This window comes from Gryllotalpicola kribbensis, from assembly GCF_039538245.1.
GTDB classification, from domain to species: domain Bacteria; phylum Actinomycetota; class Actinomycetes; order Actinomycetales; family Microbacteriaceae; genus Gryllotalpicola; species Gryllotalpicola kribbensis.
On sequence record NZ_BAABBX010000015.1, the window covers coordinates 390,924 to 590,578 of the forward strand.

General features: G+C 70.7%; 179 protein-coding genes, 1 tRNA gene and 1 pseudogene (1 of these 181 only partly in view). 92 read left to right on the forward strand and 89 right to left on the reverse strand.

The annotated features are described in order from the left end of the window. Positions 1-332 carry the beginning of an NAD-dependent epimerase/dehydratase family protein gene (locus ABD716_RS11330; protein ID WP_344776887.1) on the reverse strand. Its footprint begins 703 nt before the window's first position, so the window shows 332 of its 1,035 coding nt (coding positions 1-332); the start codon lies at positions 330-332; its stop codon lies off the left edge, out of view. Positions 333-343: 11 nt separating this feature from the next. Then, entirely contained in the window at positions 344-1,618 is a 1,275-nt protein-coding gene (locus ABD716_RS11335; protein WP_344776889.1) for a methyltransferase domain-containing protein, read from the reverse strand. Between the two features lie 120 nt (positions 1,619-1,738). Here ABD716_RS11335 and ABD716_RS11340 point away from each other — a divergent pair, with 120 nt between their 5' ends. Both ABD716_RS11340 and ABD716_RS11345 read left to right on the forward strand, forming a co-directional pair. Next, positions 1,739-2,959 carry an NAD(P)-binding domain-containing protein gene (locus ABD716_RS11340; protein ID WP_344776890.1) on the forward strand — a complete coding sequence of 407 codons (1,221 nt, stop codon included), beginning with the start codon at positions 1,739-1,741 and terminating at the stop codon, positions 2,957-2,959. Further along, a complete protein-coding gene (locus tag ABD716_RS11345; protein ID WP_344776892.1) occupies positions 2,956-4,164 on the forward strand; it encodes a hypothetical protein in 1,209 nt (402 codons plus the stop codon). The genes ABD716_RS11340 and ABD716_RS11345 overlap by 4 nt, the downstream gene beginning before the upstream one ends. On the opposite strand, the gene ABD716_RS11350 is transcribed toward ABD716_RS11345, so the two are convergent. Further along, positions 4,161-5,102, reverse strand: a complete 942-nt coding sequence (locus tag ABD716_RS11350; RefSeq protein ID WP_344776894.1) for a glycosyltransferase family 2 protein — start codon at positions 5,100-5,102, stop codon at positions 4,161-4,163. The two genes, ABD716_RS11345 and ABD716_RS11350, sit on opposite strands and share 4 nt — an antisense overlap. Positions 5,103-5,338: 236 nt before the next feature. On the opposite strand from ABD716_RS11350, the gene ABD716_RS11355 reads away from it, so the two are divergent. The 3 genes from ABD716_RS11355 to ABD716_RS11365 are packed head-to-tail and all read left to right on the forward strand — an operon-like array spanning position 5,339 to position 8,376. After that, positions 5,339-6,568, forward strand: a complete 1,230-nt coding sequence (locus ABD716_RS11355) for an ABC transporter ATP-binding protein (protein ID WP_344776896.1) — start codon at positions 5,339-5,341, stop codon at positions 6,566-6,568. Beyond that, entirely contained in the window at positions 6,565-7,386 is an 822-nt protein-coding gene (locus ABD716_RS11360; RefSeq protein WP_344776898.1) for an ABC transporter permease, read from the forward strand. Before ABD716_RS11355 ends, ABD716_RS11360 begins: the two co-directional genes overlap by 4 nt. Positions 7,387-7,398: 12 nt before the next feature. After that, a complete protein-coding gene (locus ABD716_RS11365; RefSeq protein ID WP_344776900.1) occupies positions 7,399-8,376 on the forward strand; it encodes a beta-1,6-N-acetylglucosaminyltransferase in 978 nt (325 codons plus the stop codon). On the opposite strand, the gene ABD716_RS11370 is transcribed toward ABD716_RS11365, so the two are convergent. From ABD716_RS11370 to ABD716_RS11385, 4 genes are all read right to left on the reverse strand, one after another. Next, on the reverse strand, positions 8,361-9,524 hold the full coding sequence (locus ABD716_RS11370) for a glycosyltransferase family 4 protein (RefSeq protein ID WP_344776902.1): 1,164 nt from the start codon (positions 9,522-9,524) through the stop codon (positions 8,361-8,363). The two genes, ABD716_RS11365 and ABD716_RS11370, sit on opposite strands and share 16 nt — an antisense overlap. A gap of 32 nt (positions 9,525-9,556) precedes the next feature. After that, the gene (locus tag ABD716_RS11375; RefSeq protein ID WP_344776904.1) at positions 9,557-10,732 is read right to left on the reverse strand and encodes a glycosyltransferase family 4 protein; all 1,176 of its coding nucleotides are present in this window, start codon (positions 10,730-10,732) and stop codon (positions 9,557-9,559) included. An 86-nt stretch (positions 10,733-10,818) separates the two neighbouring features. Beyond that, positions 10,819-11,823 (reverse strand): glycosyltransferase family 2 protein, encoded by a 1,005-nt coding sequence (locus tag ABD716_RS11380; protein ID WP_344776906.1) that lies wholly within the window; start codon positions 11,821-11,823, stop codon positions 10,819-10,821. Between the two features lies 1 nt (position 11,824). Beyond that, positions 11,825-12,958, reverse strand: coding sequence for a glycosyltransferase family 4 protein (locus ABD716_RS11385; protein WP_344776908.1), 1,134 nt, complete (start codon positions 12,956-12,958; stop codon positions 11,825-11,827). Positions 12,959-13,023: 65 nt separating this feature from the next. Between ABD716_RS11385 and ABD716_RS11390 the strand changes: the two genes are divergently transcribed. Together ABD716_RS11390 and ABD716_RS11395 are read left to right on the forward strand one after the other, a co-directional pair. Continuing rightward, complete coding sequence (locus ABD716_RS11390) at positions 13,024-14,232, forward strand: glycosyltransferase (RefSeq protein WP_344776910.1); 1,209 nt, start codon at positions 13,024-13,026, stop codon at positions 14,230-14,232. A gap of 75 nt (positions 14,233-14,307) precedes the next feature. After that, positions 14,308-15,345, forward strand: coding sequence for a glycosyltransferase family 4 protein (locus ABD716_RS11395; RefSeq protein ID WP_344776912.1), 1,038 nt, complete (start codon positions 14,308-14,310; stop codon positions 15,343-15,345). Here ABD716_RS11395 and ABD716_RS11400 read toward each other — a convergent pair. Continuing rightward, entirely contained in the window at positions 15,259-16,107 is an 849-nt protein-coding gene (locus tag ABD716_RS11400; RefSeq protein ID WP_344776914.1) for a phosphatase PAP2 family protein, read from the reverse strand. The genes ABD716_RS11395 and ABD716_RS11400 overlap by 87 nt on opposite strands. A 111-nt stretch (positions 16,108-16,218) precedes the next feature. Then, positions 16,219-18,312: an acyl-CoA dehydrogenase family protein gene (locus ABD716_RS11405; protein WP_344776916.1), complete on the reverse strand. Its 2,094-nt coding sequence runs from the start codon at positions 18,310-18,312 to the stop codon at positions 16,219-16,221. Between the two features lie 215 nt (positions 18,313-18,527). Between ABD716_RS11405 and ABD716_RS11410 the strand changes: the two genes are divergently transcribed. Beyond that, entirely contained in the window at positions 18,528-19,121 is a 594-nt protein-coding gene (locus tag ABD716_RS11410; protein WP_344776918.1) for a YdcF family protein, read from the forward strand. Positions 19,122-19,235: 114 nt separating this feature from the next. Next, a complete protein-coding gene (locus ABD716_RS11415) occupies positions 19,236-20,243 on the forward strand; it encodes a glycosyltransferase family 2 protein (RefSeq protein ID WP_344776919.1) in 1,008 nt (335 codons plus the stop codon). Between the two features lie 11 nt (positions 20,244-20,254). Here ABD716_RS11415 and ABD716_RS11420 read toward each other — a convergent pair whose 3' ends face one another. Then, a complete protein-coding gene (locus tag ABD716_RS11420) occupies positions 20,255-20,815 on the reverse strand; it encodes a TetR/AcrR family transcriptional regulator (RefSeq protein ID WP_344776920.1) in 561 nt (186 codons plus the stop codon). 73 nt (positions 20,816-20,888) lie between these two features. On the opposite strand from ABD716_RS11420, the gene ABD716_RS11425 reads away from it, so the two are divergent. Next, complete coding sequence (locus tag ABD716_RS11425; protein WP_344776921.1) at positions 20,889-21,806, forward strand: SDR family oxidoreductase; 918 nt, start codon at positions 20,889-20,891, stop codon at positions 21,804-21,806. 273 nt (positions 21,807-22,079) lie between these two features. Here the strand turns inward: ABD716_RS11425 and recQ are convergent, their stop codons facing one another. Continuing rightward, positions 22,080-23,945 carry a DNA helicase RecQ gene (gene recQ, locus ABD716_RS11430; RefSeq protein ID WP_344776923.1) on the reverse strand — a complete coding sequence of 622 codons (1,866 nt, stop codon included), beginning with the start codon at positions 23,943-23,945 and terminating at the stop codon, positions 22,080-22,082. Between the two features lie 58 nt (positions 23,946-24,003). On the opposite strand from recQ, the gene ABD716_RS11435 reads away from it, so the two are divergent. From ABD716_RS11435 to ABD716_RS11455, 5 genes are all read left to right on the forward strand, one after another. Continuing rightward, the gene (locus ABD716_RS11435; RefSeq protein ID WP_344776925.1) at positions 24,004-24,597 is read left to right on the forward strand and encodes a hypothetical protein; all 594 of its coding nucleotides are present in this window, start codon (positions 24,004-24,006) and stop codon (positions 24,595-24,597) included. Between the two features lie 106 nt (positions 24,598-24,703). After that, positions 24,704-25,423 carry a YcnI family copper-binding membrane protein gene (locus ABD716_RS11440; RefSeq protein ID WP_344776927.1) on the forward strand — a complete coding sequence of 240 codons (720 nt, stop codon included), beginning with the start codon at positions 24,704-24,706 and terminating at the stop codon, positions 25,421-25,423. Next, positions 25,420-26,079 (forward strand): copper resistance CopC family protein, encoded by a 660-nt coding sequence (locus tag ABD716_RS11445; RefSeq protein ID WP_344776929.1) that lies wholly within the window; start codon positions 25,420-25,422, stop codon positions 26,077-26,079. The genes ABD716_RS11440 and ABD716_RS11445 overlap by 4 nt, the downstream gene beginning before the upstream one ends. 97 nt (positions 26,080-26,176) lie before the next feature. Further along, positions 26,177-27,943, forward strand: a complete 1,767-nt coding sequence (locus ABD716_RS11450) for an MFS transporter (protein WP_344776932.1) — start codon at positions 26,177-26,179, stop codon at positions 27,941-27,943. Positions 27,944-27,956: 13 nt separating this feature from the next. Beyond that, entirely contained in the window at positions 27,957-28,430 is a 474-nt protein-coding gene (locus ABD716_RS11455) for a MarR family winged helix-turn-helix transcriptional regulator (RefSeq protein ID WP_344776934.1), read from the forward strand. A 197-nt stretch (positions 28,431-28,627) separates the two neighbouring features. On the opposite strand, the gene ABD716_RS11460 is transcribed toward ABD716_RS11455, so the two are convergent. Continuing rightward, positions 28,628-31,126, reverse strand: a complete 2,499-nt coding sequence (locus ABD716_RS11460) for a beta-glucosidase family protein (RefSeq protein ID WP_344776936.1) — start codon at positions 31,124-31,126, stop codon at positions 28,628-28,630. 92 nt (positions 31,127-31,218) lie between these two features. Between ABD716_RS11460 and ABD716_RS11465 the strand changes: the two genes are divergently transcribed. After that, on the forward strand, positions 31,219-33,195 hold the full coding sequence (locus ABD716_RS11465; RefSeq protein ID WP_344776938.1) for an adenylyl cyclase: 1,977 nt from the start codon (positions 31,219-31,221) through the stop codon (positions 33,193-33,195). Between the two features lie 84 nt (positions 33,196-33,279). On the opposite strand, the gene ABD716_RS11470 is transcribed toward ABD716_RS11465, so the two are convergent. After that, a complete protein-coding gene (locus ABD716_RS11470) occupies positions 33,280-35,214 on the reverse strand; it encodes a DEAD/DEAH box helicase (RefSeq protein ID WP_344776940.1) in 1,935 nt (644 codons plus the stop codon). 269 nt (positions 35,215-35,483) lie between these two features. Between ABD716_RS11470 and ABD716_RS11475 the strand changes: the two genes are divergently transcribed. Further along, complete coding sequence (locus ABD716_RS11475) at positions 35,484-36,446, forward strand: alpha/beta hydrolase (protein WP_344776942.1); 963 nt, start codon at positions 35,484-35,486, stop codon at positions 36,444-36,446. Between the two features lie 84 nt (positions 36,447-36,530). Here the strand turns inward: ABD716_RS11475 and ABD716_RS11480 are convergent, their stop codons facing one another. Further along, positions 36,531-39,818 (reverse strand): efflux RND transporter permease subunit, encoded by a 3,288-nt coding sequence (locus ABD716_RS11480; protein ID WP_344776944.1) that lies wholly within the window; start codon positions 39,816-39,818, stop codon positions 36,531-36,533. 314 nt (positions 39,819-40,132) lie between these two features. Here ABD716_RS11480 and ABD716_RS11485 point away from each other — a divergent pair, with 314 nt between their 5' ends. The 4 genes from ABD716_RS11485 (at position 40,133) to ABD716_RS11500 (ending at position 45,030) form a co-directional block, all read left to right on the forward strand. Beyond that, the gene (locus ABD716_RS11485; protein WP_344776946.1) at positions 40,133-41,119 is read left to right on the forward strand and encodes a hypothetical protein; all 987 of its coding nucleotides are present in this window, start codon (positions 40,133-40,135) and stop codon (positions 41,117-41,119) included. 200 nt (positions 41,120-41,319) lie between these two features. Further along, on the forward strand, positions 41,320-42,141 hold the full coding sequence (locus ABD716_RS11490; RefSeq protein WP_344776948.1) for a DUF4097 family beta strand repeat-containing protein: 822 nt from the start codon (positions 41,320-41,322) through the stop codon (positions 42,139-42,141). Then, positions 42,138-42,764: a PadR family transcriptional regulator gene (locus ABD716_RS11495; protein WP_344776950.1), complete on the forward strand. Its 627-nt coding sequence runs from the start codon at positions 42,138-42,140 to the stop codon at positions 42,762-42,764. The genes ABD716_RS11490 and ABD716_RS11495 overlap by 4 nt, the downstream gene beginning before the upstream one ends. Positions 42,765-42,894: 130 nt before the next feature. Continuing rightward, complete coding sequence (locus ABD716_RS11500; protein WP_425553450.1) at positions 42,895-45,030, forward strand: APC family permease; 2,136 nt, start codon at positions 42,895-42,897, stop codon at positions 45,028-45,030. Positions 45,031-45,168: 138 nt separating this feature from the next. Here the strand turns inward: ABD716_RS11500 and ABD716_RS11505 are convergent, their stop codons facing one another. After that, positions 45,169-46,224 (reverse strand): LacI family DNA-binding transcriptional regulator, encoded by a 1,056-nt coding sequence (locus tag ABD716_RS11505; protein ID WP_344776954.1) that lies wholly within the window; start codon positions 46,222-46,224, stop codon positions 45,169-45,171. A 185-nt stretch (positions 46,225-46,409) separates the two neighbouring features. Here ABD716_RS11505 and ABD716_RS11510 point away from each other — a divergent pair, with 185 nt between their 5' ends. The 4 genes from ABD716_RS11510 to ABD716_RS11525 are packed head-to-tail and all read left to right on the forward strand — an operon-like array spanning position 46,410 to position 51,562. Further along, entirely contained in the window at positions 46,410-47,684 is a 1,275-nt protein-coding gene (locus ABD716_RS11510) for an extracellular solute-binding protein (protein ID WP_344776956.1), read from the forward strand. Positions 47,685-47,694: 10 nt separating this feature from the next. Then, on the forward strand, positions 47,695-48,816 hold the full coding sequence (locus ABD716_RS11515; protein ID WP_344776958.1) for a carbohydrate ABC transporter permease: 1,122 nt from the start codon (positions 47,695-47,697) through the stop codon (positions 48,814-48,816). Further along, positions 48,813-49,661 (forward strand): carbohydrate ABC transporter permease, encoded by an 849-nt coding sequence (locus ABD716_RS11520; RefSeq protein WP_344776960.1) that lies wholly within the window; start codon positions 48,813-48,815, stop codon positions 49,659-49,661. Before ABD716_RS11515 ends, ABD716_RS11520 begins: the two co-directional genes overlap by 4 nt. After that, a complete protein-coding gene (locus tag ABD716_RS11525) occupies positions 49,658-51,562 on the forward strand; it encodes a glycogen debranching N-terminal domain-containing protein (protein WP_344776962.1) in 1,905 nt (634 codons plus the stop codon). The genes ABD716_RS11520 and ABD716_RS11525 overlap by 4 nt, the downstream gene beginning before the upstream one ends. Positions 51,563-51,633: 71 nt before the next feature. Here the strand turns inward: ABD716_RS11525 and ABD716_RS11530 are convergent, their stop codons facing one another. Then, a complete protein-coding gene (locus ABD716_RS11530) occupies positions 51,634-53,088 on the reverse strand; it encodes a sugar porter family MFS transporter (RefSeq protein WP_344776964.1) in 1,455 nt (484 codons plus the stop codon). A gap of 108 nt (positions 53,089-53,196) precedes the next feature. Here ABD716_RS11530 and ABD716_RS11535 point away from each other — a divergent pair, with 108 nt between their 5' ends. Further along, complete coding sequence (locus ABD716_RS11535) at positions 53,197-54,186, forward strand: LacI family DNA-binding transcriptional regulator (protein WP_344776966.1); 990 nt, start codon at positions 53,197-53,199, stop codon at positions 54,184-54,186. Between the two features lie 59 nt (positions 54,187-54,245). Further along, on the forward strand, positions 54,246-55,289 hold the full coding sequence (locus ABD716_RS11540) for a class I mannose-6-phosphate isomerase (protein WP_344776968.1): 1,044 nt from the start codon (positions 54,246-54,248) through the stop codon (positions 55,287-55,289). A 6-nt stretch (positions 55,290-55,295) separates the two neighbouring features. Here the strand turns inward: ABD716_RS11540 and ABD716_RS11545 are convergent, their stop codons facing one another. After that, the gene (locus tag ABD716_RS11545; protein ID WP_344776970.1) at positions 55,296-56,399 is read right to left on the reverse strand and encodes an FAD-dependent oxidoreductase; all 1,104 of its coding nucleotides are present in this window, start codon (positions 56,397-56,399) and stop codon (positions 55,296-55,298) included. A 140-nt stretch (positions 56,400-56,539) separates the two neighbouring features. Here ABD716_RS11545 and ABD716_RS11550 point away from each other — a divergent pair, with 140 nt between their 5' ends. Next, the gene (locus tag ABD716_RS11550; RefSeq protein WP_344776972.1) at positions 56,540-56,758 is read left to right on the forward strand and encodes a DUF3073 domain-containing protein; all 219 of its coding nucleotides are present in this window, start codon (positions 56,540-56,542) and stop codon (positions 56,756-56,758) included. A 267-nt stretch (positions 56,759-57,025) separates the two neighbouring features. Here the strand turns inward: ABD716_RS11550 and ABD716_RS11555 are convergent, their stop codons facing one another. The 3 genes from ABD716_RS11555 to ABD716_RS11565 all read right to left on the reverse strand — a co-directional run bounded on the left by ABD716_RS11555 (position 57,026) and on the right by ABD716_RS11565 (position 60,240). Further along, complete coding sequence (locus ABD716_RS11555) at positions 57,026-57,838, reverse strand: methyltransferase domain-containing protein (protein WP_344776974.1); 813 nt, start codon at positions 57,836-57,838, stop codon at positions 57,026-57,028. Continuing rightward, a complete protein-coding gene (gene purM, locus ABD716_RS11560; protein WP_344776976.1) occupies positions 57,831-58,940 on the reverse strand; it encodes a phosphoribosylformylglycinamidine cyclo-ligase in 1,110 nt (369 codons plus the stop codon). Before purM ends, ABD716_RS11555 begins: the two co-directional genes overlap by 8 nt. 97 nt (positions 58,941-59,037) lie before the next feature. Then, on the reverse strand, positions 59,038-60,240 hold the full coding sequence (locus tag ABD716_RS11565) for an MFS transporter (RefSeq protein ID WP_344776978.1): 1,203 nt from the start codon (positions 60,238-60,240) through the stop codon (positions 59,038-59,040). Between the two features lie 108 nt (positions 60,241-60,348). On the opposite strand from ABD716_RS11565, the gene purF reads away from it, so the two are divergent. Further along, positions 60,349-61,812 carry an amidophosphoribosyltransferase gene (gene purF / locus ABD716_RS11570; RefSeq protein ID WP_344776980.1) on the forward strand — a complete coding sequence of 488 codons (1,464 nt, stop codon included), beginning with the start codon at positions 60,349-60,351 and terminating at the stop codon, positions 61,810-61,812. Between the two features lie 187 nt (positions 61,813-61,999). Here purF and ABD716_RS11575 read toward each other — a convergent pair whose 3' ends face one another. Together ABD716_RS11575 and ABD716_RS11580 are read right to left on the reverse strand one after the other, a co-directional pair. After that, the gene (locus ABD716_RS11575; protein ID WP_344776982.1) at positions 62,000-62,383 is read right to left on the reverse strand and encodes a hypothetical protein; all 384 of its coding nucleotides are present in this window, start codon (positions 62,381-62,383) and stop codon (positions 62,000-62,002) included. A 4-nt stretch (positions 62,384-62,387) separates the two neighbouring features. After that, positions 62,388-62,768, reverse strand: a complete 381-nt coding sequence (locus ABD716_RS11580) for a sterol carrier family protein (RefSeq protein WP_425553446.1) — start codon at positions 62,766-62,768, stop codon at positions 62,388-62,390. A gap of 39 nt (positions 62,769-62,807) precedes the next feature. Here ABD716_RS11580 and purD point away from each other — a divergent pair, with 39 nt between their 5' ends. Next, positions 62,808-64,094 (forward strand): phosphoribosylamine--glycine ligase, encoded by a 1,287-nt coding sequence (gene purD, locus ABD716_RS11585; protein ID WP_344776984.1) that lies wholly within the window; start codon positions 62,808-62,810, stop codon positions 64,092-64,094. Positions 64,095-64,263: 169 nt separating this feature from the next. Here purD and ABD716_RS11590 read toward each other — a convergent pair whose 3' ends face one another. Next, positions 64,264-65,535 (reverse strand): FAD-binding protein, encoded by a 1,272-nt coding sequence (locus tag ABD716_RS11590; RefSeq protein ID WP_344776986.1) that lies wholly within the window; start codon positions 65,533-65,535, stop codon positions 64,264-64,266. A 96-nt stretch (positions 65,536-65,631) separates the two neighbouring features. Here ABD716_RS11590 and ABD716_RS11595 point away from each other — a divergent pair, with 96 nt between their 5' ends. Further along, positions 65,632-66,519 carry a phosphoribosylaminoimidazolesuccinocarboxamide synthase gene (locus ABD716_RS11595; RefSeq protein WP_344776988.1) on the forward strand — a complete coding sequence of 296 codons (888 nt, stop codon included), beginning with the start codon at positions 65,632-65,634 and terminating at the stop codon, positions 66,517-66,519. A 210-nt stretch (positions 66,520-66,729) separates the two neighbouring features. Here ABD716_RS11595 and ABD716_RS11600 read toward each other — a convergent pair whose 3' ends face one another. Both ABD716_RS11600 and ABD716_RS11605 read right to left on the reverse strand, forming a co-directional pair. Further along, positions 66,730-68,304: an MFS transporter gene (locus ABD716_RS11600; protein ID WP_344776990.1), complete on the reverse strand. Its 1,575-nt coding sequence runs from the start codon at positions 68,302-68,304 to the stop codon at positions 66,730-66,732. A 3-nt stretch (positions 68,305-68,307) separates the two neighbouring features. Then, positions 68,308-68,904, reverse strand: coding sequence for a PadR family transcriptional regulator (locus ABD716_RS11605; RefSeq protein ID WP_344776992.1), 597 nt, complete (start codon positions 68,902-68,904; stop codon positions 68,308-68,310). A gap of 250 nt (positions 68,905-69,154) precedes the next feature. Between ABD716_RS11605 and ABD716_RS11610 the strand changes: the two genes are divergently transcribed. The 3 genes from ABD716_RS11610 (at position 69,155) to ABD716_RS11620 (ending at position 71,083) form a co-directional block, all read left to right on the forward strand. Then, positions 69,155-69,424 carry a phosphoribosylformylglycinamidine synthase subunit PurS gene (locus ABD716_RS11610; RefSeq protein ID WP_344776994.1) on the forward strand — a complete coding sequence of 90 codons (270 nt, stop codon included), beginning with the start codon at positions 69,155-69,157 and terminating at the stop codon, positions 69,422-69,424. A 3-nt stretch (positions 69,425-69,427) separates the two neighbouring features. Beyond that, positions 69,428-70,126, forward strand: coding sequence for a phosphoribosylformylglycinamidine synthase subunit PurQ (purQ, locus tag ABD716_RS11615; RefSeq protein ID WP_344776996.1), 699 nt, complete (start codon positions 69,428-69,430; stop codon positions 70,124-70,126). A gap of 69 nt (positions 70,127-70,195) precedes the next feature. Then, positions 70,196-71,083 carry a dihydrodipicolinate synthase family protein gene (locus ABD716_RS11620; RefSeq protein ID WP_344776998.1) on the forward strand — a complete coding sequence of 296 codons (888 nt, stop codon included), beginning with the start codon at positions 70,196-70,198 and terminating at the stop codon, positions 71,081-71,083. Positions 71,084-71,184: 101 nt separating this feature from the next. On the opposite strand, the gene map is transcribed toward ABD716_RS11620, so the two are convergent. Continuing rightward, complete coding sequence (map, locus tag ABD716_RS11625; protein ID WP_344777000.1) at positions 71,185-71,949, reverse strand: type I methionyl aminopeptidase; 765 nt, start codon at positions 71,947-71,949, stop codon at positions 71,185-71,187. 33 nt (positions 71,950-71,982) lie between these two features. On the opposite strand from map, the gene ABD716_RS11630 reads away from it, so the two are divergent. Continuing rightward, on the forward strand, positions 71,983-72,249 hold the full coding sequence (locus ABD716_RS11630) for a helix-turn-helix domain-containing protein (RefSeq protein ID WP_344777002.1): 267 nt from the start codon (positions 71,983-71,985) through the stop codon (positions 72,247-72,249). A gap of 19 nt (positions 72,250-72,268) precedes the next feature. Here the strand turns inward: ABD716_RS11630 and ABD716_RS11635 are convergent, their stop codons facing one another. Beyond that, positions 72,269-73,150 carry a hypothetical protein gene (locus ABD716_RS11635; RefSeq protein ID WP_344777004.1) on the reverse strand — a complete coding sequence of 294 codons (882 nt, stop codon included), beginning with the start codon at positions 73,148-73,150 and terminating at the stop codon, positions 72,269-72,271. A gap of 177 nt (positions 73,151-73,327) precedes the next feature. On the opposite strand from ABD716_RS11635, the gene ABD716_RS11640 reads away from it, so the two are divergent. The 4 genes from ABD716_RS11640 (at position 73,328) to ABD716_RS11655 (ending at position 78,399) form a co-directional block, all read left to right on the forward strand. Beyond that, complete coding sequence (locus ABD716_RS11640) at positions 73,328-75,100, forward strand: ATP-binding protein (protein WP_344777006.1); 1,773 nt, start codon at positions 73,328-73,330, stop codon at positions 75,098-75,100. 61 nt (positions 75,101-75,161) lie between these two features. Further along, positions 75,162-77,582: a phosphoribosylformylglycinamidine synthase subunit PurL gene (gene purL / locus ABD716_RS11645; RefSeq protein ID WP_425553447.1), complete on the forward strand. Its 2,421-nt coding sequence runs from the start codon at positions 75,162-75,164 to the stop codon at positions 77,580-77,582. 150 nt (positions 77,583-77,732) lie between these two features. Beyond that, positions 77,733-78,020: a type II toxin-antitoxin system Phd/YefM family antitoxin gene (locus tag ABD716_RS11650; protein WP_344777008.1), complete on the forward strand. Its 288-nt coding sequence runs from the start codon at positions 77,733-77,735 to the stop codon at positions 78,018-78,020. Then, the gene (locus ABD716_RS11655; RefSeq protein WP_344777010.1) at positions 78,007-78,399 is read left to right on the forward strand and encodes a PIN domain-containing protein; all 393 of its coding nucleotides are present in this window, start codon (positions 78,007-78,009) and stop codon (positions 78,397-78,399) included. The genes ABD716_RS11650 and ABD716_RS11655 overlap by 14 nt, the downstream gene beginning before the upstream one ends. A gap of 322 nt (positions 78,400-78,721) precedes the next feature. Here the strand turns inward: ABD716_RS11655 and ABD716_RS11660 are convergent, their stop codons facing one another. Continuing rightward, positions 78,722-79,249 (reverse strand): hypothetical protein, encoded by a 528-nt coding sequence (locus tag ABD716_RS11660; RefSeq protein ID WP_344777012.1) that lies wholly within the window; start codon positions 79,247-79,249, stop codon positions 78,722-78,724. A gap of 158 nt (positions 79,250-79,407) precedes the next feature. Between ABD716_RS11660 and ABD716_RS11665 the strand changes: the two genes are divergently transcribed. From ABD716_RS11665 to ABD716_RS11680, 4 genes are all read left to right on the forward strand, one after another. Further along, positions 79,408-80,694: an adenylosuccinate synthase gene (locus ABD716_RS11665; protein WP_344777014.1), complete on the forward strand. Its 1,287-nt coding sequence runs from the start codon at positions 79,408-79,410 to the stop codon at positions 80,692-80,694. Beyond that, positions 80,694-81,824: a lactonase family protein gene (locus tag ABD716_RS11670; protein ID WP_344777016.1), complete on the forward strand. Its 1,131-nt coding sequence runs from the start codon at positions 80,694-80,696 to the stop codon at positions 81,822-81,824. The genes ABD716_RS11665 and ABD716_RS11670 overlap by 1 nt, the downstream gene beginning before the upstream one ends. Before the next feature lie 54 nt (positions 81,825-81,878). Further along, complete coding sequence (locus ABD716_RS11675) at positions 81,879-82,217, forward strand: chorismate mutase (RefSeq protein WP_344777018.1); 339 nt, start codon at positions 81,879-81,881, stop codon at positions 82,215-82,217. Between the two features lie 65 nt (positions 82,218-82,282). Further along, entirely contained in the window at positions 82,283-83,956 is a 1,674-nt protein-coding gene (locus tag ABD716_RS11680; protein WP_344777020.1) for an amidohydrolase, read from the forward strand. Here the strand turns inward: ABD716_RS11680 and ABD716_RS11685 are convergent. Further along, positions 83,934-84,068 carry a hypothetical protein gene (locus tag ABD716_RS11685; protein WP_344777022.1) on the reverse strand — a complete coding sequence of 45 codons (135 nt, stop codon included), beginning with the start codon at positions 84,066-84,068 and terminating at the stop codon, positions 83,934-83,936. The two genes, ABD716_RS11680 and ABD716_RS11685, sit on opposite strands and share 23 nt — an antisense overlap. Before the next feature lie 117 nt (positions 84,069-84,185). On the opposite strand from ABD716_RS11685, the gene ABD716_RS11690 reads away from it, so the two are divergent. Then, positions 84,186-84,857, forward strand: a complete 672-nt coding sequence (locus tag ABD716_RS11690) for a TetR/AcrR family transcriptional regulator (protein WP_344777024.1) — start codon at positions 84,186-84,188, stop codon at positions 84,855-84,857. Positions 84,858-84,893: 36 nt separating this feature from the next. Here the strand turns inward: ABD716_RS11690 and ABD716_RS11695 are convergent, their stop codons facing one another. The 3 genes from ABD716_RS11695 to ABD716_RS11705 form a co-directional block, all read right to left on the reverse strand. Continuing rightward, entirely contained in the window at positions 84,894-85,463 is a 570-nt protein-coding gene (locus tag ABD716_RS11695; RefSeq protein ID WP_344777026.1) for a hypothetical protein, read from the reverse strand. Between the two features lie 65 nt (positions 85,464-85,528). Then, positions 85,529-86,353: a metallophosphoesterase family protein gene (locus tag ABD716_RS11700; protein WP_344777028.1), complete on the reverse strand. Its 825-nt coding sequence runs from the start codon at positions 86,351-86,353 to the stop codon at positions 85,529-85,531. Positions 86,354-86,526: 173 nt separating this feature from the next. Next, the gene (locus ABD716_RS11705) at positions 86,527-87,165 is read right to left on the reverse strand and encodes a TrmH family RNA methyltransferase (RefSeq protein ID WP_344777030.1); all 639 of its coding nucleotides are present in this window, start codon (positions 87,163-87,165) and stop codon (positions 86,527-86,529) included. 42 nt (positions 87,166-87,207) lie between these two features. On the opposite strand from ABD716_RS11705, the gene ABD716_RS11710 reads away from it, so the two are divergent. Next, positions 87,208-88,755 carry an FAD-binding oxidoreductase gene (locus ABD716_RS11710; protein WP_344777032.1) on the forward strand — a complete coding sequence of 516 codons (1,548 nt, stop codon included), beginning with the start codon at positions 87,208-87,210 and terminating at the stop codon, positions 88,753-88,755. Between the two features lie 39 nt (positions 88,756-88,794). Further along, a complete protein-coding gene (locus ABD716_RS11715) occupies positions 88,795-89,577 on the forward strand; it encodes an HAD-IIA family hydrolase (RefSeq protein WP_344777033.1) in 783 nt (260 codons plus the stop codon). A gap of 17 nt (positions 89,578-89,594) precedes the next feature. Here the strand turns inward: ABD716_RS11715 and ABD716_RS11720 are convergent, their stop codons facing one another. The 11 genes from ABD716_RS11720 to ABD716_RS11770 form a co-directional block, all read right to left on the reverse strand. Next, on the reverse strand, positions 89,595-91,547 hold the full coding sequence (locus ABD716_RS11720; RefSeq protein ID WP_344777035.1) for a hypothetical protein: 1,953 nt from the start codon (positions 91,545-91,547) through the stop codon (positions 89,595-89,597). Beyond that, a complete protein-coding gene (pyrE, locus tag ABD716_RS11725) occupies positions 91,544-92,092 on the reverse strand; it encodes an orotate phosphoribosyltransferase (RefSeq protein WP_344777037.1) in 549 nt (182 codons plus the stop codon). Before pyrE ends, ABD716_RS11720 begins: the two co-directional genes overlap by 4 nt. Before the next feature lie 298 nt (positions 92,093-92,390). Continuing rightward, positions 92,391-92,786, reverse strand: coding sequence for a DUF2255 family protein (locus tag ABD716_RS11730; RefSeq protein WP_344777039.1), 396 nt, complete (start codon positions 92,784-92,786; stop codon positions 92,391-92,393). Next, positions 92,783-94,120 (reverse strand): aspartate aminotransferase family protein, encoded by a 1,338-nt coding sequence (locus ABD716_RS11735; RefSeq protein WP_344777041.1) that lies wholly within the window; start codon positions 94,118-94,120, stop codon positions 92,783-92,785. Before ABD716_RS11735 ends, ABD716_RS11730 begins: the two co-directional genes overlap by 4 nt. A gap of 83 nt (positions 94,121-94,203) precedes the next feature. Then, entirely contained in the window at positions 94,204-95,355 is a 1,152-nt protein-coding gene (locus ABD716_RS11740) for an ABC transporter substrate-binding protein (protein ID WP_344777043.1), read from the reverse strand. Positions 95,356-95,406: 51 nt separating this feature from the next. Then, positions 95,407-96,180: an ABC transporter permease gene (locus tag ABD716_RS11745; protein WP_344777045.1), complete on the reverse strand. Its 774-nt coding sequence runs from the start codon at positions 96,178-96,180 to the stop codon at positions 95,407-95,409. Next, positions 96,177-96,986, reverse strand: a complete 810-nt coding sequence (locus tag ABD716_RS11750) for an ABC transporter ATP-binding protein (RefSeq protein ID WP_344777047.1) — start codon at positions 96,984-96,986, stop codon at positions 96,177-96,179. The genes ABD716_RS11745 and ABD716_RS11750 overlap by 4 nt, the downstream gene beginning before the upstream one ends. Further along, entirely contained in the window at positions 96,983-97,888 is a 906-nt protein-coding gene (locus ABD716_RS11755) for an ABC transporter permease (protein ID WP_344777049.1), read from the reverse strand. The genes ABD716_RS11750 and ABD716_RS11755 overlap by 4 nt, the downstream gene beginning before the upstream one ends. 5 nt (positions 97,889-97,893) lie before the next feature. Continuing rightward, positions 97,894-98,913 (reverse strand): TIGR03842 family LLM class F420-dependent oxidoreductase, encoded by a 1,020-nt coding sequence (locus ABD716_RS11760; protein ID WP_344777265.1) that lies wholly within the window; start codon positions 98,911-98,913, stop codon positions 97,894-97,896. 26 nt (positions 98,914-98,939) lie between these two features. Then, positions 98,940-100,373 carry a dihydropyrimidinase gene (gene hydA / locus ABD716_RS11765; RefSeq protein WP_344777051.1) on the reverse strand — a complete coding sequence of 478 codons (1,434 nt, stop codon included), beginning with the start codon at positions 100,371-100,373 and terminating at the stop codon, positions 98,940-98,942. A gap of 120 nt (positions 100,374-100,493) precedes the next feature. Continuing rightward, positions 100,494-101,342 (reverse strand): nitrilase-related carbon-nitrogen hydrolase, encoded by an 849-nt coding sequence (locus ABD716_RS11770; protein ID WP_344777053.1) that lies wholly within the window; start codon positions 101,340-101,342, stop codon positions 100,494-100,496. Positions 101,343-101,426: 84 nt separating this feature from the next. Between ABD716_RS11770 and ABD716_RS11775 the strand changes: the two genes are divergently transcribed. The 3 genes from ABD716_RS11775 (at position 101,427) to ABD716_RS11785 (ending at position 104,861) form a co-directional block, all read left to right on the forward strand. Then, positions 101,427-102,755: an aminotransferase-like domain-containing protein gene (locus tag ABD716_RS11775; RefSeq protein WP_344777055.1), complete on the forward strand. Its 1,329-nt coding sequence runs from the start codon at positions 101,427-101,429 to the stop codon at positions 102,753-102,755. A 146-nt stretch (positions 102,756-102,901) separates the two neighbouring features. Beyond that, complete coding sequence (gene cofD, locus ABD716_RS11780; RefSeq protein ID WP_344777057.1) at positions 102,902-104,029, forward strand: 2-phospho-L-lactate transferase; 1,128 nt, start codon at positions 102,902-102,904, stop codon at positions 104,027-104,029. Between the two features lie 34 nt (positions 104,030-104,063). Next, the gene (locus tag ABD716_RS11785; RefSeq protein ID WP_344777059.1) at positions 104,064-104,861 is read left to right on the forward strand and encodes an alpha/beta fold hydrolase; all 798 of its coding nucleotides are present in this window, start codon (positions 104,064-104,066) and stop codon (positions 104,859-104,861) included. Positions 104,862-104,919: 58 nt separating this feature from the next. On the opposite strand, the gene ABD716_RS11790 is transcribed toward ABD716_RS11785, so the two are convergent. After that, positions 104,920-106,086 carry an MFS transporter gene (locus ABD716_RS11790; RefSeq protein ID WP_344777061.1) on the reverse strand — a complete coding sequence of 389 codons (1,167 nt, stop codon included), beginning with the start codon at positions 106,084-106,086 and terminating at the stop codon, positions 104,920-104,922. A gap of 56 nt (positions 106,087-106,142) precedes the next feature. Between ABD716_RS11790 and ABD716_RS11795 the strand changes: the two genes are divergently transcribed. The 4 genes from ABD716_RS11795 (at position 106,143) to ABD716_RS11810 (ending at position 111,569) form a co-directional block, all read left to right on the forward strand. Further along, complete coding sequence (locus ABD716_RS11795) at positions 106,143-106,451, forward strand: ArsR/SmtB family transcription factor (RefSeq protein ID WP_344777063.1); 309 nt, start codon at positions 106,143-106,145, stop codon at positions 106,449-106,451. 133 nt (positions 106,452-106,584) lie between these two features. Next, positions 106,585-108,924, forward strand: a complete 2,340-nt coding sequence (cofG, locus tag ABD716_RS11800) for a 7,8-didemethyl-8-hydroxy-5-deazariboflavin synthase CofG (protein WP_344777065.1) — start codon at positions 106,585-106,587, stop codon at positions 108,922-108,924. A gap of 46 nt (positions 108,925-108,970) precedes the next feature. Beyond that, positions 108,971-110,692, forward strand: coding sequence for a flavin-containing monooxygenase (locus tag ABD716_RS11805; protein WP_344777067.1), 1,722 nt, complete (start codon positions 108,971-108,973; stop codon positions 110,690-110,692). Positions 110,693-110,702: 10 nt separating this feature from the next. Then, positions 110,703-111,569 carry an aldo/keto reductase gene (locus ABD716_RS11810; RefSeq protein WP_344777069.1) on the forward strand — a complete coding sequence of 289 codons (867 nt, stop codon included), beginning with the start codon at positions 110,703-110,705 and terminating at the stop codon, positions 111,567-111,569. Between the two features lie 81 nt (positions 111,570-111,650). Here the strand turns inward: ABD716_RS11810 and ABD716_RS11815 are convergent, their stop codons facing one another. The 6 genes from ABD716_RS11815 to ABD716_RS11840 all read right to left on the reverse strand — a co-directional run bounded on the left by ABD716_RS11815 (position 111,651) and on the right by ABD716_RS11840 (position 116,040). Beyond that, positions 111,651-112,331, reverse strand: a complete 681-nt coding sequence (locus ABD716_RS11815; RefSeq protein WP_344777071.1) for a GNAT family N-acetyltransferase — start codon at positions 112,329-112,331, stop codon at positions 111,651-111,653. A gap of 178 nt (positions 112,332-112,509) precedes the next feature. Further along, positions 112,510-113,163, reverse strand: coding sequence for a 2-phospho-L-lactate guanylyltransferase (gene cofC, locus ABD716_RS11820; protein WP_344777073.1), 654 nt, complete (start codon positions 113,161-113,163; stop codon positions 112,510-112,512). Next, a complete protein-coding gene (gene cofE / locus ABD716_RS11825; RefSeq protein WP_344777075.1) occupies positions 113,160-113,921 on the reverse strand; it encodes a coenzyme F420-0:L-glutamate ligase in 762 nt (253 codons plus the stop codon). The genes cofC and cofE overlap by 4 nt, the downstream gene beginning before the upstream one ends. Then, positions 113,918-114,910 (reverse strand): TIGR03557 family F420-dependent LLM class oxidoreductase, encoded by a 993-nt coding sequence (locus ABD716_RS11830; RefSeq protein WP_344777267.1) that lies wholly within the window; start codon positions 114,908-114,910, stop codon positions 113,918-113,920. The genes cofE and ABD716_RS11830 overlap by 4 nt, the downstream gene beginning before the upstream one ends. A 104-nt stretch (positions 114,911-115,014) precedes the next feature. Then, positions 115,015-115,644: an MOSC domain-containing protein gene (locus tag ABD716_RS11835; RefSeq protein ID WP_344777077.1), complete on the reverse strand. Its 630-nt coding sequence runs from the start codon at positions 115,642-115,644 to the stop codon at positions 115,015-115,017. Between the two features lie 168 nt (positions 115,645-115,812). Then, on the reverse strand, positions 115,813-116,040 hold the full coding sequence (locus tag ABD716_RS11840; RefSeq protein ID WP_344777079.1) for a hypothetical protein: 228 nt from the start codon (positions 116,038-116,040) through the stop codon (positions 115,813-115,815). A 180-nt stretch (positions 116,041-116,220) separates the two neighbouring features. On the opposite strand from ABD716_RS11840, the gene ABD716_RS11845 reads away from it, so the two are divergent. Then, positions 116,221-117,060 carry an exodeoxyribonuclease III gene (locus ABD716_RS11845; RefSeq protein ID WP_344777081.1) on the forward strand — a complete coding sequence of 280 codons (840 nt, stop codon included), beginning with the start codon at positions 116,221-116,223 and terminating at the stop codon, positions 117,058-117,060. A 3-nt stretch (positions 117,061-117,063) separates the two neighbouring features. Here the strand turns inward: ABD716_RS11845 and ABD716_RS11850 are convergent, their stop codons facing one another. Together ABD716_RS11850 and ABD716_RS11855 are read right to left on the reverse strand one after the other, a co-directional pair. Continuing rightward, complete coding sequence (locus tag ABD716_RS11850) at positions 117,064-117,567, reverse strand: GNAT family N-acetyltransferase (protein ID WP_344777083.1); 504 nt, start codon at positions 117,565-117,567, stop codon at positions 117,064-117,066. A gap of 149 nt (positions 117,568-117,716) precedes the next feature. Then, positions 117,717-118,637 carry an AEC family transporter gene (locus tag ABD716_RS11855; RefSeq protein ID WP_344777085.1) on the reverse strand — a complete coding sequence of 307 codons (921 nt, stop codon included), beginning with the start codon at positions 118,635-118,637 and terminating at the stop codon, positions 117,717-117,719. 294 nt (positions 118,638-118,931) lie between these two features. On the opposite strand from ABD716_RS11855, the gene ABD716_RS11860 reads away from it, so the two are divergent. Beyond that, positions 118,932-120,158, forward strand: coding sequence for an ROK family transcriptional regulator (locus tag ABD716_RS11860; RefSeq protein WP_344777087.1), 1,227 nt, complete (start codon positions 118,932-118,934; stop codon positions 120,156-120,158). 39 nt (positions 120,159-120,197) lie between these two features. On the opposite strand, the gene ABD716_RS11865 is transcribed toward ABD716_RS11860, so the two are convergent. Genes ABD716_RS11865 through ABD716_RS11890 form a run of 6 tightly spaced genes read right to left on the reverse strand, consistent with a single transcriptional unit; the run spans position 120,198 to position 125,735 of the window. Then, complete coding sequence (locus ABD716_RS11865; protein ID WP_344777089.1) at positions 120,198-121,205, reverse strand: aldo/keto reductase; 1,008 nt, start codon at positions 121,203-121,205, stop codon at positions 120,198-120,200. Further along, complete coding sequence (locus ABD716_RS11870; RefSeq protein WP_344777091.1) at positions 121,195-122,013, reverse strand: VOC family protein; 819 nt, start codon at positions 122,011-122,013, stop codon at positions 121,195-121,197. The genes ABD716_RS11865 and ABD716_RS11870 overlap by 11 nt, the downstream gene beginning before the upstream one ends. An 18-nt stretch (positions 122,014-122,031) precedes the next feature. Continuing rightward, entirely contained in the window at positions 122,032-122,490 is a 459-nt protein-coding gene (locus ABD716_RS11875; protein WP_344777093.1) for a VOC family protein, read from the reverse strand. A gap of 41 nt (positions 122,491-122,531) precedes the next feature. Then, positions 122,532-123,428 (reverse strand): carbohydrate ABC transporter permease, encoded by an 897-nt coding sequence (locus tag ABD716_RS11880; RefSeq protein WP_344777095.1) that lies wholly within the window; start codon positions 123,426-123,428, stop codon positions 122,532-122,534. After that, positions 123,425-124,387 carry a carbohydrate ABC transporter permease gene (locus tag ABD716_RS11885; RefSeq protein ID WP_344777097.1) on the reverse strand — a complete coding sequence of 321 codons (963 nt, stop codon included), beginning with the start codon at positions 124,385-124,387 and terminating at the stop codon, positions 123,425-123,427. Before ABD716_RS11885 ends, ABD716_RS11880 begins: the two co-directional genes overlap by 4 nt. Positions 124,388-124,406: 19 nt before the next feature. Next, positions 124,407-125,735: an ABC transporter substrate-binding protein gene (locus ABD716_RS11890; RefSeq protein WP_344777099.1), complete on the reverse strand. Its 1,329-nt coding sequence runs from the start codon at positions 125,733-125,735 to the stop codon at positions 124,407-124,409. 215 nt (positions 125,736-125,950) lie between these two features. On the opposite strand from ABD716_RS11890, the gene ABD716_RS11895 reads away from it, so the two are divergent. From ABD716_RS11895 to ABD716_RS11915, 5 genes are all read left to right on the forward strand, one after another. Further along, positions 125,951-127,042, forward strand: coding sequence for a threonine aldolase family protein (locus ABD716_RS11895; RefSeq protein ID WP_344777101.1), 1,092 nt, complete (start codon positions 125,951-125,953; stop codon positions 127,040-127,042). 58 nt (positions 127,043-127,100) lie between these two features. Beyond that, positions 127,101-128,426, forward strand: a complete 1,326-nt coding sequence (locus tag ABD716_RS11900) for a glycosyltransferase family 2 protein (RefSeq protein WP_344777103.1) — start codon at positions 127,101-127,103, stop codon at positions 128,424-128,426. Continuing rightward, positions 128,423-128,950 carry a hypothetical protein gene (locus ABD716_RS11905; RefSeq protein ID WP_344777106.1) on the forward strand — a complete coding sequence of 176 codons (528 nt, stop codon included), beginning with the start codon at positions 128,423-128,425 and terminating at the stop codon, positions 128,948-128,950. The genes ABD716_RS11900 and ABD716_RS11905 overlap by 4 nt, the downstream gene beginning before the upstream one ends. Further along, positions 128,950-129,912, forward strand: a complete 963-nt coding sequence (locus ABD716_RS11910) for a hypothetical protein (RefSeq protein WP_344777108.1) — start codon at positions 128,950-128,952, stop codon at positions 129,910-129,912. Before ABD716_RS11905 ends, ABD716_RS11910 begins: the two co-directional genes overlap by 1 nt. A gap of 287 nt (positions 129,913-130,199) precedes the next feature. Further along, entirely contained in the window at positions 130,200-130,787 is a 588-nt protein-coding gene (locus tag ABD716_RS11915; protein ID WP_344777110.1) for a nitroreductase family protein, read from the forward strand. 138 nt (positions 130,788-130,925) lie between these two features. On the opposite strand, the gene ABD716_RS11920 is transcribed toward ABD716_RS11915, so the two are convergent. Continuing rightward, complete coding sequence (locus ABD716_RS11920; protein WP_344777112.1) at positions 130,926-131,519, reverse strand: TetR/AcrR family transcriptional regulator; 594 nt, start codon at positions 131,517-131,519, stop codon at positions 130,926-130,928. Positions 131,520-131,659: 140 nt separating this feature from the next. On the opposite strand from ABD716_RS11920, the gene ABD716_RS11925 reads away from it, so the two are divergent. The 4 genes from ABD716_RS11925 (at position 131,660) to ABD716_RS11940 (ending at position 136,454) form a co-directional block, all read left to right on the forward strand. Then, positions 131,660-133,156 carry a DHA2 family efflux MFS transporter permease subunit gene (locus ABD716_RS11925; RefSeq protein WP_344777114.1) on the forward strand — a complete coding sequence of 499 codons (1,497 nt, stop codon included), beginning with the start codon at positions 131,660-131,662 and terminating at the stop codon, positions 133,154-133,156. Positions 133,157-133,342: 186 nt separating this feature from the next. Then, a complete protein-coding gene (locus ABD716_RS11930) occupies positions 133,343-134,044 on the forward strand; it encodes an alternate-type signal peptide domain-containing protein (protein ID WP_344777116.1) in 702 nt (233 codons plus the stop codon). A 167-nt stretch (positions 134,045-134,211) separates the two neighbouring features. After that, entirely contained in the window at positions 134,212-135,828 is a 1,617-nt protein-coding gene (locus ABD716_RS11935) for a hypothetical protein (RefSeq protein WP_344777118.1), read from the forward strand. Beyond that, positions 135,828-136,454: a signal peptidase I gene (locus tag ABD716_RS11940; protein WP_344777120.1), complete on the forward strand. Its 627-nt coding sequence runs from the start codon at positions 135,828-135,830 to the stop codon at positions 136,452-136,454. The genes ABD716_RS11935 and ABD716_RS11940 overlap by 1 nt, the downstream gene beginning before the upstream one ends. Here ABD716_RS11940 and ABD716_RS11945 read toward each other — a convergent pair. Beyond that, complete coding sequence (locus ABD716_RS11945) at positions 136,432-137,481, reverse strand: zinc-dependent alcohol dehydrogenase family protein (RefSeq protein WP_344777122.1); 1,050 nt, start codon at positions 137,479-137,481, stop codon at positions 136,432-136,434. The genes ABD716_RS11940 and ABD716_RS11945 overlap by 23 nt on opposite strands. A gap of 72 nt (positions 137,482-137,553) precedes the next feature. On the opposite strand from ABD716_RS11945, the gene ABD716_RS11950 reads away from it, so the two are divergent. The 3 genes from ABD716_RS11950 (at position 137,554) to ABD716_RS11960 (ending at position 141,748) form a co-directional block, all read left to right on the forward strand. Beyond that, complete coding sequence (locus ABD716_RS11950) at positions 137,554-138,285, forward strand: FadR/GntR family transcriptional regulator (protein ID WP_344777124.1); 732 nt, start codon at positions 137,554-137,556, stop codon at positions 138,283-138,285. An 11-nt stretch (positions 138,286-138,296) separates the two neighbouring features. Continuing rightward, the gene (locus tag ABD716_RS11955; protein ID WP_344777126.1) at positions 138,297-139,544 is read left to right on the forward strand and encodes a CynX/NimT family MFS transporter; all 1,248 of its coding nucleotides are present in this window, start codon (positions 138,297-138,299) and stop codon (positions 139,542-139,544) included. Between the two features lie 239 nt (positions 139,545-139,783). Further along, positions 139,784-141,748, forward strand: coding sequence for a gamma-glutamyltransferase family protein (locus tag ABD716_RS11960; RefSeq protein ID WP_344777128.1), 1,965 nt, complete (start codon positions 139,784-139,786; stop codon positions 141,746-141,748). Between the two features lie 87 nt (positions 141,749-141,835). Here the strand turns inward: ABD716_RS11960 and ABD716_RS11965 are convergent, their stop codons facing one another. Together ABD716_RS11965 and ABD716_RS11970 are read right to left on the reverse strand one after the other, a co-directional pair. Continuing rightward, positions 141,836-142,444, reverse strand: a complete 609-nt coding sequence (locus tag ABD716_RS11965) for a DUF2076 domain-containing protein (protein WP_344777130.1) — start codon at positions 142,442-142,444, stop codon at positions 141,836-141,838. A gap of 85 nt (positions 142,445-142,529) precedes the next feature. Next, positions 142,530-144,728: an ATP-dependent Clp protease ATP-binding subunit gene (locus ABD716_RS11970; protein ID WP_344777132.1), complete on the reverse strand. Its 2,199-nt coding sequence runs from the start codon at positions 144,726-144,728 to the stop codon at positions 142,530-142,532. Positions 144,729-144,913: 185 nt separating this feature from the next. Between ABD716_RS11970 and ABD716_RS11975 the strand changes: the two genes are divergently transcribed. Then, entirely contained in the window at positions 144,914-145,435 is a 522-nt protein-coding gene (locus ABD716_RS11975) for a hypothetical protein (RefSeq protein WP_344777134.1), read from the forward strand. Between the two features lie 19 nt (positions 145,436-145,454). Here ABD716_RS11975 and ABD716_RS11980 read toward each other — a convergent pair whose 3' ends face one another. Genes ABD716_RS11980 through ABD716_RS12005 form a run of 6 tightly spaced genes read right to left on the reverse strand, consistent with a single transcriptional unit; the run spans position 145,455 to position 152,111 of the window. Further along, entirely contained in the window at positions 145,455-146,198 is a 744-nt protein-coding gene (locus ABD716_RS11980) for a ThuA domain-containing protein (RefSeq protein ID WP_344777136.1), read from the reverse strand. A gap of 32 nt (positions 146,199-146,230) precedes the next feature. Then, the gene (locus ABD716_RS11985; RefSeq protein ID WP_344777138.1) at positions 146,231-147,271 is read right to left on the reverse strand and encodes a Gfo/Idh/MocA family protein; all 1,041 of its coding nucleotides are present in this window, start codon (positions 147,269-147,271) and stop codon (positions 146,231-146,233) included. A gap of 14 nt (positions 147,272-147,285) precedes the next feature. Beyond that, positions 147,286-148,950, reverse strand: coding sequence for a glycoside hydrolase family 13 protein (locus ABD716_RS11990; RefSeq protein WP_344777140.1), 1,665 nt, complete (start codon positions 148,948-148,950; stop codon positions 147,286-147,288). Positions 148,951-148,986: 36 nt separating this feature from the next. Further along, on the reverse strand, positions 148,987-149,889 hold the full coding sequence (locus tag ABD716_RS11995; RefSeq protein ID WP_344777142.1) for a carbohydrate ABC transporter permease: 903 nt from the start codon (positions 149,887-149,889) through the stop codon (positions 148,987-148,989). Then, positions 149,889-150,794: a carbohydrate ABC transporter permease gene (locus tag ABD716_RS12000; RefSeq protein ID WP_344777144.1), complete on the reverse strand. Its 906-nt coding sequence runs from the start codon at positions 150,792-150,794 to the stop codon at positions 149,889-149,891. Before ABD716_RS12000 ends, ABD716_RS11995 begins: the two co-directional genes overlap by 1 nt. 33 nt (positions 150,795-150,827) lie before the next feature. After that, positions 150,828-152,111 carry an ABC transporter substrate-binding protein gene (locus ABD716_RS12005; RefSeq protein WP_344777146.1) on the reverse strand — a complete coding sequence of 428 codons (1,284 nt, stop codon included), beginning with the start codon at positions 152,109-152,111 and terminating at the stop codon, positions 150,828-150,830. Positions 152,112-152,203: 92 nt separating this feature from the next. Here ABD716_RS12005 and ABD716_RS12010 point away from each other — a divergent pair, with 92 nt between their 5' ends. The 4 genes from ABD716_RS12010 to ABD716_RS12025 all read left to right on the forward strand — a co-directional run bounded on the left by ABD716_RS12010 (position 152,204) and on the right by ABD716_RS12025 (position 157,032). Continuing rightward, on the forward strand, positions 152,204-153,415 hold the full coding sequence (locus ABD716_RS12010) for an ROK family protein (RefSeq protein WP_344777148.1): 1,212 nt from the start codon (positions 152,204-152,206) through the stop codon (positions 153,413-153,415). Between the two features lie 98 nt (positions 153,416-153,513). Beyond that, complete coding sequence (locus ABD716_RS12015; RefSeq protein ID WP_344777150.1) at positions 153,514-153,999, forward strand: MarR family winged helix-turn-helix transcriptional regulator; 486 nt, start codon at positions 153,514-153,516, stop codon at positions 153,997-153,999. Then, on the forward strand, positions 153,983-155,611 hold the full coding sequence (locus ABD716_RS12020) for an ABC transporter permease (protein WP_344777152.1): 1,629 nt from the start codon (positions 153,983-153,985) through the stop codon (positions 155,609-155,611). The genes ABD716_RS12015 and ABD716_RS12020 overlap by 17 nt, the downstream gene beginning before the upstream one ends. A 122-nt stretch (positions 155,612-155,733) precedes the next feature. Beyond that, a complete protein-coding gene (locus tag ABD716_RS12025; protein WP_344777154.1) occupies positions 155,734-157,032 on the forward strand; it encodes an HNH endonuclease signature motif containing protein in 1,299 nt (432 codons plus the stop codon). A 111-nt stretch (positions 157,033-157,143) separates the two neighbouring features. On the opposite strand, the gene ABD716_RS12030 is transcribed toward ABD716_RS12025, so the two are convergent. Together ABD716_RS12030 and ABD716_RS12035 are read right to left on the reverse strand one after the other, a co-directional pair. Continuing rightward, positions 157,144-157,971, reverse strand: coding sequence for an oxidoreductase (locus tag ABD716_RS12030; RefSeq protein WP_344777155.1), 828 nt, complete (start codon positions 157,969-157,971; stop codon positions 157,144-157,146). 43 nt (positions 157,972-158,014) lie between these two features. Further along, positions 158,015-158,088 (reverse strand) — tRNA-Met (locus ABD716_RS12035). A gap of 99 nt (positions 158,089-158,187) precedes the next feature. Here ABD716_RS12035 and ABD716_RS12040 point away from each other — a divergent pair. The 3 genes from ABD716_RS12040 to ABD716_RS12050 all read left to right on the forward strand — a co-directional run bounded on the left by ABD716_RS12040 (position 158,188) and on the right by ABD716_RS12050 (position 160,816). After that, positions 158,188-159,135 (forward strand): DMT family transporter, encoded by a 948-nt coding sequence (locus tag ABD716_RS12040; protein ID WP_344777156.1) that lies wholly within the window; start codon positions 158,188-158,190, stop codon positions 159,133-159,135. Between the two features lie 107 nt (positions 159,136-159,242). Then, positions 159,243-159,815: a flavin reductase family protein gene (locus tag ABD716_RS12045; RefSeq protein ID WP_344777157.1), complete on the forward strand. Its 573-nt coding sequence runs from the start codon at positions 159,243-159,245 to the stop codon at positions 159,813-159,815. Continuing rightward, positions 159,812-160,816, forward strand: a complete 1,005-nt coding sequence (locus tag ABD716_RS12050) for an LLM class flavin-dependent oxidoreductase (RefSeq protein WP_344777159.1) — start codon at positions 159,812-159,814, stop codon at positions 160,814-160,816. The genes ABD716_RS12045 and ABD716_RS12050 overlap by 4 nt, the downstream gene beginning before the upstream one ends. Before the next feature lie 105 nt (positions 160,817-160,921). On the opposite strand, the gene ABD716_RS12055 is transcribed toward ABD716_RS12050, so the two are convergent. After that, a complete protein-coding gene (locus ABD716_RS12055) occupies positions 160,922-161,191 on the reverse strand; it encodes a hypothetical protein (RefSeq protein WP_344777161.1) in 270 nt (89 codons plus the stop codon). A 346-nt stretch (positions 161,192-161,537) separates the two neighbouring features. After that, positions 161,538-163,118, reverse strand: a complete 1,581-nt coding sequence (locus ABD716_RS12060) for a cation:proton antiporter (RefSeq protein WP_344777163.1) — start codon at positions 163,116-163,118, stop codon at positions 161,538-161,540. Positions 163,119-163,182: 64 nt separating this feature from the next. Here ABD716_RS12060 and ABD716_RS12065 point away from each other — a divergent pair, with 64 nt between their 5' ends. Continuing rightward, positions 163,183-163,947: a response regulator transcription factor gene (locus ABD716_RS12065; protein ID WP_344777165.1), complete on the forward strand. Its 765-nt coding sequence runs from the start codon at positions 163,183-163,185 to the stop codon at positions 163,945-163,947. Beyond that, the gene (locus ABD716_RS12070; protein ID WP_344777167.1) at positions 163,944-165,452 is read left to right on the forward strand and encodes a sensor histidine kinase; all 1,509 of its coding nucleotides are present in this window, start codon (positions 163,944-163,946) and stop codon (positions 165,450-165,452) included. The genes ABD716_RS12065 and ABD716_RS12070 overlap by 4 nt, the downstream gene beginning before the upstream one ends. Here the strand turns inward: ABD716_RS12070 and ABD716_RS12075 are convergent. Continuing rightward, a complete protein-coding gene (locus ABD716_RS12075; protein ID WP_344777169.1) occupies positions 165,430-166,809 on the reverse strand; it encodes an MFS transporter in 1,380 nt (459 codons plus the stop codon). The two genes, ABD716_RS12070 and ABD716_RS12075, sit on opposite strands and share 23 nt — an antisense overlap. Before the next feature lie 49 nt (positions 166,810-166,858). On the opposite strand from ABD716_RS12075, the gene ABD716_RS12080 reads away from it, so the two are divergent. Further along, positions 166,859-167,374: a MarR family winged helix-turn-helix transcriptional regulator gene (locus ABD716_RS12080; protein ID WP_344777171.1), complete on the forward strand. Its 516-nt coding sequence runs from the start codon at positions 166,859-166,861 to the stop codon at positions 167,372-167,374. Further along, a complete protein-coding gene (locus tag ABD716_RS12085) occupies positions 167,371-168,630 on the forward strand; it encodes an MFS transporter (RefSeq protein WP_344777173.1) in 1,260 nt (419 codons plus the stop codon). The genes ABD716_RS12080 and ABD716_RS12085 overlap by 4 nt, the downstream gene beginning before the upstream one ends. On the opposite strand, the gene ABD716_RS12090 is transcribed toward ABD716_RS12085, so the two are convergent. Next, on the reverse strand, positions 168,615-169,919 hold the full coding sequence (locus tag ABD716_RS12090) for an MFS transporter (protein ID WP_344777175.1): 1,305 nt from the start codon (positions 169,917-169,919) through the stop codon (positions 168,615-168,617). The genes ABD716_RS12085 and ABD716_RS12090 overlap by 16 nt on opposite strands. A gap of 80 nt (positions 169,920-169,999) precedes the next feature. Between ABD716_RS12090 and ABD716_RS12095 the strand changes: the two genes are divergently transcribed. From ABD716_RS12095 to ABD716_RS12105, 3 genes are all read left to right on the forward strand, one after another. Next, entirely contained in the window at positions 170,000-170,578 is a 579-nt protein-coding gene (locus ABD716_RS12095; RefSeq protein WP_344777177.1) for a helix-turn-helix domain-containing protein, read from the forward strand. Positions 170,579-170,644: 66 nt separating this feature from the next. Further along, positions 170,645-171,523: a hypothetical protein gene (locus ABD716_RS12100; protein WP_344777179.1), complete on the forward strand. Its 879-nt coding sequence runs from the start codon at positions 170,645-170,647 to the stop codon at positions 171,521-171,523. A 67-nt stretch (positions 171,524-171,590) separates the two neighbouring features. After that, a complete protein-coding gene (locus ABD716_RS12105) occupies positions 171,591-172,358 on the forward strand; it encodes a DeoR/GlpR family DNA-binding transcription regulator (RefSeq protein WP_344777181.1) in 768 nt (255 codons plus the stop codon). Between the two features lie 277 nt (positions 172,359-172,635). Here ABD716_RS12105 and ABD716_RS12110 read toward each other — a convergent pair whose 3' ends face one another. Further along, the gene (locus tag ABD716_RS12110) at positions 172,636-174,123 is read right to left on the reverse strand and encodes a mannitol dehydrogenase family protein (RefSeq protein WP_344777183.1); all 1,488 of its coding nucleotides are present in this window, start codon (positions 174,121-174,123) and stop codon (positions 172,636-172,638) included. Positions 174,124-174,313: 190 nt separating this feature from the next. On the opposite strand from ABD716_RS12110, the gene ABD716_RS12115 reads away from it, so the two are divergent. The 3 genes and pseudogenes from ABD716_RS12115 to ABD716_RS12125 all read left to right on the forward strand — a co-directional run bounded on the left by ABD716_RS12115 (position 174,314) and on the right by ABD716_RS12125 (position 177,534). Continuing rightward, on the forward strand, positions 174,314-175,678 hold the full coding sequence (locus ABD716_RS12115) for an ABC transporter substrate-binding protein (protein WP_344777185.1): 1,365 nt from the start codon (positions 174,314-174,316) through the stop codon (positions 175,676-175,678). Positions 175,679-175,688: 10 nt separating this feature from the next. Continuing rightward, the gene (locus ABD716_RS12120) at positions 175,689-176,624 is read left to right on the forward strand and encodes a carbohydrate ABC transporter permease (protein WP_344777187.1); all 936 of its coding nucleotides are present in this window, start codon (positions 175,689-175,691) and stop codon (positions 176,622-176,624) included. Positions 176,625-176,698: 74 nt separating this feature from the next. Further along, positions 176,699-177,534: pseudogene (locus ABD716_RS12125) on the forward strand (carbohydrate ABC transporter permease). A 75-nt stretch (positions 177,535-177,609) separates the two neighbouring features. Here the strand turns inward: ABD716_RS12125 and ABD716_RS12130 are convergent. Then, the gene (locus ABD716_RS12130; protein WP_344777191.1) at positions 177,610-178,008 is read right to left on the reverse strand and encodes a hypothetical protein; all 399 of its coding nucleotides are present in this window, start codon (positions 178,006-178,008) and stop codon (positions 177,610-177,612) included. 101 nt (positions 178,009-178,109) lie between these two features. On the opposite strand from ABD716_RS12130, the gene ABD716_RS12135 reads away from it, so the two are divergent. Continuing rightward, positions 178,110-179,165, forward strand: coding sequence for a zinc-dependent alcohol dehydrogenase family protein (locus tag ABD716_RS12135; protein ID WP_344777193.1), 1,056 nt, complete (start codon positions 178,110-178,112; stop codon positions 179,163-179,165). A gap of 147 nt (positions 179,166-179,312) precedes the next feature. Here ABD716_RS12135 and ABD716_RS12140 read toward each other — a convergent pair whose 3' ends face one another. The 10 genes from ABD716_RS12140 to dnaK all read right to left on the reverse strand — a co-directional run bounded on the left by ABD716_RS12140 (position 179,313) and on the right by dnaK (position 190,178). Further along, the gene (locus tag ABD716_RS12140) at positions 179,313-179,720 is read right to left on the reverse strand and encodes a hypothetical protein (protein WP_344777194.1); all 408 of its coding nucleotides are present in this window, start codon (positions 179,718-179,720) and stop codon (positions 179,313-179,315) included. A gap of 12 nt (positions 179,721-179,732) precedes the next feature. After that, on the reverse strand, positions 179,733-180,428 hold the full coding sequence (locus ABD716_RS12145) for an NAD(P)H-hydrate epimerase (RefSeq protein ID WP_344777195.1): 696 nt from the start codon (positions 180,426-180,428) through the stop codon (positions 179,733-179,735). Continuing rightward, complete coding sequence (locus ABD716_RS12150) at positions 180,425-181,615, reverse strand: class I SAM-dependent methyltransferase (RefSeq protein ID WP_344777197.1); 1,191 nt, start codon at positions 181,613-181,615, stop codon at positions 180,425-180,427. Before ABD716_RS12150 ends, ABD716_RS12145 begins: the two co-directional genes overlap by 4 nt. Next, positions 181,612-184,935 carry a DEAD/DEAH box helicase gene (locus tag ABD716_RS12155; protein ID WP_344777199.1) on the reverse strand — a complete coding sequence of 1,108 codons (3,324 nt, stop codon included), beginning with the start codon at positions 184,933-184,935 and terminating at the stop codon, positions 181,612-181,614. Before ABD716_RS12155 ends, ABD716_RS12150 begins: the two co-directional genes overlap by 4 nt. Before the next feature lie 41 nt (positions 184,936-184,976). After that, complete coding sequence (locus tag ABD716_RS12160) at positions 184,977-185,459, reverse strand: hypothetical protein (RefSeq protein ID WP_344777201.1); 483 nt, start codon at positions 185,457-185,459, stop codon at positions 184,977-184,979. Between the two features lie 21 nt (positions 185,460-185,480). Beyond that, entirely contained in the window at positions 185,481-185,960 is a 480-nt protein-coding gene (locus ABD716_RS12165) for a hypothetical protein (protein WP_344777203.1), read from the reverse strand. Positions 185,961-186,048: 88 nt separating this feature from the next. Then, the gene (locus ABD716_RS12170; protein ID WP_344777205.1) at positions 186,049-186,474 is read right to left on the reverse strand and encodes a heat shock protein transcriptional repressor HspR; all 426 of its coding nucleotides are present in this window, start codon (positions 186,472-186,474) and stop codon (positions 186,049-186,051) included. Positions 186,475-186,497: 23 nt separating this feature from the next. Further along, on the reverse strand, positions 186,498-187,496 hold the full coding sequence (locus ABD716_RS12175; RefSeq protein ID WP_344777207.1) for a DnaJ C-terminal domain-containing protein: 999 nt from the start codon (positions 187,494-187,496) through the stop codon (positions 186,498-186,500). A 125-nt stretch (positions 187,497-187,621) separates the two neighbouring features. Continuing rightward, complete coding sequence (locus ABD716_RS12180; protein ID WP_344777209.1) at positions 187,622-188,308, reverse strand: nucleotide exchange factor GrpE; 687 nt, start codon at positions 188,306-188,308, stop codon at positions 187,622-187,624. Positions 188,309-188,312: 4 nt separating this feature from the next. After that, positions 188,313-190,178 (reverse strand): molecular chaperone DnaK, encoded by a 1,866-nt coding sequence (gene dnaK, locus ABD716_RS12185; RefSeq protein ID WP_344777211.1) that lies wholly within the window; start codon positions 190,176-190,178, stop codon positions 188,313-188,315. A gap of 247 nt (positions 190,179-190,425) precedes the next feature. Here dnaK and ABD716_RS12190 point away from each other — a divergent pair, with 247 nt between their 5' ends. Both ABD716_RS12190 and ABD716_RS12195 read left to right on the forward strand, forming a co-directional pair. After that, on the forward strand, positions 190,426-190,800 hold the full coding sequence (locus tag ABD716_RS12190; protein WP_344777213.1) for a PadR family transcriptional regulator: 375 nt from the start codon (positions 190,426-190,428) through the stop codon (positions 190,798-190,800). Further along, positions 190,797-192,158 (forward strand): permease prefix domain 1-containing protein, encoded by a 1,362-nt coding sequence (locus ABD716_RS12195; protein WP_344777215.1) that lies wholly within the window; start codon positions 190,797-190,799, stop codon positions 192,156-192,158. The genes ABD716_RS12190 and ABD716_RS12195 overlap by 4 nt, the downstream gene beginning before the upstream one ends. A 264-nt stretch (positions 192,159-192,422) precedes the next feature. Here the strand turns inward: ABD716_RS12195 and ABD716_RS12200 are convergent, their stop codons facing one another. Together ABD716_RS12200 and ABD716_RS12205 are read right to left on the reverse strand one after the other, a co-directional pair. Then, positions 192,423-193,820 (reverse strand): MFS transporter, encoded by a 1,398-nt coding sequence (locus ABD716_RS12200; protein ID WP_344777217.1) that lies wholly within the window; start codon positions 193,818-193,820, stop codon positions 192,423-192,425. 146 nt (positions 193,821-193,966) lie between these two features. Further along, positions 193,967-194,929: an alpha/beta hydrolase gene (locus ABD716_RS12205; RefSeq protein WP_344777219.1), complete on the reverse strand. Its 963-nt coding sequence runs from the start codon at positions 194,927-194,929 to the stop codon at positions 193,967-193,969. 98 nt (positions 194,930-195,027) lie between these two features. Here ABD716_RS12205 and ABD716_RS12210 point away from each other — a divergent pair, with 98 nt between their 5' ends. Next, on the forward strand, positions 195,028-195,597 hold the full coding sequence (locus ABD716_RS12210) for a TetR/AcrR family transcriptional regulator (RefSeq protein WP_344777221.1): 570 nt from the start codon (positions 195,028-195,030) through the stop codon (positions 195,595-195,597). Between the two features lie 13 nt (positions 195,598-195,610). Here the strand turns inward: ABD716_RS12210 and ABD716_RS12215 are convergent, their stop codons facing one another. Beyond that, positions 195,611-196,456 carry an alpha/beta hydrolase gene (locus tag ABD716_RS12215; protein WP_344777223.1) on the reverse strand — a complete coding sequence of 282 codons (846 nt, stop codon included), beginning with the start codon at positions 196,454-196,456 and terminating at the stop codon, positions 195,611-195,613. A 90-nt stretch (positions 196,457-196,546) separates the two neighbouring features. Here ABD716_RS12215 and ABD716_RS12220 point away from each other — a divergent pair, with 90 nt between their 5' ends. The 3 genes from ABD716_RS12220 to ABD716_RS12230 all read left to right on the forward strand — a co-directional run bounded on the left by ABD716_RS12220 (position 196,547) and on the right by ABD716_RS12230 (position 199,414). Beyond that, positions 196,547-197,524 (forward strand): helix-turn-helix domain-containing protein, encoded by a 978-nt coding sequence (locus tag ABD716_RS12220; RefSeq protein WP_344777225.1) that lies wholly within the window; start codon positions 196,547-196,549, stop codon positions 197,522-197,524. A 21-nt stretch (positions 197,525-197,545) separates the two neighbouring features. Continuing rightward, the gene (locus tag ABD716_RS12225; RefSeq protein ID WP_344777227.1) at positions 197,546-198,550 is read left to right on the forward strand and encodes a magnesium transporter CorA family protein; all 1,005 of its coding nucleotides are present in this window, start codon (positions 197,546-197,548) and stop codon (positions 198,548-198,550) included. 129 nt (positions 198,551-198,679) lie between these two features. Further along, a complete protein-coding gene (locus ABD716_RS12230; protein ID WP_344777229.1) occupies positions 198,680-199,414 on the forward strand; it encodes a hypothetical protein in 735 nt (244 codons plus the stop codon). Positions 199,415-199,655: the final 241 nt, after the last annotated feature.

The following is a 199,655-nucleotide window of genomic DNA, read 5'->3' on the forward strand; positions in this document are numbered from 1 at the left end:
AGGAAGCGGCGCACGCCGGCTTCCTTCGCCGCGCGGGCGAGCCGCACGCTGGCCAGGTGGTTGATGTCATAGGTGAGCTGCGGGGCGAGGTTGCCGAGCGGGTCGTTCGAGAGCGCGGCGAGGTGCGCGACCGCGTCGACGTCGACGAGGTGATCTGGCGTGATGTCGCGGATGTCTGCCCGAATGGTCGGCGGGTCGTCCGGCGCCGGGCCGAGCACGCAGTCGGCGAAGAAGCCGGTGTCGAGCCCGACCACGTCGTGCCCGGCGTTCCGCAGCACCTGCGTCATGACGGTGCCGAGGTAGCCCTCGCTGCCGGTGACGAGTACACGCATGGCGTCTTCTTTCAGTAGGCGGCGACTGGCGCAGCGGCCGGGTCGACGATCTCGAGCGAGGGGATGGGGAAGACGAGCTTGCCGCCCCACTCGGCGACGTAGGCGAGCTGCTCGCTCAGCTCGGCGCGCAGGTTCCAAGGCAGGACGAAGACGTAGTCGGGCTTCGTCTCGGCGAGCCGCTCGGGCGCGAAGACGGGGATGTGCGTGCCGGGCAGGTAGCGGCCGTGCTTGTAGGGGTTGCGGTCGACCGTGTACTGCAGCAGGTCGGCGCGCACACCGCAGTGGTTGAGCAGCGTGTTGCCCTTGCCGGGTGCCCCGTAGCCCGCGACCGTCTTGCCCTCGCGCGCGGCGGTGATGAGGAAGTCGAGCACGTCGTTGCGGATGCGCGAGACGGAGTAGGCGAAGCCCGCGTGCCCGAACACGGTGTCGAGGCCGGCCTCGGCCTCTTCGGCGAGAAGGCGCACGACGGCGTCGCTCGGTGTTCCCGCGACCTCGCGGGGCCGCGCGTAGGCGCGGATCGAGCCGCCGTGGGTCGGGAGCTCCTCGATGTCGACCAGTTCGAGGCCGCCCGTGCGCAGCGCCCGCGAGATCGTGAGCGCCGTGTAGTACTGGAAGTGCTCGTGGTAGATCGTGTCGTACTGGTTGCGCTCGATCAGCCGGCGCAGGTACTGCACCTCGATCGTCACCCAGCCGTCGTCCTTGACGAGGGCGCGCAGGCCCTTGGTGAAGTCGACCAGATCGGGAATGTGGGCGTACACGTTGTTCGCCGCGACCAGGTCGGCGCGCCCGTAGCGGGCCGCCAGCTCGCTGCCCGTCCGCTCGCCGAGGAACACCGATTCCGTGCGGATGCCGCGCTCGCGCGCCACGACGCCGATGTTGGCCGCCGGCTCGATGCCGAGAACGGGGATGCCTGCCGCGCGGAAGTGCTGCAGCAGATAGCCGTCGTTGCTGGCGGCCTCGGTCACCAGGCTGTCCGGGCCAAGGCCGAGCTTCTCGATCATGGCATCGGCGTAGCGCTTGGCGTGGCTCACCCAGCTGTCGGAGAAGCTCGAGAAGTAGGCGTACTCGACGAAGACGTCCTCGGGGTCGACGTAGGCGGGCAGCTGCACGAGCAGGCAGTCGGTGCAGATGCGCACGTGCAACGGGTAGAACTTCTCGGCCGCGTCGAGCCGGTCCGCCGTCAGGAAGTCCTCGCAGGGCGGCGACATGCCGAGGTCGACGAAGGTCTCGGTCAGGTCGGCGCCGCACAGGCGGCAGGTCGGGGACGCGGTGCTGTCCGAAGCCATGGAATGGGGCCTCTCGGTCGGGAAGCGTGATGCCGTCACCGTATCCGGAGAACTGAGAATCCCTCATACCCCCCTTGGAGGGACTGTCGGATTCACCCAGAGTAATCCTCACTTGTTCCCATGCATAGTGACATCGCCGTCATCGGCGCGGGTCCGTATGGACTCTCGGTCGCAGCGCAGCTCGCCCAGCGCGGTGCGGATGCCCGCACCTTCGGGCCGCCGATGGCGACCTGGCGCGAGCGGATGCCCGCCGACATGCTCCTCAAGTCGGACCCCTTCGCCTCCAGCCTGACCGCGGGCGTTCCGGGCTGGACGCTCGGCGAGTACAGCGCCCGCGTCGGGGCGCCCTACGGCGATCGCGAACCGCGCGTTCCCCTCGCGCGCTTCTGCGACTACGGCCTCGCATTCCGCGACGAACTCGTGCCGGATCTGGACGAGCGCATGGTGACGCTGCTCACGCCGACGTCGGACGGCTACGAGCTGGTGCTCGAGGACGGCGAGCGCCAGACGGCTCGCCGCGTCGTCGTTGCAGTCGGCATCACCCACTTCGCCCACACGCCGGCCGTGCTCGCCGGGCTGAGCGACCGCGTGAGCCACTCGGGTGATCACCGCACCTTCGACCGCTTCGCCGGCGCCCGGGTCGCCGTGGTCGGCGCCGGCTCTTCCGCGGTCGAAGTGACAGCGGCGCTGGTCGACGCCGGCGCCCAGTCCGCCCTGCTCGCCCGGCGGGGCAGCATTCCGTTCTGGGCGGCGCCCGACCCCGACGCTCAGCGCCCGAGCTGGGCCGAGCGCCTGCGCAACCCGTCGACGGGCCTCGGCCCGGGCTGGCGCAACAAGCTGTGCGAGGACGCTCCCGACGTCTTCCGCGCCCTGCCGCCCGAGCTGCGCCTGCGCATCGTCCGCAATCACCTGGGCCCGGTCTCGCCGTGGTGGCTGCGCGAGACCGTGATGGCCGGAGCCGAGGTGCGCACCGGCGTCACGCTGCACGGCGCCCGCCGCGGCGAGGCGTCCATCGCGCTCGAACTGAGCGGGCCAGACGGCGAGCACGAGTGGCGCGAGTTCGACCACGTGATCTGCGCGACGGGCTACCAGGCGAGCCTCGACCGCATCCCGTTCCTCGACCAGCGCCTCGCCCGCGGCCTCGCCCGCGTCGGCGAGATGCCCGAGCTGAACCGGCACTTCGAGTCCTCGGCCCCTGGGCTGTTCTTCGTCGGCGCGGCGGCCGCCGGCAGCTTCGGCCCGCTGCTGCGCTTCGTGGTCGGCACCGAGTTCGCGGCGCCGCGCGTGGCCTCGGGGCTCGCCCGGCACGCCTCGAGGCGGCGAGAGCTGGTGGCGGCGTGACCGGCGACCCACCCGGCACGGGCGACCTTCTGCTCGTCAGCGGTCACCGATGGCTGAACGTCTGCCGCCTGGCGCTGGCCGCGCGCGAAGCGGGCTTCGCACCGCACCTGCTCGGCCCGCGCAAGCATCCGATCGCGTCGCTGCCCTGGCTGCGGACCGCGGGGGACCTGGCCGCGCTGTGGCCGGCGCGATCGATCGCGCGCGCCCTCGCCGAGCGCGAATACGACCTGGTCGTCCCGACCGACGACGTGGCCGCGGCCGCGGTCTTCGAGGCTCACCGCCGCGGGCTGCTGGACGCCCGCGGGCGCAGGGTCGTCGAGCGCTCCCTCGGTGATCCGCGCAGCTTCGGCATCCGCCATTCACGCGCGGCGATCGGCGGCGTCGCCCTCACCGCCGGGGTCGTCGCGCCGCTCACGCTTCCGGTGCCCGACGTCGCGGCGCTGGGCCCGGCGGCAGAGCGGGTCGGCTTCCCGGCGGTGCTGAAGACCGACGGCAGCTGCGCAGGCATGTCGGTGGCGCTCGTGCGCGACCCGGCAGAAGCCGAGGCGGCATTCCACCGGCTGGCCGCCCCGCCCCGGATCGCCGAGAGCATCGGCCGGCAGGTGCTCGACCACGACCCCAGCTATCTGGGGCCCGCTCTGCGGCGGCAGGCATCGCCGGTCAGCATCCAGCGATACGTGGCGGGCACGCAGATGACGCTGACGGTCGCCGCGTGGCGGGGTGAGGTGATCGGTGCGGTCGGATTCCGCGCCATCAGCTCGCGCCCGGGCAACGGCCCCGCGACGGTGGTCGAGCCGGTCAGCCACCCCGACATGGACTTCGCCGCCGAGGCGCTCGCGCGCGAGCTCGGCCTCTCGGGCCTCTTCGGGTTGGACTTCATCGTCAGCCCCGACGGCACGACCGCGTCGCTGATCGAGCTCAACCCTCGGGCGACACCGACGGCGCACCTCGCGCCGGCGCGTTCGGGCGCCCCGCTGCTCGAGCGGCTGGCCGCTCGTCTCGAGCGCCGCCCGCCGCGGGCGACCGGCACGGTTCCCGCCGGGCCGATCGAGCTGTTTCCGCGACTCGGCCCGGAGGAACTCGGCGCGGCCCCCGGTGACGCGTACCTCGACCTTCCGCCCGACGCCGACGTGGTCGAGCTGTGCCGCGCCATGGCGCAGCCGCACAGCGCGCCGCTCGCCGAGCTGATCCGCCGCGTCTTCTAGCCGCGGCGCGGGCCCCACCGCGCGCCGAGCCCTGCCTCGAGCCGGTGCACCACGCCGCGGACGGGGCCGAGCGGCGCCGAGCGGGCCGCCCACAGCACCTCGCCGACGGCTCGTGCCGGGCGCCGCTGCGCGGCGGCCGCGCGCGCGGCCCGCAGCGACGCCCACCAGACGTAGCGCTCGTTCGCGGCGAGGCTCGCGCGCAGCGCCGCCGCGAGCTCGCCGTCATGGCGCTCGTCGGCCGCGGCGAGGTGCAGGCGGAGGACCCGGTCGATCCCCTGCGCGAGCTCGCGGTGCCTCGCGGTCGTGTTGCTGCCGGTGAGGCGGTAGTCGACGAGCGCGCCGGGGGCGAAGGCGAAGGGGCCGAGCTCGGCGAGCCGCAGGACGAGGTCGAGATCTTCGGCGAAGCGGATCTGCGAGTGGAATCCGCCCACTGCATCGAACGCCGATCGCCTGATCAGCAGGTTGGGGGCCAGGATGCCGGTGACGCGCCGCGCCACGTCGAGGTGCGAGCCGACGGCGGTCTGGTCGGCGGGGGCCAGCACCCGCTCGCCCGTCGCGTCGATGGTCTGCAGGCCGCAGTACCCCGCGACGGCGTCCGGCGCGGCCCCGAAGGCGGCGAGCTGGGCCTCAAGCCGCGTCGGGTGCCAGCGGTCGTCGTCGTCGAGGAAGGCGAGGTAGTTCCCGTGCGCCCCGGCAGCGCCGACGTTCCGGGCGACGCTGACCCCGCGCGGCCCCTGATGGATCACGCGCGCACCGGGCACTCCGGCGACGGCCTCGTCGACGAGCGCGGGCTGCGGCGAGCCGTCATCGACCACGATGAGCTCGTGCGCGGGCGCGGTCTGCGCGAGGACCGAGGCGATCGCCTCGGCGAGGTACGGCCCCGAGCGATTCGTCGCGATGACGACGCTGACGGCAGGCGGCTCGGGGTCCGGGGGCACGCGACGATGCTAGCCGTGCGGCGCGCGCGCCTTGAGCCCCTCGTTCCGGGGCGCGACGACGGGTCGCGGTCGAGCTAAACTGAGCGTTGCTCACGCTCGCCGATGGATGCCGGCGCGGCTCGCCCCCCGGATTGGTGAGTGCGCCACCGCCCTCGCCCGCCAATACTTTTGAGTATTCCTCACTCGATGGAGCCCGACCCGCGCCGCTCCCGGCGGCCGACACGTTAGGAAACCGCGTGCTACAGAAGGACTTTGCGGTCAGAGCGGAGCACCTCGGCAAGACATACCGCCTGGGCACGACGCAGCCCCGGCCGTCGACGCTCGCCGAGTCCGTGCTGACGCGCCTGCGCGGCGGCGAGCGTCGAACCGACACCGGCCGATTCGAGGCGCTCGACGACATCAGCTTCGAGATCCCCCACGGCGAGGCGCTCGGCATCGTCGGCCGCAACGGCGCCGGCAAGTCGACGCTTCTCAAGATCCTCACCAGGGTCACCGCGCCGACGCGGGGGAAGCTCGAGTTCCGGGGTCGCATGGGCAGCCTGCTCGAGGTCGGCACCGGGTTCCACCCCGAGCTGACCGGGCGCGAGAACATTTACCTCAACGGCGCACTGCTCGGCATGAACAAGGCCGAGATCACCCGCCAGTTCGACGCGATCGTCGACTTCTCGGGCATGGAGAAGTTCCTCGACACCCCCGTCAAGCGCTACTCCTCCGGCATGTACGTGCGGCTCGCCTTCGCGGTCGCGGCGCACCTCGAGACCGAGATCCTCGCGATCGACGAGGTGCTCGCGGTCGGCGACGCGGAGTTCCAGCGGAAGTCGCTCGACAAGATGCGCGAGGCGGCCACCCAGGGCCGGACCGTTCTCTACGTCAGTCACATGCTGCACACCGTGAAGACCCTGTGCACCTCGGCGATCCTGCTCGAGCGCGGGCGCCTGGTGCATCACGGCTCCGTGGACTCCACGCTGCAGGCCTACTCGAGCAGCTTCGCGCACTACGCGGCGATGCAAGAGGACCCCGAGAACCGCCAAGGCCTCGGCGACATCCGCTTCGAGCAGGTGTGGATGGGCACCGAGCAGCTCGCCTCTGGCGACGACTTCGAGATCGGCTTCAGGGTTCCGCCGGCCGCGAGGCCGCTCGGCGTCAATCCGTACTGGGTCTCGGCGCACATCGTCGACGAGGGCGGCACGATCATCGCGCAGTGCGACTCGCGCCTCAACGGCATGACCTATTCGGCCGACCGGGCCCAGCGCGGCCGCCTGATCGTCAAGAACCTGTGGCTCAAGCCCGGCACCTACAGCGTTGACCTCTTCGCCTGCCAGGCGGGGGGCGTTCAGGATGCCTGGGACGCCGCGGCCCGCTTCGAGGTGCTGCCCCAGCTGCGCTACGCCGCGCTCGCCGCGAGCGACGGCATGGACAAGGGGCTCGTCTTCGCCGATTTCCAGTACGAGGCAGGTGCACGATGACCCAGACGACCCTGATCGAGCCGCCGGGGCGGCTCAACCTGCCGCGCTCGGCCGATCTGTGGCGTGCGCGCGACGTCGTGGTCCGGCTCGCGCAGCGCGACATCATCGTGCGCTACCGGCAGACCGTCCTCGGCGTCGCATGGGTGATCATCCAGCCGGTGATGTCGGCCGGCGTGTTCTCGCTGATCTTCGGCTCCGTCGCCAAGCTGTCCAGCGACGGGCTGCCGTTCTTCCTGTTCACCTTCGTCGGCACGCTCTCATGGAACCTGTTCAACGGCGTGCTCACCCGGTCCGCGGGCTCGCTGCTGGCCAATCAGGCGCTGGTCGCGAAGGTGTTCTTCCCCCGGCTCCTCGTGCCGATCTCGACCGCGGCGAGTTGCGTGCTCGACTTCGCCGTCGGCCTCTGCGTCGGCGTCGGGCTGCTGTTCTTCTACCAGGTGAACCCCGGCTGGGCGGTTCTGCTGCTGCCGCTGTGGGCGCTGCTGTTCGCGCTCCTCGGCCTCGGCGTCGGCATGGCCGCCTCTGCCCTGACGGTCAAGTACCGCGACGTCGGCTACGTCCTGCCCTGGCTCCTGCAGATCCTGCTCTACGCGAGCCCGGTCGCCTACGCCGTCTCGTCGGTGCCCGAGCGGCTGCGGTGGCTGTTCGAGGCGAACCCCCTCACCTGGTACCTCAACGAGTTCCGCTGGTCGCTGCTCGGCGTCGGCGCACCGCCGCTGTGGCAGATCGCCGGCTCGATCGTGCTCGCGCTTCTCGTCGCCTTCGTCGGCGTGCTCTACTTCCAGAGCCACGAGCGCGAGTTCGCGGACGTCATCTGACGTGGGCGCGCGATGACGGCAGACGAGCCACCGGGGGGCCGTGTCGCCTACCTGATCCTCGCGCACCGCCGGCCGCACCAGGTCGCGGCGCTCGCGCAGCGCATCACGCACCTCAGCCCGCAGTCGCGGATCGTCGTCCACTGGGATGCCCGATCAGGGCCGTTCCCCGCCGGCGTGCTGCCCCCGACGGCGGCGGTGGTGCCGAACCCCGTGCGGGGCGGGTGGGGGCGGTGGTCTCTCGTCGAGGCATCCCTGCGCATGCTCGCGGTGGCCCGGCGCGAGTTCCAGCCGCGCTGGAGCGCCCTCATCTCGGGCGACGACTGGCCGGCGCGCGATCTCGCGGAGTGGGAGCGCGAGCTCGACGAGGCGGGCGGCGACGCGCTCATCGCGTCCTCGCCGGTGGTCGACCGCAGGGCGGCGGGCGAGAGCGCGGTTCCGCTGCGCGAGGACGAGGTGCGCAGGTACCGGGATTCCTGGCTGATCGTCCCCCCGGCGCCGTTCCCCTTCCTCAACCGCGTGCTGCGTGCGATCGTGCGGCGCATCGAGCCGTTCGCGACGCGGCGCCCCCGCGGTCTCGCGATGATGGACTTCTACGACCGGGGCGTCGCCGTGAGCCTCGGCCGCTCGCGACTCGACCCGCCGCTGCGGGTCCACAAGGGCGCCCAGTGGCTGACGCTCGGCCCGCGCGCCGTCGACGCCGTGCTCGGCGCGGATCCGCGCATCGTGCGGCACTTCCGGCGCACGCTCATTCCCGACGAGGCCTTCATCCCGTCCGTCGTGAACGCCGCGCCGGGGCTCTCGGTGCGCGCCGGCCTCACATCGTTCGCCCCCTGGCACGCGTTCCATCGCAGCCAGCTCGACCTCGCCGTCGAGGACCTCGCGGCGATCGCGGCGTCGGGGGCGCCGTTCGCCCGGAAGCTGCCGTCAGCACCGCCGAACGCGGTCACCGCCGCGCTCGACGAGCTCGCGCGCCGTCACGAGAGGGCGTGACCCGGCACCGCGGAGAGGGCTGCGGCCCGTTCGTCACCGGCCACTAGGGCGGCCAGGGCACCGGCGGCGTTCCGCCACGAGAACGTCGCCGCGCGCGCGACGCCGCGCACGCTCAGCTCGCGGCACAGGCCCTCGTCGCCGACGAGGCGCACGAGCGCCGCCGCCACGGCCTCGACCTCGGGTGCCACGACCAGAGCGGCCCCGCCCACGACGTCGGCGAGGCCGCCGAGCCCGGTCGTGATCACCGCACAGCCCGACGCCATCGCCTCGACCGCGACGAGGCCGAACGGCTCGGGCACGAGCGGCAGCACGAGCGCCGCGTCGAACTCGCGCAGGCGCTGCGCCACGCGGTCGGCGGGCACCCGCCCGGCCAGCACCGCGCCGGTCCGGTCCGCGAGCGCGTGCAGCTCGCGCTCGTACTGCTGCTGAGCGCCACCGGGATGCCCGAACGAGAGCGCCCCGCCGATGATCGTCAGCCGCACCTCGGCTCCCAGCTCGCGCGCGCGGGCGACGGCGCGCACGGCGAGCACCTGGCCTTTGTTCGGGTCGACCCTGCCGTGGCAGACCACCTCAAGCGGGCGATCGGGCCGCGGCGCCCGCCCACGCGCGTGGAACAGCTCGTGGTTGACGGCGTTCGGAATCGTGACGACCTGGCCGGCTGCGATGCCGAGCTCGTCCACGGTCCATCGCCGCACCGACTCGCTGACGGCCACCATGCGCACCGACGGCGGAACGCGCCGCAGCGCGTCGGCCTCCGCCCCCTGAAGGTAGTTGTGCAGCCAGAGCACGACGGTGCGGCCGTCGGCCGCGAGCCGCGTCGCGAGCGCCGGGTCGTTGGCCGCGACGATGCAGCGGCTCTGCCGCCGTGCCAGCACCCGCTCGACCTCGGCGAGGTAGCGCGAGCGTGCTCCGAAGCGCCGCGGGGCGAGCTTCGCGAGCACCCGGCGCGCGGCGCCGTGCACGCGCGAGGCCGGGTCGCCGCTGCGCGCGAGGGTCACGACCTCGCCGCCCGCATATGGCAGGCCCGCCGAGCGGGGGCTCACGACAACGCTGCCGTCGCCGGCATCCGCCAGCGCCAGCACGAGCTCGTGGGTGACGGTCGCGATCGCGCCGCCGTCTGCCCCGTAGCGCTCGGCCTCTGGCAGCACAAAGACGAACGGTGGGTCGGTCGCCGCAGGCGTCATCGCAGCCCGGCCCCGACCAGTTGCGCCCAGGTCTCGTCCCAGGTGAACGTCGCGGCGCGCCTTCTGGCCTCTTCCCCGAGCTCCCGGCGCAGCTCGGCGTCCTGCACGAGCTCGTCCAGCACGTCGGCCAGCGCCTCGGCGTTCTCGCGCGGCACGAGGCGGCCGGCGCCCCAGACGAGCTCGGGAATGCCGCCGCTCGCCGACGCGACGACGGGCACCCCGGTCGCCATGCCCTCGAGCACGGTCAGCGGCGCGGGGTCGTCCCAGCGCGATGGCACCACGTGGACGTCCGACTCGGCGATCGCCGCCGGGATCTGAGCCCGCGCGACGTGCCCGAGCCGGCGGATGGGCACGCCGCGCTCGGCGAGCTCGTCGGCGAGCCGGGCCACCTCGCGGCCGTAGGGGTTCCCGTCGGAGAATCCCCAGTTCGTGTCGCCCACGATCTGCACGCCGAACGCCCGCCCGCGCTCGGCGAGAATGCGGCAGGCGCGCAGCAGGGTGTCGACGCCCTTCTCGATCGCGACTCTGCCGACGAAGCCGATCGTCGGCAGCGGCGCGAAGGAGTTCTTCTCGATGAAGCGCTCGAGGTCGACGCCGTTGCGCGCGGTGCTGACGCGGTGCGGCGCGAGGCCGTAGACTCCCTCGACGGCGCGGGCCAGGTAGTCGCTCACCGCCGCCAGCGCGATGCGCCGGTCGAGCACGATGCGCCGCCGGAAGCGCCAGCCCGTCGTCTCGAGGTTGTGGTACCAGTGCAGCACGCGCACCTCGCCGAGCGCAGCGGAGAGATACGCGGCCAGTTCGGGGTCGTTGTTCACGATGACGAGTTCCGGGCGCACCTCGCGCAGGCGACGCAGCACGTGGCTCGCATACTGCCGCTGGGCGGGCCGTGCCCAGCCCATGGCGCCGGATGCCGCCTCGGCGACGCGCCCCGCCCGCCCAGGCGAGGCGCTCGACTCGGGTACGGCGAACAGGTGCGGCCAGGGGTAGACCGAGCCCTCGCCGACCCGCGTCACGACTTCGGGCGCCTGCCCGCGGCGCTCCGCGGCGCGGCAGAGCTCCCACACGCAGGTCGCGATCGCACCGCTGCGGTCGGAGGTGAACGTCTCGCGGCTGTTGTTCACGATGACGACGCGGGGGGCGTTCGGGTCGCTCAGGGGGGAGGAGTCGCTCATGGCAGGTGAGGATCTTTCACTTCGGGTCCTTCGAGGCTACTCGCGAGAGCGCCGCCCGCCGCCCCCACGTCCGGGGCACGAGCACCTCACGCGACCGGCACCGCGGCACCCGCCCTCACGACGCGGGGTGCGCGAGGAATCCGCCCGGCCATCACGAGAGCCAGCCCGACGCACAGCCCGGCGCCCGTGCTCGCCGCCCGCGTCAGGCCGCGCCCGAGCCCGCTTGCGATCGACTCCGGCCCCGAGAGGCGCCCGCGGCCGAGCGCGCGGCCCGCGTAGGCGAGATCGGCGCCCAGCTGACGCGCCGCGACGCCGAGATAGCGGCGGAAGCGCGGGTCACGCGCGCCGACCACCCGCGCGAGCAGCACGAGGTGGTTGCGCTGGCCGAAGTACGCATAGCGCGCGTCGAACCGCCGGCCCCGGGCATACGGCCCGGCCACGTGCTCGACCAGGGCGGCCGGCGTGTAGATCAGCCGGTAGCCGGCGCTGCGCAAGCGCAGGGCGATCTCGCTCTCCTCGCGCAGGCAGGTGCCCGGGTAGAAGTCCTCGATTCCGCCCGCCTCGTGCACCGCGGACAGGCGCAGGGACATGTTGGCCCCGAGCAGGTGGTCGACGTCGACGTCCTCGCCGGGGTCTGCGGCGAAGTTGCCCGTCAGGGTGCCGTCGGCGCGGAAGCTTCCGATCGCGTCCCAGCCGATCGCCTCCTCATCCGGCTGGCCGTTCGCCGCGCGCCCGCCGACCCCGCCCACGCGCGGGTCGTCGTAGCGCCGCAGCAGCTCGGCCAGCCAGTCGGGCTCCGCGTAGGCGTCGTCGTCGATGAACGCGATCACGTCGGCGTCCACAACGGCGGCGACGCCCATGCGCCGCGACGTGGCGGTGTGGCCGCGACCGAGCGCGTTGCGCAGGTACGTGATACCGCCGTGCCGCCTGACCACCTCGGCCGAGCGGTCGTCCGGCGACGAGTCGACCACGATGATCTGCGCCGGTGCGACGGTCTGCCGGTCGAGGTGGTCGAGGCAGGTGCGCAGGTGGTCGGGCCTGTTGTAGGTCGCGATCAGCACCGCGGCGCTGGCGAGGGGGCCGGTGGTCATGTCACTCTCCGATTCCGCGGTAGATCCGCTCGTACGCGTCGACGACGCGCTCCCAGGTGAAGGCGCGCACCCGGGCGCTGCCCGCGGCGGCGAGCCGCGCGGCGCGCTCCTCGTCGTCGATCAGCGCGGCGAGCGCCGCCGCGAGCGCCTCCGTGTCCTCGGGGTCCACGAGCAGCCCATCGTCGCCGTCGCGCACGAATTCGACGGTGCCGCCTCGCGTCGTCGCGATCAGCGGGCTGCCCGCACGCCACACCTCGAGCGCCGCGATGCCGAAGGGCTCCGTGCGGCTCGGCACCACGCCGACGCTGGCGCCGCGACGCAAGGCGCCGACCGCCGGGCGGTCGAGCCAGCCCGGCAGGTGCACCCGGTCGCCGACGCCGAGCCGCTCGGCCTGCATGCGCAGCTGCTCGAGCGCGGGGCCGCCGCCGCCGATCACGAGCTGCACGTCCCGTGGCAGCTCGGCCCGGGCGAAGGCGTCCACGAGCAGGTCGAAGCCCTTGAGCCGCTGAGCACGCCCGACCGCCGCGATGTACCGCTCCCCCGTGCCGGCCGGCGGCGCCCCGACCGGTTCATCGAGGTCGATGCCGTTGAACACGACGGTGCCCCGACCCGGCGCGAGGCCGAAGCGCGCGACGAGGTCGTCGAGCGCGAGTTGCGAGCAGCCGGTGACGTGGGATGCCGCCGCGAGGCCGCGCCGCAGGCTCGCCGCCGCGAAGCGCGAGGAGGTGAAGACGCTCGCGTCGTCGGCGAGCGTCTCGCCGTGGGAGGACAGGACGAGGGGGATGCCGGCAAGCCGGGCGATCACGCGGGCGTAGGTGCCGTTCGGGCCGAAGCAGTGCACGTGGATGAGCTCGGGGCGCAGCGCGCGCACGGCTCTGCTCCACAGCAGCGCGGCGCGGGGCATCCGCACGGCGAAGCGGGCCAGGCCGGCCGCGCTCCGCTCCGGAAGCGGCGCGGGCAGCTCCCACACCTCGATGCCGTCGACCGTGCGCACCCGGAATCGCCCGTCGCGCGCCACCGTCCACACCGCGACCTCGTGGCCGCGCGCGACGAGGCCGCGCGCGACGTTGCGCACGTGCTCCTCCACGCCGCCGATGTGCGGCGCATACGAGCTGGCTGTGAGTGCGATCCTCACTGCGCCTCCCAGGTGGGTCGGGACCAGTAGACGCGAGTGAGCATAACTCAGCTATGCTTCGCCGGGTGGGGGCAGAGCCGATAATCATCCTCAGCCATACCGCCCAATTCGGGGGCGGTGAGGTCGCCCTGACGCGCCTACTGGCCGCCCTCGACCGCGGCCGCTTCGCCCCGAGAGCCGTGCTGTTCGCCGACGGGCCGCTGCGTGAGCGCCTGGCCGAGCTCGACGTGTCGAGCGTCGTGCTGCCGCTCGGCCGCCTCGCCTCCGTCACGCGCGACGAGGCCGGCTCGGCGGCCGGGCTCACCGCTCAAGCAGCTGGCGGCGCGGCCTTCGTCGCGCGGCTCGCGCGGCTGCTGCGCACCGAGGCGCCCGCGCTCGCGGTGGCCAACACCCTCAAGTCCGCGACGCTGCTCGCGGCCGCGGCCCCGCTCGCGCGAACCCCGTGGGCCTGGCACCTGCACGACCGCCTCGCCGACGACTACCTGCCCCGCCGCACCGCCGCGGTCATGCGCGCGATCGCGCGGCGCGCGCCGCGGCAGCTCGTCGCCAACTCCTCGGCGACCCTCCGGGCACTCGGCCCGATCGATCCGGCGCGCGTCAGCATCGCATTCCCGGGTCTCGGGCCCGAGGCCTTCCGCGACCCGGTCTCGACGAGGCGCACGACGCAGAAGGCGCCCGTCGTCGGCATCCTGGGCCGCATCAGCGCCACCAAGGGGCAGCTCGAGTTCGCCCGCGCGGCCGAGACCGTGCTCGCGCGCTTCCCCCACGCGCGGTTCCGCATCATCGGGGCGGCCCTGTTCGCCGACGGCCCCTACGAGCAGCGGCTGCGCCACGAGCTCGCGGCGCGCCGGCTCGAGGGCGCCGTCGAGCTGGCGGGGTGGTCCTCAGACCCGGCATCCGCCCTGCGCGAGCTCGACCTCGTCGTGCATGCCTCGCCCGTGCCCGAGCCGTTCGGCCAGGTCGTCGTCGAAGCGATGGCCGCGGGAGTGCCGGTGGTGGCGACCGACGCGGGCGGCATCCCCGAGATCCTCGACCCCGAGGGCGTCGCGACCCCGCTCGCCGACGGCGTGCGCGAGAGCCCACTCGGTCTGCTCGTGCGCCCCGGCGACGCCGACGCACTCGCGCGAGCCGTCGCCGCCGCGCTCGAGAGCCCCGACCGCAGGCGAGAGGCGGCCGAGCGCGCCCGCGCGAGCGCGGCCCAGCGCTTCACGAGCGAGCGCACCGCGCGCGCCGTCGAGGCCGCATGGACGCGCGCTCTTCACCCGCGCCGCTGACCCCCGGGCTGGGACATGCCCGCGCCGGCGACCCGGGCGATACTGAGTAACACTCACCATCAGGACGGGCGCTGCATGAAGATCGCGATGATCTCGTACTACCTGCCGAGCGGCAGCAAGATCGGGGTCGGCTACCAGGCGCACGAGCTCGCGACCGAGCTCGTGCGACGCGGCCACGACGTCGACGTCTTCAGCGCGTGCCCGCCCGTGCCCGGCGCGATCTACGGCCACCACCTGGTCGAGACCGGCGGCCGGCTGCGCACCTTCGCCTTCGCGGCGCGCCTCAGGCACATCGACTTCAGCGGCTACGACGCCCTGCACGCCCACGGCGACGACTACTGGCTCTGGCGCAGGCGCGCCCGCCGCCATGTGCGCACGATCCATGGCTCGTGCTTCGAAGAGGCGCTGCGCATCACGGGCGCCACCGAGCGCGCGCGGATGCTTCTGCTCGGCTTCAGCGAGGTGCTCGCGAGCCTCGTCGCAGACACCGCCGTGGTCGTCTCGCCGAGCACGCGGCGCTGGACGCCCTGGGTGCGCCGCGTGATCCCGAACGGCGTCGACACGACCCGCTTCCGCCCCGACCCCGGGCTGCGGGCCCCCGAGCCGACCGTGCTGTTCGTCGGAACGTGGAACAACCGCAAGCGCGGCGCCGAGCTCGCGCGCGCCTTCCAGCGCGACGTGCTGCCCGCCGTGCCGAACGCGACACTCGAGATGGTGTGCCGCGACGCGCCCGCCGACCCCGGCCCCGGCATCCGCGTTCTCGGCCGGCTGAGCGACGACGAGCTCGCGGCGGCCTATCAGCGCGCGTGGGCGTTCTGCCTGCCGTCGGACTACGAGGGCTTCGGGATTCCGTATGCCGAGGCCATGGCGGCCGGAGTGCCCGTGGTCGCGACCCCGAACCCGGGGGCGCGCTACGTGACCGACGGCGGCGCGGCCGGGGTGCTGGCGCCGCTCGATAGCATCGGCGCCGAGCTGCGCCGGCTGCTCGTCGATGCGCAAGAGCGGAAGAGGCTCGAGCGCGCCGGCTCAGAGCGGGCGCGGCAGTTCGACCTTGCGCGCGTCGTCGACGCCTACGAGGCGCTGTACCGCGGGCCGGCCGCCGCGGCCGCCTGAGGGCACGAGCGCAAGCGCGGCCGCGCAGCTCGCCGCGATGACGAGCACGGTGCCGAGGGCGCCGGCGAAGCGCAGGCCCGCAAGACCGGGCGCGTACGCGGCGAGCGCCTGCAGGGCGACCCCGACCGCGACCACGGCAGCCAGGCGGCGCCAGGTGCTGTTCGGCACCGCGACGCGGCCCTGCAGCGCCGCGATGAGCGCGGCGACCGCCGCGACGAGGATTCCCGAGCCGGCGACGTCGGCCTGCCTGTGCGCATAGCTCACGACGAGCGCCCAGCCGAAGGCCGTGCCGAGCGCCACGAGACCCACGCGCAATCCCGTGCCGCTCAGTCGGCGCGGTGCCAGCCAGAGGGCGGCGCACAGCAGAGCCGTCGCCACCGCGGTGTGCCCGCTGGGGAACGTGTTCCAGGGGTAGCCGTTCTCACCGAACCGCGGCCGCGGCAGCAGGGGCTTCGCCGCGGCCGCGGCGAGCGAAGAGATGACGACGAGCGCAAGCGCGCCGAGCACCTCGCGCAGGCGGCGCTGCACGAGGGCGCCGATCGCGAGCACCGCGACGACCACGCCCAGCGCGAGGGGGACCACCAGCCGGCTCGCCTCGAGGATGCCGTGCAGCGCGGTGTCGAGCTCAGGAACCTGGCCGAAGCCCGCGGCGTCGATGTGCTGACCTGCCGGGGTGCACACGAAGAGCAGGTGGCTGCCGGCGAAGGCGCCCAGCAGAACCCCGGCCTGCGCCCACGCCGCCGCCCGGAGTCCGCCCGCCACGCATCGCCTCCCACTGAGGAATTTTCAGTAGGGCAAGGCTAAGCCGCAGGCGGGCGTTCGGCGACCCCTCTTCTTCGCTGCGCCGTCATCGCGCGCTGAGCGCGCGATGCCTCACCGCTTCTTCTTGGCCGCCTTCTCGTCGATCGGGGCCGTGCCGCTCGCGCGCAAGCTCGCGTAGTGCGCCCGAGCCTCGTCCTGGCGGGTGCCCTCGGCGCCCGAGGCGATCGGAGCGCGCACGTGCTCGGGCTCGAAGCCGAACGCGCCGATCAGATCGAGCGTGTGCGGGCGCAGGCGCTCGAGCAGCCGGTTGATGTAGGCGCTCACCGCCTGTCCGCGGCGCGCAGAGATGCGGCCGTGCGTGAGGTACCACGACAGGTGCTTCTCGAACAGCGAGAACGTGAAGAGCGAGTGCACCCAGCCGAGGACCGTCTTGGTGCCGGCATCCGTCACGCCCTCGAGCGCGTCGGTGAATGCCTGCCACTGCTGCAGCTCGCCCCAGGCGCGGGCAGCCGCGATGAGGTCGTCCTGGTTGGCGTTGAACGCGGCGGCCTGCTCGAGCGGCGAGGCCTTGCGCACCTTGTTCAACTCGGCGCCGATGCGTTCGACCATGGTGTCGACGCGGTCCTGCAGCAGGGCTCGCTGCGTGGCGTGGTCCTTCAGCGCCTCGACGCCGTGGCCGACGCCTGCCAGATCGCGCAGGTTCTGCCCGACGCGGCGGATGCCGCCCTCGTTGAACGCCTTGCCGGCCACCTGGCCGGCCGCGTACTTCGCGAGGTCGGTGGCGCTCGCGCCCCTGAATTGCTTGGCGTAGTCGGTCAGCAGGCGCTTGCCCACGAGCTGCAGCAGCACGTTGTTGTCACCTTCGAAGGTCACGTAGACGTCGAGGTCGGCGCGCAGGCCGACGAGGCGGTTCTCGGCGAGGAATCCGCTGCCGCCGCACGCCTCACGCGCCTCCTGCAGCGTGTCGAGTGCGTGCCAGGTCGAGATCGGCTTGAGCGCCGCGGCGAGCGTCTCGAGGTTCTGCCGGTTCTCGTCGGTGTCGGCACGACCCGAGAACACGTCGTCGAAGGCCTTGAGCAGCACATCGTGGCTGAAGTACTGGGCGTAGGTCTGCGCGAGACGCGGCAGCAGCCGGCGCTGGTGGCGCTGGTAGTCGAGCAGCACCTGCTCCTGACCGGGCACGGCGCTCGCGAACTGGCGGCGCTGCGTGGCGTAGGTCAGCGCGATGAACAGGCCGAGCGCGCTCGCGATCGTCGTCGACCCGTCGAGCGAGACGCGGCCCTGCACGAGGGTGCCGAGCATGGTGAAGAAGCGGCGGCCGGGGCTGTCGATCGAGCTCGTGTACGTGCCGTCGGCGGCGACGTCGCCGTAGCGGTTCAGCAGGTTGGTGCGCGGCACGCGCACGTTGTCGAAGTGCAGGCGCCCGTTGTCGACCCCGTTCAGGCCGCCCTTGTGGCCGTCGTCCTCGCCGCCGATGCCGGGCAGGAACTCGCCCGTCGCGGCGTCACGGATCGGCACGTAGAAGCAGTGCACGCCGTGGTTGACGCCCTGGGTGATCAGCTGCGCGAACACGGTCGCCGCGGTCGCGTGCTTCGCCGCGTTCCCGAGGTAGTCCTTCCACGCCGCGCGGAAGGGCGTGTTGATCACGAACTCCTCGGTGTCGGGGTCGTAGGTGGCGGTGGTGCCGATGCTCGCGACATCCGACCCGTGGCCCGTCTCGGTCATCGCGAAGGCGCCGGGCACCGCGAGGCTGATCGCGTCGGGCAGGAACGTGTCGTGGTGGTACTCGGTGCCGAGATGCAGGATCGCGGCGGCGAAGAGCCCCCACTGCACGCCGCCCTTAATCTGCAGGCTCGGGTCGGCGGTGACGAGCTCTTCGAAGGCGGCGAGGTTCCCGCCGGCGTCTTCGTGGCCGCCGAGGCGCTTCGGGAAGGCCCGCAGCTGGAAGCCCTGCGCGGCCTGCACCCGCATCTGGGCCAGCGCGCGCTCGCGCTGCTCGTCGAGGCTGAGACCGTCGACCTTGTGGAACTGCGGGTCCTTCGCGACCTCGCGCGCCTCGAGCCTCACCTCGGGGTAGCTGCCCCGCAGCATCCGCTCGACTAGCGCGACGTCGAGCTTCGGCTCGGCGGGGGCGGGAGCGGAGGGCGCGAGCGGAGCGCTCGCGGGCAGTGCCTGCTCGGTGGTTCGGGGGGCTGTGTCGACCATTGACCTACCTGCCTTACGCAACTCGTCGAATGCCGGGCCGCGCGTCAGTGCGCAGACCGGGATCTTGTCTGAACGCTACGTCCGGCGCGCGCCGGAGTGCACCCGATCAGTGCGGGGTCTACAACCGCGAGCCGCCACAGGGTTTGGGCGCGTTGTCGAAACCGTCACATCCGCGGTCACGGCCCGCGGGCCGGCGAGTGTGAGATTTCGTCGACGTGCGCTTCGATGGACCCGTGCCGAGCGAGCCCGAAGTCGCGTCGGCGCCCGCGCGCCGCAGCATGCGCGGGCGCCGGGCTCTGCGTGCCGCCGCGGCCGTGGTGGCCGCTGCCGCTCTCGTCGCGCTCGCCGGCCTGCCCGTCTACGTCTTCCCGCGCGTCGATCGGCCCGTGCACGCCGACGCCGTCATCGTCATCGGCCCCTCCTCCTCCGACCGCATCTCGCTCGGGCGGCAGCTCATCCGCGACGGCTACGCGCCGCGGCTGTTCGTCTCGGAGCCGTCCGACAAGCTCTCGTACCGCCCGTGCCACGACGGCGACGCCACCTGCTTCAGCCCCGAGCCCAGCACCACCCGCGGCGAGGCGGCGTTCGTGCGCGCGCAGGCTCGCGCGCACGGCTGGTCGCGCGTCATCGTGGTCACGGGGCAGTTCCACGTGAGCCGCACCCGCTACATCTTCGGCCGCTGCAGCGGGGTGGCGCCCGAGATCGTCGCGGCGCACGAGTCGCTCGGCCCGGCCGACTGGGCGTGGCAGTACCTCTATCAGACAGCGGGCTTCGTCAAGGCGGCGGTCGTGGGGTGCGCCACGGTGTGAGGGGCCGGGCACCTCGAGGCACCACCCGGTTAGGGGGCTCGCAGGCGCGCGCCGTGCCATGGCTTACTGTCTGTAATGACTGAGAAATATTCATCTCGGCCGACGGTGGATGTCGTGACGTCGACGAATCGGACGTGCGACTTCTTCGGCGACGCGATCCGCTCGGTCACCTGCCAGCGCGGCGTCGCCTGGCGGCACATCATCGTCGACAACGCGTCGGGGTCGCCTCACGAGCTGCGCGCGGCCGTCACCGCGGTCGCCGCCGAGAGCGGCGACGGCTCGCGCGGGCGCATCACCCTGACCCGCAACGCCCCGGCCGGCCGCGCGCCCGGCGTGTCGGAGGGGCGCAATCACGGCATCGCACTGGGTTCCGGGGAATACGTCGCCTTCCTCGACGACGACGACGTGTGGCACCCGGAGTTCCTCGAGCGCCTGGTCTCGGCACTCGAGCAGGCGCCGGGGGCCGTGGGCGCCTATTGCGGCGGCGAGTTCATCGACGCCGCCGGGGTCGCGTTCGACGCCTGGCCGGCCGCGCAGGCGACCGCCGACGACATGCTGAGCGGCCGGCGCGCGATCCCGCGCATCATGGCGCTCGTCGTGCGGCGGTCGGCCGGCGAGGCGATCGGGTGGTTCGACCCGCGCTATGACATGGGCGAGGACAACGAGTTCATCTACCGCCTGCTCGGGCGCGGCGAGCTGGTCGCGGTGCCCGAAGCGCTGGTGGGCTACCGCCGCCACCCCGGGAACACGACGGGCGGAGCCGCCGCGCGCAAGGCGATGCGCGAGGCCGACGAGCTCTACCTCACGCGCCTCATCGCCGCCTCGCGCGCCGCCGGCGACCTGCCGCGTGCCGCCATGCTCGTCGAGAACCGCGCGCAGCTGCGCCGCCGCAATGCGGCCCGAGAGATGCACGCGCTGCTGCACGCGACGCGCACGCGGCGCGGGCTCGGCGATGCGCTGCGCGGCGCCGCGTGGGCGGTGCGGCACGCCCCGGGCGCGTTCTTCGGCTTCGGGCTCTCGCGAGTCCTTCCCCGCGGCGACCGCGCCCGCCGCGCGGGCCTCGGCGACACCTCGGTCGCGCTGGTCGCGTTCGCCGGGACCGCCCTCACCTATCTCGCCTGAGAAAGGCGAGCTCAGCACGCGAGTGCGCGCAGCTCGTCGAGGACGCCGACGGCGAGATCGCCGAGATCGGATTCCTCGTCTGCGGTGACCCAGCGGGTGAACGCCTGGTGGAACGCCACGCTGGTGAGCTCGGCCGTGAGCGCCGCAGCCGCCTCGCCGGTTCCGCGCGCGACGAGCGCCGCCGCGATCGCCTCGGTGAGGTGCAGTCGCTTGACCTGCTCGCGCTCCTGCAGCGCAGGGTGCGCCGCGATCACAGCGGCGCGGCGGCGCGCGTAGGGGTGCCGGCCCTCGAACCACTTCCCCGCGGCCCGCAGCGCGAGAGCCGCGGCGTCGAGGGGGCTCGCATCGGCGGGTGCTGCGGCGACGGCATCCGTGAACACGCCGTTGTACTCGACCGGGTCGCCGAACAGCACCTCGCGCTTGTCGGCGAAGTGGCGGAAGAAGGTGCGCTCGGTCACGCCCGCGCGCGCGGCGATGTCGGCGACTGTCGTGGACTCGTAGCCGCGCTCGACGAACAGCTCGAGCGCCGCCTGCGCGAGGCGCCCGCGCGCATCCGGCTTCCAACGTCCCATATCTGGATTCTAGGTGATGACACCTTCTGACATCGGTGCTATCGTGATGTCAGTTCCTGACATGGAGGTAGTCATGAAGGTATTCGTCACGGGAGCGAGCGGGCACATCGGCCAGCTCGTCACGGCCGAGCTGATCGCGGCGGGCCACGAGGTCGTCGGGCTGGCGCGGTCGGATGCCGGCGCGGAACGCGTCGCCAAGCTGGGCGGCGCCCCGATCGTCGGCTCGATGGACGACACGGCGCGGCTGGCGGAGCTCGCCGCGGAATCCGACGCCGTCGTCAATCTCGCGTTCAAGCACGACAACGGCGACTTCGGCGCGGCGATCGCCGCCGACCGCGCGGTGATCACGGCGATCGGCGAGGCGCTCGCCGACTCCGGGAAGCCGTTCCTCGCCGCCTCGGGCACCATGATGCTCGCGGGCTCGACGGCGCCGGGCGAGGTCGGAACGGAAGACGCCCCGATCGACACCGAGCACGCGCGCAACCCGCGCGCGGTCACCGAACAGCAGCTGCTCGGCCTCGCCGCACGCGGCGTGCGCTCGGCGGCGCTCCGCTTCGCGCCGACCGTTCACGGGCCGGCCGACCTGCACGGGTTCATCCCCTCGCTCATCGCCGGTGCGCGCGAAGACGGCACCTTCGGCTTCGTCGGCGACGGCAGCAATCGCTGGCCGGCGGTGCACAACCTCGACACCGCGCACCTCATCCGGCTCGCGCTCGAGAAGGAGGACCTGCCCGCGGGCATCCCCCTGCACTTCGCGGCAGACGAGGGCATTCCGTTCCGCCAGATCGCCGAGGCGATCGGCCGCGGCGTCGGCGTGCCCGTCGCGCCCGTGCCGCAGGACGAGGCCGCGGCGCGCTACGGCTTCGTCGGCGCCTTCATCGGCATCGACAACCCGACCTCGAGCGCCAAGACGCGCGAGCTGCTGAAGTGGGAGCCGAGCCACAACGGCCTGCTCGAGGACCTCGCCGAGGGGTTCTACTTCACGCGCTGAGCAGCCCAGAGGAAGCCCGCGCTTCAGAATGAGCCCACGGGGGCAGGGCGCTGCTGGGAGTGAGCTGGCGGCCCAGATCTCGCTCCGTCGTCGCCCCTCGGCGACAGTAGATGCCGTTCAGCCCTGTGCAGACCTCGCGGCGGCGACAACAGACGCTGGAATGCCGCGGGCTTTCCAACATCGCTTGTCGCCGCGTGAAGGGTGGGCGAGACGAAACGACAGCTGATGTCGTCGCGCGAGATGAACCCCAGGTCGACCCTCGGACTCATTCATCTAGGCAGCCGCGACGACCTCGAGCAGCGCGTCGCCGTACTGCTCGAGCTTCTTCGCGCCGATGCCCGTGATGCCCTCGAGGTCTTCGCGCCTCGCCGGCCGGGCGACCGCCACAGCGCGCAGCGTCGCGTCGCCGAACACGATGTAGGCCGGCACCGACTGCTCGCGCGCCGTGGCGGCGCGCCACTCGCGCAGCGACTCGAAGAGCGGGCGCGCCTCGTCGGGCAGCTCGGCCTGGCCCACGCTCACCCGCGCCGCACGGGTCGAGCCGCGGCCGGCCGACTCGTGCACGTCGCGGCGCAGCTCGACGCGGCGCTCGCCGCGCAGCACGGCCGTCGAGGCATCCGTGATCACGAGCGTGCCGTAGCCGTCGTCGCTCACCGCGAGCAGCCCGGATGCCAGCAGCTGACGCACCACGCCCCGCCACTGCGCCTGATTGAGCTCGTTGCCGATGCCCCAAGTCGCGAGGCGCTGGTGGCCGTTCTGCTCGACGCGCGGTGTGACCTTGCCCATCAGGATGTCGATGAGGTGCCCGGCGCCGAATTGCTGGTTCCGCTCGCGCTTTAGCCGCACGACGGTCGACAGCAGCTTCTGCGCGGGAACGGTGCCGTCGAAGGTCTCGGGCGGCGCGAGGCAGGTGTCGCAGTTGCCGCACGCCTCTGACTGCTGCCCGAAGTACGACAGCAGGTTCACCCGCCGGCACGACACCGTCTCGCATAGGGCGAGCATCGCGTCGAGGTGGTGGCCCATGCGCTGCTTGAACGCGCGGTCGCCCGGCGACTTGTCGATCAACTGCCGCTGCTGCACGACATCGGCGAGCCCGTACGCGAGCCAGGCCACCGACGGCTGGCCGTCGCGGCCGGCACGGCCCGTCTCTTGGTAGTAGCCCTCGACCGATTTCGGCAGGTCGATGTGCGCGACGAACCGCACGTCGGGCTTGTCGATGCCCATGCCGAAGGCGATCGTCGCGACGATCACGACCCCGTCTTCGCGCAGGAAGCGCGCCTGGGTCTGCGCGCGCACCGCCGCGTCGAGGCCCGCGTGGTAGGGCATGGCGTCGATGCCCTGCGCCCTGAGGAACTCCGCTGTCTTCTCGACCGTCGCGCGGCTCAGCGCGTAGACGATGCCGGCGGCGGGGACGGGCACCCCTGCGGCGTCGACCGATGCGGCCTGCTGCTCGCGGATGAAGGCGACCAGTTGCCTGCGCACCTCGTCTTTGGGGACGATGCGGTACTGGATGTTCGGCCGATCGAAGCTCGACACGAAGTGCTTGGCGCCGCGCAGCCCGAGCCGCTCGGTGAGCTCGCGGTGCGTCGCCTCGGTGGCAGTCGCGGTCAGGGCGATGCGCGGCACGGCGGGCCACAGCTCGGCGAGGTTCGAGAGCCACAGGTAGTCGGGCCGGAAGTCGTGCCCCCATTGGCTCACGCAGTGCGCCTCGTCGATCGCGAAGAGCGCGATCTCACCCTGCCGCAGCAGCTCTTGCACGCGCGGCGTCGCGAGCCCCTCTGGTGCGACATAGAGCAGGTCGAGCTCGCCCGCCACGAAGTCGCGCTCGACCTCGCGCCGCTCGTCGAAGGTCTGAGTCGAGTTGAGGAACGCCGCCTTCACGCCGACGGCCCGCAGGGCATCCACCTGATCTTGCATGAGGGCGATCAGCGGCGAGATCACGATGCCGGTTCCGCGGCGGATCAGCGACGGGATCTGATAGGTGAGGCTCTTGCCGCCGCCCGTCGGCATGAGCACGACCGCGTCGCCGCCCGCCACGAGCTGATCGATGATCGCCGCCTGGTCGCCGCGGAAGTCGCTATAGCCGAACACGCGATGCAGCACGTCGAGGGGCGCGTTCTGCAGCGAGGCGTCTGGCATGCGCCCCAGAGTAGCGAGGACCGCTGACACCCAGGGCATCGCCCCTACGCTTGTGGATATGGACCGACGGCAGCGCGCCCTTCGCGGCGTCGTGGCGTCGGCGCTCGCCGTGTTCGTCGCGGCGCTGTTCCACGTCGCCGGCGGCGGCTCGGAACCGGGCGCCGTCGCGATGGTCGTCAGCATCGTGCTCGCCGCACCGGTCAGCGTGCTGCTCGCGGGCCGGCGGCCGGCCCTCTGGCGGCTCGCCCTCTCGGTCGGGCTCAGCCAGTTCGCGTTCCACTTCCTCTTCGGGCTCGGGCAGCCGAGCGACATCCGCTTCGCGGGCGACACGACGATGGCGGGGATGCCCGGCATGCGGCTCCACGTCACGGGCGGCGCCCCCGCCGAGCTCGCGAGCTCGTCGATGTGGGCCGGGCACGTCGCGGCCGCGCTGGTCACGATCGCCGCCTTCCGTCATGGCGAGAGGCTTGTGCGGCGGATGCTGGCGCTCGCCGCCCGCTTCCTGGTGACCGCCTTCGCCCTGGTCACGGCGCCGATCGCCCCACGGCCTCGGCCCGTCGCGGCGGCTCTCGTGCCCCCTGCGCTCTTCCCGCAGTTCCTCGTCGGAACGACGCGGCATCGCGGCCCACCTGTTCGATTCGCCTTCCCCTGACCCCGCCGGTCGAGCGGCGCGCCCTGGCGCGTACCGAAGCCGCCTGCGCGAGCGGGGTTTCGATACGCGCGGCAGGCCGCGCTACTCAACCAAACGGATTGGACCCATGAACAGACGCTTCACCCTGCGCGCCGTCGCGGCCCTCGCGGCCGGCGGCGCACTCGCCATCGCCGCGCCGCTCGCGGTCAGCGCCCACGTGCGCATCGACCCAGACACCGCCCCTGCCGGCGGCTACAGCTACGTCAGCTTCCGCGTGCCCACCGAGTCGGCCACGGCGAGCACGGTCGGCCTCACGATTCAGCTGCCGACCGACACGCCGTTCACCTCGGTGAGCTACGAGGCCATGCCCGGCTGGACGGCGAAGGTCACGACCGGCACGCTTCCCGAACCGGTGACCATCGACGGGACCTCCGTCACCACGGCGCCCACGTCGGTGACCTTCACCGCCACGGGCGGCGGCATCGCGCCCGGCCAGTTCGGCGTCTTCACCCTGTCGCTCGGCAAGGTGCCCGACACCGGGAAGGTGCTGCTGCCGGCGACGCAGCGCTACTCCGACGGCTCTGTCGTGAAGTGGGACCAGCCGACGCCCGCGAGCGGCGAAGAGCCTGAGCACCCCGCGCCGACGCTGTACATCAACGATGCGCCCCCGGCAGACGCCGCCGGCATCACGACCGCCAGCCCGGCGCCCGATGCCTCGGCGCCTGCGCCCGATCACGCCGGCCTCGACACGGCGGCGCTCGTCGTCGGCTTCGCGGGTCTCGTGGTCGGCGCGGCCGGCCTCGTCGTCGCGGTGGTCGCCCTGATGCGAAAGCGGGCCGCCGCGTGAGCACGGCCAGACGTGCCGCACGGGCGGATCGCCCGCGGCGAAGCACCATCGCGGCACTTCTCGCAGGGGCCGGCGCCGCCCTGGCGGCCGCGGCGCTCGCGCTGGTGCCGGCGACGAGCGCCAGCGCGCACGACTACCTCGTCTCGAGCACTCCGGCGGCGAACGCGTCCGTCACGAGCGCACTGTCGCAGGTGTCGCTGACCTTCGACGACATCGTGCTCGACGACGGCGGGCACGGCGCCCTCGTGCAGGTGACGGATGCCTCGGGGCGCAACTTCGAGACGGGGTGCGCCTCCGTCCAAGACCGACAGGTGTCGGTGCCGGTCGCGCTCGGCGCCCCGGGCACCTACCGCGTGACCTGGCAGATCGTGTCGGCCGACGGCCACCCGGTGAGCGACTCGATCCAGTTCACCTACAGCGGCCCGAAGGCCGGCGACGGCCGCACGGGCCCGCTCGCGAAGTGCGGCACGACCGTCGCGGCGCCGAAGGCTCAGGCGACGGGGGCGCCGGCGCAGGCATCCGTCTCGCCCGCCGTGATCGTCATCATCGCGGTCGCGGGCGGTGTCGTCGTGCTCGCCGTGATCGCGGTGGTGCTCGTCATCGTGCTCAGCGGGCGGCGCACGAGAGCGAAAGACGGCGACACGACGGTGAACTGACACCGAACGAGGGCTCCCCGAGAGGCGCCGGGGTGCATAGCTGAGCTATAGTTACTTAGCAAAGCACAACTAACTTCTCTCGGAGAGCCCTCCCGTCGTGTCGAATTCCCTCTTCACCAAAGACCACCCGCGCTACAAGTGGGTGGCGCTGAGCAACACCACGCTCGGCATCCTGATGGCGACCATCAACTCGTCGATCGTGATCATCTCGCTGCCCGCGATCTTCACGGGCATCAAGATCAACCCGCTCGACGCGGCCAACGTCAGCTACCTGCTGTGGATCCTGATGGGCTACCTGCTCGTCACGGCCGTGCTCGTGGTCACCTTCGGCCGCCTCGGCGACATGTTCGGCCGGGTGCGCATCTACAACCTCGGCTTCGTCGTCTTCACGGTCGGCTCGATCGCGCTCGCGCTCAACCCGCTGAGCGGCGGCCACGGCGCGATGTGGCTGATCATCTGGCGCTTCGTACAGGGCATCGGCGGCGCCATGCTGTTCAGCAACTCGACCGCCATCATCACCGACGCGTTCCCGGCCAACCGCCGCGGCATGGCGCTCGGCATCAACCAGGTCGCGGCCATCGCGGGCTCGTTCATCGGACTGCTCATCGGCGGCCTGCTCGCGAACCTCTCGTGGCACGTCGGCACTCTCGACGTCGAGTGGGTCTTCCTCGTCTCGGTGCCCGTCGGCATCGTCGGCACCATCTGGTCTTACCTGTCGCTGCACGAGGTCGGCACGAAGTCGGCCGGCAAGATGGACTGGTGGGGCAACGCCCTGTTCGCGATCGGCCTCGCCTCGCTGCTCACGGCGATCACCTACGGAATCCAGCCCTACGGCGACTCGACCGAGGGGTGGACCAACCCCTGGGTGCTCACCGGCCTGATCGGCGGCGCCGTCGTGCTCGTCGGCTTCGTCTTCGTCGAGCTCGCGCAGAAGTCGCCGATGTTCGAGATGCGCCTGTTCAAGATCCGCGCCTTCGCGATGGCGATGCTCGCCGGTCTGCTCTCGTCGATCGGCCGCGGCGGCATGCAGTTCATGCTGATCATCTGGCTGCAGGGCATCTGGCTGCCGCTGCACGGCGTCGCCTACGACCAGACGCCGCTGATGGCGGGCTTCGCGATGCTGCCCATCACGATCGGATTCCTCATCTCGGGCCCGCTGTCAGGGACCATCTCCGACCGGGTCGGCCCGCGCCTGTTCGCGACCACCGGCCTGCTGGTCGTCGCGGCGACCTTCGTGCTGCTGATCGTCCTGCCGATCGACTTCACCTACTGGCAGTTCGCGGTCATCACGTTCTTCAACGGCATCGGCTCGGGCATGTTCGCCGCCCCGAACCGCGCCGCGATCATGAACTCGGTTCCCGCGAACATGCGCGGCTCGGCCTCGGGCATGGCCGGCACCGTGCAGAACTCGGGCACCTCGCTGTCGATGGGCATCTTCTTCTCGCTGCTCATCGCCGGCCTGTCGACCGCGCTGCCGAAGGCCCTGTTCTCGGGTCTGACCGGCCAGGGCGTGGCTGCAGACGTCGCCACCAAGGTGTCGACCCTGCCGCCGGTCTCGAGCGTGTTCGCCGCGTTCCTCGGCTACAACCCGATGGACACCCTGCTCGGCAAGGGCGGCATGAACGTGCTGTCGACGCTGCCCGAGCACGCCCAGAAGACCCTCGTCGGCAACGAGTTCTTCCCGCACCTCATCTCGGGCGCCTTCCACGACGGCCTGGTCGTCGTGTTCATCGCCGCCGCGGCCATGTCGGTCGTCGCCGCGATCGCATCGCTCATTCGCGGCAAGCACTACGTTCACGAGGTGCACGCCGTGGAAGAATCCATCGAAGCGCACGAGGCCGCGGTCGAGAAGGTCTCCCGATGACGAAGGCGTAGGAATGACCCGGACGGATCAGCCCAGCGGCACGAGCACCGCGTTGCCCGAGCCGACCGAGAACGACTTGGCGACGCGGTTCGCGGTCGCGATCGGCCGCATCAACCGGCGCATCCGGCCCACCCACGACGGCATCAGCCACGGGCTGGTGTCGGCCCTGGGAAGCATCGTGCGCGTCGGCGAGATCCGCCCGGGCGACCTCGCCCGCCTCGAGTCGGTCGCCGCACCGACCATGACCCGGCTCGTCGCCGACCTCGAGGCGCGCGGGCTGGTCACCCGCCGGCCCGACCCCAACGACGGCCGCTCGTTCTTCGTCGTCGCGACCCCCGCGGGCGTCGACGCCATCCGCCGGGCGCGCTTCGAGCGCGCCGAGCGCGTCGCGGCGCTGCTCGAGACGCTGCCGCCCGAGCAGCTCGCCGCCGTGAAGGCGGCCATCGACGGGCTCGAGGCCGCCTCGCAGGCGGCGATTTCGCGCTAGCTGGGCGCTGGTCGAGTAGCGACGAAGGAGCGTGCCGGGGCGCGCTCCTGGCGAGGAAGAGGTCTCGATACGGTCGCAGAGCGACCTACTCGACCAACGAAGGGGACCGCGGTCGCAGAGCGACCTACTCGACCAACGAAGAGGACCGCGGTCGCAGAGCGACCTACTCGACCAACGAGCGGGGCCGGGCGGGGCGATCAGAGTGCGATCGTGACCGAGCGCCCCTCGTCGCGGGCGTCGAAGGCCGCGCGCACCGTGTAGACGCCAGAGGGAAGCACCCACCGCTGCGCTTCGACGCTCCACACCTCGAAGGCGCGACGCGGAATGCGCAGCGTCAGGGCGACGACACGGCCGGCGAGCACGTTCTGCGCGGCGTAGCCTGCGAGCCAGCGCGCGGGCCGGTCCCAGCCGCCGTCGCCCTCGTCGTCGGTCGGCCCCGACAGATAGAACTGCACGACGCCGCGCGCATCGCGCTCACCGTCGTTCGTGAGCGCGACCGTGACGGGCAGGGTGTCGTCGGGGCTCCACTCCTCAGCGGCGATCGGCTCGCCGAGGCGCCATGTGCCGTACCCGAGCCCGAATCCGAACGGCCTGGCGGGCACCCGGCCCAGCCGCTCCCAGCCGCGGTAGCCGACGTGCACGCCCTCGCGGTATTCGACGACCCCGTCGACGGGCACCGCGTCGGGAACCGGAACGTCGGCCTCGGCCGCCGGCAGCGTCCAGGGCAGGCGCCCACTCGGCTCGACGGCGCCCGTGAGCGCGTCGGCCAGGCCGTGGCCCGCCTCCTGCCCGGGCAGCCACCACCACAGCGTCGCCGGCACTTCGTCGAGCCACGGCAGGGTCACGGGCGCGCCCGCGTTCACGACCGCCACGGTCCGCGGGTTCGCCGCGGCGACCCGGCGCACGAGCTCGTCCTGGCGCCCCGGCAGCGCGAGGCTCTGGCGGTCCCACCCTTCCGACTCGACCTCTTCGTTCGTGCCGACGATGACGATCGCGACGTCGGCATCGGTCGCCGCGGCCACCGCCTCGTCGAGCTCGGCCTCGTCATCGGCGCCGACGCCCGCGTCGTGGCGCAGCTCGAACCGCACGAAGCGACCGTAGGCTGTGGCATCCACCACCTGGCACTCGACCTGGATCTCGACGACCTTCTGCTCACCCTCGGCCACCTCGACGACCGTGCTCGGCCCCTCGGGGTGGTTCGCCGACGAGTTCAAGATCACATTCGCATCTGCGAAGGCATCGGACTCGCTCACCAGCTCGCCGTCGAACCACGCCTTGTGGGTGCCCGACAGCCCGACCTCGACCCGGTGCGCACCGGGCTCGGCCAGCACCACCCGCGCGGTGACGACGGCCGTCGTCGCACCGGGGGCGATGCCGCGGTTCCACCCCTCCGCGGCGGGAACGACCGTCGGCTCGCCCACCGGCTCGCCATCGGCGTCGAACAGCTCGAGCACGTAACCGGCCTCGCCCTCGGGCGTCTCGACGATCGCCGGATCGATCAGGTGCGCGAACCGCCGCGCCCCGACGCCGCGGTGCACCGTCAGCTCGGCGTCGGGGAACGCCTCGCGCAGCCCCTGCTCGGCCGTCACGAGATACGGCGCGGTGACGAACGCGCTGCCGCCGCCCTGCTCGAACGTCTCGACCGCGTTCGGGCCGATCAGCGCGATCTTCGTCACGCCTGCCGGGTCGAGCGGCAGCAGCTCGCCGTCATTGCGCAGCACGACGGATGCCCGCGCCACGGCCTCGCGCAGCAGAGCAGAGACGTCTTCCGCCGCCACCGCTGGTTGAGTAGGTCGCTCTGCGACCGTATCGAAACCCTCTTCTGACGAGGCGAGCTCGGCCGCGGCATCCGCTCGCTCACTCAGCTTCCCCACGCGCCCCGCCAGCCGCAGAATGCGCACGACCTTGTCGTCGATCACGCTCTCGGGCACGTCGCCCGCGGCGACGGCGGCGAGCAGCCTCTGCTCCCACGGGCCGCCGGGGCCCGGCATCACGAGGTCGAGGCCGCCGAGCGCCGACTCGACCGTGGTCTTCGTGGCGAGCCAGTCGCTGACGACGACGCCGTCGAAGCCCCACTCGCCCTTGAGGATGTCGTTGATCAGGAACCCGTGGTCGGTCGCCTGCGCGACCTCGCCCCCGGCCTCGACGCGGTTGTACGCGGCCATGATCGACCACGCGTGCGCGCGCGTCACGGCGGCCTCGAAGGGCGCGAGATAGACCTCGCGCAACGCCTGCTCGGGGATCCGCGCGAGGTACTCGGTGCGCTCGGTCTCGGACTCGTTGCCGACGAAGTGCTTCACGCAGACGCCCACGCCTTCGGCCTGCACGGCCTGCGCGAAGGCGACCATCGTCTCGGCGGTGAGCACGGGGTCTTCGCTGTAGGTCTCGAAGTGCCGGCCGCCGACCGGCGTGCGCTGCAGGTTCACGACGGGCGCGAGCACGACGTCGATGCCGAGGCGCTTCGCCTCGTGCCCGATGAGCGTGCCGAGCCGACTGACGAGGTCGAGGTCCCACGCGGCGGCGACGGCCGACGGGTTGGGCAACTGCGCGGCGGTCGGCGCGGGCTCGGCGATGCCGCGGATGCCGATCGGCCCGTCGCTCAGAGCGATCGCCTCGATGCCCAGAGACTCGATGGCATAGGTCGTGAACGAGGTCTCGCCGGTGAGCAGACGGACCTTCTCTTCGAGTGACGGCACGGGTGCCACACTATCGGCGCACGCCGTCACTTGACGGGCCGCGGCCGCCGCGACAGCCTGAGCTTCACACCGGTTGTTCAAAGGAGAACAGCGTGAACACAGGCGCGCGCACGCGCATCAGAAGGTCCGCCTTCATGGCGGCTGCACTGCTGGCCGTCACGGGCGTCGGCTTCGCGGCATCGGCCGCACAGGCGTCCCCTCTTCACCACCCGAAGCCCGGCACGCCCGACTTCGGCCCGAACGTCACGATCGTCGACCCGAGCTGGTCGGTCGCCGACATCAACAAGGCGCTCGCGGCGGCGGGCGGCGAGAGCGAGTTCTCGACGAACCGCCATGCCGTGCTCTTCCTGCCGGGCACCTACGGCTCGGCGAGCGGCACCGACGGCTCGACGCAGCCGACCGCCGACCTCGTGAACGGCGCGGTGGGCTACTACGAGCAGGTGGCGGGACTCGGGGCTTCCCCCGACGACGTCACGATCAACGGCGCGATCCACTCTGACGGCCAGGCGAACCACCAGGCGATGCCGTGGGCGGGTGGCGAGACAGCGCTCACCAACTTCTGGCGCTCGCTGTCGAACGTCAAGATCAACCCGATCCAGAAGGCGACAGAGGCCGACATCGCCGCCAACACGTATGTCGACGGCGAGTTCCCCGGCGTCGTGCCGGGCGTCTTCACCGAGGGCGACGCCGACGCGGGCCAGCTGACCTGGGCCGTCTCGCAGGCCGCGCCCCTGCGCCGCGTCGACGTGACGGGCAACCTCTCGCTCTTCCCCCGCTTCGGCGGCTACTCGAGCGGCGGCTACCTCGCGAACTCGAAGGTCTCGGGCCAGGTGATCTCGGGCTCGCAGCAGCAGTGGTACACCCGCGACTCGTCGATCGGCTCATGGAACGGCAGCGTGTGGAACATGGTGTTCTCGGGCGTCACCGGAGTCCCCGCGCAGTCCTTCCCGACCCCGCCGATGACGACGCTCGCGACCACCCCGGTCACGCGCGACGCGCCGTTCCTCTATTACTCGGGCGGGCAGTACCGCGTGTTCGTTCCGAAGGCACGCACCGACACGAGCGGGGTGAACTGGTCGACGGATGCCTCGGCCGGCCGCTCCCTGTCGATGAAGGACGTCTTCATCGCCACGCCCGCAGACTCGGTGCAGAAGATCAACGCCGCGCTCGCGCAGGGCAAGAGCCTCATCCTCACCCCGGGCGTCTACCGCTATGCGCAGCCGATCGAGGTGAAGCGGGCGGACACCGTGGTGCTCGGCCTCGGCCTGCCGACGCTCGTGCCCACCCGCGGCAACGCGGCACTCACCACCGCCGACGTGAAGGGCTCCGTCGTCTCGGGCATCACGGTCGACGCGGGCGCGAAGAAGTCGGCGGTGCTCATTCAGATCGGGTCGCAGCACGGCGGCGTCGGCGCGGGGCATGCCGCGCAGGCATCCGACCCCGCTCTGCTCTCTGACGTGTTCGTGCGCATCGGCGGCGCCGAGCCGGGCTCGGTCGACACGGCGATCCAGGTGAACTCGAGCCACGTGATCCTCGACGACATCTGGTCGTGGCGCGCCGATCACGGCGCCGGCGTCGGCTGGTCGCAGAACACCGCGAACACGGGGCTCGCCGTGAACGGCGACGACGTCACCGCGACGGGGCTGTTCGTCGAGCACTACCAGAAGAACCAGGTGGTGTGGAACGGCGAGCGCGGCACGACCGTGTTCTACCAGAGCGAGCTGCCCTACGACGTGCCGAACCAGGCCGCCTGGACGGATCGCTCGGGGCACACCGCACGCGACGGCTACGCCTCGTATCGCGTCGGCGACCGGGTGCGCACGCACACGGCCTACGGTCTCGGCGTCTACTCCTACTTCAACCAGGGGGTCGACATCGTGGAGGCATCCGCCATTCAAGCCCCGGTGACCCGCGGCGTGCGGTTCACCGACATGGTGACCCGCTTCCTCGACGGCAGCGGCAGCATCACGCACGTGATCAACGACGAGGGGGCCGAAGTGCGCCTCGCCCAGCCCGGCGAAGACGCGAACGCGGTCGAGACGAGCTACCTGGTCGCCAACACGCGCTGACGCAACGTTTGCGCTGTCCGGATCCGCTTCGCGCTGCTCGGATCCGGACAGCGTCGAGCGGATCCGAGCAGCGCAACCGGATGCCTACTCGGCGGTGCCGAGCGCGAGGTCGGTGAGCAGCTGGTCGCCGGGGCGCACCTGGTCCCACTCGGCCTCGATCTCGGCGCGCTCGAGCAGCCCCTCGATGCGGCGGGTGCGGCCGCGCGAGGTCAGCGTCACGACGACACCCGTCTTGCCGGCGCGGCCGGTGCGGCCCGCGCGGTGCAGATAGGTCTTGTACTCGTCGGGCGCGTCCGCCTGGATCACGAGGTCGATGTCGTCGACGTGGATGCCGCGGGCCGCGACATCCGTCGCCACCAGCACGTTCACGCGACCCTTGGTCAGCTTCTCGAGGTTGCGCGTGCGCTTCGACTGGTTGAGGTCGCCGTGCAGCGCGACCGCCGCGACGCCCTCGTCCTCGAGGCCGTTCGCGACGTCCTCTGCGTAGCTGCGCGTGCGCGTGAAGACGAGCGTCTTCCCGTCGCGGTCGGCGAGCTGGCGGATCACCTCGAGCTTCTCGCGGTGATCGATCACGAGAACACGGTGATCGATGGTGCCGGATGCCTGGTCTTCGCCCGCGACCTCGTGCACGGCCGGCTCGACCAGGAACTCGTTCACGAGAGCCGCGACGCCCGTGTCGAGCGTGGCCGAGAAGAGCAGCTTCTGGCCGCCGTCTGCGGTCTGTCGCAGGATCGTCTGCACCGGCTCGAGGAAGCCGAGGTCGCACATGTGGTCGGCCTCGTCGAGCACCGTGATGCGCACCTCGGAGAGGTCGAGACGGCCCTGCTCGACCAGGTCGAGAATGCGGCCGGGGGTGCCGATCACGATGTCGACACCGCGCTCGAGGGCGATGACCTGCGCGCGCTGCGGCACGCCGCCGTAGATCTGGGTGGTGAAGAGGCCGACCGAGCGCGCGATGGGCTGCACGGTGCGGTCGATCTGCAGCGCGAGCTCGCGCGTCGGGGCGAGGATCAGCGCGCGGGGCGCGCGGCCCTGCTGGCGCTTGCTGCGCTTGCCCGCGTGGATCTCCTCAGAGCCGGTGCGGATCAGGCTCTCGGCGACGGGAGCGCCGAAGGCGATCGTCTTGCCGGAGCCGGTGCGGCCGCGGCCGAGCACGTCGCGGCCCGCGAGCACGTCGGGGATCGTCGCCGCCTGGATGGGGAACGGGCGCTCGGCGCCCATGCCCTCGAGGGCGCGGACGATGCCCTGGCCGAGGCCGAGATCGGCGAAGGTCACGCCCTCGACGTCGCCTGCCTGGGTCGCCTGCGCCGTGAGTCGCTCGAGCACGACGTCGTCCTGCGGGGTGAAGGATGCCTTCGCCGCGGTATCGCCGTAGAAGTCGCGGCCTTCCGCACGTCGACTCGCCGAACCTTCCGCACGTCGACTCGCCGAAGGCGAATGGAGACGGTCACCGCGGTCGTAACGGTCTCCATTCGCGCTGCGCGCGAGTCGACCAGCGGAGCGATCGCGCTCATCGCGGTCGAAGCGACGCGGCGCACGGTCATCGCGGTCGAAGCGACGCGGCGCACGGTCATCGCGGTCGAAGCGGCGCGGCGCACGGTCATCGCGGTCGAAACGGCGCGGCGCACGCTCGTCACGGTCGAAGCGACGGGCGGGGCGATCGTCACGGTCGAAGCGGCGCGGCGCACGCTCGTCGCGGTCCCGGCGCTCGGGGCGGTTGCCGCGCTCGAAGCGGCGCTCACCGCGCTCGTGCTGGCGCTCACGCTCGAAGCGGTCCTGGCGCTCGAAGCGCTCGGGGCGCGCGTTCTCGCGACGGTCGGCCGAGTGGCCGCGCGCGACGCGCGTCTCGGACGACCAGCGGGCCTTCTTCTCGGGAAGATCGGCCGAGGAATCCGGTCGGTAGCCGCGGTGACCCGCGCTGCGCGACCCCGGCTTCACCCGGCTGCCGCGCGCATAGGAGGAATTGGGCTCGAAGTTCTTGGGCGCACGGCTGCCGCCGCGCTTCTCGTTCTTGGGCATGGAGAAGCCACTGCTTTCTGAAGATGTCGTATGAAGTCAGAACCCGCTCTGCGACGAGGTCCGGGAGCACAGATCGCTCCTACCGGCGCCTCTGACATACAAACTTTGGGTTGCCCTCACTGGGCACATCAGAAAGCCGACTCGACCAGGTTACGGCACGCCCCCTGTGAGACCGCCTGGCCGGCATCCTCACACCCGAACGGGTGGCGCGCCGAGCGCGCGAATCGTGCTTATGATCCCTGCGTTACACAGCAACGGGAGACGCCTCAGTGGCCACGCACATCTCACCGGCGTGGCAGCGGCTCCGGCACCGGGGGCGTGCACTCGCCGTTCTCACTTCTCTCACGGTCGCCGCGATCGCGCTGACCGCGTGCTCGGCGACGAATGCCACCCCGACGGCAGCCGGAGCGCACGCCGCCCCCGCGGCCGCAGCACACGCCAGCCCGCCGCCCGGGGTCGTCGTGACGGCCGATGTGCCCTACGCCGGCACCGCCGACCGCGAGCAGCAGCTCGACGTGTGTGCACCCACCGCAACGGGCCGGCCGCGGCCCGCCGTGCTGCTGATCCACGGCGGCGGGTGGCACTCCGGCGACAAGTCCACCGTCGAGGACACCTGCGAGTGGCTCGCCCAGTCCGGCTTCGTGACGTTCAACATCGACTACCGGCTCGTGCCGGCGGCTCGCTACCCCGCGCAGCCTCAGGACGTACGGGCCGCGCTGCGCTTCATGCGACGCCCGGCGACGGTGGGGCACTACGAGATCGACCCGACCCGCATCGGCGTCTTCGGCGGCTCGGCCGGCGGCAACCTCGCCGCGCTGCTCGCACTGCGCGGCAACGGCCCGCTCACCCGCGGCGACCGCGTCGCCGCGCTCGTCGACCTCTCGGGGCCGATGGACCTGACCGCCGGGGAGCTGACCGCACACCAGGACGCGCGGCTCACGGCCGATGAGACCGGATTCCTCAGCTGCCCGTCACTCGCCCGCTGCCCGTCTGCCCCGCTCGCCTCGCCGCTCAACGCCGTCAGCGCCGACGACCCGGCGACGTTCATCGGGCAGGCATCCGTCGACTTCGTGCCGCGCGAGCAGGGCGACGCGCTTGCCGCGGCCCTGACCCGCGTCGGCGTTCCGGTGACGGTCGAGACGACGCCGGGAACGCATCACTCCTTCGGGGTGCTGACGCCCAAGATGCGCACCGACATCGCCGCGTTCCTGCACGAGCACCTCGGCTCGTAGACACGACGCTGTCGCCCGTGCCTCTCCCGAGTGAGCTTCGCTCGCTCGGCGGCCGGCGCGCGGCAGCCCACTCGGCTGCCGCCGCTACGCGCCGGCCGCCGCCTCGGCACGCCCCGCGCGGCGCTCGGCACGCCGCTCGCGCGCACCCTCGACGAGGTTGTACAGCGTCGGAAGCACGACGAGGGTCAGCACCGTCGACGACACGAGGCCGCCGATGACCACGATGGCGAGCGGCTGCGAGATGAACGACCCGCGGCCCGTCAGCCCAAGGGCCATGGGCGTCAGCGCGCAGATCGTGGCCAGGGCCGTCATGAGAATCGGGCGCAGTCGACGCGAAGCCCCGTGGGCGACGGCCTGCGGCACCGGCATCCCCCGATCTCGATATTGGTTGACGAGATCGACGAGCACGATCGCGTTCGTCACCACGATGCCGATCAGCATGAGCACGCCGATGAGCGACGCGACGCCGAGCGGTACGCCCGAGATCACCTGCAGGATGATCGCGCCGGTCGCCGCGAACGGCACCGAGACGAGCAGCAGCAGCGGCTGCCGCAGCGACTTGAAGGTCGCGACCATCACGATGTAGACGATCAGGATCGCGGCGAGCAGGGCCAGGCCCAGCTGCGAGAACGCCTGCGACTGGCTCTGCTGCACGCCGCCGAGCGTCGCGGTCGCACCCGTCGGCAGCTTCACCGCGGCGAGCGCCGAGTTCACGTCGCGGTTCGCCTGGGTCAGGTCCTGCCCCGCGGGCGTCGCGGTGATCGTCGCGCTGCGCAGCCCCTTCTGCGTGGTGATCTTGGTCGGGCCGGTGGCCTCGTGCACGTCGGCGAGGGTGTCGAGCGCGACGGGGCCCGCCGCCGTCGGCACCTGCAGCGCCTTGAGCTCGGCGACGGTCGCCGGGGTGTCCGCATTGTCGAGGTAGATCTTGAGCGTCGTCGCGTCGATCGCGATCGTGCCGATCTGCGTGGGCTGCATCGCCTGCGACACGAGCTGGCTGAGCTGCACTTCGGTCAGGCCCGCCTGCGCCGCCTTCGCGCGGTCGACGTCGACGGCGAGGTAGGGCAGCTCGGCCGACAGGCCGCTCGAGACCTGCGTGAGCGAGTCGTAGCGCTCGAGCCTCTTCACGAGGGCGTCGGATGCCTGCTGCAGCGCCGCGTCGTCGGGGGCGGTGACGTCGATCTCGATGTCGCTCGAGCCGCCGAGCCCCTGGCTCGAGGCGAGCTGCACGGTGCCGACGTCGTGCAGCCCTTCGAGCTTGGCCCTGATCGTGCTCTGCAGCGCGGTCTGGTCGGCGTCGGGGTCGGTCGTCACGCTGAAGGTCGTGCCCGTGCCGCCGCCCCCAAAGGCATCGGCGATGGCACTGCCGCTGCCGCCGACCGAGGTCTGCACCGTCGTCACGCCCTTCGTCTCGCGCAGCGCCTTCTCGACGGGCTTCGACGCGTCGTTCTTGGCCGCGAGGCTGGCGCCCGGCGGCAGGGTCTGGTTGACGGTGAGGGTGTTCTGACCGCTGTCGCCGAGGAAGTTCGTCGTGAGCAGGGGGCCGAGCGCCGCCGTTCCCACGAGCACGAGCACGGCGATGACGACCGTGATGCCCGAGTGCCGCAGTGTCCAGCGGATGATCGGCAGGTACGCCCGCTGCAGCCTGGTCGGGTGCTCGAGCTCGTCGGTGCGACCCGCCTCGATGTCGGCGTCGAGCGCGGAGCGCGCGCCTTCGCGCAGCCTGGGCGGGCGCACGAACCAGTACGCCAGCACCGGAACGATCGTGAGCGCCACCAGCAGCGAGGCGAGCAGCGCGATGGTGACCGTGACGGCGAAGGGCCGGAACAGCTCGCCGGTCACGTCGCCGACGAACGCGATCGGCAGGAACACCGCCACGGTCGTGATGGTCGACGCGGTGATCGCGCCGGCGACCTCGCGCACGGCCCTGACCACGGTCGCCGCCCGGTCCGCCCCGGGCACCAGATGTCGCTTGATGTTCTCGATGACCACGATCGAGTCGTCGACGACGCGCCCGATCGCGATCGTGAGTCCCCCCAGCGTGATGATGTTGAGCGTGTAGTCGCTCGCCCACATCACGATGAACGTGATCAGCACGCTCGTCGGAATCGAGATCGCCGTCACGATCGTCGACCGCACCGACAGCAGGAACACCAGGATCACGATCACCGCGAAGCCGAGCCCGAGCAGGCCCTCTTCCGCAAGCGACGAGATCGACTGGGTGATGAACGGCGCCTGGTCGAACACCGTCGTGAGCTTCACGTCGCCGCCGAGCCGGTCCTCGAGCGACGGCAGCAGCTTCTTCACCGCGTTCGAGACCTCGACCGTGTTCGCCGCGGGCAGCTTGGTCACGGCGATCGTGAGCGCGGGCTCTCCGTTCACGCGCGACAGCGTGGTCGTCGGGTCCGTGTTGAGAACGACGGATGCCACCTCGCCGATCGTCTTCGGAGCGGCCGCCGGTTGAGCAGGCTGCTGCGCCGCGGTGGCGGAGCCCGCCCCGGGCGAGGTTGCTGCACCCGCGGCGCCGGTTGCTTGAGCCGCGGCCGCCCCCGCGGCCGCGCCGGCGGCACCTGCCCCTGTCGACGCGCCGCCGCTCGAGGCATCCCCGGCCCCGCCTTGCCCGCTCGCGCCCCCGCTCGAAATCAGCGGCAGCTTCTTGATGTCGTCGATCGAGCCGAGCTGCGAGCCGGCCTGCACCGTGAGCGTCTGCGAGCCGGCGGTGAGCTGGCCCGCGCCGACGAGCACGCCGTTCTGCTGCAGCGCGGTCGTGATGGCCTGCGTGCTGAGACCCGCGGCGGCGAGCTTCGCCGAGTCGGGCGTGATGGTCACGCGCTGGCCGGCCAACCCCACGAGCTGGGCGTCGCCGACGCCGTCTGCCTTCTTGATGTCGGGCAGGACGAGGCGCGTGAGATCGTCGCCGAGCTTCGCGGTGTCGTCGCTTCCGGTCGCGGCGATCTGGATGACCGGCAGGTCGTCCAGGCTGACGCTGATCACCTGCGGGGTGACGTTGTCGGGCAGCGTCGACGAGATCTGGTTGATCGCCTGGTTGAGCTTCTGCTCGGCGGTGTCGAGGTCGGTGCCGTAGTTGAACTGGGCCGTGATGAGCGACTGGTTCGTCGAGCTGACCGCCGAGGTCTGGTCGAGGCCGGGAACACCCTGGATGGCCGTCTCGATGGGGGTGCTCACGTCGTTCGAGACCACGGCGGGGCTCGCGCCGGGGTACGTCGTCAGGATCGCGAGCTGGGGGAACTGCACCGAGGGGATCAGCTCCTGCTTGAGGTTCGTCAGCGCGACCCCGCCGAAGATCGCGGCGCAGATCGTGATGAGGGCGATGAGCGCGCGGTTCTTCATGCTCAATACGGCGAGGTTGTGCATGCCGGGCATCCTGTCAGCAATCGGTCACGGGCGGCTGTGCGCTTATCGCCGCAGCCGCGCGCGCAGGTCGTCGCGAACTCGGCGCTTCTCGCGACTTGGGCAGCCTTTGTGACGACCCAGGGTGGTGACGCGCATCAGGTCGTCAGAAAGTCGGCTTGCGGACCGCGCATCAGCACAATCGTGACGACCGGATGCCTGAACGGGACCGACACGCCGCGCGACTTCTCCAGCACAGCGCCGTGAGGCAGGTGTCTGTCCCCATTCCGGCCGCTTCGCGGGAGGTGGCACGGCGCGGGTCCCGATGCTGGTCTTCCATGCGACCAGCGACCCCGCTACCAGGACCGTTCACCGACCGCGCGTTCACGGTGCGAGAGGCGCTCGACGCGGGGCTCACCCGCGACCGCCTCGCCGCGGGCGACCTCTCACGCCCCTTTCATGGCGCCCGCAGCACCCTGCCATCGCTGGGCGACGATGCGAAGTCGCGCCAGGTCGCGTTCCGGCGGCTCGAGGAGTACCGACCGCTGCTGTCGATCGGTCACTTCTTCAGCTCGGTGTCTGCCGCCGTCTGTTGGGATCTCCCGCTTCCCTGGCGGCTCTACGGCGGCCCGGTTCACGTAGCCACCCGCTGGCCCGCGCGCTCGCCTCGAGTGCGCGGGACGGTCGGCCATGCGCTCCGCCACCCGCGCGTCATCGAGCGCTCCGGCTGGCGAGTGCAGGCACCGGCTGACGCGTGGTGCGAGCTGTCGGCTTTCTTGTCTGTCGACGAGCTTGTCGCGGCCGGCGATGCCCTCTTCTACCGGCAACGCAAACTAGCGACACGTGACCGGCTGGCGGAGTCTGTGCGGAGATGGGGGAGCAAACCCGGCGCACTCAAGCTTCGTGAGGCCTTCGAACTCATTCGCGAAAACGCCGAATCGCCGAAAGAGACAGAGTGGAGGCTGATCATCATCCGTGCGGGCTTCCCGGAGCCCGCGCTGAACTTCGAGGTCTATGGACCGAACGGCGAGCTCGTCGCGATCATCGATCTCGCCTACCCGTGGGCGATGACGGGGCTGGACTACGAAGGCCGACACCACGCCGACGATCCGGAGCAGTTCGCGCGAGACGGCCGGCGATACAACGCGTTGCAGAAGGCCGGGTGGCACGACATCCGCATCATGGCCGGCATGCCGCGGGCGGAGATTCTCGACGACCTCGGCGAGCAGCTCTTCCGGAAGGGGTGGCGGCCTGCGGCATCCCCCGCCCATCTGGTGCCGTCGTCACAAACGGGCGTGGAAGACATCCGTAAGCCACTTAAGTGACGACCCGCGGTGCGGTCGCGCGCGCCGGTCGTCACAAACGAGGCCAAAGACACGCCTGGCGGCCAAAACGTGACGACTCACCGGGCGGGTGCGTCGCCGCGGAAGACGAGAAATCAGGGGAAACCCCGAGAGCGCAAACGCGATATATCGTGTTAGCTTTTCATCACAGAAGTCGAGATATATCGCGTTTGGAGAATCGGATGCCCGAAGAGAAGTGGCTCGTGAACCCGGGCCAGTCCAAGACCGTCGACATCGACGGCATCACCTCGGTGAAGATCAGCCTCATCGGCGGCCAGGTCGACGTGATCGGCCACGACGAGCCGACCACCCGGGTCGAGGTCAGCGGCGTCACCGGCAAAGACCTCAAGATCACCGCCGAGAACGGCCGCCTCGAGATCGACCACCCGCAGCTGCGATGGGACAACTTCATCGACGTCTTCCGCTCGTGGCAGGGCAAGGCGCGCGCCGACGTCTCGGTGCTCGTGCCGCGCAACGTCGCGCTCAAGCTCGGCACGGTCAGCGGGCACGCTCTCGTCTCGGGCCTCATCAGCGACGCGCGGCTCAGCACCGTGAACGGCGACCTCACCACCGACACCCTCGTCGGCAACGTCGAGCTGAACGCGGTGAGCGGCGAGCTCGCGGTGCAGAACCATCTCGGTGCCGCGAAGGCCAACACGGTCAGCGGCGACGTCACCATGAGCGGCACACTCAGCCGGGTGAGCGCGGACGGCGTCAGCGGCAATGTGTTCCTCGACGTGCTGGGCGTGCCCGACAGCATCCGCCACAACACGGTCAGCGGCGACCTCACGCTTCGCCTCGACCATGACGCCCCCGCCCGCTTCCGCGTCAACACGGTGTCGGGCGTGCTGCAGGTCGCCGGCTCGATCTACCGTGGCGCGAGCGCCCGCAACTTCGACTACCAGGACGGCCCGCTCGACCAGCTGTGGATCGACGTCACCGCCAATTCCGTCAGCGGCAACGTCTCGGTCGTGCGCCGCACCTCCGCCGGCGAGGCAGCATGACACCCCCCGTCTTCAGCCACGGCAGCCTGCGCCTGTATCTGCTGAGCCTGCTGCAGGACGCGCCGAAGCACGGCTACGAGCTCATCCAGGCACTCGAGCAGCGCTTCGGCGGCACCTACAGCCCGAGCGCGGGCACCATCTACCCGCGCCTGTCGAAGCTGGAAGAGGAAGGACTCGTCACGAAGACGACGCAGGGCCGCAAGACCGTCTATGAGATCACGGATGCCGGCAGGCTCGAGCTCGACCGCAGAGAGGCCGAGCTGCGAGACATCGAAGCCGAGGTCACCGACTCGGTGCGGCGCCTCGCCGACGAGGTGCGCCACGGCGTGAACCAGGCGCTCAAGTCCCTGCGCGCCGACCTCGCGAGCGCCGCGCGTGAGTCGGCGCAGCACGCGAAGCCCGGTGGCGCCGGGACGAGCGCCGGGCCGGACGCCGACGCGCGGGCGCGCTCGCGCTTCGCGCTGCGCGACGCCGAGCTCGCCCTGAGCGACTTCCGTCAGCGGCTGCGGAACGAACTGCGCGCGGCCGCCGCGCGCGACGAGCTGACGGATGCCGCGGTGGAGCGACTGCGCATGGAGCTGGTCCGAGTGGGGAACGAACTGGCGGAGGTGATACACCGCTGAGCACCCCCTGGGAGGTATCCCGACATGGCTTCATGCGGTTTTGACAGGTGTTTGGCGGGTACTAAAGTTGCCGCTCGTGACAAACGAGGCTAAGACCTCAGCCGCCGAGTCGTTCTCGGCCAAACGGTGGCTGATCGGCGAGCCGCTCGCCAGCGAGAAGCTCGAGGGCCAGCTGCTGCCGAAGCGTCTCGCCCTACCCATCTTCGCTTCCGACGCGCTGTCCTCCGTGGCCTATGGCCCGCAGGAGCTCATGCTGATCCTGCTGACGGGCGGCGTGTCCTTCCTCGCCTTCTCGCCCTGGATCGCGGCGGCGGTCGTCATCGTGCTCATCACGGTGGTCGCCTCGTACCGCCAACTGATCAGGGCGTACCCCTCGGGCGGCGGCGACTTCGAGGTCGCTCACAAGAACCTCGGCGAGAAAGCCGGCCTGATCGTCGCCGCGGCGCTGCTCACGGACTACGTGCTGACGGTCGCCGTGTCGGTCGCCTCCGGCGTCGACAACATCATCTCGGCGCTGCCGATGCTGCACGAGTTCCGGGTCGAGCTCTCGATCGTGTTCGTCGCGCTCATCGCCGTCGTCAACCTGCGGGGAGTGCGTGAGGCGAGCAAGGCCTTCGCGATCCCGACCTATGTCTTCGCCGCGAGCATCGCCGTCATGATCATCACGGCGCTCGTGCGCACCGCTCTCGGGCATCCCCCCGTCGCGGAATCCGCCGGCTACTCGGTGGCGCACGCCGAGCAGCTCACGCAGGCCGGGCTGATTCTGCTGCTCCTGCGCGCGTTCGCGAGCGGCGCCTCCGCCCTGACCGGCGTCGAGGCGATCGCGAACGGCGTGCAGGCGTTCCGGGTCCCGAAGATCCGCAACGCGCGCACCACGCTGCTGATGCTCGGCGGCATCGCCGTCACGCTGTTCGTCGGACTCGTCGTCGTCGGCCTCATCTCGCACGTGCACTACGCGCAGAATCCGTGCGACCTCGTCGGCTGGGCCCAGTGCGCCACCGAGCCACAGCGCAGCCTCGTCGCCCAGGTCGCCGCGGCGACCTTCGGCAACAACTCCGTGCTGTTCTTCGTGGTGCAGGCGGCCACCGCGATCGTCCTGCTGCTCGCCGCGAACACGGCGTTCAACGGATTCCCGCTGCTGACCTACGTGCTCGCGAAGGACTCCTACGCGCCGAAGGCGCTGTCGACGCGCGGCGACCGCCTCGTCTTCTCGAACGGCGTGGTCGGTCTCGCGCTGGCGGCGATCGCACTGCTGGTCATCTACCAGGCGAACCTGTCGAACCTGATCCAGCTGTACATCATCGGCGTCTTCGTCTCGTTCACGCTCGGTCAGTCGGGCATGGTGCGGCACTGGCTGCGCCTCTTGCGCGACGGCCGCGATGGGGCCGGGTTCCGCACGGAAGACGGCGAGCTGATGAACCGCGGCACGATCATCCGCAGTCTGAGCATCAACGCCTTCGGCGCGATCCTCACGGCATCCGTGCTCATCGTCGTGACGATCACCAAGTTCACGCACGGCGCCTGGGTCGTCTTCATCATCATGCCGATCCTGTGGCTGCTGATGCTCGGCGTGAACCGCTACTACCGCGACGTCGAGCTCGAGGTCGCGGTCGACCCCGGCGACAAGTTCGGATCGACCGGCGACCACGCCATCGTGCTCGTCGGCAAGATGCAGAAGCCCGCGCTCAAGGCTCTCGACTACGCGATCGCGGCGAAGCACGACTCCATCGAGGCCGTGCACATCGTCGTCGACGCCGAGTCGACCGAGCGGCTCAAGCAGCAGTGGAAGGACATGAACATCCATGTCCCCCTGACGCTGATCGACTCGCCGTACCGCGACTACGCGCTGCCCCTCGCGAAGTACATCAAGAAGCGCCGCGAGTTCTGCGGCTCAGAGGTCGTCACGGTCTACCTGCCGCAGTACATCGTGGGTCACTGGTGGGAGCAGATCCTGCACAACCACCGCGCCCGCCGCATCAGCCGCGAGCTGATGCTCGTGCACGGTGTCGTGATCGCGCTGGTGCCGTGGCTGCTCGATTCCTCCGAGCTCATCTACGGCCGCCGCTCGCGCCCCCTGCCCGGTCAGGACCGCCGCGGCGAACCGCCGCGCCCCATGCCCGCCCGGCGCGCGGGGCACAGCACCCCGGCCGCCCGTGCCGCGGCCGCCGCCGAGGCGATCGCCGCTGCGAATGCCGAAGTGCGCGGCAAGGCCGAGGCGGCAGCCGCCGACGAGCGCGAGCACGCCGCCACAGCACCGAAGCGCTGAGGGTTTCCGGCGCGAGGGGTCGTCTCGCCGCAGGGCAGCCCCGCGAAACGACCCCTGACGCCGGAATGCCGCGCGATTCCCGCACGATGAGTCGTCTCGCCGCGGGGCGCGGCGACCACACCCGCGCGGCCACCGACCTCAGCCGACGAGGCCGAGGGCCGGCCCCGGGGGGCGCATGATCACCTCGGGAGTGATGAGCCGATGGCTGCGGGGGTCGCCCGCCTCGCTGCGGCCGACCAGCTCGAGCAGTTCGAGGGCGGCCGCGGCGACCTCGTCCACCCGCTGATCGATGCTCGAGAAGCCGATGGCCTCGGCGACGGGCGTGTTGTCGAACCCCACGACCGGCAGACTGCCGCCGGTCTCGATGAGGGCGCCGAGCGCGAGCGTGTCGCTGACGGCGACGAGCGCATCGAGATCGGATGCCTGAGCCAGCAGTCGCCGGGTCGCAGCACGCGCCGCCGCGACGGATTCCTCGGACTCGGCCGACAGCCGCGCCGGCTCGGCCCGCGGCCCTTCGGTGACGACGCCGCCCTCGCGGTCGCCTTCCGCGACGCCTGCGGCCCAGCCCGCACGGCGCTCGTCGCCGGTTCCCGACCCGGCCGGCCAGCCGAGAAATCCGATCGTGCGCGCCCCGGAACCGCGCAGCCGCCGCACCGCCTCGGCGACGCCGGCGCGGCCGTCGACGTCGACCCAGAAGTGCAGCGGGTCGTCGAGGTCGGCGATGCCCCACGGCCGCCCGAAGGTGACGAACGGCTGGCCGTGCTCGATGAGCCACTCGGTGCGCGGGTCACCGTCGTAGGTCGAGGCGAGCACGAACGCGTCGACCGCGGCGCCGTCGACGAGGCGCTGGAACTGGCGGATCTCGTCCGCGGCATCCTTCGCGGTGTACAGCATGACGCTGAGGCCTCGCGCCTCCGCGCGCTCGGTCAGGGCGTGCAGGAAGCGGTCGAGCACGGCGCCCGAGATGCCCCCGGCGAAGGGGTCGAGCCGCACGGCGATCGTCGAGGCGCGTCGCGTGCGCAGCCGACGGGCCGAGGCGTGCGGCCGATAGCCCAGCTCCGCGATGGCTGCCGCGACGCGGGTGCGGGTCTCTTCGCGCACGATCTCGGGCGAGTTCAGCACGTTCGAGACGGTCTGGCGCGAGACGCCTGCCGCGCGGGCGACATCGCTGACCGTGGGCAACGGCCTCGGCATGCGCTCCTCCGTCCTCGCGCCGGGCCGATGGGCGGACCGCTGGGCGAAGCATCCCGGGCGGGGGTTGACAGCGGCATCCGTGCGCGTGAGTCTTGTCCTACCCTATTTGATCGATCAAATGACGCAATGCCGCCGATTTTGAACGATCCAATACATCGACGCGGATGTCATCAAGGAGTCCTCACATGTCCAGATCGCTCACGCGCACCGTGCTCATGGGCGCCGTCGCCGCCTCGGCGGCACTCGCCCTCGCCGGTTGCGGCTCAGGGTTCGGAAGCAGCAACGACACCGGCAACGGGGGAAGCGGCTCGACCAGCAAGCTGACCTCGTCGAACGACCCCCTCACCGTGCTCATCGGCTCGAGCGGCGACGCAGAGACGAATGCGGTCAAGTCCGCCGTCGCGTCCTGGTCGTCGAGCTCGGGCACCAAGGCCACCGTCATCCCGGCGAACAACCTCGACCAGCAGCTCGCCCAGGGGTTCGCGGCGAAGAAGCCGGCTGACGTCTTCTACCTCTCCACCGGCTCGCTTCCCGGCTACGCGGCGAACGGCTCGCTACTCGCCTACGGCGACCAGCTGCCGAGCGACCTCAAGAACGACTTCTACCCCTCGCTCGTGAAGAACTTCACCTACGACGGCAAGTTCTACTGCGCCCCGAAGGACGTCTCGACGCTGCAGCTGATCATCAACACCGACAAGTGGAAGGCCGCCGGGCTCACCGACGCCGACTACCCGAAGACGTGGGACGACCTCGCCACGGTCGCGAAGAAGCTCACCTCGGGCGGCACCACGGGCCTCGTGGTGTCGGGGCAGTACGAGCGTCTCGGCGCGTTCATGGTTCAGGCCGGCGGCAACCTCACGAACGCCGACAACACCAAGGTCACCGCCGACAGCGCCGCCAACGTCAAGGCGCTCAGCTACGCCCAGTCGCTGCTCAAGGCGGGCTCGATGAAGTTCGCCGCCGACGTGGGCGCCGGCTGGGGCGGCGAGGCCTTCGGCAAGGGCCTCGGCGCCATGACGATCGAGGGCAACTGGATCTCGGGCTCGATGCAGTCCGACTACCCGAACGTGCACTACAAGGTGGTGCCGCTGCCCGAGGGCCCCAAGGGCAAGGGAACCCTGCAGTTCACCAACTGCTGGGGCATCGCGGCCGACAGTCCGAACCAGAAGGCGGCGCTGAAGCTCGTCGAGCAGCTCACCTCGAAAGAGGACCAGCTGCAGTTCTCCAAGGCGTTCGGTGTGATGCCGTCGATCCAGTCGGCCGCCTCGGACTGGAAGCAGGAGTTCCCGGAGTACACGCCCTTCCTCGATGCGACCGATTACGCAGAGGGCGTGCCGACGCTCAAGAACGTCGCGCCGGTCATCACCGACCTCGACGGCAAGATCGCTCAGCTCAAGACGACCGATCCCAAGACGATCCTCGACTCGGCGCAGAGCAACCTGCAGGCGCTGCTGAAGTAGGGCCGAGCGAATGACGACCGTGGCGACGCGGCGCACCGACGGCGTGCGGCGCGGCTCGATCCGCAAGGGTGAGACGGCCTCCAGCTGGCTGTTCACGGCCCCGGTGCTGGTGCTGCTCGGGCTGTTCCTGGTCATCCCGATCCTGATGGCGCTCTGGGTGAGCTTCTCGGATTGGGGCGGCCGGGGCAGCCCGTTCTCGGCCGGCGTGAACTTCGTGGGGCTCAAGAACTACGAGGCGATCACGAGCGGCGGCGGCCTCGCCGAGCAGAACTTCGGGCAGTCCCTGCGCAACAACCTCTGGTACGTCGTGCTCGTGGTGCCGATTCAGACGGTCGTCGCGCTGGTGCTGGCATCCCTCGTCAACAATCAGCGACTGAAGGGGCGCGGCTTCTTCCGCACCGCCTTCTACTTCCCGTCGGTCACGAGCTCGGTCGCGATCACCGTGCTGTGGCTGTTCCTCTTCAACACGACCGGCGCGATCAACAAGGTGCTCTCGTGGCTCGGCGTGCACGGGCCCAACTGGTTCAACGACCCGCAGGGCGTGCTGCACGCGATCCTGGGCGCGTTCGGGGTGACGAGCGGGCCGGGCGCGCTCGTGAGTCACGGATTCCTCGGCGTGAGCTGGTGGGACTGGCTGGCCGGCCCGTCCTGGGCGATGAGCGCGCTCATCCTGCTCGCGGTCTTCACGACGAGCGGCACCTTCATGCTGCTCTTCCTCGCCGCCCTGCAGAACCTGTCCGGCGACCTGCAGGAGGCCGCGATGGTCGACGGCGCGACCTCGTGGGAGCGGTTCACGCGCATCACGCTGCCGCAGCTGCGCCCGACGCTCTTCACCGTGATCACGCTGGGGCTGATCGGTTGCTGGCAGGTGTTCGACCAGGTCTATGTCGCCACCGACGGCGGGCCGGACGGGACGACGCTCACGCCCGCGTTCCTCTCGTATCAGGCATCCCTCATCAACCAGGACTGGGGGCAGGGCGCGGCGATCGCGTTCATCCTGTTCGTCATCATCATCGTGTTCACGCTCATCCAGCGCTGGGTGCTGCGCGAGCGCGCGGTGTCGAAGCGGCGGCGGCTCAACCCGCCGCCCGTGAAGGTCGCCGGTCTGCCCGCCGGGGAGGCCGAGCGATGAAGCCGCACCGCTGGACGACGGGCCGCGTGGCGGCGCAGTCGCTGCTCTACGCCGTGCTCACGGTGCTCGCGGTCGTCTACATCCTGCCGTTCCTGATCCAGATCGCGACCGCTTTCAAGACCGACCCCGATGCGGCCTCCAACCCGATCTCGCTCGTTCCGAACCCGTTCAGCCTGGCCGCCATCGACAAGCTGTTCACGAACTCCGACTTCCCGCTGTGGTTCATGAACTCGGTGATCATCACCGTGTTCGTGACGCTGGGGCGCGTGCTGTTCGACTCGCTCGCGGGCTACGCGCTCGCGCGCCTGCACTTCCGCGGTCGCAACGTGATCTTCGCCGGCTTGGTCGCCGTCATGGCGGTGCCGAACGTCGTGCTGCTCATCCCCAAGTTCCTCGTGCTGAACACGCTGAGCATCTACGACTCGTATGTGGGCATGATCGTGCCCTTGATGGCGGATGCCGCGGGGGTCTTCATCATGAAGGGGTTCTTCGAGTCGATCCCGGTCGCGGTCGAAGAGGCCGCGCGCATCGACGGCGCGGGCACGCTGCGGCTGTTCTGGTCGGTCGTGCTGCCGATGGCGCAGCCGGCGCTCATCACGATCATCATCCTGTCGTTCCAAGGGTCGTGGAACGAGCTCGCGCACTTCATCGTCGCGGCGCAGAACCCCGCGCTGACCCCGCTCACGAAGGGCGTCGCGACGCTCGCGAGCGGGTCGCTCGGCTCGGGCACCCAGTACCCCCTGAAGCTGGCCGCCGCGCTGATCATGACCCTTCCGGTCGCGGCGATGTTCTTCGTCTTCCAGCGACGCATCATGAACCAGAGCGAAGGAGCCGTGAAGGAATGACAGTGTCTGCCGAGCATCGGGTCGGGCGGCCGCAGCCCCTGCTGCACAACGCCCTCGTCGTGCTGAAGGCGCCGACGCAGGCCTGGTCCGACGACCGCGGCGACATGGGCGGCCTTCCCGTGCACGGCCTGTACCACTCGAACACGCGGGTGATCGACCGCCTCGGCTTCGGCGTCGAGGGCCATGAGCTCGAGCAGCTGCGGGCCCTCGAGGACAGCGCCTCGCGCACGACGTTCACGATGCTCTTGCGCGGCCTGCCCGGCGAGCGCGCCGACCCCCGGTTCCGCATCGAGCGCACCCGCGAGGTCGACGCGGGGCGCCTCGCGGAGACGATCGTGTTCAACTCGGGGCTCGCCCACGCGCACACGATCACGGCGGTGCTCACGCTGCATGCGGACTTCTCGCCCATCCATCTCGTGAAAGACGGATTCACGCGCGAAGACGCCGCCCCCGACGCGGTGGTGCAGTTCGACGGCGGTGCTGACGCCCGCTGGAGCGAGGACGGCGTGAAGCTGCGCGTCGTGGCACCCGGGGCGACCGTGACGCGGCGCGGCGACCGCTTCGAGTTCCGCTGGCAGGTGGAGGTTCCGCCGAACGGCGCGCCCGCGATCGGCTGGTGGGCCGAGCTCGACGACGAGCGCGCGGTCGTGGAATCCGCCATCGACGAGCCCGACTGGAGCGCGGAATCCGTGCCCTTCTTCGACCTGCGCCTGCGGCGCTGGGTCGAGCGCGCGCTCACCGATCTGCGTGCCCTGCGCGTCACGCTGCGCGACCAGCGCGAGCCGTTCCTCGCGGCCGGCGCGCCGTGGTTCTTCACGCTGTTCGGGCGGGACTCGCTAATCGCGGCACGGTTCCTGCTGCCACTCGACCCCGGCCTCGCGCTGTCGACCCTGCGCGCTCTCGCCCAGTTGCAGGGCACGAAGGTCGACCCGCACAACGCCGAGCAGCCGGGCAAGATCATGCACGAGCTGCGGCCCGTCACGCTCGAGCTGCCGCAGCAGAACATCATGCTGCCGCCGCTCTACTACGGCACCATCGACGCGACCCCGCTGTGGATCACCCTGCTGCGCGACGCGTGGCAGGCGGGCGCGGACGAGACCGAGGTGCGCGCACTGCTGCCGAGCCTGCGCGCGGCGCTCGACTGGATGCGCGACTTCGGCATGGGCGACGACGGGTTCCTGCGCTACATCGACGAGTCGGGGCGCGGCCTCTCGAACCAGGGCTGGAAGGATTCCGACGACTCCATCCAGTGGCACGACGGAAGGCTCGCTGAGGGCCCCATCGCGCTGTGCGAGGTGCAGGGGTATGCCTACGCCGCGGCGCTCGCCGGCGCCGAGCTGCTCGACGCGTTCGGCGAGCAAGGCGCGCAGCAGTGGCGCGCGTGGGCGGCGGAGCTGCGCGAGCGGTTCAACGCCTCGTTCTGGGTCTCGTCGCCGGGCGGCGACTACCCGGCGATCGCGCTCGACGCCCACGGCGCGCGCGTCGACTCGGTCGCGAGCAACATGGGGCACCTGCTCGGCACGGGCATCGTCTCACGCGAGCAGGCCGCGCTGATCGCGCGGCGACTGCTCTCGCCCGAGCTGAGCTCGGGCTTCGGGCTGCGCACGATGTCGACGGCCGACGCCGGGTACTGGCCGCTGAGCTACCACGGCGGTTCGGTGTGGGCGCACGACACCGCGGTCGCCGTGCTGGGGCTCGCGCGCGAGGGTTTCGTCGACGAGGCGCGCGAGCTGGCCGACGGGCTGATCAGCGCAGCAGTGCGATTGGGGTACCGGATGCCCGAGCTGCACTCCGGGGACCCGTTCCACGGCACCGAGAGCCCGATCCCTTACCCCGCCGCCTGCCGCCCCCAGGCCTGGTCGGCGGCGGCGGCGATCGCGATCGCCTACGCGGTGCGGTGACAGGTCACCGCACCGCGAAGCGCGTCGGGAACGAGAAGCAGCGCGCGCGAGGTGTCACGGCCGGAGCCGGCCTAGCGGGCGCCGTGCTCCAGGCTCGTCTCTATCTCCTCGAGAGTGCGGCCCTTCGTCTCGGGCAGGATCCGCCACATCACGATCGCCCCGGCGATCGCGAAGACGGCGAACGCCCAGAACAGCCCGGTCGCGCTCAACGAGGAAATCACGGTCAGGACGACGAGCGAGATGACGAGGTCTAGCCCCCAGTGCGTGACGGTGCCGAACGACTGGGCCTTGCCGCGCACCCGGTTCGGCAGCACCTCGCTGTTGACGAGCCAGATGGCGATTCCGAGGCTCGCCGCGAAAACACCCTCGTAGACGATGAGGCCGACCACGAGAAGGCCGCCCGTCGTCGTGGACTGCGGAACGAGATACAGCGCGCCGATCGCGCTGAGGGCGACGGCCACGATGATGGTGCCGCCGATGAGCAGCGGACGCCGGCCCAGCACGTCCACCAGCAGCAGGCCGATGAGCGTGAACAGGAGGAAGGCACCGCCGATGCCGACCGATGACAGGATGGCGGACGAGTCTCCGAAGCCGGCCTGCTTGAGCATGGTCGGGGCGTAGTACAGGATCGCGTTGACGCCGGCGAGCTGGTTGGTCGCAGCGACCACGACGCCGATGACGATCCCGCGGCGCACGCCGCGCGAGGCGAAGAGGTCGCGGAAGCGCACGGCCTTCTCCTGCCGGAGCGAGAGCGAGATCTCGTTCGTCTCGGTGTCCGCCTCGACCTCTGTGCGACGGATGCGGCCGAGCACCGTTCGCGCCGCGTCGACGCGCTGCGTCGCCGCGAGCCAGCGCGGGCTCTCGGGCAGCGGCAGCAGGCCGACGAGCATGATCGCCGCGGGCACGGCGGCGAGGCCGATCATCCAGCGCCACCCGTGCATCGGGGCGAACGCGTAGCCGACGAGGTAGGAGACGAAGATTCCGAGGGCGACGAACAGCTGGTTGAACGAGACCAGGCGCCCTCGGATACGGGCCGGTGCGATCTCAGCGATGTACATCGGCACGACCAGCGATGACGCCCCCACCGACAGCCCGAGGAAGAAGCGCGCGGCATAGATCAGGGGCAGCCATCCGAGCAGCGAGCTGCCGAGGGCGGCGACCAGATAGATGACCGCGACCGTGATGAGAGTGCGCCGTCGGCCCAGCCGGTCCACGACCGGCCCGCCCCCGATCACGCCGACGACCGCGCCCGCCAGGAGCACGGCGACGAAGGCCTGCTGGCCGAACTCGCTGAGGTGGTATTCGGGCGTGACGTAGAGCAGCGCCGCCGACACGATGCCCGTGTCGTATCCGAACAGCAAGCCGCCCAGGGCCGCCACGATGGACGCCCATACGACGATTCCGCCGCGGTAGGTGCTCGACACCGGCTGAACCGCTGCCTCACTCTGTTGTGTCTGCGTTGACATCCGATGCTCTCCGATCACGCCGTCGTCATGGAGGTGCCCGCGAGGGGAACCAGCACGCATCCTGCAATGACGCGCCGAATGGTAACGATACCACCTAGAACCCTGCAGAACGCGCGAGCGAATCCGCTAGGTTGGCTGGGCAAGGACGCGTGAGGGAGAGGCGCAGAGATGGCCACGCTGGCGGACGTCGCCCGCCGCTCGGGCGTATCGGTGATGACGGCCTCGCGTGTCCTCTCCGGCCGCGGGCCCGCCTCCGCCTCCGCACGCGACGCCGTCACGCAGGCCGCGGACGAGCTGGGCTATGTGCCGAACGCCGTCGCCCGCGGGCTGCGAAACAGCCGCACCGGCACTGTTGCCCTTGTCATCTCGGACATCCAGAACAGCTTCTACTCCGCGGTGGCGAAAGCCGCCGAGAAGGGCCTCGGCGCGCACGGCCTCAACCTCACCATCGCATCCAGCAACGAGGACGCGCAGCGCGAGCGGGACATCCTGCAGGCGATACAGGCGATGCGGGCGGATGCCCTGCTCATCACCCCCACCGAGCACAACGGCGATCACCTCCAGCGGCTCGCGCAACACGGGTTGCCCATCGTCCAGCTCGACCGCAGCGTGCCCGGCAGCGACATCAGGCGGGTGCTCCTGGACAACGCAGGGGCGGCGTGGCGCGCTGTGACACACCTCACCGAGCATGGCCACCGCAGGATCGCTCTCGTGGGCGGCCCGGAGCGGATCACGACGGGAGCGGAGCGTGCGAGCGGTGCGAGGAATGCTGCACGCCAGGCAGGCGCGGAGCTGCTCGTCGCCGAGGCAGCGTCCTATCTGCACGAGGGGACACGCCCCGCGGTGGAGGAGGCTATCGACTGGGGCCCGACTGCGCTGATCGCCGGCAACAACATCGTGCTGGAGACCTGCATGGATGTGCTTCTCGAGCGCGGCATCGACGTGCCGACGGCGCTCTCGCTGGTCGCCTTCGACGACCTGCCGTGGCTGCGCTGGACGCCTGCGCCGATCACGGCCCTGCGCCAGCCGATCGCGCAGATGACGACCGCTGCCGTGAGCATGCTCTTCACCGATCCCGACAGCGACGGCGTCGAGCGCCGCTTCCCCGCCGAACTGGTCGAGCGGGCATCCGTCCGGCGGATCACGACCGCGTCCTGACCGGCGCGGTCGGCGTGGTAACGTCACCACTACTACGAACTCGAAGGGGAGGAACGATGGTGGCGAAGGGACTCTGCACAGGCCGACATCCGATCGAACTGTCGGCCAATCTGCCCGCCGCTCGCCCTTATCGCGGCGGCAGCGGCATCGGTGCGTTCCGGAGGCTCCCGATCCCCGACGAGTACCGGCCGGAGGACTTCCTCGCCTCGACCACCGAGGTCTTCTCGGGCGGCGGCGTCGGGCTCACCGTTCTGCCGGATGGCCGCACGCTGCGCGAAGCGATCGCCGACGACGCCGAGTCGTGGCTCGGCCCCGACCACGTGGCGCAGTGGGGCGCCGACCCGCAACTGCTCGTGAAGCTGCTGCACACTGGCGAGCGCCTGTTCGTCCACTACCACCCCGATGCAGAATTTGCCCGCGCCCGACTCGGCCGATCGCGCGGCAAGACCGAAGCCTGGGTGGTTCTCGACGCCCCGGATGACGGCTATGCGCTCCTGGGCTTCGCCCGCGACATGACGCTCGAGCAGCTCACCGGCTGGGTGGCGGAGCAGCGGCTCGACGAGCTGACCGGCGCGCTGAATCGCGTTCCGCTCCGGCGGGGCGACACACTGCTCGTACCGGCCGGCATTCCGCACGCGATCGGCCCGGGCATCACCCTGGTCGAGCTTCAGGAACCCGTCGATGTCTCCATCCTGCTCGAGTACCGTTCGTTCGGACTCGATGAGCACACCGCCTGGCTCGGGCTCGATCTCGCGGCCGCGCTCTCCGGGCTCGAGCTCGGCGGCTATGACGCCACCGCGCTCGATCGCCTGAAGGGGCGCCCGTCGCAGGGGAGCGCGTTCCCTGCCTCCGCCGACCCCCTGTTCCACGCCGAACTGGTCGAGTCGGATGGAGAAGGTGCCACGGTTCACGGCTACGCCGTCGTCATCGTCACGGCTGGCCAGGGCGAACTGGGCCCGCTGGCCGTGCGGCGCGGCAGCTGCGTGCTCGTCCCGTTCGGGGCGGGCGAGCTCGCCTTGACGGGGCGTCTGCGCGCACTGATCTGCCGCCCCGGCTGCTCGCCGGCGAGCGCCGCAGCGGCATCCGCACCGGCCACCGGCTGAGCCTGCTCAGCCGAGCGCCGCGACGACCTGCCTGGCGACCGCGCGGCCGGCGCGGCTCGCCCCGATCGTGGACGCCTGCGGCCCATAGCCGGCGAGGAATATCCGCGGGTCGGCGACGACGGCGCCGTTCTCGACCGTGACGCCCCCGCCGATGTTGTGCAGCCGCAGCGGGGCGAGGTGCCGCAGCTCGGGCCGGAATCCGGTCGCCCAGATGATCGCATCGGCATGCGTGAACGAGCCGTCGGGCCAGCACACACCGTTGTGCTCGACGCGCGTGAACATGGGGCGCTCGACGAGCAGTCCGCGCTCGATGCCCGCGGCGATGCGCCGCGTCTTCGCGACCCCCGTGCCGTGCACGATGCTCGGCAGCGGCCTGCCGGCGCGCGCCGCGGCGTCCTGCTCGGCGACGGCGCGCACGCCGCCTTCCATGCTGAGCTTCTCGTCCTCGCTGAACACGACCGGCCGCCGCGTCGCCCAGTTGAGCTCGGCCGCCACCCCCTCGAGCTCGAGCAGGAACCCGATCGCGCTCGTGCCCCCGCCCACGACGACGACGGACTGGTCGCGGAACTGCTCGGCCGACACATAGCCGTTGGTCGCAATCTGGGTGCCCTCGAACTCGCGGATGCCCGGCACATACGGCACGAACGGGGTGCGCCACGTCCCGCTCGCATTGACGAGCAGTCGCGTGACGATCTCTTCGCGGTAGTCGGGGTCGTGCTCGTCTGGCACGCGTGCGTTGACGACCAGGTCGGCGCCGCGGTTGAAGACGCTCATCACCTCGACAGGGCGGAAGACGTGGAATCCGTAGTGCTCTTCGTACTGCCGGTAGTAGTCGGCCACGACCTCTTTGGCGGGCCGGTGGTGGTCGGCGGTCTCGAACGACAGGCCGAGCTCGCTCATGCCGGGCAGGTCGGCGACGCGGTGGGCGCTGCCCAGGGTGAGCGCGCTCCATCGGTGCTGCCACGCGCCACCCGTGCCCGGGCCGCGGTCGAGAACGACGAAGTCGACACCCGGTTCGAGCTGGAAGCGCTTCAGGAAGTAGGCCACCGAAAGCCCCGCCTGACCGGCCCCGATGACGACCACCTGGGTCTGGGTGGGCAACTGTGGCACGGGGCATCCAGGAAAATGAAGGGGCGTGCGGGGCAAAGGCGAGCAGAGCGCCTCATGCTAAACTACCCGCTAGATTTCATCTCTGTTTGCGCCGGGTGACGACACCCACGACCCGGCCCGTCATCGTAAGGGGGTCTCGCATGGGGCGTGGCCGTCAGAAGGCAAAGCACACCAAGATCGCCCGCGAGCTGAAGTCCTACAGCCCGGAAGTGAACTACGCGGCCTTGGAGCGCGAGCTCGGTAGCCACTCCTCCGAAGAGGACCAGTACGCAGCTTGGGCCGACTACGAGCCCGAGGGCTATGAGTCCGACGACGAGGACGAAGACGAGTATCAGGCTCGGCAGCCGAAGGGTGCCTGAGCCGCTTCACACCTAGACGTTCGAATGCCCCGCCTCTCTCGAGGCGGGGCATTCTGCATGCTTCGCCGCTACCGGGGACCTCCCCCGAACCTCCCGTACTTCCCCGAACCTCCCCGAAGAGTGAGTTCGGGTTGCCTCTTCGCGGGTCGAGCCACCCGAACTCACTCTTCGGGGGACGCGAGACCGGCGGAAGAGGCCGGCACCTAGAGTCGGAAGCCGAGCCCAGCAGCGATGCGCGACCACGTGCGGTCGCACGGTCCTCCTGCGCTACCGCGTCGCCTCGACGAGGAAGCGGCGCGAGTAGCTCACGAACGAGCCGTTCGCCTCGATGAGCGCGTGCATGCGCTGCAGCTCAGGGCGGTATTTCTCGACGGTGAACCCGGGAACGGTCCACAGCACTTTGCGCAGGAAGTAGACGACGGCGCCGACGTCGAAGAACTCGACCTTGGTCACGGCTTCCTCGAGGCGCCGCACGCGCAGCCCCGCCTCGGCCGCCCTCTGCCTGATGACCGACTCGTGGCCGGCATCCTCGTGCGCATCGCCCTGCGGCCCGAGGAAGAACTCGTAGAGCTTCCGGTTCGTGCCCCACCCGATGAGCTGGCCGAGGAAGCTGCCGCCGGGGGCGAGCACGCGGCCGATCTCCTCCCACGGAACGCCGTACGGGTGCCGCGCGAGCACCAGGTCGAACGCGCCGTCCGGGAACGGCAGCGGGTCGGTGCCCGCGGCGTTCATCACCTCGCCGCCGAAGGGCGCGAGCCGCTCGCGGGCGAGCGCGAGATTGGGCGGCCACTCCTCGGTCGCGGCGACCCGGTCGGGCACGGATGCCGCGTGCTGCAGCGCCTCGGCGTAGACCTCTGCGCCGCCCGTCTGCAGGTCGAGGCTCGCCGTCGCCCGGCCGAGCGCGTCGGCGGCGAGCTTGGCGTAGCCCCAGGGCGGCCGCTCTTCGGTCGCGCGGCCGTCGAACCACGAGAAGTCCCAGCCGTCGGTGGGCTCGGCCTCGCCCTCCGCGATCAGCCCTTCGAACGATCGCGGGTCTCGATGCGCGCTACGCGCTACCCGATCAGCGGGGTTGTCAGGCATACGACCCGACGAGGCGCACGGCGCCACCGTCGACGCCCTTGGCACCCTGCTCGAAGCCGGTGAAGTCCTTGGCATCCGTCGACACCGTGCCCGCGACCCACGCGGGAATCCCGTCCAGCGCGAGCTTCGAGACGATGCCGTCGACCGCGCCGGGCGCGACGACCGCGAAGAACCCGATGCCGAGGTTCCAGGTGCCCTCTGCCGACTCGAGCGAGCTGCCCGCGATGGCGCTCAGCACCCGGAAGACCGGCGACGGCGCCCACGACGCGCGGTCGAGCTCGGACCACGCGCCGCGAGGCAGCACGCGGGCCAGATTCGCAGCGATGCCGCCGCCCGTCACGTGAGAGAGCGCGTGAACGGATGCCCCGAGCTGCGGGTCCGCGAGCAGGCGCAGCAGCGGCGAGGTGTACAGCCGGGTCGGCTCGAGCAGCGCCTCGCCCCACGTCGTGCCGAGGTCGTCGCTGCGGTCGGCGTACCCGATTCCCGCGTTGCTCAGAATGTGCCGCACCAGCGAGTAGCCATTCGAGTGCAGACCGGACGACCCGAGCGCGAGCACCACGTCGCCGTGCTGCACGCGATCGGCGCCGAGCAGCGCGTCGGCCTCGACAGCGCCGACGGCGGCACCCGCGACGTCGTAGTCGTCGGGGCCGAGGAGGCCCGGGTGCTCGGCGGTCTCGCCGCCGACGAGGGCGGTGCGCGTCTCGGAGCAGGCGCGTGCGATGCCGGCCACGATGTCGGCGATGCGCGTCGGCACGACCTTGCCGCAGGCGATGTAGTCGGTCATGAACATCGGCTTCGCACCGACGACCACGATGTCGTCGACAACCATGCCGACGAGGTCCTGGCCGATGGTGTCGTGCTTGTCGATCGCCTGCGCGATCGCGACCTTCGTGCCGACACCGTCGGTCGAGGTCGCGAGCAGCGGCCGCCGATAGGACTTGAGGAACGAGACGTCGAACAGGCCCGCGAAGCCGCCGACGCCGCCCAGCACCTCGGGACCGTGCGTCTTGCCGACCGCCGACTTCATCAACTCGACCGCCAGATCACCCGCCGCGGTGTCGACACCGGCTTGGCGATACGTGCTGCTCGAGTCGTTCGTCACGCGGCGATTCTACCGGGGCGGCTGATGGCCGCCTCAGCGCCGGGGCGCCTCTGCGCCGTAGCGCCGCAGTGCCTCAGTGCCGTAGCGCCGCAGTGCCTCAGTGCGAGGCGGCGAGCTGCTCGCGGTGCGCCCGGTCGATCCGCTCGGTGACGAACACCAGCAGCACGAACACGGCGACACCGGCACCGACGAGCGCGACCCCGCCCCAACCGGCCGCGTGATAGACGAACGGCGCGAGTAGCGACCCCGTCGCACCGCCGAGGAAGTTCACGAAGATGTAGGCGCTGTTGATGCGCCCGCGCGCGGCCGGGTCGATGCCGAAGATGAAGCGCTGACCGGCGACCTGGTTGCTCTGCGTGGCCGCGTCGATCAACACCGCGGCCGCCACGAGCGGAACGAGCGCCTGCACCGCGACGGCCCAGTCCGTGACGAGGAACATGACCGCCATCAGCGCGAAGGCGACCCCGGTCACGGGCGTCGCGAGCCCCCGGTCGCCGAGCCTGCCCGCGATCGGGGCGGCCAGCGCGCCGCCCGCCCCGGCGAGCGCGAACAGCGCGATCTGGAACTGGCTGAACTGGAAGTTCCGATCGAGCATGAGCGGCGCGCAGGTCCAGAAGAAGTTGAAGGCGCCGAACGCGAGCGCCTGGTAGAGCGCGCGTCGCTGCAGAATGCGCGATCGGCCGAGGAATCCGAACGTCGTGGCGAGCAGCGCGCCATAGTGCAGCCCCGACTCGGGCCTGCGCGACGGCAGCGTGAACCACAGGATCACCCAGAGCGCGGCGATCAGCACGGCCGCGATGCCGAACACCCAGCGCCAGCCGAGCAGGCCGGTGACGAAGTTCGCGTACGGCCGCGAGAGCATGATGCCCGCGAGCAGACCGCCCATGATGTCGCCGATGACCCGGCCGCGCCGCTCGACGGGGGCCAGGTGGGTGGCGAGCGGCAGCACGACCTGCGCGCCCACCGACACCACACCGACCACGAACGATGCCACGAGGAACACCGCGAGGTTCGGCGCCAGCGTGACGCCGACGAGGCCCGCGACGGCGATCGCCGCCGTGATGAGCACGACCCGCCGGTTCTCGACCAGATCGCCGAGCGTCGCGATGAACAGCAGCCCCGCCGCGTAGCCGAACTGGATCAGCGTGACCACCAGTCCCTCTGCGCCCTGCGACAGCCCCAGCTCAGAGCTGATCGGGCCGATCGCCGCCTGCGCGTAGTAGAGGTTGGCGACGAGAAGGCCGCAGGTCACGGCCATGATGACCGTGAGGGGACGAGTGAGAGCGGATGCTGGTGCCATCACTTCCACGCTAATCGCCTGCTCAGGCATCCCCTGCACCCATATGTGAGACTGAGAGGGCCCGGTTCTCGGGAACAGCAGCCAACTTAAATGGAGACCGCTTAGCTCATGTGCGGCATCGTCGGAATCGTCTCGACCGAACCGGCCAACCAGCAGATCTACGACAGCCTGCTTCTCCTGCAGCACCGCGGCCAGGATTCGACCGGCATCGCGACCGCCGACGGCAGCATGTTCCACATGTCGAAGGCCCGGGGCCAGGTGCGCGAGGCGTTCCGCACCCGCGACATGCGCTCGCTGCTCGGCAACATGGGCGTCGGGCACGTGCGCTACGCGACCAAGGGCGACGCGGCCAACGAGCAGGAGTCGCAGCCGTTCTACGTGAACGCGCCGTACGGCATCATCCTCGTGCACAACGGGAACCTCACGAACACGCGCGAGCTGACCGAGGACCTGTTCCGCATCGACCGCCGCCACATGAACTCCACGAGCGACACCGAGATGCTCGTGAACGTGCTCGCCACCGAGCTCGAGGGCCAGATCGCGGGCCGCGAGCTCACCCCCGACCAGGTGTTCGCCGCCGTCTCGCAGGTGCACGAGCGGGTCGAGGGCTCGTACGCGACGATCGCGATGATCGCCGGGCAGGGCCTCCTGGCGTTCCGCGACCCGTGGGGCATCCGCCCGCTCGTGCTCGGTCGCCGCACGGCAGCCGGCAGCGACCGCGACGAATGGATCGTCGCCAGCGAATCGCTCGTGCTCGAGGCCGGCGAATACGAGGTCGTGCGCGACGTCGCCCCCGGCGAGGCAGTGTTCATCACGCTCGACGGGCAGCTGCACTCGAAGCAGTGCGCGCGCGACCCGCGGCTCGTGCCGTGCTCGTTCGAGTACGTCTACCTCGCCCGCCCCGACTCGATCATGAACGGCATCTCGGTCTACGAGGCGCGCCTGCGGCTCGGCGACCGCCTCGCCGACACCGTGACGCGCTACACCGAGGCGGGCGACATCGATGTCGTCATGCCGATTCCGGATTCCTCGCGCCCGGCCGCCATGAACGTGGCGCAGAAGCTCGGCATCGAGTACCGCGAGGGCTTCTACAAGAACCGCTACGTCGGCCGCACCTTCATCATGCCCGGGCAGGCGCAGCGCAAGCGCTCCGTGCGGCAGAAGCTGAACGCGATGTCGTCCGAGTTCCGCGGCAAGAACGTGCTGATCATCGACGACTCGATCGTGCGCGGCACCACCTCGAAAGAGATCGTCGACATGGCCCGCAACGCCGGGGCCAACAAGGTGACCTTCGCGTCCGCCGCACCGCCGGTGCGCTTCCCGCACGTCTACGGCATCAACATGCCGTCGCGGAAGGAGCTGGTCGCGTCGGGCCGCTCGATCCCCGAGATCGCGCAGCTGTTGGGCGCCGACAACCTGATCTACCAGACCGTCGACGACATGAAGTCGGCCATCCTCGAGGGCCAGAGCGCCATCACCGACCTCGAGATGAGCTGCTTCACGGGCGAGTATGTGACCGGAACGGTGTCTGAGGACTACCTGGCCTGGGTCGAGGCGACGCAGCTCAGCTGAGCCGGCGCGGGCGCGGCGCGAGCCACGAGTCGACTCATGAGCTCCGCAGCGCTTGAACGAGCGAACCATTTTTTCGCGCGATCGAACCATTGTCTCCGCACCAGAGACAATGCCTCCTTCGCCGCGAGAAAAGGTTCGCTCGTTCACGCGCGGGCGGAGTGACGCGCGGCAGCGTCAGGCGCCGCGCTTACTTCTCGTCGCGCGGCGACTCCGCGTCCTTCAGCGTTCCCGTGATCTTCTCGGCTTCGACGAGACGGATGCTGCGGCGCGACACCCGCTCGGCGATCAGCGCCACGACCGCGCCGATGGCGAGTCCGATGGCCACAGAGAACAGCAGCGCGAAGCCGTAGACCGTGCCGCGGCTGTAGGTCGCCGTCTCGGCGTCATACGGCAGGGCGAACGTGATGATCGTGATCGCGATCGCGGCGAGCACCGCGAACAGCAGCATGAAGTTCCAGTAGTTCGGGGTGCGCCGCACCTCGACGAGCGTGGGCTCGACGCGCTCTTCGACGACGGGACCCTCACGCTCGGGTTCGGGCTCGGGGGTCTGGTCGGGGCGCTCGTCGGTCACCCGCTCATTCTCCCAAGTCGAAGCTGTGCGGCAGCACCGGGATGAGCCCCTCGAGCGTCGCCCGCGTGCCCGACGCCGACACTCGAGCGGCGTCGACGGCCTCGGCCCAGCGCAGTCGGCCCGCGGCGAGCGCGACCCAGGTCGGGGCATCCATCTCGATCACGTTCGGCGGCGTGCCGCGCGTGTGGCGCGGGCCCTCGACGACCTGCACCGCGCCGAAGGGCGGCACGCGCACCTCGACAGTGTGGCCCGGCGCCTTCTCCTCCAGCAGCTGCAGCAGGTAGCGCACGGCCGTCGCGAGGGTGTCGCGCGAGGCATCCGCTTCATGCAGTGCGGATCGGACCGCCTCGAAACCGGATGCGTCGTCGATTCCCCGCCTTGCCACGAAACCAGTCTCGCACCGGGGCGCCGGTACGATTCAGGGGTGAAGATTCTGGTCCTCGGTTCCGGCGCGCGCGAGCACGCGATCATCACCAGCCTGCTCTCCGAGGACGAGCAGCACGACATCGTCGCCGCCCCCGGAAACGCGGGCATCGCGCGCGATGTGCGCACCGTCGAGCTCGACCCGATGGACCCGGTCGCGGTCGCGGCGTATGCCGTCGACAACGGCGTCGAGCTCGTGGTAGTCGGGCCCGAGGCTCCCCTCATCGCGGGCGTGGCCGACCCGCTGCGCGAGCGCGGCATCGCGGTGTTCGGGCCGTCGAAGGCGGCGGCGCAGCTCGAGGGGTCGAAGACCTTCGCGAAGCGCATCATGGAGGAGGCCGGGGTGCCGACCGGTCGCGCCGAGCTCGCCGGAACGATCGCCGAGGTCGAGAAGACCATCGACGACTTCGGGGCGCCCTACGTCATCAAGGCCGACGGGCTCGCCGCGGGCAAGGGCGTGCTGGTCACCTCCGACCGGGCCGCGGCGGTCGCCCACGCCGCGTTCTGGCTCGAGCACGGGCCCGTGCTGATCGAGGAGTTCCTCGACGGCCCCGAGGTCTCGCTCTTCCTCTTCAGCGACGGTCACGATGTGCTGCCCCTCACCCCCGCTCAGGACTTCAAGCGCCTGCGCGACGGCGATGCCGGCCCGAACACCGGCGGCATGGGGGCGTACTCGCCGCTGCCGTGGCTTCCCGACACCTTCGTCGACGAGGTCATCGACACGATCGCGCTGCCGACCGTGCGCCGGCTCGAAGCCGAGGGCACGCCGTTCATCGGCCTGCTCTACTGCGGTCTCGTGATGACCTCGCGCGGGGTGCGGGTGATTGAGTTCAACGCGCGCTTCGGCGACCCCGAGACGCAAGTCGTGCTGGCGCGGCTCGTCACGCCGCTGTCGCGGCTGCTGCTCGCGTCGGCGACCGGCGGGCTCGCCGGGCTGCCGCGCCCCGAGTTCGCGCTCGACGTCGCCGTCACGGTCGTCATCGCCAGCGAGGGCTACCCCGAGAAGTCGATCACCGGCCGCCCGATCACGGGAATCGAGGCGGCTGAGTCCGTGCCCGAGGTGACGGTGCTGCACGCGGCGACCGAGATCGCGACGCTTCCGGATGCCGTGGACTCCGGCACCTGGGATTCCATCGGCCTCGTCGCCACCGGTGGGCGCGTGCTGTCAGTCGTGGCCCTGGGGTCCGACTTCGCCGAGGCGCGAGCGCGCGTCTACGAGGCGGTCGACAAGATCGAGCTCGAGGGCTCGCAGCACCGCACCGACATCGCTGCCGCGGTCATCGACTGACCCCGCCCAGTCTCCCCCGCGTTGGTCGAGTAGGTCGCTCCGCGACCGCCGCCCGCTGGTCGAGTAGCGAGCGCCAGCGAGCGTATCGAGACCCTTTCCTCGCCAGGAAGGGGTCTCGATACGGTCGCAGAGCGACCTACTCGACCAGCGGGGCGGGGCGCGGCCTCCGCTAGAGGCCCAGGCGGCGGGTGTAGTCGTTGCGGAAGACGCCGCGCGGGTCGTACTTCTCCACGAGAGACCGGAAGTCCGCGAAGCGCGGGTACAGACCCGGCACGCGGGCGGCATCCGTGAACACCTTGCCCCAGTGGGGTCGCGCGCCGAACGGGGCGAGCGCCGCCTCGAGCAGCGCGCTCGCCTGCTCGACCGCGGCCTGCTCGCGCTTCCAGGTGAAGTGGAACGCGACCGCGCCGTCGGCCCAGTCGTCCTCGCCCGAGGTGTAGGCGGTCGAGAGCCACAGCTGGTCGGCGGCGATCGCGCGGATCTCGCTGATCAGGAGCAACGACGTGATCTGCTCGGTCAGGGCGCGCGCGGCGTCGATCGCGGCGTCGATGTGGCGGCGCGGCAGCAGGTACTCGGTCTGGATCTCCTCGCCGGCGCTCGGCTGAAATTCGAGCTTGAAGTGCGGCAGGCGCGCGTGCCACGGCCCAGGCGCTCCAAACTGCTCGGTGGTCGCCTCGGCGTCGGCGCCCGCGATCATGTGGATCTTGTGCAGCGCGGGCGTCGCCCCGAGCTCACGAACGGCGCCTTCCACCGCGGGCGCTTCGGCGCGGGCCTTGACCCAGAGCTGGTTGATGGAGGCGGGCGACCAGTCCGTGAAGACGCTCACGCTGTAGGCGAGGTCGAGCGCCTCGGAGACGCGCTCGTAGGGCACGCCGAGGTAGATCGTCTGCGCCACCTCGAAGCTCGGCACGATGTCGAGTTCGAGCTCGGTGACGATGCCGAGGGAGCCGAACGCGACCACGGCGCCCGCGAAGTCGTCGTCGCCGCGGCGCAGGGTGACGAGCTCGCCCGAGCCGTCGACGAAGGTGACGGCGGCGACCGTGGTGGCGAGGTTGGCGTTGCCGGAGCCCGAGCCGTGCGTCGCCGTGGCGACGGCGCCAGCGACCGAGATGTGCGGCAGTGAGGCGAGGTTGTGCAGGGCCCAGCCCTGCTCATCGAGCGCGATGGCGAAGTCGCCGTAGCGCAGGCCGGCCGCGACGGTCACCACGCGGCGCTCGGGGTCGATCTCGATCTTGGCGGGCAGCTCGGCGAGGTTCACGAGCGTTCCGGCGGCGCCCGGGTCGGCGACGTCGTTGAAGGTGTGGCGCGTGCCGAGGGCGCGCAGCGGTGAGGAATCCCCCGCCTGCTTCACGAGCTCCTGCAGCTCTGCCACCGAGCGCGGGCGCGCGATCGTCGGTGCGCGGTAGGCGTAGTTGGCCGACCAGTTGACTTCGTTTGCCACGGGCACTCCTTTGTTGCGGGTGACTACATATTAGGCGGGGAACGGACGATCCCGACAGGCTCGGTGCCACCGACCGCACCCGGGGCCGTCACTAGCATGGGGTGCGTGACTGCTCAGGTGCTGCCCGGATGGACCCACGTGTACTCGGGAAAGGTGCGCGACCTCTACGTGCCCGAGGGTACCGACACCGCCGACGCACCCGAGCTGCTCGTGGTCGCGAGCGACCGGGTCAGCGCCTTCGACTTCGTGCTCTCGCCCGGCATCCCCGGCAAGGGCGAGCTGCTGACGCGCCTCTCGAACTGGTGGTTCTCGCAGCTCGACGTGCCGAACCACCTCGTGCCGGGCGGCGAGGCCCGCGTTCCCGCCGAGGTGGCCGGCCGCTCGATGGTCGTGAAGCCCCTCGACATGTTCCCGATCGAATGCGTCGTGCGCGGTTTCATCACTGGCAGCGGCTGGGCCGAATACCAGGAGACGCAGTCGGTCACGGGCATCCCGCTGCCGGCCGGGCTGCGCAACGGCGACCGCCTGCCCGAGCCGATCTTCACCCCCGCGTGGAAGGCGCCGCAGGGCGAGCACGACGAGAACATCAGCTTCGAGCGCATGGTCGACATCGTCGGCGAGGATGCCGCGACCGCACTGCGCGACCTCTCGCTGCGGGTCTACGGCGAGGCCGCCGCCCGCGCCGAGGCGAAGGGCCTCATCATCGCCGACACCAAGTTCGAGTTCGGCACCGACGCCGAGACCGGCGCGATCACGCTCGCCGACGAGGTGCTCACCTCGGATTCCTCGCGCTACTGGGACCTCGCCGCCTGGAACGCGGGCGCGACCCCCGAGGAGCGGATGGCGAGCTTCGACAAGCAGATCGTGCGCGATTGGCTCGCTGCCAACTGGGACAAGCAGGGCACCCCGCCCGAGCTGCCCCCGGTCATCGTGGCCCAGACCGCTGCGCGCTACTCCGAGCTCGTGGAGCGTCTCACCGCGTAGGCGCGCTGCGGGGCACCACCTTCTGCGTCCCGCGCCGACGTTTGCGCCCCGCGTCGCAGGCGCAGACGTCGGCCGGGGGCACAAAACCCGGTCGCGACGCGCGCGGCGCGCGGGGCGCGGGGCGCGGGGCACAGCGCGGGGCGCGGGGCGCGGGGCACAGCGAAGCGCCCCGGCGCGGACGAGTCCGCACCGGGGCGCTTGCGAGGGCCGCTAGTCGACCGCGGGCTGCGGGGCGGCGGGGGCGCCGGCCGGCGCCGCGCCCGGTGCACCCGCACTCGCACCCCCGTCGGCCCCGCCGCGCAGGTGGCTCGGCTTCACGAAGAAGATCGCGCACACCGCCGCGACGAGAATGACGGATGCCGGAAGGATCAGCGTCTCGCTCATGGCGTTCGTGAACGCGTCGCGCAGGAACGACGGCAGCTGGGTCGTGTTCGACGAGATCAGGTTGCCGCCCGTGCCCTTGCTGCCCGGGGGCAGCGCCTTCTGAATCTCGGTCGAGATGCGGCTCGTCATGAGCGCCGCGAGCGCCGACGAGCCGATCACGGCGCCGACCTGCCGGGTCGTGTTGAACACGCCGGATCCGGCACCGGCCGAACGCGGCGGCAGGTTGCGGTTCGCGGTCGTCGCGATCGGGCCCCACATGAAGGCCGAGCCGAGGCCCATCACGGCGGACGGGATGAGCAGCAGCGGCCACGCGATCGTCGGCGAGATCATGACGGCGAAGAGCCAGATCGCACCGCTCACGAGCACGACGCCCGGCAGCACCAGCAGGCGCGGGTGCACCTTGTCGGTGAGGCGGCCGGCGATCGGGGCGAGCACGATCGAGAGCACCGCGGTGGGCGCCGTCATCAGTGCGGACTCGGTCGGGGTGAAGCCCCGCACGGCCTGGAAGAAGTAGACCAGCGGGATGAACATCGCGGTGATCGAGAACCCCACGGCCGAGATCGCCGCGTTCGACAGCGAGAAGTTGCGGTCGCGGAACAGGCCGAGCGGAAGCAGCGGCTCCTTCTTGTTGAACGCCTGCCAGACCACGAACAGCGCGAGGAACACGATGCCGCCGACGACGGATGCCCACACCCAGCCGTTCCAGTTGTAGGTGTTGGACTCCTGCAGGCCGAACACCAGGAAGAACAGGCCGACCGCCGACAGGAACACGCCGAGCCAGTCGAAGGTGTGGCTGTGGGTCTCGAGCTTCGGCACGAGGATCGCGGCGAGCACGAAGGCGACGATGCCGATGGGCACGTTGACGAAGAAGATCCACTCCCAGCCGAGCCCATCGACGAGCACACCGCCCAGGATCGGGCCGACGAGGGTCGCGAAGCCCGCGGTGGCCCCCCACAGGGCCATGGCGGTGCCCCGCTTCTCGGGGGCGAAGGTGCGGGTGATGACCGCCATCGTCTGCGGGGTCATGAGGCCGGCGCCGAGACCCTGCACCGCGCGAGCGATGATCAGGTTGGTGATGCCGCTGCCGGGCAGGTTGTCGGAGAGGCCGCACCAGAGCGAGGCGAGCGTGAAGACGACGAGCCCGATGAGGTAGATGTTCTTCGGGCCGAAGCGGTCGCCGAGACGACCGGTCACGAGCAGCGGCACCGCGTAGGTCAGCAGGTACGCGCTGGTGACCCAGATCACGTTGTTCGTCGAGGTGTTGAGGCCCTCTTGGATGGACGGGTTCGCGACCGACACGATGGTCGTGTCGATCAGAATCATGAAGAAGCCGATGACCAGCGCCCAGAGCGCGGGCCAGGGTCGGACCTCTTTCGTGTGGGTCGGGTGAGTCGTTGTCATCGCTCAGTCGTCTTTCTTCTTGGAAGTCTGTGCAGGGTCGGAGCGCTTCTCTTCGCCCCAGTCGAGCTCGCCCGACTCGAGGTCTGCGAGCAGCCGGCTCAGCCACGTGCGCTCTGCGGTGTAGATCGCCTCGAGGTAGCTCACGTCGAGCCAGTACTTGCGCGGCAGTGACGTGCGGCCGAAATGGGCGAAGGCCTCTTCGGACTCGTCGCGCAGCACGTCGAGGCCCTTGAGCCGCCGCCGCACGAGGTCGATCACCGTCTCTCTCGGCAGGTTGTGCGCCTCGCCGATGGCGACCGGGAAGCTCGGATACTCGTAGACCGGCGCCGCGATGATGTCGGCGATGCGCTCAGCGAGTGCGAGCTGCCCCTGCTCGGTGATCTCGTAGGTGGTGCGTTCGGGCCGGTTGCCCTCGCGGTCGGTGCCGGTGACGCGCACGAGCCCCAGCTCGGTCAGCTTGTTGACCGTGTGGTACAGCGAGCCCGGGCGCACCTTGACCAATCGGTCCTCCCGGCGCTGGATGAGCGTCTGATACATCTCGTACGGGTGCATGGGGCGCTCGCTCAGCAGCGCGAGCGCGGCCATCGCCAACGGTGTCATCACCACGCCTCACCCCATTCCACACGCGAAGAAAACGCTATTCAGAGCCACCGACATCGCGGCATCCGCGACGTTGTTCCGTGCCGATTATTCCGCACGGAATATTTGATGTCAACTAGTCCGTGCACACCGTCCGCGCGCACGGTCCCAAGCGCGGGCGGGATGCCGGCACCGGCAGCGGCCCGCCCGCCCAGGCATCCCCCGGTAGAATTCGGATGCACCACGCAAACCGCACCGGACGGAGAACCACGTGCCCACGATCGTCGTCGAAGTCATGCCCAAGGCTGAGCTGCTCGACCCCCAGGGCAAGGCGATCGCCGGCGCCCTGGCCCGCACCGGCCGCGGGGAGTTCCAGGTCCGCCAGGGCAAGCGCTTCGAGCTGACGGTTCCCGGCGACGAGCTGACTCAAGAGCTGCTCGACCGCGTCCGCGAGATCGCCGCAGACATCCTCTCCAACTCCGTCATCGAAGACGTCGTCGGCGTTCACGTCGTCGGCCGCGAGACGCCCGCGGGGGTCTGAGCCATGGCCAAGATCGGCGTCGTCACCTTTCCCGGCTCGCTCGACGAGCGCGACGCGCAGCGCGCGATCCGCCTCGCGGGGGCCGAGCCGGTCGCGCTCTGGCACGGCGACCACGACCTGCAGGGCGTCGACGCGATCGTGCTGCCCGGCGGCTTCTCGTACGGCGACTACCTGCGCTGCGGCGCCATCGCCGCGCAGTCGCCGCTCATGGCCGAGGTGATCTCGGCGGCGAACGCCGGCACCCCGGTGCTCGGCATCTGCAACGGTTTCCAGATGCTCGTCGAGGCGCATCTGCTGCCCGGCGGTCTGATCCGCAACGACCACGGCAACTTCATCCGCCGCGACCAGTCCCTCGTGGTCGAGAACCCCGACACCGCCTGGACCAACGAGTTCGCGAAGGGTGAAGAGATCGTCATCCCGCTCAAGAACGGCGAGGGCGGCTACATCGCCGATGCCGCGACGCTCGAGCGCCTCGAGGGCGAGGGCCGCGTCGTCTTCCGCTACCAGGGCGTGAACCCCAACGGGTCACTGAACGACATCGCCGGCATCACGAACGAGCGCGGCAACGTGGTCGGCCTCATGCCGCACCCCGAGCACGCAGTCGAGCCGGGCTTCGGGCCGAACACGCGGGTGCGCATGCGCTCAGGCGTCGACGGGCTGCGCTTTTTCACAAGCGCGCTGCACGCTCTTCAAGCGGTCTAGCTCGGCGACTTCCTACGAGCGCGCCGCGCGCGCTTCAGGCCGTGTAGCGGTCGGTCTAGCCTGGGCGGCATGACTGCGCCGTCACGCTTCCAGCTCATCGCCGCACCCGTCACCGTCTTCGACGATGACGGCGGCCTCGACCTCGACTCCACGCGCCGCCTGTTCGGATGGCTGCAGGAGACCGGCGTGGACGGGGTCTTCACCCCCGGGACGACGGGCGAATTCACCGCCCTCGACGACGACGAGCGCCTCGCCGTGATCGAGGCGGCGCTCGAGGTCTTCGGCGCGGCATCCGTCATCGCGCACATCGGGGCGGCCACGGCGCGGCAGACGATCCGGCTCGCGCAGGCGGCGCAGCGCGCGGGCGCCACGCGGCTCGCGGCGATCACGCCCTACTACTTCCCGGCGGGCGAGAGCGCGCTGGTCGAGCACGTGACGAGGGTGGCGGATGCCGCGCCCGGCGCGTCCCACTACGTGTACGTCTTCCCCCCGCGGGCCGGCACCGCCGTCGCGCCGGCGACACTCGCCCGGCTGGCCGGCGTGCCCGGGCTCGTCGGGGCCAAGGTGTCGGGCCTCACCCTCGCCGAGAACGAGGCGTACCGCGCGGCGGTTCCGGCCGGGTTCGAGCTGTTCTCGGGCAACGACATCGACCTCGTGCGACTCGCCGAGGCGGGGTTCAGCGGTGTCGTCTCCGGCGTCTCGAACGTCTTCCCCGAGCTGTTCGTGAAGGCGGCGCGGGCAGTCGCGGCCGGGGAAGGCGCTGCCGAACTGCAGCCCCGCATCGACGCGGCCGTCGCCGCGACGGGAGTCGCCGACATCGGCCTGCTGAAGGCGGGGCTCACGAGGCGGGGCTTGGCCGCGGGCATCCCCCGCATCTCGATCGACGCACCCGACGACGCGGCGCTCGCCGTGCTCGAGAACGCTCTGCAGGCGGGGCCCGCGCGCCACAGCCGCTGACGCTGCGCGCGGTTGCGCTGCTGCGATCCGCTTTGCGCTGCTCGGATCCGGGCAGCGCAGAGCGGATCCGAGCAGCGCGACTGGCGAGCGGCGCCCGAGCGCTACGCCGTCAGGACGAGCGGGCCGTCCTCCGTGATCGCGACCGTGTGCTCGCTGTGCGCGGTGCGCGCACCCGTGGCGCTGCGCAGCGTCCAGCCGTCGTCGTCGGTGACAAGGGTCGCGGTGTCGGCCATGATCCACGGCTCGATCGCGATCAGCAGGCCGGGGCGCAGCCGGTAGCCGCGGCCCGGGCGGCCCGTGTTGGCGATGTGAGGGTCCTGGTGCATGGTGCTGCCGACGCCGTGCCCGCCGAACTCGGTGTTGATCGGGTAGCCGGCGCCTTCGAGCACGGTCCCCACCGCGTGCGAGATGTCGCCGACCCGCGCGCCCGGCGCGGCGGCCGCGATTCCCGCGGCGAGCGCAGTCTGCGTCGTCTCGATCATGCGGATGTCTGCGGGGTCCGCCGCGTCCCCCACGATGAAGCTCACCGCCGCGTCGGTGACGATGCCCTCGAGCGAGGCCGCGAAGTCGAGCGTGAGCAGGTCGCCGTTGCGCAGCGCGTAGTCGTGCGGCAGGCCGTGCAGCACGGCGTCGTTGACCGAGGTGCAGATGTAGTGGCCGAACGGGCCGCGCCCGAACGAGGGCGCGTAGTCGACGTAGCTCGACACCGCGCCGGCATCCGCGATCGCCTGCCCCACCCACGCATCGATCTCGAGCAGGTTGGTGCCCACGCGCGCTCGCTCACGCGCGCCGCGCAGCACGCTTGCGATGAACGCGCCGCTCGCCTTCGCGCGCTCGATCTCGGACGGGCTGAGGATCTCGATCATGCGGTAATTCTATACCGGTATTACTATTGGCCTATGGTCCGACTGCCGCTCTCACCCGCCGAGCTCGAGCGCGGCGAGCGACTGGGCGCGCTGCTGCGGCAGGCGCGCGGCGACCGCTCGATGGTCGAGGTGGCGCTGGCGGCCGGAATCTCACCCGAGACCCTGCGGAAGATCGAGACCGGCCGGGTCGCGACGCCGTCGTTCGCGACGATCGCCGCGGTCACCACCGCGCTCGGCCTCTCGCTCGACGAGGTGTGGGCGGCCGTCAGCGCGGGAGCCGACGCGGCGGTCGCGTCCTAGACGCCGCCCCGCGCTGCGCTCAGACCAGCTGCAGCTTCTCGACCCAGTGGCGCAGGAAGATCGCGCCGGCCTCGTCATGGATCGCGCCGTGCTCGGTGATGACCGGGTACGGCTTCTCGAGCACGCCGTCCGACGGGCGGACATCGACGTGCGCCGCATCGAACCCCGCCTCGTGCAGGAAGTCGGCCATCTTGTAGTCGCTGCGCGAGTCGCCGACCGAGCGCCAGGTGCGCGGCAGCTCGCCGCCCGCCGCCGCGAAGTACTCGAGCGCGCGCTGTGCGCCACGGTCCTTGTCGAGCACGACCGACTCGATGTCGGTCGAGATGATGGTCGAGTCGAGCCGGAAGGTCACGTTCCCGTTTACGTCGGGCGCGACGCGGTCGCGGTGCGAGACACCGATTCCGTGGTCGACCAGCACGTCGAAGGCGTACGTGTCGAAGTGGTTCTGCGCGCGCAGATAGACGGATGCCTCGATCTCGCGGCGCTGCTCGACCGAGATCATCGCGCGCTTGGTCTCGTCGAAGAACATGGTGTCGGCGAAGCGCTGCTGCACGAGCATCCGGATGTCCGAGATCAAGGACGCCGAGGGCGCGACGGTCTCGTCGACGGTCACCGCGGTCATGCCGGCCGGGGTGATCGCGGCCCACGAGCCGCCCTTCTCGAAGACGCCGAACATGCGCGCGCCGGGGCGCTCGAGTGCGCTCGCGAGGCCGCGCGCGAGCAGCGGCTGCACGACCTGCTGGTCGATGAACGCGTCGCTGCGACCGGTGATGAATGCGATCGGCACGCCCGCGCCGACGAGCGTGACGAGGTTGTCGGCGATGGACGGGATGGCGATGGAGCGGGTGACGGGCGAGGCGATCGGTCCGTCGACGTCGAGAAGAAGTCCGAGATCGGGCACGATCCATTCTCGCAAGATGCGGCTGGGCGTCTTTCCACAGCCGAGCGCGTCAGCGCCGCGCTGTCGGTGGCGGTCACTACAGTTCAGTGAAGTTCAGTGATCGGCATCAGTGAAGACGAGTGACGACGATCACTGGAGTTCAGTGATCGTCACTGATCGAGTGACTGAGGAACAGTGATGGAAACCAGCCAGGGGCCGCTCGACGAGGTCATCGCCCGTCTGCGCCGCGCGGGCACCGACCTGACGCAGGTCGAGGTCAAGGCCGCGTCGCAGGGGGTGCCCCGCAGCCTGTGGCCGACGATCAGCGCATTCAGCAATCGAGACGGCGGCCTCGTCGTCCTCGGGCTGGACGAGGCGAACGGCTTCCGCCCGGCGAGCGGGTTCGACGCAGCGAAGGTGCGCGACGCGGTCGCCGAGGCGTTCCGCCCCCGCTCCCCGCGCGACATCCCCGGCCCGGTGACGCCGACCCCCAGCGGCGTCATCGACATCGCCGAAGTCGACGGCGCACCCGTCGTCGTGATCGACGTCGAGGAACTGCCCGCCGACCAGCGCCCCTGCTACGTCACGACCCAGGGCATCGAGAACGGCAGCTATCAGCGCGTCGCCGACGGCGACCGCGTGATGGGCCGCTACGGCGTCTTCCTCTTGCGAACGGATGCCGCGCAGCCCACGACCGACATCGAGCCGGTCGAGTCGGCGACGGCCGACGATCTCGACGGCGAGCTGGTCGACCGCTTCGTGACCAGGTTGCGCCGCGTTCGCCCGCGGGCGGTCGCCGGGCTGTCGAGCGACCTCGACGTGCTCACCAGGATGAAGGTGCTCTCGAGCGACCGCTCGACCCCGACGCTCGCGGGGCTGCTCGCCTTCGGCGCGTACCCCCAGCAGTTCTTCCCGCAGGCGATGATCACCTTCAATTCCTATGCGGGGCTCACCAAGGACTCGGTGGTCGGCGATGTGCGCATGCTCGACCGCAGGACGCTCGAGGGCCCGATCCCCGTGATGGTCGACGACGCCGTTCGCGCGGTGCTGTCGAATCTGCAGCATCGGCGGGTGAGCCGCGGCGCCGGTGCGTTCGACGAGCCCGAGATCCCGGTCGACGCGCTGCGCGAGGCGATCGTCAACGCGGTTACGCACCGCGACTACAGCGCGATGGCCCTCGGCGACCAGGTGCGGCTCGAGCTCTACCCCGATCGGCTCGAGATCCACAACCCGGGCGGCATCTGGGGCGGGCGCCGCGTGACCGAGCTGTTCGACGGCAATTCCCGCTCGCGCAACGCGCGACTCGCGACGCTTCTGACCGACATCCCCCTGCCGGGCACGGCCGACACGGTGTCAGAGAACGCCGGCAGCGGCATCCCCCGAATGACGGGGTCGCTGGGCCGCGCCGGGCTCGCAGCGCCGCGCTTCGAAGCGACGCTGACCAGCATGACGGTCGTGCTCGAGCGGCACGGGCTGCTCTCGCCCGACGTCGACGAGTGGCTCGCAGATGTCGGCGCCGACGGCCTCGAGCCCGACCAGCAGCGCGTGCTCGCGCTCGTGCACCGCGAGCTCGATGTCGAGGACCAGCTGCTGCGCGCCCTGCTCGGCATCGACTCCCACGACGCGCAGGATGTCCTGCGCTCGCTCGTCGACGAGGGGTGGCTGCGCTACCCGGCGCGGCCGGGCGAGGCCTACCGCCGGGGCTCGCGCCTGCAGCACGAGGAGGTGCGCGAGGTCGCCCCCGGCGTGTTCAGCTCGCCCGCGCGCGAGCCCGCCGTGCGGGGCGCGCTCGACGAGCGGATCGTCGCCGCCATCAGAGACGCCGGCGAACTCGGGGTGCAGGACATCGCCGACCGCGCCGGTTCCACCGTGAACGTCGTGCGCCAGCGCCTGCGGGTGCTGATCGACCAGCGCGCCGTCATCCCGACCGCGCCGCCGCAGTCGAAGAACCGCACCTACCGCCTCGGGTGACCGCGGCCTGCGGCATCCGTCTCGAAATGATCGCCAGGCGCGCGCCGGTAGAATCGGCTCCGTGACTGACGCCACCGAGACCATCCACGTTCCTTCTTCCGGTCTCGACACGACCGCGAACGCGGCGGCGACGCCCGAGAAGCAGCAGCCCTACGACGTGCTGGGCCTCAAGACCGACGAATACGAGCAGATCAAGGCGATCCTCGGCCGCCGGCCCACCAGCGCCGAGCTCGCCATGTACTCGGTGATGTGGTCAGAGCACTGCTCGTACAAGTCGAGCAAGAAGTACCTGCGCATCTTCGGCCAGAAGGTCAACGACAAGATGCGCGAGAACCTGATGGTCGGCATGGGCCAGAACGCCGGCGTCGTCGACATCGGCGAGGGCTGGGCGGTCACCTTCAAGGTCGAGAGCCACAACCACCCGAGCTACATCGAGCCGTTCCAGGGCGCGGCGACCGGCGTCGGCGGCATCGTGCGCGACATCATCTCGATGGGCGCGCGCCCGGTCGCCGTGATGGACCAGCTGCGCTTCGGCAAGATCGACGACCCCGACACGACCCGCGTCGTGCACGGTGTGGTCGCCGGCATCTCGCATTACGGCAACTGCCTCGGGCTGCCCAACATCGGCGGCGAGACCTACTTCGACCCGGTGTACCAGGGCAACCCGCTCGTGAACGCGCTCGCCGTCGGCGTGCTGCGCCACGAGGACCTGCACCTCGCGAACGCCGAGGGCGTCGGCAACAAGGTCGTGCTGTTCGGTGCGCGCACCGGCGGCGACGGCATCGGGGGCGCCTCGATCCTGGCATCCGACACGTTCAGCTCCACCGGCCCGACGAAGCGCCCGGCCGTGCAGGTCGGCGACCCCTTCGCCGAGAAGGTGCTCATCGAGTGCTGCCTCGAGCTGTTCCGCGAGAACCTCGTCGACGGCATCCAGGATCTCGGCGCCGCGGGCATCTCGTGCGCGACGAGCGAGCTCGCCAGCAACGGCGACGGCGGCATGTTCGTCGAGCTCGACTCCGTGCTGCTACGCGACCCGTCGCTCACCGCCGAAGAGATCCTGATGAGCGAGTCGCAGGAGCGCATGATGGCCGTCGTGCACCCCGACAAGCTCGCGGCGTTCGACGCGGTGCTGAAGAAGTGGGACGTCGAGTACTCGGTGCTCGGCGAGGTCACCGACACCGGCCGCCTCGTCATTCAGTGGCGCGGCGAAGAGATCGTCAACGTCGACCCGCGCACCGTCGCGATCGACGGCCCGGTCTACGACCGCCCGGTCGCGCGCCCCGAGTGGATCGATGCGCTGCAGGCGGATTCCGCGGCCGCGCTCGCCCGCCCGGACGGCTCGACGCCCGCGGGCCGCGACCAGCTGCGCGAGCAGTTCCTGGCCCTCGCCGGCTCGCCGAACCTGGCCGACAAGAGCTGGGTCACCGATCAGTACGACTTCTACGTCGGCGGCAACACGGCGCTCGCCTTCCCCGAAGACGCCGGAATGATCCGCGTCGACGAGGAATCCGGCCTCGGCTTCGCGATCGCGACCGACGCGAACGGCCGCTACTGCCAGCTCGACCCGGCGCAGGGCGCGAAGCTCGCCCTCGCCGAGGCGTACCGCAACGTCGCCGTCTCCGGGGCCGTGCCGATGGCGGTCACCGACTGCTTGAACTTCGGCAGCCCGGAGAACCCCGAGGTCATGTGGCAGTTCTCGCAGGCCGTTGAGGGCTTGAGCGACGGATGCCTCGAGCTCGAGATCCCCGTCACGGGCGGCAACGTCTCGTTCTACAACCAGACCGGCACCACCCCGATCTTCCCGACGCCCGTCGTCGGCGTGCTCGGCGTGATCGACGACGTGGCGCGCCGCATCCCGTCGGGCTGGCAGGATCCGGGCGAGAACATCTACCTGCTCGGCACCACGGCGCTCGAGCTCGATGGCTCGGCCTGGGCCGGCACCGTTCACGGGCACCTCGGCGGCCGGCCGCCGCAGGTCGACCTGCAGCGCGAGAAGGCGCTCGCCGAGCTGCTGCACGCGGCCGCGATCAAGGGCATCGTCACCTCGGCGCACGACCTCGCCGACGGCGGCCTCGCGCAGGCGTTGGCCGAGTCGGTGCTGCGCTTCGGCGTGGGCGCCCGCATCGTGCTCGACGAGGTGCTCGAGCGCGACGGCGTGGATGCCGCGACCGCGCTGTTCTCCGAGTCGACGGCGCGGGTCATCGTGTCGGTGCCGCGCGAGGACGACGTCGAGTTCCGCGGGCTGTGCGAAGGCCGCGGCTTCCCCGTCGCGCGCATCGGCGTGACGGATGCCATCAGCGGAGAGGTCCCGACCCTCGAGGTCCAGGGGCTCTTCACCGTCGGGCTGGAAGAGCTGGCATCCGCCCACCGCGCCACGCTGCCCGAGCACTTCGGGCCCGTCGTCGGAGCCGGTGCGGCAAGCGCCTACTACGTGGCCCCCGAGGAGCGCCCGCAGCGCGCGCCGCGCCACCTCGCGGAGTAGGCGCCCAGGCCGAGCGGTCCAGGTCGTCACGTTTGCACGCTTTCGGCAACCGAGGCGTGATTTCCTAACGACCCAGAGTGGCCAAACCACGGCTTGTGGGCTGCCAAAAGACGTGTAGACCATGTGCTACGTCGGGTCTACGCTTGAAGCATGGCGAGTGTGGGCATCCGTGAACTCCGGCAGAACGCCAGCGAAGTCGTGCGCCGCGTCGAAGACGGGGAAGAGATCGACGTGACCGTCAACGGTCGGCTGGCTGCACGGCTCGTGCCCCCGCCCCGGTCGGCTCCGGCACGTCCCCGCACTCAGCCACTGACCTGGTCCGAGTTCGCTCGGGCGATGGCGGAGATCCCGCCAGACACGACCGGCTGGGCCGAAGAGATCCACGCCTCGCGCGACAACGACCCGCTCTCCGATTGGCTTCCGAGTGATCCTGCTTGACACTTCAGTGCTGATCGACCCTGGGGCGATCGCTTTACCCGATGAAGCTCTGGGGTTCAGCGCGCTGTGCTACGCCGAGCTCGCGCTCGGCATCACCATCGGTGTGGACCGGGAAGTTCGCGCTCTGCGGCAGTTCCGCTTATCGCAACTGCAGCAGACGCTGGCCGCCCGATGGCTGCCGTTCGACAGACGAGCGGCGGACGGGTACGCAGCAGTGGCGGCCATCGTTCACCCGCATCGCCCATCGCACGCGCGCAGCAAAGACATTATGCTGGCCGGGCATGCTTTCGCGCTCGGCGCGTCGCTGGCGACGCTGAATCCGAAGGACTTCGAGCTCGTAGCCGAGCTCGTTCCGATCATCTCGCCGACGAGCCACTAGAAGGCGGGCATGTCGGCGAGACCCCCGCAAGGCCGGGGCTTCTTCAGCGTCTCGACGTGGCCAAGGCGGCGATGTCGCTCTTCTTCACCAGCTGAGTCCCCGTCACGGTGTATTCGGTCGATCCGACGAACACCGCATCGCCGGCGCTGAGCGCCGCCTTCTGATCGGCGACATCGGTGAGGTAGTTGCCAGGCGCCTTCCCCCCCCCCGCCCCGAGCGGGACTCACGCGTCGGCACGAATAGACGCCTCGCGACGGCGGATGTCGCTCGGTGCGGCCCGGTGCCGCTCAGTGCCGTTCAGGGAGCAGAGCGAGCATCCCGCTCAGCTGCAGAGCTGCTGCAGACCGGAGAGGTCGGCCTTGAGCGCCCGCTGCTGCGCCGCAAGCTTGGCCGCGGCGGTCTGCGCGGCGGCGACGTCTCGGGTCGAGTACGCCTCTGAGGCCGACTGCGCCGTCGAGACCAGCGCGTCGTAATCGCTCTTGAGGGTGTCGACCTGGGGCTTGAGCGCCGGGTCGGTGACCTTGCCGACCGCGCTGTCGAGCTGCTGCTGGAAGCCCTGCAGCTGCGACACCGCCCCGCTCGGGTCCCCGCCGCCGCTCAGGCCGCCGAGCGCGCTCTGGAGCGTCGCGGCCGAGCCCGCGAGCTTCCCCTCGAGCTCGAGGCACTGCATCGTCGTCGTGACGCCGGCCTGGGCAGTGCTCGACGGGCGGGCACTGGCCCCGGCGTGCGGCGTTCGCTGCGCAGAGCTCGCGTGGCTGCCGCCGCCGCCCGTGCAGGCGGCGGTGCCGAGCGAGGCGAGCACAACGAGGGCGATCGCGGTGGCCGTTCTGGCGAGCGTGGAAGTCGGCACAGGCATCCCCTTCATACGGCGAATGCCGCGGGTGCGGCATCAGTGGGGCATCCTTTCATACCTGCCTGGTGCGCTCGTCAGGCGAAAATAGACGCTTCGATAGGATGGGGTGGACCGGTCGATAGCGCGGTCCACCGCTCCAGCATGAGGAGGACCACGTGCCCGGAATCGTGATCGTCGGCGCCCAATGGGGCGATGAGGGCAAGGGCAAGGCGACCGACCTGCTCGGCAGCCGCATCGACTACGTCGTCAAGTTCAACGGCGGCAACAACGCCGGTCACACCGTCGTGATCGGCGACGAGAAGTACGCGCTGCACCTGCTGCCGTCCGGCATCCTCACCGAGGGCGTCGTGCCGGTCATCGGCAACGGCGTCGTCGTCGACCTCGAGGTGCTGTTCGAAGAGCTCGACGCGCTGAACGCGCGCGGCCTCGACACCTCGAAGCTCAAGATCTCGGCGAACGCGCACATCATCGCCTCGTATCACCGCACGCTCGACAAGGTCACCGAGCGCTTCCTCGGCAAGCGCCAGATCGGCACCACGGGGCGCGGCATCGGCCCGGCCTACGCCGACAAGATCAACCGCGTCGGCATCCGCGTGCAGGACCTCTTCGACGAGTCGATCCTGCGCCAGAAGGTCGAGGGGGCGCTCTTCCAGAAGAACCAGCTGCTCGTCAAGGTCTACAACCGCCGTGCCATCACGGTCGACGAGGTCGTGGCCGAGCTGCTGTCGTACACCGAGCGGCTCGCACCGATGGTCGCCGACACCGGGCTCGAGCTCACCCAGGCGATCGCGGCCGGCAAGAACGTGCTGTTCGAAGGCGGCCAGGCGACCATGCTCGACGTCGACCACGGCACCTACCCGTTCGTGACCTCGTCGTCGGCGACGGCCGGCGGCGCGGCGACCGGGTCGGGGGTCGGGCCGTCGCAGCTCACCCGCATCATCGGCATCGCGAAGGCCTACATCACGCGCGTCGGCGCGGGCCCGTTCCCGACCGAGCTGTTCGACGAGTGGGGCGACTTCCTCGTCGAGAACGGCCACGAGTTCGGCACCACGACCGGCCGCCGCCGCCGGCCCGGCTGGTACGACGCGCCGATCGCCCGCTACGCGAGCCGCGTCAACGGCCTCACCGACATCGTGCTGACGAAGCTCGACGTGCTCACCGGGCTCGAGACGATTCCCGTGTGCGTCGCCTACGACGTCGACGGGGTGCGCCACGACGAGGTGCCCGTCTCGCAGTCCGACTTCCACCACGCGAAGCCGATCTACGAGGAGTTCCCCGGCTGGACCGAGGACATCTCGGGCGCGCGCAGCTTCGACGAGCTGCCGCAGAACGCGCAGGACTACGTGCTCGCCATCGAGCGCCTGTCGGGCTGCCGCATCTCGGCGATCGGCGTGGGGCCCGAGCGCGACGCCATCATCGTGCGTCACGACCTGATCGACTGATGGCGGCCGACTCGAGCTCCCTGCGCGCTGCCGGCGCGGCGGGCGGCGCCCTGTGGGTCGGGGGCTACACCCCCGACATGGGCGGCACCGGCGAAGGCATCCTCTCGGCCCGCATCGCCGACGACGGCACGCTGAGCGAGGTGAGGCTCGCGGCGCGCACGCCGAGCCCGAGCTTCGTGGCGCAGCATCCCACCCTGCCCGTGCTCTACGCGGTGGGCGAGAAGGACGAGACGTTCCGCGCGTTCTCGATCGCGGCCGACGGCGCGCTGACGCCGCTCGGCGAGCCCGTCGCGGCGGGCGCCGCGGCCTGCCACATCGCGGTGGACCCCGACGGGCGCTACGCCGTCGTCGCGTGCTGGGGCTCGGGCCAGGTGCTCGCGTATGCGCTGGATGCCGTAACGGGCGAGATTCTGGGGCGAGCGGATGCCTCGCCCGCGCTCGATCCGTACGCGGGGGTGCCCGAGTCCGAGATGGTCGCGCCACGCCCCGACTATGCCCCGCGCCTGAGCCGGGCGCACTTCACCCAGTTCCTCGCCGACGGCCGGGTGCTCACGATCGACCTCGGCTACGACCTCGCGCGCGTGTGGCGCTACGAGTCGGCGACCGCGTCGCTCGCACTCGACTACGAGATCGCCTTCCCCTACGGCGTAGGGCCGCGGCACGTCGCCGCCGCCTCTAGCGGGCGGCTCTACGTCAGCTGCGAGTACGCGATCTCGGTCTTCCTGCTCGTGCCGGGGGCCGACGGGCGCTACGCGATCGCGGGGTCGTCGCCTCTGCGGGCGGTGCCGCGCGAGCCCGATGAGTATGCCGCGCACCTGTCGCTCTCCGACGACGAGTCGCTGCTGTATGCGACCGTGCGGCGGTCGAACGTCGTGGCCGTGCTGGCGGTCGGCGGTGCTGGCACCTCGGGCGCCTCTGGCGCGAGCGCCCTGCCGCGGCCGCTCGCCGAGGTCCCCTCGGGTGCGGACTGGCCGCGCCATCACCTCGTGCGCGGCGACCGCCTCTACGTCGCGAACCAGCTCGGGGGCGAGGTGACCGTGTTCGCCCTGGGGCCCGACGGGATTCCGGGCGAGATCCTGCAGCGCGTGCCGGCCGGCTCGCCGACCGCGGTGGTGCCTGCGCTTCTTTGAGGCGTGTTGCGGCGGGGCATCCGCTCGCCTGCGTTTCACCCTAGGGTTTGAGACATGTGCCCCACCGAACCCGACAGCACCGAGGCTGCGTGGCAAAAGCTGCTGCGGATCCGCCAGAGCATCGACAACATCGATGCCGCCCTCGTTCACCTGCTGGCCGAGCGGTTCAAGTTCACCCAGGAGGTCGGCGAGCTCAAGGCGCGGTTCGGCCTGCCCGCCTCTGACCCCGAGCGCGAGCACCGGCAGATCGCCCGGCTGCGCGAGCTCGCCATCGAGAGCAATCTCGACCCCGAGTTCGCGGAGAAGTGGTTCAACTTCGTCGTGACCGAGGTGATCCGGCACCACATTCGCGCCGGCGCCGAAGGCGAAGAGCGCGAGATTCCCGAGGATTAGCGGGCGACGCGAGCGGTAGCACCCCCTCAACCTGCCCGAAACACGGCCTGGATACGGTCGTGCCCATGAACGAAGCCGACCTTCTGTTCCGCGGCGGCCGGGTGTTCTCTGCCGGCATGGCCGGGCCAGAGGCATCCGACGTCGCCGTCACAGGCGGCCGCATCAGCGCCATCGGCCCCCGCCTCGACCACCTCATCGGCCCCGGCACCGAGATGATCGACGCCACCGGCCAGCTGCTTCTGCCGGGCTTCATCGACGCCCACGTCCACCCCGTTCAGGCCGGGGTCGAGTTGCTGCAGTGCGAGGTGAGTGCCGCCACCGGCGCCGCCGACGCGCTCGCCCTCGTCGGCCGGTACGCCGCCGCGCACCCTGACGACCCGTGGATCCTCGGCGGCGGGTGGGCGATGGAGTGGTTCCCCGGCGGCAACCCCACCGCCGCCGCACTCGACGCCGTCGTCGGCGATCGCCCCGCGGCGCTCAGCAACCGCGACCATCACGGCATGTGGGTCTCGTCGGCAGCGCTCCGCCTCGCGAGGATCACCGCTTCCACCCCCGACCCTGCCGACGGCCGCATCGAGCGCGATGCCGACGGCAACCCGAGCGGGATGCTGCACGAGGGCGCCGCCGCCCTGCTCTCTGCCGTGCTGCCGCCGGTCGACCCCGAGCTCACGCTTCGGGGCCTGCTCGCCGCCCAGGCCCGACTGCACAGCTTCGGCATCACCGGCTGGCAGGACGCCATGATCGGCGGCTACATCGACAGCGGCAACGGGTTCGGCGAGGCCTACCTGCGCGCCGAGGAGCGCGGCGAGCTCACCGCCCGCGTCACCGGCGCGCTCTGGCTCGACCGCGCGGCGACCCTCGACACCGTCGCCGAGCTCGCCGCGCTCCGCGACGCGTGCCGCGCCGACCCGAGCCGACTCGCATTCAGCGCGGTGAAGATCATGATGGACGGGGTCGCCGAGAACCACACCGCCGCGCTCTCGCACCCGTACCTCGACGGCGACGGAAACGCCACAGGCGAGCGCGGCATCAGCTTCTTCGAGCCTGAGCTGCTGAAGAGGCTCGTCGCCGCGCTCGAGGGGGCCGGCTTCGATCTGCACTTCCACGCACTCGGCGACCGCGCCGTGACCGAAGCGCTCGACGCGCTCGAGGCGGCGCGCTCCGGGGGCGGCATCCGTGACGCGCGTCATCAACTCGCGCACCTGCAGATGGTGCGCGCGGAAGACGTGCCGCGCTTCGCGGCGCTCGGCGCCGCCGCCAACATCCAATCGCTGTGGGCGAGCCACGAGCCTCAGTTCGACGAGCTCACGGTGCCGTTCATCGCACCCGAGCTGATCGCGCGCAGCTACCCCTTCGGCGACCTGGTGCGTGCCGGCGCGCGGCTTGCGGCCGGAAGCGACTGGCCCGTGACGAGCCCGAACCCGCTGCAGGCGATCAGGGTCGCGGTCACGCGCGTCTCGGATGACGCGCCCGCCGGCGCCGAACCGCTCGGCGGCCCCGCGCAGCAGCTCAGCCTCGCCGAGGCGCTCACGGCCTACACGGCCGGCTCGGCCTGGGTGAACCGGCGCGAGCACGAGACGGGCCGAATCGAGACCGGATTCCTCGCCGACCTCACCCTGCTCGACCGGGATCCGTTCGCGGGGCCCGCTGAGGCGATCGATCAGGCGTGCGTCGTGGCCACCTGGGTCGGCGGTCGCCTCGTCTACGAGGTGCCCGCTAGTCCGAGCTCTTCAGAATGATCGCCTCCGTCGGCGGGGCGGCAGAGGTGCGGGCCGCGTTGCCCTGGTCCGCCGCGTGCTCGGACGTCTCGTCGGTGTTGTCCTCTTCGCGATCTTCCGATTGGTCCGTCATGCCGCAATGGTAGTGCGGCCCTGCCGGGCCTGAGCGGGGACACAGCAACCGCGCACGAGTTGCCAACGCGCCACGGATGCTTCACACGGGGGTGAAGCAATGCACTACTGTCACTGCATGTCGGAGACGAGGAAGCGAGCCCCGCGCAAAGACGCCGAGGCACACCGCGAAGCGATCCTCGACGCGGCGAGCGTGCTGCTCACGCAGGACAGGAACACCCCGCTCGACCCCATCGCGCGGCACGCCGGACTCACGCGCCGCACGGTCTACAGTCACTTCGCCGGCCGCGATGAGCTCATCGATGCCGTTCTGATCAGGGCGGCCGCGCGGCTCACCGCCGAGCTCGACCCCATCAGCCACCCCGACCCGCGCGTCGAGCTCGCGCTGCACGGCTCGCGGCTCTGGGCCGAGAGCGAGGACGTGCGGCTGCTGACCCGGCTCGCCGGCTATGGCGGCCACCGCGACCAGGTGGCGCGCATGCTCGAGCCGGTGCGGCTCAGGCTGCGCGAGACGATCGAGCGCGGCATGGCGAGCGGGGCGATCCGCGACGACGTGGAACCCGGGTCGCTCGCCCGGCTCATCGAGTCGACGGCGCTCTCCGTGCTGTCCGAGGCCGGCCGCACCTTCCTGCCGCCCCAGCGCGGGCACGTGCTTGTGATCTCGTGCGTGCTCGGGATCGCCGGCCTCGGCTGGCGCGAGGTCGCCGAGCTGATCGAGCGCACACCCGTGCTCGCCTACGGCGCCGAGCTCATGGCACAGCCGCTCGAGCCGAGCTGGCTGCGCGCCTGAGCGCCTGAGCCGAGCCGAGCGCCCGAGCCGAGCCGACTAGATGCAGACGATGCCGAGCAGGCAGTGCTCGTCGCCCGGCTCGCTCGGCTGCGGTGTCGGCAGCTGAATCGGCGCCGCGGTTGGGGCCGGCGTCGAACTGGGCGACGCCGACGACGTGGGGGTCGACGACGGCTGCGCGCTCGCAGTCGCAGAGGGCGTCGCGACCGAGCTCGCCGACGCGGAGGAGGACTGAGCCTGAGCCTGTGCCGGAGTCGGTGTCGTCGAAGGCGTCGCCGCAGCGGGAGAAGCGGGGTCGGCGGCCGCGCTTTGGGCCTGTGCGAGCGCCCGCGACGGCGTGACGCTCGGCGTCTGCGTCGGAGCCGTCGAACTCGCCGCGGGCAGATCTCGCGTCACCGTCGGCGCCGCGTGATCGTCGCCCAGCACCGCTGCGACGGCCGAGTCGGAGAAGTGGAAGTTCACGCCCGCGCCCGAGACCGAGATCGCAGCGCAGACGGCCAGACCGGCGATGAGCGCCGTGCCGCCGCCGAGGGCGCCGCCCAGGACCGCAGGACGACGCGATCGTGCCCAGAAGGGCACGCGGGTCGGGGAACTGCGGTGTCGGGCCATGAAGGGCCCAGTATTGCAGGGGCTCCCGACAATCTCCAAAGTCCCCCGGACGGGGGCCGAGGCGGTCAGCTGTGCGGGCCGTAGGCCCTGGCGATGCTGTCGACGGCCGCCGGGTCGAGGTCGAAGAGCCATTCGTCGGCACCGGTCGGAACGCTGACGAACGTGGCGGCCGGCGCCCCCGCCTCGGGAAGGTCGATGACGGCGAAACCGCTGCCCGCCGCCGCGCGCTCGTGACCACCGGGGGCGAGCGCGTCGGTCGTGTTCGTCACGCCCGGCGCGACGATGACCGGCAGCCCGTCGACCCAGGTCGCCACCGAGTGGTGGTAGTGGCCGCTCAGCACCACGCGCACGTCGCCGCCCGACAGGGCCGCGAGCACATCGGCGGCACCCTGCAGCTCGAGGGCGCGCAACAGCGCGCTCCACGCCGGGACGGGCGCGTGGTGCATGACCACCACGGTGCCGTATGGGGCCGGCGTGGCCAGCTGGGCGCGCAGCCAGGCGAGCTGATCGGGGAACAGCTCGCCGTAGCCCGCACCCGGCACCGCCGTGTCGAGGCGGATGACCCGGAACCCGCCCACCTCGAGCACGCCGTCGCGCTCGCCGAGCACCTGCTCGAAGCCGTCACGTAGATCGTGATTGCCCATCACGTAAGCAGTCGCGGCACCCCGCTCGGCGGCGAACGGCTCGAGCCGGTCGCGCAGCTTCTCGTACGCGGCGACCGCGCCGTCTTCCGAGAGGTCGCCGCTCGCGACCACGAGGCCGATGCCCTCGACCTGCGCCGCGCGCTCGAGCACGCGGTCGAGGGCCGCCGTCGTGTCGACGCCGTTGTGGCGCGCCTCGGGGTCGCCGAGGAGATGCGTGTCGGAGAGATGGAGGATGCGCAACGTCATGTCGCGCAGGGTATCGGGCAGGGGTGACATCGAAGGGTCTTGGGCAGGAGAGGGCCTCGATACGGTCGCAGAGCGACCTACTCGGCCAGCGGGGCGGGCGCAGAGCGAGCCACTCGGCCAGCGGGGCGGGCGCAGAGCGAGCCACTCGGCCAGCGGAGCAGGCGCAGAGCGAGCTACTCGGCCAGCGGGAGGGTCGCGTGCTGCGTCACCCATGCGTGCATCGCGATTGCCGCCGCCGCGCTCGCGTTGATCGAGCGGGTCGAGCCGAACTGCGCGATCTCGACCACGGCGTCGGATGCCTCGATCGCGGCATCCGTCAGCCCCGGCCCCTCTTGTCCGAACAGCAGCACGCACTCGCGCGGCAGCGCGAAGGTCTCGATCAGCACGGACCCGGGCACGTTGTCGATCGCGATGATCGGCAGCGCCCGCTCGCGCGCCCACGCGACGAGGTCGTCGATCGTGTCGTGATGCAGCACGTGCTGGTAGCGATCGGTGACCATCGCCCCACGCTTGTTCCAGCGCCGGCGCCCCACGATGTGCACCGTGTCGGCGAGGAACGCGTTCGCGCTGCGCACGATCGACCCGATGTTGAGGTCGTGCTGCCAGTTCTCGATGGCGACGTGAAACGGATGCCTGCGCCGGTCGAGGTCGGCCACGATGGCCTCCATCGTCCAATAGCGGTAGCGGTCGATCACGTTGCGGGTGTCGCCGTTCGCGAGCAGCTCGGGGTCGTAGTGCGCGCCGTCGGGCCATTCACCCGGCCACGGCCCGACGCCGGGTGCGGGCTGCGGTGATTCCTCGATCTCTGGCACGTCATCAGCGTAGGGAACCGCGCCCCCGAGTAGACAGGAGCGATGACCTCAGCGCGCCCGCACCTGACCCGCCGCACCTTCTTGGGCGGCGGCGTGGGGCTCTGCCTCGCGGGCGCCCTCGCCGCGTGCACGAACAGTCACCCCGCACCGACGCACGCACCGACGCGCACTCCGTCCCCGGGTGCCACGACCCCGGGCACGCCTGCGGGGCCGACCAGCTGGAGCGAGCTCGCCGCCGCCACGACGGGTGCCGTGCTGCGGCCGGGGTCGACGGGCTGGGATGCGGCGCGGGTCTTGCGCAACCCGCGCTACGACACCGCAGACCCTCGCGGCATCCTGCGCGCGGCGAACGCCGACGACGTCGTCGCGGGCCTCGCCTTCGCCCGCAACACGAAGACTCCCGTGGCGGTCCGCTCCGGCGGCCACTCGTTCACGGGCTGGTCGGCCGGCGGCTGCCCGGGCACCGACGTTCCGCCCTCCCTCGTGATCAGCACGGCGGGCCTCGACGCCATCGAGCTCTCGCCCGATCGCTCGTCGGTGACGATCGGGCCAGGCGCCCAGCTGCTCGACGTCTACGAGCGCCTCGCCGCCGCCGGCCGCGCAATCGGCGGCGGCTCATGCGCAACGGTCGGCATCGGCGGACTCACACTCGGCGGCGGCATCGGGGTGCTGGTGCGCTCCTTCGGCCTCACGTGCGATCAGCTCACGGCGGCCACCATCGTGACCTCCGACGGCCGTGTCCACACGGTCAGCCAGCACGACGAGCCGGACCTCTTCTGGGCCTGTCGCGGCGGGGGCGGCGGCACAGCAGGCGTCGTCACCTCGCTCACCTTCCGCACGCAGGCCGCGCCGCCCGTCCTGATGTTCGAGATCACCTTCCCCTGGACCGCTGCCGCGCGGGTCGTGGCCGCCTGGCAGGACTGGGCTCCGGCGGCGGACCGCCGCCTGTGGTCGTCGCTCAAGCTGCTGGGCGGGTCGCGGCACCCGGGCGACCCGGTGGTCGCGGTGAGCGGCACCTGGACGGGGCCGCAGAGCGGGGCGGATGCCTCCGTCGATCAGTTCATCGCCGCGGTCGGCGCCACGCCGCTCGCCCACACGGCGACCGAGAGGAGCTTCGGCGACGCGATGCGCCGCTACGCGGGCACAGGGGCGCGGGTCTCGGAGGCTGCGACGTCGTCGATCGGGTCGCGACGGCTCGCGGCGGGCCAGATCGCGACGCTGCTCGACCAGGTGGCCCGGGCGTCGTCCGTGCCGGGCCTCACGGAAGGCGGCGTGGCGCTCGACGCCCTCGGGGGCGCCGTGGCCGACGTCGGGGCCGGCGACACCGCGTTCCCGTGGCGCTCGGCGCTCTGGACGGCCCAGTACACCGCGACGTTCGCCGACGGGACCGACCCCGCTCCGTTCGACGCCTATGTGCGCGGATTCCGCGCCGCGATGCAGCCGGCCTGGGGCACCTCCGCCTACGCGAACTACTGCGACGCGAGCATCACCGACCCGACGGCGTACTTCGGCCCCAACACGGCGCGGCTGCGCGGCATCGCCCGCAGCGCCGACCCGGCCGGCCTGTTCGCGCAGCCGCACTGGGTCTGACGGGTCGGCGAGGACCGCCGCCCCAAATAGACTCGTGACATGCGCGAACGCGGCGATGTCGTCTCCTGGCTCACCGACATGGACGGGGTGCTCGTCCACGAGAACAAGGCGCTGCCCGGGGCATCCGATCTGCTCAAGCAGTGGCAGGCCGACGGCACCGAGTACCTGATCCTCACCAACAACTCGATCTTCACGCCGCGCGATCTCGCGGCTCGCCTGCGCATCTCGGGAATCGACGTGCCCGAGGAGCGCATCTGGACCTCGGCGCTCGCGACCGCCGACTTCTGCGCGAGCCAGATGCCGGGCGGCAGCGCCTTCGTGATCGGTGAGGCCGGCATCACGACCGCCCTGCACGAGGCCGGCTTCATCATGACCGAGACCTCGCCCGACTTCGTCGTCGTGGGCGAGACGCGCAACTACAGCTTCGAGGCGATCACGAAGGCGATCCGCCTCATCTCGGGCGGCGCTCGCTTCATCGCGACCAACCCCGACGCGACCGGCCCGAGCGCCGAGGGGCCGCTGCCGGCGACCGGCGCGATCGCCGCCCTCATCACGAAGGCGACCGGCCGCGAGCCCTACATCGTCGGCAAGCCGAACCCGATGATGTTCCGCTCGGCGATGAACAAGATCGGCGCCCACTCCGAGACCACCGGCATGATCGGCGACCGCATGGACACCGACATCGTCGCGGGCATCGAGGCGGGGCTGTTCACCGTGCTCGTCATGTCGGGCATCACCTCGGGCGACGACGAGATCTCGCGATACCCCTTCCGGCCCGACGAGGTGCTCACCGGGGTCGACCAGCTCGTGCGCGGCGAATAGGCGCCGGCCCGAGCGGCTTACTGCGTCGGCCCGGGGCCAGCGATCGAGCTCGAGAACTGCTCGCCCGACGAGCGGGTGACGAAGCAGAAGTAGTTGCGCTGGCCCGACGCCCACTGCTCGGCCGTCACCGGGTAGGCGGTGACCAGCTGCACGTCGCTGTAGGCGGCGGCCGCGTTCAGATCGACGACGCCCGGCTTGCTGCACAGCAGCCCGATCTGAGCCGAGATCGCCTGCTCGCCGGGGAAGGCGGCCGACGGGTCGGTGGTGTACGGGGCCGTGTAGACGAGCTGCGCCGCGTGCGGCGCATTGCAGTCGACGACCGTGAAGTCCTGCGCCCAGGCCGAGGCGAAGGGGTCGAGGCACTCGCCGCCGCGCAGCTGGTCCCACTGGTAGCTCTGCCCCGGGGCGAGGGGGCCGCTGCCCGCGATCGCCGTGTCGTCGCTCGCGGTCGGGGTGGGAGTCGAGGTCGGCGAGGCGGTCGTCGCGGTCGGCGTCGGGGTCGAGGTGTGGGTCGCCGCCGCGGGTGCCTGGTCGCGGCCCGAGGCCACGGCACGGCCGAGGGCGAACAGCCCGATGCCGATCAGGATCGCGATCAGCACAGCCGCGGCGATCAGCAGCCAGCGGTTGAGCGGACTGCCGGAGCGAGCGTGCTCGACGGGCGCGCCACCCGGGTGAGCGGGCGGCGGGCTCTGATCGAAGACGCGCGCCGAGTCGGGGGCGAAGGGCAGGGGGGATGCCGCAGGCGTGGGCGCCGCCGGAACGGCCAGCGCCGTCGGAGTGATCTGGGTCTCGTCGAGCTGGGTGGCGTCCGCCGGCGTCACGTCGGCCGAGGCTGCGGCCCCGCGGGGTTCGGCTTCGGGCCCGTTCGCGGGCTCGGGCATCTCACTCGCGGCAGCGCTGCGCGGGCGGAGCGCGTCGAACGACGGGAGGATCTCGTTCACCGGCGGCATCGGACTCACGATCGCCGTGTCGACGGTCTGGGGGTGCGCGCCGAGCATGTCGGCGATATCGCTCCAGTCCGAGCTGACCTCGCTCGTGCGGGGCTCGGCGCCCGTGTCGCCCGTCTCTTCCGATGCGGGCGCGGATGCCTGGGCCGGCTCGGTCTCATCGGGAATGGTGAACTCGTCGACCGACGGAACCGGCGTGGTCGCCGGAACCGGCGCGAAGAGGTCCTGCGCGAACGGGTCGAACTCGTGCGCCGTGGTGCCCGGGGGAAGCGGCGCGTGCGCCGGTGCTTCCGGCGCTGCGGCATCCTCGGGCTCCGGCGTCGTTTCCTGCTCCGCCTCCGGGGCCGTTGCCTGCTCGGGCTCGGCGGTCGTTGCCTGCTCGGGCTCGGCGGTCGGCGCCACGGGGGATGCCGGCGCGTCGGTCGGGGCGTCGGTGATCGGCGAGCGCGCCGGCTTCGGCACGACGATCGGCGCGGCCGACGGGAACGGGAAGTCGGGCTCGTCGAACGACGGCTCGGGAATGTCGACGGGCGGGTTGAGCGCCGGGTCGGGCTCGTGGGTCGGCGACAGGTTCCACATGAAGGGGATGACCCGCTCAGCCTCGGGCGCACCCTCGCGCGCCGGGGTCGCCTCGGCGGCCGGCGCATCAGCTGGGCCTGCGGCGTCTGCGGCGGGTGTCGCCTCCGCGGCGGCGGCCGCGGCCTCCGTGCCTGTGGCGCCCGTGCCTGCGACGTCCGTCTCTGCCGTGTCCACGGCCTCGAGCTTGCCGGTGTCCCACGAGAAGCGGGCCCGTGGGCGCTCGTCTGCGGCGGGAGCTGCGGGCGCGGCATCGGCGGCGGGCTCTTCTGCCGTGGTCGGCTCGGCCGCGGCATCCGGAATCGCCACGCCCGCCGCCTCCAAAGCGGCCTCTGCCTCGCGGCGCTCGCGCCGAGAATCGATGCGGCCGCCGCTCAGCTGAGCGAGCAGCCAGTCGGTGGTGCCGGGCTCGGGCTCGCCGGCCGGCGGCGTGGTCTCATCGGTCACGCGAGCCCCAGGTCTTCCAGCCCGATGGCGGCGTAATAGGGGTACCCGGCGGCCTCGATGGCCTCCTTCGCGCCCGTGGCGCGGTCGACCACGACGGCCACACCGGCGATCTCTGCGCCGACCTTCGTGAGCGCCTCGATGGCCTTGAGCGGCGAGCCGCCCGTGGTCGAGGTGTCTTCGAGCACGATGACCCGCTTGCCCTCGAGGTCGGGGCCTTCGACCTGCCGGCCGCGGCCGTGGTCCTTGGGCTCCTTGCGCACGACGAAGGCGTCGTAGGCGAGCCCCTGTGCAGCGCCCTGGTGCAGGATGCTGGCGGCGATCGGGTCGGCGCCCATGGTCATGCCGCCGACGGCGACGACGCCCGGAACGTCCTTGATGAGCTCGATCATGACCTTGCCGATGAGCGGCGCGACCCGATGGTCGAGGCTCACCTTGCGCATGTCGACGTAGTAGGTGGCCTTCTTGCCGCTGGTCAGCGTGAAGTCGCCGTGGAAGACGGCGTCGGCCTTGATGAAGTCGATCAGCTGCTGGCGGGTGTCAGTCACGGCCCTGAGTCTACTGGGGGCCCGGCTGTGAGACAGGTGCCCGACAACCGGGCGGGCGCGCGTGAGTAACCGGGCGGGCGCGCGCAGGCGGAGTCGGCCACCGATGCGGACGACGCCCTCGAATGACTTGCATGGCGGAACAGATTCTGGAGCACGCGTCGGTGCCGCGCGAAACTGTTCCCTCGTGCAAGTGCCGCGACGGTATCGCGTCGGCGCTCGTGCTGCGCCCGCGCCGAGCACGGAAAAGTCGCCCGGCTCGCGCACGCCAGCTCACGCATTCCGGCTCGCGCACCCCGGCTCAGGCACGCGGTGACAGGCGCAGAGTCGTCCGTGCGGCGTCATCCGTGACGGTGCCACTTACAGTGTCGCTCCCGCTCCCACCGCCGTACTTCCGGCGATAGGCGTCGTCGACGGCCGCGCGCACCGCGGGGTCGCCCGAGACGTCGGTGACCGACACGTGCACCTCGAGCCCGGGAACCGTGACCCGCGCCTCGCCCGAGCGCAGTGCGCCGCCGTACCAGCCCGTCTCGCGCCGGCGCCAGGTACGCACGTAGACGGAACCGCCCGCCGTCACGACCCAGATCGGCACCGCCGCTCGCCAGCCGCCGTCACGCCGCGGCACAGCGATGGTCAGCTCTGCGCTTGCCGAGATCTGCGCGAGTTCGCGCTCGGTCCAGTTTCGGAGGGCGGTCATCGGGCGACGGGGAACATCTCTGTCAGCACCGCATCGTAGTGACCGAAAGCCTCCGAGATTTCGCTTTCCGTCACCACGAGCGGCGGCACCACGTGGATGCGGTTGTTCTGCACGAAGGGCAGCACGCCCCGGGCGAGCAGGGCAGATCGGATGCGTGCCATATCGGCATCGGGCAGGGGGGTGCGGCTCGCGGCATCCGTCACCAGCTCGATCGCCCAGAAGCAGCCGAGCCCGCGCACCTCGCCGACCACGTCGGGGTGCGCGGCCTGCAGGGCGGCGAGCGCCGGCCCGATCGCCTCGCGGCCGATGCGCGCGGCGTTCTCGACGATGCCCTCGTCGGTCATCGCCTCGATCGTCGCGACGACCGACGCGGCGGCGAGCGGATGCCCCGAGTAGGTCAGGCCGCCCGGGAAGACCCGCTCATCGAAGGCGTGCGCGATCGCCGGCGAGATGATGACGCCGCCCATCGGCACGTAGCCCGAGTTGACGCCCTTCGCGAAGGTGATCAGGTCGGGGGTGACGCCGAAGCCCTGGTGCGCGAACCACTCGCCCGTGCGACCGAAGCCGGCCATCACCTCGTCGGCGATCAAGACGATGCCGTACCGCGTCGCGAGCTCGCGCACGCCCTCGAGGTAGCCGGGCGGCGGCACGAGCACGCCCGCCGTGCCCGGCACCGTCTCGAGCAGGATCGCGGCGATCGTGTCGGGCCCCTCGGCCTGGATGACGCGCTCGAGGTGGTGCAGGGCGCGCTCGGACTCCTCCTCGGGCGTGGTCGCCCAGAACTCGCTGCGGTAGAGCCAAGGGCCGAAGAAGTGCACGTGGCCGCGGGCGTACTGGTTGGGCATCCGCCGCCAGTCGCCCGTCGCGACGATCGCGGCGCCCGTGTTGCCGTGGTAGCTGCGATAGGTCGAGAGCACGGTGTCACGGCCGGTGTAGAGCCGCGCCATGCGGATCGCGTTCTCGTTCGCATCCGCGCCGCCGTTCGTGAAGAACACCTTCTCGAAGCCGGCGCCCTTCAGGTTCGCCTTCTCGACGATCAGCTGCGCCGCGCGGCCCCTGGTGAGGTTCGCGTGCTTCGGGTCGATGGTCGTCAGCACGTCGGCCTGCGCCTTGATCGCCGCGACGACCCGCGGGTGCTGGTAGCCGATGTTGACGTTGACGAGCTGGCTCGACATGTCGAGGTACTGCCGGCCCTCGTGATCCCACAGGCGCGCGCCCTCGCCGCCGGCGAACACCAGCGGATTCAGCGCGCCCTGCGCCGACCACGAGTGGAAGACGTGGGCGCGGTCGAGATCGAGGGCGAGCTGCTGGTCGGCCGGGTCGAGTGCGGGCATGCGGGTTCCTTACGTTTTCGTTCAGGGTATTGCGGGTGAGGCACAGCGGGTGCCGGGCCGGGCGGCCCGGCACCCGCCGGCGGTCACTTGCCGCCGGGCTGCAGCATCACGGTCTCTGGCGTGAAGTCCTCGCCGGTGACGTCGACGCCCTGCTCCTTGAGCTCGGCGAGCGCCTTGTCGACATAGGTGTTCGTGTAGGCGTCGGCGTCGGGCTTCGCGGTGATGACGGTGGCGCCGCTGCCGTTCTTGGTGTGCAGGGCGATGTCGACCGTCTGGTCCCACAGCTTGCTGTCGATCTTGCCGATGCCGTCGGGCGACGGCCAGATCAGCTTGTCGACCTCGTTCGTCTGCCACGTCTGGTGGCTGAGGCCGAGCTGGCTGCCTGCGGCGACCACGTCTGCGGCGGTCTGGTCGATGTGGTCGCGGGCGTAGACCCAGCCCTTCAGCGTCGCCGCGATGACCTTGGTCGTCTGGTCCTGATAGGCCTTGTCGTTCTTCAGCTTGTTCGTGTCGGCCCAGAGGCCGTCCTGGTACATGCCGAAGCCCAGGTCGGACCAGTTGAGGATGTTGAGGTCGTCGAGGGTGTAGAGCTTGCCGGTCTTGGGATTCTTCGACTCGAGCACCTGGGCGAGCTCGTTGTAGGTCATCGCCTGCGCGGCCTCGATGTCGCCGTCGAGGAACGCGTTCATGTCGAAGCCCTGCTGCACGATCTTCACGTCGGTGGCGGGGTCGAGGCCGGCGTCGGTCATCGCCGCGTACGGCTCGAACTCGTTGCCGCCGCCCCAGCTGCCGACGGTCTTGCCCTTGAGGTCCTTGACGGAGGTGATGCCGTTGTCCTTGAACGAGATCTGCAGCGTGCCGGAGCGCTGGAAGATCTGCGCGACATCGGTGATGGCCGCGCCCTGCTCGCGCGAGGCGAGTGCCTTCGGCGCCCACGCGATGGCGTAGTCGACGGCGCCGTTCGCGAGCTGGGTCTGCGGCACGATGTCGCCGCCGGCGGGCACCAGCGTGACATCCAGCCCCTCGTCTTTGTAGTAGCCCTGCTTGACGGCCTCGACGTAGCCGGCGAACTGCGCCTGCACGGCCCACTGCAGCTGGATCTTGACCGGCGTGAGGCCGGCCTTCGTGGTGGCTTTGCTCGAGGATGCCGGCGTTGACGAGCAGCCGGCCAGAAGGGCCGCCGTGGCGGCGGCCGTTGCGGCGAGCGCGAGAGCGCGCCTGGTGCTGTGCTTCATGTGGTGCTCCAATCGGGGTGCGGTTCCGGTGGTGCGGGTGGGGGTGAGGGCTCAGGCGACCCGGCCGCGCGAGACGGCACGCTCGAGGCCCAGGGTCGCGAGGTAGAAGACGAGGCCGACGATGATCGCGCCGACGACGTAGGCCCAGGCCGCTGCGTAGCCGCTGTTCGCGGCGGCCGAGGTGATGAGCGAGCCGAGGCCGGTCTGCGGCCCGCCGAAGTACTCGGCGACGAGGGCAGAGATGACGGCGAGGGAGGCCGCGACGTTGACGCCGGAGAAGAGATGGGGAAGAGCGCCGGGCAGGGTGACCGCCCTCGTGGCCTGCCAGGGCGTCGCGGCATACGCGGTCATCAGCTCGCGATGGATCGGCCGCACCTGCCGCAGCCCGCGCAGGGTGTTGAGGAACACGGGCGCGAACGCCGCGATGCCGGCGACGATCTGCCGCGGCAGCTGCGAGCCCGCGCCGAACATCGTGTACAGCACCGGCGCGACGGCGACGATCGGCAGCACGGCGATGGCGGCCACGATGGGCGCGCTGAGGTGGTCGATCACGCGCACCGCTGCCGCGACGGCCGCCAGCACGACCGCGACGAGCGCGCCGGCGATCAGCCCCACGAGAGCGTTGCCGCCGGTCACGAGCGACGCGCGCCAGATCAGCCCGGGGTTCTGGTGGATCATCTGCCAGATCGCGCTCGGCGCGGGCAGCAGGAACGGCTTGATCTGGGCGCCGACGACGAACGCCTGCCATGCCGCGATGAGCAGCACGCCGAAGACGACGGGCGGCACGACGGCCCGCCACACTGCGCTGAGCCGCGACGACCTCATCGGGTCTCCACCCCGACCGGCAGCGCCGCGCCCTCGCCGTGCAGCGCCTCGCGCACCGCGGTGACCGCCGCGTAGAAGTCCGTCGACTCGCGCAGTCGCTCGCCGCGCTCGGCCGCCGGCCCGAGGGCGAGCTCGATGACCCGGGTGACGCGCCCGGGCCGCGGCGACATCACGACCACCCGATCAGAGAGGAACACCGCCTCGGGGATCGAGTGTGTGACGAACACGACCGCGGCGCCGGTCTCGGCGCTCAGCCGCACGAGTTCGGTCTGCATGCGCTCGCGGGTCATCTCGTCGAGCGCCCCGAACGGCTCGTCCATGAGCAGCAGCCGCGGCTTCTCGGCCAGCGCCCGCGCGATCGCTACGCGCTGCTGCATGCCGCCGGAGAGCTGGTCGGGGTAGTGGCCGGCGAAGTCCTCGAGGCCGACGAGCGCGAGCAGCTCGGCCACGCGCGACCGGCGAGCGGATGCCGGCGCCTTGTGCAGCTCGAGGGGGAGCGCGATGTTCGCCGCGACCGTGCGCCAGGGCAGCAGCCCGGCCTGCTGGAAGGCGATGCCGTAGTCCTGGTCGAGCCGAGCCTGCTTCGCCGTCTTGCCGAAGACCGACACCGTGCCGGCGCTCGGCGCGTCGAGATCGGCCACGAGCCGCAGCAGGGTGCTCTTGCCGCAGCCGCTCGGCCCGATCAGCGACACGAACTCGCCCGGCGCCACCGTGAGGCTGACGTCGTCGAGCGCCGTCACGGTGCGCCTTCCGCTCGCGAAGACGCGGCTCACCGCGTCGATCTGCACGGCGTGCGCGTCGCTCATGACGTCTCCTCTGCTCTGCGGAACCTCTGCAAGCCCAGCCCGATGAGCGACACCGCGCCGGCGACGACGAGGCCGATGACGACGGCGCCGATGATCGCGTCCCACGGCTTGGCCGGGTCGCCGCCCGACGCGATGCCGTAGGCGAGGATCGTGCGCCCGATCCCGCCCTGCATGCCGGTCGACACCTCGGCGACGATCGCTCCGACGACGGCCGCGGCGGCCGCGATGCGCAGCGCCGGCAGCAGGTAGCTGACGGATGCCGGCAGACGCAGGTGCCACAGCGTGCGCCACCACCCGGCGGCGAAGCTGCGGAACAGCTCGAGCTGCGTCTCGGGCGCGGAGCGCAGGCCCCGCAGCAGCCCGACCGAGATCGGGAAGAAGGCGAGGTACCCGGCGATCGCCGCGACCGACATCCACTGCTTCCACACGAAATCGCCCGCGTGGATCTGCGACCCCCACGTCACGACGAGCGGGGCGAGGGCGATGAGCGGCACCGTCTGGCTGAGGATCACGTAGGGCAGCAGCGCCCGCTCGGCCAGCCGCCACGACACCATCAGCAGCGCCAGCAGCGCGCCGAGCACGACCCCTGCCGCCCAGCCGCACGCGGCGATGCCGAGGCTGATGAGGCTCGCGCGGGCCACTGCCACGAGCACGGTCGGCGAGCCGGCCGACGAGTCCACGGGCTGCCCGTAGCGCTGGAACATCGCCCACAGATGCGGCATCGCGAGGTCGCTCGTGCGCGGCAGCACCACGGTCTGCCCCCAGCGCACGCCCTCGACGGGGCCGAGCGCCTTGTAGAGCTCCCACGCGGCGGCGAGCACGAGCACGCCGGAAATCGCGAAGAGAGCGCGGCGGGGCCAGCTCGGGGCGGCGACGGGGCGGGTGGCGGCGCGGCGAGGCATCCGGCTCACGCCTTCGCGATCAGGTGGTCGGTAACGGCCGGGATCACGCGCTCGCCGTACACGCGCAGCGTCTCTTCTTTGTTGTCGTGCTGCAGGTAGCCGGCGAACTGCGTCACCCCGAGTTCCTTGAGCGCGCTCAATTTCTCGATGTGATCGGATGCCTCGCCGAGCACGCACAGCCGATCGACGATCTCGTCGGGCACGAACGCCGTGTGGGTGTTGCCCGCGCGGCCGTGCTGGTTGTAGTCGTAGCCCTCGCGCTGCTTGATGTAGTCGACGAGCACCTGCGGCACCGCGCCGCCGTCCTCGCCGTACCGCGTCACGATGTCGGCGATGTGGTTGCCGACCATGCCGCCGAACCAGCGGGTCTGCTCGCGCATGTGCTGCCAGTCGCTGCCGATGTACATGGGCGCCGAGACGCAGATGTCGAGCGACTCGGGGTCGCGGCCCGCTTTGCGCGCGGCATCCTTCACCGCGGTGATCATCCACTCGGCCACGTCGAGGTCGGCCAGCTGCAGGATGAAGCCGTCGCCCACCTCGCCCGTCAGCTTGAGCGCCTGCGGGCCGTAGGCGGCGACCCACACCGGCAGCTCGCTGCCGGTCGACCACGGGAAGCGCAGCCTCGAGCCCTTGTACTCGACCTCGCGCGAGCTGCCGAGCTCGCGGATGACGTGGATCGCCTCGCGCAGCTCGGCCATCGTGACCGGCCTGCCGTTGGTCACGCGCACCGCCGAGTCGCCGCGGCCGATGCCGCACACGGTGCGGTTGCCGTACATCTCGTTGAGCGTGGCGAAGACGGATGCCGTGACCGTCCAGTCCCTCGTCGCGGGGTTCGTGACGAACGGGCCGACCGTGATGCGGTGGGTGCGGGCGAGGATCTGCGAGTGGATCACGTACGGCTCCTCCCACAGCAGGTGCGAGTCGAAGGTCCACGCGTGGGTGAAGCCGTACTGCTCGGCGAGCTCGGCGAGGTGGACCACCCTGCTCGCAGGGGGATCGGTCTGGAGGACGACGCCGAAGTCCATGCCGGCTCTGCCTTTCGCCATGCCGCTCACACCAGGTACTGGCTCAGACCGCGCTTGACGAAGGCGCCGTCGCCCTTGGCGCCGTGGTAGGCGCCCTTGTCGACGATCACGCGGCCCCTGCTCAGCACGGTGTCGACGCCGCCGTCGATCTCGAAGCCCTCCCACGCGGAGTAGTCCATGTTCATGTGGTGGGTCGCGGCCGAGATCGTGGTGTGGGCACTCGGGTCGTAGATGACGATGTCGGCGTCGGCGCCCGGCTGGATGACGCCCTTCTTGCCGTAGAAGCCGAACATGCGTGCCGGGGTCGTGCTGGTCAGCTCGACCCAGCGCGGCAGCGAGATCTCGCCGAGCACGACGCCCTGATAGATCAGGTCCATGCGGTGCTCGACCGAGCCGATGCCGTTCGGGATCTTCGCGAAGTCGCCGATGCCCAGCTCTTTCTGGCCCTTCATGCAGAAGGGGCAGTGGTCGGTCGAGATCACCTGCAGGTCGTTGGTGCGCAGCCCCTGCCACATGTGGTTCTGGTGGCCCTCTGCGCGGCTGCGCAGCGGCGTCGAGCACACCCACTTCGCGCCCTCGAAGCTGCCCCACTGGTCGCTTTGCGCGCCGAGCTGCTCTTCGAGGCTCAGGTAGAGGTACTGCGGGCACGTCTCGGCGAACACGTTCTGGCCCCGGTCGCGGGCCGCCGCGATCTCTTCGACGGCCTGCTTGGCGCTCACGTGCACGATGTAGAGCGGGGCGCCGGTCATGCCGGCGTACGCGATCGCGCGATGCGTCGCCTCGGCCTCGGTCTGCCAGGGCCGCGTCGTGCCGTGGTAGTAGGGGGCCGTCTCGCCGCGGGCGAGCGCCTGCTGCTGCAGCACGTCGATCACGGCGCCGTTCTCGGCGTGCATCATGATCATCGACCCGGTGTCGGCCGCCTTCTGCATCGCCTTGACGATCTGGCCGTCGTCGGACAGGAAGACGCCCTTGTAGGCCATGAAGAGCTTGAAGCTCGTGACGCCCTCTGCGATGAGCTCGTCCATCGCGTCGAGAGAGGAGTCCTGCACGTCGGACAGGATCTGGTGGAAGCCGTAGTCGATCGCGCAGTTGCTGGCTGCCTTCTCGTGCCAGAGCGCGTACTGGTCGAGGGGGTTCTCGCCCGCGTACTGCACGACGAAGTCGACGATCGTGGTGGTGCCGCCGTGCGCCGCCGCCCGGGTGCCCGTCTCGAAGGTGTCGCTCGCGAACGTGCCGCCGAACGGCATCTCCATATGCGTGTGCGCATCGACGCCGCCCGGAATGACGTACTTGCCCGCCGCGTCGATCACCCTGTCGACGCTTCGCGTCAGATCGCTGCCGAGCAGCTGCGATCCGGGCGCGAGCACCGCGACGATCTGCTCGCCGTCGATCAGCACGTCGGCGGCGACCGTGCCCGTCGCGTTCACGACGGTGCCGTTCGTGATGAGGGTCTTGGTCATCGGTCCTCTTTTCGTTGGTCGAGTAGCAGCCGAAGGCCACCCACCCGTTGGTCGAGTAGCAGCCGAAGGCCGCCCACCCCGTTGGTCGAGTAGCAGCCGAAGGCCGCGTATCGAGACCCGCTACGGCTTCGGGATGCTGGTGTAGGACTCGGGGCGGCGGTCGCGGTAGAACTGCCAGTCGTCGCGCACCTGCCGGATCAGGTCGAGGTCGAGGTCGCGGATCACCAGCTCTTCCGTCTCGCTCGAGGCATACCCGCCGATGACGTTGCCCCTCGGGTCGACGAACTGACTCGAGCCGTAGAAGTCGACCGCGAGTTCGCCGTATTCGTTGTCTTCGCGGCCGACCCGGTTCGGGGCGGCGACGAAGTAGCCGTTGGCGGCGGCCGCCGCGGGCTGCTCGATCTCCCACAGGCGGTTGCTGAGGCCCGGCTTCGTCGCGTTCGGGTTGAAGACGATCTGAGCGCCGTTCAGGCCGAGCTCGCGCCACCCTTCGGGGAAGTGCCGGTCGTAGCAGATGTAGACGCCGATCGGGCCGACCGCCGTCTGGAAGACCGGGTAGCCGAGGTTGCCTGGGCGGAAGTAGAACTTCTCCCAGAACTTGTCGAGGTTCGGGATGTGGTGCTTGCGGTATTTCCCGAGCACGCTGCCGTCGGCATCCACCACCACCGCCGTGTTGTAGTACACGCCCGGCATCTCGGCCTCGTAGATGGGCAGCACCATGACCAGCCCGAGCTCCGCGGCGAGCGCGGCGAAGCGCTGCACGATCGGGCCGTCTGCGGGTTCGGCGAAGTCGTAGTACTTCTTGTCCTCGGTGATGCCGAAGTACGGGCCGTAGAACAGCTCTTGGAAGCAGATCACCTGCGCGCCTTGCGCCTTCGCGTCGCGCGCGAAGTCCTCGTGCTTCCGGATCATCGACTCTGTGTCGCCTGTCCAAGTGGTCTGGGTGATCGCGGCTCGGATGACCGTCATCGAAACCTCCATGCGTCGGTTCTGGTTCTGTTATCGTTCGGCGTGAACATTTCCCGACAATTTCTTCGCGTGACGCGTCGGTAAATGTTGCCGAGGCCCGACGACACCTCCCCGCGCGGCATCGCCGCCGCGATCGCGCGGCAGATCAGCGCGGGCGAGCTCGCACCCGGCGAGCGACTGCCGACGGTGCGCGAGCTCGCCGCCGCTTACGGCGTCTCGCCCGCGACCGTCTCGCACGCGTGGCAGACCCTGCTGGGGGCCGGGCTCATCGTGGCGCGCGGCCGCGCGGGCAGCTTCGTGCGCGACCAGGGGGCGACGGATGCCTCATGGCTGCCCCGCAGCATGGCGGAGCTCGCCGGCGATGCCCCCGTCACCGCGCTCGACCTGTCGCGGGGCACGCCCGACGCGGCGCTGCTTCCCGAACTGCAGCCCGTGGTCGCGCGCATCGCCTGGCAGGCGGGCACGGGCAGCTACCAGGAACTGCCCGTGATCCCCGAGCTGCACCGGCTTCTGCGCGAGTCGTGGCCCTACCCCGTCGAGGCGCTGACGGTCATCGACGGGGCGCTCGACGGGCTGTCCCGCACCCTCGATCAGGTCGTGCGCTTCGGCGATCGCGTCGCGGTCGAGGTGCCCGGGTTCCCGCCCCTCTTCGAGATGCTCGATGCGCACGGCGTCGAGCGCGTGCCGCTCGAGGTCGACGCGAGCGGGGTGACCGCGCGCTCCCTGTTCCGGGCGCTCGCGCGCGAGGTCTCGGCCGTGGTGCTGCAGCCGCGGGCGCACAACCCGACCGGTGCGTCGCTCACGCCGCAGCGCGCCGAGGAGCTGGCCCGCATCATCGCGGGGCAGCGGCGCGGGGCATCCGTCATCGTCATCGAAGACGACCACTCGGGGCTGATCTCGACCGCGCCGCCGGTGTCGCTCGGCACCTGGCTGCCGAACCAGGTCGTGCACCTGCGCAGCTTCTCGAAGTCGCACGGGCCCGATCTGCGCATCGCGGCGCTCGGGGGGCCGAGGCCGCTCGTCGACCGCCTGGTGGCGCGGCGCCTGCTCGGCCCTGGGTGGACGTCGCGCATGCTGCAGACGGTGCTGCTCGAGCTGCTGCGCGACCCGCTGGCCGTCGCCGAGGTGGGCCGTGCGCGCGCCGTCTACGCCGAGCGGCAGGCCGCGCTGGCCGCGGCGCTCGCGGCGTCGGGCGCGGTCGCGCCGACCGGCGACGGCATCAACGTCTGGCTGCGGGTGCGCGACGAGCGGCGGGCGGTGGCGGCGCTGGGCGAGGCCGGTGTGCGGGTGGCGGCCGGGCTGCCGTTCATGGCCGATGCCCCGGGCAGCCCGGCGATCAGGGTGACCGTGGGCGCCCTGCCCGTCGAGCGGGCGGCGCACGTCGCGGCCCTGCTCGCCCCGGTCGTCACTTAAGCGGCACCCGGGGCTCCGATCGGCCGGAATATCGACGACCGGGCCGTGCCGCCGCCGAGCGGGTCGTCACGAAGTCGGCCTCTCGCGCGTCTGAGACCGTGTTCGTGACGACCGAGCAGCGGGCCCGGCGCGAATAGGCTCGAGGGATGCCTCAGAACATCGTCGTGCTCGTGGGTGGAGTCGGGGGCGCGCGGTTCACGCGCGGTCTCGTCGCGGAGCTGGAGCGCCGGCATCCCTCGCCCTCATCTCGGCCCACGGTCACCGCGATCGTCAACACGGGCGACGACTCGTGGATCGCCGGGCTGCGAGTCACCCCCGACCTCGACTCGATGATGTACACCCTCGCGGGCGTCAACGACGACGAGCGCGGCTGGGGGCTGCGCGACGAGTCGTACCGGGTGTCCGCCGAGATGAACGCCTATGGCGTCGGCTGGCCGTGGTTCACGCTCGGCGACCTGGACCTCGGCACGCACATCGCGCGCACGGCGCTGCTGCGCGAGGGAATGCCCCTGACCGACGTGGTCGCGCGGCTCGCGTCGCGCTGGAACGACGGCGCCGGCCTGCCCGTGCGGCTGCTGCCCGTGACCGACGAGCCGGTCGAGACGCACGTCGAGATCGACCTCGGGTCGGGGCCCGAGCTCGTGCACTTCGAGGAGTGGTGGGTGAAGCACCGCGCCGCCGTTCCCGCGCAGCGCTTCGTGCAGTTGGGGCTCGCGGCGGCGTCGGCCACGCGCGCCGTGCGCGACGCGCTGGCGACGGCGGATGTCGTGCTGGTGGCCCCGTCGAACCCGGTCGTGTCGGTGGGCACGGTGCTGTCGATTCCGGGGGTGCGCTCGTCGCTCGATGAGTCGTCAGCGCCGGTCGTCGGCGTCTCGCCGATCATCGGGGGCGCGGCGGTGCGCGGCTATGCGGATGCCTGCCTCGCCGCCATCGGAGTCGAGACCTCGGCTCTCGCGGTGGCGCGGCACTACGGGTCGCGTTCGCGGGCCGCCTCGGCGCAGCCGCTGGTCGACTCGGCGACCCCGCCGGTCGACTCGGCGCAGCCTCTGGTCGACTCGGCGAAGCCGGTGGTCGACTCGGCGAAGCCGAATGGAGACCCTGCCCCACGCGGCCTGCTCGACGGCTGGCTCGTCGCCGAGGAGGACGCCGACGCGGTCGAGGCGGTGGAGGCGCTCGGCATCCGCTCGCGCAGTGTCCCGCTCTGGATGAAGGACGCCGAGACGTCGGCGGCCCTCGCCGGCGCCGCGCTCGATCTGGCCGCCGAGTTGTTCTGATCGGATGTCGGTGGTCGCCCCTAGCGTTGGCGGCGTGCACATCGAGACCCGCGGCGAGGGCACGCCGCTCATCCTGATCCACGGCTTCGGCGTCGACCACCGCATCCTGCTGCCGCTCGACGCGGCGCTCGCGGCTCGCGGCGGCTGGCGGCGCATCTACGTCGACCTACCCGGCATGGGCGGGTCACCGATCGGCGACGTCGCCGGCTCCGAAGACATGGCGCGCGCCCTCGCCGACGCCGTGCGTGAGGCCGTCGGCGACGAGCCCTTCGCGGTGCTCGGCAACTCCTACGGCGGCATGATGGCGCGTCGCCTCGCCCACGACTTCGGTGAGCAGGTGCTCGGGCTGGCCACGCTCGCCGGCGTGTTCATCGCGACGCACAGCGAGCGCACGGCGCCGCCGCGCACCGTGCTCCACGAAGAGCCCGGCATCTTCGACGGCGTCGAGCCCCGTGTCGCCCAGGGGTACCGCGAGTTCGCCGTGTGGCAGTCGGCCGCCGGCCTTGAGAACTTCGTCGACACGGTCCAGCCGGGGGTCGATTCCGTCGACCAGGCCGGTCTCGAGCGCATCGCGGGGAACTACGCTTTCGATGTCGAGCCCGAAGACGCGGCATCCGCCCCCTTCTCGAAGCCGGCGGTGTTCATCACCGGCCGGCAAGACGAGGTCGTGGGCTACGTCGACGCTTGGCGGCGGCTCGATCACTACCCGCGCGCGTCGCTCCTCGTGCTCGACGCCGCAGGTCACAACATCATCGGCGAGCAGTTCGGGCTCGTCACCGCCGCGGTCGGCGAGTGGCTCGATCGCGTGCGCGCGCACGCGCTTCGCCCCTGAGCCGCCAGGCGCCGGGCGCCAGACGCCAGGCGTGGCAGAGCACCGTCTCGAGCGGGCCTCAGCGGCGGTGCGCCGCCTCGAACGCGATCAGTCCCAGCAGCGCGGCGGCGGCCGCGGCCAGCAGCGTGACCGGAACGCCGGCGCTCAGCGTCGCAGCGCCGAGGACCGGCGCGAGAGCGATGCCCACGTACATCCCCGTCGAGTACCACGACAGCGAGATGCCGGCGCGCTCGGGGTCGATCGCCGCGAGCCGCGACTGCACGGGCACGATCGCGGCGTAGGCGCCGACGCCCCAGAGCGCGAACAGCACCGCGGTCGCCGCGAAGCCGCCGCGTAGGGCGATCAGGGCGACGAAGGCCACCGCCTCGAGCGCCAGTGCCACGAGCGCCGTCAGCCGCCCGCCGATGCCGTCGGTGAGGCGCCCGCCGAGCCAGTTGCCGACGATGCCGAACGCTCCGTAGACGAGCAGCAGTGCGGCCAGGGCGCTCTCGTTGCCCCCGGTCGCTGGGGCCACGATGTCGCTGCTGAAGATGTAGACGACGTTGAAGGCGACCACCATCAGCAGGGTGGTCAGCAGCGCGAGCAGGATGCCGGGGTGGGCGAGCACCGAGAACCGCGCCGCGAACGGCACGGCACGGCCGAGCGGCAGCCCGCGCGTCTCGACCGCCACGGCGACGGCGATCACCGCGGCGAGCGCGCCGATGACCGAGAGCGCGAGGCGCCACCCGCCGAGGTCGGCGAGGAAGGTGCCGAATGGCGCGCCGACGGCCGAGGCGAGAGAGAAGCCCAGCCCCGTCGCGGCGAGAGCGCGCCCGCGCCGCTCGGGGGCGACGAGGGTCGGGGCGGCGGCCGTCGCGGTGGGCACGAGCGCCGCACCTCCGATGGCCGCGACGATGCGCCCCGCGGTGAAGAGCCCGATGCCGGCGGCCGCGGCCGCGAGGAAGGTGCCGACAGCGATGAGGGCGAGGCCCAGCGCCATGAGCGTGGCACGCGGCATCCGCGCCAGCAGGGTCGACACGGCGGGCGAGCCGACCGCGACCACGATGCTGTACCAGGTGATCGAGTAGCCGACCGCAGCCGTGGTCGTGTGCAGCGACGCCGCGATCGCCGGCAGCACGCCGGCGATGACGAACGCATTGGTCCCCACGACGAACAGGCCTGCCGCGAGGATTCCCAGCTTCAGCCCGACGTTGCGAGTAGCGTTGGATTGTTCGATAACCGTCACACAATAGAGAGTACGCAATAGTTCGATGATTGTCGAACTATTGCGTGAGCGACCGGATGCCTGACTACCCCGCCCCCGACATGAAGGACGTCGAGCTCGTCGACGTGATGAAAGCGCTCGCCGACCCGGTGCGGCTGCACATCGTGCGCGTTCTGGCCGACGGCGAGCCCCGGTCGAAGACCCTCGACAACTGGGACGTCGACGTCACGAAGTCGACGATGGCGCATCACTTCCGCACGCTGCGCGAGGCCGGCCTCACCCTCACTCTGATCGACGGCAGGCGACACGAGATCCAGCTGCGCCGCGCCGAGCTCGACGCGAAGTTCCCGGGGCTCATCGCCGCGGTGACCGCGGAATCCGACTGAGCGGCGCGCACACCCGGGGTTAGGCTGAGGGCATCGGCAGCGGCCTGGATTTGGGCTGGTCGGGGTCACGCATCTGGCTTTGATGGGCGGTGGCACCGGCATCCGTCTTCGCTCCCCTATGTCCAGGTGATCTATGGCTGTCCCTCTGATGCTGCGCACGCCCGCTGCGCCCTACGTCCGCCCCGCCGAGCTCGATGGCGCCCTCGATCGGCTCGAGGCCGCGCGCGAACCGTGGGCGACGCTGTCGCACGCGGATGCCACGACGCTGCTCGCCGCGCGTGACGACGACCTCGACCGGCTGCTCGCGGTAGCCGGCCGGATTCGCGACGACGGCCTGGCGGCGGCCGGCCGCCCCGGGGTGATCACCTACTCGCGCAAGGTGTTCATTCCGCTGACGCACCTGTGCCAGGACCGCTGCCACTACTGCATCTTCGTGCAGACCCCGGGCAAGCTCGCGAAGGCCGGCATCTCTCCCTACATGGAGCCCGAGGACGTGCTCGAGGTGGCGCGCCAGGGCGCCGCGCTCGGCTGCAAGGAGGCGCTGCTCACTCTCGGCGACCGGCCCGAGAACCGCTGGCCGATCGCCCGGCAGTGGCTCGACGAGCACGGCTACGCGTCGACCCTCGACTACGTCGCCGCGATGGGCGAGCTGATCCTGCGCGAGACCGGGCTGCTGCCGCACCTCAACCCCGGCGTCATGTCGTGGGCCGAGCTGCAGCGGCTGAAGCCCGTCGGCCCCTCGATGGGCATGATGCTCGAGACGACGTCGACCCGCATCTGGGAGACGCCCGGCGAGGCGCACTTCGGGTCGCCAGACAAGGACCCCGCCGTGCGCCTGCGGGTGATCGACGACGCGGGCCGCTCGCGCATCCCGTTCACGACCGGCGTGCTGCTCGGCATCGGCGAGAGCGCCGAGGAGCGCATCGACGCCGTGCTCGCCCTGCGCGCCGCGCACGAGAAGCACGGCCACATCCAGGAAGTGATCGTGCAGAACTTCCGCGCCAAGAACGCCACCGCGATGATGGGCGCCGTCGATCTCGAGACGCAGGAGTACGCGGCGGCCGTCGCCGTGACCCGCGTGCTGCTCGGCCCCGGCATGCGCGTGCAGGCGCCGCCGAATCTGACGGATGCCGGCGAGCTCGCCCTGCTCGTCCGCGCCGGCATCGACGACTGGGGTGGTGTCTCGCCGCTCACGCCCGATCACGTGAACCCCGAGCGCCCCTGGCCGCAGATCGAGGAGCTCGCGCGCCTCACCGCCGAGGGCGGCTACACCCTGCGCGAGCGGCTCACCGCGCACCCGCACTACCTGCGCGAGGCGCGGGGTACGGCTGCGGCGGGCCCGACCGCGGCTGCCGAGCCGGGCCGCGGCGCCGACTGGTTCGACGACCGGCTGCTGCCCCGGCTCCTCGAACTCGCCGACGGCTACGGCCTCGCGAAGCACGACGCCTACCTCGAGTCGGTGCTGAAGCGCGCGGAATCCGACCCGGCCGGGCTCACCGACGCCGAGTACGTCGCCCTGCTACACGCCGACGGCGACGACCTCGAGGCGCTCGCCGAGCTCGCCGACCGGGTGCGCCGCGACCGTGTCGGCGACACGGTCACCTACGCCGTCAACCGGAACATCGACTCGTCGCTCGGCCTGCCGCTCGACGAGATCGCCGCACTCGCCGACGAGGCCGTCTCGCTCGGCGCCACCGAGATCTGCATGCAGGGCATGCCGCCGCGCGAGCTCGGCCCCGACGGCTACCTCGAGCTGGCCCGCACCATCGCGCGCGCGCAGCCGCAGCTGCACCTGCACGCCTTCCGGCCCGCCGAGGTGATCGACGGCGCCGCCCGGGCAGGGCTCGCTCTCGCCGACTGGCTCGCGCAGCTGCGCGGGGCCGGAGTCGACACGGTGCCCGGCACCGGCGCCCGGATCCTTGACGATCGCATACGCGGAATCCTCACCGGAGGGACCGACATTCCGGCATCCGCCTGGATCGAGGCTGTGGAGAACGCGCACCGCGCCGGCCTGCGCTCGACCGCCACCATGGTCTACGGCCACGTCGACACCCCCGCGGACCAGGTCGCCCACCTGCACGCGCTCGCCGCCCTGCAGGACCGCACCGGCGGCTTCACCGAGTTCATCGCGATGCCGTGGGTGCCCGCCGAATCGCCCGTCGAGGTGCCCGGCGCGCGCCCCGGGCCGACCCTGCGCGAGTCCCGCGCCGTGCACGCCGTCGCGCGGCTCATGCTCGCGGGGCGCATCGACCACATCCAGGCCGCGTGGACGAAGCTCGGCCTCCGCGGCGCCCAGCGGGTGCTCGCGGGCGGCGCCGACGACCTGGGCGGCGTGCTGCTCGACGGCACCCTCGACCCGAGCGCCGGGCCCGAGCAGGGGCGGCAGCTCACGGTCGCCGATGTCACGAAGCTCGCGGGCGAGCTCGGCCGGCCGGTCAGACAGCGCACGACCACCTACGGCGAGGTGTCGTGACGGTGCCCGCTGGTCGACTCGCGCGCAGCGCGAATGGAGATCGTGCGTGACTCGGTCTCCATTAGCCTTCGGCGAGTCGACCCGCGAAGCGTGGCTCGACGTCGCCGTCGTCGGCGCCGGCATCGCGGGCATCGGCATGGGCGCGCAGCTGAAGCGGTCGGGCCGCGACGACTTCCTGATCTTCGAGCGTGCCACCGAGCTCGGCGGCACCTGGCGCGACAACACCTACCCGGGCGTCGCGTGCGACATCCCCAGCCAGCTGTACTCGTACTCGTTCCGCCCCAAGGCGCACTGGTCACGCCGCTTCGCCCCCGGCGCCGAGATCCTCGACTATCTGCGCGACACGGCCCGCGCCGAGGGACTCGAGCCGCACCTGCGGCTGGGCGAGCCGCTCACGAGCGCGCGATGGGATGACGAGAGCGGATGCTGGCGCCTGACGACTCCGCGCGGGGAGTACTGCGCTCGCGCGCTGGTCATGGCCGCGGGGCGCCTGAGCGAGCCCAAGCTGCCGGCGATCGCGGGCCTCGACACGTTCGCGGGCCGCGCATTCCACTCCGCCCGCTGGGACGACGCACCTCTCGAGGGCGCCCGCGTCGGCGTCGTCGGCACGGGGGCGAGCGCGGTGCAGCTGCTGCCCGAGGTCGCGCGGCGCGCGGCATCCGTCACGGTGTTCCAGCGCAGCGCGGCGTGGGTGCTGCCCCGGGGCGACCGGGCCTTCGCGCCGGGCGACCCGCAGCCCGACCGCGCCGAGCTCGCCGCCGAGGCCGAGCGGCTCTTCGACGCGCGCATCGCCGGGTCCACGGCGCTCGAGGCCCTGCGCGGCAGAGCGCTCGCGCACCTGCGCGCCCAGGTCGCCGACACCGGGCTGCGCGCTGCCCTCACCCCCGACTACGAGCTCGGCTGCAAGCGTGCGGTGTTCAGCGACGATTACTACCCGGCCCTGCAGCGGCCGAACGTCGTGCTCGAGGCCAGTGCCCTCGAGCGGGTCGACGGGAGCATCGCGGTCGCGGCATCCGGCGCCCGCTACGACCTCGACGTGCTCATCTTCGCGACCGGGTTCGAGACCACGCGGCCGCCCTTCGCGCGCCTCGTCGCCGGCCGCGGCGGCGAGAGCCTCGCGGCGCACTGGAGCGCGGGCATGACGAGCCACGCGTCGACCGTGGTGAGCGGATTCCCCAACCTGTTCGTCCTCGACGGGCCGAACGCCGCCCTGGGGCACCACTCGGCCTTCGAGATCATCGAGGCGCAGCTCGGCTATGTGCTCGGCGCGCTCGACCACCTCGACGCGCGCCGCGCCGATGGCGACTCGGCCCCGCTCGAGGTCGGCGCCGCGGCCGAGGCCGCGTACTCGGCCGAGATCGATCGACTCGCGGCCGGCACGGTGTGGCTGCGGGGCGGATGCTCGAGCTGGTACCGCGACGAGGCATCCGGCCGCCTCACGCTGCTGTGGCCCGCCCGCGTCTCGGAGTTCCGCGAGCGCTACGGCGTCTTCGACCCGGCGCCGTTCGCGCAGGTGTCAGAGCAGCGCGACCGCCGAGGCGCCGCCCACGACCCCGCTCGAGAGGTGGTAGCCCGGCACCAGGGTCACCCCCACGATCAGGGCCGCGCACACGACGAGCCCGATGATCATCCAGACGGCAAGCCAGTTCACACCGCGATCCATGTGCCCACGCTAGTTGCCGCACGAGACAGCCGCACGACACTCCCGAAAGACGGTCGCGGAATGGCGGCGGCCGTTCTGGGGATTGAAGTGGACAGACCCGATTGAGGAGATCTGAATGACTGACACAGAACTGACCGCTGCGGCATCCGGCACGTTCACCATCGGCGGCGACCTCACCGTCAACCGCCTCGGCTTCGGCTCGATGCAGCTGCCCGGGCCGGGCGTGTGGGGCGAGTCCCGCGACCCCGAGGGCGCCGTGCGTGTGCTGCAGCGCACCGTCGAGCTCGGCGTGAACTTCATCGACACGGCCGACTCCTACGGACCGGTCGTCGCCGAGCAGCTGATCAAGAAGGCGCTGCACCCCTATCGCGACGACCTGGTCATCGCGACCAAGGCCGGCCTCACGCGGCAGGGCCCGAACATCTGGACGCCCGTCGGCCGCCCCGCCTACCTGCGCCAGCAGGCCGAGCTCAGCTTGCGCAACCTCGGGCTCGACACGATCGACCTGTTCCAGCTGCACCGCATCGACCCCGAGGTGCCCCTCGAGGACCAGGTCGGCGAGCTCGCGGCGCTGCAGAGCGAGGGCAAGATCCGCCACATCGGGCTCTCCGAGGTGTCGGTCGCCGAGGTCGAGGCCGCCCGGAAGGTCGCCGACATCGTGACGGTGCAGAACCTCTACAACGTGACGAACCGCCAGTCAGAGGAGCTGCTCGACTGGTCGGCCGAGCACGGCGTCGGCTTCATCCCGTGGTTCCCCCTCGCGACCGGGAAGCTCTCGCAGCCCGGCGGCCCGCTGGCGGCGATCGCCGACAAGACCGGCGCGAGCCCGTCGCAGCTCGCGCTGGCGTGGCTGCTGAAGCGCTCGCCCGTGATGCTGCCGATCCCCGGCACGTCGAGCGTGGATCACCTCGAGGACAACATCGCCGGGGCATCCGTCACCCTGTCCGACGAGGACTTCGAGGCGATCTCGGCCGCCGTCTAGAGCAGGGCGGTCAGACACGCGAAAGCGGTCGCCACTTCACGCGGCATCGATCGAGCGGATGCCTCAGCAGGTGGCGACCGCTTAGTCGTGCGGCTGCTCGAGCTGCGCGCGGAAGCGCTCGACCCCCTCGAGCTCGACGGGCGCGCCGAGCAGCTCGACGTGACGGTCTCGCACCTCGAGCCACCGCTCGCGCGACATCCGGTAGCGGTTCACGGTGCCCGCCGCGCCCTCGCGCGCAACACGCGCGATGCCGTCGAATTCGTAGCCGACCTTCCGCGACACGGCGTTCGAGCGGACGTTGTCGTCGAAGGCGCCGGAGGTCACGTGGTCGGCGCCGAGGCCCTCGAAGAGCAAGTGCAGCATGAGTGCCCGCATGCGGCTGCCGATGCCGTGACCCTGGTACTCGAGCCCGAGCCACGAACCGGTCTCGACCTCGCGCAGCACGGGCCAGTCCGACCCGCTTGCGCCCTGGGACCCGACAACGACGCCCTTTGAGAGGACGGCGAACTCGAGCGTGAGCTTCTGCCCAACGTTCTGGCGCACCGCCCACTGGTAGGTGAGCACGCTACGCGCGACCTGCTCAGCGGTGCCGCGCGTCCAGGGCGTGTAGAACGGCATCGTCGCGGGGTCGTGCACGCCGCGCCCGGCCAGCTCGGCGAGTTGCACGAGAAGGTCGTCGTCGATCCAGCGCAGCTCGAGGTCGCCGGCGCGTGCGCGCACCCCGGCGGCGGGCCACAGTTCGGTCAGTGCATCGGATGCCATCGCCCCATCGTGGCAGGACTCTTCGCGGACACTTGGACGACGGAACCATTTCTGCGCGTGAGAGCACCGTTGGTGCTCGCCCGGCCCCAATGTCGCCCGCGCAGAGACATTGGTTCTCTCGTGCGAAAAAACGGTGCTCTCGTTCAAGTGCTCCGGGCAGGACGCGCCGCCCGAAACCTCAGCGCGCCGATTCGGGAACCACTGCCGCGAGCACCGCCGCCGTGAAGCGCCCCGGCCGCGCGATGCGGTCGACGTCGTCCGGGGCGTCGACGTCGCGGCGCAGGCCCGATTCCGCCGCTACCTCGAGCCGCACGAAGCCCCCCGCCGCGTGCGCCGCCGCCGACCCCGCGCCGAACCGCGGCTGCGCCGTCTCGCCCGGGGCCAGCGTGATCATCGAGGTGCCGGTTCCCGCGGCATCCGTCACATATGACAGCGGATGCCCCGCCGCGAGCGCCAGCGTCGCCGAGAGCTCGGCCGCCGTGAGCTCGGGCAGATCGCCGAGCAGCACGGCGACGTGCGCGGCGCCGTCGTGAGCTCGCGCGACGCGGATGCCGTGCGCGATCGCCCCGTTCAGCCCGTGCCGGGGGTCAGGGGTGACGTCGACCGGCGCGGCGTCGGGGTGCGCGGGGTCGCTCGGGAAGAGAGTCGCGAGCCCCGGTTCACTCGACACCAGCGTCACGCCGCTCACCCCGGGGGCCGCCCGGGCCGCTGCGACGACGTCCTGCAGGAAGGCGAGCGCGAGCGCATGACGCGCCAGGTCGTCGAAGCGCGCCGCGAGACGCGACTTCGAGTTCGGGGCGCCCTTGAACGGGACGACGACGCGCCAGCTCACGGCAGCGGCTCGCCGGCCACACCCAGGCGGTACGCCTCGTCGGTGCCGAGGCGGAACATGTCGGTCGGGCCGGTGCGCGGCAGCGTGCGCGCGCCGGGCACATCGACCTCGTCGGTCACGAGGCGCCCCATGCCGCGCACGACCGCGACCGGGCGGCCGGATGCCTTGCCCTTCACCAGATCGCCGAGGCCGGCCAGCTCATCGGCCACGACGGGCACGGTCACGGCGAGCGGGCGCCCCTGCTGGTCGGCCTGGCCGCGCAGATCGTCGACGACCAGCACCCCGGCCGCGCCGATCGCGATGTCGGTCTGCCCGATGCGCCACGCACGCCCGAGGGTGTCCGAGACGATGATTCCGAGCCGCACCCCGAACCGCTCGCGCAGCGCTGCCGCGAGCGCGCGTGCCGAGGCATCCGGGTCGACGGGCAGCAGCAGCACGGTGCCCTCGGCCGTGTTCGAGGCGTCGACGCCAGCCGCAGCGCCGACGATGCCGAGACGATTCTCGACGATGCGCGTCACCCCGCCCTCGTACGCGCGCGTCGCGACCACGCGCACCGTCTCGGCGGTGATCGCGTCTTCCCGGTCGGATGCCTCGACGATGCGCCCCTCGGCTTTCGAGAGGATCTTGCTCGTCACGACGAGGATGTCGCCGTCCAGGCATCCGTTCTCATCGTTCGCGAGCGCGTCGCCGATCAGCTGCACGAGATCGGCGCCCGGCGAGATCTCGGGGATGCCGTCAAGGGCCCAGGCAGAAATCATCTCGTCACCTTCGGAAGGACGTCGCGGCCGAACACGTCGACCCATTCGCGCTGGTTGCGGCCGACGTTGTGCAGGTAGATGCGGTCGAAGCCGAGGTCGGCGTACCGCTGGATCGCCGCGCGGTGCACCTCGGGGTCTGACGAGATCAGCAGACGGCCCTCGAAGTCCTCGGGCCGCACCATCTTGGCGAGCTGCTCGAACTCCCACGGGCTGCGCAGGTCGGCCTTCGGGAAGTGCATGCCGCCGTTCGGCCACTCGGTGAGGGCGTTGTGCACGGCCTCCTCGTCGGTCGGCGCCCACGACAGGTGCAGCTGCAGGACCTTCGTCGCGGTCTCGGGGCTGCGCCCCGACTCGCGCCGCCCCTCGGCGAACCGCTCGAGCAGCGACCCGAGCTTGTCGACGGGCGCGCCGGTCGTGACGAGCCCGTCGGCCGTCTTGCCCGCGCGCCGCGCCGTGACCGGCCCGCCCGCTGCGATCAGGATCTCCGGCGCCGCCTCGGGCATCGACCACAGCCGGGTCGACTCGAGCTTGAAGTAGCGCCCGTCATGTTTCACATCTCGGTGGCGGATGCCCGACGCGAACAGCTTCTGGATCACCTCGACCGCCTCGAACATGCGGTTGATGCGCTCGGGGGCCTCCGGCCAGTACTGTCCGACGATGTGCTCGCTGAGCGCCTCGCCTGCGCCGATTCCGAGCCAGTGCCGGCCCGGATACATGAGGCCCAGGGTGGCACTCGCCTGGGCGACGAGTGCGGGGTGCTGCCGGAAGGTCGGCGCCGTGACCCCGGGGCCGAAGTCGCCGGTCGTGCGCTCGGCGATCGCCGTCAGCACGTTCCAGACGAACGACGAGCTGCCCTGCTGCGGAACCCATGGCTGGAAGTGGTCGGACGCGGTCGTGCCCGAGAAGCCGTGCTGCTCGGCGTACGCGGCGAGCGCGACCGCTTCCGCCGGGCCGAACTGCTCGAGCGCGGCGCTGAACCCGATCGTCAGGCCGCCCGCCGGTCGACTCGGCGCACCTTCACCCGCCGGTCGACTCGGCGCACCTTCACCCGCTGGTCGACTCGGCGCAGCCGAATGGAGACCGTCCGCGTCGCTCACGGGACCAGCGCCGCGATCTCGGGGTGCAGCGTCTCGACGGGCTGATGCTGCGCGAGGATGCGCGCGAAGTCGACCGCCTCGCCGCGGCGCCCGGTGGCGAAGAACCGGCTCACGGTGATGCCGTGGCCCGGGGCATGAACGACCTCGATCTCATCGCCCGCGGCGATCGGCCCGCGCTCGACGACGCGGAAGTACGCGCCGGTCAGGTTCGCCTGCGTGAAGCGCTTCACCCACTGCGACTCGCCCATACGCCGCTGGAACGTCGCGCACGGTGTGCGCGGCGAGGTCACCTCGAGGATCAGCTTCTCGCCGATGCGCCAGCGCTCGCCGATCTCGGCGTGCGACACCGCGAGGCCCGAGGTGCGCAGGTTCTCACCGAACAGGCCCGGCGGGATGTCCCGCCCGAGCTCGCCCGCCCACCAGTCTGCTTCCTCCTGCGCATAGGCGTACACCGCCTGGAAGAGCCCGCCGTGGTTCTTGCGGTCGGCCTGCACATCGCCGTAGACGCCGTAGGCCTTGACGTCAAACCGCCCGTCGACCGGCTGCTTGTCGATGGCCGTGACGCCGACGGAGCCCGGGTCCGGCAGCAGCTTCTCGACGCGGCAGAGCGCAAGCAGAGAGGGCATACAGCCATTCTCACCTGCCCGCCGCCGGGTTTTGTGGCCCCGCCCGACGTTTGCGCCCGACCGCGAAGGCGCGAATGTCGGCGCGGGACGCAAAACCGGCCTGCCCGCGCGGCGCGGCGGCGCGGCACGGCGCGGCCGGCGCGGCACGGCACGGCGCGCCGCCGCTGGCTACGGCGCGTGCGTCACGGGCGGGTTCGGCACCAGGGTCACGCCCGGGTCATAGAGGCCGCCCGGCCCCGTGGAGTAACTCGGCGTCGGCACCAGCTGCGGAAGCCGCTCAGGGGCGAAATGCAGATACACCAGCCCGGCGACGGCGACGAGGGCCAGGCATCCGATCAGCAATGTCAGCCAATAGGCGAACCCGCGCCCGCGCGAACGTCTGTGTCCCCCCGACATGCGCGTCAGTCTTGCACGGTCTCCATTCGGCTTCGCCGAGTCGACCGACGCAAGACCGGCCGCCGAGTCGACCGACGCAAGACAGGCCGCCGAGTCGACCGACGTGAGATAGGCCGCCGAGTCGACCGGCGCAAGACGAGCCGCCGGCTCGACCCGCGCACGCGCCAATAGGCTGAGGGCATGCGCGTCGCGACCTGGAACGTCAACTCGATCCGCACCCGCTACGGCCGCGTCATCGACTGGCTGCTGCGCGAGGACGTCGACGTGCTCGCCATGCAAGAGATCAAGTGCAAGCCCGAGCAGTTCCCGACGGCGGCGTTCGAAGAGGCGGGCTACGAGCTCGCGATCCACGGCCTGAACCAGTGGAACGGCGTCGCGTTCGCCTCGCGCCTTCCGCTTGAGGACGTCGAGATCGGATTCCCCGGCCAGCCCGGCTTCCTCAAGGGCGCCGACGGCCCCGACCTGCCGCAGGAGGCACGCGCGCTCGGAGCCACCGTCGCAGGCATCCGCCTCTGGTCGCTCTACGTGCCGAACGGACGCGCGCTCGGCGACCCGCATCTGGCCTACAAGCTCGACTGGCTGCGCGTGCTCGCCGACGACACCCGGCAGTGGCTCGCCGACGACCCGACGCTGCCGCTCGCGCTGATGGGCGACTGGAACGTCGCGCCGCTCGACTCCGATGTCGGCGACCCGTCGTTCGTGCAGGGCGTCTCGACGCACATCTCACCGCCAGAGCGAGCCGCGTTCGCCGAGTTCGAGCGCGCCGGGCTCACCGACGTGGTGCGCCCGCGCGTGCCCACCGGCTACACGTTCTGGGATTACAAGCAGCTGCGCTTCCCGCGCAACGAGGGGCTGCGCATCGACTTCATCATGGGGTCGCAGGGCTTCGCCGAGCTGGTGACGGATGCCTCGATCCACCGCGATGAGCGCAAGGGTGAGGCGCCGTCCGATCACGTGCCGGTCGTCGTCGACCTCGCGGTCGAGACGGAAGAGGACTACGACCGCCCGATGGTCTTCTAGCGCTCAGAGCCGCTTCACCATGTTGATCTCGAGCCGGGTGCGGTCGAGCGGGTACGGCATCGTGTGGCCGGTCTCGACGAAGCCGCGCGAGGCGTAGTAGCGCCGGGCCCGGTCGTTGTCCTCGTGCACGTCGAGCTGCAGCCGGTCGGCGAAGCCGCGCGCCCAGTCCTCGATCGCCTCGAGCAACAGGTCGGTCACCCCGCGCCGCTTCCCGCGGTAGCGGGGCGAGATATAGACGCCGACGAGGAACGGTGCGCCGCCGCCGTGGTCGAGCGCGCCGCCCATCATGCCGACGAACTCGCCGGTGGAGTCGTCGACCGCGACCACGAACAGCCGATTCCTCTCTTCACCGCGGCCCGCGTAGGCGCGCCACTCGGCCTCGGTCTGCGCGCGGGCGTGCTCGTAGGTCTGCGTGAACGCCATCGGAGTGTCCTGCAGCGCCTCGAGGCGCAGCCGCCGCATCGCCTGCCAGTCGTCGCGGGTGGTGCGTCGCACGGTGATGGCCATGCACTCATCTTGCCGGGGTGCGCTGGTGCAGGCATCCGCTCGCCCCCGCGCGCTGTGATCGCTTGCGCCACTGGCTTCCGCTCTGCGCGCCTCGGATCCGAGTAGCGCACGGCGGATCCTGGTGGCGCAACCGGGAGGACCGCGGCGTGCTAGGTCAGCAGCAGCGCGACCACGAAGACGGCAGGCACCGACAGGATCGTCGAGAGCAGCACGGCGTCGCGGGCGACGATCTCGCCGCGCTCGTAGCGCGCCGCGAAGTTGTAGACGTTCTGCGCCGCGGGCAGCGCGCACAGCACCACCGTGACGAACAGCTGGTGCCCCGTCACGTGGAAGCCGTAGCGGGCGAGAGCCCACCCGATCAGCGGCATCAGCACGACCTTGAAGACGGTGGCGACGATGACCTCGGCGCGCGCTCCGACCGCCTTGAGCGGCGGCGAGCCGTGCAGCGACATGCCGAAGGCCATGAGCACGAGCGGCACCGCCGCGCCGCCGAGCAGCGTGAAGGCGCTGTCGACGACGTCGGGCAGCGTCCACCCGAAGGCGGCGACGACGACCCCCGCGACCGACGCGATGATCATGGGATTCCGCACGGGGTTGAGCAGGATGTCGCGCAGGCTCACCCGGCCGCGGCTCGTGACGTCGAGAACCGTGAGCGCGATCGGCGCGAAGACGATGAGCTGCACGAGCAGCACCGGCGCGATGTAGGCCGGGCTGCCGAGCACGTACACCGCGACCGGAATGCCGATGTTGTTGAAGTTCGAGTAGCTCGACGCGAGCACTCCGATGGTCGTGCGCGCCGCCGGCCGGCGGAAGAACAGCCGGCTCAGCACGAGGAACACGAGGCCCGCGATGACGGCCGCGATGTTCGCGGCGAGGCCGACGCCCGAGACGACGGTGCGGATGTCCTCTTTGGCCAGCACCGTGAAGAGCAGGGCGGGGTTCGTGATGAAGAACGCGATGCGGTTGAGCACGTAACCGGCCTGCGGCCCGCCGACGCCCACGCGGCCGACGCCGTAGCCGACGGCGATCACGAATGCGATGATCCCGAAGCCCGTCAGTACGCCCAGCACGCGGACCAGCCTATTGGTATACCAACGGATGCCTGAGCGGGCCGCTTCGCGCACGGTGCCGCCCTGCGTTCGCCCGGCGGGCCGTCCCTCCCGGCCGCCCGTGCCGCGCCACCGAGGGGTGCCGAAACGGCGCTCTGCGCGAACATTCCCCCATCACAGCACCTCTCGGTGACGCATCCGCCACGCCGGCGTGCCGCCCTCGCGTGGCGTGCGACCAACGCGCCCGAACTTACTCAAGCTAAGTAAGATGACGCCAGAAGCGGCGTGGGCCGCGTCGGAAAGTGCGGTGCGGTCATGGCCACGAGGCGGATGAAGGGGCAGTCCTCCGCCGAGACCCGCAGCGCCATTCTCGACCTGATCCGCTCGAGCGGGTCGGTCAGCCGCAGCGAGCTGGCGGTGCTGTCGGGGCTGACCGAGGCCACCATCTCGAAGATCGTCAAGACGCTGCTCGACCAGGAGCTCGTCATCGAAGCCGGCTTCGCCGACTCGACGGGCGGCAAGCGGCCGGTGCTGCTCACACTCAACACGAAGGCGCGCTACGCGATCGGCGTCTCGCTCGACGCGCGCAGCATCAACTACGTCGTGAGCGACATGAGCGGCCACGCGGTGCACCACCTCGAGACCGAGGGCTTCGGCCACACCACCCCGCCGCTCGTCATCAAGCGCATGGCCGGCGACATCGCCAAGCTCGTCAAGCGCAGCAAGCTCGCGCCGGGCGAAGTCGTCGGCATCGGGGTCGCCGCCGCCGGCCGGCTCGACGCCTCTGGGGGCGTGCTGCGTCGCTCGCGCGTCGCGAGCGACTGGGAGGACTTCGCGATCGAGGCCGCCCTGCACGACGCCACCGGCATGCGCGTCGCGCTCGACAACGACGGCAACTGCGCAGCACTCGGCGAGTTCTGGTCGCAGCGGCTGCCGGCCGATCACGACTTCGCCGTCGTGTACATGGCCACGGGCATCGGCTGCGGGCTCGTCATCGACGGCGGCCTCTACCGCGGTGCGTCCGGGAACGTCGGCGAGATCGGGCACATGACCGTCGACCTCAACGGTCCCGAGTGCTTCTGCGGGCGCCGCGGCTGCCTCGAGACCCTCGCGGCGCCGGCGGCCGTGGTCGCGCGGGCGCGTGCCAACGAGAAGCTCGCCGCCGCCCTCGGGCTCGAAGAGAACACCGCCGAAGACGACGTGCGTGCCGACTTCGCGCTCATCGCCCGCGCCGCCGCCGAGGGCGACGCGGGCAGTGTCGCGCTGCTCACCGAATCCGCGGAGTATCTGGCCACGGCCGTCGTGTCGATGGCCAACCTGCTCGACCTCGACACGGTCTACCTCGGCGGTCCGGGCTTCGCCGACGCCGGCGAGCTCTACGCGGGAACTCTGCGCCGCGCGCTCGAGAACGGCGCCTTCATGCGCGCCGTCCACCCCGTCGAGGTGCGCATGAGCTCGGTCGGGGCCGAGACGTCGGCTCTCGGGGCCGCGTCGCTGATGCTGCACAGCCACCTCACCCCGTTCCGCGCGGGCCGGGGCTGAGCCCGCACGGCGCGGCCGCCGCACGAGCGACCATGGACGTCACGCGGCGCGGTGGTCGAGCCAGTTCTCGGGCGCGGGCACGAGCTCGTCGATGCGCGCCCAGAAGGACGCAGGCAGATCGAGGGATGCCGCAGCGACGAGCTGCCCGATGCGCTCGGGTTTCGTGAACCCGACCACCGTCGACGCGATCCGGCTGTCCCGCAGCGACCAGGCGAGCGCCACGGCCGCGAGGTCCGTGCCGTGTTCCTCGGCGAGTGCCGCCATGTCCGCGATCGCCGCGAGCGTCGCGGGCGACGCCTCGCGGTAGCCGTATCTCGTGAGCCCGTCGTGCGGCTTCGCGAGGATGCCCCCGCCGTGCACGGCCGCGTTGAGGACGCCCATTCCGCGCTCCGCCGCCGCCTCGATAAGCGGCCCGGCGCTGCGGTCGACGAGCGACCAGCGGTTGTGCGTCAGCAGCAGTTCGAACACGCCGAGCTCGACGTAGCGCCCGATCTCGTGCACGTCACCGCCCGCGACGCCGAGATGGCCGATGAGGCCCTCGTCCCGCAAGGCGATCAGCGCGTCGACCGCCCCGCCAGGGGCGGTGAGCTCAGCGAAGGGGTGGAACTCGGGGTCGTGCAGGTGCACCACGGGAAGGTGATCGAGCCCGAGGCGCGCCATGCTCTCCTCCACCGATCGCCGCACCCGGTCACCCGAGTAGTCGCCGCCCTTCGGGTCGACCTTCGTCTCGACGAGCACGCCCGCGGGAAGGCCGCCCTCCTCGGCGATCGCGCGCCCGATGCGCGTCTCGCTCGCCCCGTTCGAGTAGCCGTTCGAGGTGTCGATGAAGTTGATGGGGCTGCGGAACACCTCGCGCACGAGTTCGATCGCGCTGCCCTCGCTGATCTCATAGCCGAACAGCTGCGCCATGCCGCCGAGCGGACCGCCCCCGAGGCACAGTGCGGAGACGGTCAGCCCGGTGGCGCCGAGCGGGCGCACCCAGCCCGGCGCCGGTGCCGCCGACGGCACAGTCGGCGGCACCGCCCGCGGCGCCCGCTCAGCCGGCAACGACCCGCTCCGAGGCCGGGGCGAACGGGAATCCGTCGGCGTCCGCGACGATGCGCTCACCGGCGAACTCGCCCACCTCGACCGCCCCGGTCACGCTCGCCGGCGCGCCCGCGGCCCCCGCGGCCCCCGCGCGCGCGTCCAGCACCGCGGCGACGAAACCCGGAGCGTCGAGCTGCGGCGGGCGCTCGGTCGTCGGCACGTCATAGGTGAACAGCTCGAGCACGGTGTCGTCGCCCTTGAGGTAGTCGATGTGGAACCCGCGCGCGTCGTGCGGCTGCTCGATCGTGCCGATGCGTGTGAAGCCGAGCGGCGCATAGAACGCCTCGCTCGCCGCGCGGTCGGCGACTGTGACCGCGACGTGGTCGAAGCGCGGGCGCGCCGGGGTGCCGAGGGCGCGTTCGCGTGCGACGCCGCCTTCGTCGTGCACGACCGTGTACTGCAGGTCGCGCTGGACGAACTCGAGCAGGGTGCCTTCCGGGGCGTAGAAGAACGCGATGCGCACACCGCCTTCCGCCTCGAGCGGGTCGAGATGGAACGGGACGCCGGCCTCTTTCAGCGGCTCGACCAGGGCATCCACATCGGCGACCTTGAATCCGACGTGACGGAAGCCCCTGACGAGGTCGTCGGCGACCCACGTGGATGCCGCGGGGTCCGCCAGCCGCCGCAGTTCGATCACGGCGGTGTCGACGTCGAGCTCGGCGCGCTCGGGCGTCACCTCGCCGACGGGCTGCGCCGCGATGAAGCGGCGGTAGAAGTCCGCGCTGCGCTCGACGTCGGTCGTGTTGATCAGGATTCTGCGGATCGCCATGGTTGCGGCCTCCTCGGCTTAGGGGCGGGGTTTGATGTTGAGGTTGACGCCGAGCGTGCCCTCGCCGTCGATGATGGTCCAGCTGCCGCCGGGGTACACGCCGACGTTCCGCAGCGGGAATCCCTTCGACTCCAGCTCGCCGACCACGTCGTCTCGCGCGTCACCCACCTGGAAGCCGAGGTGGTGCACCCCGTTGCCGTGCGCGTCGAGGAACTCACGGAAGGTGGACGGGTTCGCGTCGGGCTCGTGCAGCTCGATGACGAAGCCGCGTTCCGAGCAGTCGACGACCGCCACCTTCAGGCCGTACTGCGCCGGCTCGCCGCGGTACAGCTCATTCGGGTTCGGCTCGGCCGCCGACACCCGCACCTCAGGGCGGGGAACGTCGAACACCTCGCACCACGCGTCGAGGGCGCGCTCGATGTCGTCGACGACGAGCGCGATCTGAATCAGATTGCGCAGGGGCACAGGATGCTTCACAGGCGTCTTCCTTCGGTGGAGTGATGCGGCCGCCGCCGCGCTCAGTTCTTGACCGCGCCGAGTGTGAGGCCGGCGACGAACTGGCGCTGCATCCAGACGTAGACGAGGATCACGGGCACGATCGACATGGTCAGGCCGGCGGTCAGGGTGGGCCAGTCGGTGTTGTACTGCCCCATCAGGCTGAACAGCACGGGTTGCAGGGGCAGCTTCCCCGTGTCCTGCAGCACCGTGTTGGCGTAGAGGAACTCGTTCCAGGTCTGCAGGAACTGGAAGATGATGACCGTCGCCATTCCGGGCCGCGCGAGCGGAAGGACGACCCGCCGGAACACCTGCAGCTCGGTGGCGCCGTCGACGCGGGCGGCCTGCACCAGCTCGTCGGGCAGGGTCTCGAAGAACGCGCGCATCAGGAACATCGAGAACGGCGCCGAGCTCGAGACATAGAGGATCAGCAGGCCGAGCTGGTTGTTCAGCAGGCCGATGGCACGCAGCTGCAGATAGAGCGGGATGATCAGGGACGTCGCCGGCATCATCAGCGTCGCGAGCAGGGCGACGTAGAGCACGTTCTTGAACGGGAAGCGCAGCTTGGCGAAGGCGTAGCCGGCGAGCGACGCGAAGATCACGACACCGGCGACCGTCGCCGCCGTGATCCACAGGCTGTTCAGGAAGTGCACCGCGAAGCCCGTCGACACCCACGCCTCCGGGTAGGCCGCGAAGGTCAGGTGCGTCGGGAAGATCGGGCCGGTGAAGATCGTGTTCTGCGGGCGCAACGACGTCAGCACCAGCCAGATCAGCGGGAACACGGTGAAGGCGGCGATCGCGATCAGGATGAATGAGGCGAAGGACTTCCCGATCGGGGCCGGTCGTCTGCGCCGCTGCTGCGCGGCGGGGCGGCGGTCGGTGCGCGGCACCTGCCCGGGGCGGGCCATGGTCGCCGTCATCGCTGCGCCCTCCGCGTCAGGAACACCTGCACCGCGACCGCGACCCCGCACAGCAGCATCACGATCACGCTGAACGCGCTGCCGTAGCCGAGCTGGGGGATCGAGCCGGCAGTCGACCCGAACGCCAGCGAGTAGAGGTACGTGCCGAACACCTCGGAGGCGTGGCTCGGCCCTCCGCCGGTCATCACGAAGATGATGTCGAAGACCTTGAACCCGTTCATGAGGTTGAGGCTCACGACGATCGCCGTCACCACCCGCAACCCCGGAATCGTCACGAAGCGGAACTGCTGCCACCGGCTCGCGCCGTCGATCTGCGCCGCCTCGTAGTAGGTCGGATCGACGCCCTGGATGCCGGCGAAGTAGATCAGCATGTTCGTGCCGATCGCACCCCACAGCGACACCACGATGATCGCCGGCAGCACCGTCGCCGGGTTGCTCAGCCAGTTCGTGGCGAGGCCGTCGAGACCGAGCCCCCTCAGCGCCTTGTTCAGCGTTCCGAGGTTCGGGTCGTAGATCAGCTTCCACAGCACGCCCGACACGACGAACGAGACGATCCCGGGGATGAAGAGGATGGTGCGGATGACGACGCTGAGCCCGCTCCACACGTAGTTCAGCAGCACCGCGATGAACAGCGGGATCACCGTCTGGAGGACCGTCGTGACGATGGCGTAGACGATCGTCGTGATGAACGCCTGCCGGGCGACCGGGTCGTTCCACATCCGCTCGTAGTTCGCGAAGCCCGTGAAGGTGGGGCTGCCGAACCCGCTCCAGCTCGTGAAGCCGAGATAGATCGCGAACACGATCGGCCACCCCACGAACACCGCGAACAGCACGGTGATCGGAATGGAGAAAACGTAGCCCGCGAGCCGCTCCGAGCGCTGCAGCCGCCACAGGTGCGACCCTCCCGACGTGGAGCTGCCGCGGCGCGGCATCCCCCGTGAAATCGTCTGACTCGACATCCGCCGGACCCCTCCTTTCTCAGCCGCGCGCGTTGACGACAGCGGTCTGCATCTGCTTCGCGACGTCCGCGGGGGAGGCCTTCTGGTCGAAGATCTTCGTCAGCGGGTCGCCCGAGGCGGACGAGCCGGCCCCGAACGGGATGTGGGGGCATCCGTCGGGCAGCCACGACGCCATCTGCTTGATCTGCGGGCTCGTGACCCGGTCGACGGCGGACTGGGTCGCCGGCATGCTGCTCGAGTCGTTCATGAGCTTCGAGTAGACGTCGGGCGAGTAGAGGTACTTGAGCACCTCGAGCGCCGCGTCCTTCGCCTTGCTCGTCTCGGAGACGGCGAAGCCGGCGCCAGCCTGGTCGGCCGTCCAGTGACGCGCCCCGGTCTTGATCGCGGGGGTCTTCATGATCTTGTACTTCTTCACGAAGTCGGGCGTCGCGTTCTGGATGAGGCCCGCGGGGATCCACGAGCCGGCGAACAGCATGGCCGCGGCGCCGGTGTAGAAGAGCTGGGTCGCCTGGTCGCCCGAGGTTCCCGTGGTGCCCTTCTGGAAGACGTTCGCCTTGACGATCCGGTCGTTCAGCTCGAGCGCCTTGACCACCGGCTCGTTCGTCCACTTGTAGCCCTTCTCGAGCTGGTCGAGCTTGAGGAAGTAGGTCGGGTCGTCGGTGACCTGGGTGATGAGCGGCAGGAAGAAGTCGAGAGCGCTCGTGCCGGGGTTCGCGCTGAACGCGACCGACGACTTGCCCGTCGCGTTGACCTTCTGGGCGACGTCGATCAGGTCGTCCCACGTCTCGGGCTCGCCGTCGACGCCGGCCGCCGCGAACAGCTCGGGGTTGTAGAAGATGCCGAAGGTCTGCGCCTCCCAGCCGAGCGCGTACTGCTTGTCGCCGTCGCTGTACTCCTGGTTCTCGGCGGGGAAGAAGTCCTTCAGGAAGTCGCTGCCGAGCTCCTTCTTGAGGTCGGCGGAGATGCCCTGCTTGCCGTAAGTGATGGCACGCACGTGCGGCGCGAAGATCTCGGGCACGTCGCCGCCCGAGACCGCCGCGGTGAGCGCGGGCAGGTACTGGTCCGGCGTTCCGAAGATGCGCAGGTTCACCTTGATGTGCGGATGCTTGTCTTCGAAGTCCTTGATGACCTTCGGCAGGGTGTCCTTCTGCTCGGTGTACCAGCTCCACACGCGAACGGTGGTGGTGCCGGAGCTCGAGCTGGCCGACCCGCCGGAGCAGGCCGCGAGCAGGCTGGCCGTGGCGGCGGCGCCGAAGCCCGCCGCGCCGGCCTTGAGCAGGGTGCGCCGGTCGAGCCGGGTTCGTGCGAACGCGGAGCCGAGCGAGCTCGCGCCGTTGATGCTGTGCATTTCGATCTCCTCATTGAGACGGTTCGCTCTTCCCGGCCGAGGGGTCACGCGCCGGGGTTGCGAACTTTCTATCTCAAGGTAAGCAAGTTTGCAATGGTTGCGGATGCCCCGTCCCGACTCGCGCGCCGCGCGGCACTCGCCCCACGCGGCGAACTTCACGCCGGCGTCAGATCGATTACTGCGTACTCGATGAGGCTTGGCCCCATGATGGAGTCATGGCCTTCGAGCGACTGCACGACCCGTCCGTCATCAGCTTCGCGAGCGACAACTACGCCGGGGCCATTCCCGAGGTGCTCGAGGCGATGTTCATCGCCAACGGCGGGCACCAGCCGAGCTACGGCGCCGACGCCTACAGCGCCCGCCTCACGGCCCTCATCAAAGAGCACTTCGGCGACGCCGCCGAGGCCCACGTGGCCCTGAACGGCACGGGCGCGAACGTGCTCGCCCTGCAGAGCATCACCGAGCGCTGGTCAGGGGTGATCTGCGCGGAATCCGCCCACATCAACACCGACGAGAACGGCGCCCCCGAGCGCGTCGGCGGCCTCAAGCTCCTGCCGGTGCCGACCGCCGACGGCAAGCTCACCCCCGAGCTCATCGACAAGCAGGCGTGGGGCTGGGGTGACCAGCACCGCGCGCAGCCGAGCGTCGTGAGCATCACACAGGCGACGGAGTTCGGCACGGTCTACACCGCCGACGAGATCGCCGCCGTTGCCGACCATGCGCACAGCCGCGGCCTGACCCTGCACATGGACGGCGCCCGCCTCGCCAACGCCGCCGCCGCGCTCGAGCTGCCGCTCGCCGATTTCACGACCGAGGTCGGCGTCGACATCGTGAGCTTCGGTGCGAGCAAGAACGGCGGACTGTTCGGCGAGGTCGTCGTCATCGTCGACCCCGAGACGACGCTCGGCATCGAATACCTGCGCAAGGCCGACATGCAGGTGCCGAGCAAGCAGCGCTTTATCGCCGCGCAGCTCGTGGCGATGCTCGAGGACGGCCTGTGGCTGCGCGCCGCCCAGCACGCCAACGAGATGGCGGCGCTGCTGCGCGAGCAGCTCGAAGAGGCGGTCGCGGATGCCTCTGCCCCCGGCCTCTCGTTCACGCAGCCGACCCAGTCCAACGCCGTCTTCGCGACCCTGCCGAAGGTCGCCGCCGACATCGTGCGCCGCCGCTACGCGTTCTACGACTGGGATTCGACCCGCACCGACGGCTTCGCCGAGGTGCGCTGGATGACCGCGTGGGACACGAGCGAGGAGGACGTCGAAGCCTTCGCCGACGCCATAGTGGAGGCGACCCAGGCGGTCGTATGATCGGCACCAAGGCCGGCCGGATTCCGGGCGGAGGGCACCGGCCGTAAGGGGGCGAGGGATGCCGACGACCGCCGGAGGGTGGTTCATCCAGGTCCTGATCTTCGTGATCGTGGGCTACCCCATCGTCGGCGGAATGGCGTTCATCGTCTCGAGCTTCTACTACAAGCTCTTCCTCGAGAAGTACGACCTTCCCCGGCCGCTCGAACATGAGCCGCCGTTCGTGACGATCTTCGTCCCGGCACACAACGAAGAGGCATCCATCGCCGGAACGGTGCGCTACCTCTTCACGCAGCTCAACTATCCCCTCGACAAGTACGAGGTCATGGTGCTCAATGACGGGTCGACCGACCGCACGGCCGAGATCCTCGACGAGCTGCAGGGCGAGTTCGACGGCTTGCGCGTTCTCACGGTGGTCGCGAATCGCGGCAAGGCGGCCGCGTTCAACCTCGGGCTCGGCTTCGCACGGGGCGATTTCATCCTCTCCAACGATGCCGACACCAAGCCGACCCCTGACGCGCTGTGGCAGTACATGAGCCACTTCGAGCGCCCAGGCGGCCATAACGTCGGCGCCGTCACCGGCAACATGCTCGCGGCCAACCGCACCACCATGACCGCGCTTGCGCAGCAGAACGAACTGAACTCGATCATCGGCATCATCAAGCGCGGGCAGATGGCGATCGGGTCGCTGTTCGCCTTCTCCGGCGCCAACACCATGTACCGGCGGCAGGCCGTGCTGGACGTCGGCGGGTGGCACCCCGAGCAGCCCACTGAGGACATCGCCAACGCCTGGGATATGCAGACGATGGGCTGGCGCTCGCTGTTCGCGGCTCACATCCGCTTCTTCCTCGACGTGCCCGAGAAGCTCGGCCCGCTCATCAAGCAGCGGAAGCGCTGGTCCTCCGGCGGCATCATGGTGATGCTGACGAAAGGACCGCGGCTGCTGCGCCACCCGATCCGCAACTACGCCATGATCCCGGTCATCGTGGACTACGCGCTAAGCGTCGTCTGGAGCTTCCTGTACTGGGTCAGCATGGCGATCTTCGCCCTGCTGCAGCTCTACTTCCTCGTCACGCTGAACTGGGAGCGGTTCTTCCACAACTGGTACATGGTCGGCATCTTCGTCGCGATCGAGATGATCGTCGGTGCGATCCAGGTGGCCACGGCGTCCTTCTACAACGACGGCGGCAAGACGCTCAAGTACCTGCTCTTCGCCCCCTGGTACATGCTGGTCTACTGGATGGTGAACACCTTCACGGTGGTCTGGGAGTTCTTCCCCACGGTCCGGAAGATCGTCGCAATGCGAGACGGCGGCGTGTGGAAGTCGCCCGAGCGCTCGACCAGCCTCACCGAAGCACCGGCACAGCCGGAGGTGCCTCAGCGATGATCGCTGAGCCCATGGAGCGCCGCCCGGACTACGTGGTCCACACGATCGACGAGAAGGACCTTACGGTCGACTGGTTCTTCGGCCCGGTGGGCTTCCGCAAAAAGATCCCCCAACTGCTCCTCGCGTTCGTGGGCTGGGTCTTCTCGATCCTGCCGATCTGGATCACGGCCTCGGCGATCCTGCACCGCAACGACCGAGGCGGTTGGTGGAACTACCGCGAGGGCTTCGTCATGTTCGACGACACGTCGATCGTCCTCGGCACCCTGCTCGTCATCTTCGTGCTCGGCTACCTGGCGCTCTTCTTCATCGACCGCCGGCTGGACGGCTGGCGCCGCGATCGCATCACCTACGACGTCGAGCGACTCGACCTGCGCCTGGCGATCGCGGACGACCTCTACTCCAGCAGGTTCGGGCCGGAGGACGCACGGCTCGGCCTGCGGAACATCCGGATCGAGCCGTATGCCGATTTCGAGACGTTCGAGTTGCGCGACCGCTACCGCGACTATGACGTGGGGGTGGACTGATGGCGCTCTCGCCTGACGATCTGCGCGTGATCGACGACATGAAGCAGCGCGAGTTCACGCAGAAGAAGCGCCGGCGCGCGGTCAGCGCGATGCACCGCGAGCGCACCCGGTTCCGCGCCCTGCTGAGCACGCTCATCACCGTCGTCGTCGCTGTCGTCGTCGGCCTGGGCTATGCGGCGGTGCGCGGCCTCTTCGGGGCACCGCTGGTCGAGTTCTGGGACAACGACTGGCTGGCACTCGTCATCGGCGCCGTGATCGGCTGGCTGCTCGGCGAACTGTGGTTCCGGTCGGCGTCCGGCCGACGCGTACTCACCGGGAAGGACGCCCGACTCAACCAGAAGTACTCGGGCGACCTGCACGCGGGTCGCCGCTGGCAGCAGTTCTTCTACCGAGGCGAGGAGATCTCCGCACTGATCCCACGCGCGCTCTACACCCTCGAGAGCCACCCGAACGAGTACGAAAGTCTCGATGCGGTGCTCGCCGAGGTGCGGGCGACGCGCTACGAGAATCCGCGCTTCCGGGCGCGCGGTCAGGAGCTCTTCAACTCCCTCACGGACGCGACCGATCTCGTGATCCTGTCCACGGTCGACGAGTTCGGCCGTCCCTCAAGCCGCTTCATGCGCTTCGTCACCACCGAGCGCCCGGGCGTCTGGTACGTCACGTCAGCGCCCGAGGCGCCGAAGATCCCCGAGTTCGACCGCGGGCAGGCCGCCCTGCTCACGGTGCCAACCGAGAACGGGGCGACGATCAGCAGCAATAGGGTGCATGTGCGTCGCGCGAGCAAGGGGTTCGCCGAGATCGCCGATTTCTACCGGGCGCAGGTGCCGCGCTATCTCGACGGTATGACCTCAGAAGACCAGGCGCGCGAGATCGTCTACGAGGTGATCATCGAGTCCGCACGTGTCAGCAGCTGGGAGTACAACGAGCCGGTGCTCTTCGAGAACAACCGTGCTCCAGTTTGAATCCCTGTTGCATCTAAGTTAGACTTAAGCCATCGAGCGGGGCCGCAACCGGGTGCAGCGGGCGGCCCGCCGCTCGGGGTCGACGCCGACCCACCCGGTCCTCGGCCGGCGGGCTCGCCTCCCACCCCCCCTGTAGATCCCGTCGGTCGAGCTCGACCGCGTCCCATCCCTCACGATCCCTCGCGCGCGGCGCCCGGAATACCTCCCCGCCCTCATGCGTTCGCATGGTGTTGTACAAGCCATCGGCGCTGACGCCGAGCCCCGAGCAATCGAGAGGAGTCAGCGCGATGACGCTGATCAGTGAGACCAAGAGCGCGCAGACGGATGCCCCCATCCTCGATGTCCTCGCCGCGCGCTGGAGCCCCCGCGCCTACACCGCAGAGCCCATCGACGAGTCGAAGCTCGCCTCGGCCCTCGAGGCCGCGCGCTGGAGCCCGTCCGCCGGCAATTCGCAGCCCTGGCGCTTCATCGTCGCGCGTCGCGGCTCGGCCGCTTTCGAGAAGGTCTCGGCCGCACTGATGGGGTTCAACCAGGCCTGGGCACCCGCGGCGTCGGTGCTGCTCGTCGGGCTGTACACCGAGCTGCGCGACAGTGAGGGCAAGCTTCGGGCGACCCCGAGCTACGACCTCGGCCAGGCGATGGCGCACCTGTCGATCCAGGCGCACCACGACGGTCTGCACGTGCACCAGATGACCGGCTTCGACCCCGAGGCTCTCGCGGCGTCGTTCGAGCTGCCCGCCGACGTGAAGCCCTTCGTCGTCGCCGCCATCGGCACCGTCGGCGCGCCCGACGACCTCGACGAGGTGCTGGCCGAGCGCGAGCGCCAGCCGCGCACGCGCCTCTCGCGCACCGAGATCGTCCTCGTCGACGAGTAGAGCGTCACGCCGCCCCGCACGCTGGTCGAGTAGCAGCCGGCGCCTGCGCCGGCCGCGTATCGAGACCCCCTCCCCGCCAGGAAAGGGTCTCGATACGCTCCTTCGTCGCTACTCGACCAACGTGAGGGCGAGCGGTCGCTACTCGACCACTGAAAGCGGCCGCAGGCCGTCGGTGACCAGCTTGATGAGACGCCGCAGCGCGGCATCCGAATCACCGCGCCTCTCGGACGCCCACGCGAGCGAGCCGATCAGGGCATTGAGGTCGGATGCCTGCACGTCGGCGCGCACCGCGCCGGCCTCTTTGGCGCGCGCCAGGATCTTCGCGGTTCCCGCCGTCATCGGCTGACAGCTCGTGCACAGCGGCGAGCTCGGGTCTTGCAGGGCGGTCGCGATCGACTCGGGCAGACCGCCGTAGGTGCGCAGGTGACGCGCGAGCTCGAGAATCCACTCGTCGAGGGCGGCCGCCGGGTCATCTGCGGCCATCAGGCGCCGGGCCGTGTCGCCCAGCTCGTCGAGTGCCCCGTGCAGTGCAGCGGCGAGCAGCGCGTCGCGGGTGGGGAAGTGGCGGTACAGCGTGCCGGGACCCACGCCCGCGCGGCACGCGATGTCGTCGAGAGAGGCTCCGGTGCCCTTCTCGGCGAAGGCCTGCGCCGCGACCTGCACGATCTTGTCGTAGTTCCGCTGCGCATCGGCGCGCAGGGGCCGCTTCAGCGTTGCGGCATCCGTCGTCATGTCGTTCACTCCCAGCGAACCGGATTCGGCCTCCGCTTGTTGACAAAGCGGAGGCAATCTCCATATTGTGAGGATTCCGAAAGACGGAGACTTCCTCCGGATTCGGATTCACCGTACACCTTCTCGTGATCGGACGTCGCGTGACCGACACTCTTTCCCTTGATCTCACAGGCCCCGCGAAGGGTCTCTCTTCCCGCGAGTCGGGTCTCCATTCGCCTGACGGCGGGTCGACCAGCAGTCGACCTCGCACGGCGATCCTCGGCCTCATCACCGTCTTCATCACCCAGCTCATGCTCGTGGTCGACGCGAGCATCGTGAACGTCGCCCTTCCCGACATCCAGAAGGCGCTGCACTTCACCCCGAGCGGCCTCAGCTGGGTCGTCACCGGCTACGCCCTCGCATTCGCGGGGCTCATGCTGCTCACCGGCAAGCTCGGCTCGAAGATCGGCGCCAAGCGCGCGCTCATCATCGGCACGCTCGTCTTCATCGTGGCGAGCGCGGCGGGCGGGCTCGCGCCCACGGCGTCCGCCCTCGTCATCGCCCGCGTGGTGCAGGGCGTCGGCGCCGCGATCGCTGCCCCGAGCACCCTGGTGCTGCTCATCGAGAACACCACCGCTGGCGCGCAGCGCAACCGCGCGATGAGCCTGTTCGTGCTCGCGGCCGGCTCGGGCGGCGCCATCGGCCTCATCCTCGGCGGCGTGCTCACGACCGGCCTCGGCTGGGAGTGGGTCATGTTCGTCAACGTGCCGATCGGCATCCTGATCGCCGTCGGCGCCGCGTTCTTCCTCGGCGAGACCGAGCGCACCCGCGAGACGCTCGACTTCGGCGGCGCCGCGACCAGCGTGATCGCGATGGTCGCCCTCGTCTACGGCTTCACCGAGGCCGCGAACTCGGGCTGGGGCAGCCCGGTCGTGATCGTGTCGTTCGCCGTCGCGCTCGCCTCTCTCATCGGCCTCGTCGCGATCGAGCGCAGCCACCACTCGCCCGTGGTCCCGCTGCAGCTGTTCACCCGGTCGCGCAGCGCCGTGCCGCTCATCTCGATGCTGTTCGTGCCGGCCGGCATGTTCGCGTTCTTCTACCTGATCACGCTGTTCACGCAGGACGTCTACCACTTCAGCGCGCTCGGCACTGGCCTCTCGCTGCTGCCGTTCGTCGTGACGATGATCGTCGTCTCGCAGTTCGCACCGCGGCTGCTTCCCCAGTTCGGCGAGCGCCTCGTCGGCGCCGTCGGGCTCGCCGCGCTCGTCGTCGGGCTCGGCTGGCTCTCGCAGCTGCACGCCGACGAGAGCTACGCCGCAGGCATCCTCGGCCCCATCATCGTGATGGGCCTCGGCGCCGGCCTCACCTTCGCGCCGCTCACCGGGCTGATCATGGCGCACGCCCCCGAGGGGCACGTCGGCACGACCTCGTCGGTGCTGCAGACCATGCAGCAGCTCGGCGGCTCGATCGGCGTGGCCGTGCTGTCGACCGTGTTCGTCTCGGCGGCCGCGACGGCGGGCGTCGCGGGCGGGCTGACCACCGCGATCATCGGCGGCGTGGTGTTCGTGGGCGTCGCGTTCGTGCTCTACGCGCTGTGGGGGTCGAACGCGCCCGCGCTGGCTGAGGGCACGGATGCCGCACCCGTGGTGACCCACTAGAAGACGCGCTTCAGCGCTTCGCGAGACGCCCCGTCTGCCTCGGCAGGCGGGGCGTTTTGGTTGTCCGTTTTCGTTGCCGCTCGCGCCTATTAGAACACCTCCCAATAAGCCCGGAGGTGGGGTACGAATCTCTATTCAACTTGTATGCAAGCGTAGAATTGAGGTGCAGGGGGCGAACAGGCCGGGGTGCCTAAAACGCAGGTGATCCGGCTGACGCACAGAAAGCAGGAACACCTGATGAACAGATTGTTCAAAGGCGCAATCGCCAGCGCCGCCGGGGTCGCCCTTCTGCTGGGTGGAGCTGGAACCTTCGCCCTGTGGCAGGACACCGCAGCCTTGCGAAACGACGCCGCCATCAACGCAGGTCGGTTGGAGTTCGATCTCAGCGAGTACGGCGGGCATCTGCCCTACGCCGACTGGGAGATCAACGGCCACCCCGTCGTGGACCTGCCGGACAGCGAGGAAGGGACCGCCGACGAGATCGAGGCCGTTCGCTTCGTTCCTGGCGATGTGGTCACCATGACCTGGGACCGCGTTCCGGTGATCGTCGATGGCGACTACCTCGTCGCCAAGTTCGGCGTGAGCCTCGAGAATCTCGACTTCAACGACATGACCGATGCGGAGCGGGAGGCGGCCGAGGCCTTCTTCGCCGACCTCGTCCACGAGGTCCAGATCAGCCGCGATGGCGTCAACTGGGTGTCGGACACCAACACGTTCGAGCTCACGCGCGGAACCGAGGTCTTCCACGTCCGCGCGCAGGTGACGTTCGACGACGACGCGATGGACAAGGTCGCCTACGGCGCCCGGATCCCGCTTCAAGACATCGGGCTCTCGATCGAGCAGGTGCCGCATGAGGACCACGCAGGCTACGTCCCGCCGACGCCGTAACGAAGGGAGCACATCCGCAGGGATGCCGCAACAGCGGCATCCCTAGCCCCCGGTTCGCGCACTCACGCTGAAAGAGGGTGACCCACATGACGCGACCACGCCACCGCGCTCGCACGCCCCGGCGCACACGCAGCTGGCTGCTGCCCCTCATCGCCGGCGGCCTTGCGGTGCTCGTGACGTCGTTGCTGAGCCCCGTCGGCACGAGTGCCGCCTGGTCGGATTTCGCACCCATCCGAAGCGATGCCGTCATTCGCGCAGGCGGGCCGAACTTCACCGTCACCGGCTTCGAGCAGCTCAGCGAGCATGACTACGCCGACGACGACAACCTGACCAGCGCGCCCGCGACGATCGAAGTGACGAACACGGGCGATGTCAAGCTTCAGCACTTCGAGGCCAGCGTGCAGCGGAGGCAGGACGAGGGCGGCAATCCGGACTTCTACGACAGCGTGAGCTGGTCGTTCACCCGCGCGGGTGCCAACGGCACGGACGAAGAGGACTGGGACGGCTGGGCCGCCTGGCTCTATGACCTCGCCCTCGAGCCGGACGAATCCGCCACCTATCAGGCGACGACCACGCTCGACCCCGACGCGTTCGAGTTGCAGGACGACTTCGCGGTCTTCGAGATCACCGTGCTCACGAAGATCTCCTCGTCGTGGGCCACAGCGGACACGGCGTGGTCGCTCGTGACGGGGGTCGGCATCGTCCAGTACGTGACCTACAGACCCACCCTGCCGATCGACCTCGACACCAGCAACGCCCGCTGGGAAGGCGACGTGCTGCATGGCTACGACCTGCACCTCGTCTGGGATAACCCCAATCGACCGTTCGGAGACACCTACACCGTCTCCGTCAACGGGATCGCACAGATCTCCGAGACGTACCTCTACTGGAGCCCGCGCTACCAGATCGGCCCCGACCGGGTCTGGGCGACCTTCGCCCAGTCGGGAAGGTTGAAGGATGCGCCCGGGACCGGGCAGACCGTCGCCATCACGGTCGAGGTCCGAGTATCCGGGGACCCGACGTGGGTCGCCCGCAAGACGCTGTGGGCCACTCGCTCCGGGAACTCCGTGCTGATCTACGGCGTCGACCCGACGACGCCGCAGCGCGCCAGCGCTCCGGCCCCCGTGATGACCTTCTCCGCCCCAGCACCGGCGCAGGCCCCGCAGGCCGCGCAAGCGGCAGACCTCGAGACAAGCCCTCAGCAGGCGACCCCACAACCCGTCGTGCCGGAAGCGGCTCCGCAACCGTCGACATCGCAACCGGCGGTACCGCAGCCCGCGACGCCGGCGCCGGAACCGGAGGTCATTGCCCCCGCGCCGACCCCCGAGACTCGGCCCGACGTTGGCGAGCCTGGACTGGAGTCGGAGCCTGAGGGCACCGAACCGGCACCGGACGCCGAGCCTGCGGGCACCGCGCCTCGGCCTGAAGCCGTGCCGGAAGCGCTTCTACCCGAGCAGGCCCCCGAGCCCCCGGCAGCCGAAGTGACGGTGGAGGACGAGGCCGCAGAGCCGCTCACGCTGATCGAGCTCGACGGAGACAGCGCCGACACGATCGAAGGTGCGACAGTCGGAGACGAACAGATCGAGGTCGAACCGGCCGATGGGGGCGTCAAGCTCGCGCTTCCCGAGCAGTTCTGGAGCGGGCCCCGCGAAGTCGTCCTGACCGGTAAGCGGGATGGTGAGGTCTTCACCCTCACGATCCGCCTGGACAAAGGCGAGAGCGGCGAGATCACCTACGAGCTCGTCGAGCCTGAAGAGGCACCCAGTAAAGAAGGGAGTATCTGATGACGATCACAGAGCCGCGCATGCCGGCGGCGATCACGGATGCTCCGGCCGAGGAGCCCCGGAAGGAACACGGCGCCTGGTACTGGCTCTTCTACGGTGTGACCGCCGGGCTGCTCGCGATCATCCTCGGGATCGGCGTCGTCGCCATCGCACTTCCGAAACTCACCGGGGCGGTGCCGCTCACCGTGCTCAGTTCGTCGATGGAGCCTGCGCTGCCGCCGGGAACAATGGCCGTCGTGCGTCCTCTGGCTCCGCAGCAGCTAGGTGACATCCGCATCGGCGACATCATCTCCTACCAGCCCTATCCGCAGGACCCCACCCTTGTCACGCACCGCGTGACCAACATCCGCCATCTGAGCAGCGGAACCTTCGTCTTCATCACACAGGGCGACGCGAACTCCACCGTCGATGCGCCCGTGCTCGGCAAGCAGGTGCGCGCCACACTGTGGTACTCGATCCCCGGCCTCGGCTGGGTGAACGACCTCGTGAACGCGCAGGGCAACCGCGCGTGGATCATCCCGACGGCCGCGGGCTTGCTGTTCGCCTATGCCGGCTACACCGGCATCTCCTCGGTGGTCACCTACGCCAAGGAGAAGCGCGCCGCTAAGGCTTCAGCAGCACCTTGATCGCACGGCGCTCATCCATCGCGGCGTAGGCCTCGGCGACCTCCGAGAGCGGCAGCTCGAGATCGAAGACGCGCCCGGGCTTGAGCGAGCCGTTCCAGACCTCGGGCAGCAGCTCGTCGATGTAGTTGCGCACCGGCGCCATACCGCCGCGCACGCCGACGTTCGAGTCGAACAGCTGGCGAACGGGCAGCTCGGGGCCGCCGCTCGGCACACCGACGAAGCCCACCTGGCCGCCGGGGCGGGCCGAGCGCAGCGCCTGGTCCATCGACTCCTTCGTGCCGACGCATTCGAGCACGGCGTCGGGCCCGACGCCATCGAAGAGCGCCTTGACCGCGGCAATGCCCTCGTCCCCGCGCTGCTCGACGATGTCGGTCGCGCCGAAGTCGCGGCCGAGGTTCTGGCGGTCTTCGTGGCGCGACATCAGCACGATGCGCGCGGCGCCGAGCCGCTTCGCGGCGAGCACAGCGGACAGCCCCACGGCACCATCACCGACGACCGCGACGGTCGAGCCCTGCTTCACGCCGGCCGAGACGGCCGCGTGGTGGCCGGTGCCGAACACGTCGGCGAGGGTGAGCAGGTGTGGAACGAGCTCGGCGCTCGGCTGACCGGGCGTCGCGACCAGCGAGCCGTCGGCATGCGGCACGCGGACATACTCGCCCTGCGCGCCCTGCATGTCGTTGCCCCAGTGGTCCTTGCCGCCCCACCAGCCGATCTCGAGGCACGACGTCGTGAAGCCGTTCCGGCAGTTCACGCACGTCATGTCGCAGTCGTAGAACGGTGCGATCACGAAGTCGCCGACGTTGATCTTCGACACCGTGTCGCCGACGGACTCCACGATTCCGACGAATTCATGGCCGATGCGCGCCGGATGCTTCACCGGGGTGATCCCCCGGTAGCGCCACAGATCCGAGCCGCAGACGCACGCCGCCACGACCTTCACGATGGCGTCCCCGCCGGTGATCAGCTCGGGCTTCGGAACCTCTTCGTATCGAACGTCGTTCTTACCGTAGATGGTCGTCGCGTGCATGCGTCAAGCGTAAGCGCGGGGGCGACATCCGCGTTTGTCCTACATTTGGCTATTTTGTGGGACAATCGATGCATGCCCCGTCTCGCACCCCACGTTCCGCTCGCCGAGCAGGTCGCCGAGCAGCTGCGGCAGCGCATCGCCGACGGCGAGTTCGAGGTCGGCTCGCGCCTGCCGACCGAGCACCAGCTGACCGAGGAACTCGGGGTGAGCCGCAACAGCGTGCGCGAGGCGCTGCGCTCGCTCGTGCACGCGGGACTGCTGCGCGCGAAGGCCGGCTACGGCACGGTCGTCGTCGCGACGAGCGACCTCGCCCCTGCGCTCGCCCGGCGCATCGAGCGGGAAGCCGCAAGCGACACGGCTGAGGTGCGCCTCATCCTCGAGCGCGAAGCCGCGCGGCTCGCCGCCCGCCGCGCCACCGTGCAACAGCGACGCGCACTGAGCGCCGCGCTCGACGCGCGCGCACAGGCGGCCGACGGTCCCGCGTACGTCGCGGCCGACATGCGCTTCCATGAGGTGCTGATGGATGCCTCGGGCAACGAGCTTCTGGCAGAGCTGTACCGCGGCATCGGCGGCAACGAGGACGCGCTGCTCGACCTCGACGACCCGGCGCTCGACCTTGAGGCGACCGTTCGCGCCCTCGCACCGATCGACGACGCGCATCGCGAACTCGTCGACGCCGTGCTCGCGGGCGACCCCGAGGCGGCGAGCGCGGCGGCCGAGCGGCTGGTGCGCCTCGCCAACGAGCGCACCGGAGTGACGTTGCGCGACGACCACGACCACACCGACGGCCCGGCCCGGGCCTGAAAGAACCACGCATGACGACTGACCAGTACACCCCTGCCCGCATCACCGCGCGCCGAGCGCTCAGCCCCGCGCTCGTGCTCGCCGGGCTGCTTCTCGTCGCGGGCAACCTGCGCGCCGGGATCACCACCGTCGGGCCGGTGCTCGACGAGCTGCAGCACCGGCTCGGGTTGTCCTCGCCCGCGGCATCCGCCCTCATCAGCCTGCCGCTGCTCGCGTTCGCCGTCGTCTCGCCGTTCGTGCCGGGGCTCACGCGCCGCCTCGGGCTCGAGGCCTCGATGGCCGCGGCGCTCGGCCTGCTCGCGATCGGGCTCGTCGTGCGCTCGCTTCCCGGCCCCGGGCTGCTCTGGGTCGGCACCGCCGCGCTCGGCGTCGCGATCGCCGTGCTCAACGTGAGCCTGCCAGCGCTCGTGAAGCGCGACTTCCCAGAGCGCATCGGGCAGGTGACCGGAAGCTATTCGGCCGTGCAGTCGATCTTCGCCGCGGTGGCCGCCGGCGTCGCCGTGCCCGTCGCCACGCTCACCTCGGCCGGCTGGCGCCTGCCCATGGCGATGTGGGCGGGGCTCGCGCTCGTCGCGCTCGGCGTGCTGGCCCCGCAGCTGCGCCGGCACACCGTCGTCGCACCCGCAGAGGACGATCTGAGCCTCGACGAGCTCAGCCACCCGCACGACCACGCGCCGGCCACGGGACCGTCGCCGTGGCGCACCGCCATCGGTTGGCAGGTCACCGTCTTCATGGGCCTGCAGTCCGTCGGCTTCTACGTGTTCATCACCTGGCTGCCCTCGATCGAGGCCTCGGCCGGCGTGAGCGCCGGCATCGCCGGCATCCACCAGCTCCTGCTCAACGCATTCGGCATCGCCGGCAGCATCATCTGCTCGACGCTGATCCCGCGCTTCCGCGACCAGCGCCTGCTCGCTGTCGGCGCCCCGCTCGTGTTCGCACTCGCGACGCTCGGCGTGCTGATCGCGCCGCAGCACTCGGAGATCTGGGCCAGCCTCATCGGGCTCGCCGGCGGTGCGAGCATCGTGCTGGCCCTGTCGTTCTTCGGGCTGCGCACCCGGCACCACTCGCAAGCCGCGTCGCTGTCGGGCATGGCGCAGTCGGTCGGCTACCTGCTCGCGGCCGCCGGCCCCATCGCCGCCGGTGGGCTGCACGACGTGACCGGCAGCTGGCGCCCGGCGCTCGTCGCCCTGCTGATCACACTCGTCGTGCTCGCCGGTTTCGGCTACCTGGCGGGTCGGCGGCGGTTCATCGGCGCGTAGCCGCGCCGCCCCCGCGAGACGACCCAGGATGTCGCTCCCGAGACGCATTCCCGCACCCCCGGTCGTCTCACGGCCCTACCGCGCCCCGAGACGACCCACGATGTCACTCCCAAGGCACATTCCCGCACCTTCGGTCGTCTCACGGCCCTACCGCGCGCCGAAACGACCCGCGATGCCGGCTCGGCGAGGGATTCCCTCGCCGCGGAGCGTGCGCCGTGCCCGGACGCTAGCGTGAGGGCATGGCCTTCAGCACGCCCGACGCGTTCACGACCCGTCCCACCCTGCGCGGCAGCTTCGGCATGGCCGCCTCGACACACTGGCTCGCCACTGCGACGGCCCAGTCGGTGCTCGAGCGCGGCGGGAACGCCGTCGACGCGGCCGTCGCCGCCGGCTTCGTGCTGCACGTCGTCGAGCCGCATCTGAACGGCCCCGGCGGGGATCTGACGGGCCTGTTCGCGATGGCCGGTTCAGGTGACGGGGCGAGCGACGGGGCGGCCGACGACGCCGCCGGCGGGGCGGATGCCTCGGCCGTCCGCGTCTTCATGGGGCAGGGCCCCGCGCCCCGCCGCGCGACCATCGAGCACTACCGCGACGTCGAGGGTCTCGCCGACGTCCCGGGCGCCGGTGCGCTGGCCGCCGCCGTGCCGGGGGCGGTGGATGCCTGGCTGTGGCTGCTCGCCGAGCACGGCACCTGGGAGCTCAGCGACGTGCTCGCCTACGCCATCGGGTACGCCGCAGACGGGCATCCGGTCGCCCCCGCTGTCGTCACGACGATCGAGCGCATCGCGCCCCTCTTCCGCTCGCACTGGACCTCGTCGGCCGCGCTGTGGCTGGATGCCGAGGGCAACGCCCCGCGGCCCGGGCAGATCATCACGAACCCGGCCTACGCCCAGGTGCTGCTGCGCCTGCTCGCCGCCGGCCCGGACGACGGCACCCGCGTCGACCGCATCGAGGCGGCGCGCGCCGCCTGGAAGACGGGCTTCGTCGCCCAGGCGATGGAGGCCTTCGCCGCGAGGCCGCATCGCCACAGCGACGGGCGCGACCACGCGGGCGTGCTCGAGGCCGCCGACCTCGCCGACTTCCGCCCCGGCGACGAGGAGCCGGTGACGTACTCGTTCCGCGGCCACACGATCGCGAAGACGGGCCCGTGGGGGCAGGGGCCGGTGCTGCTGCAGACGCTCGCGATCCTCGAGGCATACGGGCGCCTGCACGGGCTCACCGACGAGCACCTCGACCCGTCGACGGCGTTCGGCATCCACGTCATCGCCGAGGCCGAGAAGCTCGCGCTCGCAGATCGCGACGCCTGGTACGGCGACCCGGCATTCGTCGACGTGCCGCTGGCGACGCTGCTGTCGGATTCCTACGCCGAAGAGCGCGCCGCCCTGATCGGCGAGACGGCCAGCGCAGAGCTGCGCCCGGGGTCGCCCGACGGCCGCACTCCCATCGATCTCGCCTCGCTGGGCGAGACGGGGTCGGGCAAGACCGGGCTCGTCGATGACATCGAGGTCGCCGAAGAGGTCGAGGATGCCGCGCTCGAGGCCGAGCCCGGAGCCGGACCCGGCGTCGCGCCCGGCGTCGACGGCGAGCTCACGACGGACACGTCGGGCCAGACCCGTGGGGACACGTGCCACCTCGACGTCATCGACGCGCAGGGCAACATCGTCACCGTGACGCCGTCGGGCGGCTGGCTGCAGTCGTCGCCGGCCATTCCCGAGCTGGGATTCTGCCTCGGCACACGCCTGCAGATGTCGTGGCTCGACGAGACGTCGCCGAGTGCGCTGCAGCCGGGGGCGCGGCCGCGCACGACGCTGTCGGCAACGCTCGTCTCCGGCCCCGATGGCGCGCCGCTGTTCACGCTGGGCACGCCCGGCGGCGACCAGCAGGACCAGTGGCAGCTGCCGGCGCTGCTGCGCATCATCGTCGGCGGGTGGAGCGGCCAGCAGGCCATCGACGCCCCCACGTTCCACACGACGAGCCACCTGTCGAGCTTCTGGCCGCGGGTGTGGGAGCCGGCCGGCCTCATCGTCGAGGGCCGGGTCGGGGCATCCGTCATCGCGGAGCTCGAGGCGCGCGGCCACCGCGTGACCGTGCCCGGCGACTGGTCGCTCGGCCGCCTCTCCGCGGTGGGTCGGGATGCCGCGACGGGCACGCTCTGGGCGGCGGCGAACCCGCGCGGTGCGCAGGGCTACGCGGCCGGCCGCTAGACCTGAGCTCCGGCCGCGCCAACTCGTTCCCGTTCCGGACGATTCCGCCCGCAGCGCGGGGTGCATCTGTCCGGAACGGGAACAGGTTCAGACGCCCCAGTCGCCGCCGCCGAAGTCGCCGCCGTCCCAGCCGGCCTGGTCGAAGTTGTTGTCGTCGAAGCCCTGGCCGGCGTCGGCCTGCCCCTGGTCGCCCTGGCCCTGATCGAAGCCGTTGTCGAAGCCCTGGTCATAGCCCTGCTCGAAGGCCTGGTCTTGGCCGCCGCCGAAGCCGTCGCCGCCGAACAGGTTCGAGATGCCCTCGAAGAGGAACAGGCCGCCCGCGATTCCGACGGCGCTCGACGCGGCCTGCGCGAGGAAGCTCGAGCTGCCCCGCTGGGCGAACGGGGCCTGCTGCGCGTACTGCGGGGGCGCGTACTGCGGCTGCTGGTACCCGCCGCCGAACAGCCCCGAGAACAACCCGCCGCCGCGGCTCTGCTGCTGACGCTGCTGCGCCTGCAGCTGCTGGATCTGCACCTGGGCCTGCCGCAGCCCCTCCTGCTGAAGAAGGACCGCCTGCGTGAGCAAGTAGACCGCATCGGGCTGCGCCGCGATGCGCTGGGCGATCACCTGGGCCGCTTCCGGGTCCTTGGTGACCGGCTGTGCCTTGCTGATTTCCTGTGCGAGATCGTCGATGAGACGACGGTCGTTGGTGTCCATGCCTCATCCTCCCGAACAGGCGGATGCCGCCGACCCCGGTTCAGGGAGTCGGCGGCATCCGCTCAGTGCTCGTAAAGGTTCTGGCCTAGATCGTCTCGGCCTGCACGTCGAGGTCGAGCGGCGGCAGGCTCTCGCCGGCGCTCACCACGAGACCCTCGCCGTCGTCCGCCACGTCGACCCGGACCACGTCGCCGTCCTTGATCTCGCCCTTCAGCAGCGCGGTCGCGAGCTTGTCGTCGATCTCGTGCTGCATCAGGCGGCGCAGCGGGCGGGCGCCGTACACGGGGTCGTACCCGCGCTCAGCGAGCCAGGCGCGGGCATCCGGCGTCACCCCGACATCGAGTCGGCGCTCCTGCAGCCGCTTCTGCAGGCGGTCGACGTAGAGCGAGACGATCTCGCCGAGCTGCTCTGCGGTCAGCGCATCGAAGATGACGATGTCGTCGAGGCGGTTGATGAACTCGGGCTTGAACGCCTGGCGGACCATCTCGAGAACGGCGGCCCTCTTGTCGGCGGCCGACAGCGCGGCATCCGTCAAGAACTGCGAGCCCAGGTTCGACGTGAGCACCAGGATCGTGTTGCGGAAGTCGACGGTGCGGCCCTGGCCGTCGGTCAGACGGCCGTCGTCGAGCACCTGCAGCAGCACGTCGAACACCTCGGGGTGCGCCTTCTCGACCTCGTCGAGCAGGATCACCGAGTACGGGCGCCGCCGCACGGCCTCGGTCAGCTGGCCGCCCTGCTCGTAGCCGACGTAGCCCGGGGGAGCACCGACGAGCCGCGAGACCGAGAACTTCTCGCCGTACTCGCTCATGTCGATGCGGACCATGGCCTTCTCGTCGTCGAACAGGAACTCGGCGAGCGCCTTCGCGAGCTCGGTCTTGCCGACGCCGGTGGGGCCCAGGAAGAGGAACGAGCCGGTCGGCCGGTTCGGGTCGCTGATGCCCGAGCGCGAGCGGCGCACCGCGTCGGCCACGGCCGAGACCGCGGCCTGCTGGCCGATGAGCCGACGGTGCAGCTCGTGCTCGAGGTTGATGAGCTTCTCGGTCTCACCCTGGGTGAGCCGGTCGACGGGAATGCCGGTCCACTGGGCGACGACGGCTGCGATGTCCTCGTCGGTCACCTGCTCGTTGACCATGCGGGGGCCGGATGCCGCGCCCTCGCCGCTCTCCGCGGCGCCGAGCGCCTTCTCGATGCCCGGAATGGTCTCGTAGTTGAGCTTCGACGCCTTCTGATAGTCGCCCTCGCGCATCGCCCGGTCGAGCTCGATGCGGGCCTCGTTGAGCTGGGTCTTGAGGTCGCCGACGGAGTGCAGCGACGCCTTCTCGGCGTCCCACCGGGCCTGCAGCTCGTCGAGCTGCGCCTGGCGCTCGCGCATGTCCTCGCGCAGCTTGGCGAGGCGCTCGCGGGATGCGTCGTCCTTCTCCTTCTTGAGGGCGAGCTCTTCGATCTTGAGCCGGTCGACGGCGCGCTTCAGCTCGTCGATCTCGACGGGGGAGGAGTCGATCTCCATCTTCAGGCGCGACGCCGCCTCGTCGATCAGGTCGATCGCCTTGTCGGGCAGCTGGCGGCTCGTGATGTAGCGGTTCGACAGCACGGCCGCGGCGACGAGCGCCGAGTCGGCGATGGCGACGCGGTGGTGCGCCTCGTAGCGCTCCTTCAGGCCGCGCAGGATTGCGATGGTGTCTTCCACCGTCGGCTCGCCGACATACACCTGCTGGAAGCGGCGCTCGAGCGCGGCATCCTTCTCGATGTACTCGCGGTACTCGTTGAGCGTGGTCGCGCCGATCAGGCGCAGCTCGCCGCGCGCGAGCATCGGCTTCAGCATGTTCGCCGCAGCGACCGAGCCCTCGCCGCCGCCCGCGCCCATCAGCGTGTGCAGCTCGTCGATGAAGGTGATGATCTTGCCGTCGGACTCGTTGATCTCTTTGAGGACGGCCTTGAGCCGCTCCTCGAACTGGCCGCGGTACATCGCGCCGGCCACGAGGGCGGAGATGTCGAGCGCGACGAGCTCCTTGCCCTTCAGCGAGTCGGCGACGTCGCCCGCGACGATGCGCTGCGCGAGCCCCTCGACGACGGCGGTCTTGCCGACGCCGGGCTCGCCGATGAGCACGGGGTTGTTCTTGGTGCGCCGCGTCAGGACCTGGCTGATGCGCCGGATCTCGGAGTCACGCCCGATCACCGGGTCGAGCTTGCCCTGGCGCGCGATCTCGGTGAGGTTGATGCCGAACTGCTCGAGGGCGCTCTTCCCCTCGTCGGTCGTCGGCGGCACGCCCTGCATGTTGGCCATGTTGTGCGGTTCGTCCTTCTGGTCTGGGATTTCTGTGGTGACGGATGCCTCGCGGCGCCCGCCTCTCAAAGTTGAGTCTACTTGGCTCAACTTGACCTGACCAGTGGTTATTCCTACTCGACGGCGAGCACGAGCTTCCCGCGGGCAGCGCCCGACTCGCCGACGCGGAGTCGCATACTCTCCACATGCCCTTTGAGCGCGAATACCTCGAACTCGCGGCCGTCGCCGACGCCGCGGGCAGCGAGGCGCCGACCTGGGTGCTGACGACCGCCGCAGATCACAGCCTGCTGTTCCGCGTCGACGTCGAGGCGCCGTTCGCGGCGACGCTCACCATCGGCGAGAACGGCCTGTGGCTGCTGCGCATCGTGGCCGGCGACGAGGACGAGCGCACGATCAGGGTCGGGATGGCCGGGGACTACCAGGGCGTCTTGCGGAACGTCGGGCTCGCGCTGCTCGAGGTCGGCGAAGAGCTGAGCGCGATGGGCGAGCCCGGCGACTTCGAGTTCATCGCGGCGTCCCTCAACTTCGCGCTCGCGATCGACGAGAAGCCCGTGGTCGCCACGGCGGCCGAAGCGCTCGGCCGCCTGCTGCTCGCCGACGGCAGCGCGCAGGAGGGGGCCGAGCTTCTCGCCGAGTACGCGATCCCGGCCTTCCGGGCCATCGGGCAGGATCAGCGGGCCGCCGCGCTGCAGCGGCTCGTCGAGTGAGCCGCGCGCGTTCCGCAGCTCAGCCCGCGAACCACCCCGTCGCGTGGTAGTCGGCTGTCAGCTCGCGGGGCTCGTGTCGCGGCCGCGCCCAGCGCACGCCGTTCGCGAGCACCCGCTGAACGTCGGGGTGGTGATAGATCGGGAACGCCTGATCGCCGGGCGAGAAGTAGAACACGCGCCCGAGCCCCCGCCGATAGGTCACGCCCGACCGAAACACCTCGCCGCCCGCGAACGTCGACAGGAAGATCGTCTCGTCGGGGGTCGGAATGTCGAAGTACTCGCCGTACATCTCGTGCTCGGGAATCACGATCGGGCTCGGCACCCCCTCGGCGATCTCGTGCTCGGGCGCGATGGTCCACACCAGCTCGCGCTCGCCATCGTTGCGCCACTTGAGCGAGCAGGTGGTGCCCATGAGCCGCTTGAAGATCTTCGAGTAGTGGCCCGAGTGCAGCACGAGGATGCCCATGCCGGCGAGCACCCTGCGGTGCACCCGCTCGACGATCTCGTCGGCGACCTGCTCGTGGCCCATGTGGCCCCACCACAGCAGCACATCGGTCTCGGCGAGCACCTCGTCGGTGAGCCCGTGCTCGGGCTCCTGCAGCGTCGCGGTGCGCACGGCCACGGCGTCGCCCAGCTGGGCGCGCAGGCTGTCGGCGATGACCGTGTGGATGCCGGCGGGGTAGTGCTCGAGCACCTCGGCGTCGCCCGAGGTCTCGTGCAGGTTCTCGTTCCAGACGAGAACGCGGATGGGGGATTCGCTCATTCTGAAGTGGTCCTTTCGCAGATCTGCGTTGCTCAGGGCAGGCGCACGTCTTCGACGCGGCCGGATGCCGCCGACCGCGCCGCCGCCTCCATGAGCGCCAGGCTGCCGAGATTGGCCGTGCCGACTGTCTCGGGCGTGGTGCCGTTCACGATCGCATCGGCGAACAGCCGCAGGCCGGCCGCGCGGCCGAACAGGTCCTGCGGCGCGAGCTCGACGGGCTCGGCCTCGCCGCCCGGGCGGCGCAGCGTGACGACGTCGGCGGCGCCGGGGTCGTCGTCGGGGCCGCCGCGGCTCGTGAAGTAGATCTCGCCGCTCTCGCCCGCGATGTGCCAGTCGCCCGCCCACGCGGTCGGCGCGCCACGGCTCACCCAGCTGCCGCGATAGCTGACGACGAGCCCGCTCGCGAGCTCGATCGTGATGACGGCGGATGCCTCTTCGAGGTACTTGCTGTAGGAGGGGTCCTTGACCTTCGTGTAGACCCGCACGGCCTCCTCGCCCGTGATCTTGCGCAGCAGATCGAAGTGGTGGATCGCCATGTCGTTGATCATCGGGTGCGGGAACCTGTAGTGCGGGTGCTCCTCGAAGGCGAGGTCGTTGTCCCACTTCCGGAAGTCGATGCTGATGGCGGCCAGCTCGCCGATCGCGTTCTCCTGAAGCATCCGCTGCACCGCCCGCGGCGCGGGGTAGTTGCGGTAGTTCTGGCTCACCTGCAGCACGAGCCCCAGCTCTTCGGCCCGGCGCGCCGCGGTCGCCGCCTCTTCCGCCGTGTTCGCGAACGGCTTCTCGACGAGCACGTGCTTGCCCGCCTCGAGCGCCTCGAGCGCGAGTGGCACGTGCGTCACGGCGGGCGCGGTGATGACGACCGCTTCGGCGTCGACCGCCTCGAGCGCCGCGGTCAGGCTCGGGAACGCCTGCGCCTCGGGCAGGCCGAGCTTCGTGCGCACCGACTTCAGGGTCGCGGGGTTGGGGTCGGCGACGGCCGCCACCTCGACCTCGGCGACCGCGGGGATGGCGTTGACCGCCCAGTTGCCGCCCCAGCCCCCGAGCCCGACGTGGATGATCTTGATGCTCACAGCTTCTCCTCGTGTCACGCGCGCAGCCAGGCCGTCACGGCCGGCGGCAGTGCTTCGCCATCGAGCGCCCCGCTGCTCAGCAGCACCTCGCCCTCCGGAAGCGCAACGGCCGCGCTGCCGAAGTTGGTGATGCTGATCCAGCCGTTCGGCCGGCGGAACGCGAGCACGTCCCCCCGACCGGTCTCGATCCACTCCAGCCTCTCCTCTGTCTCGAGTTCGCTGCGCAATTCGAGCGCGCGTCGGTAGAGATTCAGCGTGGAATCCGCGTCGGCCTCCTCTGCCTCGACCGAGTAGTCGGCGAACCACGCCGGCTGCGGCAGGTGCGCGCCGGCCGCGCCGAAGCCGAACGAGGCGCCGCCCGCGGCCCAGGGCAGCGGCACGCGGCATCCGTCTCGCCCGATGTCGACACCCGGGTTGCGGAAGAAGGCGGGGTCCTGTCGATCGGCGGCGGGAATGTCGGCCACCTCGGGAAGGCCGAGCTCCTCGCCCTGATAGAGGTAGGCGGAGCCCGGCAGGGCGAGCTCGAGCAGGGTCGCCGCGCGGGCGCGGCGCAGGCCGAGCTCGCGGTCGACCTCGGGCTCTGCACCGCCCGAGAGCAGCCACGCGGCACCCTGCTTCACCGTCGAGTCGCCGCGCGGCGGCAGCCCGTAGCGCGTCGCGTGCCGCACGACGTCGTGGTTCGACAGCACCCAGGTCGTCGACGAGCCCGACTCGCGGGCCAGCTCGAGGTTGAACGCGATGATGTTCCGGAACTGCGCCGCGTCGAAGTCGGCCTCGAGCAGGTCGAAGTTGAAGGCCTGGCCGAGCCCCTCCGGGCTCGCGTACCGCGCCCGGCGGTCGGCCGCCACCCACGCCTCTGCGACCGCCGTGCGGGCGGGGGTGTACTCGTTGAACACCCGGCGCCACTCGGCATAGATGTCGTGCACGTCGTCGCGGTCCCACAGCGGGTGGTCGCCGTCCTTCGGCAGCGCGTCGAGCTCGGCCTGGCTCGGAAGCTCGTCCGGCAGCTTCTTGGCGAGGCCGTGGGCGACGTCGATGCGGAACCCGTCGACGCCGCGGTCTGACCAGAACCGCAGGGTCGTGAGGAAGTCCTCGCGCACCTCGGGGTTGTCCCAGTTGAGGTCGGGCTGCTCGGTGGCGAAGAAGTGGAAGTACCACTGGCCGTCGCCGACGGGGTGCCACGCCGGGCCGCCGAAGGCCGAGGTCCAGTCCGAGGGCGGCAGCTCGCCGTTCTCGCCCTTCCCGTCGCGGAAGATGTAGCGCGCACGCGCCGCCGAGCCCTTCGGCGAGGCGAGCGCCTCTTGGAACCACACGTGCCGATCGGACGTGTGATTGGGGACGATGTCGACGATGAGTCGGATGCCTGCGCGGTGCAGCTCCTCAGACATCCGGTCGAAGTCCTCGAGCGTGCCGAGGCGCGGGTCGACGTCGCGGTAGTCCGCCACGTCGTAGCCGCCATCGGCGAGCTCGGACGGATAGAAGGGGCTGAGCCACACGGCGTCGACCCCCAGCTGCTTCAGATAGGGCACGCGCGAGGTGATGCCGGGCAGATCGCCGATGCCGTCGCCGTTGCTGTCGGCGAACGACCGAGGGTAGATCTGGTAGACGGCGGCCTGCCGCCACCAGCTCTCGGCGCTGTCCGGGCGTGCGGTCTGTGCAGTCTCGAGGACGTCGGTCATGTGCTGGTGACTCTCCTTGTCGAAGGTGTGGTCGGTCTACTTGATGGCGCCCTGGGTGAGGCCCGACATGACCCATCGCTGCGTGAACAGGTAGACGAGGATCGAGGGGGCCATCGCCATCAGATACGAGGCGAAGGACACGTTGTAGTTGTTGCTGAACTGGGTCTGGAACATCTGCTGCAGCACGGGCAGCGTCTGCAGGGCCGGGTTCGAGGTGATGAGCGACGGCATCACGTAGTCGTTCCATGACGCGAGGAAGGCGAAGATGCCGACCGTGGCGCTCATCGGGGCGAGCAGCGGGAAGATCAGCCGCCAGAAGACCTGGGCGGTGCTCGCCCCGTCGATCCGCGCGCTCTCCTCCAGCTCGGCCGGGATCGAGCGCAGGAACGCCGTGAACAGCATCACGCTGAAGGCGAGCTGGAACATCACGTGCAGGATCGCGACGCCGATCGGGTTGTCGAGGTGCACCATGCCGGTGAGCTTCACCTGCGAGAGCGCGACCACCGGGAACGGCAGGAACATGGCGGCCAGCAGATAGAAGAACGCCCACCGGAACGCCCGGCGCTGCCAGTTGTGCGAGATCGCGTATGCCGCGAAGGAGCTGAGCAGGATGGTGCCGCCCACGGCGACCGCGGCGATGAACACCGAGATCGCGAAGCTGCGCGGGAAGTCGGTGAGCTGCCACGCCTGCACGAAGCCCGAGACGCTGACGGGCCACGGCAGCGAGAAGGCGTTGCCGTCGACGGACTGCGATGTCGTCTTGAACGCCATGCTGAGGGTCACGTAGAGCGGCACCAGCACGGTGAGCGAGCACACGGCGAGGACGATCGTGAGTGGCCAGTTGGTGCGCGAGCGGCCGGCGCCGACGCGCGTGGCGTGGCGGGATTCCCCGACAGAGGCCACGGCCTCTGGCTGCCCGACGGTGAGTTGGGTGGTCATCAGAACGCGGTCCTTCCTCGGGTCGCGCGCAGCTGAAGCAGCGCGATCACGACCGCGATGACGAAGAAGATGGTGGCGTTGGCCATCTGGTACGAGTAGTCGCCGTTGGTGAACCCACTGAAGATCGACATCGCGACGCTCGTGGTCGCGGTGCCCGGGCCGCCGTTCGTGAGACCCAGGATGATGTCGTAGGCGTTCATGAAGTTCTTGAACCCGATGATCACGTTGATCACGATGTAGCCGGCGGTCAGCGGCACCGTGATCGACCGCAGCTGGCGCCAGGGGCTCGCGCCGTCGAGCGCGGCGGCCTCGTACACGTCGGACGGGATGGACAGTACGCCGGCGATGTAGATGAGCAGTGCCGAGGGGATCGCCTGCCACGCGGTGACGATCACGACCGCGACCCAGGCGAGGCTCGGGTTCGCGAGGATGCTCTGCTCGAGCGGCGCGAAGCCCAGGGCCGTCGCCGCGGCGGGCAGGCTGTTCGCGAACAGGTAGCTGAACACGTAGGCGATGACGATGCCCGAGATCACCATCGGGATCACGAAGACGGCGCGCAGCGACACCCGCGCGCGGATCTTCGCGGTGAGCGCGATCGCCAGCAGGAAGGCGATGAGGTTCACCAGCACGACGGTCACGAGGGAGAACCAGAGCGTGAAGCCGTAGGCGTGCAAGATCGCCGGGTCCGAGAAGACGGCGATGTAGTTGGTCAGCCCGGTGAAGCGGAACTCGCCGAAGCCGACGGAGTTCGTGAAGCTCAGCACGATGCCCATGACGGCGGGCACTGTGATGGCGAGGGTGAACAGCGCCACGGTGGGCCAGAGGAACAGGTGGAACACCGGCTCGACGCGGGGCCGATGCGATGAGCGCGACCCGCCTGGCGTGGGCAGGGAAGTGATGGCCATGTGTCGTCCTTCTTCTTCGAATCGACGTGTGGGTCAGGCGGAGCGCAGCGCCAGCCGCGCCCAATCCGCATCGAGCGTGCGCAGCTGGGTGGCCGGGTTCGACCCGAGCGCCATCGCCTGGGCGTAGTTGGCGACGGGAATGGAGGCGGGGATGAGCTGGGATGCCCCGAGGTAGAAGGCGCCCTCGTCGTAGTACTTCTGCATTCCGGCAAGAGCGGGGTTCTTCATCGGCGGCGCATCGGCGCGCACGCCGAAGCCGTTGTTGTCGGCGTTGTACCTGTCGATGACGGCCGGCTTCATGAGCCAGGACATGAAGTCCCGCGCGGCATCCTGCTTCTTTGACGCCTCCGGAATCCACAGCGCGAGGTCGACGTTCACGCGCACCTTGAGGTCGTTCGGGTCGTCGGTCACGGGCAGCGGGAAGGTGCCGAGCTCGAGGTGCGCGTTCGTCTTGGCGATCTCGCCGAGCGCCCACGGGCCCTGCAGGTACATGGCGGCCTTGCCCTTGGCGAAGGCGAGGTTCCCGTCGCCGTAGCCGCGGCTCGCGGCATCCTTGTTCGAGTACTTCGCCACCTGCGCCATGCGGCGCATCGGCGCCGCGAAGTCCTTCTCGAACGAGGCCCGCGACGACTTCCCCACGTGGGTGCCTTCGCGGCTCAGCTCGGCGAAGAACGACTTCACGTCGACCATGCCGCCGATCGTGTAGTCGAACATGCCCTGGGCGATGGTCCAGGTGTCGCGATAGGTGTTGTAGAACGGCGTGACGCCCGCGGCCAGCAGCTTCTCGCACGCGGCGGTGAGCTCTGCCCAGGTCGTCGGCACCTGGATGCCGTGCTGGGCGAAGATCGTCTTGTTGTAGATGACGGATGCCGCCATGACGGAGTACGGAACGGCGCTCACGCGGCCGGGGTACTTGGCGGTCTGGTCGAGCAGGGTCCACAGCTTCGGGTTGATCGACTTCGCCTCTGGGGTGTCGCTGAGGTCGGTCAGGGCGCCGTGCTCGACGAACTCGACCATCGAGAAGTTGTAGTTCCAGCAGCCGAGGTCCGGCGGCTGGTTGCGCACGAAGTCCGCCGACATGTTCGAGGTCGAGTCGAGCACCACGCGCACCTTCGACTGGCTGCGGTTGTAGCGGTTCGCGAGGTTCTGGAAGTAGCCGATCACCTCGGGCTTCGACACGTAGAAGCGGATCGTCGTCGGCCGGGCCGAGCGCCCGACGGCGCCGCAACCGGCGAGGGCGAGGGTCGTTCCCGCGGCGCCGACGCCGGCGAGGAACGTTCGCCGGGTCAGCCTGCTTCGGGGCGTGGGGGGATGCACGTCGTTGTCTCCTTCGGGGTCTCGCGTCGTCGCGAGAAGATCCACGCAATAGATTTACAGTCTAAATCTAATGCCGTGAGTATTCTGGGGCCGTGAACCCCGGGCCGTCAACCTCGCCGTCGGAGCGGGCAGCGACGTCGCCCCAGCTGCTGCGCCGCATCAACGTGGAATCGGTGCTCGATTTCGCGTTCGGGCACGAGGTGTTCGATGCGAGCGAGGTGATCGCGGCGACCGGGCTGACGCGCTCGACGGCGCTGGGCGTGTGCGCCGAGCTCGTCGCCCGCGGCTGGCTGGTCGAGGTCGAGGATGCCCGCGCGGCGGGGGCCTACAGCAAGGGCCGCCCCGCACGCCGCTACCGCCTGCGCGGCGACGCTGCCGTGCTCGCCGCCGTCGACGCCGGCGAGCACCACGTGGTCGCCACCGTCACGGATCTCTCGGGAGCGGTGCGGGCGCGGGCCGAGGCACGGTTCGGCGCTCAGACCCCTGGGCGCCGACTCGCCGTGATCCGCAGGGCGCTCGACACCGCGGTCGCAGACGCCGGCGGCCGCGCGCCGATCGTGACCGTGGTCGGGATCCCCGCACCGGTCGACGGCGCCGGCGCGTCACCCGACGGCGACGGCTTCTGGCGCCTGATGAACCCGCAGCTGACCGAGCGCCTCGAGGGCTACGGCCGGGTCGTGGTCGAGAACGACGCGAACCTCGCCGTCCTGGCAGAGCGAGCCCGGCTCGGCGCCGAGATCGAGTCCTTCGCCGTGCTGCTCTCCGGCGAGCGCTTCGGTGCGGGGATCATGGTCGACGGCCATCTGCTGCGCGGTCGCCACGGCGGCGCCGGCGAGCTGCGTCTGCTCAACCTCGTCGATGACGTCGGCAGTGCCGACGGCCTCGGACACCTTGCACGCGAGTGGGGCCGAGAGGCGGCCCGCGCCGGGAAGGTGAAGCCGAAGACGCCGCTGGCGGCCTCGCCCGCCGACCGGCTCACGGCCGAGGACGTGCTGGCCGCGGCATCCCGCAACGACCCGGTGGCGACCCGGATCGTGGCGCGTCTCGGCGACCGGCTCGCGCAGATCGCCGAGATCCTCGTCAGCCTGCTCGACGTCGAGCGCGTGATCGTCGCCGGGGCGATCGCGGCAGCCGCCGGGCCGATCATCGAGTCCGCGCAGCGCAGCCTCGCCGAGAACTTCTACCCGCCGCTACCGGTGGTCGCGGCATCAGAGCTCGGCGGCGACGTCGTCGTGCTCGGCGCCATCCAGCGCGCGCTGATCGAGGTGCGCACCGACCCGTTCGAGCTGCAGCCTGTGCTCTGACGGGCTGGCGCGGCCGCCCTCAGGGCAACGCGCAACCGCCTCGGTCGAGAGCCGCCCGATTAGTTGATTTCAGCACGCAACTAGTTTATAGTTGCATAGTGGAACAATCACGCGGGGAGATCGAACAGCAGCTGCACGAGCAGCTGCTGCGCATCTGGTACCGGCACACCGCAGCGGCGGCCCTGCTGACCGAGAGCGACAGCGCCCTCGACCCGGTCGCACAACTGCTGCTGCGCATGGTGATCGGCCAGGGCCCGGTGCGCTCGAGCGAGCTCGCCGAGCAGATCGGCCTGTCGCGCCCCGCCGTCAGCCGGCGCGTCGCCTCGCTCGAGAGCGCGGGACTCGTGGCATCCGTTCGCGACCCGCAAGATGGTCGCGCAAGCCTTCTCAGCGCGACCGATGACGGCAGGGCCCGCATCGACGCGATCACCCACAGCGGCGCCGCCACCGTCAAAGACCTTGTCGGGGATTTCACGACAGACGAGATCGACACCCTCACTCGACTTCTCAAGCGGTTCAACGACACCTCGACCGCCCGCATCGCCACCAGCCTCACGAAGGAAGCACATGACCAGCACAGCTGAAGCCGTCACCCCGGTCGAGGCGCCGGCCCCCGCCGGCATCCGCGCCCGCTATCGCGCCTGGTACGGGAAAATGCCCACCGGGCTGCAGATGATCGGCCTGCAGCTCTGGCTGCCGGTGTTCTTCGTCATCGCCTTCGTGTTCTGCTACGTCTTCGCGTTCCACGCGCCGGCGTTCAAGAACGTGCCCGTCGCGGTCGTCGGCTCCAGCTCGGTCATGCAGCCGGTCGCCGAGCAGCTGCAGGGCGAGTCGAAGGGCGCCGTCACGGTGCGCGTCGTCGAGTCGCTCGCCGACGCCAAGGCCCAGGTCCGCAGCGGTGAGCTCGCCGCCGCCTACCAGCCGGGCGACGGCAGCGCGAACCTCGTGATCGCGAGCGCCGGCAGCTTCCAGCTCGCGAGCCTCGCCCAGCAGTTCTTCCAACAGGTCGGCGCCGCCTCGCAGACGACGGTGCACGTGGACGATCTCGCGCCACTGCCGGCCTACGACTCGTTCGGCACCTCGCTCTTCTACCTCACGCTCGTCTGCACGATCGCCGGCTACATGGTTTCGATGTTCGTCGGCATGATGGGCGGCGGCCTGAAGCACTGGCAGCGGTTCTCGGTGTTCGCCGGCGCCAGCATTCTGTTGCCGGGTCTCGCCCTCGCTCTCGCGCGCTTCGTGGTGCATGCCGTCGACGGGCACTTCTTCCAGCTCTGGGCGATCGGCGCCGCGACGAGCTTCGCCGTCGGCTGCGTGGTGAACGGCCTCGCCTATTTCATGGGGCGCTTCGTCACCGGCGCCGCGCTGCTGCTGTTCGTCTTCGCGAACGTGCCGGGCTCCGGCGGTGCGTACCCGCCCGCGCTCGTGCCGCAGCCGTTCCGCTTCCTGCACGACTTCGTCTCGGGAACGGCGACGATCAATCTCTTCCGCCGCACGGCATACGGTGTCGGGCCAGAGGCGTGGCACGGTTGGGTTCTGCTCGGCGTCTACGCCGCGATCGGCATCGTGCTCGCGCTGGCCGGCAAGCCGTTCTTCATGTGGAAGATGCGCCGGCAGCGTCTTGCGGGCAAGAAGTCGATGATGATCAGCGCGCAGATCGCGTCGATGACGCACGCGGGCTATGTCACGCCCGTCGTCGCGGGGGCTGCCACCGGTGTGACGGCGGATGCCTCGGCCGCGCAGGCCTCGGAGAAGACCGCAGCCGCCGCCACCGCGGACGGCCCGACCGGCGCGGGGGCGGCGACCCCAGCCGCGGCCGCGAGCGGGGCGACCGCACCCGAGGCGGCCGCACCCACCCACGCGGCGGCCCCGGTGGTCGCGCAGCCGGGCATGCCCGCGACCGTGGCCGCCTCGGCACCCCAGTCGTTCGTCGTCACCGCCACCGCCGCCTCCGACTCGGGCCCGGTCGAGCTGACCGTTCGGCTGCAGGCGACCGGCGAGGTCGCGGCTGCGGCCCCCGCGGAAGCCGCCCCCGCGGCCGGTGACCGCGCCGGCGAACGGCGCGGCCGCCAGCACCACGAGCGCCGCCCGCACGACCGCGAGGAGGAGCAGCGCGACGAGGAGCGCGGCATGGACTACTCGGTGGAAGAGGCCGACGGCGACGCCATCGCGGCAGAGACCGGCGCCCTCGGCTGATTCGCGTCGACATGCTCGCCGCCCGCGTACCTGTGGAAAAGTCGGCCCGGTTACCGAAGTTGTGGAATGTTTGTTCCCATTAGATATTGCTGCGCGCCTACGCAAATCGTAAACTTGTTCGCATGGAATTCGTCGGGCAGAGTGCCGCACTAGCCCTGCAGGGGCTGAGTGCGATGCTCCCGTTGCGGGCCTGTGGGCTCAGCGACGCCCAGCTGGTGGACTTCCTCGGTCGTGTGAACGAGGTCAAGCGTCAGGTTGAGGCGCTCGAACTGGCGGGGGTCGCCGAGTTGAACCGACGCTCGGATGCCTCGCCGGGCGCCGACTCGCTGGCCAAGCGCCTCGGGCACAAGACCACCGCACAGGCGGTCGAGGCGATGACGGGGGCGTCCGGGAAGTCGGCCAGGCGGCTGGTCGCCGATGTGGAAGACCTGGCGAAGCTTCCGGTGGTCGAGGCGGCGGTGCTGGGCGGGCTCATCGGGCGCGAGAGCGCGCAGGCGATCAGCAGCGAGCTGAAGAGCGCTGCAGATGCGGCCGCGCCGTCCGAGGTGGCGACCGTCGAGAGCGAGCTCGTCGAGCTCGCCGTGATGATGCCGGCCGATCGGCTGCGCGAGGTAGCGCACAGACGCGCCGCCGCGCTGACCCCCGAGGTCGTCGAAGAGCGCGCGCGAGTCGCCCACGAGAAGCGGTTCTTCTGGATCGGCAAAGAGGAAGACGGCGCCGCGCGCGTGTCCGGGCTGCTGCCGGTGGAATACGCGGCGACCTTGCGCACCGTGCTCGACGGCTACGCGAGCCCCAAGCGGAAGGTCACCTTCGCCGAAGGCCAGCAGGCCCCGGCCGACCCTCGCACGATCGGCCAGAAGTACGCCGATGGCCTGCGCGACGTGTTCGCCGCCCACGCGCGTCTCGCGGACACGCTCGAGCTCGGCGGCGACCATCCCACCGTGTGGGTCTCGACGACCGAGGCCGAGCTCGCCTCGGGGAAGGGCCTGGCGTTCTTCGCCGGGTCCGCCGAGCCGACGAGCGTGCAGCTCGCCCGCAAGATGGTCTGCAGCGGGGGCCTGCAAGAAGTCGTGCTGACCGAGGCGGGTGCGTTCCTGCGGCTCGGGCGCACAAGCAGAGGCTTCACCCGCCGGCAGCGCCGGGCCATGGTCGCCCGCGACGGTGCCGAGTGCGTCATTCCCGGCTGCCATGTGCCTGCCTACCGCACCGAGGCGCACCACGTGCTCAGCTGGTTCCAGGGCGGCCCGACCGACGTCGACAACGGTGTTCTTCTGTGCCCCTTCCACCACGACGAAGTCGAGAAGGGGCCGTGGCAGATCCGCATGATCGACGGCAGACCCTGGGTGCGCTGGTCTTACGGCGGAAAGATCATCGACTGGCAGCCCGTGAACTCCAACACCCCGATACCGCTCAGTTCCTGACCCCGACGGCGAGGCAGAGGTCTGCCCGCTGTGAGGCGTGGAGGTCGGCGGGGGTCGACACGCTCTGGCGAGCGCCGAAGTCGGTGGAGCGACGGAAACCGTGACGTGCTGTTACCCGTCGAAGTCCGTCGACACCGTGACGTGCTCCCAGGCGGCGAGCTCGGCCTGCTGCGACGCGAGCTCTGCCCGCGTGCGCGCGAGGGCATCGGTGCCGAGCAGCAGCCGCAGCGGCGGCTCGGGCGATGCGACCACGTCGATGATCGCCTGCGCGAACTTCGCGGGGTCGCCCGGCTGGCTGCCGTCCTCAGCAGCGCTCTTGCGGCGCGTGCCCGCCGTCGAGGCGTAGTCCGCGATCGGCTCGGCCGACTGCCCGAGCGATCGCCCCGCGAAGTCCGTGCGGAAGCCGCCCGGCTCGACGACGACCACGCGGATGCCGAGCGGCTCGAGCTCCTGCCGCAGCGACCCCGACAGGCCTTCCACGGCGAACTTCGAGGCCGCGTAGTAGCCCGAGCCGACCGGCGAGGTGCGCCCCGCGATCGACGAGAGGTTCACGATCGTTCCCGAGCGGCGTGCGCGCATGCCAGGAAGCACCTGCTTCGTGACATCCACCAGCCCGAAGAAATTGGTCTCGAAGAGCTCGCGCACCGCGGCATCCTCGCCCTCTTCGACGGCCGCGCGGTAGCCGTGACCCGCGTTGTTGACGAGCACGTCGATGCCGCCGAACCGCGTGTCAGCCTGCGCGACTGCGGCGACCACCTGGTCGTGCCTGGTCACGTCGAGCGGCAGGGCGAGGGCCGAGCCGGGATGCCGGGCCGCGAGCTCCGTGATCGAGTCGGCGTTCCGCGCGGTGATCACCGCATTGTCGCCACGATGGAGCACCGCTTCGGCGAGCGCGCGCCCGAAGCCCGTCGAACAGCCGGTGATGAACCACGTCGTCATGCTTCGATCCTGCCCCCGGCCGCGCCGCGATGCGACCACACCGACGCGACGGCAGGATTCGAACCTGCGGCAGACGGAGTATGAAACCGTTCCCTTCGACCACTTGGATACGCCGCGATGCCTCACACGGTAGGCACCCGCCCCGCGGCGGTGCGAGGCGTGTTGCGCCCGCTTACGCCGCGTTACGAAACGTGCCGCTACAGTCGAGACATCCCCATGAACGCCCCCGCCGCCTCCCGCCCGTGGGGCTTCGTGCTGGTCGCCGTCGCCGGAGTGCTCTGGGGCACGGGCGGTCTCGCCGCGACCTTCGCGGCGCAGCACAGCACCCTCTCGTGGCCCGCGCTCTCGGCGCTGCGCCTCGTCGCCGGCGGGCTCCTCATGGTGGCGCTCACCGCGGCCACGGGCGAGCTGCGGCGCATCCCCCGTACCCCTGCGTCGCTGCGGCACATCGGCCTGACGGCGCTGCTCTCGGCCGTCTATCAGGGCGCGTACTTCCAAGCCCTCGCGCTCGTCGGCGTCGCGGTGGCGACGGTCATCGCGCTCGGTTCGGCGCCCGTCGCCGTCGCGATCGCGAGCGCGATCAGGGGGCGGCGCATGCCCTCCGCCGCCGTCATCGTCGCGCTCGTCGCCGCCGTGGTCGGGCTGATTCTCGTGACGGATGCCCCTGCTGTGGCATCCGACCCGGCGAAGACCGCGCTCGGCGTGCTGCTCGCGCTCGTCGCCGGCCTGTCGTTCGCCGGCACCACGGTCGTGAACCGGCGGGCCGTTCCCGGCCTCACGCCCGCCGCTCTGATCGCGACCTCGTTCACCGTGGCGGGGCTGCTCGTCGCGATCTGGGGCGCGTTCGCGGGCTTCGACCTCATGGGCACGGATGCCGCCGGCTGGGCCTGGATCGCCTTCCTCGCCGCCGTGCCCACGGTGCTCGCCTACCTCGCCTTCTTCGGCGGCCTGCTGCGCGGGGTGCCGTCGACGACGGCTGCGATCCTGTCGCTCATCGAGCCCGTCACGGCGACGGTGCTCGCGGTCACCGTGCTGCGCGAGCCGCTGACGCTCGCGGCATCCATCGGCATCATCCTGCTTCTGCTCGCCGTCGTCCTCGTGCGCCCGCAGCGGGCGGGGGACGGCGCCATTGCGACGGTCGACGAGGCCGAGCCGGGTACCTGACGGTCACACGGTGCAACACTTCTTGGCACAGGGCGCGATGAGCAAACAGGCTGAGAATGTCAACAGGACGCGCCGTGCAGGCCGCGCCGTCGCAGAAGGAGGACCACGTGGCGGAACCCGAACGTCTTCACCGGCTTGAGAACGACGACCAGGCGACCGCTCTCGGCGGTCTGTCCGCCGACGAGTTCAAACTCGCCTTCCGTCACCACCCCGCCGGCGTCGCACTGATCACCGCCGACGCCGGTGAGGGCCCCGTTGCGATGACGGCCACGTCGGTGTTCTCGGTGAGTGCCGAGCCGCCGCTGCTCGTGTTCTCGATCTCCGACCAGTCGTCGGCGTCCGCCACGATCACGAAGGCCGACACGCTGATCGTGCACCTGCTGTCGGCCGACCAGCTCGACCTGGCGCGCCTCGGCGCGACGAGCGGCATCGACCGCTTCGCCGACACGTCCCTCTGGGACCGCCTCATCACGGGCGAGCCGTACTTCCCCGCCGTGCGCACCTGGATCCGCGGCCGCGTGATCGACCGCATGCGCGCCGGGTCGTCGACGGTCGTCGCCGTGCACGCGCTGCAGGCGCGCCTTCCCGAGACCGATGTCGCGGAGTCCGCGGCCCCCCTCGTCTACTACCGGCGCACGTGGCATGAGCTGAGCGACGAGTCGGAAATCGGCCGGCAGTGAGCCTGCGCCGTCTCGGCTTCCTCACCATCGGGCTCTTCGACCCCGAGCACCCGCGTGACGGCCACGAGACGACCCTGCAGCTCATCGAGCTCGGCGAGCGACTCGGCTTCGACTCGGCGTGGGTGCGCCAGCGGCATCTGCAGTTCGGCATCTCGTCGCCCGCGACGGTGCTGGCCGCCGCGACGCAGCGCACGGCGCGCATCGAGCTTGGCACGGCCGTCATCCCGCTCGGCGCCGAGAACCCGCTGCGCCTCGCCGAAGACCTCGCGACCGTCGACGTGCTCTCGGGCGGCCGGCTCAACCCGGGGTTCTCGACCGGCACGCCCATGCACTTCGACGATTACAAAGAGGCGCTCTACCCCGGCACCTGGCGCGACGAGGACCTGAGCTACGCGCGCCTGCTGCGGCTGCGCGGCTTCGTGCGCGGCGACCAGGTGAGCGACTTCTCGGGCCGCGAGGGCATCGAGGAGTACAGCGAGCGCGTCGAGCCGCACTCGAGCGGGCTCGCTGAGCGGCTCTGGTACGGCGCGGGCAGCCTGCGTTCCGCGCGCTGGGCGGGGGCCAACGGCTTCAACCTGCTGACCTCCTCCGTCGTGCAGAGCGAGGGCGGCAGCACCGACTTCGCCGCGGTGCAGCGGGCGCAGATCGACGCGTACCGCGAGGAGCGCGGCGCGGGCGCGCGCGTCTCGCAGGGCCTGGTCGTGATCCCGACGGATTCCGCGACCGCGGCGCAGGCCGAGAAGTACCGCGCCTACGCCGCGTCTCGCGCCCACCGCGTCGGCGTGCCGCAGGGCCCCCGGGGCATGCTGTTCGCGGCCGATCTCGTGGGCTCGTCCGCCGAGATCGCCGAGCGCCTCGAGGCCGACGCGGCGTTCCAGGCCGTCGACGAGGTCGCCTTCGCCCTGCCGTTCAGCTTCGAGCACGACGACTACGAGCAGCTGCTCGGCGACATCGCGGGCGCCCTCGCACCGCTGCTCGGCTGGTCGCGTTCCGATCGCTGACGGCAGCGCCGCGGCTCGCCCCTTAACGACGGTGGCCCGCCGGCGAGGCCGGCGGGCCAGGTGGTGGGGTGCGGAATCGGGGGTGGCGTGGTGGGCATCGCGACCTCAGCGCCACGCGTGAGCGCCGAGCAGCAGGCGCTCGGCGAGCTGCTCGCGCTCGCGCCGGCCCCGCTCGTCGATGTGCAGCCCAGCGAGCCGCCTGAGCTCCGGGTCGCGCGCGGGCTTCCGCGCCTTCCGCGGCTCGACGCTCGTGATCAGCACGAGGCTGAGCGCAAGGGCGACGCGGCGACCCAGGCTCAGCTCGGGCAGTTCCGCCAGATCGATCGTGAGCGTCGTCACGGTCGATTGGGGAGGGTGAGTTTGGATGTTGATCATTCGAATTTCCTTGAGGTGGGTGGCCGAGATCGACCGATCGATGGGATGGGAGATGAGATCGGACGCGAGAGCGGACGCGACGTCGAAGACGGTCGTCGCCCTCAGCGGGAAGGCGGGTGCCGGATCGCGGCTGCGATCAGACGGCGGTCGGGCTGCGGTCGAAGGCGGTGCGCTGCTAGCGGAGCCCGGCGACGCTCACGCGCCCCAGCCCGGAAATCGGGGCTCGACGCATGTCGCCTGCAGAGATGCGAATGAACATGCGGAACCCCCTTTCTCGGTGAATTGCCAGGCTAGCGAAACATCCGTGCGCTCCACAACCCGAAATGCGCGGGAATTCGAGCGGCTTTCAGACCTCGCCGTGCCGCAGCACCCGAGCCGCCGTCTCCTCCGCGTCGATCACGTGCATGACCTTCCGCACCGCGGCCTCTTGATAGCGACCCTCGGCGCGGGCCTGCAGCACGGCCTTCCGCTCGGCCTGGAAGAGCTCGATCCGCAGCGCGGCGTATGCGGCGTTCAGGCTCTCGCCCGTGGGCAGCGGCCCATCGTCGACGGAGGCCGACACGAATTCGGCATCCGCCGTCAGCCGCTCGAGCACGCGCGGGTCCGTGCTGTCGCCGGCGCGCTCGCGCACGAGGTCGAGCCCGGCCGCCTTGGCCTCGGCCATGAGCAGCTCGGCCTCGACCCGCTCCTGGTCGAACGCGCTCATGACGAGCCCGGCGCGACGCAGCACACGCGGAATCGGCACCGCGAGCAGCAGCGTTCCGATCACGATCACGAAGGCGAGCAGCTGCAGCACAGCCCGGTCGGGCGTCTCGGCGGGCAGCAGGAAGACGGCGGCGAGCGTCACGACGCCGCGCACCCCGGCGAGGGTCCACGGCACGATCGTGACCCACGGCCAGCCGACGCGGCGCATGCGGGCCGGGCCGTAGCGGAACAGCGGCGTCACGACCGCGCCCCAGATGAGACGGGTGACGACCACGGCGGCGAGCAGCGCGACAGCGATGCCGATGAGCTGCCCGACCGGGATGCCGCTCTCGGCCGCCGCTTCCACCGCGCGCGGCAGCGTCAGGCCGATGAGCAGGAAGACGAGGTTCTCGACGATGAACTGGATCGTGCGCCAGTTGAGCTCCTCGGCGACGCGCGCCTGGGCCGACTGGAAGCTCGGAGCGCGATAGCCGAGGAACAGCCCGGCCACGACCACGGCGAGCGCGCCCGAGCCATGCGCCGCCTGCGCGAGCAGGAACGCCAGGTACGGCGTCACGAGCGACAGGCTCGTGTCGAGCACGGGCGCCGCGAGCTTCCCGCGCACATAGCCCAGCACGAAGCCGACCAGCAGGCCCGCGGCGAGGCCTGCGACGACCTCGAGCACGAACGAGACGCCGATCTCGACCGGCGTGATCGTCGCCGTGATGGCCACGATCGCCGAGTTCAGGGCGACGAGCGCCGTCGCGTCGTTGAGCAGGTTCTCGCCGTCGAGCACCGTCGAGAGCATGCGCGGCATGCCCGCGCGCCGGGTCACCGCCTCGACCGCCACCTGGTCGGTGGGCGCGACGACCGCGCCGAACGCGAGAGCCGCGGCGACGCTGATGCCCGGAACGATCAGCCAGCTCACCCCGCCGACCGCGAGCACCGTGAAGGCGACGAGCCCGACCGAGCTGAGCAGAATCGGGTCGCGCCGGGTGCGCAGGTCGATGAGCGAGGCGCGCATCGCCGCCGAGAAGAGCAGGGGCGGCAGCACGCCGTAGAGGATCACGTCCGGCGCGATCGTGAGGCGGGGGATGCCGGGGATGAGCGCCACGATCGCGCCGATGGCGACGAGCATCAGCGGCGCCGACCAGCCCGAGCTGCGTGCCACCACCGTGACGACGACCGCCAGCACGACGGCGCCGACGACGGCGAGGAGCACAAGTGCGGCATCCGAACCCATGCCGAGATCATCCCAAATCGCAGGCCGTATCCGGGACTGGGCCGCGACATAGGAAACTCTCGGCATGCGCTGGCTGAATGAGCGGATGAGCCGCTCGCACCCGCTCGACCTCCCGCCCGTCCGCCGCGCAGACGGCACCCCGGCCCGCGCGCTCGTCGTCGACGACGAGGTCGCGCTGGCTGACGCGGTCGCCCTCGCGCTGCGCAGCGACGGCTGGGAGGTCGAGACGGCCTATCGCGGCCGCGAGGTTCCGCTCACGGTGCGCGACTGGCGGCCCGACGTCGTCGTGCTCGACATCATGCTGCCCGACCTCGACGGGCTCGCCGTGCTCGACCGCATCCGCGCCATCAGCGACGAGGTGCGCGTGCTGTTCCTCACCGCGAAGGACGGCCAGCAGGACAGGATCACGGGCCTGCGCGCCGGCGGCGACGACTACGTCACGAAGCCCTTCGACATCGCCGAGCTGCTCGCCAGGGCGCGGGCGCTCGTTCGGCTGGCGCCGTCGATGACGGATGCCGCGCCCCGCGCCAGCCTGACGGCGGGCGAGATCATGCTCGACGAGACCGAGCGCGCGGCGAGCTTCCGCGGCCGCCGACTCGAGCTCACGGCGACCGAGTTCGAGGTGCTGTGGTGCTTCGCGCGCAATGCGGGGCGCGTCCTGCGCCGCGAGCAGCTGCTCACCACCGTCTGGGGCTACGACTTCGGCGCGGAGTCGAACCTCGTCGAGATGTACGTCTCGACACTGCGGCGCAAGCTGCCCGACGACTGCGGGGCGAGCATCCAGACGGTGCGCGGAGTGGGCTACATCCTCAAGACGGACGGCGCGTGAGAGTCCTGCTGCACAGCCTGCGGTGGCGCATCGTGCTGATCGCCGCCGCTCTCGTCGCCGCCGCGTGCCTCATCATCGGCGGCATCACACTCCTCGCGCTGCGCGGCTACCTCGTGGGGCAACTCGACGACCGCCTCGCGTCGTCGGCCCAGCGGGTGGACCGCATCGGCGGCAAGCTCGACCGGCTGCAGCCGGGATCGGGCACGGGCGACGCCGGGCCGCGCGAGCCGCAGCCGTCGTCGGGCGACTTCGTGGGCGAGTTCGTGGGCGTGCCCGGGCAGGCTCCGCAGACGATCGTGGCCGTCTTCGACGATGACGAGATCGTCGTGAACGGCTTCGTCGACGCGGCGGGCAAGCGGCACCAGCTCGATGAGTCGGCGCAGCACGCGCTCGCGGGATTCCGCACGAGCACGCCGCCGACCACCGTCGACCTGGGCGGTGAGCTCGGCCGGTACCGGGTGGCGAGCAGCAGCCTGCCCGGCGGGGCGATGATCGTCACGGGCGTGCCGCTGGCGCCGGTCGACTCGACGGTGTGGCAGGTCACCTGGGTGATCCTCGCCGTCGCGATCCTCGCGACGCTGGCCGGCGCCGGGGTCGCGGCCGTCGTCATCGGCCGCTCGCTGCGGCCCCTGGGGCGGGTCGCGGCGACCGCCGCGTCGGTTACCGGGGTCCGGCTCGACCGCGGCGATGTGCGGCTCTCGGCCCGCGTCGCCGAGGCCGACCTCGCCTCGACGGAAGAGGTCGGCCAGGTCGGCGCGGCCCTCAACGCGCTGCTGGCTCACGTCGACGAGGCCCTCTCGGTGCGGCATACGAGCGAAGAGACCATGCGCCGGTTCGTCGCCGACGCGAGCCACGAGCTGCGCACGCCGCTTGCCACCGTGCGCGCCTACGCGCAGCTCTCGTCGCGGCAGCACCCCGAGCTGCCCGAAGACCTCGAGCGCAACATCGCCCGCATCGACCGCGAGTCGGTGCGGATGGGCGAGCTCGTCGACCAGCTGCTGCTGCTCGCGCGACTCGACGCCGACGGCCGGGCGGGGCGCCCCGCGGTGCAGCGCACCGAGGTGAACCTCTCGTTCCTCGTCGCCGAGGCCGCCGGGGATGCGCGGCTTGCGGCATCCGATCACACCTGGTCGCTCGACCTCGATCCGGAACCCGTGCTCGTGAACGGCGACGAGAGCCAGCTGCGCCGCCTCGTCGCCAATCTGCTCGCCAACGCGGCGACGCACACGCCTTCCGGCACGCACGTCACGGTAAGCCTTCATGCCGCAAACGGCATGAACGTGCTCAGGGTGCAGGATGACGGGCCGGGCGTGCCTGCGGAGCTGCAGCCCACCGTGTTCGACCGCTTCGCGCGCGGGGATTCCGCGCGGAACCACGACGGCGGGTCGACGGGCCTCGGACTCGCGATCGTCCGTGCCATCGCAGAGGCGCACGGCGGCCGGGTGACGCTCGAGAGCGCCCCCGGCCGCACGGTCTTCCAGGTCACACTGCCCCAGGAGCCCTGACCTTGCGGCGGCGGGCGTCGGCCCGGCGCTGCATCTCGTCGGGGTCGTCGAGCCAGTTGGCCCCCGTGTTGCGCAGGAAGAAGACGTAGACGACGAGCGAGACCAGGATCACGACGGTCGCATAGACGATGAACGCCGACACGCTGTTGCGGGCGGCGGCCGCCTGGTAGAGCAGGGGCGCCGTGCCGCCGAAGAGCGAGTTCGCCACGGCGTAGGCGATGCCGAGCCCCAGCGCGCGGATGTGCATCGGGAAGCTCTGCGCCTTCACGACGGCGTTGATCGACGTGTACCCGGTGAGGATCACGAAGCCCACGACGAGGATGCCGAAGGCCGCGCCCGCGCTGGTCTGCTTCGGCAGCTGCGTGACGAGGAACCACGTGTAGAGCGCGCCGCCGACGCCGAAGAAGACGAGCAGCGACTTGCGACCGACGATGTCGGAGAGCCAGCCGCCGATGGGCTGCAGCACCATGAGGATCGCGAGCGAGCCGAGGTTGATCCAGCCGGCGGCAACGGGCGACGAGCCCGCGAACGCCTTCTGGATCTGCGCCGGGGCATTCACCGAGTAGACGTAGAACGCGAGCGTTCCGCCGGCGGTGATGAGGAAGACCAGCAGCGCCTCGCGCCACCATCGCCCGAACAGCTCCACAAGCGAGCCGTGCGTGCGCGCGGCCTCGCCCTCGCCCGAGCGCACGGCGGCGATCGTCTCGGTGTGCAGCGTCTCGTCCATGGTGCGGCGGATCCAGAGCACGACGAGCGCCGCGACGCCGCCGATGCCGAACGCGACGCGCCACCCCCACGCTGAGATCGCGTCGGGGCTCATCGTGAGCAGCATGATCAGCAGCACGAGCTGCGCGACGACCTGGCCGCCGACGAGCGTGACGTACTGGAAGGACGAGAGGAACCCGCGGCGGCCCGGAACCGCCGCCTCCGACATGTAGGTCGCGCTCGTGCCGTATTCGCCGCCGGTGGCGAAGCCCTGCACGAGCCGGGCGAGCAGCAGCACTGCCACCGCGCCGGCGCCGAACACGACGCGCGTCGGGATGATCGCGACGACGAATGAGCACGCCGCCATCAGCGAGACCGAGAACGTCAGGGCGGCCCTGCGGCCGTAGCGATCGGCGAAGCGCCCGAAGAACCACGAGCCGATCGGGCGCATCACGAAGGTGACCGCGAAGATCGCCCAGACGTAGATGGTCGAGTTCTTGTCGCGGGTGTCGAAGAACTGCGACTCGAAGTAGGCGGCAAAGGTCGAATAGACGTAGACGTCGTACCACTCGACCAGGTTTCCCGCGGACCCCTTCAGGGTGTTCGAGACCGAGCGGCCGAGGCTCGTCGTCAGCTCCGTTGCTAAAGACATGTGGGCCAGGCTAGCGCGGCCTTTGTACAAGCGCTTATATATTAGCGCTGTGACATCTTCCGCTTCAGAGGCCCCCAGGCCCCGCGTCGACGAGCTGCCCAGTCTGTGGCGGCGCGTGTTCCAGGTGTTCGCGCGCATCAACGAGGGCATCTCGGAGCTCTACGAGAGCGTGGGGGTGACGGGGGTCCGCCCGCGGTATTCGATGGCGCTGATGTTCCTCGAAGACGGGCCGATGTCGATTCGGCAGGTCGCCTTCGACTGCGGCGTCTCGCACTCGGCGATGAGCCAGACGATCTCCGCCATGAGGAAGGCCGGCCTCGTGGAATCCGTCACCTCGCGCGAGGACGCGCGCCGGCGTGTCATCACCCTCACCGACAAGGGCCGAGAGTTCGTGCCCCTGCTGCGCGCCGAGTGGGCCGCGACCGAGGCGGTGCACGCGCAGCTCGAGGCCGAGACCTCGTACAGCCTCTCGAAGCTGGCCGAGGAGCTGCACGCCGCACTCGACCGTAAGCCCTTCATCGAGCGCGCGCTCGAGGTCATCGAGCTTCCCGACGGGCGCCGATGACGCTCTCGGGCGTTCTCATCGACGTGCGCCCGCTGCGCGAGAGCGCCGCGCTCCGGCGCCTCTGGGCCGGCAACGCCGTCTCGGGCTTCGGCGGCACGATGGCGTCGTTCACGGTCAGCTGGGTCGTCTGGGACCGCACCCACAGCGCCGTCGCGCTCGGCGCCATCGGAGTCGCGCAGCTCGTGCCGATGATCGTGTTCACCCTGCTCGGCGGGCACTGGGCCGATCGCTACGAGCGCCGTCGCCTGATCATCGGGGTGCGCTGGGCGCAGCTCGCCGCCTCGGCGGCCCTTGCCGCGGTCGTCATCACCACCACCCGCGAGGTCGCCTGGCTCTACCCGCTGATCGCGGTGCAGACCGCCCTCGGGTCGATCAACCAGCCGGCGACACAGAGCTTCATCGCGACGCTTCTCGGCCCGCAGCTGCGCGGCGCCGCCTTCGCGCTCAACCAGTCGACGGGGCAGGTCAGCATGCTCATCGGCCCGCTGCTCGGCGGCGTCGTGCTCGCCCTCTGGGGTCCCGGCTGGGCGCTGGGCTTCGACGCCGCGAGCTTCCTGGCGGCGCTCTACGGCGTGCTCGGGCTGCCGAGGACCGGGCGGCCGGGCAGCGAAGCAGAAGGGGCCGGGGATGCCGCGGCCGCGGCGCCGCCCTCGGCGATCGCCCAGATCGCCGCAGGAATCCGCTTCGTCACGCGCACGCCGATCGTCGCCGCGCTGCTGCTCGCCGACCTCAACGCGACCGTGCTCGCGATGCCGGTCGCGCTCTTCCCGGTGCTCAACTCCGAGCGCTTCGGCGGTAGCCCCGCAACGCTCGGCCTGCTCACGCCGGCGCTCGGTCTGGGTGGCGTGCTCGCCGGGTTCCTCTCGGGGCGCATCACGCGGGCGAAGCGCCAGGGGCTCGTCATGGTCGTCGCGAGCGCCGTGTGGGGCGCTGCGATCGCCGGCGCGGGGCTCGTGCCGAACCTGGCCGCCGTGCTGGTGCTGCTCGCCGTCACGGGCGCGGCGGATGTGGCATCCGTCGTCAGTCGCGCGACCATCATCCAAGCGGTGACGCCCGACGCCTACCGCGGCCGTGTCAACTCCCTCGACTACCTCGTGGGGGCCGGCGGCCCGAAGCTCGGCGACCTGCGGGCCGGCCTCGTCGCCGATGTCTCGAGCGGGTGGTTCAGCATGGCGATCGGCGGGGCGGTCTCTGCCGTGCTGGCCGTGGTGATCGCGGCATCCGTGCCGTCGCTGCGTCGTTATCGCACGGGCTGAGCGGATGCCTCTGGCCGCGGCCACTCGATCGCGTCGGCGCCCCAGGTGTCGGGCGTGCCGATGCCGCGCACGTCCCGGACGAAGGTGATGCCGATGACACCGGCGGCGAGCGCGGCGGCGAAGATCCACAGCGCCGGGACGATGCCGGCGTGCGCGAGCAGCAGGCTCGCGACGACCGGGGCGAGGGGCGCGACCGCCAGGTAGCCGAGCGAGCTCACCGAGCTCACCCGCCCCTGCAGGGCGTCGGGCACGATCGCGGCGACGTAGCCGCCGATCCCGGCGTTGACGGCGGGGATCAGCAGCACACCGACTCCGACGAGCACGACGTAGCCGGCATAGCTGTGCACCACGGCCATGCCGATGAACGACGCCGCCACGAGCCCGAGGCCGGCGACCGAGAGCCACCCCGCCGGGAAGCGCTTCAACAGCAGCGGGGCGAGCACGGAGCCGAGCAGCATGACCGCCCCCGCCACGGCGTCGATCAGTCCGATCAGCAGCGGGGCGGTGTGCGTGCGCACGAGCTGCAGGTTGATGGCGACCATGGCGCCCGAGATCGTCAGGTTGATCAGCATGACGAGCCAGAGCGAGGCGCGCAGCACGGGCAGTGAGGCGTAGAAGCGGATGCCCTCCCTGAGCTGTGCGACGGGGTGGGTGGCCCGCGCTGCGGCGAGATCGCCGTTGAGCGGGGCGCGCACGAGCCAGGTGCAGACGACCACGGCGGCGTGGCCAAGCGCGCCCGCCGCGAACGGCACCGCGTGCGCGGCCGCATAGAGCACCCCGCCGACCGGCCCCGACACGAGCGAGGCCACCGCGCTGCGGCCCTGCATCGCCGCCATCGCTGCAGACATCTGGCCGGGGGCCACGACCGCGCGGATCGCCCCGGTCTCGGCCGCACCGAAGACCGCCGTGACGACCGAGACTCCGAACAGCACGGCGGCGAGCTGCCAGCCGGTGAGCCAGCCGCCGATGCCGGCTACGGCAGCGAAGGCCCAGAGCACGAGGCCGCCGACCGCGGCGCCGACGAGCAGGCGGCGGCGATCGACCCGGTCGGCGACGACGCCGGCGGGCAGCGCCGCGAGCAGGCTGCCGAGCTCGCCGATTGCCGCGATGACGCCCGAGAGCACCACCGAGTGGGTGAGCCCGAAGGCGACCAGCGGCACCGCGAACACCCCGATGCCCTCGCCGACGATCTGCGTCGTCTTGCCCGACATGAGCAGCAGGTAGGGCCGGTTGCGGCGCAGCGGGGTGACGGATGCCTGGGCAGCGGGCGCTTCGCTCGGAGTGGTCATGACCCTGACACTAGATGCGCACCGAAAGTTGCGCAAGTGTCATTGCGCAATTCCTTCTGCGCATCGCTTAGGGTGGAACCATGGCGCAGTCGGCGGACGAGGACTGGGGCGCCGCCCCGGTACAGGTCACGGACGCCGCCGTGCTGCGCGCTTTCGCCCACCCGCTCAGGCAGCGCATCGTGCGCGAACTGGCCGTGAGGAAGCACGCGCGCGCGGCCGATCTCGCCGGGTGGCTGGACGAGCCCGCGAACGCCCTCAGCTTCCACCTGCGCACGCTCGCGAAGGCGGGGGTCATCCGCGAGGTGCCCGAGAAGGCGCGCGACAAGCGCGACCGCGTCTGGGCGCTCGTGAGCCGCGGCGGGTTCTCGTTCGAGCGCCCCGGCGACGATCCAGCGGTCGCCGCGTATGTCACCCGCGGGGTCGAGTGGATCCGCCGGCTGGCGATGGGCGAGCTCGACGATGAGCGCGCTGTCACGTCGATGCACTTCGGCGGAGCACTGCTGACCAAGGACGAGGCGGAGCAGATGGCGGCCGAACTCGACGAGGTCCTGACCAAGTGGCGCAAGCTGGGGGCCGAGAATGCGGAGAAGGACCCCGACGACCCGCGGCGCGTCTCGCACGACGTGGCCTTCGGCATCGGACCGTCGCCCCGCCGCTGAGCCGACCGCGCCCGAGATTCACACCGGGGCAACTCGCGGTTCACCTTCACTCGGTTGACTGACGCCGTGTTGGCCTGGGTGGAGTCGCCGTTCCAGCTGCTGAGCGCCGCCGAGTGGGCGCACGCCGCGGGCCGGCGCATCTCGGTCGCCATGCGTCTCTCGGGTCCCCAGATGGAGACCACCGCCGCCGAACTGCTGCGCCGCGGCGCCCCGTTCAGCGAGATCACGCCGTGGGTCGGCATTCCATGGGGCCTACTCGCCGGCGACCGCGACTGGGCCATCGGCGACGGGTTCAGCGGCCAGTTCCGCCTGGCGGCGAGCGTGTTGCGGCCGCGCCGGGTGGCACTGCTCGACGACGGCGCGAACACCGTCGCCCTGGCCGACGCCCTGCTCGACCGCACGCCGTTCCGCCGCCCCCGCCGCCACGAGGGCGGCGTGAGCCGCCTGCTCGGCGAGCTCGCGAAGCACCGCCTGCACGCCCTCGCCGACCGGGAGTCGGTCGAGCTCTTCACCGTCTTCCCGCTCGGCGCTCAGCGCATCGACGCGCTCGCCGCGCGCGGCATGTCGGCCAGGCGGCACGACTTCGCGTGGACCCGCAGCGCCGCCGACCCGCTCGAACTGCCCGGCGACCGCGTTCTGCTCGGCAGCTCGCTTCCGGCCGACGGCCGCGTGCCCGTTCCCGACTACCTCGCCTGGGTCTCGCGCCAGGCGCGCGACGAGCCCGTCGTCTATCTGCCGCACCGCCGCGAGCGCCGCGAGGTCCTCGATGAGGTGAAGCGGATGCCGGGGGTCACGGTGCTCGAGACCGGGTTGCCCGTCGAGCTGGTGCTCGCCGGCATCCGCCGCCCCATCGAACTCGTGTCGCTGCAGACGAGCGCCGCGACGACGCTCGAACTGCTGCTCGGCGGCACCGGCAGCGTCATTCGGCAGAGCGTGCTCACCTAGCCGACCCGCTGCCCGTTTGCGTGGATTCAGGCCCGAAGCCCTCGAAACCGGGCGATAGGATGCCCGCATGTCGCTCTTCTCGATCGAACGGCGCAAGGTCATCGTCGACCACGCGCGCGAGACCGGGCGTGCCGACGTCACCGAGCTGTCGAAGCTGCTGAAGGTCTCGGCCGAGACGGTGCGCCGTGACCTCACGACCCTCGAGAAGTCGGGGCTGCTGCGGCGCGTGCACGGCGGGGCGGTGCCGGTCGAGCGGCTCGGCTTCGAATCCGATCTCGCCACGCGCTCGACGCGCATGATCGAAGAGAAGAGCCGCGTCGCCGAGGCGACCGTCAAACACCTCGAGAACGCCGAGGCGATCTACATCGACGAGGGAGCAATCTTCCAGCTGCTCGCCGACCGGCTGTTCCCCGAGAGCCCGACGACGGTCGTGACGAACTCCCTCGCGATCGCGGTGTCGCTCGCGGGGCGCCCGAACATCGAGGTGATCTCGCTCGGGGGCCGCGTGCGCGCGAAGACCCTCGGCGCCGTCGACTTCTGGGCGGTCGAGATGCTCGAGTCGATGGTGCTCGACCTCGCGATCATCGGCGCCAACGGCATCTCGGTGCAGCGCGGCGCGACGGTGCCCGACGCGGCCATCGCCGAGGTGAAGTCGGCCGCCATGAAGCAGTCGCGGCGCAGCATCCTGATCGCCGATCACTCGAAGGTCGGGGCCGACTCGTTCGTGCGCTTCGCCAGCCTCGCCGACTTCGAGATGTTCATCACCGACGACGGGGTGAGCCCCGAGCACGCCGACGAGCTGCGCGCCTCGGGCCTCGAGCTGCTGCTCGCCTGAGCGCGCGCCGCCCGGCGCCGAACCACCCCGAACCGCGCCACCCCGAACCGCGCCGCCCCAGCCTCCCGGCGCGCCGTTGCGCTGCTCGGATCCGCTTCGCGCTGCTCGGATCCGGACAGCGCGGAGAGGATCAGAGCAGCGCGAGCGGGGTGCGCCACCAGCTTCCGGGGTGCGCTACTCGGATCCGAGTAGCGCGTGGCGGAAGCTCGTGGCGCAACGCGCGGGACGTTGCGCGGGGGGAGGGGGACGTTGCGCGGGGGAGGGGGCGCGGCGCGGGTCAGCTCGCGGCGGGCTCGCCGACCAGGGCGGCGAGGGCGGCACGGGCGCCCCGCGCGTGCAGCACGTCGAGGGTGCGCAGATACGGCTCGGTGAAGGCCGGCTCGTTGGCGAGCGTGCCGAACAGCGTCTCATCGCGCAGGAACGCGAGGGGGTCGGAGGACTGGGCGAGCGCCGCGGCGTGCCGCGCGTCCGCCAGCCGGTCGACGATGGTGATCGGATTCCCCGACTCGTCGACCCCTTCCGCATAGCGCGCCCAGCTCGCGACGATCGCGGCGGACGCGTCGACCTCGCCGCCGGCCGCGACGCGCTCCGCGATGACCGGCACAAGCCACTTCGGAATGCGGTCGGAGGACTCGGCGGCGAGGCGCGCGAGCGTGTCGCGCACGTGCTCGTTCCCGAACCGCTCGATGAGCTCGGCGGTGTAGGCGTCGAGGTCGACTCCCGGCACGGGCTTGAGCGTGAGCCGCGCCTCGCGCTCCCAGTAGCGGCGCAGCAGCCCGACGAACAGCGGGTCGCGCGCCGCCTCGTGCGCGAAGGTGTAGCCGGCGAGGACGCCGAAGTAGGCGAGCCCCTGGTGGCCGACGTTGAGCAGCCGCAGCTTCATCAGCTCGTACGGCTCGACATCGTCGACGACCTGCACCCCGACCGTCTCATAGGCCGGGCGACCGAGCCCGAACGAGTCCTCGAGGACCCACTGCTCGAATGGCTCCGCGACCACCGGCCAGGCATCCTCGATGCCCCATTCGCGTGCGATCAGCGCGCGGTCGTCGTCGGTCGTGACGGGCGTGATGCGGTCGACCATCGAGTTCGGGAAGTGGACGGATGCCTCGATCCAGTCGGCGAGCTCGGGGTCCCTCAGCCGCGCGAAGGCCGTGAACACCTTCCGCGCCAGCTCGCCGTTGCCCGGGATGTTGTCGCACGACATGACCGTGAACGGCGCGATGCCGCGCTCGCGGCGCAGCGCGAGACCGGCGACGACGAGCCCGAAGACGGTGCGCGGTGCGGCGCCCGGCTCGAGGTCAGCCTGCACCTCAGGGTTGCCGGCGTCGAACTCGCGCGTGATCTGGTCGAAGTTGTAGCCGCCCTCGGTGATGGTGAGCGACACGATGCGGATGCCGGGGTCGGCGAGCTTCTCGACGACGGCCTGGGGGTCGTCTGGCACGAGCAGATAGTCGACGATCGAGCCGATCACCCGGGGCTCGAGGGTGCCGTCGGGGTGCTTGAGCACGAGCGTGTAGAGGTGGTCCTGCTCTTCGAGGGCCTGCTTCATGCGGCGGTCGACCTCGAGCACGCCGACGCCGCAGATGCCCCACTCGGTCGAGCCGCCGGCGTTCAGCAGCCGGTCGACGTACATCGCCTGGTGCGCGCGGTGGAACCCGCCGACGCCGAAGTGGACGATGCCCGCGGTGAGCTGCGAGCGGTCGTAGCTCGGAACGGCCACTGCCGCGGGCAGCTCGGGCAGCGTGGCCTCGGAAAGACGGACCATCAGTAACCTCTCTCGTCTTCGTCGACGATGCCCGATCTGGCATCCGCACAACACATAGTTGACCGGCTTTGCCCGACTTCGCAAGTTTTCTGTGGTTCGATGCCCGTTTTTGCTTGCAAGGTGTGGAACTTCGTGAATATGGTGTGCATGCCCGCGACGGAGCAGGCAAGAAAGGACAACGGTGCCCACGATGACGAGGAGTCACCTGGCCAAAGCGCTCACGGGTGTCGCCGTGGCCGCGACGGCCGCACTCGCGCTGGCCGGCTGCAGCGGCGCTGGCGCCGGCAGCGCAGGCAGCAAGTCGGGCGGAACGCTCAACGTGCTGATGGTGAACAACCCGCAGATGATCGATCTGCAGAAGCTCACCGCCGACAACTTCACCAAAGAGACCGGCATCAAGGTCAACTACACGGTGCTGCCCGAGGACTCGCTGCGCGCCAAGGCGAGCCAGGAGTTCTCTTCGCAGGCCGGGCAGTACGACGTGGCGACGATCAGCAACTACGAGGTGCCGTTCTATTCGAAGAACGGCTGGCTGCTCTCCCTCGACGATAACGTCGCGAAGAGCGCGGACTTCCAGCAGTCCGACATCCTGAAGCCGATCCAGGACGCGCTGACCGGCTCGGACGGCAAGATCTACGCCGAGCCGTTCTACGGCGAGTCGTCGATGCTCTACTACCGCACCGACGTCTTCAAGCAGCTCGGCCTGACCATGCCCGCGAACCCCACCTGGGATCAGGTCGCGCAGTTCGCCGACAAGATCAAGTCCAGCGAGTCGGGCATGGCGGGCATCTGCCTGCGCGGCCAGCCCGGCTGGGGCCAGATGGTCGCACCGCTCACCACCGTGGTGAACACGATGGGCGGCACCTGGTTCGACGACGACTGGAACGCCCAGGTCACGGGAGAGGGCTTCACGAAGGCGCTCAACTTCTATGTCGACCTCGTCAAGAAGGACGGCGAGAACGGCGCGCCGCAGGCCGGCTACACCGAGTGCCTCAACGACATGACTCAGGGCAAGGCGGCCATGTGGTACGACGCGACGGCCGCGGCCGGCTCGCTCGAGGCATCCGATTCCCCGGTCGCCGGCAAGATCGGCTACGCGCCCGCCCCCGTCGACAAGACGCAGAGCTCGGGGTGGCTGTACAGCTGGGCATGGGGCATCGAGAAGGCCAGCAAGAACCAGGCCAACGCCGAGAAGTTCATCGAGTGGGCCTCCGGCCCGAAGTACGCCGAGCTCGTCGCCAAGAAGTTCGGCTGGGCCGAGGTCCCGCCAGGAACGCGCACCTCGCTCTACGAGAACCCCGACTACCAGAAGGGCGCCGCCGCGTTCTACAAGCAGGTGCAGTCGGCCATCGACAGCGCGAAGCCGAACGACCCGGGCACGCAGAAGCGCCCAGCGCCCGGCATCCAGTTCGTCGCGATCCCCGAGTTCGCGAACCTGGGCACGGATGCCTCGCAGCAGTTCAGCGACGCGATCGCCGGGAAGACCTCGGTCGACGCGGCCCTCAAGTCGGTGCAGGCCGAAGCGCAAAAAGTCGGCGACAAGTACAAGAAGTAGCAGCTGAACAATGTCGACTGCGGTCACGCTGAATGCGTCGCACCAGACACTGAGCAGGGCGTCCGCCTGGGCCAGGCGGGCGCCCCTGCTGCCGGCGCTGATCTTCATGATCATCGTCACGCAGCTGCCCTTCGTCGCGACGCTCGTCATCTCGTTCGTGCGCTGGAACGCGCTCTACCCGAACGACATCGGCTTCGGCTGGTTCACCAACTACGCGGCGGTGTTCACCGACGCGGCCATGCTGAAGTCGGTCATCACGACGGTCGTCCTGACGGTCGCCGTGGTGCTCGTGAGCCTGATCCTGGGCCTCATCATCGCGATTCTGCTCGACCGGGCGTTCTGGGGTCGCGGCTTCGTGCGCACGATCATGATCGCGCCGTTCCTGATCGTGCCGGTCGCCGCCGCCCTCGTGTGGAAGCACGCGATCTTCAACCCGTCGTACGGCCTGCTGAACGGCACGCTGACCTGGATCTGGGGGGCCTTCGGCCACGCGTCGAGCGCGCCCCAGCCCGACTGGGTGAGCTCGCAGCCCCTCGGCGCGATCATCGCGGCGCTCGTGTGGCAGTGGACGCCGTTCATGATGCTCATCCTGCTCGCGGGGCTGCAGGGGCGGCCGCTCGACGTCATCGAGGCCGCGCGCATCGACGGCGCCGACGAGTGGCAGATCTTCCGCCACATGACGCTGCCGCACCTGCGCCAGTACCTCGAGCTCGCGGCGCTGCTCGGCTGCATCTACCTGGTGCAGAACTTCGACGCCGTGTTCACCATCACGAGCGGCGGGCTCGGCACGGCCAACCTGCCCTACACGATCTATCAGACCTTCTTCGAGGCGCACGACTACGGGCAGGCATCCGCCGCCGGCGTCGTCGTCGTGATCGGCTCGATGATCGTGGCGACGTTCGTGCTGCGCACGGTGTCCTCGCTGCTGCGGGAGGAGAAGCGATGACGACGATCACCAGCGAGCAGGCGGATGCCACGGGCATCCGCCGCCCCCCGGAATCCCCGGGGCGCACGGTCTCGATGCGCACGCGCGAGCGGCGGCGCACGGTCTCACTCGGCATCATCGCCTGGGTGATCGGGCTGATCTTCTTCGGCCCGATCGTCTGGGGATGGTGCTCACTTCGCTGCACTCCGAGACCACCGCGGCAACGAACCCGCCGAGCCTCTTCGCACCGCTCACCCTCTCGTCGTACGCGAACTTCTTCGGCGCGGCGTCGGGCGCGAGCCCGTGGCCGCCGCTGATCAACTCGGCGATGATGAGCATCGGCTCGACGGCGATCGTGCTGGTCCTGTCGATTCCGGCGGCCTACGCGCTGGCGATCCGGCCCGTGCGCAAGTGGTCCGACGTGATGTTCTTCTTCCTCACGACGAAGATGCTGCCGATGGTGGCGGGGCTGCTGCCCGTCTACCTGATCGCGAAGGCGCTCGGCATCCTCGATACGCCGGCGCTGATGATCGTGATCTACACCTCGATGAACCTGCCCATCGCCGTGTGGATGATGCGGTCGTTCTTCGCCGAGATCCCGCTCGAGGTGATCGAGGCGGCGCAGGTCGACGGCGCGGGGCTGCTGCTGACGTTCCGGCGCATCATCGTGCCGCTGTCGTCGCCCGGCATCATCGCCACGGCGCTGATCTGCTTCATCTTCAGCTGGAACGAGCTGCTGTTCGCGAGCGTGCTGACGAGCACGACGTCGTACACGGCGCCCGTTTTCCTGACGTCGTTCGTCACCTCTGAGGGGCTGTTCCTCTCGAAGGTGTGCGCCGCGTCCCTCGCGATCTCGCTGCCGGTGCTGGTCGCGGGCTTCGCCGCGCAGGACAAGCTCGTGCAGGGTCTCTCGCTCGGCGCGATCAAGTAGGGCCGCGAGGGGTCCGGGTGAGGGGCGGATGCCTGAGGCATCCGCCCCTCGTCGTGCGTGCGCCTCGCGCGCCGCTCAGCTCAGCACGGGCCCGTCGAGGGTGCCCGGCACGTGCTCGTGTGCCGCGGGGACCTCGTGCGCGTGCACGTCGATCTCGTAGCTCGCGCCCGTGTCGGGGCAGATCCGGTAGGTGTGGCCCGTCGCCTCGTCGACGTGGACCTCGTGCCTGCTCACGGCGTGGTGGCAGACGGGGCACAGCTCGTCGACGACGCCCGGGTTCGGGTCGTCGCGCTCGTCGAGCTCGTACGGGCCGAGCGTCGACGGGCCGAGGATGGGGACGAGCTTGTCGTCGATCCAGGTGGTCGCCTTGGCGACGCCGTTCGCGATGGGGTTGTCGTGCGGGGTGTCGGCTTCGGTGTCTGTCGTGGGCGCCTTGTTCACGGCATCCTCGTTGTTCTCTTTCGCCGTATCCATGCGGGACATGGTAGGAGCGACGGGGTCTGGCCGCGCCGGGGTTGACAGAGTAATTTCGGCCCCGTGCGGGCGTCACGGATCCGCCCGTGCAGGAGGGTGACATGAAGGCGCTCGTCTACCACGGTCCTGGGGAGAAGTCGTGGGAGGAGGTGCCGGACCCCGTCATCCTGAAGCCCACCGATGCGATCGTGAAGATCGACACAACGACGATCTGCGGCACCGATCTGCACATCCTGAAGGGCGACGTGCCCGCGGTGACGCCGGGGCGCATCCTCGGCCATGAGGGCGTCGGGACCATTACCGAGGTCGGCTCGGCTGTGACCGATCTTGCGGTCGGCGACCACGTGATCATCTCCTGCGTCTCGGCCTGCGGGAAGTGCGACTTCTGCAAGCGCGGGGTGTACTCGCACTGCCGCGCCGACGAGGGTGCGCCCGGCATCGGCTGGATCTTCGGGCACCTGATCGACGGCACCCAGGCCGAGTACGTGCGTGTGCCGTTCGCTGAGACCTCGCTCTACCGCGTGCCCACGGGGGTGCCTGATGAGCTGGCGGTGCTGATCAGCGACATCCTGCCCACCGGGCACGAGATCGGAGTGCGCTATGGGGCGGTGTCGCCAGGCGACGTGGTGGCGGTGGTCGGCGCCGGGCCGGTCGGACTCGCCGCGATGGCGACGGCGGGGCTGTACGGCCCGTCGCGGGTCATCGCGATCGACACCGACGCGAACCGGGTCGAGCAGGCGAAGCGGTTCGGGGCGACCGACGGCGTCGTCGCGACGGATGCCGACTGGAAGGAGCAGGTCTTCGCCATGACCGACGGGCTCGGCGTCGACGTCGCGATCGAGGCCGTTGGCATTCCCGCCACCTGGGACATGTCGCTCGACATCGTGCGCCCCGCCGGTCACGTCGCCAACGTCGGCGTGCACGGGGCGCCGGTCTCGTTCCACCTCGAGGACAAGTGGATCGCGAACCTGACCATCACCACCGGCCTCGTCAACACCGACACCTCGCCGATGCTCATCAAGCTGCTGGCGCAGGGCAAGCTCGACGTCGCGGGGTTCGTTTCGCACCACTTCGCGCTCGGCGACATCCTTTCGGCCTACGACACCTTCAGCCGGGCGGCCGAGACGAAAGCGCTGAAGGTGATCCTCACGGCGTGATCGGATGCCGCGCCGGCGGCTCCTCGAATACGCCGTACTCGCGGCTGACCCGAGGCTGAACCGCGGCTTTGAGCGCGAGTGCTGCGTACGCCGATCGCGGCCGACCGCGTGCTTCGCCGAGGGGTGCCGCGCGGGGGGAGTTCCCGATCATTCCGCCGTTGCGGCACCCCTCGGCAGCGCACGAACCGCCAGAACGAGGAAGACCGCCACAGCAGTTACTGCCGCGAGGCCGGAGCCGACGGAGCTCAGCTGCAGGGCGTGGGGGATCGGCCTGCCCGCATCGGCAAGGTCGAATTCGACTGCCCAGAGCTCGCCGTACATGACCGCCCCCGCAGTACCGACCACCAGGGCCGTTCCTGCCCACCAGACTGTGCGCCAGCGCTTGGCCGCCCGAGCTCGGTCCGCGATCAGCACGGCTCCGATCACCACGATCACGAGGGCACCCGCCGCGCTGAGGATAAACGAGAGGGCGAGGCCAAGCACGAGGAGGGCCGCACCGCCGATGAGGCCGACCAGCGCCGTTCGCCGCAGAGACCTCGACCGCGTGTCCTCCATATGCCGACTATGTCAGCGGGCCTCGTCGCCGGGAAGCACCACTAACGGGGTCAGCTTCTCGAGGTCGGCCGCCAGGCCGATGTCGTGCACGCGGACCTCGCCCGCGACGTCGCGCGCCGGCGACAGCAGCAAGCCCGCCTTCGCCCCGCCGAAGGTCACGGTGACGTCGGCACGCAGCACCGCCGCCGGGTCGGGCACCTCGCCCGTGTCGGGGTGGATGCCGCTCGGGATGTCGACCGCGACGACGAGCCCCGACGGCTTCGCGGCCACGACCGCCGCGACGAGGTCGCGGACCTCGCCGCGCAGGCGCGGGTCGGGGCTGGTGCCCGTGCCGAGGATGCCGTCGACGATGAGATCGGCGGATGCCGCGCACTTCGCCGCGCCCCGCGTGACCACGGTGGCCCCCGCGGCGAGCGCGGCGGCGAGACCGGCCTCGTGAACGCGGCTCGAGGTGCGCACGAGCTCGACGCGCGCGCCCTGCCTGGCCAGGGCCGCGGCAGCGAACAGGGCATCGCCGCCGTTGTTGCCGCCGCCCACGAGCACCACCACCCGGGCGTGCGCCGGCGAGATTCCCTCGGCCTCCAGCATCCGAACGCACTCCCGCGCGAGCGCGGCGGACGCGCGCTCCATCAGCGGCTCGCCCGCGGCCAGGTGCGGCGCCTCGGCGGCGCGCACCTGCTGGGCCGAATACCCCCGCATACCCGTCATCGCTTCAGTGAACTCGTGATCGTGAACTTGCTGTTGCGCGCGACCTGGCGTGTCTCGCCGACGAGCCGCCGCAGCGTCGGCTGGTAGCGCAGATGGGAGTTGAACACGACGCGCAGCTCGCCGCCGGGCGCGAGCACGCGCGCGGCATCCTGGATCAGGCGAATGCCGACATCGACGGTGACCGTCGTGCCCGTGTGGAACGGCGGGTTGAGCACGATCAGCTCTGCGCTCGCATCGGGCAGGGTGCCGAGCGCGTCGTCGCGCACGACCGTGACGCGATCGTCGAGGCGGTTGAGCCTCATCGTCTCGCGGGCGGATGCCACCGCCGCAGCCGACTGGTCGCAGGCGTGCACCCGCAGGCCCGGGCGCGCCGCCGCAAGTGCCGCCGCGATGATGCCGGTGCCGCAGCCGAGGTCGATGGCGGTGGCGGCGTCGGGCTTCGCGTCGGCGAGGTGCTCGAGCAGGAAGCGGGTGCCGATGTCGAGGGATGCCCCGGCGAAGACCCCGCCGTGAGCCGAGACGGTGATGCCCGGCGGGTCGATCACGGCGGTCTTCGGCCAGGTCGCCCGCTCTTCCGTTGGTCGAGTAGCCCGCGCGTAGCCGGTCGCAGAGCGAGCTACTCGACCGACGGGGGCGGGGGCGGCAGACGCGGGCCCACTCGCCGTCAGCACCCTGGCCTTCTGGCGCGCGAGCCCCGCCCGCACCTCGCCGAAGTGCCGCCCGAGGACCTCGTTCTGCGCGAGGGTCATGTGCTTGACCATGCCGCCGGCGAACACGGTGACCTCGGGCGCGGCGTGGGCGGCGATCAGCGCCGCCCACTCGTCGAGCTGGTCGAGGGACTTCGGCAGGCGCAGCAGCACCGCTGTGGCATCCGCGACGAGATCGGGAACCAGATCGAGCGACGTGAACGAGCCCGAGCTGCCGAGCCGCTCGGCGTTGGCCGCAAGCGCGCGCTCGCCGAGCAGGGGGTCCTGGTGCACCCGCACCGCGCGCGCCCCGAGCGCCGCCGCGCCCAGCGTCAGCGCGCCGAAGGCGTCGCCGATCACGGCCACCGCGTGCGGCCGGGACTTGGCGAGCGCGGCCGCGGCGGTGTCGAGCAGCAGCCGGTCGGCGGCGTCGGCGGCGACGAGGTTCGGCGCCTCGACGTCGGGCCAGCGGCGCAGCGCGCGCAGATCGATGCCGCTCACAGCTCGAGCAGCCCCGTGATGTCGTCGGCGGTGAGCAGCTCGCTGAAGGTGCCGTCGTCGTCGAGCACCTGCCCGAACAGCTCGGCCTTCTCGTCGCGCAGTTTCATCACCTTGTCTTCGATGGTGCCATCGGCGACGAGCCGGTACACGTTGACCGCAGCCGACTGCCCGATGCGGTGAGCCCGGTCGACCGCCTGCGCCTCTGACGCCGGGTTCCACCACGGGTCGAGCAGGAACACGTAGTCGGCCTCGGTGAGGTTGATACCGAAGCCACCGGCCTTGAGCGAGATGAGGAAGACCGGCGCGGCGCCGCTCTTGAAACGCGCGATCACCTCTGCGCGATTCGTCGTCGAGCCGTCGAGGTACTCGTAGTCGATGCCCGCCTCGGCGAGCCGGGCCTCGACGCGGTGCAGATAGGACGTGAACTGGCTGAACACGAGAGCGCGGTGGCCTTCGGCGACGACCTCGTCGAGGTTCTCGAGCAGGGCGTCGAGCTTGGCGCCGGGCACTCCCTCGTATTGCTCGTCGATCAGCGCGGGGTCGAGGGCGAGCATGCGCAGCAGCGTGAGCGAGCGGAACAGGATGAACCTCTGACGGTCGAGGTCTTCCTTCACGAGCCCGAGCAGCTTCTGCCGCTCGCGCTGCAGGAACTGCTCGTAGAGCCGGCGGTGCCGAGGCGAGAGCTCGACCCTGATCACCTGCTCCTGCTTGGGCGGCAGCTCGGGTGCGACGAGCGCCTTCGTGCGCCGCAGCAGGAAGGGCCGCACCCGCCGGCGCAGCTTCGCGATCACGCGCTGCGCATCGGCCGCACTGATGCCGGCAGGCACCGCGTCGGGCCCTCGCACGTGCGACAGGGGGCGCACGTACTGCTCGGTGAAGCGCCTGAGGCTCGGGAACAGCCCCGGCGCGACGATGTCGAGGATCGACCACAGCTCGAGCACGTTGTTCTCGAGGGGGGTTCCCGTGATCGCCAGCTTGAACGGGGCATCCACCGCCTTCGCGCACTCGTGCGCCCGACTGCGATGGTTCTTGACGAACTGCGCCTCGTCGAGCACGAGACCCGCCCAGCGCACGTCTTCGACGTCGTCGAAGTCGAGCCGGAACAGGTTGTAGGACATCACGACGACGTCGTTCGCCTTCGCGAGGTCTGCCAGCTTGTGGGCGGCGCGCAACTGAGTGCGGGTGACGGATGCCACACGCAGACCGGGCGCGAACCGGGCGGCCTCTGCGACCCAGTTCGAGACGACGGATGCCGGCGCGACGACGAGCCACGGCGCCGCACGCGAGTGCAGCATCAGCGCGAGCGTCTGCAGCGTCTTCCCGAGGCCCATGTCGTCGGCGAGGACGCCGCCGAGCCCGTGCTCGTAGAGGTAGGCGAGCCACGAGAACCCGGCGAGCTGGTACTCGCGCAGCTCGGCGGTGAGACCGGCCGGCACCGGGGGCGCCGCCGGTGGGGCATCCGTCAACGCCCTCACCTGTTCCTGCCAGGCGCGCGTCGCCTCGGACGAGTCGGCCAGGTCTTCGAAGTCCCGCCACAGCTCGACCTGCGTGCGATGCAGCGAGAGCGCGCCCGACTCCCATTCCTTCAGCTCGCCCGCCTCGGCGATCAGCTCGCGCAGCCGGTCGAACTCGGGTCGCGCGAGGCTCAGGTGGCTGCCGTCGACGAGCATCAGGCGCGAGCTGCCGTTCGACAGCGCTGTGAACAGGGGCCCGAACGGCACCACGTGGTCGCCGATCTGCACGGTGAACCCAAGGTCGAGCCAATCGCGCTCGTCGGTCTCGATCGCGCGCACGCTGAACGTCGGCGCTTCGGTGAGCTCGCGGTAGTCGGGGCGCTCACCCACCGTCTCGATGCGGAGCGCGTCGATCTGCTCGAGCTCGGGCACGACGCGCTCGATGAAGTCGGCGGCGTCGAACTCGTGCAGCAGTGCCGGTTCCGGGTAGTCGACCAGCGGCTTGCCGCCTGAGCTCAGCACTCGGCGCACCTCGTGGGCGACGGCGGCCACCAGCCCGACATCTCTCGTCTCGGCCTGCCACTCCCAGTCGACCCGCAACGCGTGGTCGGGCCCGAAGGTGAGCGTCAGCACCAGTGTCGGCGGTTCGAGCACGGGAAGCTCGACGGTGTCGCCGCCGTCGAAGGCGACCCCCGTGAGACGCGGATAGAAATCGGCGAAGAACTCGTCGCGGTCGTCGGCCGGAATCACGAGCTCGCCCGCGTCGAGCAGCGCCTTCGCCTCGGCGCCGAGCGGGTGCGGCAGCGGGCCGAGCCGCACGAGCGGCTCTTTGAGGCCGAGCCACTCGACGGCGACCAGGCCGTGCCTGCCGATGGCGGCGACCGTGGCCGCCGCGTCGGACGGCAGCTCGACACCGTCGAAGCGCGCGCCGGCGCGCAGCCGCAGGTCGTGCGTGCGCGCACGCTCTTCGAGGCGGCCGACGAGCTCGGCGGCCCCCGCGCGTGCGACCGACCCGTTCAGGCCGACCAGCTCGATGCCGCGCGTACGGGCGTCATCGAACAGGCTCCACAGCAGCGGGCTCTCGAACTCGTCGAGCACGAGCCGCTTCGCGTCCTGCCCGATGTAGCGAGGCTGGCTGGCGCGCGCGAGCGCAGCGAACTCGCCGAACCAGCGGGCCTGGTGCGGGTCGAAGCGGTAGCCGGACAGGTCATAGCCGATCTTCGACCAGTCGGTGTCGGCGGCGACCCAGCCGCGTGCGCCGGGGGTGGCGATGCGCATCGTGACGACGAGCAACCCGCTCGACTTCGCGGTGGCCGCCTGGGTGGTCTCGTTGGCGTGCCCCCACCGGCCCAGACTGCGGCGCACGCGCTCGCGCACCTCGAACTGCAGCGCGAGCGGGGGGACGCGCTCGGAGCTCGGCGGGTGCGCGACGGCTTCCGAACCGGCCGCCGCGCCCGAGAGGATGCGGCGCCACTCGGGCGCGCGAGGCGAGGGAGACGCCGCAGCGGTGCCCGTCGACACTCCGGGCTGCAGCGGATTGCGTGCGCCCGGCAGCTCGCGCGCACGTTCCGCGCTCGCCAGCATCAGCGCCGCCGCGTGCTTGCAGCGCGTGCCGATGAAGCACGTGCAGGTCGATGAGATCGGATGCCAGCGGCCGGCCTGCTCGGTCAGGAAGACCTCGCACCGGTACGGCGTCTCTTCCGAGCCGGCGACCGTTCCCTCGAGCACCCGCTGGCCGGCATCCCAGGCGAGTCGATGAATGGACCCGTCGCGCGCGTACGGGCGGGCACGCTCGATCGCCCCCTCGCCGACGAAGTCGCGCACATAGCTGAGCGCGACGGCGGGGAGTCGCTCGGAGCCAGGCACGCCCACCATGCTGGCACGCGCCGCCGACACTGCGCCGGGCGTCAGCGTCGCGGCGGGAAGACCTCGGGGTGCTCACGCGCGAGCTGCATGACCGCGCCCGGGCGGTATTCGAGCACGTTGGCGAACGCCGCGTACGTCGTGGCGGGCTCGACCGTGCGCACGAGCCGCCACATGCGGCGCTTCGCGCCCCGCTCGGCGCCGAGCGAGCAGTAGTAGAGAACGACGCCGGTCAGCAGCAGCATCGTGCCGAAGAATGCCCCGATGCCGGGGCCGCCCCATGCGATGAGGCCGATGACGACGAGCACGACACCGACCGCCGTTCCCCAGATGAAGAACTGCCCCGCCAGCCCGGCGAGGATCGCCCCGCGCCCGTAGCGCCGCGCGAGACGATCACCGAAGTACGGCGCCCAGTGCCGTCGCCTGTCGCGAGCGTTCTGCCACGTGGTGACGAAGAACAGGCGGAAGATGGTCGGCTGCCCTGCCGCGGGTTCTGGTCGCGCGCCCCCCGGCGCGGAATCCGTCATGCCGCGACTCTATCGACGACATCAGCCGCGCGGCGGGAAGACCTCGGGGTTCGCCTGTGCGATCGCGCGCAGCCTGCTCGGGTCATAGTCGAGGTACTCGTGCAGCTCGCCGCGCGACGCCCGCGGATTCACCGTGCGCAGGTGCGCGAGCAGCTCGGTGACGGCCCCGCGCCGTGAGGCGAGGCCCACGTAATAGAGCACGAGCCCGGTGAAGATCGCGAGCAGTCCGGCGGCCACGCCGATCGGTATGCCTGCGCGGTTGCCGATGGCGAAGGAACCGGCCACGACGAGGACGACGCCGCCGATGAATCCCCACACATAGAACTGGATGGCGAGGCCGAAGAAGAGCGGCATCCGCGCATACTTGCGCGCGAGGCGCGGGCCCATGACCGATGTCCACGTCGATCGCACGCCGCGCGCGTTCGCCACGGGGTGGAGATAGACCGACGGCAGGGTGGCGAGGGCGCGGTAGAACTCGTCATCGTCGGCGGCGTCGGTCATGAGGCGACCCTAGCGGTCGCCGCCGTGGCCCGGCATCCGCACGCTGCGCACAACGCCGCGCGGGCGGGCTCGCGAGCAGGCGGGCGGGTCAGTCCAGCGGGCCCCACGGGCGCCACACGACCACCTGGTCGCGGCGCTCGGTGCGCGTGCCCGCGCGCATCGGCACGACCTCGCCGGTGAGGCCGGAGGCGAAGACGCGGCGGCCCGGCCGCTGCATCAGGGCGTCGGCCAGCGTCGACTCGAGCTCGCGCACCCGCTGCTGCAGCGCGCGCACCTCGTTCTCGAGCGAGAGGACGCGGCGGATGCCCTCGAGCGAGACGCCCTCGGCCGAGAGCCGGGCGATCTCGCGCAGCTGCGCGACGTCGCGCAGCGAGTACCTGCGCGACTTGCCCGCGGTGCGCGTCGGCTCGACGAGGCCGAGGCGATCGTACTGGCGCAGGGTCTGGGGATGCAGCTCCGCGAGCTCCGCCGCAGCGGCGATCGCGAACAGCGGAGTGTCCTGATCGACGTCCATTTCGTGCACCTTGGTTACTTCACTCAATCACGCGCCCGCGTGAGCAGGTCTTCGCGCGGATTCTCCTTCGGAAGCTTGCTCGCGAACTCGAGCAGCGCGTTCTCGGCCTCGGCCGACAGGTGCGACGGCACCGCCACCTGCACGACGGCGAGCAGATCGCCCGTGCCCTTGTCGGTCTTCACGCCGCGGCCCTTGACGCGCAGCACGCGGCCAGAGGGCGTGCCGGGGGCGACCTTGAGCTTCACGGGCGCGCCCTCGAGCGTCGGCACCTCGATCGTCGCGCCGAGCGCGGCCTCGACGAAGGTCACCGGAACGTTGACGCGCAGGTTGAGCCCGTCGCGCTCGAAGACCGGATGCTTGCGCACGCTCACATGGAGGATCAGGTCGCCGGCCTCGCCGCCGTCGGGGCTCGGGTAACCGCGACCGCGCAGACGGATCTTCTGCCCGTCGGAGACGCCGGCGGGGATCTTCACCTTGATCGGCTTGCCGCCGGCTCCGCTCAGGCTGAGCGTCTCGCCGCGCGTGGCGGCGAGGAAGTCGAGCGTCGTCGACGCCTCGAGGTTCTGGCCGCGGGTCGGGCCGCCGTAGCCGCGGAAGCCACCGGACGTCTGGCCGAAGCGGCCGCCGCCGAACAGCCCGCCGAGCAGGTCGTCGTAGTCGGCCCCGCCGGTCTGATAGCTGAAGCCGCCCGTGCGGCCCGGGCCGGCGCCGCCGCCGAACATCGAGCCGAAGACGTCCTCGAAGCCGCCCGCGCCGCCGGAGCCGGGGGCGGTGAACCGCGCCCCGGACCCCATGGCACGGATCTGGTCGTACTCCGCGCGCTGGTCCTTGTCTGACAGCACCGAGTACGCCTCGCTGATCTCCTTGAAGCGCGCCTCAGCGGCGGCATCCCCGGGGTTCGAATCGGGGTGGTACTGCCGCGCGAGCTTGCGATAGGTCTTCTTCAGCTCGGCCTCTGACACGTCTTTGCTGACGCCGAGCACCTTGTAGAAGTCCTTGTCGAACCAGTCCTGACTGGCCAACGCGCCTCCTTGATCGGATGCCGGTGGTCGAGTGGGTCGCCCTGCGACCGTATCGAGACTTTTTCCTGCGTGAGAAGGGTCTCGATACGCTCGCTGCGCTCGCTACTCGACCACCGGGTGAGTGGTTATTCGGATGGGGTGGCGACGACCACGCGCGCCACGCGCACGAGGGTCGAGCCCACGGTGTAGCCGGTCTCGACCACGTCGAGAACGGTCGTCTCGGTCGCGCCGGGGGTGGGCTGCTGGAAGATCGCCTCGTGCTTCTGCGGGTCGAAGACCTCGCCGACCTCGCCGAACGGCTTGACGCCGAGCTTGTCGACGGCGCCGCGCAGCTTGGCCGCGATGGTCTGGAACGCGCCTTCGCCCTCGAGGTCGCCGTGCTTCTGGGCACGGTCGAGGTCGTCGAGCACGGGCAGCAGCACCTTGACCGCGTCGCGCACGGCGCGCTCGCGCACCTGCTCGCGCTCGCTCTCGGTGCGGCGGCGGTAGTTCGCGTACTCGGCGGTCACCCGCTTGAGGTCCGCGAGGTGCTCGGCGCTCGGGTCGGATTCCTCGGCCTCGGCGGCCGCGAGGATGTCCTCGACGAACAGCTCGTCGTCGCCGTTCTCGGTGCCGCCTGCGCCTTCCTGCTGATCGCGTGCCGAACCGGCAGAACCGTCGGCTGCGGCCCCCTCAGGGGACGAGGCCTCGGCCTCGCCCCCCTCGGCTGTCTCAGGCTGGCGCAGCTTCCCGGTCTCGGGGTCGATGCGCCGCTTGTCGCGGACGATCGGCTCCTCGCGCTGTTCGTGCTTGTCGCTGTTCTCGTCCGTCATCGCCTTACTTCTTCTCGTCCTCGTCGTCGACGACCTCGGCGTCGACCACGTCCTCGTCGGAGGCGCCGTCGGCGGAGGCATCCGCGCTCTCGCCCTGCGCACCAGCGGCCTGCTCGGCCTGGCCCGACGCGTAGATCGCCTCGCCCAGCTTCTGCTGGCTCTGCGAGAGCTTCTCGAACGCGGTCTTCACGGCCTCGTCGTCCTCGCCGGCGAGCGCGGTCTTGAGCGCGTCGACATCGCCCTGGACGTCGGACTTGACGTCCTCGGGCAGCTTGTCCTCGTTGTCCTTGATGAGCTTCTCGATCGAGTAGACGAGCTGCTCGGCCGAGTTGCGCACCTCGGCGGACTCGCGGCGGCGCTTGTCCTCGGCGGCGTGCTCCTCCGCCTCCTTGACCATGCGCTCGATGTCCTCCTTCGGCAGCGACGAGCCGCCGGTGATGGTCATCGACTGCTCCTTGCCGGTGCCCTTGTCCTTGGCGGACACGTGCACGATGCCGTTCGCGTCGATGTCGAAGGTGACCTCGATCTGGGGGATGCCCCGGGGCGCCGGCGCGATGCCGGTGAGCTCGAAGGTGCCGAGCGCCTTGTTGTCGCGGGTGAAGTCGCGCTCGCCCTGGAAGACCTGGATCGCGACCGACGGCTGGTTGTCGTCGGCGGTCGTGAAGGTCTCGCTGCGCTTCGTCGGGATGGCGGTGTTGCGCTCGATGAGCTTGGTCATGATGCCGCCCTTGGTCTCGATGCCGAGGCTCAGCGGGGTGACGTCGATGAGCAGCACGTCCTTGCGCTCACCCTTGAGGACGCCGGCCTGCAGGGCCGCGCCCACGGCGACAACCTCGTCGGGGTTGACGCCCTTGTTGGGCTCCTTGCCGCCGGTCTCCTGCTTGACGAGCTCGCTGACCGCGGGCATGCGGGTCGAGCCGCCGACGAGCACGACGTGCGCGATGTCGGAGACCTTGATGCCGGCCTCCTTGATGACGTCCTGGAACGGCTTCTTCGTGCGGTCGAGCAGGTCGCTGGTCATCTGCTCGAACTGCGCGCGGGTCAGGGTCTCGTCGAGGTTGGCCGGGCCGTTCTCGGTGAGCGACAGGTAGGGCAGCTGGATGCTCGTCGACATCGAGGAGCTGAGCTCCTTCTTCGCCTGCTCCGCGGCCTCCTTGAGGCGCTGGAGCGCGATCTTGTCGTTCGCGACGTCGACGCCGGTCGACTCCTTGAACTTCTTGATCAGGTGGTCGACGATGCGCTGGTCCCAGTCGTCGCCGCCGAGGCGGTTGTCGCCGGCGGTCGCGCGCACCTGGATGGTCGAGAAGTCCTCGTCCTTGCCGACCTCGAGCAGCGAGACGTCGAAGGTGCCGCCACCCAGGTCGAAGACGAGGATGAGCTCGTCCTCCTTGCCCTTGTCGAGGCCGTAGGCGAGCGCCGCAGCGGTCGGCTCGTTGATGATGCGCAGCACGTTGAGGCCCGCGATCTCGCCGGCCTCCTTCGTGGCCTGGCGCTCGGCGTCGTTGAAGTAGGCGGGAACCGTGATGACGGCGTCGGTGACCGTGTCGCCGAGGTACTGCTCGGCGTCGCGCTTGAGCTTGGCGAGGATGCGCGCCGAGATCTCCTGCGGGGTGTACTGCTTGCCGTCGATCTCCTTCTTCCAGTCGGTGCCCATGTGGCGCTTGACGGAGGAGATGGTGCGGTCGACGTTGGTCACGGCCTGGCGCTTGGCGGTCTCGCCGACGAGCACCTCGCCGTCCTTCGTGTACGCGACGACCGACGGGGTGGTGCGGAAGCCCTCCGCGTTCGCGATGACGGTCGGCTCGCCACCCTCGAGAACGGCGACCACGGAGTTGGTGGTTCCGAGGTCGATACCTACTGCACGTGCCATGTTGATTGGCCCTCTCTCTTTCACGTTGGTCGAGAAACGCGCGGAGCTTGCGGAGCGCGCGTCTCGAAACCAGAAGTTCGCGTGGGCGACTGGCTTGAGCCGCCCGGACTCAACTTTATCGAGGGGCGGATGCCTGCGCAATCACAGCCTCGAAAACTTGAGTCTGCTCGTATCAACTTCTCAGGGCCGCCGATTCTTCCCATACCTAGATCTGCGAGGTATGGTGTGCGAAGAACAGGAGGCGCGCATGCGACTGGCGAAGGATCTGATGGCGGCGACATCCGCCCCGCTCGTGCTCGCGATTCTCAGCGAGGGCGAGAGCTACGGCTACGCGATCATCGCGCGGGTGCGCGAGCTCTCCGACGGCGAGATCGAGTGGACCGACGGGCTGCTCTACCCGCTGCTGCACCGGCTCGAAGGCGCCGAGCTCGTGGCCTCGCACTGGGGGCTGGCCGAGAGCGGCCGCAAACGCCGCTACTACGCGATCACGGATGCCGGCCGCGCCGAGCTCGCCGAGCACCGCAAGCAGTGGAGCACCGCGGTCAACACCCTGGCGCACGCCTTCGGCGCCGCCGGCCGGCTGTGGCCCGCGTTCGCCCCAGCGACGGCGGTCGCGCGATGAGCCGGGGCGACACCGGCCGGGCCGACGGCCTCGACCCCGAGTCGGCCATCGCCTCGTGGCGGGCATACCTCGTGTCTCGCGGCTCGCTGTCCGACGGCGACGCCGACGAGCTCGAGGACCACCTGTGCAGCCAGATCGACGCCCTGCGTGCGGCGGGTCTCGACGCCGACGAAGCCGTGCTGATCGCGGTCAAGCGCATGGGCCGGCAGGACGAGATCGCGGGGGAGTACGCCCGTGAGAACTCGCGGCGGCTCTGGAAGCAGCTCGTGGTGGCCGGGTCGCCCGCGCGGCCGCGGCGGCTCGACGGCGGGGTGATCATGCTCGCCTTCGCCGTGCTCGCCGCGCTGCTCGCCAAGCTCCCCTGGCTGCTCGGCGCGGCGATCGCCCCGGCGGTGCTCGGCGGTGCCGTGCTCGCCATGGCGACGCTCGCCGTCTCGGTGGCGTGGCGCACCCGGCCGCCGCGCGCCCTCGTCGCGGCATCCGCCGTCGGCTTCGCCGTGATCTTCGTGCTCGCGCTCGCCTACCCGTTCGGCGGCAGGGGCGACACGCTCGTGATCTTCGGGCTGCACGCGCCCATCGTGCTGTGGCTGCTGATCGGCCTGCTCTACGCCGGCGCCGGCTGGCGCACCGCGGCCGGCCGCATGGACTTCGTGCGCTTCACCGGCGAGTGGATCGTCTATCTCGCGCTGATCGCCCTCGGCGGCGGGGTGCTCATGGGCATCACGGCGGCGGTGTTCTCGGCGCTCGGCGCCGACCCGTCGACCGTGCTCATCGAGTGGGTGGCGCCGTGCGGGGCGGCAGGGGCAGCGGCCGTCGCGGCGTGGCTCGTCGATTCCAAGCAGGAGGTCATCGAGAACATGGCGCCCGTGCTGGGCCGCGTGTTCACGCCGCTGTTCACGATCGCCGTGCTGGCGATGCTGGCCGGCGCCGTGGTGACGGGAGGCTTCGGCGCCTATCGCGAGGTGCTGATCGTCGTCGACGTGCTGCTGGTGGTGGTCACAGGGCTCGTGCTCTACGTGCTCTCGGCGCAGCAGCCGACCGCGCGCCCCGGCTGGACGGAGCGCCTGCAGCTGCTGCTCGTGCTCGCCGCCTTCGCACTCAACGGCTTCGCCCTCGCCGCGATGCTCGGCCGCATCGGCGACGGCGGGTTCACGCCGAATCGCGTGGTCGCGCTCGGCGTGAACCTCGTGCTGCTGGTCGGGCTCGCCGGCACGGCCTGGCTGCTCGCTCGCCGCGCATTCCGAGCGGATGCCTCGACCAGACGACTCCTCGCGTGGCAGACCGGCTACCTGCCGGTCTACGGAGCGTGGGCCCTGGCCGCGGCGGTAGTCGTCCCCCCGATCTTCGCCTTCGCCTAGCCCTCCCCCGTTCCCCGTTCCCCTCCATCCACGTCATCCACCTCATTCACCTCATTCACCTCATTCACCCGAGGTGTGAGTTCGGGCCGTCTCTTCGCCGAAAAGGCGACCCGAACTGCCCCGAAGAGTGAGTTTGGGCGGCGCGCCGGGGACGCCCGGGGATGCGCCGGGGAAGCCCGGGGATGCCCGCGGAAGCCCCGGGAGCCCGCGGAAGCTTGGGGATGCCCCGAGACGGGGTGGAACGGCGGGAACGGCGGCGGCGCGTCAGGCCGCGACGGGCTCCGACTCGGATTCCGCGGCGAGCACGGTGGCCTCGTCGCGGCGGTCCTCTGCCCGGCGCCGCGCGACCCGCGCCGCCGCGATCGAGCTGACGAGCGTGATCACAGAGAGCGCGCCGAGCATGACGCCGGGGTGCCACCACGCGTTGTGGCTGGCATCAGCGAGCAGCTGCGTCAGCAGGGGCACGAACCCCGCGAGGGCCGCCGCGATGGCATAGGCCAGAGACAGTGCGCTGTAGCGGATCGAGCGGTCGAAGGCATCCGCCATCAACCCGCCGAGTCCCGACCAGGCGAGCGTCGGCAGCAGGCCGCCGACGACCATCGTGCCCGCGAGGATCAGGAAGGTCGCGCGCGGCAGCAGGGCATACATCGGGAACGCGATCACGAGGGTGGCGGCGGCGCCGATGGCGACGATCCAGGCCGAGCCGATGCGGTCGGCCCACAGCCCGAACAGCGGGATCGCCGCGATCTCGACGAGGCTTCCGATGATCGTCGCGAGGAACAGGGCCTGGGGTGAGAAGCCGAGCACCGAGGTGCCGTAGCTCGTCGTATAGGTGTTCATCAGCGAGTACGAGCCGATGCCGAGCATGGCCGCGCCGACCGCGACGACCAGCATGACCGGCTGGCGGCGGAAGACGTCGAGGACGGGAAGCCGCGTGACCCGCCGGGCCGTCTGGAGCGCGGCGAAGACCGGTGTCTCGGTGATCGTCACGCGCAGATAGAGCGACAGAGCGAGCAGCGGCAGGGCGAACAGGAACGGCAGACGCCAGCCCCAGCCGGCGAGCGCGTCGGCGCTCATGGTGGAGCTCAGCAGCAGGAACAGCCCGCCGACGATGACGGTGCCGATCGGCGAGCCGAGCTGCGGAATCGCGGCGTAGAACCCGCGGCGGCGGGCTGTCGAGTGCTCGACGCCGATGAGGATCGCGCCACCCCACTCGCCGCCGAGCGACAGGCCCTGGATGACACGCAGGGCGACGAGCAGCACGGGCGCCCAGATGCCGATGCGGTCGTAGGAGGGCAGCACGCCGATGAGGGCCGTCGAGACTCCCATGATGCCGACCGTCCAGATCAGGGCGCGGCGGCGGCCGATGCGGTCGCCGAGGTGCCCGAAGACGATCGCGCCGATCGGGCGCACGAGGTACGAGGTCGCGAGCGTGAGGAACGCGGCGAGGGTGCCCACGGCGTGGTTCTCGGCGGGGAAGAACACCGACGCGCTGAACAGGGCGCTGAAGTAGCTGAAGACGTAGAAGTCGTAGGACTCGAGAGAGGTCCCGACGAGTGAGGCGAGCGTGACGCGCGTGGCGACCCGGTCGGAGGCGGAGACAGCAGGGACTGCGGAGGACGCGGAGTTGGCACTTAGCCCCGCGTCAGGAGTTCTGACCATCCCTCCAACCTACGTCGGGGCGCGCACTGGCGCAGACCGGGGCGCCCGGGATTACGCTGCTCGGATCCGCTTCGCGCTGCTCGGATCCGAGGCGCGTGAAGAGGATCCGAGCAGCGCGAGTGGAGGCCGCGACGGCGAGCGGATGCCTACGCCGACAGCACGTCGCTGAGGAACGCCACCGCCTGAGCGATCGCGCCCTTCGCGGCGAAGGTGTCGTGCAGCCCGTTGACCATCACGAAGTCGTGCACGATGCCCTGGTAGCGCACGGCGGTCGTGGGCACTCCGGCCCGGCGCAGCTTGGCGGCATACGCCTCGCCCTCATCGCGCAGCACGTCGGCCTCGCCGGTGATCACCAGCGCGGCCGGCAGGCCCGCGAGCTGCTCGAGCGACGCGCGCAGCGGCGACGCCGTGATCTCGGCGCGCTGCGCCTCGTCGGTCGTGTACTGGTCCCAGAACCACTTCATGCCCTCGCGGGTGAGGAAGTAGCCCTCAGCGAACTCCTCGTACGAGGCAGTGTCGAAGTTCGCGTCGGTGACGGGGTAGAAGAGCAGCTGGCCCTTGATGTCGACCCCGCCGCGCTCTTTGGCGAGCAGCGTCAGCGCGGCGGTCATGTTGCCGCCGACCGAGTCGCCGGCGACCGCCAGCTTCGTGGCATCCAGCCCCTTCGAGGCGCCCGACGCGACGATCCACTGCGCGGTCGCCCAGACCTGCTCGAGCGCGTGCGGGTAGCGGGCCTCGGGCGAGCGGTCGTACTCGGGGAAGACGACCGCGGCGTGAGCGCCGATGGCCAGGTCGCGCACGAGGCGGTCGTGCGTGTGCGCGTCGCCGAAGACCCAGCCGGCGCCGTGCGTGTAGAGGATGACCGGCAGCGAGCCGGTCGCGCCGACGGGCTTCACGATGCGCACCTTGACCGAGCCGGTCGGGCCGCCGGGGATCTCGACCCATTCCTCGTCGATCTCGGGCTTGAAGATCGGCTCGTCCTGCACGCCGTCGACGGCCTTGCGGCCCTCTTCAGGGGCGAGCTGATAGAGGAACGGGGGCTCGCTCGTGGCATCCACGAATGCCTGCGCCGCCGGTTCGAGGGAGATGTTCTTGGGGTTGCCGCTCATGGGAATCGCGCTCCTTCTGCACTGTTGAGAACGGTCGTTCTCGCATCTGTCAGCCAATCTAGAGAACGATCGTTCTCGCTGTCAAGTAGACTGGCCACATGAACGCGAAGACCACGGAAGAGGGCCGCCGGCAGAAGATCGTGGACGCCGCGGACGAGCTGTTCTACGCCCGCGGAATCGGCCAGGTCGGCATGGATGCGGTGCGCGACGCGGCCGGCGTCTCGCTGCGTGCGCTCTACAACGAGTTCCCCGCGAAGGACGAGCTGATCATCGCCGTGCTCGGCAAGCGCCACCGCATGTGGACCGAGGGCGTGACGGCCAAGGTCGACGCGATCCGCGAGCCGCGCGCGAAGCTGCTCGCGGTCTACGACTACCTCGCCGAGTGGTTCGACGAGTCCGACTTCCGCGGCTGCGGCTTCATCAACGCCTTCGGCGAGCTCGGCGCCGCCAACCCGCGCGTGGCCGAGACCGTGCGCGATCACAAGGCCGACTTCCAGCGCTACGTCGACTCCCTCGTGCAGGCGGCCGGCGGCCCGGCATCCCTCGGCCCTCAACTCGCGATCCTCGCGGAAGGCGCGCAGACCACTGCCGCGATCGCAGGCACGACGGATGCCGCGCGCCATGCCCGCGCGGCCGCCGAGGCGCTCATCGCCGCCGCCGGCATCTGACGCGACGAGCCCGTCATCTCGGAAACCTGCCGAAGAAGTCGAGGGCCAGGCGGGCGACGTCGGCCCAACCATGATCGATGGTCAGCGAGTGGCCCCGCTCGGGAACCTCGACGATCTCGGTCACGCCGGGGTTGTGCGACTGCAGCTTGTACATGGAGCGCGTGATCGCGAGCGGAATCGTATTGTCAGCAGCGCCCGCGATGATCAGCAACGGGCCGCGCTTCGGTGTGCGCGTGTCGGCCGAAGCCTCGCTCCATGGGTTGAAGTTCGCGGTGGCCGCCTGGAAGAGGGGCGCACCGGATGCCGCCACGTGATACGTCTCGTAGAGTTCGCGCGCCTCGGTCTCGTCGAGGTTGTTCGCCCAGCCGTACGTGAACTGATCGAAGGTGAGGGCGATGGCGCGCCCGACGTTCACCGGGTTGCCGAGGACCGGTGCACCCGACTTGAGTGACGACCACGGTACGGGCAGCACGCCGCGGAAGGGCGCGGGGTCGATCGCGACCGTGGCGCGGGCGGCGCCCTCACCCGCCATCCTCTGCACGATGAGCCCGCCGAAGGAGTGGCCGACGAGGTACGGCTTCGTGTGCAGGCGGCTGACGGCGTCGAGGTAGTGGTCCGTCACCCTGCCGACCATCTTGTGCGCGAACACCTGCGGGTCGGCCTTCGCCTCTTCCACCGTGGCCGGATCGTCCGGCCAGCCGGGCGCGATCGTCGCGTAGCCGTTCTCCTCGAAGAGCTCGCGCCAGTGCTGCCAGCTGTTCGAGAGCAGCCACAGCCCGTGCACGAACGCGACGACGGGCTTGCCGCTCCCGTTCGCAGCCTCGATCTCGCTCGCCTCTGCCTTCGTCACATCGCTCATGGGGGCACGCTAGAAACTGCGCCCGCGAGCGTCTTGATCTGCAGGCATCGGACTCTTGCCGGGGCGCGCACTGCGGGCAGATGATTACCCATGCCCTTCGTGCTGGGCGGCCTCCCCGACGCTGAATCCGTTGAGTTGCTGCGCGCGGCGTTCCGCGATTACCCGATGCCTCTCGAACTTCGTCCGCGTTGGGCGCGCCAGGTGAAGGCGCGTTTCGACGGTCGTGACCTCGGCGGTCTGCGGATCGAGGAGTTCCGCATCGAGGGCGCGTCCGGCGATGTCGAGCGCCGGGTGACAACCCGAGACAGCGCTGTGCCTGCCCAGCTCACCGTGCACGTGCCTCAGCCGTTCTCGGCACAGCAGCTGCACCAGGACGGACGAAGCGCTCATCCGCGCGCAGGCGATCTCGTTCTCAGCACAACGCAGCTGCCGTTTACGACGAGCCAGACCGGCTCCGGCCGCCAGTTCACCTTCACGTTCGGCTACGACGAGCTCGGACTGCCCAGCCAGCTCCTGCTGCCGCTCGTCGCGCACACCATCTCGGGGCGCGACGGGCTTGCGCGCGTCGTCGCCGCTTTTCTCTGCGCGACTGCGGCCGCAGCGCTCGGCACCGGGTCGAAGCCGCCGCAGGCGGGTCTCGAATCGCTCCCCGAGCCGGCCCTGCACTTGGTGCGCGGCCTGATCCTGAGCCTTCACGGAGACGAGCTCGGCGCCCGTGAGCCTCTCGCAGCCAGCCTCGCTGAGCGGTTACTGCAATACGCGGACGCCCACCTCGGCGACTCCGACCTGTCAGCCGAGGAGCTCGCCGCGATGCATGGCATCTCGACCCGCTACGTCTACGTCGTCCTCTCGCGACGCGGCGTCACGTTGGGCGATTGGCTGCGCGAGCGCCGCCTCGAGCGAGCCGCCAGCATGCTGCGCGAGGCGAGGTCGCCGCGCCTCACGGTCGCCGCGATCGCAGCGTCCGTAGGCTTCGGCGACCAGGCTCACTTCACGCGCTCCTTCAAGGCGCGCTTCGGCATGACGCCGACCCAGTGGCGTGACGACGGCGCCGACGTTCCGATGTAGGCGTCGACTAGCGTTGCGCCCATGGGGACGCTGCGCTCGCTCGTGTGGGACCACGACGGTCACGTGATCGCGACGGACTTCCCGTTCGAGCAGATCTCGGACTACCTCGCCCGCGACGACGTGCTCACCTGGGTCGACCTGTGCGAGCCCGACCACTCCGATCTGAATGCGCTCGCAGGCGAGCTCAGCCTCGACCCGAACGCCGTCGAAGACGCGATCGCGCACGTCGAGCGGCCGAAGGCACTGCGCTATGCGAGCCACACCTTCTTCACGGCATACGCCGCCGCCTACGACACCGAGAACGAGCCGGACGACGACGACCGCGCCGGGCGCCTGCGGCTCGACAAGGTGTCGGCCTTCGTGTTCGAGCACGGGCTCATCACGGTGCGCAGCCCCGAGTTCGACATCGACGAGCTCGTCGCGCGGTGGAACGACAACTCGGATCTGCTGCGCTACGGTGTCGGCGCCCTCGTGCACGGGCTGCTCGATGCCGTCGTCGACAGCCACTTCGACGCGGTGCAGGTGCTCGACGACGCGATCGAGGGGCTCGAGGACGTGCTGTTCGACGAGCGGGTCCTCGCCACACGCGTGCAGCGCGCCACCTATCGCCTGCGCAAGGAGCTCGTGCAGCTGCGCCGCATCGTGCTGCCGATGCGCGAGGTGGTGAACGGCGTGCTGCGCCACCGCCGCGACGCGGGGTCGCCGCGCGAGCTCGACGCGTCGTACGACGACCTCTACGACCACGTGCTGCGCGTCACCGAGTGGACCGAGTCCTTGCGGGACATGGTCTCGGCCCTCTTCGAGACGAACCTCTCGTTGCAGGACTCGCGCCTCAACAACGTCATGAAGAAGCTGACCAGCTGGGCCGCGATCATCGCCGTGCCGACGGCGGTCACCGGCTACTTCGGGCAGAACGTGCCGTACCCGGGCTACGGCACGTGGTGGGGGTTCGTGGCGAGTGCGGCGGTGATGGTCGTCGCAGCAGGCATCCTCTATGTCGTCTTCAAGCGGAAGAGCTGGATCTAGCGCCGCTCACCTGCCTCTGGCCGGTGCCAGGGTCGTTTGCTACCCTCGCAAAGTCGCGTCCTACCCCCGTACAGGGCGCGGATCGAACCGTGGTGATTCCGACCCTTTCATCGCACCCCCGCTGATTCCATGACCGATTTCCCCACCCGCCGATCGCTGCGCCAGGCTCCTCCCGCTTCGAAGGGGAAGGCCCAGGGCCGCAGGCGCGCAGAGCGCACCCGCTCGCGCGGCCACATGGCGACCGCCGGGGCGGCGACGCTGCTGCTCGTCGGCAGCGCCCTGGTCGCGATTCCGGCGGATGCCGCGACCGTGAGCTCGCACACGCTCTATGCGAGCCAGCTGCTCGCGCACACGCAGTCGCTGACCGTGCGCTCAGACGTCAAGGGTGACGCCGTCGAGAACACGACCTTCGAGTCGTCCACCTTCACCAGCCCGGGCGGCACTCCGGCGCTCACGGTCGGCGGGGTCACCAACGCCGACTGGGCCGCCCTCGTGCTGCAGGACGCGGGGCTGCCGGTCACGCAGAACAACGTCACGGTCATCCTGCAGTGGATGGACTCCGAGAACTCGCCGCAGAGCTGGTACCTGCGCAACAACCCGCTGAACAACGGGCTCGGCTCGGGCGGCGGGGGCGGCTTCGGCAGCTACGCGAACCTGCGCATCGCTGCGTCGTATGTGGCGAAGCAGCTGGACCGCTCGCTGTTCGCAGGCATCCACGATGCATTGGCAGCGGATTCCGCACCCGCGGTCACCGAGCAGGCGATCATCGCCTCGCCCTGGGCTAGCAGCCACTACGGGTACGGGTCGCGCTTCCACGCCGTGAACGTGCCGATCGTGGCGGCGCCGGTCTCCGCCTGGGGGTAGCGGCTCGTTCGCTCGTCTCGGAGCTTTGGCTGGGCGGCTCGGCTGCCCGCTGGTCGACTCGGCGAAGCCGAATGGAGACCCTCTCCCTACACGTGAACGAGGGAACCCTTCCTGATGCGGCCGAGCTCGCAGGGGCGACGGGATGTCTCGCCGAGACGTTCCAAAACGGGGCCTCGCCGCGGGCGGTTTCAGGTGGTGAGTGCAACACCTTGATTCGTGGGGAGTGTTGCGTTGTCGCATG

Excerpts from the sequence above, each read along its gene's own strand:
- ABD716_RS11955 (WP_344777126.1), top strand. The coding sequence starts at position 138,297 with ATGACGACTGACCAGTACACCCCTGCCCGCATCACCGCGCGCCGAGCG.
- ABD716_RS11840 (WP_344777079.1), bottom strand. The coding sequence starts at position 116,040 with ATGTCGGGGGGACACAGACGTTCGCGCGGGCGCGGGTTCGCCTATTGG.
- ABD716_RS11550 (WP_344776972.1), top strand. The coding sequence starts at position 56,540 with ATGGGGCGTGGCCGTCAGAAGGCAAAGCACACCAAGATCGCCCGCGAG.
- ABD716_RS12205 (WP_344777219.1), bottom strand. The coding sequence starts at position 194,929 with ATGAGCGGCAACCCCAAGAACATCTCCCTCGAACCGGCGGCGCAGGCA.
- ABD716_RS11770 (WP_344777053.1), bottom strand. The coding sequence starts at position 101,342 with ATGACGGTCATCCGAGCCGCGATCACCCAGACCACTTGGACAGGCGAC.
- ABD716_RS12065 (WP_344777165.1), top strand. The coding sequence starts at position 163,183 with ATGCGCTGGCTGAATGAGCGGATGAGCCGCTCGCACCCGCTCGACCTC.
- dnaK (WP_344777211.1), bottom strand. The coding sequence starts at position 190,178 with ATGGCACGTGCAGTAGGTATCGACCTCGGAACCACCAACTCCGTGGTC.
- ABD716_RS11640 (WP_344777006.1), top strand. The coding sequence starts at position 73,328 with ATGGAAACCAGCCAGGGGCCGCTCGACGAGGTCATCGCCCGTCTGCGC.
- ABD716_RS11775 (WP_344777055.1), top strand. The coding sequence starts at position 101,427 with ATGTTGCCGAGGCCCGACGACACCTCCCCGCGCGGCATCGCCGCCGCG.
- ABD716_RS11520 (WP_344776960.1), top strand. The coding sequence starts at position 48,813 with ATGAAGCCGCACCGCTGGACGACGGGCCGCGTGGCGGCGCAGTCGCTG.
- purQ (WP_344776996.1), top strand. The coding sequence starts at position 69,428 with ATGGCCAAGATCGGCGTCGTCACCTTTCCCGGCTCGCTCGACGAGCGC.
- ABD716_RS12115 (WP_344777185.1), top strand. The coding sequence starts at position 174,314 with ATGACGAGGAGTCACCTGGCCAAAGCGCTCACGGGTGTCGCCGTGGCC.
- ABD716_RS11700 (WP_344777028.1), bottom strand. The coding sequence starts at position 86,353 with ATGACGTTGCGCATCCTCCATCTCTCCGACACGCATCTCCTCGGCGAC.
- ABD716_RS11920 (WP_344777112.1), bottom strand. The coding sequence starts at position 131,519 with ATGACGACGGATGCCGCAACGCTGAAGCGGCCCCTGCGCGCCGATGCG.
- ABD716_RS11835 (WP_344777077.1), bottom strand. The coding sequence starts at position 115,644 with ATGCCCTCTCTGCTTGCGCTCTGCCGCGTCGAGAAGCTGCTGCCGGAC.
- ABD716_RS11940 (WP_344777120.1), top strand. The coding sequence starts at position 135,828 with ATGACGATCACAGAGCCGCGCATGCCGGCGGCGATCACGGATGCTCCG.
- ABD716_RS11340 (WP_344776890.1), top strand. The coding sequence starts at position 1,739 with ATGCATAGTGACATCGCCGTCATCGGCGCGGGTCCGTATGGACTCTCG.
- ABD716_RS12135 (WP_344777193.1), top strand. The coding sequence starts at position 178,110 with ATGAAGGCGCTCGTCTACCACGGTCCTGGGGAGAAGTCGTGGGAGGAG.
- ABD716_RS11595 (WP_344776988.1), top strand. The coding sequence starts at position 65,632 with ATGGGGTGCGTGACTGCTCAGGTGCTGCCCGGATGGACCCACGTGTAC.
- ABD716_RS11495 (WP_344776950.1), top strand. The coding sequence starts at position 42,138 with ATGACACCCCCCGTCTTCAGCCACGGCAGCCTGCGCCTGTATCTGCTG.
- ABD716_RS11380 (WP_344776906.1), bottom strand. The coding sequence starts at position 11,823 with ATGACCACCGGCCCCCTCGCCAGCGCCGCGGTGCTGATCGCGACCTAC.
- ABD716_RS12160 (WP_344777201.1), bottom strand. The coding sequence starts at position 185,459 with ATGACGGATTCCGCGCCGGGGGGCGCGCGACCAGAACCCGCGGCAGGG.
- cofE (WP_344777075.1), bottom strand. The coding sequence starts at position 113,921 with ATGATTTCTGCCTGGGCCCTTGACGGCATCCCCGAGATCTCGCCGGGC.
- ABD716_RS11945 (WP_344777122.1), bottom strand. The coding sequence starts at position 137,481 with ATGCACGCGACGACCATCTACGGTAAGAACGACGTTCGATACGAAGAG.
- ABD716_RS11525 (WP_344776962.1), top strand. The coding sequence starts at position 49,658 with ATGACAGTGTCTGCCGAGCATCGGGTCGGGCGGCCGCAGCCCCTGCTG.
- ABD716_RS12000 (WP_344777144.1), bottom strand. The coding sequence starts at position 150,794 with ATGGCCATCACTTCCCTGCCCACGCCAGGCGGGTCGCGCTCATCGCAT.
- ABD716_RS11905 (WP_344777106.1), top strand. The coding sequence starts at position 128,423 with ATGATCGCTGAGCCCATGGAGCGCCGCCCGGACTACGTGGTCCACACG.
- ABD716_RS11375 (WP_344776904.1), bottom strand. The coding sequence starts at position 10,732 with ATGAGCGACTCCTCCCCCCTGAGCGACCCGAACGCCCCCCGCGTCGTC.
- ABD716_RS12190 (WP_344777213.1), top strand. The coding sequence starts at position 190,426 with ATGCGACTGGCGAAGGATCTGATGGCGGCGACATCCGCCCCGCTCGTG.
- ABD716_RS11760 (WP_344777265.1), bottom strand. The coding sequence starts at position 98,913 with ATGGACTTCGGCGTCGTCCTCCAGACCGATCCCCCTGCGAGCAGGGTG.
- ABD716_RS11620 (WP_344776998.1), top strand. The coding sequence starts at position 70,196 with ATGACTGCGCCGTCACGCTTCCAGCTCATCGCCGCACCCGTCACCGTC.
- ABD716_RS11810 (WP_344777069.1), top strand. The coding sequence starts at position 110,703 with ATGACTGACACAGAACTGACCGCTGCGGCATCCGGCACGTTCACCATC.
- ABD716_RS11750 (WP_344777047.1), bottom strand. The coding sequence starts at position 96,986 with ATGAGCGACGCGCACGCCGTGCAGATCGACGCGGTGAGCCGCGTCTTC.
- ABD716_RS12200 (WP_344777217.1), bottom strand. The coding sequence starts at position 193,820 with ATGGTCAGAACTCCTGACGCGGGGCTAAGTGCCAACTCCGCGTCCTCC.
- ABD716_RS11910 (WP_344777108.1), top strand. The coding sequence starts at position 128,950 with ATGGCGCTCTCGCCTGACGATCTGCGCGTGATCGACGACATGAAGCAG.
- ABD716_RS11860 (WP_344777087.1), top strand. The coding sequence starts at position 118,932 with ATGGCCACGAGGCGGATGAAGGGGCAGTCCTCCGCCGAGACCCGCAGC.
- ABD716_RS12130 (WP_344777191.1), bottom strand. The coding sequence starts at position 178,008 with ATGGATACGGCGAAAGAGAACAACGAGGATGCCGTGAACAAGGCGCCC.
- ABD716_RS11740 (WP_344777043.1), bottom strand. The coding sequence starts at position 95,355 with ATGAAGCACAGCACCAGGCGCGCTCTCGCGCTCGCCGCAACGGCCGCC.
- ABD716_RS11510 (WP_344776956.1), top strand. The coding sequence starts at position 46,410 with ATGTCCAGATCGCTCACGCGCACCGTGCTCATGGGCGCCGTCGCCGCC.
- ABD716_RS11425 (WP_344776921.1), top strand. The coding sequence starts at position 20,889 with ATGAAGGTATTCGTCACGGGAGCGAGCGGGCACATCGGCCAGCTCGTC.
- ABD716_RS11815 (WP_344777071.1), bottom strand. The coding sequence starts at position 112,331 with ATGGCATCCGATGCACTGACCGAACTGTGGCCCGCCGCCGGGGTGCGC.
- ABD716_RS11900 (WP_344777103.1), top strand. The coding sequence starts at position 127,101 with ATGCCGACGACCGCCGGAGGGTGGTTCATCCAGGTCCTGATCTTCGTG.
- ABD716_RS11975 (WP_344777134.1), top strand. The coding sequence starts at position 144,914 with ATGCCCTTTGAGCGCGAATACCTCGAACTCGCGGCCGTCGCCGACGCC.
- ABD716_RS11730 (WP_344777039.1), bottom strand. The coding sequence starts at position 92,786 with ATGACCGCCCTCCGAAACTGGACCGAGCGCGAACTCGCGCAGATCTCG.
- ABD716_RS11650 (WP_344777008.1), top strand. The coding sequence starts at position 77,733 with ATGGCGAGTGTGGGCATCCGTGAACTCCGGCAGAACGCCAGCGAAGTC.
- ABD716_RS11965 (WP_344777130.1), bottom strand. The coding sequence starts at position 142,444 with ATGGACACCAACGACCGTCGTCTCATCGACGATCTCGCACAGGAAATC.
- ABD716_RS12145 (WP_344777195.1), bottom strand. The coding sequence starts at position 180,428 with ATGACGGGTATGCGGGGGTATTCGGCCCAGCAGGTGCGCGCCGCCGAG.
- ABD716_RS11455 (WP_344776934.1), top strand. The coding sequence starts at position 27,957 with ATGACCCGGACGGATCAGCCCAGCGGCACGAGCACCGCGTTGCCCGAG.
- ABD716_RS11605 (WP_344776992.1), bottom strand. The coding sequence starts at position 68,904 with ATGACACCGTTGGCGATGGCCGCGCTCGCGCTGCTGAGCGAGCGCCCC.
- ABD716_RS11365 (WP_344776900.1), top strand. The coding sequence starts at position 7,399 with ATGACGGCAGACGAGCCACCGGGGGGCCGTGTCGCCTACCTGATCCTC.
- ABD716_RS12170 (WP_344777205.1), bottom strand. The coding sequence starts at position 186,474 with ATGGACGTCGATCAGGACACTCCGCTGTTCGCGATCGCCGCTGCGGCG.
- ABD716_RS11485 (WP_344776946.1), top strand. The coding sequence starts at position 40,133 with ATGCGACCAGCGACCCCGCTACCAGGACCGTTCACCGACCGCGCGTTC.
- ABD716_RS11535 (WP_344776966.1), top strand. The coding sequence starts at position 53,197 with ATGGCCACGCTGGCGGACGTCGCCCGCCGCTCGGGCGTATCGGTGATG.
- ABD716_RS11890 (WP_344777099.1), bottom strand. The coding sequence starts at position 125,735 with ATGCACAGCATCAACGGCGCGAGCTCGCTCGGCTCCGCGTTCGCACGA.
- ABD716_RS12075 (WP_344777169.1), bottom strand. The coding sequence starts at position 166,809 with ATGTCTTTAGCAACGGAGCTGACGACGAGCCTCGGCCGCTCGGTCTCG.
- ABD716_RS11685 (WP_344777022.1), bottom strand. The coding sequence starts at position 84,068 with ATGACGGACCAATCGGAAGATCGCGAAGAGGACAACACCGACGAGACG.
- ABD716_RS12090 (WP_344777175.1), bottom strand. The coding sequence starts at position 169,919 with ATGACCACTCCGAGCGAAGCGCCCGCTGCCCAGGCATCCGTCACCCCG.
- ABD716_RS12105 (WP_344777181.1), top strand. The coding sequence starts at position 171,591 with ATGTCGCTCTTCTCGATCGAACGGCGCAAGGTCATCGTCGACCACGCG.
- ABD716_RS11690 (WP_344777024.1), top strand. The coding sequence starts at position 84,186 with ATGTCGGAGACGAGGAAGCGAGCCCCGCGCAAAGACGCCGAGGCACAC.
- ABD716_RS12030 (WP_344777155.1), bottom strand. The coding sequence starts at position 157,971 with ATGACGACGTGGTTCATCACCGGCTGTTCGACGGGCTTCGGGCGCGCG.
- recQ (WP_344776923.1), bottom strand. The coding sequence starts at position 23,945 with ATGCCAGACGCCTCGCTGCAGAACGCGCCCCTCGACGTGCTGCATCGC.
- ABD716_RS12040 (WP_344777156.1), top strand. The coding sequence starts at position 158,188 with ATGAACGCCCCCGCCGCCTCCCGCCCGTGGGGCTTCGTGCTGGTCGCC.
- cofG (WP_344777065.1), top strand. The coding sequence starts at position 106,585 with ATGGCTGTCCCTCTGATGCTGCGCACGCCCGCTGCGCCCTACGTCCGC.
- ABD716_RS11480 (WP_344776944.1), bottom strand. The coding sequence starts at position 39,818 with ATGCACAACCTCGCCGTATTGAGCATGAAGAACCGCGCGCTCATCGCC.
- ABD716_RS11555 (WP_344776974.1), bottom strand. The coding sequence starts at position 57,838 with ATGCCTGACAACCCCGCTGATCGGGTAGCGCGTAGCGCGCATCGAGAC.
- ABD716_RS12225 (WP_344777227.1), top strand. The coding sequence starts at position 197,546 with ATGGGGACGCTGCGCTCGCTCGTGTGGGACCACGACGGTCACGTGATC.
- ABD716_RS11695 (WP_344777026.1), bottom strand. The coding sequence starts at position 85,463 with ATGGCCCGACACCGCAGTTCCCCGACCCGCGTGCCCTTCTGGGCACGA.
- ABD716_RS11970 (WP_344777132.1), bottom strand. The coding sequence starts at position 144,728 with ATGGCCAACATGCAGGGCGTGCCGCCGACGACCGACGAGGGGAAGAGC.
- ABD716_RS11745 (WP_344777045.1), bottom strand. The coding sequence starts at position 96,180 with ATGAGGTCGTCGCGGCTCAGCGCAGTGTGGCGGGCCGTCGTGCCGCCC.
- ABD716_RS11395 (WP_344776912.1), top strand. The coding sequence starts at position 14,308 with ATGAAGATCGCGATGATCTCGTACTACCTGCCGAGCGGCAGCAAGATC.
- ABD716_RS12140 (WP_344777194.1), bottom strand. The coding sequence starts at position 179,720 with ATGGAGGACACGCGGTCGAGGTCTCTGCGGCGAACGGCGCTGGTCGGC.
- ABD716_RS11710 (WP_344777032.1), top strand. The coding sequence starts at position 87,208 with ATGACCTCAGCGCGCCCGCACCTGACCCGCCGCACCTTCTTGGGCGGC.
- ABD716_RS12195 (WP_344777215.1), top strand. The coding sequence starts at position 190,797 with ATGAGCCGGGGCGACACCGGCCGGGCCGACGGCCTCGACCCCGAGTCG.
- ABD716_RS11600 (WP_344776990.1), bottom strand. The coding sequence starts at position 68,304 with ATGACAACGACTCACCCGACCCACACGAAAGAGGTCCGACCCTGGCCC.
- ABD716_RS11470 (WP_344776940.1), bottom strand. The coding sequence starts at position 35,214 with ATGCCCAAGAACGAGAAGCGCGGCGGCAGCCGTGCGCCCAAGAACTTC.
- ABD716_RS12220 (WP_344777225.1), top strand. The coding sequence starts at position 196,547 with ATGCCCTTCGTGCTGGGCGGCCTCCCCGACGCTGAATCCGTTGAGTTG.
- ABD716_RS11405 (WP_344776916.1), bottom strand. The coding sequence starts at position 18,312 with ATGGTCGACACAGCCCCCCGAACCACCGAGCAGGCACTGCCCGCGAGC.
- ABD716_RS11490 (WP_344776948.1), top strand. The coding sequence starts at position 41,320 with ATGCCCGAAGAGAAGTGGCTCGTGAACCCGGGCCAGTCCAAGACCGTC.
- ABD716_RS11515 (WP_344776958.1), top strand. The coding sequence starts at position 47,695 with ATGACGACCGTGGCGACGCGGCGCACCGACGGCGTGCGGCGCGGCTCG.
- ABD716_RS12025 (WP_344777154.1), top strand. The coding sequence starts at position 155,734 with ATGGAATTCGTCGGGCAGAGTGCCGCACTAGCCCTGCAGGGGCTGAGT.
- ABD716_RS11980 (WP_344777136.1), bottom strand. The coding sequence starts at position 146,198 with ATGAGCGAATCCCCCATCCGCGTTCTCGTCTGGAACGAGAACCTGCAC.
- ABD716_RS11895 (WP_344777101.1), top strand. The coding sequence starts at position 125,951 with ATGGCCTTCGAGCGACTGCACGACCCGTCCGTCATCAGCTTCGCGAGC.
- ABD716_RS12055 (WP_344777161.1), bottom strand. The coding sequence starts at position 161,191 with ATGATCAACATCCAAACTCACCCTCCCCAATCGACCGTGACGACGCTC.
- ABD716_RS11755 (WP_344777049.1), bottom strand. The coding sequence starts at position 97,888 with ATGCCTCGCCGCGCCGCCACCCGCCCCGTCGCCGCCCCGAGCTGGCCC.
- ABD716_RS12230 (WP_344777229.1), top strand. The coding sequence starts at position 198,680 with ATGACCGATTTCCCCACCCGCCGATCGCTGCGCCAGGCTCCTCCCGCT.
- ABD716_RS11880 (WP_344777095.1), bottom strand. The coding sequence starts at position 123,428 with ATGACGGCGACCATGGCCCGCCCCGGGCAGGTGCCGCGCACCGACCGC.
- ABD716_RS11885 (WP_344777097.1), bottom strand. The coding sequence starts at position 124,387 with ATGTCGAGTCAGACGATTTCACGGGGGATGCCGCGCCGCGGCAGCTCC.
- hydA (WP_344777051.1), bottom strand. The coding sequence starts at position 100,373 with ATGACCAAGACCCTCATCACGAACGGCACCGTCGTGAACGCGACGGGC.
- ABD716_RS11950 (WP_344777124.1), top strand. The coding sequence starts at position 137,554 with ATGCCCCGTCTCGCACCCCACGTTCCGCTCGCCGAGCAGGTCGCCGAG.
- ABD716_RS12165 (WP_344777203.1), bottom strand. The coding sequence starts at position 185,960 with ATGACCGACGCCGCCGACGATGACGAGTTCTACCGCGCCCTCGCCACC.
- cofD (WP_344777057.1), top strand. The coding sequence starts at position 102,902 with ATGCCTCAGAACATCGTCGTGCTCGTGGGTGGAGTCGGGGGCGCGCGG.
- ABD716_RS11960 (WP_344777128.1), top strand. The coding sequence starts at position 139,784 with ATGGCCTTCAGCACGCCCGACGCGTTCACGACCCGTCCCACCCTGCGC.
- ABD716_RS11675 (WP_344777018.1), top strand. The coding sequence starts at position 81,879 with ATGTGCCCCACCGAACCCGACAGCACCGAGGCTGCGTGGCAAAAGCTG.
- ABD716_RS11630 (WP_344777002.1), top strand. The coding sequence starts at position 71,983 with ATGGTCCGACTGCCGCTCTCACCCGCCGAGCTCGAGCGCGGCGAGCGA.
- map (WP_344777000.1), bottom strand. The coding sequence starts at position 71,949 with ATGATCGAGATCCTCAGCCCGTCCGAGATCGAGCGCGCGAAGGCGAGC.
- ABD716_RS11435 (WP_344776925.1), top strand. The coding sequence starts at position 24,004 with ATGGACCGACGGCAGCGCGCCCTTCGCGGCGTCGTGGCGTCGGCGCTC.
- ABD716_RS11505 (WP_344776954.1), bottom strand. The coding sequence starts at position 46,224 with ATGCCGAGGCCGTTGCCCACGGTCAGCGATGTCGCCCGCGCGGCAGGC.
- ABD716_RS11995 (WP_344777142.1), bottom strand. The coding sequence starts at position 149,889 with ATGACCACCCAACTCACCGTCGGGCAGCCAGAGGCCGTGGCCTCTGTC.
- ABD716_RS12110 (WP_344777183.1), bottom strand. The coding sequence starts at position 174,123 with ATGGTCCGTCTTTCCGAGGCCACGCTGCCCGAGCTGCCCGCGGCAGTG.
- purF (WP_344776980.1), top strand. The coding sequence starts at position 60,349 with ATGTGCGGCATCGTCGGAATCGTCTCGACCGAACCGGCCAACCAGCAG.
- ABD716_RS11845 (WP_344777081.1), top strand. The coding sequence starts at position 116,221 with ATGCGCGTCGCGACCTGGAACGTCAACTCGATCCGCACCCGCTACGGC.
- ABD716_RS11990 (WP_344777140.1), bottom strand. The coding sequence starts at position 148,950 with ATGACCGACGTCCTCGAGACTGCACAGACCGCACGCCCGGACAGCGCC.
- ABD716_RS12120 (WP_344777187.1), top strand. The coding sequence starts at position 175,689 with ATGTCGACTGCGGTCACGCTGAATGCGTCGCACCAGACACTGAGCAGG.
- ABD716_RS11915 (WP_344777110.1), top strand. The coding sequence starts at position 130,200 with ATGACGCTGATCAGTGAGACCAAGAGCGCGCAGACGGATGCCCCCATC.
- ABD716_RS11715 (WP_344777033.1), top strand. The coding sequence starts at position 88,795 with ATGCGCGAACGCGGCGATGTCGTCTCCTGGCTCACCGACATGGACGGG.
- ABD716_RS11680 (WP_344777020.1), top strand. The coding sequence starts at position 82,283 with ATGAACGAAGCCGACCTTCTGTTCCGCGGCGGCCGGGTGTTCTCTGCC.
- ABD716_RS11530 (WP_344776964.1), bottom strand. The coding sequence starts at position 53,088 with ATGCGTGCTGGTTCCCCTCGCGGGCACCTCCATGACGACGGCGTGATC.
- ABD716_RS11335 (WP_344776889.1), bottom strand. The coding sequence starts at position 1,618 with ATGGCTTCGGACAGCACCGCGTCCCCGACCTGCCGCCTGTGCGGCGCC.
- ABD716_RS11870 (WP_344777091.1), bottom strand. The coding sequence starts at position 122,013 with ATGGCGATCCGCAGAATCCTGATCAACACGACCGACGTCGAGCGCAGC.
- ABD716_RS11565 (WP_344776978.1), bottom strand. The coding sequence starts at position 60,240 with ATGGCACCAGCATCCGCTCTCACTCGTCCCCTCACGGTCATCATGGCC.
- ABD716_RS11850 (WP_344777083.1), bottom strand. The coding sequence starts at position 117,567 with ATGGCCATCACCGTGCGACGCACCACCCGCGACGACTGGCAGGCGATG.
- ABD716_RS12020 (WP_344777152.1), top strand. The coding sequence starts at position 153,983 with ATGACCAGCACAGCTGAAGCCGTCACCCCGGTCGAGGCGCCGGCCCCC.
- ABD716_RS11360 (WP_344776898.1), top strand. The coding sequence starts at position 6,565 with ATGACCCAGACGACCCTGATCGAGCCGCCGGGGCGGCTCAACCTGCCG.
- ABD716_RS11420 (WP_344776920.1), bottom strand. The coding sequence starts at position 20,815 with ATGGGACGTTGGAAGCCGGATGCGCGCGGGCGCCTCGCGCAGGCGGCG.
- ABD716_RS12210 (WP_344777221.1), top strand. The coding sequence starts at position 195,028 with ATGAACGCGAAGACCACGGAAGAGGGCCGCCGGCAGAAGATCGTGGAC.
- ABD716_RS11735 (WP_344777041.1), bottom strand. The coding sequence starts at position 94,120 with ATGCCCGCACTCGACCCGGCCGACCAGCAGCTCGCCCTCGATCTCGAC.
- ABD716_RS12180 (WP_344777209.1), bottom strand. The coding sequence starts at position 188,308 with ATGACGGACGAGAACAGCGACAAGCACGAACAGCGCGAGGAGCCGATC.
- ABD716_RS11670 (WP_344777016.1), top strand. The coding sequence starts at position 80,694 with ATGGCGGCCGACTCGAGCTCCCTGCGCGCTGCCGGCGCGGCGGGCGGC.
- ABD716_RS11795 (WP_344777063.1), top strand. The coding sequence starts at position 106,143 with ATGCCTGACTACCCCGCCCCCGACATGAAGGACGTCGAGCTCGTCGAC.
- ABD716_RS12085 (WP_344777173.1), top strand. The coding sequence starts at position 167,371 with ATGACGCTCTCGGGCGTTCTCATCGACGTGCGCCCGCTGCGCGAGAGC.
- ABD716_RS12060 (WP_344777163.1), bottom strand. The coding sequence starts at position 163,118 with ATGGGTTCGGATGCCGCACTTGTGCTCCTCGCCGTCGTCGGCGCCGTC.
- ABD716_RS12095 (WP_344777177.1), top strand. The coding sequence starts at position 170,000 with ATGGCGCAGTCGGCGGACGAGGACTGGGGCGCCGCCCCGGTACAGGTC.
- ABD716_RS12215 (WP_344777223.1), bottom strand. The coding sequence starts at position 196,456 with ATGAGCGATGTGACGAAGGCAGAGGCGAGCGAGATCGAGGCTGCGAAC.
- ABD716_RS11440 (WP_344776927.1), top strand. The coding sequence starts at position 24,704 with ATGAACAGACGCTTCACCCTGCGCGCCGTCGCGGCCCTCGCGGCCGGC.